Genomic DNA, 187,418 nt, shown 5'->3' with positions numbered 1-187,418 from the left:
TTCGTGAACTTCTTTCTACTTACGACTTCCCAGGTGATGACACTCCAGTAATCCGCGGTTCAGCTCTTGCTGCTCTTAACGGTGAAGCAGGTCCTTACGGTGAAGAATCAGTTCTTGCTCTTGTAGCAGCTCTTGACTCTTACATCCCAGAACCAGAACGTGCTATCGACAAAGCATTCTTAATGCCAATCGAAGACGTATTCTCAATCTCAGGTCGTGGTACAGTAGTAACAGGCCGTGTAGAATCTGGTATCGTTAAAGTTGGTGAAGAAGTAGAGATCGTTGGTATTAAAGATACAGTTAAAACAACTGTAACTGGCGTAGAAATGTTCCGTAAACTTCTTGACGAAGGCCGTGCAGGCGAGAACTGTGGTGTATTACTTCGTGGTACTAAGCGTGAAGACGTACAACGTGGTCAAGTACTTGCTAAACCAGGTACAATCAAGCCGCACACTAAATTCGACGCAGAAGTATACGTACTTTCTAAAGAAGAAGGTGGTCGTCACACTCCATTCTTAAATGGTTACCGTCCACAGTTCTACTTCCGTACAACTGACGTAACTGGTGCGATCCAGTTGAAAGAAGGCGTTGAAATGGTAATGCCAGGTGACAACGTTGAAATGTCAGTAGAATTAATCCACCCAATCGCAATGGACCCAGGTCTACGTTTTGCGATCCGTGAAGGTGGTCGTACTGTAGGTGCTGGTGTTGTTGCGAAAGTAACTGCATAATCACTTTTCAGTGAAAAAAGCGCTCCTTTTGGGGCGCTTTTTTTATGCCTAATTGTTCGACAATTCAATAGAAAGCTGGCCTTAACTGATACTTCAATGTCCCTATTTGCACTTAAGCCTTTTTATTAAATTTGTATGATAAGAATCAAGAAAACGAATAATAAAGTTTAAGTAACTATGGTTACTAGTAAGGAGCTTTCACTATGAACGCTAAAGTAAATATTACGAATCGTGCCGGAGCAAGCTTTCCTGTACGTCGTATGAACTTTGACTTTAATGATGTACCAGAATACTGGATGGATGGTTCTGCTGGGCTTACGCATTTTATGACAGCATTATCGGCGCTATTTCCTGCTGGTGAAAAATTCTTTATTGATAGTGTACGTGCGGTGCGTTATCACCCAGCGATCAAAGATAATGAAGAGCTACAAAAAGAAATTAGTGCTTTCATTGGTCAGGAAGCTATGCATACCCAAGAGCATGTGAACTTTAATGCATCTGCACAAAAGTTTGGCCATGATGTCGAGACGTTGGAAAAATTTACTGATACAGCTATTCAGACTGCGCGTAAGACTTTTGCAAAGATCGTAAAACCATTTGGTATGACACAAGAAATGGTAGATTTAACTGCGACTACGGCTCTTGAGCATTTTACTGCAACGATTGCATCTCAGCTTTTAGTTAATACCCATATTCAAGAACTTATGACAGATAAAACAATGTCAACAATGTGGTATTGGCATGCAATAGAAGAAAATGAGCATAAAGCCGTTGCTTTTGATGTGTACGAGGGTGTATTCGGTAAAGGTGCTAAAGCTTATGCATTACGCACAAGCTCACTTGTATTTGCGATGGCGCTTATTTTCGCAATTCAATCTTCGTTTGTGCTACGTCTTTTAAGACAAGATAAAAAATTAAACTTAGACGAATTGTCTGTGATTTATAAATATGGTTATAGCCCATCCAAAGGTATTATTACGGGTATGGCTAAAGAGATGTTGGCTTATTTTAAACCAGGCTTTCACCCTAATGATTTAGACACAGTTGGCCTATTAAAAACATGGAAAGCCAAACTGGGACTTTAAGTTAAAAACAAAGTGAAAAGGACTGTTAGCAGTCCTTTTTTGTTGTCTTGAAACTACTGCTCATTTTTAAAAATGATAGGAGTTTATTTTGCTCCAGAAAGGGGCTGGTAATGACCTCATCTGATAATTTGCTGTCCTCATCTGCACTTAAATAGCGCTTTTAAAGGCGTATTATTATAAATATTAAGAAAATAAATAAGGATATAAGTGAATTGATGGTTCACTTAAAGGAGTCTGACATGAATGCTAAAGTAAATATTTCTAATCGTGCTAGAGCAAGCTTCCCTGTACGTCGTATGGACTTTGAATTTGCTCAAGTCCCACGCTATTGGGCAAATTACGATGCAGGATTAACTCACTTTATGACAGCATTATCGGCTCTTTTTCCTGAAGGTGAGCAGTTCTTTGTAAATAGTACACGTGCAGTACGAAATGATCCAAAGCTTGCTGACCCGGCTCTTCAAAAAGAAATAAGTGCTTTTATTGGTCAGGAAGCTATGCATTCTAAAGAGCATTTAGCTTTTAATGCTTCTGCGCAAGCATATGGATATGATGTTCGCAAAATGGAAAAGCAAACAGGTACAGTCATTAAAATGGGTACGGCAGTTGTAACCAAGTTAATGAAACCTTTTGGTTATACTAAAGAGATGATTGATTTAACCGGTACTTGCGCTTTAGAACATTTTACATCGACGATTGCAGCTGAACTTTTACAAAATCCTGAAATTCAAGCCATGTTCCAAGATGACACCATGTATCACTTATGGATGTGGCACGCGGTAGAAGAAAATGAACATAAAGCTGTGGCATTTGATGTGTATACAAGTATGTATGGGCAAGGGCCAAAAGCTTATTTTATGCGCTCAACTGCTTTAATTATTGCAATGGCTTTAATCTTCGCAACTCAATCTTATTTTACTGCTAAATTACTCAAGACTGATGACAAATTAACTTGGAAAGACACCAAGTACATGCTTAAGTTTATGTATGGCCGTAAAGGTTTTATGACACGTCAAATTCCAGAGTTACTTGATTTCTTAAGACCAAAATTTCATCCAAATGATTCAGATACAACGGCTTTATTAGCAACTTGGCGTGAAAAATTAGGGCTTTAACAAACGTATTAAAAAAAGAGCAATTTAATTGCTCTTTTTTTTGCTCGTTTTTTCTATTTAAGTTTCTATAATACGCTTACTTTGAAATCTGAAAATGTGTTGAAACTCATGATTCGTACTATGCAAGCCTCCGATATTGATAGTGTTGCTCAAATTGAGAAGCTTGTTCAGACACATCCATGGTCTAGGCAGCAATTTGTAGAGTCTGTGAACTCTTATCAATGTACGGTAATTGAGTTAAATAATAAGGTTGTTGGTTTTTGTATTTTACAACCTGTGTTAGATGAAGCGAATTTATTGCTTATGGCAATTGATCCTGAAATGCAAGGCAAAGGTTTAGGATATCAATTGTTAGATGCATCGATTGAGCGCTTAGAAAATCAACCTGTACAGATTTTTTTAGAGGTTCGCGAAAGTAATAAAGCGGCAATAGGGTTATACGAAAAAACAGGTTTTCATCAAATTGATGTGCGTCGCAATTATTACCCAACTCAAGAGGGTGGGCGTGAAAATGCCGTTATTATGGTAAAAAGCTGTACCGATGATTTCGCTTCTTTATTTTAAAATGGCTGTCTTACTGCGGACTTAACAGCAAGACAGAATCGAGCTATTTAATAATTAAATTATTCCACTCAGAAGGTAATGTCGTCATGAGTGAATTACCTAACTGATTGATCTCTTCAGGCGATAATGATCGATTTAAGCGGCGCCATTGCCCGTCTAGTAAAAGTTCTAGGGGGGTATATTGAGATTTATAATTCATTTTGGCTGAGTGAGGTACCCAATAGCCTAAATAAAGATATTCTAAACCAAGTGATTTTACATATTCGATCTGATTCAAAATTGAATAAACACCTAAAGATCTGCGGTGCTCGTCTGGGTCGAAAAATGTATAGACCGCAGATAATCCATCATCCATTAAATCACATGTAGAAACGCTAATAAGACGATTGTCTTTCCATAGCTCTAAGAAGAAACTATCTGTACAACTATGAACTAGGAATTTTTCAAATTGATCTAAACTTGGCGGAAACATATCACCATCGGCATGGCGCTCGTTAATGTAACGTTCATATAAATCATAATGAATTTGTGCAGCTTGCCGTGTTGGCAGAACAGTCATGGTAAGGTCTTGATTCCGCTTCCATGCTTTTTTTTGCATACTGTTCATTTGGAAGTCGGCAACTGGAACACGACAAGACAAACACTGTCTGCATAAATGACATTCAGGTCGATATACAAAGTCACCACTACGACGAAAACCTAATCGCGATAACTCTGAAAGAGTCACCACATCAATTCGGTGAATCGGGTCTAAAAAGACCATACGTGCTGACTTATTTTCTAAATAGCTGCAATCGTGAGGTGGAGTAATATAGTATTGCAGATCATTTAAAAGGGACTTCGGGTGATATGATTTCATGATTGGTCCCTCCTGTTGTCATTCCATTAATTTTGCATTTAATGCTATTGTTTTACTTGAAAATACACGTTCTTGATACTTTTTCCAATTGATAGAGGGGTGAATAATTACATCTTGTAACGATTTAAGATATTCCTGCCGAGAAAGTGTACAAGCCCCCAAGCTAATTAAATGACTATTTACCAGTTGGCAGTCGACCCAAGGAAGCCGATTTTCTTGACCGATTAACATTAAAGTATAAAAAGCCATTTTAGAAACATCGGTTTGAGTACTAAACATAGACTCGCCAAAACAACCCTTACCAATCGTAACTCCATATAAACCGCCTACCAGCTGTTTGTCTTGCCAAACTTCTATGCTGTAGCCATAACCTGAATTAAACAACGCGCAGTAACCTTGAATAATATCTTCGCTAATCCAGGTTTCGTTAGCATAACTTCGAGGTAGTGAACATGAACGAATGACTTGTTCAAAAGCACGGTTTGCCGTAATGGTGTAATCATGTTTTTTCATATTTCGAATGAGCGATTTACTTGGTTTATAGTTTTGAGGGTAAATCACACAGCGTGGTTCAGGACTCCACCAACAAATAGGTTCATCTTCATTAAACCAAGGAAAGAGTCCGTGAGTATATGCTTCATAGAGAGTAGAAGGGGAGAGGTCAGCACCAATGCAAATTAAACCATGACCATCTGGATCGGCTTCCTCTGGATCTGGAAAAATATATTGAGATAGAGGTAGTATGTTCATAAAACTAAAATAATGTGTGCTTAAGGGGTATGCTATAAAAATTAATTTGAGGCAGCCAGCAATTATTATAAATGATAAAAAAACAGCCGTTTTATAACGGCTGTTTGAAATATCTAAACTTAAAGATTATCTAGATATTTTTCTGCATCTAATGCTGCCATACAGCCTGAACCAGCTGAAGTAATGGCTTGACGGTAGATACTGTCAGCAACATCACCCGCAGCGAAAACACCTGCTACAGAAGTTGCTGTTGCATTACCTGAAGTACCGCTTTGTACTTGAATATAGCCATCACGTAAGTTCAACTGGCCTTCAAACATTCCAGTGTTTGGCTTATGACCAATGGCAACGAATAAGCCTTGAACTTGTACATCTTGTTTGCTTTCATCTTTTGTAGATTTTAAGCGAACACCTGTTACGCCAGTATTGTCACCAAGGACTTCTTCAACTTCATGATTCCAAATAATACTGATCTTGCCTTCTTTTTCTTTAGCAAATAAGTGATCTTGTAAAATCTTCTCAGAGCGTAAAGAATCGCGGCGATGAACCAGCGTTACATGTTCAGCAATATTTGATAAATAAAGTGCTTCTTCAACAGCAGTATTACCACCACCTACAACCATTACTTTTTGGTTTTTATAGAAGAAGCCATCACATGTTGCACATGCGCTCACGCCTTTGCCCATAAACTTTTGTTCAGACTCTAAACCAAGATATTGAGCTGTCGCACCAGTTGCAATAATTAATGCATCACAAGTGTACTCATCCATATCACCTTTAAGAACAAAAGGACGTACGTTTAAGTCCACTTCATTAATATGGTCATAGACGAGTTCAGTACCGAAGCGTTCAGCATGTGCTTGCATACGGTCCATTAAAGCAGGACCAGTCAAACCTTCAGGATCGCCCGGCCAGTTGTCAACTTCGGTTGTCGTTGTAAGTTGGCCGCCAAGTTGTAAACCAGCAATAAGTGTTGGTTTAAGATTTGCACGTGCTGCATATACAGCTGCACTATAACCCGCAGGACCAGAACCGAGAATAATTAACCGAGAATGACGAGCACTCATTGAGGGTATCCTTATTTATTTCGAGAATTTTGAAAATTATACGTGAAATTGCCGACCAATAGCGTGAAATCAATGTGGATAATATTGATCAGGACAATCGAATTAAGTTATATAACAATATAGAAGAGCCTTATGTTAACAACAACTGTAAAGAATCATGCACCTTTTTTGTAAGAACAGGTGCATAATATAAAGTTCATTCGTTGAAGATCTGAAATGTAGGTCTTCACATCTCTAAACCAATAATTAAATGGGTTACAGGACAGTATATGACTGCGGTGTCAAGTGTTTATGCACAGCGCTTATTGATGACATTATTCTTGGTCTCTTTTGGTATTTATATGTTTCTGGCGACAGTAACATATACGCCATTTGATCCGGGCTGGATGCATATTTCAAGTGATACTCAGCAAGTATCCAATGCAAGTGGTATTGCCGGTGCATGGATTGCAGATTTGCTGTTTGGCTTTTTAGGTTGGGCAAGTTTACTTATTCCAATTTTCTTATTTGTTGAAGCGATTCAAGTCTGGTGGCCGCATAGTTTTCTAAACCGTCCATTCCGTTATGCTGCTCAGTTCTTCTTAATTCTTGTTGTGTCTAGTTTGCTTTACTTACACTGGAATGTACCTGCAGATACTTTAGATAATGCGGCAGGTGGGATTATTGGTTATGAATTAGGGCAGAGCTTATCTCAACTGTTAACAATTTATGGTGCGACCTTATTTTTATTGGTTTTCGGAGTGGTATTATTCACTTTGGCATTTGGGGTGCAGTGGAGCAAAACATGGGTTACGCTCAAAGCAATGCCGAGTTATTTACAAGATTTATTCTATAAGAATGTATCGCCAAATGAATCTGCTTATGATTTAACTACACAGCCTGCAAATAAAACAGCAACGGTAAAAGTTGCCGAGATGCCTAAAGCTGAAGTTAATGATGAAGCAGAGCTAAATGTTCAGCCAGAAAAAACTCAAGCCAAAGCTAGCTCTACACGACACGATGAAATGGCGGAGCGTTTATTTGCCGATGTGTTAGCGAAAGAGCAAAGTCAGCCTGAAACTGTTGAAGAAAAACCAGCTCCTCAACCAGAAAACTTTGAGCGTACGCTTGAACAAGCTCAACAGCTTAAAAAAGACAGTGAGCGTTTAGTAGCGACAGGTGAGGTTTGGCGTGCCCTACAGCGCGATGATGCAAGTCATAAGCAAGAAATTGATGCACTGTTAAGAGCTGCTGATGATTCGAATGAACATCCAAGTCATGAGCAATTCCAAGAAACGGCTTATCAGGCTAAACAAGCACAACCTCAAGCATCGAATATTCATCAAGGCTTAGATTGGAATGATGATGAGATTTTTGATGAATTGCTTGCAGCAGTTCCAAATAGTAAAACTGCTACTGATGTACATACGCCGTTCGTTCAAGATCATCATGTTGAACCAGCAGTAGCACCACAAACATCTCATTCATCAGTTGAAACATCTGTACCTGTATCAAATTTAAATCAGTCACCTAAAAACTTATCAAATGAACAAGTATTTGATGATTTTGATGACTTATTAATTGATGAAGATATTGCCCCAGCACCTCAATCGGTCAAAGCAAGTAGCTATGCGCAATCTTCTGCATTTGTAAAAGCTCCTATTCAAACTACGATTGGTGCAGAGAAGCTTTCAAAAGAAGAGTTTATTGAAGCTTGGCAGGAAACTGCTGGAAAGCCAGAAGACAATCTTGATGATGAATTCGATTTTGATGCGCCATTAACAGATGCATCAGGTCGACCAATGTCGCGTGCAATGCAGGTAGCCAAAAAGCGTTTAGATTTACCAACATTACCGGGCTTTGAATTACTTGATAAGGTTGACCCAAATAAGAAAGTTAACTTTACCGAAGAGCAGCTTTCGCGTTTGTCTGAATTGCTTGAGATTAAATTACAAGAATTTAATGTGAAGGCGCAGGTTGTTGAAGCTCAGCCGGGTCCAGTTGTTACACGTTTTGAATTAGATTTAGCACCGGGTGTAAAAGCATCTAAAGTGACTAATATTTCCCGTGACTTGGCGCGCTCAATGTCTATGGCGTCTGTACGTGTTGTAGAGGTTATTCCGGGTAAACCATATATTGGTATTGAAGTACCAAATAGTGCCCGTGAAATGGTACGTTTAATTGAGCTGTTGGAAACACCAGCATATCGTGACCCAAGTGCTCTGATTAGTATGGCAATGGGTAAAGATATTTCGGGTAATCCGGTACTAACAGACTTGGCCAAAGCACCGCATATGTTAGTTGCGGGTACAACTGGCTCGGGTAAATCTGTTGCCGTTAACTCGATGATTTTATCGATGTTACTTAAATATACGCCAGATCAATTACGTTTAATTTTAATTGACCCGAAACAGCTTGAATTGGCTAACTATAACGATATTCCGCATTTATTAACGCCTGTAGTCACTGACATGAAAGATGCAGTTAGTGCATTAAACTGGTGTGTAAATGAAATGGAACGCCGTTATAAGCTTATGTCGTTCCTTAAAATTCGTAAGTTAAGTGACTACAACCGAAAAGTTGAAGAAGCAATTGCGAATGGAGAAGACTTGATTGATCCAACATGGAAACCAAGTGATTCAGCGACACAAGAGCGTGCACCTCGTTTAACGCCATTACCATCAATTGTGATTGTGGCAGATGAGTTTGCCGACATGATTATGCAGGTAGGTAAGAAAGCAGAAGAAATGATTACGCGTTTGGCGCAAAAATCTCGTGCTGCTGGTATTCACCTGTTACTTGCAACTCAGCGTCCATCGGTAGATGTTATTACGGGTCTTATTAAAGCCAATATTCCAACGCGTGTAGCTTTACGTGTAAACAGTAAAATCGACTCACGTACTATTTTGGATGCAGGTGGTGCAGAAGACTTGTTAGGTCATGGTGATATGCTGTTCTTAGGGCCAGGTAAGATTGAGCCAGAACGTGTACATGGTGCATTTATTAGTGATGATGAAGTTAACCGCATCTGTGACGCATGGCGTGAACGTGGTGAACCAGACTACGTAGATGAGATCTTAACGCCATTTGATGAAGAACCTGCATCTCGTGGCTTTGAAGAAGGTGAGGGTGGTTCAGACCGTGATGCACTTTATGACCAATGTGTATCGTTTGTCCTAGAAACTCGCAAAGCATCTACATCTTCATTACAGCGTAAGTTTAGCCTAGGTTATAACCGTGCTGCCCGTATTATCGACCAAATGGAAGAGAACGGTATTGTGAGTGCTATGGGTGCCAATGGTAAACGAGATATTTTAGTTTAATATCTTCACTTGAAATTAAGCCTCTTCGGAGGCTTTTTTTGTGGTTGAAAATAATCATTATTCAGCGGTAGTTTGAGATTTTATCAAATAGTAAAAAATGCTAATGTGTGCTTCTAAATAAAAAACAATGAAACAAATCAGGAGGACAACATGTTAGTCGCGTTAATTACGTTAGCTTTTATTCATTTTTGTGCGCTTATTACTCCAGGGCCTGATTTCTTTCTGGTATCGCAGACCGCAGTGAGTCGATCTCGTAAAGAAGCCATGTTAGTTGTTGCAGGAATAACAGCTGGCGTTATGTTTTGGGCATCTTTAGCACTGATGGGCTTAAATATTATTTTTGAGAAAATGGCTTGGTTGAAGCAAGGTTTACTCATCGCAGGTGGTTTGTACCTATGTTGGTTAGGCTATCAAATGTTGCGTTCAGCATTTTCAAAAAATCAGCAGAAAGAGGTTACGGCTGTTGAGTTGCCTAAAGCACCTTACTTATTTTTTATGAAAGGATTACTCACCAATTTATCGAATCCTAAAGCTGTAATTTATTTTGGTAGTGTGTTTTCTTTATTTTTAGCTAACCCTCAGCTTGATCAAGTTCATTGGTTGCTTTTTATTATTGTGTCAGTTGAAACGATTTTATGGTTCTGCTTTGTGACGTTTATTTTCTCGTTACCGAGTTTCAGAGTGGCTTACCGTAATTTTTCAAAATGGATTGATGGTATTTCCGGTGGTATTTTTACCGTATTCGGTATTTTCCTGATTGGAAATCGCTAAATCCAGATAATAAAAAAGCCTCTTAAAGAGGCTTTTTTTTATTTTTAAACTTAAGCAAACTTTGCTAAAACTTCTAAAAACGGCGCTGATTGACGTGGAAATTTAGCAATCACGTCATGAATGCGTTCGCCTTCAGGGTTTGTTGCATTGATGTCTCGTCCATCTGCAACAAATTTAGTCAAAAGACGTTCATAGTCATTTGGACGCATATGTTTGAAAGCATGGTAGAGCACGTGAAAATCTGCGTTCACACCATTTGGAGGAAGTTGGTTGAGGTAGGCAAAAACACGCTCATCGGACCATTCTTCATTGAAAGTTGCTGGCTGTGATAATGCCATGACAATCTCCTCATTTTAAAAAAGGCAAAATAACTTGCGTTATTTTGCCTTGATTCTGATTTGTTGAATAGTCAGAAATAGAATTATCGTTCTTCAGGTAAATTGATATTCATTTCTAACATTTCGATATTTGCTTCAGAACGAACTTGCATTTGGATATGCTGTTCGCCTACACCGCTTACATAACGACTCACCACCTGCATGATTTCTTTCTTCATTTGGTCAATCTTGTCTTGGCTTAAACGACGGCCTAAACCTTGTTCTGATGCAACAATAACTTTTAAACGATCTTTGGCAGTTTGAGCACTTGATGGTTTTTCTTCACTGCTAAATAATTTACTCCAGAATCCTGCCATATCTACGCTCCAAATAGTCGTGCTAACCAGCCTTTAGGTTGAGCTGTGATGTGTCGATAAGGGCGGTCTTCGCCAAGAAAGCGAGCAACCAAGTCATCATACGCTTGTCCAGCTTTAGTTTCTGAATACAGAATAACTGGCTTACCTTCGTTTGATGCTTGTAATACACTTGGACATTCCGGAATAACACCTAATGTCGGTACGCGTAAAATATCTTTAGAAATATCATCAATCGTCAGCATTTCCTGACGGTCAGCACGTTCAGGGTTAAAACGTGTAATACATAAATGCTTACGTATACGTCCTTCGTTGTGTTCAACTTTTTTAGTTTTGCTGTCTAACATTCCGATGATGCGATCAGAGTCACGTACTGAAGAAATTTCAGGGTTTGTCACAATGATTGCTTCATCTGCATGGTACATTGCTAAAATTGCACCACGCTCGATCCCCGCAGGTGAGTCACAAATAATGTAATCAAATTCTTGAGCAAGCTCATCAATTACACGAGCAACACCTTCGTCGCTCAAAGCATCTTTATCACGGGTTTGTGAAGCCGGCAAAATGTAAAGGTTTTCGATATCTTTATCGCGAATAAGGGCTTGTTGCAGACGTGCTTCATTGTTAATTACATTGACGAAATCATAAACAACACGACGCTCACACCCCATAATTAAATCAAGGTTACGTAAGCCTACATCAAAGTCAATCACAACAGTTTTATGACCACGAAGGGCTAAACCTGTTGCAAAAGATGCACTCGTTGTAGTTTTACCTACACCACCTTTGCCTGATGTTACGACAACAATTTTGGCCACCGAATCCACTCCTATTATGGTCATACATACACCCTTAAAAGGGCTGTTTTTTGGTGATTTGTTTAATAAACTAAAGTTCTAGAGCTTCAAATTCAAGCTCTTGCTTTTCATTTAAATAAATATGTACTGGCTTTTTTACCACATGTTTAGGGATATCATCTGCGACACAATATGTTCCGGCAATGGAAACGAGTTCAGCCTCTAAAGATTGGCAAAAAATGCGTGCAGCAGCGTGCCCACCCGCACCAGCAATGACTCTACCACGAACCGTGCCATAAATATGTATATTTCCTGAAGCAATCACTTCAGATCCACTATTCATGCCAGCTTTTAAAATAATATCGCCTTGGTCTTGTACAAGAGATTGGCCTGTACGCAAAATTTCATCATGATAAGAGGTAATATGGGCAACTGCATTATTATTTAGTGGTTTTTTTGTTTCTGGTGAAGCTTGTGCAGGTGCCGGTTTCTCTACAATTGCCACTTGCTCCGCAGTTGCTTTGATACGTTGTAATGGCTGGTCAGCTGGTAATACAGGGAACTGAATGGCACGTGCTTCATCACCTAAAATGCCGTCAATGACCGCCATCGGTTGCAAACCTAAGCTAACTAACAGCTGAATTAAAGCAATAAGCTCTTGCTCAACTGTACTATCTATAATAACGACAGTTCCCTGATAGGAACCTTCATTTAGAATATTTGATAATTGCTGGCGGATCACATCATGATCATTCGTATCGAAGGTTATCCTGCTAAAGTTAACCATTCTGCCGGTAATCCGGATATCAGCCATAAGTCTTCCTTCAAGGCGTTAAAACGAGCTGTAATATCGTTAAGTTTATTGTAAATAGAGCAAATGCTAGAACAAATCGTGCCAATTCTCTAGCGTGTTTCATAAAAAATTAAGTAAATGCTTATTCTTTGATTCGATCACGCTCCGCAAGGGTTTGTTGCCATTGTTTGACTTTAACTTGTTTGCGAATTGCTTCAAGACTTTCAAATACCACAGACTCGACAAGTTGCTCAAGCTCACGGTTATTAATATTCACGTTACTTATTTTTTCTGAAATTAATTGATACGTCACATTGGGCTGATCTTTTGATCCTTCAATTAAAGGTTCAATTAAACCGGCACTGATATTTTCACCGAGTCGCTGACCAATACTTTGAATTTGTTGTTCGATACGACCACCCACTAAAGGAATTAAGCGTAATAATTGGGTTAACTCTGGCGTATCTTCTATTGCTTGATCAACAATTTGCCCCACACCTTTTGTGATTGCAGGTTTTTGTTCTTTTAAAGCAGTCGCTAAAGATTCTTGCAATATAGAGGTTAGGGTAACTGTAAATTGTTCGCGGTGATGATTAACCAACTCATGAATAATTTGCTTATGTGTTGAGCTAGTTTGAAGCTCATTACGAATGCCATCAATAACCGTAATAACAACACGGTCAGATAGCTCTTCCATAACAACACGATAATAAAATAGCCCAGTTTTTCTCCAGCTTTCCGGAATAACAGGATAGCCTAGTTCATATAAGCGATAAGCGATAATGCCAGCACGAAATAAACGTAAAAAACGTAACTGAGGAATGATGGCTAAAATTTCATACCAGTGAATGAATGGAAAGAAAAACCAACGCTTGTGGTGTTTATAAATAATTGAAATGCCCCAACGGACAACAAATTCAGTAATTAAAAAGCCAATAAACCAAGCTTCAGTCGTAATTACCCAAGGATGTAAATAAGTTTTATAAAACGTAAGTACTTGGGGCAGGTGAATATGTTCAAAAAACCATGCCCCAATACTGCTCATTAAAAAGAAATTTGCTGCAAGACAGAACAGATTGAAAATAATAATAAACACCATAAAGATGTCATAAATCAAAAACAGCTTAAATGACGCGCTGCTTGGGTCCATATGGTAATATTTTGCTTGTTTTCTGGAACTGTTTTGCATAGCTGTAAATGCTTTTAATGAGTTGAAGTAGTATATCGAGCTTTCATTTGTTCGATGAGTTGATCTTTTTCAGTCCAGAGTTCATGTACCCATTGTTGAAAACGTTCACGGTACACAGGGTCATCTTCATAGTTACCGCCGAGTACCCAAGCTGGTATTTCAATTTTACGAAGATTTACCGCAATTTGTGAAACATCACCTAACCAGAAATCGCCATAACCCGGTACACCGTCAGGGTAGACAATGGTCATATCAACTAAAGCATCAATTTTGTCGCCCAAAATATTTAGAGCCAGAGCCAAACCGCCTGCTTTAGGTTTCAATAAATGTTTATAAGGCGAATTTTGTTGGTCATGTTTTTCCTGAGTAAAACGAGTACCTTCCAAATAGTTTAATAAAGTAAAAGGTTGGCTCAAGAGCTGTTCACACGCTTTACGTGCTTCCATCATATCGCGGTCTTTAAGCTCAGGGTTTTTCGCAATTTGCTCTTTGGTATGACGTTTCATCATTGGGAAGCCTAAAATTTTAAAGGCTTGACCAACGAACGGAATAAAGATGAGTTCCCACTTGGTAAAAAAGCGGGTAAGGGGCATACGGGTTAAGCCGAAGTACTGATTTACGGTAGTATCCACCCAGCTTTGATGGTTACACGTCATTAAGTAACGGCCTTGCATACTTAAATCAAGACCTTCGTCGATCGTAATATCCCATTTTAAATTAGGTAGAACATGGTCAATGAGCCAATTATTGACACTGAGCCAGCTGTTTGTAATTTGAATGTTGGTTTCATCTACTTTGGATGATTTTTTAAATAACTTGGTTAAGCCCAAAGCCAATACAGGTGGTCCATGAAAAAAGGTGCTACCTGTGATGACTGTACCTACAGTGAGTCCACGTGTAATTTTTTTTAGCGCAGATTGCTTATTGGGTGCAGTTGACATATAAATGGCCCCGAATATCCAAAATCCATAGAAAGTTGTTCAACTATAACTATCGTGAAATGAAATACAACGATATCTTAGACAACAATGAAGAAATTGTGATGAGTGCACGTCTTAAAGTGCATCAAAATATTACAAAAAACTAACTAAACTGTTTATTATTAACAAAATATCAATGTTTTATACTTCCTTTTTGTTTCATTATTCACTCAACAACAAAACACTCAAAGTGAGGAGGCATGCAATGCGTGCATTAGTTATTTCAACAGTGGTAGGGGCAGCAGTAGTACTTTCTGGTTGTCAAACAACAGGTAACAACCTTGGTGGCGTTGAATACGATAAAGCCGCATTAGGTACATTAATCGGCGCAGCAGCTGGTTACGGTATTTCTAAATCAAGTGCAAACTCTAGCCGTCAAAACAACCGTGCTGCGGCAATCGGTGCAGTTCTTGGTGCAGCTGGTGGTTTATACCTTGACCAAAAAGAGAAAAAATTACGTCAACAAATGGCGGGTACTGGCGTAGAAGTTGGTCGTAACCCAGATGGTTCTGTTCAATTGATCATGCCTGGTAGCATCACTTTTGATACAAACAAATCAAACATCAAGCCAAACTTCTATGCAACTTTGGACAAAGTAGCGCAAACATTGGCTGAAGATAACAAGAGCGCGATTTTGGTAACTGGTTACACAGATAACACTGGTAATGACTCTATCAATATCCCATTATCTCAATCACGTGCTCAATCAGTTAAAAGCTATTTAGCTGGTAAAGGCGTTCCATCTAGCCGTATCGATGCACAAGGTTATGGTTCTTCTAACCCAATCGCAGACAACTCAACTGCTTCTGGTCGTGAACAAAACCGTCGCGTAGAAATCAGCATTTATGCTAAACAATAAGATTTAGTTTATTGTTGCAAAAACCACCTTCGGGTGGTTTTTTTATGGGTGCAGTACAAGAAATAATCACGACATTCTGCGGCGCATAAATTGCATTATTAGACATCATTTATACATATCCGTAGATTTACTATTGGGATTCTAAAAAAGAGATGACTATAATCATGCTCGAAAAATTAAGAGGTAATACACGATGTCATCTGCCAGTCAACTGAACAACAAGCAAGAAGAAGCCATGAAATATACTCAAGGCCCTTTATTGGTGCTTGCTGGCGCTGGTTCAGGTAAAACATCGGTAATTACGCGTAAAATTGCCTATTTGGTGCAACATTGCCGTATTCCTGCGCATCGTATTACAGCGATGACCTTTACCAATAAAGCTGCACGTGAAATGAAAGAGCGTGTGACCAAGCTTTTATCACGTGAAGAAGCAAAAGGTTTATCCGTTTCGACTTTCCATACTTTTGGTTTAAATCTTTTACGTTTAGAACTTAAAAATTTACCTTTAAAAGCTAATTTTTCGATTTTGGATGCAGATGACTGTAAACGTATTTTGATGGATTTGATGCATCGCGATAATTTGTCGGGTGCAGAGAGTAAAGAGTTAATTGCCAAGGCAATGAAGAAAATTTCGGATTGGAAGAACGATCTGATTTTGCCTGAACAAGCACATTCGACGTGTGAAACTCCTGAAGATGTCCAGTTTGCACACCTTTACCAACTTTATGAACGTAATTTACGTGCCTACAATGCTGTCGATTTTGATGACCTCATTGTTATGCCAACGCGATTATTGCAAGAAAATGCAGAAGTACGTGACAAGTGGCAAAACCGTGTTCGTTATTTATTGGTCGATGAATATCAAGATACCAACACCGCGCAATATATTTTAGTGAAACTGTTGGTTGGTGTAATGGGGCAGTTTACAGCTGTGGGTGATGATGACCAGTCGATTTACGCATGGCGTGGAGCGAAGCCTGAAAACATGGCTTTGCTTAAACAGGATTTCCCAAATTTACATATTATTAAGCTTGAGCAAAATTACCGCTCAACCAGCCGTATTTTGAAAGCTGCAAACTGTGTAATTCAAAATAACCCGCATATTTTTGATAAGAAATTATGGAGTGATAAAGGTCATGGCGAGGTTATCAGAATCATTACCTGTCGTAATGATGATGATGAAGCAGAACGTGTAGTCAAAGACTTACTGACTCATAAGCTGATGAATGGTAAGAACTGGAAAGATTACGCTGTGTTATACCGTGGAAACTTTCAGGCACGTGTATTAGAAACCCAGCTTCGCCAAATGCAAATTCCGTACAAACTCTCTGGTGGTACATCGTTCTTCGCTCGTGCAGAAATTAAAGATGTAATGAGCTACTTACGTCTGATTATTAATCCGGAAGATGACAGTGCTTTCTTACGTATTATTAATACCCCTAAACGTGCGATTGGCCCAGTTACTCTTGAGAAGCTAGGTTTATTTGCCCAAGAAAATAATTTGTCTTTACTTGGTGCTTCTTCTGACCAACGCTTAAGCATGGTTCTTCCTAAAAAAGCAGAAACTCAATTGCATGAGTTTGCTGACTTTATCGCAACGTTTACGCGTGAGTTGCTAGAAGATGATGAGCCTGTGCCTAAAGTTCGTCAAATGATGAATGAAGCGGGTTATATCGATTATATTCGCGAGCAGTCAGCAACACCTGCCCAAGAGAAAAGTAAGCTCGATAACATCGAGAATTTATTTACCAGTATTCAAAATCTGATTAATCGTGCAGAAGATGTTGATGAAAAGAACATTGAAAGTGTTATTCGAAAACTGGTGTTACTTGACCTGTTAGAACAGCAGCAAGAAGAAGAGGACACTGACAAAGTAAATCTACTTACTTTGCATGCAGCAAAAGGTTTGGAGTTCCCATATGTGTACATTATGGGACTCGAAGAAGAGCTTTTACCGCATAAAAACTCGATTGCAGCTGAAACCATTGAAGAAGAACGCCGTCTTATGTACGTGGGTATTACCCGTGCACGTCAAGGCTTAACTTTGACTTTGGCAGAACAGCGTAAAAATGGTGGTCAAATGAAACAAATGACCCCAAGCCGTTTCCTTGATGAGCTTCCACAAGACGAACTCGAATGGTTAGGGCGTAAAAAGAAAATTGCAGCAAATGTTGATCCTAAAGAACAGGCTCAACAATATTTGGCAAATTTAAAAGCTTTATTAAAGCGTTAATTTTTTTAATTTTTAGGAAATCCCATGAAAGTTCAAGTTAAATTGCTCGATCCGCGTTTAGGTAAAGAATGGCCTTTACCTTCATATGCAACAGCAGGATCAGCAGGTTTAGATTTACGTGCCTGTTTAGATGAAGCAATTGAAATTGAACCAGGCCAAACTGTATTAGTTAAAACAGGTATGGCAATTTATATTCATGATGTGAATTTTGCTGGTTTAATTTTACCGCGTTCAGGTTTAGGCCATAAACACGGTATTGTTCTTGGTAATTTAGTTGGGTTAATTGACTCGGACTATCAAGGTGAATTGATGGTTTCAGTTTGGAACCGTGGTCAGACGACATTCCGTTTAGAGCCAGGTGAGCGTTTAGCACAATATGTTTTAGTTCCAGTTGTTCAGGCTGAGTTTGAACAAGTAGAGGAATTTGAAGAAACTTTACGCGGTGCGGGCGGCTTTGGTCACACTGGTAAACAATAATTAACTTATAAAAAATAATGAAAAGAAACGCCTGTTTTACAGGTGTTTCTTTTTATACCTTGAATGTTACAATGAATTATATTACAACACGCTTTACTCATACTCTTTTAACTTTTTTAGCAAATACCCTTTTGAATACTCTATGTTTTTGCGATAGATCAGATTGATCTTTAAATAGAAGATACGCTATGAATGTAAGACACTCATTCCCAAAAAATATTTTCCGTGCTTACGATATTAGAGGCAAACTTTCTTATTTAACTACGGACGTCGTCCGTTCAATTGCCTATGGATTGGCACAACAATATAAACAAGCAGAACAAACTCAACTGGTCATTGGTTATGATGCCCGCCTTACCAGCCCCGCTTATGCGCATTTAATCGAAGAGATATTAGTAGAGCAGGGTTTAACTGTTACAAACATTGGTTGCTGCTCGACTCCGATGATGTATTACATTGCACGTGAGTTTGGTGGTAACGGAATTATGGTAACCGCTAGCCATAATCCGAAATCAGATAATGGTATTAAATGGATTTTAAGAGCTGAACCTCCGTCTCCTGAAATGATTCAGCAAGTAGGTGAGTTTGCGCAAACTTATGTTCCGACTCATCCAATTTCATTATTAGAATTATCAACTCCTCAATTTAAATCAGAATTTTGCAAAAAATACCAACAGGCTCTCTTTAACGATATTCAACTCAAACGCCCATTAAAAGTCGTATTAGATGGTTTACATGGTTCGGCAGGGCACTGTGCGAAACTGGTACTTGAAAAAATGGGTTGTGAGGTAATTGCCTTACGCACTACTCCAAATGGCGAGTTCCCTGACCACGCGCCAGATCCTTCACATGCTGCACATTTGAAAGAGTTAAGAAAAACGATTATTGAACAAGGTGCCGATATTGGTATTGCGCTTGATGGTGATGGCGATCGTGTCGTATTACTCGATGAGAAAGCCAACATACTTACAGCTGACCGTTTATTGTCGCTATTTGCACAAATGTGTCTGGAACAACAGTCAGATAAAGAAATCGTATTTGATGTGAAATGCTCGCTGATGGTCCAAAGAACCGTGGAGCGACTCGGTGGTAAACCGAAAATGATTCGTACGGGTAGTAGTTTCCTTCGTTCTTATTTATCCAAGTCCAAAGGTCATGCCATTTTTGGTGGGGAATATGCCGGCCACTATGTATTTAATGACGGACGTGGTTTTGGATATGACGATGGTATATATGCTGCACTGCGCGTAATGGAATATTTCACCGAGTCTAGTGTAGCAACAGCTTCGGATTTATTTTCTATTTATCCTGAAAGATGCTGTACCGAAGATATCTATATCAGTACTCACCAATCAGACCCTAAGCATGTATTGCAAGATATTGAAATTTTGAGCCATCCTTTAGGCGCTCATATTAGTAAAATTGATGGCGTACGTCTTGATTTTGATGATGGTTTTGGCATTATTCGAGCATCAAATACGGGTGAGTATTTTACCGTAAGATTTGATGCTGATAGTCCTTTGCGTTTAAAGGAAATTCAGCAAAAATTTATTGATATGTTGCAAGAGCGTTACCCGCAAATTGCACAAGAACTTTCTGAGGCCTAATAAGGAGAGGCGCAATGCCACAACATCAGCATCTTGGCGTCGACAAAGCAAAAATCTTGATTGAAGCTTTGCCATATATTCAACGTTTTTCTGGTAAGACGCTGGTGGTGAAATACGGTGGTAATGCGATGACTGATCCGGAATTGGAAAGTTCATTCGCTCGCGATATCGTTTTACTTAAAACTGTGGGTTTAAACCCGGTTGTTGTACATGGTGGCGGCCCACAAGTTGACTCTTTCTTAAAACAATTAGGTCGTGAGTCTGACCGTATTGATGGTATGCGTGTGACCGATCAAGCCACTATGGAAGTGGTTGAAATGGTCCTAGGCGGTAGCGTAAACAAATCTATTGTTAATTTGATTAATAAACATGGTGGACGTGCAATTGGCTTAACAGGTCAAGATGGCAATCTATTACGTGCCCGTAAATTATTAATGGAAAAGCACGAAGAAGACGGTTCTATCAAACATATCGACTTAGGTATGGTGGGTGAAGTGACTGGGGTAAAAACAGACGTATTAGAGATGTTTACCCAAAGTGACTTTATTCCAGTTATTGCACCATTAGGTGTCGATGAAAAAGGTAATACCTACAACATTAATGCTGACTTGGTCGCTGGTAAGGTTGCTGAAGCATTAGGTGCAGAAAAATTAATTCTGCTTACCAATATTACTGGCGTATTAGATGAAAACAAAAATCTCTTAACTGGTTTGACGACACAAGAAGTTGACCGTTTAATCGAGACAGGCGTGATTTACGGCGGAATGATTCCTAAAGTAGGTTGTGCGCTTGATGCTGTAAAAGGCGGTGTTGTGAGTGCACACATTGTAGATGGTCGTGTACCACATGCAACATTACTTGAAATCTTTACAGATCACGGTGTGGGTACGCTTATTTCTAACCGTTCAAATGCATCTCACTAAAGTGAGTATTTTGATTAAAAGACCACGCTAAGTGGTCTTTTTTTATGTCATTTAATTTTGGTCATTTTTTTGTCATGAGCTTTGACTAGTGTAAGGGGTGTCACTAGGAGCGTTCATTATGCTGGAAAAATTTAATCAATATCGCCAAACGTGGACTTTACCTCTAAATCGTCATAAGACTACGAATCAAACACAATTTCGCTTTGAATGGGTTGATAATTTAAAAGAATTACAAGATGTACAACGGTTTCGCGCACAACAATTTAGTAAACAATTCGGCATTCATTTTGAAGATAACTTAGATCAAGATATTTACGATTTTAGCTGTGAGCATGCAGTATTACGTGAGAAATGGACGGGAGAGATTGTGGCTTATACACGACTCAAGCTCTTCCAAGGCCATGAAATAGCGCAAAGCTATAGTGCTCATGAGTTTGATATTGTTCCTCACTTATCGCATTTGCCAAATGTATTAGAAATAGGGCGTACCTGCGTACATCCACGTTTTCGTAATGGTAAGGCACTTTCAACGTTATGGCTGAATCTAGCACCTAAAGTGTTGTGGTCAATGCGAGCTAAATACTTGATGGGCTGTGTAAGTATTCACCTGCAAGATAATTTGGCCAGAGCGTACTATACGCACCGCCAGATTCAACAATTACCAGACAGCAAAACTATCGATATTCGTTCTAAAAAAATTTATGAACCTGAATATCCAGAGTTCAGTTTTCCTCAAGATGAACGTATGCCAAAACTGTTCCAAATGTATTTGAGTATGCAATCTAAACTGTCTAAAGATGCCTTTTTTGATGCTGAATTTAACTGTCTCGATTATTTTGTATTTTTGGAAGTAAATAAAATCGCGACTTCCTTTGTAATGAACAAAATGGCTCAACGATAAAGATATCTTATATTTTGTAATAGCGAGCGCATATTGGGATTTACAAGCTATTTTACTCTCATGCACAATAGTATGTATGAGGTAATGAAGCGAAAAGTTTAGAACAATATGTGCCAGCTATTAGGAATGAATTGTGCAACACCAACGGATATCACTTTTTCTTTCCGTGGTTTTTCACAGCGCGCAGGAATTACCTCGGACCATAGTGATGGTTTTGGTATAGCCTTTTTTGAAGACAAGGCATGCCGTTTATTTGTAGACAACCAGTCTGCGGTTGAATCTCCAATAGCTGATCTTATTCGTAACTATCCCATCAAATCGCGTAATGTAATCGCCCATATTCGTAAGGCGACCCAAGGCAAAATCACGCTTGAGAACTCACATCCTTTTATTCGTGAGTTATGGGGACGTCACTGGATTTTTGCCCATAATGGCGATTTACATGATTTTAATCCACCTTTGAGTGGACGTTTTACACCTGTAGGAAATACAGATAGCGAAAGAGCATTTTGTTATTTACTCGATCAACTGGTAGAAGTATTTGGCTATGAAGAGCCAAGCCTTGAACAGATATTTGAAGTGTTAGAGAAAATTTCTCCGCAAATTGCAGAATATGGCACATTTAATTTCTGTTTATCTAATGGCAAAGCTTTATTTAGTTATGCCATTACTAAATTACATTGGTTAGTTCGCGAATATCCATTTAATAATGCGCATTTAATTGATTTAGATGTCGAAGTTGATTTTAGTCAGGTGACGACTCCAGAAGACCGAGTGGCAGTAATTACTACTGAACCTTTAACACATAATGAAACTTGGACAGCATATCAACCCGGTGAAATGATTTTATTTCAACATGGTCAGCCTATAAAAAAATCAATAACACATGTTGAAAGATTAATACGTGAAGAGAAAAACCCTGAACTTAAATGTATTACTCGGGCAGACCAATATTAATTTTTAAGAAAATGAGTGTAAATACTTAATTAATATATATATTTACTTAATTAATAATAAAGTATTTTGTTTAAAAAATACTTTATTGTTTTAGTTGGTTAATATTATTTAATTGTTTAAAAATCAAAAACTTAATTCATTATCTATTTTTATTTATATAAAACCGACGAAATAGGTTTGTTTTTATTTATACCCTTTAAAGATAAGATGCGGCTTATGCAACAGTCATTGAACATCATTGGGGGTGGTGTATGAAAATGAAATGGGCTTCAGAATATAATACGGGTATTGATGTTATTGATGAGCAACACAAACGAATACTTGATTATATTAATGAGATTGATGATGTAAAAGATGATGAGGATAGACGTCGTATTAAAGATGTTTTAGATAATATTATCGATTATACGCAGTCACATTTTACCTTCGAAGAAAGTTTGCAAGAAGAAGCTGATTATAAATATAGAGTACCGCATAAACGTGTACATGACTTGTTTATTAAGAAAATAGAGTTATATCGTGAACGTTTTGAAATGGGACATACGATTGAAGCTGAATTACAAGAGATTTTGGCTAAATGGCTCATTAATCATATTCAACATGATGATGCTGATTATGTGGGGGCAGTAAAAGAAAATATGATGGGGATTATTAGAGAAAAAGAAAAGAAGAAAGGAAAGAACTGGTTCGCCCGTTTTTTCTCATAACTTTAACTCGAAAAACTCTAATATACAGTTAGCGCGGCAAACTATCGTTTCGGTGGTTTGCTTTTTTTATGGCGCAAACTTTGATTTTCATGCATGAGACGGGCAAAATATCTAAAGACTTTTTCAAGGAATGCATAATGCAGGACATACCTATGTCACGTTGGTTATCGCCTCTTATGGCGTTTTGCTTATCTTTTGTCATCATGGCCACTTTGGCACCAACCATGGGCATCCAGATTGATCGTCAGCTCGATTTCTGGTTATTGTGGTTTGGCACAATGTTGTTATTGGCATTACCAGTTTGTTATTTGGAAATTGCTTTAGCAAAACGATCTAAAACAACCGCTTTAAATGCGTTATCGAGTTTAACTCGTGAAGCAGATAGCTCGCCTAAATGGCGCGTGGTTGGCTGGCTTGCTGTTGTTTTTATTCCTTTCTTGGCGGGTAATGTGCTGAGCACCGCAAGCAATATATTAGTTGCGCAGTTTGCTCCAAGCATTTCAGGTCAAATCATTTTTGCAGGCCTTGCAGTTGCTGCCTTGGTCTTATCATTTATTCCTCGTCAAATTCTTGTTTTGTTAATGACCTTAGGGGTAATCGCTTCTATCGTGTTAGCAAACATGATGGGTACGACTTTACAGCCTTGGCATTGGACCAATGTAGAGTTTAAAGAGTGGGGTAATGCAACCGTACTTGCACTTGTAGCAAGTGGTTTAGGTTTAGGACTTTACTGGCAAAATAGTGTTGGTACTGTTCAGACTCAAGAAGGTGCAACTAAAACTGTTCTTCCAATTTGGTTGGCTCAACTCATTGCTGTAATTGCTTTTGGTTTCTTCTCGCTTCAAGCTCAATTACCAGTTCTTACGTGGATATTTACTGGCGTGATGACATCAGCGTTATTTGTGCAGTTAGCAAGAGAACAACTTGCTCAGCGTCAGCTTATGCCTGTTTTACAATGGGTGATTCTTATTGTTGCGATTGCAGTTTGGGCTGTGCCTGAACTTCATCACTTATTTACGCTGATTCTTATGCTTTGGGGCTTACTCATTAGTTTGATCTATGCAATTTTTGCAGGTTGGATTATGAAAATTAGTCACTTACGTAAATCGATGAATTTCAGCAATGAGCTTTTCTATAACTTATGGCGTATTGCTGTACGTATTGTGTTGCCACTTTCAATTATTGTGGCAATGATTGCTGTAATTGGACAAAGTATCTAATGGAACGCATTCAACAAGTTTGGGTTGCGTTTGCCGCGCCAGAGCAACAGTTTCTAATCTCTGTTCCATTTGAACAGGGAATGACTGCTTCACAGGCAGTTCAAGTCAGTGGTTTATCAAGTCAAGTTGATTTGCCTGAACCACTTCAGCTCGGCGTTTTCGGAGTAAAAGTAGAAGCTGATGCCGTACTACATGCAGGTGATCGAGTTGAGGTTTATAGACCTTTAACGATTAATCCAAAAGACATTCGTAGGAAACGTGCTGCGAAGAATCCTGTAGGCAGATACATTAAAGGCAATCGCTTTAAGCAATCAGCTCAATAAGCAAAACCCCTCAAGTTTTTTCACTTGAGGGGTTTCTTTTTATTAGAAAAAACGATTATAGTGGTGGGGCAGTTAAGATCGCTTCTTTAGAAGCAGGTAAACCTGGTTGCGATTCTGGAATAGTCTCTAAACCTTCAATTTTAGTTACAGTTCCAGTTCCATCAAAGTAAATTTTTAAATGCTGACCATGTGCTGCGGGGATTTTCGCTTTTTTAGCATATGTTCCCGGGATATAGTTGTAGATATAGTCCCAACGTTGTGGATTGAGGGGATCAGTCACTGTTGGGCTACCAAGCAAAAAGCGCACTTGCTGGAAATTCATGCCGACTTGTACTTGAGAGGCTTGAGCTTTAGTCAATGGAGTCCCTTGAGGAATATCAACCTTATATACACCAAAGATTGAACAACCAGCTAGGAGTGAAGTGACGAATAACGTCAGCACGAGTTTTTGCATTTTGCTACACTATCCCAATAAATTATGATGCATTTGATCAAAGGATAGATCATACTTCATATAAATTCTATTGCCTATTCCAACTTGAGATTTGTTGAGAGACCTTTTTTCATGCCTATTTCCAATCAAGATTTGCGCAAAGCTGGACTTAAAGTTACCCTTCCACGAATTAAGATTTTGGAATTATTAGAAAATTCAAAACAGCATCATCTTAGCGCTGAAGATATTTACAAGACTTTGTTAGAGCAAGGGGAAGATGTCGGACTTGCGACAGTTTACCGTGTGTTAACACAATTTGAAGCTGCGGGCATTATTCAACGTCATCATTTTGAAAATAACCATTCTGTTTTCGAAATTATGCAAGAAGATCACCACGATCACTTGGTTTGCCAAAACTGTAACAAAGTTATTGAATTTACTAATGATGTTATCGAGAAAGAACAGCATTCTGTAGCAGAACAACATGGGTTCACCTTAACGGGTCACTCATTAAATCTCTATGGTTACTGTAATGAACCTGAATGTCAGGATGCATTGCGCAAGAAATAATCGTTTTCACATAAAGAAAACAAATAAAAAAGGAAGGTTACGTTTAACCTTCCTTTTTTTATGAAGAAATTACTGACGGTCGAAAGTTAAATGTTGTTTTTCGTCTGTAATTTGATCAGGACCTTCATTTGCAAGCTTAATCGTTAAACGTAAATCGTTTGGTGAGTCGGCATGTTTAAGGGCATCTTTATAAGTAATTTGGCCTGCTTTATATAAATCAAATAAAGCTTGGTCAAAGGTCTGCATACCCAGTTCACGTGAGCGTTTCATCAAGTCCTTAATTTCATGAATTTCGCCTTTACGGATATAGTCTGAAATTAATGGTGAGTTAATTAAAATCTCAATCGCTGCACGACGTGAATTACCATCTGGCGTTGGAATAAGCTGTTGAGCAATCATGGCTTTTAAGTTAAGCGACAGGTCCATGTAGAGCTGGCTATGTCGGTCACTTTCAAAGAAGTGAATAATACGGTCGAGTGCTTGGTTGGCGTTGTTGGCGTGCATTGTTGCTAATACAAGATGACCTGTTTCAGCAAAGCCAATTGCATAGTCCATCACTTCACGCGAACGGATCTCACCAATTAAGATGACATCGGGTGCTTGTCGTAACGTGTTTTTTAAAGCAATTTCAAATGAGTCCGTATCAATACCGACTTCACGTTGAGTAATAATACAACCCGCATGTTCGTGAATAAACTCAATCGGGTCTTCAATGGTAATGATATGGCCTTTAGAGTTATGGTTACGATGGCTGATCATTGAAGCCAATGAAGTCGATTTACCTGTACCTGTTGCACCTACGAAAATAATAATGCCACGTTTGGTCATCGATAAATCTTTAAGCACAGTAGGTAACTGTAAGTCATCAATCGAAGGAATTTTAGTTTCAATTCGACGTAGAACCATACCCGGCATATCGCGTTGCTGAAAAGCACTCACACGAAAACGCGCCGTTTTATCGCGGTTCATAATGGCAAAGTTACATTCACGAGTTTCTGCAAATTCTTTACGCTGTTTGTCACTCATGATGGAATGTAAGAGCTGTCCAATTACTTCGCCAGAAAGGCTATTCTTTGAAATTGGAACAATTTGCCCGTTAATCTTCATTGATGGTGCAACGCCATCTGTAATAAAAAGATCCGATGATTTTTTTTCAACCATGAGGTTGAGCAAGTCATTAAAATCCATAATTGTATTCTCGCTATTTTGTTATTTTTATAGGAATGATTCAGGCTGTTTTGCAGCAGTACGAGCCGTTTGCGGGCTAATTACACCACGAGACACCAAGTTTTTTAAGCTTTGGTCGAGGGTCGTCATACCATGGTTGGCACCCGTCTGAATAGCTGAATACATTTGTGCGACTTTATTTTCACGGATTAAGTTACGAATGGCAGGAATACCAATCATGATTTCATGTGCTGCCACACGACCACCACCGTTCTTTTTAAGTAGAGTCTGCGAAATAACGGCTTGTAAAGATTCAGACAGCATGGCACGAACCATGTCTTTTTCTTCGGCAGGGAATACGTCAATTACACGGTCAATAGTCTTTGCAGCTGACGTGGTGTGAAGCGTACCAAATACCAAGTGACCCGTTTCAGCAGCAGTAAGTGCTAATCGAATCGTTTCAAGGTCACGCATCTCACCGACCAAAATAATATCAGGGTCTTCACGTAGTGCTGAACGAAGTGCTTCATTAAAGCCATGTGTATCACGATGTACTTCACGCTGGTTAATCAGGCATTTCTTTGACTGATGTACAAATTCGATAGGATCTTCAACTGTTAAAATATGGTCATAACGGTTTTCATTAATATAGTCCATCATTGCTGCAAGCGTGGTTGATTTACCCGAACCTGTTGGACCTGTCACCAGTACAATCCCGCGAGGATAATCACAAATATCCTTAAAGATTTGACCTAAGCCTAAATCTTCCATAGTAAGTACTTTAGATGGAATGGTACGAAATACTGCGCCAGCACCACGGTTTTGGTTAAATGCATTCACACGGAAACGTGCAACATTAGGTACTTCAAAAGAAAAGTCAGTTTCAAGCTTTTCTTCATAGTCACGGCGCTGTTTATCGTTCATGATGTCATAAACAAGGCGGTGGACATCTTTATGTTCTAAGGCTGGTAAGTTAATACGACGAACTTCACCATCGACACGAATCATTGGTGGCATGCCAGCAGATAAGTGTAAATCGGATGCGCCATTTTTCACAGAGAAGGCGAGTAGCTCTGTAATATCCATAATTTCCCCAAGTAAATCAAAATATGTCATTATTTTGTAGAATAATATACGGCTTTCACCGAGGCTTACCAACACCTCGCTTTAGGTGAAAAGCAAAAAAGTTTTTTGAAAATGAGAACCTTGTCAATGAATTACCTGCAAGATGCGCGACAGCACGTATTACAGCAAATCAGAACTGCTTGTGAACATGCTCAGCGTGCGCCTGAAACTGTGCAACTTTTAGCCGTATCAAAAACACATCCAAGTGAAAGATTGCGTGAAATGTATGCAGCAGGGCAAAGGGCATTCGGAGAAAATTATTTACAAGAAGCTTTGGACAAAATTGAAGCTCTACATGACTTAGACATTGAATGGCATTTTATTGGACATGTTCAACGTAATAAAACTAAGCATTTAGCTGAAAAGTTTGATTGGGTACATGGTGTAGACCGTTTGATTATTGCAGAGCGATTATCTAACCAACGTGGTGATGACCAAGCTGCACTTAATATTTGTTTGCAAGTGAATATAGATGGGCAAGACAGTAAAGATGGCTGTGCACCAGAAGAAGTTGCGGAATTGGTTGCTCAAATTAGTCAACTGCCGAAAATTAAACTACGTGGCTTAATGGTCATTCCGGCACCAGACAATACCGCTGCTTTCGCAGATGCCAAAAAGTTATTTGATGAGATGAAAGGGCAACATGCTCATGTGCAAGACTGGGATACATTAAGCATGGGAATGTCGGGCGATTTAGATGCCGCAATTGCCGCAGGTTCAACCATGGTCCGTGTAGGTACAGCTTTGTTTGGTAAGCGTGACCCGATTGAGAAAAAATAACTTTTAAGGGTTAGTTAAATATTTTGTGGTGGAACTGTAATCAATTAATTTAAATTTAATTTTCCTCGCTTATAACCCAGATATTTTAATATTTGAGTGTGTAATGTATGGATTTGTTGCATGTTTTCATTCTGGCAATCATTCAGGGCTTTGCTGAATTATTGCCAGTTTCTAGTTCCGCACACGTTATTTTAGCTGAAAAGTTAATGGGGTATGATCCATCTGCACCTGACATGACATTCTTACTTGTAATGTTGCATACAGGTACGATGTTTGCAGTGATCGTTTACTTTTGGAAATCTTGGCGTAAGACCTATTTTTCTTCTTGGGAAAGTTTTAAAAAACAAGCCTTCTATATTATTTTGGCAACCCTAATTACTGGTGTACTTGGTTTAGCGCTCCAATCTATTATTAAACATGTATTCTTCGGCGGCGCGAGCAGTTTCGAAATTGAGCATTTGTTTAGTAACTCAAAACTCATGGCAGCTGCACTAATTTCGGCAGGTGTTCTGATTATTTTATCTTCGCGTTTAGATCGTGGTCAGCAGGGTGAAATCAGTTTGCGTAGTGCTTCTATTATTGGGGCAGTGCAGGCGTTATGTTTACCTTTCCGTGGTTTTTCACGTTCAGGTGCAACCATATCTACAGGTTTATTTTTAGGTGTATCTCGTCAAAAGGCTGAAGAGTTCAGTTTTGCGTTGGCTGTGGTATTAACACCAGCTGTGATTTTAAAAGAATTATATCGTTTAGTTCACGCTCAAGGCTTACAAACAGTTGCTCATGGGCAAGTGTTTCATTCGATGGTTCCAAGCTTGTTGGGTATGTGCTTTAGCTTTGGTGCTGGTCTTTTGGCATTGAAATGGTTGTCTTCATGGTTAGAACATGGCCGCTGGCATTTATTTGGTCTGTACTGTATTGGTTTCGCAATTGTCGTACTCTGTGTGAATTAATTTTTTGATGTTTTAAAAATAAAAATTATTGCAATACCATACAAGAAAGGGGCGTAAATGATACGCCCCTTTGTTATATAAGATTCAATCAAATTTAAGATAAGTACCTACATTAAATTAACCTACGACTTCAATGGTGCTCGCACCAGCACCCAGTGGTTTCACTTGTATTTGTACAGGAATACGTTCATGCATTTCTTGAATGTGTGAAATGAGAATGACCTGACGACCCTGATTTTGCAATTGATCTAAAGCATTCATAACCATGTGCAAAGAAGAAGCATCCAAAGTACCAAAGCCTTCATCAATAAACAGCGATTCAATTTTCATTGAACCCGAGGCCATATTGGCAATCGCTAAAGACAAGGCAAGGGCAGTTAAGAACGACTCACCGCCAGATAAAGATGCAACTGAGCGGGTTTCTCCATCCATATCGTGGTCAATAATCGCTAAACTTAAAGACTGATCTAGACGTTTTAGCGTATAACGTTGCGATAGCATCGCCAATTGCTGGTTGGCATGTTCAACTAAAATATCTAGGTGATATTGCTGCGCATAATCACGGAACTCTTTACCTTTAGCGTCGCCAATGAGACCTGAAATTTTGCTCCAGCGATGTTCTTCTTGCTGAATATTTTGAATTTGCTCGGCGTATTGTTGCTGTTTAGCAAGATTTTGTTGATGCACTTCAAGCTTAAGCTTCAGTCGATCGCGTACTTCAAGTTGGGCTTTAAGCTCTGCAATATTGTCCTGAATGAGGCTAACAAGCTTTTCATGCTCAATATCTGGCTGAGTTTGTAAATGCTCGCTTAATTGCTCTTGCATGGTTTTTAGGGCAGAAGAAGCTTCACTTAATAGACGCTCGGCATGATTAAGACGGTTACGAATGTCTTGCTCTTGTGCAGAATTAATCTGTATGAGCGCCGTAAGATCAGATACCTGAAAATCAGTATGGGCTTTTAACCAGTTTTGAATTTGCCCATCAATCTGCTGTTGATGTTGTTCTGTGTGTTGATACTGATGTTTAAGTTGATCTAGCGCCTGTTTTTGCTGCTCAAAATGCTGTCTGGTTTGTTCGAAACGTTGTTTAGCCTCATGATACGTCGTTTGTTGTTGCTGACGTTTAGCGTCATGCTCAATTAACCATTCATGTGGCTTAATATCCGAACGGCCTGTCATTTGCTGAATGAGCGACACCGCTTTTTCATTATTTTGTTGGCCTTTGAGCGTAATCTCTTTGAGATTTTGATCGATCTCATCAATTTGCTTGGTCAATTGTTCAAGGTTAGCAGCTAACATTTTAAGTTCTTGTTGCTGCTGTTCAAAACGCTGTGAAAGCTGTTCTTGCTGCTCAAGTTGTTTCGCACGTGCGTCAAGAATCGCCCAAGTTTGTTTAGCCGTTTGGCTACTCGACTGCTGCCATGCGTGTTGTTCAGTTTCAGACAAGCATTCAACAATATGTTGAACTTGTTGTTGCCATTGCTGTGCCGTATTGAGCAAACTTTCATTACGCTGAATCGTTTGAACAAGCTGATTGTGTTGCTTAATCGCTTGGGCTAAACGCACGTTTTCTGAGTCAAATGAAGTTATGGCAGTTTGTGCCGCTTGTCTGAGTTCGTTCAGTGTTAGCAAGATTTGTTCAGGAGCTTGCTTAAGCTCAATATGTAATTGATTGAGCTTAAATGTTTGCTCAAGCCCTTGCTTCAAACTTGATTGTTTGGCTTTAAGTTGAGTTAAGTATTTCTGAACGTGCTCAAGCTCAGCACGGCACTGGGTGAGGGCATGTTGCTGAGTTTGCCACGCATTAAATCTAGTTTGCTCTAGCGCTACTGCCTGTTGCTCTTGTTGTTGTTGCAAGTCGAATAAAGCTTTAGAGACTGCACTGTCATCAACACGATAGGGATGATGTGTGCTTCCACACACTAAGCAAGCTTCGCCATCTTTAAGATTGGCCCGTAACTGCTCAATATTTTCGGTGTGTAATAAACGCTGCTGTTGCAGAATGTGCTGTAACTTTTCACGTTCAGTTTTAGCTGTTTGATAGTCTTGTTCAGCTAACTGGCAAACGGTTTTAAGCTGCTGCTCTTGGGCTGTGGCTTGGGTATGTTTTTCTGTGAATTGCTGAAGCTCAGCATAGAGCTCATGATAAATTTTTATTTTCTGTTGAATCAGATCTAACTGAGTGATTTGAGCAAGTTTCTGATCTTTATCTTTACGCTGTTGTTCAAGTTTTAACTCAATCTGTTCAACTGTGCCTAGTGAAGTTACGAGTTGTTCGAGTTCACTTTTAGCTTCCGCTAGCTTTTGGCGGGCAAGGGCAGGGTTACCAAGCTGTTGTTCAATCGCTTGGTAGTTTTGAATAAATTGCCCAAGTTGATGTAGATGTGCTGAGAGGCCTTTGTCCAACACAGCATATTGCTGAGTTTGGGTAAGTTGCTGTTGAAGATGAATTTGGTTCTGCTCAAGCTGTGCAATGTGCTGTTGCACAGTGTTTTGCTGCTGGTGCAGTGGACTGAGTTTTTGCTCAAGTACATGTCTTTTTTCTTTGCACTTTTTATATTCATCGGCAATAAAAGCACGTTCTTGAATGGACTGTCGAACTTGATTTAAAGCATGTTGATGCTGTTGCTCAAAATCGAGCGTTTGTTTGAGCTCTTGTTCTGCAAGTTGATATTGTTTTTGTTCCGTTTCAAAAACTTGTAGCAGGTCATTAAATTTGGTCTGAGCTTGCTGAATTTGTGGCTCAAGTTGTTGTAACGTTTGTAAGTTTTGAGCTTGCTGAAAAACTTGTGGGCGTATTTCAGAGAAAACTTCGAGCCGTTTTAATTGCTCACGTTCAGGCACAAGTTGCTGATGATGGTTTTGCTGGGTTTGAAACTGTTGCTGTTTCGCTTGAACTTCATGCTCAAGTTTTGCTTTGCGTTCAAACCATTGTTGCTGTTTGTCTAAGACATGTTTTTGTTGTTCTAACTGTTGATGGTTTTGTTCGGCTTGCTGATATTGTTCGGTAAAAGCCGCAATCTCTTCATCAGATAAAATTTCAATGTGACCTAAAAACTCTTCGAGCTGTTTACGCTGCTTTGCAATATCTGCTGTTTTACGAAAAGCGAGTTCACCGATTTTGGCGAAAATGCTGGAGTTGGTCAGATACTCAAGTAATTCACCGCGTTCGCTGTCTCGAGCTTTTAAAAACGCGGTCACTTCTGACTGAGCAAGTAATACGGCACGCGTAAACTGTTCAAATGAAAGCTGGGTAATTTGTTTAACTTTTTCATCAACCGCTTTGGCTTTGTCGGCAAGCACCACACCATCGGTTAGACATTTTAAGTGGCGCTGCACACTTTGCAATTTACCATTTGGGTTTTCACGTGCACGTTTAATTTCCCAACGCGCCAAATAACGTTTTTGATCTTGCGCAATAAAGCAAAGCTCAGCAAAACCATGTCCTGTACCACGGCGTAAGACAGTCAAAGGAGAGTTAGTGAGTAACTCTGAACCATCAACATCTTTTAATTTGCCATCACTGTCTTTCAAGCGAGGTACCCGATTAAACAAGGCCAGACACATGGCATCTAAAATGGTCGACTTACCAGCCCCCGTTTTTCCCACAATCGCAATGAGACCTGCATGGGCGAGGGGTGCGCTTTCAAAATCAATAAAGTGTTCATCAGAAAGAGATGCCAGATTTTTTATTCGAATGGATAAAATTTTCATGACATATCCTTAAGGGTTTGCATCATTTTCAAGATTTTTTTGTGCTTCTTGTACCAGACTCAGAAAATCTTTTAAGACCGCATCATCGGCGCTATAACCTTGTTTTTCCCAAATATTTTGAAAGAGTTTTTCTGGTGTTGGCGGTTCAAGAGCGATTTGCTGAGTGGCATTTGAATCGGTGGTATGTTTATTCACATATTGACGTGAAATCCGTACTAAACGGTAGCGGTCAGGCGGTAGAGCCGCTTCAAACTGCTGACGTAAATTCGGCTGTGGTGGCGTTAAACTATAATATTCAATATCGACATATTCACGGTGGTCAATATTCTCAATCATGCCGTTTGGCAGCGCTTTGAGTTGTTGTAGTACCTCGTTTAGCTCACCACGAATGCGGTGCAATTGTATGCAACGTGGAATTTCTACAGCTTCAAATTGCAAACGGTTGTCTGTGTCTTGAGTCGGGTCGATTTTGACCTCAACCACTTGGTGCTTATAGTTAATTTCACTAAAAGAAAGCGGAATGGGTGAACCGCTATAACGAATGTGCGGCTGACCTACTTTTTGTGGTTTATGTAAGTGCCCTAAAGCGACATAGTCGACAGCATCTTCAAATAAAGTCGTCGAAAGTGCCTCTTCATTACCAATAATAATTGGACGTTCAGAGTCGGATGTTTCCCCACCTTGCATGTGGGCATGCGACATCAAAATAAGCGCTTGGTCTGGTGTTTTGCGACGTTTGGCTTCGGCAATGAGTTGCTGATGCAAATAGGCAATCGCGTTTTTGCTATTGGTAGTATGTTCGTTAAAACCCGTAATTTCGGCCGAGCGTAAAAATGGCAGGGCTAGGCACCATGCCACAATATTCTTATTTTGATTATAAATAGGTAAAAGTAGCCTATCGAGGTCTAGGGTTTTATCTTCATTCCAACGAACCACGCCCACAGTTTTCGCATTGTATTTTTCTAAGAGTGGTTCGACCTGTTCAATACGGTAGCCTGAGTCATGGTTACCCGCAATCATGAGCGTTTGCATGTGTGGGGCAAGGCGATGTGCATCTGCTAAAAATTGGTAGAGCTGTTTTTGTGCTTGAGAACCTGGGTTAATGACATCAAAAATATCACCAGCAATGAGCAGGGCATGCGGTTGTTTTTCTTGAATTTGAGTGAGTAACCAGCTTAAAAATTGTTGGTGTTCGTAGTGGCGTGAATGATTATAAAAAAACTGCCCCAAATGCCAGTCAGAAGTATGTAGAAAATGTACGGACATAGAAACAGACATCAAGCCAAAATAAACACAGATACGTTAGCATAAATTGGCAGGAGATTTTATCAAGACATTTTAAAGTGCTCGTTATTTAAGCCCGCAATGAAACCTGAATTATTTTGTCCCTTTAAGCTCTGCTTTGTTACTATCGACTTAAACCATGAACTTTGAGAACAAAATGACGATTCATAAATACGAAGTAAAAATACAGTGGGAAGGTAATACAGGAACAGGCACTTCTTCTTATCGTTCATATAAACGAGACTTTAGTATTCAGCATCCGCAAAAGGCTACCATTCAAGGTTCCTCAGACCCAGCCTATTTAGGTGATGTGACCAGATGGAATCCAGAAGATTTATTGGTCGCTTCAGCTTCAGCCTGCCATAAACTTTGGTATTTACACCTATGTGCGGTCAACCATATTCAGGTACTTAGTTATGTCGATAAAGCACTTGGTTTTATGGAAGATACAGATCCAGTTAAACGCGGTCACTTTACCCAAATTATTTTAAGACCAGAGATTGTTTTGGAAAAAGGTGCTGACCAAGAGCTTGCTGCAAAACTGCATGAAGAAGCACATCACGAATGTATGATTGCCAATTCGGTAAATTTCCCAATTACATGTGAAGCCACTTTTAGCTTTGCTGAATAATTAATATGAAATAGCCACCGATAAAAAGGCGGTGGCTATAAATTAAAATAAATAGAGTGGTTAGATAAAATCTTTAAGCTGCATTTTCATCGGCTTGAAAAATACCAAAAACGTTGTGGTCTAAATCGACAAAGTAACCATGCCAAGCGCGGCCCGGAATAGCGAATTTATCCATTGCGACAATACCGCCTTGCGCTAAAATTTTTGCAGCCACTTCATCGAAGTTTTCCACATGAACTGAACAGGTAAATGCATTGGTGCCATATTCCATTGGAGGCGTTTGAGCGGGACGTTTTAAAAGGCCGCCCATAATTGAAGGGGTTTCTATACGGTAGTATTCAATTGGTAAGTTTGGATCTAATTTAAATTGCCAACCAAACACAGCTTGATAAAACTGCGCATCACGAGCAGGGTTTGAAGACTGGATTTCAAAATAGGCAATATTGTTCATATTATTTAAATCATATTTTTATGGTGTAAAAAGTATACGCATGACTTTCATGGCTATGAAATAACGATTGTGTATGTTGAGCGTAAAATGAACGTGCTAGAAAATAAAAACCGACGATTCGAGTGATGAGAGAATCGTCGGTCAAAGACTTCATCAAGGGTTTGGCTGCTAACAAAACCTAATCCGAAGAAAGAAAGAGTCGTAATGAAAGGTCACCGAAACAATTTTGCGGATGCCGTGCAAAGGAAGTATTCGGTTGCTGCGACCTTGTTACCCTATATAACGTCAAGAGATTCGGATTGGTTGACAGAAAAATGAAAAAAAATCGAAAAAAATTTATAATTATTTTTTGAACCCATAAATTAGGCAAAAATATGACCAAATTACGTTCTTACTTTCTCTGGTTTTTTGCTATATGCATCGTACTTACCTTAATAGTCGGTGTAGTTGCAGCACTATTGCCAGCGAGTGTAGGTGGTATTTTAACAGCCGTTCCATATTTAGGCGCAATGATTTTTGTCTTGTTTAGATTTTTAAAGAAAGAACGCCGTGCGCCGACTGTACCAGAAAAAAAGAAATTTACTTTAGGCTTTACCCTCATATTTTGGGGCTATAACTTATGCGGTGTTTTATTTGGTTTGTTTTTATTTTCAAGACAAGACCCTGAAATTTTGCAAAACTTTATGCTTTACCTCAAGCAGCCTCAGTTCTTAAGTATTATGGTCATTATGATTTTAATGCTGGCTATTCCGCTTTATTTAATTACCTACTGGTTTTATGGCAAACAGGCACAGCGCATGGCTGACAAAATGTTGAATGTGCAATAGATCACTACAAAAACAGCTACGATTAAATATAAATGAGTTTTATATAATCAAATAAAACAGTTGTCCTCAGCTTAGGAGGAAATATGAATAAGAATGTATTAATCACGGGTGCTAGTGGTTTTATCGGAACGCATTTAATTAAGTTCCTATTACAAAAAAATTATAATGTGATTGCTGTTACAAGGCAGGCTGGAAAGACATCTGACCATCCTGCCTTGCAGTGGGTACAAAAGTTTGAAGATATTTCGACCCGTCAAATTGATTATGTAGTGAATTTGGCAGGTGCAAATATTGGCGAAAAACGCTGGACCGAGTCACGTAAAAAACAACTCATTGAAAGCCGAGTAAACACGACCCGAAAATTGTATGCATGGCTCAAGCAATCTGAAATTTTTCCTGAAGTGATTGTGTCTGGTTCGGCGATTGGCTATTACGGAATAGATGATCAAGAAAAGTGGGCAGAGGTGTGCACTGAACAAAGCTCACCACAGCCTATTTTTATGTCTCAGCTTTGCCAAGAGTGGGAACACGCAGCTTTAGCAGATACTCAGCAAAATACTAAAATTACTCGCTTAGGCGTAGTGTTTGGGCAGGGCGGTGGCATCTTGCCTAAAATGTTGCTTCCGATTCGACTCAATTTAGTTGGTCAAATTGGTCACGGCCGTCAGCCTGTGGTTTGGGTACACATTGAAGACGTGTTAAGCGCAATCGAGTTTATATTTCAGCATCCTCAATCTGCCCAAATTCACAATGTCGTAGCGCCAGAAAACGTGTCCCAAAAGATCTTTGTTGAGCAAGCTGCCGCGGTACTCAATAAGAAACCACTGTTGTCAGCGCCTAGCACGGTTTTTCGCTGTTTATTAGGGGAACAATCGCAATTGATCTTAAATGGGCAATACGTCAAACCCGCAGCCTTACAAGCTGAAGGATTTGAGTTTACCTATCCGCAATTAAAAATGGCTTTAGAGAATATATTGGCGTCAGGCTAAGATTTTATTTTGCAAACGCTCTGGCGAATATGCTTTGGCATCCACCAATGTCGGTTGACCCAGCATAAGCTGACGGAGCAATTGTGCAGAGCCTGCGCCCATACAGAGACCATTTCTAAAATGACCAAAGTTTGCCCAGAGGTTATCCATTTCAGGCATTTTGCCAATGTACGGGACGCCATTTGGTGAACTTGGTCTGAGTCCTGCCCAGCGATGTACAATCGGGAAATTGGCCAGTTCAGGCACCATTTCTAAACACGCTTCTAAAATATTGTGCTGAGTCGTTTCATCGGTAGAGGTGTCAAAGCCACGATGTGCCATGCTAGACCCACACACAATATGCCCGTCCATACGTGGAATCAAATACATCACTCGATTCATACACATGGTCGGTAGCCAGTGAGCAGGGGTTTTAAATAACAGCATCTGACCTTGCACAGGTTCGACTGGAATTTCGAGTTGTAATTGTGAGTTCCAGTAATGGCTCCAAGCGCCTGAAGTTATTACAAAATGGTCTGCTGTATGTTTGCGACCGTCTTCGGTTTGGAGTGCTTGTATGGCATCACCTTGTTGAATCAGTTTTTTGACAGCAGCGTGTTCAAAAAACTCAACATTTGGATGTTGTTTTAAATAGCTAATCAGGGACTGTAATACACGCGGGTTGCGAATATTAGACAGTTCAGGAAAATAAATGGCTTCTTGAAAATGATCAGAGATATGCGGATTGACTTGTTCTAGGGCATCGCGCTGTAAATATTCGCAGCGTTGCATCGGTTCTTGATGTTGCTCGGCGTAGGAAAGTCCAACGTCAAAATCTTCTTCATCAAAAATCAGCATGCCTGTGTCATGAATTTCAAAATCAATCCCTGTAATAGGGTAGAGCTTTTGGTTCCATGCTTGATACGAGGCTTTACCAAATTGAGCAAGTTGGTTCACTGCATGCACATAGCGCCACGGGTACATCGGAGAAAGAATGCCTCCGCCAGCCCAAGAGGCTGCTTGTCCCGCTTGTTGTTGATCAAAAATGCTGACTTTATAGCCTTGTTCAACCAACTCCAACGCAGACATTAATCCACTTATGCCCGCGCCAATGATTGCAATATGCATGCAGTGTTATCCTTTCTCTGCGAACTTAGTTCATTTCCTTGAGTTTTTCAGCAGCGGTTTCTGCAAAGTAAGTCCAGATTCCGTCTGCACCAGCGCGGCGGCAGCACATGAGCGATTCTAAAATCACTGAGTCTGATAACCAGCCATTTTGAATTGCGCCAGCTAACATCGCATATTCGCCACTGACTTGATAAATGAATGTCGGAATACCAAAGGTATCTTTCACTTCACGTACCACATCCAGATATGGCATGCCCGGTTTTACAATCACCATGTCGGCGCCTTCTTGAATATCAAGCGCGATTTCATGTAACGCTTCGGCACGGTTGGCAAAGTCCATCTGGTAGTTATATTTATTACCACCTTTTAGGTTGGATGCAGAGCCAACAGCATCGCGAAATGGGCCATAGAAGCTAGATGCATATTTCGCTGAGTAAGCCATGATGTTGGTATAGATGTGACCATTGGCTTCTAAAGCTTGACGAATCGCGCCAATACGGCCATCCATCATGTCACTAGGAGCAATCACTTCGGCACCTGCTTCAGCGTGACTTAAGGCTTGTTTAATCAAGCACTCTACAGTCTCGTCATTTAGCACATAGCCAGTGTCATCAATAATGCCGTCTTGACCATGAGTCGTATATGGGTCGAGTGCACCATCAGTGATTAATACCATTTCTGGCAATTCTTTTTTAAGCAAACGACAAGTGGTTTGAACTAAACCATCTTCATGCCATGCAGCTTCTGCGGTGAGGCTTTTATCTTCTTGAGGTGTTACAGGAAAAAGAGCCAGTTTTGATACGCCTAACTCTAGAAGTCTTTCAGCTTTTTTCAGTAACAAATCTGCCGACAAACGCTGAATGTTTGGCATACTTGGAATATCTTGGGTCTGATTTTGTCCTGGTAATACAAATACTGGATAAATCAAGTGATTGGTAGTGAGCTGTGTTTCGCTGACCATCGCACGCAACTGGTCATTTTTACGGATACGGCGCATGCGAGTGGCTGGAAATGCAGGACGATTGAACGTATAAGTCATAACAATCTCGATGTTCGGTATTACACTAGGATAGGTTGGCGGATATTCCATTACTGTCAACCGACTGCTGTATTGTAGCCCCATAATGCTGGATTTGTACAAAATTATGGGTGTTTATCATGCTTTTAAATTTAGGCAATGTATGAGTGATGAAAAGAAAAATTGGACTGGGAACATCCATTTAGGTGCAAAAACTGACCTAACTGTGGTTCTCAACCAATTATGTAAGGCGTTTAATAGCTCTCCTTTTTTTAAGCATAGTGGAATGATTATGCGTGTGGTAGATGGTCACATTGAAGGCTATATCGAGATGCAACCTAACCTGATTGGTAATCTGGCATTTCAGATTTTGCATGGCGGCGTTGCTGCAACTTTGCTCGACAGTATTGGTGGAATTGTAGCAATGGAACATCTCTATCGCCGTTCGACCCCAGAAACTTTAACCGAAACCATTAAGCAAGTATCGCGTTTGGCAACAGTTGATATGCGTGTAGATTATTTGGCGCCAGGACGCGGTAAGTATTTTATTGCACGCGCGGAAGTGTTACGTTTAGGTCGTAAGGGCTGCACTATGCGTATGACGATGGTCAATGATGAAGATAAAGCCATCGCTGCGGGTATCGCTTCATATGCCTATTAGGCGATGAATTGAACGATTTAAAAGCGCCATGTGCGCTTTTTTTAGTGCTTGAAAAGCTGGAATTTTCATAAAAATCTTGAGATAAACATTAATTTAATTAGAACGAACGCATGAGTTATATTTTTTTATTCTCATATCATGAGGTTTTAGCGTTAAAATTGACTGCTTTGACAATGCGATATGTCTTGTTCATAGAATAATAAAAACTCTATAACAAGGTGTAGTGCGAGATTGATGGCAAAGCCAACTCATCTTTAGGAACATACCATGACTGATGCACAAAGCAATGTACAAGAAACAGTGCCAACAACATCTGCCTCGGATGACAACAACCAAAACAAGCGCAAAAAATTTCTTGGTTTTTTTGCGCTGATTCTATTGATCGCCGCTATTTTATATGCAATTTGGGCATTATTTTTAAATCACTCGGTGAGTACAGATAATGCTTATGTCGGTGCAGAAACCGCGCAAATTACCTCAATGGTGAGCGGTCAGGTCGCTCAGGTTTTGGTAAATGATACTCAAACAGTACATCGGGGTGATGTGCTGGTTCGTATTGATGACCGTGATGCCAAAATTGCATTGGCTCAAGCCGAGGCTGAACTTGCCAAAGCAAAACGCCAATACAAACAGACTGCGGCAAACAGTAGTTCATTAAATTCTCAAGTTGTAGTTCGTGCCGACGAAATTAACAGTGCCAAAGCACAGGTTGCACAAGCACAGGCCGACTACGACAAAGCAGCTTTAGAACTCAACCGCCGTGCGCAGCTTGCTGCCTCTGGTGCGGTGTCTAAAGAAGAATTGACTAAAGCACAAAGTGCGGTTGAAACAGCTAAAGCAGGGCTAGAGCTTGCCAAAGCTGGTTTAGCGCAAGCGTCTTCAAGCCGTAAAGCTGCTGAAAGTACTTTAGCTGCAAACGAAGCCTTAATTCAGGGTGTAAGTGAAACATCGACTCCGGATGTACAAGTTGCACAAGCCCATGTTGAACAAGCTCAGCTTGACTTAGAACGTACCGTAATTCGTGCCCCAGTCGATGGTGTAATTACCCGTCGTAATATTCAAGTGGGTCAACGCGTTGCACCGGGTGCTAGCATGATGATGATTGTGCCGTTGAACGAGTTATATGTAGACGCTAACTTTAAAGAAAGTCAGTTGAAAAAAGTCCGTCCAGGTCAACCAGTGACACTGACTTCAGATTTATATGGTGATGACGTTGAATATCACGGCAAAGTGGTAGGTTTCTCTGGTGGTACAGGCTCTGCCTTTGCCTTAATTCCGGCTCAAAACGCAACAGGTAACTGGATTAAAGTGGTTCAACGCTTACCAGTTCGTATTGCACTTGACCCGAAAGAACTTGCTGAACACCCACTGCGTGTTGGCTTGTCGATGGAAGCAAAAGTCGACTTATCTGCGAAGTAAACGCTTATGAAAACGCAAACACCTTTTGCCGAGTTAAGCGGTGGCCGTTTACTACTGGCAGCGTTTGTTATTGCCTTGTCGAACTTTATGGTTGTACTTGATACGACCATTGCCAACGTCTCTGTACCGCACATTACCGGTAACCTTGCTGTTTCAAGTACACAAGGGACATGGGTCGTTACTTCATATGCAGTTGCAGAAGCGATTTGTGTACCCTTAACAGGCTGGCTAGCTGGCCGCTTTGGAACAGTGCGGGTCTTTATATTTGGTTTAATTGGCTTTACGGTCTTTTCTTTCCTGTGCGGTTTGGCAACCTCATTAGAAATGTTGGTGTTTTTCCGTATTGGGCAGGGACTTTGTGGTGGTCCACTTATGCCACTCAGTCAAACCTTGCTTATGCGTATTTTCCCTCAGGAAAAGCATGCACAGGCAATGGGCCTATGGGCAATGACTACCGTCGTCGGACCAATTTTAGGACCAATTTTAGGTGGTCTCATTAGTGATAACCTGTCTTGGCACTGGATTTTCTTTATTAACATACCTGTCGGCATTGTTTGTGTTTTAGCGGCAATCCGTTTGCTTAAACCAGCCGAAACAGAAACAATTTCTTTAAGAATCGATACTGTTGGTTTAGGTCTGTTAATTTTGTGGATTGGCGCACTACAGCTCATGCTCGATTTGGGGCACGAACGCGACTGGTTTAATAGCACCAGCATTGTGGTATTAGGCTTAACTGCCGCCATAGGCTTTGTGGTGTTCCTCATATGGGAGCTGACCGACAAACACCCCGTCGTGGATGTCAAAGTCTTTAGGCATAGGGGCTTTGCAATTTCGGTACTGGCCTTGTCGCTCGGCTTTGGAGCGTTCTTTGGCAGTATTGTACTGATTCCGCAGTGGCTGCAAATGAACCTTTCCTACACCGCCACGTGGGCTGGTTATTTAACCGCAACCATGGGCTTTGGTAGTTTGACCATGTCACCGATTGTGGCAAAGCTTTCGACCAAACATGACCCACGAGCACTAGCGAGTTTTGGTTTGATATTGCTGGGTGGCGTGACCTTAATGCGGGCATTCTGGACCACAGACGCCGACTTTATGGCTCTGGCTTGGCCGCAAATCCTGCAAGGTTTTGCTGTACCGTTCTTCTTTATTCCACTGTCGAATATTGCACTCGGTTCGGTACTCCAGCAAGAGATTGCATCTGCTGCGGGTCTTATGAACTTCTTGAGAACCATGGCAGGGGCGATTGGTGCGTCAATTGCAGTGACCGTGTGGGACGACCACGCTAAAGTTGCACGTAGTGAAATGGTATCAAACCTAAATACTGCCGAAGTTCAAAATAACCTTGCGCAAAATGGTTTTTCGGCTGACTCGACTTTAGGGATTATTTCAAACCTCGTTGATAAAGAAGCCATTACCATGTCGGCAAACCATGTATTTTTACTGTTTGCGATGGTGTTTGTTTTTGCGGGGCTGGTCATTTGGCTGTGTCCGAAACCTAAAGGAGATGTCAGCGGAATGCCATCTCACTAAACACAAAAAAGCATCTCTTCGGAGGTGCTTTTTTTAGATCTATTAAAAAATAGAGCAGGTCTATAAATGGTAGATTTTGCCTGTATTTCGCTAAATAAAGCATGCCAGAATCGGGCAGATCAAATATAAAAGCGTGTAATATCAAGCAAGGAGGCTTAATACAGGGCACAGGATAAAACGCCCTTAAACATTCAATATTATAAAACCTTATTTTTATCAAAGATTAAAAAAACTTAATACCTGAAAACAAAGAAGCTTGCATGGCAATTGCATGGATAGGCAAGCGTATATATTGGAGTTATCACGTGAATAAAAGATATTCATTTTTGTTCAGTAGTTTATTAGCAGTCGGTTTATTACAAGGATGTGGAGATGACTCCTCGTCAGATCAGCCCAAGGATGATTCAAATACAACCCCGCCCAATTTAATTGTAGATAATGACCCAACCAGTTGTAGCAAACTGGCACAAGACGGTTCAAGCGTGGTGGTCGGTTCAAACCAAAATGGTGACCCAGCAGCGCCTGAAGGTGCATCGGGTTATAGACTTGGTAACACGGTTAAATACGCAGATAAATATATGGTGGTGGCAAACACACCACTTGCGGTAAAAGCGGGCTGTGATGTTTTAAGAGCAGGCGGTAGTGCAGTCGATGCTGCCGTTGCGGTACAAGCTGTACTGGGTTTAGTCGAGCCACAATCGAGCACCATTGCTGGTAGTGGTTTTATGATGTATTACGATGCCAAAACCAAAAAAGTCACTGCTTACGATGGTCGTGAAACTGCACCAGCCGCAGCCAACGAATATTATTTAATTCGCCAAGATATATATGACCCAAATTCACCAGTACCTGTACCAAGCGCGCGCCGTAGTGGTCGCTCGATTGGTGTGCCGGGTGTGATGCGTTTGCTTGAACAAGCACAAAAAGAACATGGCAAACTCAAGTGGAACCAGCTTTTTGGCGAAGCGATTGGTTTGGCTGACAACGGTTTCCGCATTCCGGGCCGTTTAGCAGATGCCATTGCAAGTAATGCAAACAGCTTAGCGCTTGATGCAAATGCAATGGCAACCTATTTCTACCCAGATGGTTCACCTCGTAAAGTCGGGGAGACCATGACCAATAAAGCCTATGCCAGAACACTTGAAGCACTTGCCTCGCAAGGCGCAAATGCACTGCACACTGGCCCGATTGCCCAAGCCATTGTGGCAAAAGCAGGGCAAACCGTAGGGGATGACCCAGCACGAACTCCAATTACTCCAAGCTTAATGACCTTGCAGGATTTATCGAACTATCAGGTGAAAAAACGCGACCCGATTTGTACGACGTATCGTAACCGTTACTATGTATGTACCATGCCACCTCCATCTTCGGGAGGGATTGCGGTTGCGCAAACATTGGGTATTTTAGAAAACTTTGATATGTCGCTTTATCCACCTAAAAATCCTGAAAATGAAGGTGGTGTGCCGGATGTAATGGGCGTGCATTTAGTGTCTGAAGCAGAGCGTTTGGCCTATGCCGATCGTGACAAATATGTCGCAGATACCGACTTTGTTCGTTTACCAGCACAGGGTATTCCAAGTTTTATTGATAAAAACTACTTGAAACAACGTGCAGCACTGATTAACCCGAACCTAAGTATGGGCGTAGCACCAGCAGGTAATTTCAATACAGCGGCAGGTGTGGACACCACTGTTGAACATGGCACGACTCAGTTCACGATTGTAGATGCCTATGGCAATGTGGTTTCAATGACATCGACTGTTGAATCGAGCATGGGCTCATTCCACATGGTGGATGGTTTCTTGCTGTCGAACCAGTTAACTGACTTTAGCGCGAACCCTTATGACAGCACTGGGGCTCTGGTTGCCAACCGTGTAGAAGGTGGCAAACGCCCACGTAGTACCATGGCGCCAACTTTGGTGTTTAAAGGCGCCACGCCAGATGAGTTTTATATGGCAACAGGTTCACCAGGTGGCGGTACCATCATTCAATATGTGGTTAAGACTTTGGTGGGTGCATTGGACTGGAACTTAAATGCACAGCAGGCCACTTCACTTGTAAACTTTGGTGCGACCAATAGCCCAACGACCAATATCGATAGCTCGAATGTACAGCTTTCTATGCTTGATTTGATTGCGGGCTTAAAAGCCAAAGGGCATGGCATATCGAACTCTGCGCAAACCAGCGGTATTTCAACGATTATGAAAGTAAATATAAATAATCAAAGTAAATATGCAGGTGGAGTAGACCCACGCCGTGAAGGAATTGTTTTAGGCAATGGTGCTTTATAAGCCTATAGACCAAACTTTAAAAAAGCTGTCATTTTTGGCAGCTTTTTTATGTGACCCTTGAAAAAAACAAAAGGGACTCAATTATGTAAATATGTTCATCAGTAGCAGACTGTTGATAAATTGCACAGCATTTTATTTTAGTTATGCTATGATGTTCAGACATTCATGGGGATGTTATTGGCTTCGACGCTGGTAATGAAACTCATAGATGCATGCCGAGAGCGCATTTTCTCTCGTAAATCAAATTTGCATATTTTAGTCGCAAACGACGAAACTTACGCTCTAGCTGCCTAAGGGCAGTTTGTCCGCTTCCTAGAATACTTGTGGTCTAGGAACCCGACCGTAGCGCACGCACACAAGTCCGTATAGAGTCAAGCCTCGGGGCTTTATACCAAACCTAGAGGATCGCAACTTGTACCCTGTTCGTCGGGTCACAAGGTGTTAAAACAATAGACGATATCTAAGCATGTAGTATTCTCGAGCGTAATGCTGGCGGACGCGGGTTCAACTCCCGCCATCTCCACCAAGATTCGTGAAAAGCCCTGAAACGAAAGTTTTGGGGTTTTTTTTATTTAATTAAATTCTATTGAGTAGATGTTGGTTTTATTGTTAGAAGTATTAGTTTGATTATATTTTAATAACTCTTTTAGAAGTTGCCGTATTGCTAAAGCAAGTTTATAAGAAAAATAAGGAGGTAAAGCATTGCCAATCATTTTATAGTTAGCCCCATTTGAAGAGATAAAATGATAGTCATCATCAAATGTTTGTAATCGAGCAGCTTCACGAACTGTTATGGATCTAGCTTGAGAGGAGTCAGGATGAATATGCCTTAAGCCATCTTTATGTAGATGGGCTGGAATAGTATTGCTAGCTTCATCTCTGCGTAAAACATAATACTTATGAATAGCTGATTTTTTCCCTGTTCTCTCTGTATAAAGTTTTAATAAGCTTTCGGTAGAAATATATTTTTTTTCATTATTTTCAATGTCCTGAGATAATAATTTAAAGGTCTCAATATCCGTTAAATTATGAAAACGAGGAGTATGATTCAGTATATTCTCGTTACCTTGAGAATGTGAATATTTCTTTCCATTAAGACAATATTCTTGCATCGGAAATAATTTAGGTAAATCTCCAATTGCTTGTGCAACTGTTTTTAGAGGTTCATGATAATTAGATAGTGTATCATTATAAAATTCTTTTAAAATACTTTCTGCATCACCACAAATATCATTCCGAATCCCTATAATTATTAGTCGTTTTCTTTTTTGTGGTATACCAAAAAGAGACATATCCAGTAAGGCAAATTTTTTTAAATCTGAAATAATCGTATAACCATGCTTACTAAACTCTTCTCTTATTATATCCACTACATATTTATCTTTGGGTTTTGAAGAGAGCAAACCAATAACATTTTCAAAAATAAAAAGTTTGGGCTTATATTTATCAACTACCCTAATATAGCTTTCAAAAAGATAATTGCGGTAATCATCTTTCATTGAGTTTTTATCTTGTGCTCGTCCTGCAATAGAATATGCTTGGCACGGAGGTCCTCCAATAATAATATCGATTACTTTATTACCAATAATACTGTTTAAACCTTTGTGAGAACCATACTTAGGATCTTTATCCCATCCGTGGAAAAGTTCATCTGTTCTTTGAATATCAAATCTTAAAACTCTATCTTGAGCATCTTTAATTTGCCATTTCGTTTCTAAACGATGAATTAAGTTCAATGCAGGCTCTTTTTCCCATTCAACTGCGGCTACAAAATCAAAGCCATCAGCTTTATGGAAACCTTCTGAAAAACCACCACAACCTGCAAATAAATCAATAAATGTGTATGCCATTTCTACCTTTAAGCTAAATATTTTTTTAGAGCTTTTGCTAAATGAAAACCAAGTAATGGAGGTACAGCATTGCCGACCTGCCGATATTGTTGGGTCTTATTTCCTTTGAATATAAAGTCATCTGGAAAACTTTGTAATCGGGCATTTTCACGGACTGTTGGTACTCTATTCCACTTATAATGAAAATGATTGCGATGACCTGTATCAATAGTATTTGATGGTTTTTGGCTGTGATATCTGGTCCAGGCTACATTAAATTTACGGCTAGTCCCTATACCTTCAGGAAGATCTTTGTGATTTCCGCCTTCTGGAACTAGAGATATTACTTCTTTCACCATTTCTGTATGGGCAGTACCGACATGGTTAAAAAGTACCATAGAGTTCTTTCTCATGTGCTCTTGATATGGAGATTGTGGAAGCACTGAATATTGAACTTCATCTTTGCCTAAGTCATTTTCTAGACTAGGTAAATCACTAATTGCCTCTTCACATGTGATGTAGTTCTCTTGCGTTAGAATTGGTTCTGGAAAATTGAATTCTTTCCCGTTCTTCAATCCAACAAAAAAAACACGCTTTCTTATTTGTGGAATACCATAATCAGGAGCGTAAAGAGTTTTAAAGTTAATAGTGTACCCTAAGGAACCAAGTTGATCGAGAATGGCTTTTTTGGCTTTTCCATCATAAAGAGTGACTAGGCCAGGAACATTTTCTATAACAACAGCCTTAGGTTGAAATAGTTTTACTGCTTCAACCATTGATTGAAATAAGCTATTTCGAGAGTCATCTTCTTGTCTGGTTCCTGATAAGGAAAAGCCTTGACAAGGTGGGCCTCCTATTATCACATCAACTTTTTTTGTCCGTAATATTCTTGCGACATCTAAAAGAGTTTCTCTTTTAGATAAATCACCTTGAAAGCCAATTGCTTTCCCATGATTATACTCGAAAGTTTCTAAAGCAATTTTTTCATGATCTATACCCATTAAGATGTCATAACCAGCATCCATGAATCCACGAGAAAGTCCACCACAACCAGAGAACATATCTATGACAGTTGGTTTCTTTAATGCCATTACTGTATTGCCTAAAAAAAACGTAGAAGGATTTTAATAGATTTGAAAGAAAAATGCTGGTCAAATTCTTCGTTATAGAAATAAAAAATTATATATTCTAATTTCTGGAAATTCGAGGGATTAAAGTGAGTAAAAAACAAGTTATATCTCCAGATATGAAAGACTGGTATTTTTAAGCCATTCCTCAAATTTGCGAACTGCCCATACAAAATCTTCTTCTTTTCTGGTAGTACATTCCCACCATATACAAACTCTAATATTTAATTTGTAAAGTTGGGAGATGTTGATGAAATCTTTATCAATATTAGCCAAAATTTTTTTTCTCCAAAAAATAGCATTGGTTTTCGGCCATTTGAAATATTTACAATCATGATGGTGCCAGAAACAACCGTGTACGAAAATTACAGCATTGTATTTGGGAAAGTATAAATCAGGACAACCTGGTAAATTTTTTACATGTAAACGATATCGATATCCAAGTTTGTGAAGAATTTTTCGAATTTTTAATTCTGCCCGGGTATTTTTTGATTTTATCGCAGCCATATTTCTTGAACGTATAGGATCAACATTGCCTATTTGACCGGAATAATTTTTCATACTTATACCTCATATTTATTTTAATCTCTACTTAAAAATAAAATGAATAATTGTTATATTGGGGCAAATATTAAATTAACAATATCTTGATGAGCGATATAAAATTACTTATGCCCAGTCCGGCAGCGATAATGCAATCTTTACGAGATATCGGATATACATTGGATACAGCTGTAGCGGATATAATTGATAATAGTATAGCTGCCTCAGCTGATAAAATTGATATATATTTTTTGGGAACTTTGTCTCCTAAGCTTCTAATTATTGATAATGGTATTGGAATGTCAGAGAGCTCATTGCATGAGGCATTGAGATTTGCAGCTAAAGCTCCTGATGAAGTTCGTGCAAAAGAAGATTTAGGTAGATTTGGTTTAGGTTTAAAAACAGCATCATTTTCTCAAGTACGTAAACTTACAGTTATTTCATCACAAGATAATCAGATTTCTGCAGCAGAATGGGATTTAGATTATGTAATTAGTAATGATAAATGGCTACTAAAAGTTCTAAAGCCTAATGAAATTCTCTTGGAAAATGAGTATCTAGAGAAAATATATCCGCATGGTACTATAATAATCTGGGAAAATTTTGATAGATTTATTATACAAAATGATGAAGAAAAACTTAAAAATTTTTCTGCTCAGTTGTTAGCTAATCTAAGAAGCCATCTTGAATTGGTTTTTCATAAATTCCTTGAAGGAACTCCGAATACAAGAAAAATTTCTATTACGTTAAATAACTATGAGCTTAAAGCATTTAATCCATTTTGCCTTAAAAATAATTTCACACAAATTCATCCACATGAAAAAATATACTTAGAGGGAACTGAAATAAAAATTCAGCCTTATACACTTCCACATTTTTCTAAAATGAATGCTGCTGAATATGAAATATTTAAAAAAAGAAGTGATTTGTTAAATAATCAAGGGGTTTATATATATAGAAATCATCGTTTAATGGTATGGGGAGATTGGTTTAGATTAATATCTAAAACAGAAGGAACTAAGTATGCCCGTATAGAGGTAAATTTTGATAAAACGATCGATCATTTATGGGATATTGATATAAAAAAATCTAAAGCCTTTCCTCCTTATGCTGTGCTAGAAAGAATTAAACAAATTATTAATAAGGTTTCAGGAGCTAGTGTAAGGATATCTACTAAAAGAATTAATAAAGCGCTAGAAACTACAGAATTACCATGGAGTCGAGTTTTAGGTCAAGGTATTAATTATTATATTAATAAAGAATTTCCATTATATAAAAGATTATATAATACATTAACTACTGAACAAAGAAAAAACTTCCAATTATTAGTTGAGGTTATAGAAAGTAGTATTCCTGTTCAGAGTATCTATGCAGATATGTCAACTAAACCTTTAGAAACAAATTTAAATAATAATTACGATAAAGAGTATGCTTATGAAAAATTTAAATTGTTTGCTGATTTTATGCAGGCAAATACCTTAAATAAAAAACAGCTAAAGCAAACAGCTTTAGGGTGTGGATTATTTAAAAATTATATTAATTTTTTAGATGAATGGGTTGATGAATATTATGCTTGATACAAACCAATATAATTTAGCACGTACAGCAATTTTTAAATGTCCTGTCGAAAGTGGACCATTTGAAATTGAATATATCCAAAAAACTGTTAAAGAGGTAGCTAATTTTTTTGGTTATGGCGGAGACCTAACAAATGTTATCCGCTACGTAGAATCTAAAGTAAATTGTAAGATGGATCTCGGCACCTCTGTAGTTAGTGCAGAAGCTGAACATGATAAAGACTGGATTAAACAGATTACAGCTGAAGAAAAAATATATGCGACATCTTATGAGCATTATTTACGTGATAAAGGGATGGCACCAGGAGTAGTTAATTCAATCTCACGTGTAAATGATAATATTTTAAGCTTATTAGGTAACCCAAAGACAGGAAATTATGTATTTCAACGTCGAGGATTAGTAATAGGTGATGTCCAGTCTGGAAAAACTAGTAATTATCTATCATTATTAACAAAGGCTGCTGATGCAGGATATAGATTTATTATAGTTATTGCGGGGATTCATAATAATTTAAGATCTCAAACACAACAACGTATAGATGAGGGCTTTGTAGGTAGAGTTAGTGGAAATGACCGAAAAAAAACACCTATTGGAGCCGCATTACAATTTAACGGACAATTTCCACATCCAGCGTCATTTACAACCGTGGATCAGGACTTCAATAAAAAACTAGCTGATTCTATCGCTACGGAAATAAGTAATTTTAATAAACCTGTAATTCTTGTAATTAAGAAAAATGTTTCAACTTTAAGAAGTTTGTATGACTGGTTGGTTAATTTCAATATGGAAGGTGCCAAATCTAATGGCCGTATTAATGTGCCTATGTTATTAATTGACGATGAAGCCGATAATGCTTCTATTAATACGAACAATCCTGAATTGGACCCTACTAAAACAAATAACTATATTCGTACTATTTTGAGCTCTTTTAATCAAGCAAGTTATGTAGGGTATACAGCTACACCTTTTGCTAACATTTTTATTGACCCGGAATCTTATACTGGTTCAAATGAAGATCTATTTCCAAAAGATTTTATTTATAATTTAGATGCTCCAACTAATTATTTTGGTGCAAAAAAAATCTTTCTTGATAAAGAATTTAATTATGTACATGTTCCACTAGAATCAAGTGAAATTGGTAAATATTTGCCATTAAAACATAAAAAGACATTTATAGTTCATGGAATTCCAGATTCTATGAAAGAAGCTATTTGTTGTTTCCTTATTACTAAATGTATTCGTAACTTAAGATTGGATTCTAAAGCTCATTGTTCAATGTTGATCAATGTTTCGACATATGTAGATGTGCAGAAACAAATAAAGGAAAAGATATTAGATTATTTAACGGATTTAGGTAATGAAGTTATTGCGTTTTCAAGTATGCATAATGCGTTAGAATATGAGCACATTGCTTTTCTAAATCAAACATTTAAAAAGTATTATAAAAATTCGCTTGATTTAAACCAAAATATTATTGAATGGAATCAAATTTCGAATGAACTAAGAAAGACTTTTGATGATTCTATACAAAAGGATTATGTTTTTAAAACATGTGTAGTAAATAGTAAATCTCAAGATTCATTAGATTATGCGGAGCAGCGTAATTGCGGTTTGATGGTAATTGCAATTGGTGGTTTTAGTTTGTCACGAGGTCTAACTATTGAAGGCCTTACCGTGAGTTATTTTTACCGCAATACTCAAATGTATGACACTCTTCTTCAAATGGGAAGATGGTTTGGTTATCGTCCTCAATATGAAGACTTATGCCGTATTTATATGACTGAGGAAGCATATTCTTGGTATGAACATATAACTATGGCTGCTGAAGATGTACGTGTTCAAATTGCTCGAATGAACCAACTAAAGAAAACACCTAAAGATTTCGGCCTTTATGTTAAAGCTAGTGATTTAGGATTAATAATTACTGCTCGTAATAAAATGCAAACTGCACAAGGGATATCTTTAAATCGTAGTTTTAGTGGTCAATTAAAAGAACAAACAACTTTTACAGTTAATGACGAAACACATGAAAAAAATTATAATGCTTTGAAGTTTTTTTGGGAAAAAATTAGTAATAAATATATACCAAAAATGGAATCGACAGGTATTTTCTTTCAAGATGTTGAAATTAGCAAAGTGATAGAGCTATTAGCAGAATATAAATTTGGAGCAAATGGTAGTTGGTTGAATGATAAGATTCCGCCAAACCAAGTAATTATGGAGGCTGTGGCTCGTTATATAGTAGAAATACAATCTAAATATCCATTTATGGATGTCATTTTTAGATCAAAAAATAATACTACTTCTGAATTATGTAGTTTTGAAAATATTAAAGCAGTTGAACGTAATCAGGTACGATGGTTAGATAATCAACATCAACATTATATTCTTAATAGATCTCGATTAGGATCAGATAAAGACGAAAAAATAGGCCTTAATACGGATAGTATTAATAAGATTCAAAAACCTACAGCGAAAAATTTTAGGGAAATTCGTAATAAGCCTTTAATGATATGTTATCTGGTAGAGCTTAAGTTGCAAGAAAATGAAATGGATGAACCTCAACAACTTAGTTGGAGTAAAGAAATTAATAAAGGTTTCCCTGCATTAAGTTTTAGTTTTCCATTTGGGGATGAAGAAAAAGAGGTTCAAATTTACGCTAATCGTATTTATATCGATAGTTATAAAGAAGAAGAAGATTTTTTGGAGGAAGCATAATTATGACAATATTGCAGTGGAGTGAACTCACTATTCCCCCAAAACATTCATTTACAACTCGTCGTATTGATGAAAATTTGGAGGCAGATATTTTTATCGCTCGAGATGATGAAAATTTTTTTTCTATTCTTGTACAACATAAACAAGATTTGCGGTATTTATTTAATAAATACCGCGTAGATATAGGAGCTATTATTTTAGATTATAGAGAATTAACTTCAGGTTTTATGTTACAGTTTAAACTGAAAAATATACAATTACTTGAGTATTTTGATCAGTTTATACAGTTTGTTTTAAAAGATTTACAGCAAACTGATAATGAAAAGTTAATTGTTGAAGCCTTTCTAATTAAACTAAAAAATTGGAAAAAATTTATAGCAACAATTAAACATGGTAAATTAAGTCCAGAGCAAGTTAGAGGCCTGTTGGCTGAAATAAGTTTTTTAGATAACTTGCTTGATAAATACCCGGATGATGCAGAGAAAATCCTATGCTCATGGTATGGCCCTGAGCGTTTACATCATGATTTTATTTTTAAGGATCTTGCAGTTGAAATCAAATCAATTAGCAGTATTGATAAACGTAGTATAAAAATTTCATCTTTATCTCAACTTGAAACAAATCTTTCTGAACTCTATTTAAATGTAGTAGCTGTTTTAGAAGCTCCAGAAAATAATGTTAATAAAATTAATTTAAATAGAATGGTTAATCACCTTAAAGATAAGCTGAGTAAACTTAATAATATTGAGTTGCTTTCAATATTTGAAAGAAAGTTGTTCGAGTCATATTATATTGAAGATCAAGCTTATGATAATGAATATTATATTATTCGGCATTTAAATGACTATATAGTAAATAAAGATTTTCCACGAATTTGTTCAGGATTAATTCCAAATGGTATTTTAAATGTTAGTTATGAAATAGATTTAAATATAATTGACTCTTATAAAGTGAATCACTTAATGCTAAAAGTGGGGGGAGCATTATGAGTGATTTATATCAATTTTTTAAAAATTTGCAAAAAGATGTAGCTGCTTCTGCTAAAGCATTTAATATTTATAGTATCGAAGCTTTTATTGGAGAATTTATTCATGAGTTAATTGAGTTGGGTGATTTAAATGATTTTGAGTTTTGTGAAAATCCTAAGCATATTGGAGCATATATACATGGGTTTAATATTGATACGAATGAAAATACAGAAGCAATAACATTAAATTTAATTGTTACTGACTATGATCAACGTGCTGAACTTGAAAATTTGAATTATACTGAACTAAGCTTATGGTTTAAGAGGCTATTAAAGTTTTTTAAAGAGTCATATAACCATGAATTTAGTAATAAATTGGATCCGTCTACAGAAGTTTATCGTCTTGCCGATTATATAGATGTATATAAAGATAAAATTGAAGAGGTTAATTTATTCTTCTTTAGTGAGCGTGAAATTTCTAAAAATTTAAATAAAGACTTACAAAGAGAAGAATTTGAAAATATTAATATTAAATATCATTTGTGGGACATATCCCGTCTCTATAAGTTAAAAACTTCTGGACTAAGTAGAGAGGCTTTAGAAATTGATTTGGCTAATCGTTATCAACAATATCTTGAATGTCTTCCAGCACATATTGGAGATACCGCCTTACAATCATATTTAGTTATTTGTCCTGGTGATATCTTGGCCGATCTCTATAATGATTATGGGTCAAGATTACTTGAACAAAATGTTCGAAGTTTTTTACAGGCTAAAGGAGGAGTAAATAAAGGTATTAGAAATTCAATTTTGAAGGAACCTGAATATTTTTTCTCTTATAATAATGGTATTACTGCGACAGCTTCAGATGTAGAAATTTTAACTAAAGATGGAAGAGTTTATATTTCAAAAATAGTAGATTTACAAATTGTAAATGGAGGACAAACTACAGCTTCACTAGCTAAAACAAAAATTAAAGATAAGGCAGATTTATCTAAAATTTTTGTTCAAATGAAATTGACAAAAGTTTCACATGAACAAAGTGAAAAAATAGTACCACGTATTTCACAATATGCTAATACTCAAAATAAAGTAAATCTTTCAGATTTGTCTGCAAACCACCCTTATCATATAAAAATAGAAGAACTATCACGAAAAATGTGGGCACCTCCTGCCAAGAATACGTTAAGAGATTCAGGATGGTTTTATGAAAGATCACGAGGTCAATATAATGAGATGCTTTCAGGAAGTAATAGAGTACTTTTAAAAATAAAATATCCTAAAAATCAATTATTTACAAAAACTGATTTAGCTAAATATATGATGGTTTGGGATCATTCTGAACCTAAATGGGTAAATATGGGAGCACAAAAAAACTTTAATAAATTTTCAGAATATATTATTAAAAATTGGAAAAATATGGAAATCGAAGGAGAAATAAATGAATATTATTTCAAAAAAATTGTATCCCGAGCTATTATATTTAAAGAAACAGAAAAAATAGTTACTTCACAACCATGGTACACGAATGGTTACCGGGCTAATATAGTAATTTATACTTTAGCCTATTTATCTTATTATTTGAAAAATCAAAATAAGATAATTGATTATCTTAAACTATGGAAGGAACAAAGTTTAACAAAAGCATTTGAAGAGGTCCTAGTTGAATTAACTAGGGAAATTAATAGAATCTTAATAAGTCCAAATTTAGCTAGAACAACTAATAATATTTCTGAATGGGCTAAGAAAGATGCCTGTTGGGGCACGATACTTGCAGAGACAAGTAAATTAAATAATTGTATTAAAGACGAATTTATAAATGAGTTAATGGATGGAAATTTAGAAGATCAAAATAACGAAGCAAAAAATAAGCAAAGATTAACTGACTCTATATCTATTCAAAATAAAATTAATGCGATAGATAAATATTACTGGAAAGATTTTTTAAATTATTTAGAGAAAGAATATACTTTAAGTTTCAAGGAAAGGGGTATTTTAAAGTTAGCTAGTGTTGGAAGACAAAATCTTTCAGCTAAACAGTGTTTTGTATTGGGTAGAATTTTGGATAAATATCAGAAAGATTTTGATGAATATACTTCTGCTGAGAAAGAAACACGAGAAAATTGGTAGTAGCTAATTCCATATTTAGAGACTAAATAAATTAGCTATTATATTAATTTAACTGTTATATAAATTTCACGGTAAAATAAATTATATACTTTATAGCTCTTGTTGAAAATAATTTTAATTTTTCAATAATTTAAAGTAGTTTATTCTATATGATATAGAGACAAAGGGTTAAGGAAAACACTCAGCCTATATCATTTTTATCGCATCAAGTACACTGTTTTTTAGAAAACTTGGTATTAAAATAATAGGGTATATCTAAGAGTGTTGGATTTTTAATGTAATGTTGGTGGACGTGGATTCAATCTCATCTTCCCACTAATATTATCTAAAAAAGCTACTTATGATAAGTGACATTTTATTTAAAATTTTTATAGTGATGCAATCCAACTTCCTGAATATTTTTTCTAATTTATTGTGATTAAAATGATTCTGATCATATGTAAATAAAATACAGTTAATCATAATTTGGAATATTTTTATGTATGCTGCGATGAGGATCAATTTTTATATAATTCTAAGTATTTTCTAATTCGACCAGTATAGTTAACAACATATGTTTGGGTAACTGAAATAACGGTATCTTCATGTTTGATAATAGCTTCTACGACATTGTAATCATTCTTTGTTAGTGCAAATATTCTTATAATTCTTAATTTATTGAAAATATAATAATAGCTTTACGCGTTTAATTTATTAAAGAAGAATTTATAGTTAAGTTCATTATGAGTTAAAGATATAAATCAATTATTTAATTGAGTATTTAGGCTTAACTATTAATAGCTGTTGATTATTGTGGCATAGCTTGTAAAAAATAAGTAATTGTTTTTTCATATAATATTTTTTAAGTAATGAAAGTGAAAAGGTGGTGTTGGATTATTTTATATCAGGGAATCCTTTATTTAGTTTTTTGACAGGTAAAGATCGACCTCAACAGGGGAGCTTATGGTTTGGCTAAGTAAAATAATTGAATATTTTAGCGATAAATAATTCTTTATATAACAAAATTCGAAATAATTGTATAGCTAACCATATATTTTAAAAGATATTTTAGCGCTTTGAATTATTTTTTGATAAAATATATGTATAAATATATTTTTTTGAAATTTTAGTAAGAACATGAGTATAGAAATAATTGAAGAAGAGGGTTTTTTAGATACCTTAAGGTTAGTAAGCAATACTAGTGGTGGATGCTCAGCAAGTACCAGATTAGCAACAGTTTGTTGGCCTGATGGTGAAGAAGCGGATACTTTTATTAAGATTTTTCCTTATATAAATAGAAATAAGGAAATTATTAATGAAAGTTTTGGCTATTTAATGGCGAAAAGGGCTTCTTTGAGACAGTCTCCTAGAGCAGCTCTTATTAAAATATCTGTAGATGATATCCCCGCAGACCCAAGAGATACATTTGCTAAGCAATATGGATTTTATTATGCATGGGCTTGTAGAAGTATTGGAAGCAGTAATATGAAAAAACTTTATTTTTCACCACCGTATGAAAGTGCTACAACTGAAGAGTTTTCAAACTATTTTCATGCATTAACAGAATGGGATGATTTCGAAAAATTACTAACATTTGATGATTGTATTGGTAATTGCGATAGGAACCCAGGAAATATTATTTTTATTAATAAAAATGATCTAGCTATTATTGATCATGGTTTAATTTTTGGTGGAAAAGATTGGGTAAACAATGGTCTATTGAATGCCCATAACTTTCAAAATTGGCTAGAGAATTTTTTTATACAGCAACATGATGGTAAGCCATCTATGATTGCTTGGCAACCAATTATAGATGCATCCAAAAATAACGTGAAAATATTTGATGAGCCGTATTTTGATGAGATCACTTATAAGATGGAAGCGGTCTTTAACAGTCTGATACCAAGTGTACCCACAACAAAAGTGGTTATTGCTATTTTAGTGCAGTACTTTAAAGACCGTTTGCAAGAAAGCGTTGCACGTTTTAATGGGTTGTCTTCTTATTTCAATAGTAGTGTGGGAGCTATCGCACCATGAGTAAGCTACATATAGTAAAAACACAAAACTCAAAAATTTTACGAGGTGAGTGGTCTTTAATCCAATGGAATCCTGATATTGCAACAGAAGAGCTTTTAAATATTGGTGTTGCATTAAATATTAATGGAAAAATTAATTTTAAAATGCTTGATCGGTTTGAAAGGCTGTCCTGTCTTTTTGATGATAATGTTATTCAGCATGTACAGGATATCATTGAACTTTCATTACCTGCATTTGAAAATAACTGTAGAAAATTTTCTGAGCAAATTAAATGGATTGATAAAGGATTAGCAAAAGGTAATTCAGAACAAGAAATATTGGATAGACTCTATAATCGTGTCATTACTCTAGCAAAAGAATGCAATAAAAAGTCCACAAGATCAGATTTTAAAACTATTCAAAGTGATGCACTTATCAATAGAATAACTAAAAAGTTTAGAGATAAGATGAAGGATAACCCTTTATTATCAGGTGTAATTCCTAATCAAAAATATATTGCATTTAATGATGATAGTCTTTTAGTTCCCCTTCGAGGGTCTAAAGGTTATGGAGGAATTGTTTCAACAGTAACACCTAATTTAGATAGAATAAGTAGTAATTATTTAATGAATGTTAATGACTTAAAAACAGCTGCAATCTTAAATAATAAAGAGCCAACTTTTTTTATCTTAAGCCCATCAGATGCTGAGTTAAATAAGTTGGACAGTGACAAAGCTGAAAAAATTGATAATTTAATTGAAAGCCTAAATCGTAAACAAGAGCAACAAGGAATAAAAATAGAATGTGAATCATCTGAGCTCATACTATTAGATAAAATTCAGTACTGGGCTGAAAAAGCAGCTTAATAAAAATAAAGGGGCTCCAAATTTTGGAGCCTTTTTCTTAATAAAAGATCTATATAGGTGAAGTTAATAAGTACTTGTTCTAATGATATATTGCTTATCATAATAAAGTAAGTGGTTTGCTGAGCTCTTCTTATTTAGATATCAATTCTTGAATAGTGGATCTTTCAATTGCTTTAGCTTCTCTAAATATAATTCGCTAATTAAAAGAAACTCTCTAAACATTTGATTCCCCCAAGGCCCCCGTGCCACAACAGAACTTTAATTTTTTGCGCTGATTTAAAGTCATCCACCATTGCGACACAGAGATAAGGGAGCTAAGCCAAATGCTTAGCCCATGTCATCTTTATCGCACCGCCGCATTACACTAAAAAAAGTAGGGGCAAAGTCCTGTGGGAGAGCAGGACTTTGCAAACTGACATGTTCTAGACCTTGCATGAGCTGATGCGAATACACTTGTTCAAGCCGTTGGTATATACAGTCGCAACTTGCGAGGGTGTGTCCACCCGACAGGCAAATTTCTTCAAACTCCTGCTGAGTGTGTATGTCACAACCCGAAACGCTGTAATCGCCGACAACAAGGCCTAAAACCAAAATAGTTTTATAAAATTTCATATTATTCTCGTGATGATTTGGGGATATCTCAATGAGAAAAAAATAAACTGCTATATTTAAAGTTTTAAAATCATTTTTTTAGGATGTAGTTAATCCGCCTGTAAGATAAGGAAAATAAAATGATTAAAATTTTAAAATAAAAATAATTTATAAATTAAAAACTTTAGATAATAGAAATCCTAAGTTTTAAATAAATAAAAAGTTTATAGGGGAGAGGGGATAAGTTTATATAGTGGCATGGTCAACTCCTTAGAATGTATGGAGTCCTACCACCGAAAATCACCGTCAATTGATTAGGGTGGTAGAACGAAAGAGGGTTGACAGACCGGACATACAGAACCAGCACACCCGAAGGTGTCCCCCTTCCGCCCTACCGTAACATTAGGGGGACGGTGGTTTTCACACAGATTTCTCCCTCAGAAGGATAAATCTGATGTGCTGTATGTAAAAACGGTCTGTCAAAACCGACTGGCAATGTAGGCCAGCGAGACCATAATAATCATAAGTTTTTAACAGGTCAATTCAATTTAAATAAAATATTATAAAAAATTAAAATATAAATTTATATTTTAATTAAACTCAAAAGTTTATCGATTTAAACTGGTGAATTAATAAATATAATAAAGTTAAACTAAACGTTTAACCTGCTCTTAAAATGTATAACGGTAATTAATAAATACACGGTGCTGGTCCCAATCTTTACGGGTCATACCATTTATTTTTTCACCTAGGTTTGCATTTTCAAACTTTGACTCATAATGCAAAAATGAATAACGCACATCTAAGTTTTTCACCCACGGCAGGGCATAACTCACCGTAAAGTCAAAGTAACGCTCTTTACCCTCAATATCACTGCTGATGTTACTTTGGTGAGCACCAAAGCCATAAATATACTTCGTTTCGGTTTTTAAACCTTTGACATAGTCTTTCCAGTTATATTTCAGCCGAAGGGCAACGGCGGTTTCATCATTATTGGTAAAGTCAGGGCCAATGGTCGCAGAAGTCGGAAACGGATTGGTGCCGTGGTCTTGCGTCAAAACCGAGTTACGGTCAGAGTGCACGGCAAAGTTATCTTCAATCCAAAAACCATCAAACTTTGAAACGGCAATGCCACCTTCAATATTATTCTTGGCTACATTTACATCGACAAAATAACCATTGCCACGGTTGTTAATGTCTTGGCCTTTGACACAGTCCAGCTCGGTTTCGGCACCACATTTAAACAGCTTGCCATCATCACGTGAGAAAAAAGCACCTGTGTTAAATGTCCACACAAGGCCATGCAAGGGCAATTTATATTGAGCAATTGCCCCATACTTTTTTAAATAATCTTTACTACTTAAATACTCGGCATTCACGCTCCAGTTTTTGTACTGATACTTGGCACCAAGCAAACCAACATAATCAATTCGCTCGTCATTCTCAGTGACAAACTTTTCAAAACTATCCGTGCTGCGCGGTTTCCAGCGGTCATAGTAAGCGATGTAAGTCTGTAGCTGATCATTCAGTTGAAACTGACCACTCGCACCCGAAAAAGTATCGGGTACTGCGCGGTTATTGGTGCTTTTAAGTAAAAGCGAGTCTTGCAATTGGCGGCCTAATTTAATTTCGCCTTTATCACCGAGTTTTGCTTTGATGTAGAGTTGCCCTAAAGTTGCAAAGTTCTGATCAAGCTTGCCGTTATTTTCGACTTCTAAAAGCTGAGCGCTCGGCTTGCCAGAATCAAATAACTTGGTGACTGCATAGAGTGAGCCATCTATCCCCAACCAGTCCCACAAGTAAGGTGACTGATAGTTTAACTCAAGCCCTAAAGCACTTTGTTCATATTCACTTGACGAAGGCGAAGGGTTGGCAAGTGTGGGGTGGGCAGTGCCTTCATCGTTCCAGTAACGGGTGTTAAGTTTTAATTCTAACTTGCCAAATTCTTGAGGAAGCTCTGCATACGCATTGCTCACACTGCCTAAACCAATACAGCCCCATAGCAAATATTTATTCATTTTAAATTCCTTTTTTAAGCATGAATAAGCCCTTTGCCTAACGCTGGGTTAGGCAAGCTTTTTATGAAATGGATGAATTAAGGAGAGAGTTTTTCGAGCACTTGGCCTTTGGTTTCAATGGCAAACAAGAAGGTTACAAGCCCACCAACGAGCGCCACAACGGCAAGCACACTAAACACATATTGAATGCCGTAACCACCAACCACTAGACCCACCATAACAGGCCCAATTGCAGAGCCGGCACGTAACCAAGCGGTACTAAAACCAATGCCCATCGCACGCAGGCGAGTAGGGTAAAGTTCGGCAGCGTAAAGGTATAAAGAGAATGAAATGGTCTGCAAAATCGCATAGCTAATCGTTGCGAAAATTACAACTTCCATTGCCGATTTTGCGCCTAAAATCGAAAGGCTCATGAGTGGAATAATCGCCAAGAAAAACGCTGCACTGTACCAAGGGCGACGGCCGACTTTATCAATCATTAAGGCACAGATAATAGAGGCAATTACACCTACACCCGATGTAATCCAGCCATAACCTAAACTGGTTTGCAGCGACAAGCCAAAGTGTTGTTTGTAAAGAGATGGTAGCCAAGTCACCATGGCATTGTTCACCATATACACGCAAAACCACATGCCCCACAGGGTAAAGGTACGTTTGCGGTAAATGCCACGGAACAGCTCACGCCAGTCGGTTTTTGCCATGCCTTGCGGGTTAATTTCTTTAACCACAGGTTCAGCCAAAGTTTTACCGCTTTTAATGGCACCTTCTTCAAAGCTTTTAACCACTTGATCGGCTTCTTTAAAGCGGCCTTTGGAAGCAAGCCAGCGTGGTGACTCAGGCAAGAAAAACCGTAAAGGAATAACCAGTAAAGATGGAATTAGGCCCACAATAAACATGACTTTCCAGCCGTAAATTGGCATCAGAAAAAACGCTGCCATACCTGCAAACATAAGACCAAGTGGGAATAAAACTTCATAGAGCAAGAAAAACTTACCGCGCTTTTCTGCACCAATAAATTCATTAATATAGGCACTCGCAACAGGTACTTCGCCACCTGTTCCAACACCTTGTAAGAAACGGAAAATTAATAGCGACATTCCGCTCCAAGCAAACAGACAAGAAATGTCCATTGCTACAAATAGTAAAATGGTAAAAGACAGCACTTTTAAACGACCAACTTTTTCGGCAAGAGAACCAAAGAAGATTGCTCCGACCAGTTGCCCGACATAGCCCGCGGCAATGATCGCACCGACATAGGCAGGCGTCAGGTGCCATTCGGTAATGAGTTGGGGTAAAGCAAAGGCAATCGCAAGAACAGTATAAGCGTCAAAAAAGGTCGCGATACCGATGGTAATTCGCATAAATTGCAATCGACCAGTGACGGGTAGCCGTTCAAGTCGTGCAATAATTTCCGCATTTTTTTGATGATGACTAATTTGTTCTACATCCGCTAGATTTGTCATCTTCTATCTCCTTATTACTACATTCCTCGTAGTTTTGTTGTTCTATTTCGCACTACCTGTTCACCACAGTTTGCATGCTTTTTATTATTGTTTTTAAGAGACATGCCCGATGTTTGGCCTCAGGCAGCGTACAGGAAAAAAAGGCTAGCGTACATGCTAGCCCGAATAGAATTTAAGCAACGGCTTGGGTTAAATCGACCTTGCCAATTCCAGCTTGACGCATTGCATCATGAATTTCTTGCTCAGCACCATCTGCCAGTGGAAGCAGAGGCGAACGCACAGTGGCATGGTCCAAAATTCCGCGAGCAACCAGTGCATGTTTAAGCGCGACTGTGCCTTCCATGTGTGAACCGCGGTGATAAACATTGCGAGTCACGGGTAATAATTGGTCGTGAATAGCACGTGCTTTAGCGTAATCTTTGGCTTTACCTGCTTTAATCATTTCAATTAACAGTTCAGGGGCAATGTTGCCATAGCCAACCAAAGCGCCGTCTACGTCAAACATGGTGTGAAGCAAATATTCATCGTGGCAAGTCAACACCTGTAAGTCTGGGCGTTCACGGCGAATAATCGGAATTTCGACATCCCAGCGACGCATATTACGCACACCATTTTTCATGGCAAACACACCTGGCTGTGCAGAAATATCGAGTAGAGTGTCTAGGTCGTAAGTGGCCTTCGTTGCATCTGGATATTGGAATAAAATAGATGGCAAACCACTTTCTTCATAAATTGCTTTATAGCGGTCTTGTGGTGCGCCTTTTTGATAGCCAAAACGCAACCAGCCATGTGAAGGGTAAATCAAACCTGCCGAAGCACCTGCGCTCACTGCACGTTTTGCTTCTTCTGCTGCAACCGAAGTACCTTCGAGCGTAATCCCTGCGATTACCGGAATTTTGTCATCTACCGATTTAACAAAGCTTTCGATGACCTGCATTTGTTCTTTTTGCGACAAGAATGTTCCTTCACCTGCATGTCCAAGAACAACCAAGCCCTTCACACCATCAATACTGCCTAACCATGAACCTAAACGTTGAATTGCATCATAGTCTACTTGTCCGTCACGGGTAAAAGGAGTCACAGGTGCTGGGGTTAATCCACGTAAATCTAAACTCATAATCGTACTTCCTATACAGTGTAATTAAATATTCTCTGGTTCTTAATCTGACTTAAATCGTGTTGTAGAGAACATGATTGGAGTATAGAAATAGGTGAGCTATGTAGGAATTACCAATTCTTGAATTTCAGTTATACTGAAAATGTATAGCTCAAAAGTGCTAGTTTACGATTTAGGAAGAATCGATGAATTATGATTTATGGAAAATATTTTTAGACGCGGTGGAACTCGGTAGCTTAAGCAAAGTCGCGATGCTGCATAACACCAACCAACCGCAAATCAGTCGGCAAATGAACGAGCTTGAGGCGCAATGTGGTGGTCGCTTATTTAACCGAACTGGACGTGGCGTCGAACTCACCGATTTAGGTCAGCATTTACTTCCTAAGATTCGTTCATGGCTAAACGTAACCGACCAACTCAATAATGAAATTTTGCACTCGACCGATACCCCGATTGGTACGGTTCGCATTGCCAGTTTGCCATCTACTGCACATCCCTTGTTATCGACCCTCTATAAAGTGCTTCAAGAGAAATATCCCTTAATTAAACTGTCGGTCCGTGAAGGGCAAGGGGTACATTTAGAAAAATGGCTCGAAGATGGCAGCGTCGATTTAGCTATACTCTATCGGTTTAATCCGACACCTAAACAGGGCGATGTTTACCTTACCGAAGCCGATACCTATTTGGTCGGCTGCGAAGGCGATGTGCTCACTCAGGCCAATGAAGTCGAATTTAAAGCAGTAAGTGAGTTACCTCTGGTCACCTTTTGCAGGCCAAGTAACTGGCGCAATTTTTTAGACCACATGGCCTATGAAAATGGGGTAGAGCTGAATATTATGTTTGAAGCCGACTCGATTAGTTTGCAAACCCATTTGGTTTCCGAGTCTCGCATGTACACCATGCTGGGGCCGCAAGCGTTAAAGAAGGCCAGCCAATACACCTCAATTCAAGCCGCAAAAATTATTAATCCTGCGCTCAAGCGCTATATTTCTTTGTCTATTTCTAAACATGGCTATTTAACGCCCGCGTGTAAGGCGGTGATGGAAGAAATTAGGGATTTGGCTGATTTGCTTTAATCAAACCGTAACTTTATGACTGATACTGTTGCATGGTGCGCATCATAATTGTTGCCATTTTAAAGACAGTGTTGCGACATTAAACAGTCTATGTTTTTACATGCTTTTTTGTTTTTATAAATGCTTTAGCTTTGATTTGTTTTTAAATATTTAAAACATCTTTTTAGTGAATTTAATGACTTTAAAATAACAGGATGCTGTTTATGCCAGAGACCTCAATTCAACAAGAGACACAAAGTACATGGGCACTATGTCGCGATCCTGTTTTACTGACTATGGTTGGTGGAGCAATTGATACCATTGGCTTTATTGCGTTATTTGGTTTTTTTACAGCGCATGTGACGGGTAACTTGGTACTGGCAGGAGCGGCTTTGGTGAAGGGCGGTACAGGTGTCTGGATTAAGCTTGCTGCTATTCCATTGTTTATTTTGACGGTGGTGATTACCAAACTGTTAATTGACCGTAGTCAGGTTAAACACAAAACACTGTCTTATTTATTTTTGTTTGAAGCTATTTTCCTGTGTGCCTTTATGGTTGCTGGGCTTTACTTTGAGCCATTTAAAAATGCCGATGCGATTACCGTTGCTATCACGGGTGGCCTCGGTTTAATTGCTTTAGCTATTCGTAATACCTCAAGTAAAACCCTCATTAAAAATATTAGCCCAAGTACCATGATGACAGGCAACACCACCCAGCTTGGTATTGATATTGCCAACTTGCTTAAAAACAATAACGCAGCCAATCGGGCAAGTCTGCTTAAAAGTGCCAGTATTGTCATTGGCTTTGTGATTGGTGCTTTTATGGGGGCTGTGCTTTATGTCTATTTTGACTTTTGGAGTGTAGCGCCGTTTATTTTACCTATCCTTTATTTTTCTTATTTGGCTTCACAGCAGAAGTTTAAACAAGCTTAAACAGAGCTGTTGAAAGAGCCTGAATTTTAAGAAATTCGGGCTTTTATTTTTTTAGTAAAGCACCATTGAAGCTGAGCTGAAATTGTTCGTTCACAGCTTTACAGGCATAATGACGAGTGGGGAAATACATTCGATAAAGGAATGCACAATGACAAAGTCTGGCCATTATTTAGTGCTTGCAATAATGGGACTGCTTAGCGGTTGTCAGGTCATTCATTTAAAAGAAAGTAACTTAAGCAGCGCTTTAAAAAGTAAAAATGAAAGCATTTTGACCGACAATACTTTAAGCCATCAAACCCAAAACTTGCTGTATTTGGTCAAAGAAAATGAAAAGTCTTGTCTGCAAAATTTTGACGATTGTTTAAAGAAAATTCAGGGACTGTCTGAAAATAGCAGCCGAGAAGAACGTTATGCTGCGCTGAGTGAAATATACTTAGCCAAAGCTTTAGATGTGGGACGTAGTAGTCAGTGTAATGTAGGTAGTAAAAATAATCGTTGTGTCGAGCAAGAGTTAACACTGTTTGATAAAAGCTTGCGTTATAGCTATGTCTATTTGTTTGACTCTGAAGAGTCGCCGTTCGATCGAGTGTTTGACCATCGCCAAAATCAGGTGCGTATTTTTTATAACGTGGCTTTGTCAAAGCTTATGACCACGTATTTTAATCATTTAAATACGCTTCATTTCCCACCGTTACTAAAAGCAGATGGGCATGAGTACCACGTCAACTTTGATCATGCAGTAGATGTACAAAACATTGAAGTCGATACCTTTCGCTCTAGCTATAACATGAACTTTTCAGGGTTTAATACCGTAAACCGTAAGGATGGTTTAGGTGCCGAGTTTATCGTGGGGCGTAAGGAGCATGATGTAAATCATGGTTTTATTTTAGACCCCGACGCTTTTTACGCTCACCAGAGCAATCCGAACATACATTTACCACGCTTCTTTCCAGTCACTGCTATTGCGTACCCAAAACAAAAAGCCACAGCCGATCAGATCATTGCTGGGGCAGATTTGGAAATTTCCATGTTTGACCCTTATCGGCAGGACCGTGTAAAAGTTGAAGGTGTGGACTATCCGCTCACTGCAAACTATTCGGCGCCTTATGGGCTGTGGCTGTCAAAATATAATTTAGGTGCAGCAGGTTATTGGTCTTTAATTAATAAAGAAGCCAATTTGATTATGCCGCATTTATATATGCTGGAGCCTTTTAACCCGAATAAGAAGATTATTGTGTTTGTTCATGGTTTGGCCAGTAGCCCAGAGGCGTGGGTGAGTCTAACCAATGACATTATGGGCGATGCCGAATTAAGACAAAACTATCAAGTTTGGCAAGTGTTTTATTCAACCAATATGCCGATTTTTGAAAGTCGTTTTCAGATTTATTCATTGCTGAATCAGGCTTTTCAAAATGTTGCCAAAGACAGCTATGCTGCACACGATGCAGTGTTAGTTGGACATAGTATGGGTGGAGTGATTAGCCGCCTATTAGTAAGCGATGCTGATGTTTCAGAGCAAGCCATGCAAAAAATGAATGAAGCTCAGCTAAATCGTTTAAAGCAAAATCCTGTTATTCGAGAGCGCTTTCAGTTCAAGACTTTGCCCTATTTTAAGCGGGTTGTTTTTGTTTCGGCGCCGCATCATGGTACTGACTACGCTGATCGATGGTTTACCCAAATTGCTCGCCGTGTTATTCGTTTGCCTGCTGACTTTTTTATTGCGGTCGAAATGAGAGATGAGAAAAACACAAAGCTCAGAAAAGGTTTAATTGAAAACGGAGCGAGTAATTTAAGTCGCTCTTCTAGCTTTATGCAACTTACGCAAGCCATTCAGCCATCGTCCAACGTGGTCTATCACTCGATTATGGGTAATATAAATGGTACGGCGGATAAGTTAAAAAGCAGTGACGGGATTGTACCGTATCAAAGTTCACATTTAGGTGGGGAGCAGTCGGAGCTGATTATTAAAGGTGGGCATTCAATTCAAACTAGCCCTGAGGCAATTTTAGAATTACGTCGTATTTTAAGGTTGCATTTAAAGCAGTCGCAGCTTTCAAAATAGAATTTTTGTTTTAGAAAACCACTGCTGACAGACTCAACAGTGGTTGAAGTGATTAATTAAGCTGGTTTTGTTTGAGCGATTTTTTATGCTCAAAGTAGCTGATTGAAAAAATAACCAAGCCAACCAAATACAACACGCCAGACAACAGCAGCAAGTCTAAACCTGCTGCATAGAGCAACCAAAGTGCATAGATTGAAGCGACACTTGCAATAGCGATATGCGGCGTGCGTTTATGGCGAATGGATTCTTTAAGATAAAAAGCCGACACCAGAAAATAAGGCAGCAAAATCATGACCGATGAAATCAGTAAAAGCTGAGTGTAGTTTTTATTGAAAAAATACACGGCAATCAGAGAGCCTTGTACCACAATAGTAGTGAGCCAAAGTGATGAAATCGGTACATTGTTCTGATTATTCTTTAAAAATAATTTAGGGAATGCACCATTTTTTGCGGCTAGATATGGAATTTCGGTCGCAAATAACGTCCAGCTTAAATAAGAAGATGAAACTGAAATAATCAGGCCGATGGTAATAATGATGGTACCCGGTAAGCCGATCAATTGCTGCAAAATGGTCGCCATAGATGGGTTATGCATGCCTGCAAGGGCTTCACGACTTGCCACACCATAAGCCAGTACTGTCACCATGACGTAAAAACTTAACGCCAGTAACACACCTAAAATCGTCGCTTTACCAATGTCATTACGGTTCTTTGCACGCGATGATAAAACCACAGCACCTTCAATACCCGTAAATACCCAAAGGGTAATGAGCATCAGGTCTTTGACTTGCTGCCAAAGGGGAACTTTTAAAGAGAAGTCATTTAAGTTGAGTTTGAATAAATCAAACTTAAAGGCAATAAAGGTAAAGAAGATGAAAACCACCATTGGAATAATTTTGGCAATGGTCGCTAGCAAATTTACAACAGCGGCTTCTTTAATGCCTCGGCTCACTAACCAATGCACCAGCCATACAAAAATGCTTGAGCCAATCAGAGAGTAGAGTGTATTACCTTCACCAAAAATAATATGGTCTTTGCTGTCGGTAAACATGCCAACACCTGAAAAGGCAATGACCACATAGCCGACAATACCAATGGTGGTACATAACCAATAACCCCACGCCGAGCAAAACCCGATGAGATCTCCAAATCCTTCCCGCGCATAGTTATAAATACCGCCGTCTAGATCTGGTCGTTGACGGGTTAAATGCAACAATGACAGGGCTAAGAAAATAATGCCGACTCCGGTAATGAGCCATGCAACAAGAAGGGCAGAGCCGTTGGCAACTTGAGCCATATTTTGGGGAAGGCTAAATACACCAGACCCCACCATAGAGCTAAATACCAGCGCTGTAAGAGACAACAATCCGATTTTGGCAGCAGACATGGTATTTATTCTTTAAAAAATTGAGAAAGTTCAGCAATGTGTTCTGGTCCAATACCACAGCAACCGCCAACCAGACTTGCACCTGCTTGCTGCCACTGTTTAGCAAAACCAAGATAAGCTGGAGCATCTAAGTCTTTACGGATTTCATCTAAGCCATCATTGGCTGTAGCGCTGTCATCTTGCGGTGGGAAAGCGTTGGCATAGGCGCCAATTTGTACAGACTCTGGAATAAGTCCTTTAATCTCATTAATCGCTTGCAAGATCACTTCAGGTTGGCAGCAGTTAAACAATACTGCTTTGGCATTTGATTGTTTGATGAAATCAGCCACTTGCTGCATGTTTTCGCCTGAACGAAGTAAAGCTTGTTCTTGTTTAATTTCATCTTGCAGCGTAAATGACACCCAATAGTCCTTACCATCTTGTGGCAATAACGCGTGTACTGTTTCAACTTCTTTTAAGCAAGACTGAGTTTCAGCGAGCCAGAAATCTACTTCTGGTGCTAATGTGTTAATGATAGGCTCAGCTAGGTTTTTAGCCTGTTCTGGTTGGAACAAGTCTGCACGGTAAGAACCAAATAACGGTGGTAAGCAGCCTGCGATTTTGACATTTTTGCCGCTTTCTTTAACTGCATTTTTCGCTTGTTCGATGGCAACTTTAATTAAACGTACGCCGTCAGTTTCAAAGCGTTCCTGACCAATGTGAAATGGTACAACAGCGTAGTTATTAGTCGTAATGACTTCTGCACCAGCATTAATAAAGTCGAGGTGAACTTCTTTTACTGTTTCAGGTGCTTCAATAAGTGCTAAAGCAGACCATTCTGGTTGACGAAATGGAGCGCCACGACGGGCCAATTCACGGCCTAAACCGCCATCTAAAATTTTCATAAATTACAACATAAAGGGAGAAAAATAATTCAGCTAATCTAACGCGTAGGTGAATTCTATTCAATCACTAATATGCTCGATATATTTCAAAAAAAATGAGATGGTTATGAAAATTTTTTCTTAAAAGGAATTCTGTAAATGATGTTCAGTTTTACTGATGAACTTCACGTGAAAATGAGCGTGTATTGGTTTGCAAACATAGAATGAAAACGATCTTACAAAGCGCCATATTGTTGCCAGCTTTCACCTGTATGCTGTGTTTTATAATAGGCTTGAAGTTGTTTAAGCTGTGAAAAATGTATACCTGACCACACCAATACACTGATCACTATTAAAATCTTAAATACATTACGAAGTTTATTTAGGCGGGAAAAAGCCAGTAGAACAAAAAATAGTGCAGGTAAAAATATAAAGAACTGGAGAGGTGAGAAAAATAGATGAGCTGTGCTGAAATATAACGCAATTGCGCTTATGAATACATTTAAAACAGCACATAGTTTTTGATATTTACCGAGCTTAAATGCATAGGCAGTGATAATAAATAATACGGCTGAGCTGACATAAATTGCTGTACCACCAATCATCCACATATAAAACCCGCTTAACAAAAGATAAGCCAGTAGCAAAATAAGTACGAGCTTAAAACAAAATGACAAGAGGCGAGGTGATGCGTTTAAAGGCGTCATAGCGAATCTATATCTCAACTGAGGTCTTAAAATACAAAAGGACGAATCGAGATTCATCCTTTTGATATTTTACTTATACATCCTCAAACTTAGTTTGCTTTTGCAACAGGGGCAGCAGCAGATTCATCGTTTGCAGCTTTGAATGGAGATGTATAGTTCAAGCCAAGCGTAGAACTTGTGTACTGACGAACTTTGTCGAGTAACACAGGGTCTTTGCTCAAGTCTTGCTTATAAGAAACCACGATTTCATGAAGTTTTTGGTTCCACTTACCTTCAGTTTGCTGAGGGAAAGCTTTTTCAAGTAAGTTAAGCATGATGTATGGAGAAGTCGAAGCACCCGGAGACGCACCTAACAACGCAGTTACAGCGCCATCTTTAGAAGCAAAGATTTCTGTACCGAATTGAAGTGTTGCTGGTTTACCTGGTTCTTTCTTGATGATCTGAACACGTTGACCACCTTGGCTTAAACGCCAGTCTTCAGCTTTGGCATCTGGGTAGTATTTACGAAGTTCATTTAGACGGTCTTGGTCTGACATCATCACTTGGCTCACCAAGTATTTAACAAGATCAAGGTTTTCCAAGCCAACAGTGGTCATTGGTAAAATGTTGTTTTTGTTGGTTGATGCAAGCAAATCAAGCTGTGAACCATTTTTCAGGAACTTGTTTGAATAGGTTGCAAATGGTCCAAACAATACATATTTTTTACCGTCGATATAACGTGTATCAATATGTGGCACAGACATTGGAGGCGCACCAAGTTCAGCACGACCATATACTTTTGCGGTATGTTGAGCAGTAATTGCTGGGTTATCAGTAATTAAGAACTCACCACCTACAGGGAAGCCAGCATATTGTTTCGCTTCTGGTAAACCAGTAAGTTGCAATAATTTAACCGCTGCACCACCTGCACCGATAAATACAAAACGTGTTTTAACGTGATCTGTTTTACCAGTTTTTAAATCTTTGAAAGTTACAGTCCAAGTTTTGTCATCATTTTGGCTGATGCCAGAAACTTCGGTTGAAGTCTGTAATTTGAAATTTGGGTTTTGGCTTAAGTGTTTTACTAACTGATTCGTGATTGAACCGTAGTTAACGTCTGAACCAACTTCCATACGCGTCGCTGCAACTTTTTGAGTTGGGTCACGATCGTTCATCACTAAAGGTGCCCATTGCTTAATCACAGCTGGGTCTTCAGTAAATTTCATACCTTTGAACAACGGGCTTTGAATCATGGCAGCATAACGTTTTTCTAAGAACTGAACGTTATCGCCCCAAACGAAAGCAATGTGTGGAACAGGGTTAATGAATGATTTTGGTTCAGCTAAAACGCCTTGTTTTACCTGATATGACCAGAACTGTTTTGCTACTTCAAACTGAGAAGCAACTTTTTCAGCTTTGGCAATTTCCATCTTACCGTTTTTCTCTTCGGTATAGTTCATTTCCATAAAGCCAGAGTGGCCTGTTCCGGCATTGTTAAAGCCGTTTGAACTTTCTTGAGCAACTTGGTCAAGACGCTCATACATACGAATTTGCCAATTCGGTTCAAGCTCAGTGAAGTAAGTACCGAGAGTGGCACTCATGATGCCGCCGCCAACAAGAACGGCATCAACAACTGGCTCATCTTTTGCAGTTTGCACTTGTTTTGACGCAATCGGTCTAAACAAGAAAACAATACCTGCAATTAAAATAATAATGATTAATACCAGAAGGTATTTCAAAAACTTTTTCATGCAAGGGGAACCTTAAAATAAGTTATTTGAGTCACTTAAGGTGTGAGGAAACCTAGACAGCGTATCCAGACAAAACGGATATAAATGCGAAAGTAAAATTCTCCAAAACAGAGAACTTTAAAAAAAGAAAAATTACTTGGGATTATCGCAAACACTCTATATTTTAGACTAATTTTGCATTGACAAGACAATTTTTATAATAAATGGGTTCTATCAAAATCATAAATATGATTTATATTTAATCAAATTAAGCTTTTATAAGATTATTTTTTGCTGATATTTTTATATAAGCATTTGAAAATTATTAATTTAGATAATTTGGTTAAAATTAAACCACTTGATGGTAATTTGCCTATAAAAATAGATTAATTTTTATTTCATGCCATATTGGTGTAAATGTTTAGCTTATAGCCGCTTATTTTTTGTCATACATAGTTCTTATTAATGTTTGTGCAATACCTATTAAATTAAGGGCATATTTCTGTATAAGAAATATGCCCTTAACGGTTTTATGACGCGACATAGAACGGTGCAGTTGAACGTGGTAATGCTTCACGTCCACGAATTTGGTCTGCAATTTTCTCGGCAAGCATGATGGTGGTGGCATTTAAGTTACCCGTAATAATGAGCGGCATAACTGAGGCATCGACCACACGTAAACCATTCATACCGTGTACACGGCCTTGACCATCTACAACAGCCATCTCATCTTCACCCATCTTACAGCTACAAGAAGGATGGTAAGCTGTTTCTGCATGGTTACGAACAAAGTCATCAAGCTCTGCATCACTTTGCAAATGTTTACCCGGACTAATTTCTTCACCACGATATGGATCAAGCGCAGGTTGCTGCATGATTTCACGTGTAATACGAATTGCATCGCGGAACTCACGCCAGTCTTGTTCAGTCGACATGTAGTTAAACAAAATACTTGGATGTGCAAACGGATCTTTCGATTTAAGTTTGATACGACCACGTGAAGGCGAGCGCATTGAACCGACGTGTGCTTGGAAACCATGCTCTTTTACCGCATTACTACCGTTGTAGTTAATCGCAACTGGCAAGAAATGGTACTGGATGTTTGGCCACTTGAACTCATCGGAACTACGGATAAATCCACCCGCTTCAAACTGGTTACTTGCGCCAACACCTGTACCATTAAATAACCACTCGGCACCAATGGCAGGTTGGTTATACCATTTTAAAGCAGGGTATAAAGAAACAGGTTGCTTACATTTATACTGTAAGTACATTTCTAAGTGGTCTTGCAGGTTTTCACCTACACCCGGCAAATCATGAACCACATCAATATCCATTGATTTTAAGAAGGTACTTTGACCTACGCCTGAGCGTTGTAAAATTTGCGGTGACGCAATTGCACCTGCGCAAAGTAATACTTCGCGTTTAACCAAAGCACGCTGTAAGTTGTTTTGGTCGGCACCAATAATGTATTCAACACCAATCGCTTGTTTTTGATTAAACAAGATTTTATTGGTCGTTGCATGAGTCAAAATAGTCAGGTTTGGACGACCTTTTGCCATATCTAAATAACCACGTGCGGTACTTGAGCGGCGACCTTTAGGCGTAACTGTACGGTCCATTGGACCAAAGCCTTCTTGCTGATAACCATTTAAATCGTCAGTACGTGGGTAACCTGCTTGCACACCTGCTTCAACCATGGCATGGAACAATACATTGTTGCCATTTTTTGGTGTAGCCACTGATACAGGGCCGTTATCACCATGGTAGTCATTGCCACCAATGTCACGAGTTTCGGCTTTTTTGTAGTAAGGCAAACAATCGGCATAAGTCCAGTTTTCAAGGCCTTTATGAGTTGCCCATTGTTCTAAATCCATCGCGTTACCGCGGATATAGCACATGCCGTTAATTAAAGATGAGCCACCTAAACCTTTACCACGACCACATTCCATACGGCGGTTATTCATGTGTGGTTCAGGGTCAGTTAAATAAGCCCAGTTATAGCGACGACCTTGAAGAGGGTAGGCCAAAGCTGCTGGCATTTGTGTACGGAAATCTAAGCGATAATCTGGTCCGCCCGCTTCTAAGAGTAAAACGGTGGTATCTTTGTCTTCGGTAAGACGCGCAGCGAGTACATTTCCGGCAGATCCTGCGCCAATAATAATGTAATCATATTCTTTAATATTCATAACTATCCTTTTTTTACTAACAGTTTGCCTGAGCAATCTATAAAGACTGCTCGGCATATGTGATTTAGGTTGAAGGTTTTAGAGCGATTGCGGCATTAAAAAATGCTTTGATAATCGCCAAGTTCAACTTGAATAGATTTGATACGGGTATAGTGCCCAAGCGTGGTTAAGCCATTTTCGCGGCCCACACCAGATTGCTTGTAGCCACCGACTGGCATTTCGGCAGGTGATTCACCCCAAGTGTTAATCCAGCAAATACCAGCTTCAATTTGGTGAATAATGCGATGAGCGCGGCTAATATCTTGAGTGACCACACCAGCAGCTAAACCAAAGGTCGTGTTGTTGGCACGACGGATGACTTCTTCTTCGGTTTCATAGCTTAAGATGCTCATGACAGGTCCAAAAATTTCTTCTTGAACAATCGCCATTTGGTCGGTACAGTCGCTAAATACTGTCGGTAGTACATAAGCGCCTTTGGCAAGCTCGCCTTCGGTCGCACGACCACCACCGATTAATACTTTAGCGCCTTGTTGTTTGCCTGACTCAATGAAAGACAACACTTTTTCCATATGAGGGAAGCTGGTGAGCGGACCGAAGTTGGTGTCTTCAGCCATTGGGTCACCAATGCGAATACGTTTTACGCGCTCTACAACGGCTTTTTCAAATTCGGCTAAACGTGATTTTGGAACAAATACACGCGTACCGTTGGTACATACTTGACCTGAGCTAAAGAAGTTCGCCATGACAGCAATGTCTGCGGCACGGTTAAGGTCAGCATCTTCACAAATAATGAGTGGTGATTTACCACCAAGCTCCATAGTCACTTCTTTTAGTGTAGAGCCAGCAGCGCTTGCCATGACTTTTTTGCCTGTTTCCACACCACCAGTGAATGAGATTTTTTCAATCACAGGATGTTCTGTGAGCCATTGACCAATTTCACGACCAGCACCTTGTACCACGTTAAATACGCCGTCTGGTAAGCCAGCTTCTGTATAGATTTCTGCAAGTTTAAATGCAGTAAGTGGGGTTGTTTCGCTTGGCTTGAAAATCATGGCATTGCCTGCAGCAAGGGCAGGGGCAGATTTCCATAAAGCGATTTGAATTGGATAGTTCCAGGCACCAATACCTGCAACCACGCCTAAAGGTTCGCGGCGTGTATAAAAGAAACTTGATTCGCGAAGTGGAACTTGTTCGCCCTGAATAGCGGTTGCAAGTCCTGCGTAGTATTCGAGTACATCTGCACCAGTCACAATATCGACGGTAGATGTTTCGCTGTAGGCTTTACCGGTGTCGAGTGTTTCAAGACGGGCAAGCTCATCATTACGTTCACGGAGAATATCGACAGCACGACGTAAAATACGTGAACGCTCCATAGCGGTCATGGCTGCCCAGATTTTTTGTCCTTGTTGGGCACTTTTTACAGCAGCTTCAATATCTTGTTCAGATGCCTGTTGAAGAATCGCGATAGTCTCGCCGTTGGCAGGGTTAATACTATTAAATGTTTTACCACTGGTTGCTTCAACGTAGCGTCCATGGATATACAGTTGATAAACTTGTACATCACTCATTTTGTCTCTCCTGCAAAGGCTTGTTCGCAAATTGCAATTGCGTTTTTACATAATCGTAAGCAATGGAACGGGCCAGTTCGCTATCAAATTCGTTATGACGGCTTAAACTGCCACGTAGCCATAATCCATCAATCAATGCTGCCAAACCTCTTGCGGCAACACTGGCCTGTTGTTCATCTATTAACTTGAGAAAATAAAACTTCAAGTTGGAGTACAGGCGTTGATCATTAATCTTTTGCAAACGGCTCAGGTCTGGTACATGCATACTTGCAGACCAAAAGTCTAACCAGACCCGCATTGCTTTTTCATTTACCTGACTAATGTCAAAGTTAGAGTCAATAATTGCCTTAATCTGGCTTTCCGGATGCGAATCTGCTTCTGCTCTGTATTGTTCGGTTTTCCGACGCAAAACATTGAGCATTTCTTGCATACAGGTATTTATTAACCCTTGTTTGTCGCCAAAATAATGGCTAACAATGCCGGTCGACAACTCGGCTTTTTTTGCAATTTGTGCAATGGTGGTATTGGATAACCCCACTTCATAAATTACGTCGAGTGCAGCGTTCATAATCTCTTCACGGCGCACATGCTCTGGTTTTACTCTGCGTTTTGTCATGATTGTCCACATCAGCACTTTTACGGGTGCTTTAAATTCAGCATGTTAACTTGCAGAGCATCATAGCACTTTTTTTATCATACTTGTTATTGATTGAACGTTCAATCAATAACAAGTATGATGTGTAAAAATCAATGAATTTTTGAATCTTACTTCGGGGTAGAAGAGATAGAATCGAAAGTTCTTACGGATAGGATGATGCGCATAAGTCCAGTACTTATCACGTTATTTTGGGAAAAATACACCGATTGCAAGGAGCAATAAGATGGTGTTGAAAAGTGATGGATATTCTTCAGACCATATTCGGTTAAATCGTTTTGTATTTTGGAGTTCGGCAGTCAGTATCGGCATTTTTGGCCTATTATTTGTACTGTTTCCAGAAAAAAGTCAGTTTTGGCTGACCTATGTGCAAGAGCAGGTAAACCACTTTTTCGGGTGGTATTACATGTTGGTGATAGTGCTGTGTTTAGGCTTTGTGGCTTGGCTTGCCTTCTCAAAAGTGGGACAAATTCCTTTAGGAAAAGACCACGACAAACCTGAGTTTGGCTATTTGGCTTGGACCTCAATGCTGTTTTCGGCAGGTATTGGTATCGCGCTACTTTATTATGGTGTTGCTGAACCTGTTGATCATTTTCTAAGACCACCCGAAGGTGAGGCAGGAACCATTCAGGCTGCTCGAAATGCCATGACCTATAGCTTTTTGCACTGGGGTATTCATGGCTGGGTGCTTTACGCTTTGCTCGGTGTGACCTTAGGTTACTTTGCTTTTAGACAAGATTTACCGCTTGCATTGCGCTCGGCTCTCTATCCAATTTTCGGAGAGCGGGTTCATGGCTTGGTGGGGGATTTTGTTGATGGCTTTGGTATTTTAGCGACTGTCATTTCGCTCGTGACCAACTTAGGTATTGGTGCTTTAGTGTTGGTTTCAGGTATTTGTTATTTAATTCCTGAAATACCGCATAGCTCTGCAACCTTAATTACAGCTGTTCTCGTCATGATGAGTGTTGCGACCATCACAACAGTAGTTGGTATTGAAAAAGGTCTGGCATGGTTATCGCGTATTAATTTGCGTTTGCTCTATGCTCTACTTTTATTTGTATTTTTAACAGGGCCAACTAACCATTTGTTAAATGGTCTTGTTCAAAATGTCGGTGATTACCTCAACAATTTTATGGGTAAAAGCTTTGATATGTATTTATACAATCAAAAAGCCAGTGGCTGGTTGGGTTCATGGACTGTATTTTATTGGGCATGGTGGATTGCTTGGGCACCTTTTGTAGGGATGTTTATAGCCCGAATTTCCAAAGGTCGAACCATTCGTGAAGTGGTTTTGGGTGTATGTCTCATTCCATTAGGTTTTACCTTGGCTTGGATTTCGATTTTTGGAAACACCGCAATTCATTTTATTCTCAACCAAAAGCAGAAAGCTTTAGGTGATATGGTTTTAAGTGATCCAGCGTTGTCATTATTCAAATTACTCGAATATCTCCCGTTTAATCCGTATATTGCCGGGATTGTTGTTGTAATTTGTTTCGTTTTATTTTTGACCCCTGTTGGGTCTGGTACACTAATGATCGCCAATTTGTCCTCGAAAGGGGGCACCAGTGATAGTGATTCACCGATCTGGTTACGCATCTTTTGGTCTGTGGTCATTACCATTGTAAGTATCGGCTTATTATTAGCAGGTAGTTTTAACTCCATGCAAAGTGCAGTGGTGTTATCTGGTTTACCATTTTCTGTGATTATTTTGCTTTATATGTTTGGTCTAGCCAAAGCCTTAAAGCAAGATGATTTTGACCCGAATGTTGCGAAAAAGCAGTTAGCTATTTCAAAAGACATTTCTATTCCATCGAATTGTGACCAGAACAAAGTAACCGAGGTTTTATAATCTTGGTTCATCACATTTATTTATATTTTTTGCGTTCAAAGCAGTCTTTTCATTATGGTTAAATAGTGAAAAGACTAAATTGAATATTTTATTTTTCTTCTATTCCTTGAGGATTGTATGGCAACAGATAATCCAAGAGCAGTTGATGATTTAACATTATCTAAATCTAAAAAAGACCCGCTTAACCGTGTGGTTTTTTATATTTCAGCTCTAATCATTTTAATCTTTTCTCTCGTTACTTTTTTATTTAACGATTTCGCAAATCGAACCATTAACACCGTTCTTGCGTGGGTAACGTCAACCTTTGGCTGGTATTATTTACTGGCTGCAACGCTATATATGGTGTTTGTCATTTTCATTGCCTGTTCAAGATATGGTGAAATTAAGCTTGGTCCTAAACACTCAAAGCCTGAGTTTAGTTTACTGAGTTGGTCTGCCATGCTGTTTTCGGCAGGTATTGGTATCGATTTAATGTTCTTCTCGGTAGCCGAGCCATTATCTCATTATATGCAGCCGCCTGTTGGTGTAGGCCAGACCTATGAAGCTGCACGCCAGAGTATGGTGTGGACGCTGTTTCACTATGGTTTGACTGGATGGTGTATGTATGCCTTGATTGGTATGGCACTTGGCTATTTCAGTTATCGCTATAATTTACCGCTTACCATTCGTTCTGCACTTTACCCGATTTTCGGGAACAGAATTAATGGGGCCATCGGCCATAGTGTGGATACTGCTGCCGTCATCGGGACAATTTTTGGTATTGCGACCACCTGCGGGATTGGCGTGGTACAGCTGAACTATGGTTTACATGTTTTATTAGGACTGCCAGAGAATATCTGGATGCAGTTTGCGCTGATTGCCATTGCAGTCGGTATTAGTATTATTTCAGTGACATCTGGGGTGAATAAAGGCCTTCGGATTTTGTCTGAAATCAATATTTATGTATCGATTGGTCTTTTGCTATTTATTTTATTCTTGGGCAATACCGAGTTTTTACTCAATGCGCTGGTACAAAATATTGGTGATTATTTAACTCGCTTCCCAACCTTAGCCTTACAAAGTTTTGCCTTTGAACAACCTAAAGATTGGATGAGCAGTTGGACCTTGTTCTTCTGGGCATGGTGGATTGCTTGGTCGCCATTTGTAGGGTTGTTCTTGGCCCGTATTTCTAGAGGCCGTACTATTCGTGAGTTTGTGTGCGGGACTTTAATTATTCCTCTGTTATTTACCTTAACGTGGTTATCCATTTTTGGTAATAGCGCATTACACAGCGTTATTTTTGAAGGCAACCAGACTTTAGCTGCAACGGTATTATCTAATCCGGCCCATGGTTTTTATGACCTGTTAGCGCAGTATCCAGGTTTTACCTTCATTGCTTCAATTGCGACAGTGACAGGTCTTTTGTTCTATGTGACTTCTGCCGATTCGGGTGCATTGGTTTTAGGTAACTTCACGACCAAGCTTACGCATATTGATAATGATGCACCGCGTTGGTTAAGCGTGTTTTGGGCAATTGCCATTGGGTTATTAACGCTAGCCATGCTGATGACCAACGGGATTACCGCTTTGCAAAATGCAACCATCATTATGGGACTACCATTTAGTTTCGTGATGTTCCTTGTGATGGCGGGGCTTTATAAGTCGCTCAGACTTGAAGACTACAGGCATGCCAGCCGAAGTATGAATGCAGCACCTGTAGTGGGTAACGTCGACATTTTGAATTGGAAACAGCGTTTGACTCGGGTTATGCATCACCCGGGAACAACTGAAACCAGACGAATGCTCGATACCGTTTGCAAACCTGCTGTTCAAGCCGTTGCAGATGAACTCATTAAGCAAGGCATGAATGTAGACGTGCAGCAAACACCACTTGAAGATGACGAGGCGCTATATCACCTCGATATCACCATTCATTTGGAAGAAGAGCAAAACTTCGTGTATCAGATTTGGCCAGTCCGTTATAGCGCGCCTAACTTTAGTCAGCGTGTAAAACGAGGCAAACAGTTCTATTACCGTCTCGAAACTTATCTTTATGAGGGTTCTCAAGACAATGACCTTGTGGGTTACAGTAAAGAACAGGTTATTAATGACATTTTAGATAAGTATGAAAGACATATGACATTCTTGCATATTAATCGTATTAGCCCTGGGAACCGTCCATTATTCCCAGATCCGCAAGCTTAAGGGGAATATGCATGGTTTCACCATATCTGCATTCTTTTGCTTTATTTTTCTCTTTGCTCAACCCTTTTTTAATGAGCATTTATATGATTGGCTTGATCCGCCATTCAGAAACCAAGGTATTTAATAAAGCTTTAATTCAGGGCAGCTTGATTGCTTATATCGTCTTTATGCTGTTTGCATGGGGCGGTGAAGCAATCTTTAGTAAATACCTGAATGTACGTTTTGAGGCTTTCCAGATTTTTGGCGGTCTTATCTTTTTAGTGATTGGTTATCGCTATGTGTTTCAGGGAGCCGATACCATTGGTGAAATGCGCGGTGCACCTGAGCATTTAGCTGGAACCATCGCCATGCCTTTTATGATCGGGCCGGGCACCATTAGTGCGGCTGTGGTCACGGGTATTGAAATGTCGATAGGTGCTGCGGCACTTGTTATTGGATTTACCATGTTTTTAACATGCAGTATTTTGATTTTGATGAAATTTTCACATGATCATTTACGCTATAAACATGCAAAATACATCGATCGCTATTTTGATATTGTCGGGCGGTTATCTGCTTTGTTAATTGGTACGATTGCTGTTGATATGATTATTAATGGTATTACCGGACTGATCCATAAAGTATAGTCAGCCTCATATAAAACGATGCTGTGTCATTTAAAATGGAACAAAATGGCATAGCATCTTTAACTTATTTTTGGCTGCTTCTCAGCTTTTTATTTAAGAAAAACTAAAAAATAATTAAAAATAATAGCTTAAAAAATATTCGTTCAAAAAAAGAATTAACAATATTAAAAAATACGATGCTATGTTGTGGATTTAAGCATGTTTTTTTTGTGAATTATCAACCATAATGTTTTCTGAGCTTGTTTTGAGACAGAGTTGAGTCATGCCTACATTAGATGAAATGACAACCGTAACTGATGATCAGTCAGAATTAACCATGTCAGTGTTAATGACCCCAGACATGGCAAATTTTTCAGGTAATGTTCATGGTGGAACAATTCTAAAGCTGTTAGACCAAGTGGCCTACGCTTGTGCAAGTCGTTATTCAGGCAGTTATGTCGTAACGTTGTCTGTAGATAAAGTAAATTTTAAAGAACCAATTTATGTGGGCGAACTCGTTACATTTTTAGCGAGTGTGAACCATGTGGGTCGTACTTCAATGGAAGTGGGTATTCGTGTAGAAGCACAGAATATTCAAAAGCGTACCGTGCGCCACACCAATAGCTGTTATTTCACGATGGTTTCGGTTGATGAGCATGGTAAACCACGTGAAGTGCCTCAATTAAAACTCGATACTGAGTGGAAACGCTGTCGATTTGAAGCAGCAGAACACCGCAAGGTGTTGCGCCTACAAGAAAATCATAATCCTTCTTGTAGCATGTATAAGAAAACTTCTTAAAGAACAAAGAATATTGAATTAAAAAAAGATCGAACCGCAGCATGGTTCGATCTTTTTTCTTCACCGAAATTTAACGTCCTGTTTCGTTTCAGCAAAATTATCTCTGAGCTTGGAGGAGAGTACAGAGGTAATTATTGAGCAGCAGGAGCAGCTTCAGAAGCAGAACCTACCGCTTCAGATGCAGCATTTGCAGTGTTTGCTTGCTCTTGAGTTGAAACTACAACTTTATCTTCTGCTGGAGCATGAACTTTATCATGTTTAGAAGCAGCAAAAGTTGAAGCAGCAGTTAAAGCTAGAGTAGTCGCGAGTAAAGTTTTAGCTAATTTCATTTTATGGCATCCTTAAATTCATTAAAAAATAAATCAAACCTAATCGTTCATACCTACCTGATAAAACATGTAGGGCTGAATGACTAAGCTAGGACACATGCTAAGCCGAGCTTTGGATTACATCAATTAACTTAACAATCTATTACGCCTATCTTAACAATATGAAATATAGGGGCCGTTTATGTGCGTCTACTGTAAAATTGGAGCGCTTGTTGAGCGCTAAAAATGTGAAAGAATATTTCTTGTTGAATAAAAAAAAGCCAAGTTGGTTACGCAAACAAAACACTCTGGCATGAATTGTGAATGCTTATAAATAGAATATTCCGTTTAATTATTTTTTATTTAAAGTTAATTTAGATTATTGATGAGAGGTATGTCACAAAAATGCTGTTTTAGCCGGATAATTGAAAACTATAGCTTCAAAATGAAAAATGTTTTCCATGCCACTTAAACAGTGATATACCTTTCTTAGTTTTTAAAACCTTGTTGATTTGAGCCGCTTGTGAAACTTATTGCCCCAAAAACTGTGCCTACCCATATTATCTCAGGGTTTTTAGGTGCAGGAAAAACCACATTATTGCAGCATTTATTAAGTCAGAAACCCAAAGATGAAGTGTGGGCAGTTTTAATGAATGAGTTTGGGCAAATTGGAGTCGACCAACAGCTGTTACCTCAAGATGAAGGCTATGCTGTAAAAGAATTATTAGGTGGCTGTTTATGTTGTAGTAGCCAACTTCCCATGCATATTGCTTTGGCTCGTTTGTTAAGTGAACAAAAGCCAGACCGACTCTTTATTGAACCTACTGGGCTTGGGCACCCTTCACAATTATTTGATCAGTTAACCGAACCGCATTGGCAAAACAGCTTGGCTATGCGTGCATTGGTTACAGTTGTCGATGGTAGTCGTTTGCATGACACCAATTGGGTTAAACAAAACTTGTATGAAGATCAATTAAAAGCCGCGCAAATTGTGGTGGTGTCGCATGCTGACACCATGACTTTTGAGGATGATCAGGCACTAGATAAGCTTAAAGATGAATACCAGCCTTATCAGCAGCAATGGCTAAAGACCGAGCATGGTCAACTTGAACTAGCACAAATTGATGTTGCTGCTCGCTTAACTGAGCGGTCTATACAACCTTTACTTAAGCTTCAAAAACAAATGACCGAAGCTGAAGTTGCAAAAGAAATTCACCAACTGCCTTATCACTATGTTGAGTCTGCACAAGGTTATATTGTGGCGGGTTGGAAATTACCTAAACGTTGGAAATTTGAGTTCTATGCTCTGCTTGATGTGTTGTGTGCACAGCAAGACTGGCTACGTATTAAGGGAATTTTTAATACAGATCAGGGATGGAAGACCTTTAATTTTAATCCTGACCAATTTAACTATAAGTCTGGTGAAGAGGGCATTGATAACCGTATTGAAATCATTAGCCAACATGAACATGACTGGCTGGCATTTGAAAATGAATTATTAGATTGCAGAATTGATGAATAGAGAACATTGAAAAGATAGTCAATGTTCTCAAAAATATTCATTTATTTTTTGATGTCGAGTACAGCTTTAGCTTGAGCATGGTCAATGTCTTTTTCCCAATGTGCAATGACTACGGTCGCAACACAGTTACCAATTAAATTGGTGCAGGCACGGATAATCCCGATAAACCAATCTACAGACAATAAAAGCACTAAACCAATTGCAGGTAAACTTGGAATGACTGAAAGTGTAGCCGCAAGAATGACTAAAGCTGACCCTGGAATACCATGCGCGCCTTTAGAGGTAATGAGCGAAACCAGCAAAATAGCCAACAAGTCATGCATAGAAAGATCGATATTGCAGGCCTGTGCAATAAAGATCACCCCTAGAGTTAAGTAAATTGAAAAGCCATCTAAATTAAAAGAATAACCGGTTGGAATGACCAGACCGACTGTTGAATCTTTAATCCCCAAGTTTTTAAGCTTTTTCATGACTTGAGGGAGAACCGAATCGGAAGATGCTGTACCTAAAACAATCGCGAGCTCATCTTTAAAGTAGCCTACAAATTTGAAAATGTTGAGACCAGCAAGTTTTAGAATTGAACCTAGAACAATCACAACAAATAAAATGCAGGTTGCATAAAAGAGTAAAACTAAATAACCGAGTTGTAGAAGTGAGTCTGATCCGAATTTTGCAGTGGTATATGCGACTGAACCGAATACACCAATTGGAGCTAAACGGATAATCAGTCCCATAATTTTAAAGAAGACTTCAGAGAAAGCTTCAAGTGCCTGACGTACCAGCTCAGCTAAATGTTTAGGAATTAAAAGTAGCGAGACACCAAATAAAATCGCGATGAGTAAAATCTGTAAAATATCGCCGTTGGCAAAAGCAGCCGTAAATGTTTTTGGAATAATATTGAGTAAAAAGTCCGAACCTGTATGCATGTCATGAGCACGGTCGGTATAGGTACTTAAATCTTTAGCATCTAAATGATGAATATCGATATTCATACCGACGCCCGGTTTAAAGACATAAGCAACAATAATTCCCAAAATTAAAGCAATACTGGTGACCACTTCAAAATAAAGAATCGTTTTTGCACCGACTTTGCCCATTTTTTTAATGTCGTTTGCACCATAGATTCCCAGTACCACCACACAAAACACAATAGGAGCAATCAACATTTTAATGAGCGAAATAAAACCATCACCAAGAGGTTTTAAAGCTAGGGAGAAATCATGAAAACCAAGACCTACTGCAATACCGAGGAAGAGAGCGCAGAGAACTTGTAGGAATAAACTACGTTTAAGTTTTTGCCACATAAGTCATCAAATCAAAAAGAGAGGAATACAACCCTCTTAAGCAAAAAGCCCGCCAACTTTGAAAGTGCTTAGATGTTTTGGAATAAGATGCAAATTTAGAGTGAAAGAAGTTTTGAGTTACTGCGTTTTTTCTATAATTTTTTAACTAAAATCGAGTATTCTTAGCGCCAAATTTTTGGACATATCAACTATGGCGCTTAAAGCAACAATTTATAAAGCGGATCTGAACATTGCCAATATGGATGACCATATTTATGGAGATTATCAATTGACGCTTGCCTTACATCCTTCAGAAACTTTAGAACGATTAATGGTTCGTGTTATGGCATTTGCACGTTTTGCCAGTGATAGCCTTGAATTTACCAAAGACCTTTTTGAAACTGATGAGCCTGCACTTTGGCAAAAAGACTTAACAGGACAGTTAGAAACCTGGATTGAAGTCGGTTTACCTTCTGAAGATAAAGTGAAAAAAGCCAGTGCCCGTTGTAAAAATGTGGCAATTGTTGCTTATGGTTCACAAGTCGAAGACTGGTGGAAGAGAAACAGTAAAATTAAAACTTTGAGTAATGTTCAGGTATGGCAAATTGCACCTGAAAGTACAGCAGAGCTAGAACAGCTTTGTGAACGCACTATGCAGTTACAGTTAAATGTTATGGACACAGAGTGGACTTTGCTTGGTGAAAAGGGCCAAGCAAATGTGGTGTGGACACAATTACAGTAAAACTGGAAAGCGAAACAAATTTTACAACTTCACTTGCTAGACTAAAGATTGAGTCTGAGCTGTGAATTTAAATGAAACGGAAATGTTATGATCACTGAATTAGAAATTATCGATTTAAAAGTAGGCGAAGGTAAAGAAGCGGTTAAAGGTGCTTTAATTACCACGCACTATATAGGGTGGTTAGAAGACGGTACTAAATTCGACTCTTCAATTGACCGCGGAAATTATTTCGAATGTGTCATTGGTACAGGCCGTGTGATTAAAGGTTGGGACCAAGGCATCATGGGAATGAAAGTGGGCGGAAAACGTAAACTTATTGTTCCTGCGCATTTAGCTTATGGCGAACGCAAAATGGGTAAAATTATTCCGGCAAATTCAAATTTGATTTTTGAAATCGAATTATTTGACGTAAAAACTCGTGATGAGTGATATCAAATTCTTTAGGGTTTGATTTTATATAAGCTTTAAATATAAATACATTCACTATTTATATTTTAGCTTTTTGAATATTTAAGATTATTTTCAGTTTATTTGATTATAAAGGTGAACTGAAAAACTGTTCTTTGGAACAGTCTGAACCTAAGGGCTAAATTGACATAAGGTTTAGTTCTTAAGTTTAAATTTCACATAAATAATCTATATTGCTATTGAGACGCTATTTCATGATTACCCGTTTTGCATCTCCTTTGTTGAATCTAACGCTTGGCTTGGCTTTAGCAGGCTTGTCAGGTATGGCATTAGCTAAGCCTCCTAAAATAGATGCTTCAGAACTTACTGTTATTGGCTATCATGAAATTACCGATACTAAAAATGCCTTAATTCCTCAATATGCAGTGACCACGAAACAGTTTAGTGAGCATATTGATTGGCTGCAAAAAAACGGTTTCCATTTTATTACTGTAGATCAGTTGATTCGTGCTCATCAGGGCAAAACTGCACTGCCGACCAAGCCAGTTTTATTAACTGTAGATGATGGTTATCAGTCTTTTTATCAAAATGCCTATCCAGTGATTAAGGCTAAAAAAATCCCGGTAGTACTTGCAGTTGTTGGTTCTTGGTTAGAGCCTAAAGCAAGTCAGAAAGTTGATTTTTCTGGCGAAGAAATTTCACGTGATAAAATCTTAAGCTGGCCTGAACTTAAAGAAATGCAAGACAGTGGTTTTGTTGAAATTGCAAGCCATAGCTATCATTTACACCGTGGTATTACAGGTAACCCACAAGGAAACTCTGAACCTGCGGCAACGACTCGTTTTTATGACGTAAAAACTAAAACGTATGAAAACGACAGCCAATATCAGGCCCGAATTTATAACGATTTAAAAAAGAATAATCAGTTGCTTAAAGAACATGGTATACGTTCACCACGTATTATGGTGTGGCCATATGGTCGCTATAATATGCAAACTGTTCAAATTGCTAAAAAGCTTGGTATGCCAATTACCATCACACTTGATGATGGAGCAGATCACGCTAAACAGTCTCTACAAAATATGAGTCGTATTTTGGTAGAGGGCGGAATGAGCACAAATGATTTAGCTCAAGAGATTAAAAACCGTGAGTTAAATTTAACGGATAATAACCGTCCGCAAAAAATCATGCATGTGGATCTCGACTATATCTATGATCCAGACCCGCAACAGCAAGAGCGTAATTTAGGTAATTTACTCGACCGTATTAACGCGATGGGTGTAAATACAGTTTATTTGCAGGCTTTCTCTGATGCAGATGCGAATGGTTCTGCCGATATGGTATACTTCCCAAATCGACATATTCCTATGCGTGCTGATTTATTTAACCGTGTTGCATGGCAAATTCAAACACGTACTCCTGTAAGCCGTATTTATGCGTGGATGCCATTATTGGCATGGGAACTACCAAAAACTGATCCTGTATCAAAAGATTTGGTTGTAACCCAACAGGATAAAACGGGTGGACACCTTAATATGGGATACATTCGTTTAAGTCCTTTTTCACCTGAAGCGCGTCAAACTATCCGTGAAATATATCAAGACTTAGCGAAGTCATCGTCTTTCAATGGAATTTTATTCCATGACGATGTGACACTGTCTGATTATGAAGATGCAAGCCCAGATGCTTTAAAAGCTTATGCAAAACAAGGCTTACCAACAGACTTGGCAAAAATTCGTGCAAATGACGAAGATTTGCAAAAGTGGACTGCATACAAAACCAGATATTTAGATGATTTTGCGATGCAGCTTGTGGATCAGGTTCGTCAATATGAGCCATTCCTGTTAACAGCACGTAATTTATATGCGCAAGTGGCTTTAAAACCATATGCGGAAAATTGGTACTCTCAGTCACTTGAAGAGTCATTAAACCGTTATGATTTTACTGCTATTATGGCGATGCCTTATATGGAGCAAGTGAAAAACTCAGATCAATTCTATAAAGATATGGTTGATCGTGTTAAGCAATATCCAAATGGCATTAAGAAAACAGTTTTTGAGCTACAGGCAACGAACTGGCGTAATAACGAAAAGGTACCTTCAACTGAAATGGCTGCGACAATTCATTCTCTCTATGAACAAGGCGTAATGCATGTCGGATATTACCCTGATGACCCAATTAAAGATCATCCGGACGTGAACGTGATGCATAAAGCATTTGCTGAAAAATCATCTCGTCTTGTGCCGTAGTCGAGGCTGAAACATGACAATCTTTGCTGCAATATGGTCGCACGCCCTAAAATTCGTTTTTTATTATCCATTGTTTATGTCATATCTATGGATGATAGGTGCGGTCATTTTCTATTGGAAGGAACGTAAGGCTCCACCTTACGATCAACCAGCTCCATTAGAAAGCTATCCGAAAGTTGCTGTACTTATTCCTTGCTTTAACGAAGGTGATAATGCAGAGGAAACCATTAGTCATGCTTTAAAACTGGACTATCCTAATTTTGAAGTGATTGCGATTAATGATGGCAGTTCGGATAATACGGGTGAAGTGCTGGACCGTTTAGCTGAACAATACGAAAAGCTTCGTGTTGTTCACCTTGCACAAAACCAAGGTAAAGCAATGGGCCTACAGGCAGGCAGCCTGATGACCGATGCCGAGTTTTTAATTGGTATCGATGGCGATGCTTTGCTTGACCCGCATGCAGCGAAATGGATGATTCGTCATTTTCTTCAGAACCCAACAGTTGCAGCCGTAACTGGAAACCCACGTATTCGTACGCGTTCAACTTTGTTAGGACGTATTCAAGTCGGTGAGTTTTCTTCGATTGTGGGAATGATCAAACGTGCACAGCGTACATTTGGTCGTTTGTTTACGGTGTCTGGTGTAATTACCGCTTTCCGTAAAAGTGCTGTTCACCAAGTCGATTATTGGTCTCCAAATATGTTGACCGAAGACATCGACATTACTTGGAAATTGCAGCGTGCAGGCTGGGACATTCGTTTTGAACCGAATGCCTTGGTCTGGATTTTAATGCCTGAAACCTTAAACGGTTTGTGGAAACAGCGTTTACGTTGGGCAATGGGTGGAGCACAGGTTTTAATTAAAAACATTGATGTGTTCACCAAACCAAAATTGAATTTTTTATGGCCTCTCATGTTTGAGCTTTGCTTAACTTTAGTCTGGTCATATTTAATGCTGGCAATGGCTGTGTTGTGGTTGGTACATTTTATTTTACCGGTCCCTGCTTTAGCCGTTGTGAGTTCCCCATTTTTACCGTATGGTAGCGGTATTTTATTGGGGGCAACCTGTCTAATTCAGTTTGCTTTAAGCAAATGGATGGATAGTCGCTATGAACCGCATCTAGGAAAAAACTATTTCTGGATGATCTGGTATCCATTGGTCTTTTGGCTAATCACCATTTCGGCAACCATTGTGGCATTTCCAAAAGTCTTACGACGTGGAGATGAGAAACGAGCACGTTGGGTGAGCCCGGATCGGGGCATTCGTTAGATGAAATGCAAGAGTCATGAGATTTTAAAGATCGTGCTGTATTGATGTCTGGGGAAAACCGCAGCACTTCGTTAGGTAAAGAGAAATGAAGACAAATTCGTTGATTATTGATTTACGTCGTCAATTACCATGGCACAAACGCTATGTTTCTACAACAAGCACAGCCATGATGTGGGGCGGTTGGTTGTTGTTGTGGCGTCCGTTCGTGTTTGTATGGCTATTGGTTGAACTACAAAAAACACATTTGGTACACCGTTTATTTAGTGCCTTTGGTGTTGGAATTGAGCATGGCTTTACAGCACTCATTGCTTGTGCAATTGGTTTGTTGCTATGGAGTCATGTGTTGCCTGAACGCCGTGTTGGGGGGAGTGCACTTAACATGAAACAGACAGATGATTATGCACGCTACTTTGATTTGCCAGAGCAAGAAATTGAACAGGGCCGTAGCCAAAAAATTACGGTCGTTCACCATGATGAATTTGGTAAAATTGTTAGAGTTGAATAAACCTAATAAATAAAAAAGAAAGCCCACATGATGTGGGCTTTCTTTTTGCATATATGCTTAGAGAGTAATAAGTTTTAAACCGCGAAGTATAAGTTTGAGTAGGTTTTATTTACCTTTAAAAACAGGCGGTCTTTTTTGCAACATGGCAAACACACCTTCTTGAACATCTTCTGTGGTGAGTAAAGGCTGAAGATGGCTCTGTAATTGGCTAAAAGCAGTTTCATAACCTTCATTAATGGCTTCACGGGCAGAAGCGAGGGTCGCTTTTACAGCAAGTGGTGCAGCTTGCGCGATATTTTCAGCCAGTTCTATTGCACGGTTGAGCTGCGTACCTTCTGAGCAAACTTCTGTAATCAGGTTCATATCAAAGGCGGTTTTTGCATCAAAAGGATCACCTGTGAGCAAATAACGCATCGCTTTGGCCCAACCTGCTGCCTGAGTAAAGCGGGCAGTTGCACCGCCAAAGGGTAAGATGCCACGTTGGACTTCCATTTGCGCAAACTGAGTATTTTCACTCGCAATTGCAATATCTGCATTAAGAAATAGTTCTATGCCAGCTGTATAGCAATAACCTTGTACGGCTACAATTAATGGTTTACTTAGTTTTCGACCAACTGTACCCCACGGGTTAATTTCTTCATCACTAAAATCAAAAACACCTGTAGCAAGCTTAGGTTGTAACTCAACTAAATCTAAACCCGCCGTAAAATGGTCACCATGTGCAAAAATAATTGCACAGCGTAGAGCATCATTATTTTCATATTCGGTCAGTGCTAGTGATAAGTCTTTAATGAGGTGGCTATCAAAGGCATTGCGTTTTGCTGCCCTATCTAGACCAATTAAAAAAATATGTCCTCGAGTTTCACGGCTGACTTTCCCTTCTTGATTTGACATATTTTCACGCTCTTTATTTGTCTTTAATTATCTTTTAAACAATCATTTAAAAACGATCAAATACAATTTGTTGATGACTTGGTAAGTGAAAATAAAATGATGCTGTAAATATGAGTTAAAAGTGCAACCTGACTCATAGATGAGTCAGGTTGCATATGCTTAGGCAGAACGCCTTGAATACATAAATAGCCCTAGACATAACATGATTAAACCTAAAACAAGATGTGAGCTAAGTTGTTCATGGTTGAACCATGTTCCCCAAAAAGTGGCTAAAACAGGAGTAATAATTGTAATAAGTAGTACCGTCGTCGGCTGTAGTACCTTAATGAGCTGATAATAAAAAATCATGGCAAGTACAGAAGAAAAGACAGCACTATAGAAGACCGCGAGTGAAATTTTCAGACTTGGAAATTCAGTTGGAAGATGCGACCAGAAGAAAGGCAATAAGCATACGTAACCCACCCACGAGACAAGGCTAGAACCCGTCATTTGTATAATGGGATTAATATGCGCTCCGACAGATTTTACGGCAAAAGTCGACAATACATAAAACAGCATAGCGATCAGCTCTAGCATAATACCAATACTGTTGAGCTGAAAACCTGATGAAGATAGCCCTAATGTAAAACTCATCCCGACAAGAGCAATACCGAGACCAAGCCACTGCCATGATGAAAAACGCTCGTGTCCTAATACAAAGGAGCTAATGAGCCCAGATACTAAAGGAGAGATGCCGTAAATAATTGAAATAATGGCCGAAGGAACTTTATCTGCACCCATATAGCAAAAAGCCATGGAACCAAATAAACCAATGGCTCCTGCACAGTAGCTTAAAATTGCTTTTTTACTAAAGATCAGTTTTAAACGGAAAAATTTTAAACACAGCAAGGCAATCGGAATAGCGATGCTAAAGCGAAGGAATAACCCCCATGCCCAGTGAAGTTCTTGTACTGTCCAGACAGCGGCGAGTGGTGTAAGCGACCAAATAACAATGACCGCAATAAATTGGCCGGCTGTAGCGAGTCGAGTCGGAGATGACGGTAATGCTACAGCCGGCTGAATCTGCGGGCTGGACGTACTCTGTTGTTCAAATAAAGGCTTCATATAAAGCTCCATAAAGTGATGTTTTTTAGGATGAACGAACATAAAAAAAAGCCGCGTTTTATGGCGGCTTTTTAAGAAAAATCAGAGAATATATTATGTAATTAAATTCTTGATTTTTTTATTTAAAGCGCCAAATTGTCCAAAACAAGGACGTCGCCAAATGACCACACAGAACTTAATCTCTGGGGCGTAGAATTGACGCGCTAGACAATAATGGGCTTTAGATAAAAACATGATAAGTATATTAAAAATATAGATGATATTTTTATAACATATAAATAGAAAAGTACAAATTAGATTCAAGCGTGGAATATAGATTTTTTTGAATACGTTAAATTAGTTGTTTGCTTAGGCCCATATTTTTCTCATAATACCTCGTCAAATTGATCTCAATAAGCAGCTGCTCTTATGTCACCTCTAGAAATCTTTGCAGTCTTAATTAGTCTAATTGGAGTCGGATTAACTGTAATTCGCAATATGTGGTGTTGGCTGTTTAATTTCTTTGCCTTTGTTCTATACGCCTATTTGTTTTACGAATTTAAGCTTTATGGTGAAACGATTTTGCAATTCTTTTTTATGGCCGTAAATTTTTATGGTTTTTACTATTGGCTCAAAGGAAAGCAGCAAGATCATGACATTCGTATAGAACCAATAGCTCCTAAAGTTGCAATTTTTCAAATGATCATTGCCGCGGTAGGTGGTTTACTTTTTGGTTTGATACTTAAAAACTTTACCGATGCAGCAGTGCCTATGCTCGACTCACAGCTTGCCGCATTTAGTTTGCTTGCAACTTACTGGACGAGTCGAAAACATATTGCGACTTGGATACTTTGGGTATTTGTCGACATTATTTATGTGGGCATGTTTATTTATAAAGATCTATTTTTAACTTCAGCCTTATATGCAGCCTTTGTGTTAATGGCAGCTTATGGTTGGTATCAATGGGAAAAGGTTAAAAGAAAACAGAACGATCATATAGATTTGAAAAAAACTATTTAATGTATGAGAAAATATTAAAACAATAATCCTGTTTGGAAATTATTTGATGACTCATACTTTAAAAAAACTTTTATTTTGTTTATTTCTTTGTTCTGGTTATGCAAATGCTCAGATTAACGCTGTTCCTTTAAAACAGCTTAGTAAATTACCGGATTCATGTCAGAAAGATGAAGCTGCTGAAAATAATAAATTAGCTATACAGACGGCACAGGTAAAAATACAAAGCTATTCTTGCTTTAAGCCTGATATAGCTGATGCGCTAGGCTATAATGTATTTGCTATCAATTTAGATAAAAATAAAACCTATTATTTTAAAGCGCAAACTCAGGATATATCCTCAATAGCAGGTCAGACTATATATAAAATTGATTCTGAAACCTTTGCAATAGACAATTATCAGGAGCGTGGTGGAAATTTTATTATTTTTTGGGTAGCGGACTGGTCAAATATTTATACACAAGATATTAGTTATTATACGGATGATGAAACTTCCATAGATAGCTTTATTAAAGACAAACAGATTTATTTACAGAAGAAAAAATATTTGGATAATACCAAAACTAAGAAAGTTGGATCTCCTTTAATCATTATGAAAGACAAACAAAAAGGTTTGATCATTAATAAGACTAAGGCACAAAACTTTTAAATCATTAATTTCTGGATTTTTATGAAAAATTTAACTCATATATTTTTATTTTGTATTGGTTTTTTAGTAGCAACTATCTCTTATGCGCAAGTAAATATTAAACCTTTATGGCATGGTAAGGTATTAAACGGTTTTGATATTCCCTTAAATAATCTGAAAAAGCCAAAGCAGGTTATTAAAGGTGAAGCTGATGAATGCAATGGTAGTTATTTTCCAGATCAATGGGTATATGAAGATGGAGTGATACTCTCTACGGGATCTTTAGATAAGGTATATGTAAGCCAGCAAAATGGTCTAAAGTATGGTTCTCGATTATTTAATCATTTAACTACCGAGAATGATTTTAAAAAGTTTTTTGGTAAACAAATAGTTATATCTGAAAATCATACTTACTCTATATTTCCTTGGAAAGGTACTAATGATGGCTTACATTTTCATTTCCGTAATGGAAAATTACACTACTATACGCACTCTATTGATGACTGTTAATGATTAACCTTTAAGAATAGCCATGATCCTGAATTTAGTCATATATAAACAGCAACAGTTTGATGCGATGGCCCAAAAAATTATGGCCGAACCCACAAAATATATAGATTTTAATTCAGTGTCAGATTTTTATAAGGCTGCATGGCTCAAGGATTTTCCACAAGGCACACAGGTCTCTGCGACTGGTTTAGATGATGGTGCTGAAGAGTTTTATGCCGTAATACAGTTTAAACAGCAGTATTTAAAGTTTGATATTAAAGAAAATCATTTGCTACTGAGTTTTCAGGATATGAATGGTGAAGTTTTTAAAGTAGTTTTTAATTGATGAAATAAAAGCACAAAAAAAGCGACTTAACGTCGCTTTTTTTAATAAATAAATTTTGAAATTTTATCTGCGGTTGTGATCACCATAGCGGCAATATCTTCTTTAAAGGTCTTTTCATCATAAGTGGTAATTGGGCAGCTCACTGAAAGAACCGCCACCATTTTTCCATTTGATTGTTTGAAAATAGGGGCAGCACAAGCAGCCATATCATGGTTGTAATGACCCCAGCTCACCATCGATTTTTGAGTTTTTACATAACTCAACTTTTGTAAGAGTGCTTTCAAACTGGTTGGGGTCAGTTCTGAGTAACTATCCCACTCATTGAAATTACGGTAACGTTGTCGTACTTCTGCCTCTGGTAAATCTGACAATAACATTTGACCAATGACGGTTGCATGTGCAGGCCAGCGAGTACCTAAACTAATATTGCTGGTAAACGTTCCCATAGATTGAACGTTATTTACAAAAACAATGTGTGTACCTTCTAAAACGGTCAGATGTACTGCCAGTTTGGTCTGGTCGCGTAGTTCTTTCATTAAGGGCGTCGATAAATCGAGTAATGAAAGTTTAGATAAACTGTTAAAACCAAGCTCCATGACTTTTGAATCGAGAGCATACGTTTTTTGTGAAGCTTTCCTTAAGTAACCGCAAGCTTCAAGTGTGTAGATCAGACGAAATGCACTAGAACGGTTCACTTCCAAAATTTCGGCAATTTCTGTAATCGTCATTTCTTGTGCTTGTTGATTAAATGCTTGCAAGATGGCTAAACCACGCACAAGCCCTGGTACTAAATATCGATCATCATTTTTTGTCGTTTCTGATTCTTGCAAATCTTCTTCAATTGCTATGCTCATTCGTGTCATTTTCCTATAAATAAAACATGATTCAATTTGGGGCATGCTGCTTTATTTTATAACTATTGTAATTGTTAAAAATGCATAAAACAATTTTTATATTCAAAACTTTGTTTCTTGTTTGAAACGTAACAAAATATTTAAAATTAATTAAGTAAATGAATTTTATATTTATTTTTACTTTGACAAAAAATGATCAAGGGTATTATGCTTAGCCTGTGTTTTGAAAATCAAATTATGTTTTGTATATAAAACAAAATGAGGACGCAAGGTATGAGTTGGATCTCAGTTTGTCAGCAGGGTGACGTTAGCGAAGATGAGCCGAAAGCCATCGAAATTGAAGGGAAAAAAATAGGCGTATTTTTCGTCGACGAAAATTACTTTGCTATCGAAAATGTTTGCCCTCATGCGTATGCCTTATTAACCGAAGGATTTATCGAAGATCAAACTGTTGAATGTCCATTGCATGAAGCAATTTTTGACATTCAAACAGGTGAGCTAAAAAGTGGACCCGGGTGTAGAAACCTATGTACTTACCCAGTTCGTGTTGAAGGACAGGATATTCAAATTCAACTCTAGTCCTCACATGTACAAGGAAGCAGAACAATGAAGACATTTAATGAAAAGTTGGCAAGCTGGATTCATGCAACGCCGGCAACCGAAGCAGGTATCAACAATATTCAAATTCCTGGTCAATCTGAATTGTTGGTTTGGCAAACACGTTATAAAGAACCAACGCTCTACGAAAAAGATTTTGTAAAGAACTTGATTCAGGCATTTTCTGCGGGCGCAACAGAGTTAGATGACGTTGTTTCTGCACTTAATCAACAGGGTTTCCGATGTGAATCTGGTGATGAATGGACTTCTGCAAGCTTTACAGAAGAAATGCAACGTTTAGGTTATTGATTCAGGGAAGAATAAAATGAACGCAATCGTATCAACTTCACAAAGCGCTGAAGAATATTTAGAACTTGGTTTACGTGACCAATGGCATCCGGTTTTGGCAAGTTGGGAAGTCGCTGCTAATCCAGTCGGTATTACCCGTTTAGGCGAAAACATTGTGGTTTGGCGTGATGCCGAAGGTCAGGTTCATGCACTTGAAGACCGCTGTCCACACCGCGGTGCTCGTCTTTCCCTTGGTTGGAACTTAGGCGACCGAGTGGCTTGCTGGTATCACGGTGTTGAAGTTCGTGCTGATGGTGTAGTTGCTGATGTGCCAGCGGTTCATGAATGTCCAATGACTGGAACTAAATGTTTAAAGAACTACCCAGTAATTGAGCAACATGGCGCAATCTTCATCTGGTTTGGTATTGATGCAAATGAACAACCAGCGCCGCTTGAGTTTCCAGAGCAACTTGCAAGCGAAGAGTGGAGTGCATTCCTTTGCCAAGCAGACTGGAAAGTAAACCATCAGTATGCAATTGATAACGTGATGGATCCAATGCATGGTAGTTATTTACATGCGACATCGCACTCGATGGCAGATGGTGATCGTACCGCAGAGATGAAACACCGCACGACCGATAATGGCTTTGTTTTTGAAAAAGAAGGTCAATTAGGTGTGAACTTCGACTGGGTTGAATATGGTTCAACAGGTGCGAGTTGGTTACGACTTTCAATTCCTTACCGTAAACAATTTGGCCCAGGTGGTGAGTTCTGGATTGTGGGTTATGCAACGCCAATTGATGCCAACAATACTCGCGTATTTTTCTGGCGCTGCCGTAAGGTGAGTGGTTGGCAACGTAATGTATGGCGTTTCTTATATCGCAATCACTTAGAACAGTTGCACTGGGATGTATTAGAACAAGACCGAATTATTTTAGAAAACCTTGCGCCAAATGCGCGTGAAAAAGAGTTTCTCTATCAACACGATGTTGGTCTTGCACGTTTACGCCGTTTAATGAAAAAAGAAGCTGAGAAGCAATTAAAGAAAATTGCCGCACTAAATGCATCAAACCGTATCGAGATGCAGGAAGAAGCTCATGGCTAATGTAGCGTTGTTGCAAGGCAAAAAAGTTTTAGTGACTGGTGCTGCGCGTGGTTTAGGTAGAGATTTCGCTCAAGCTATTGCCGAGGCAGGTGCTGAAGTTGTGATGGCAGATATTTTGTCTGACTTGGTGCAACAAGAAGCACAAGCGTTACAACAACAAGGACTAAACGTTCATGCTGTCACCGTTGACCTTGCCAATGCAGACTCTATTGAAAATGCGGTTGCAAAAAGCGTTGAAGTATTACAGGGACTAGATGGCCTTGTGAATTGCGCGGCACTGGCGACCAATGTCGGTGGAAAAAATATGATTGATTACGATCCTGAACTTTGGGATCGGGTCATGAATATTAATGTGAAAGGCACATGGCTAATCAGTAAGGCATGCGTTCCCCATTTAAAGCAATCGGCGGCTGGCAAAATTATTAATGTTGCTTCTGATACAGCACTTTGGGGTGCACCGAACCTAATTGCTTATGTTGCAAGTAAAGGTGCGATTGTGGCCATGACGCGTTCAATGGCAAGAGAGTTGGGGCAGTCCAATATCTGCGTCAACACATTGTCACCGGGCCTTACTCTGGTTGAAGCAACCGAGTATGTGCCTCAAGAACGTCACGATTTATATGTCAACGGAAGAGCGATTCAACGTCAGCAACTTCCACAAGATTTAAATGGAACAGCATTGTATCTACTGTCGGATTTGTCCTCTTTTGTGACAGGTCAAAATATTCCGGTCAATGGCGGTTTTGTCTTTAACTAAGGAGTAGTCAAATGATTACAGGGATCGAGATTTTAAAGTTTGGAGTTGAAGATAGAGCCGCTTCAAACAAGTTTTTGGCAGATTTTGGTTTAAGCCAAAGTACTTCAGATATTGAAGGCACAGATCTTTACCAAACCCAAAATGGCAGCAAAATTTATTTATTTAATTGTGATGATGAGCGTTTGCCAGTTGCTATTGAACAAGGTTCAACTTTACGTGAAGTCACGTGGGGTGTTGAAAGCACACAAGACCTAGAAGACTTAGCAGTACGTTTGGCCGATGTAGACGGTTTTAAACGTTCTGAAAATACAGTTCAGTGTCTTGACCCAAATGGCATGACCATTCGTTTTGAACAAAGTTTTGTTAAAGAAGTACCTGAACTTAAAACGGAAGGCATTAATCAATACGGCAACATTCAACGTGTTAATGCAGCAAGTCCTATCTATGAAAAAGGTCAGCCTGTTGCGATTGGACATGTGGTGTTCTTCACACCAGATTTGGCAACAACCGAAAATTTCTATATCGAGAAAGTAGGCTTTCATTTATCGGATGCCTATAAAAATCGTGGTGCATTCTTACGTTGCCGCGGTGAAGGTTATCACCATGATTTATTCTTACTCAGTGTTCCAAATAAACCTGCTGGCTTAAATCACGTTGCGTTTGTAGTACGTGATATCCATGAGGTGATTGGGGGCGGTTTAAACATGAATCGTTCGGAATGGTCAACCTTTATTGGGCCGGGACGTCACCCAATTTCTTCTGCTTATTTCTGGTACGTCAACTCACCATTGGGTGGTGCATTTGAATATTACACCAACGATGATTATTTGACAGAAGAATGGCAACCACGTGTAGAAGAACATCGTTTAGAGCTTTTCACCGAATGGGCGATTGAAGGTGGTCTTGATGACACAACCCGCCGTCAGGTGAAGCCTGTTTAACAGGTATGGCTTTACAAGGAAGATGGCTATGGAAAAGATCGTAATTGTAGGTGCCGGACAGGCAGCGGGTTGGGCAGTAAGTACCTTGCGTCAAAATGGGTATGTGGGCGAAATTCACGTGGTTTCAAATGAAGATCAAGTGTTTTATGAGCGTCCACCACTGTCTAAGCAAGTACTTTCAAAAGAAGCAACTTATGAAAGTTTGAATCTGTTCTCTCCTGAGCAGGTTCAAGAGTTCAAGGTTCAATGGCATAAACCGGAAATTGCGACAAAAGTCGACCGTGAGCAAAAACAGGTTCATTTAGAAAGTGGCCAAGTTTTGCCGTATGACAAATTGTTAATTGCAACTGGAAGCCGTGCACGTGTACCAGTCAATACATGGCAGTTCATTCCAAATGTTGTGACCTTACGCAATGTGCAAGACTGTGAACGTCTGGCTGAAGTTTTAAAGAATGCAAAAAATGTCGCTGTGATCGGCGGTGGCTGGATTGGTTTAGAAATTGCTGCAACTGCACGTAAGCAAGGTAAAGATGTTCATATTTTTGAATATGGCGACCGTTTATGTGCAAGAAGTGTGAGTCCGGAAGTTTCTGCATTTTTAAAAAATATGCATGAAACTCAAGGTACAAAAATTCATTTAGACAGCAAGAGCCTTCATTTGGTAGAAGCACCTAATCAGAAAGTTGAAGTGGTGAACCATCCTCAAAATAGTCAGTTATTTGACTGTGTTGTGGTAGGTGCGGGTGCTGAAATTGCCAAAGAGTTAGGTGTACATGCTGGTCTCGATGTGAAAGATGGCATTGTGGTGAATTGTTTTGGGCAAACTTCAGATCAAAACATTTATGCCGCAGGCGATGTCGCGATTCATCCAGGCTTGGGTTATTGCATTCAGTCTTGGGCAAATGCACAAAATCAGGCGATTGCAGCAGCAAAGTCAATGCTCGGAATTGAAACTGAATATAGCGATATTCCATGGCTTTGGTCTGATCAATATCACTTTAACATCCAGATTTTAGGTACTTATCAGCCTGAAAAAACGAAGGAAGTAGTCATTCGCCAAGGCGGTGAAGATCAGGTGAGCTATTTATATCTGGACCATGAAAATCGTTTGCTCAACATGATTGCCATTAATGACTCGAAGCTAGTCAAACTGGCAAAACGTTGGATGCAAGCCAACACCGTTTTAGACCCAAAACTATTAGCAGATGCTGAATTTAATGTCATGAAGTTAAAACCGTAAACATTAAATCTGGTTCTCATTACCAAATCGAAGGAATGACACATGAGTAATGAAGAAAAAAGTGGATTGAAGCATTGGGTACCTGCTTTTGTCCTTATGGTGTGTGTGGTACTGGCGTTTTTCGACAAGATTAGTATTGCGGTTTTATTTTCAGATCCTCATTTTCAAAGTGCAATGGGAATTGCTGAAGATAAGGCCAAGCTTGGATGGCTCATGACAAGTTTCTTACTTGCTTATGGTTTTTCATCAGTCTTTCTAAGCTTTTTGGGTGACATCTTTAACCCAAAGAAAATGCTGTTCTGGAGCGTGACCTCTTGGGGTTTACTCATGTTTTGCATGGGCTTCACCACCAGTTATTCAGGCATGTTGATTTTACGTGTATTACTTGGTTTGGCAGAAGGGCCGTTATTTGCCTTGGCATACACCATTGTTAAGCAGACTTACACAGATCATCAGCAGGCACGCGCTTCTACCATGTTCTTACTTGGAACACCGATTGGTGCATTTCTTGGGTTCCCAATCACTGCAAATGTTTTAGCGCACCATGACTGGCACACCACGTTTTTTGTGATGGCTGGTTTAACACTGATTGCCATTTTCAGCATTGTTTTTGGTTTACGTAACTTGCAGCTCAAGAAAACTGTCGAAATTGATGGTGAGAGTAAACGTACCAATTTCAAAGGTCACATTGCCAATACTAAATTGCTGCTCAGTAATAGCGCGTTCTGGTTGGTGTGTCTCTTTAACATTGCATTAATGACGTATTTGTGGGGCTTAAACAGCTGGGTTCCTTCTTACTTAATGCAAGACAAAGGATTCAATCTCAAAGAGTTTGGGATGTATTCAAGCTTTCCGTTCATTGCCATGTTAATTGGCGAAATTATCGGTGCGTTTTTATCTGACAAGTTAGGCCGCCGCGCAATTCAAGTATTTAGCGGTTTATTACTCGCAGGCATCTTCATGTATGTGATGGTCATTATGACCCAGCCATTATTAATTATTGCTGCCATGTCTTTAAGTGCTATGGCATGGGGTTTTGGAGTAGCAGCTGTATTTGCTCTGCTTGCAAGAGTAACGACCTCAAATGTAGGGGCGACTGCGGGTGGAATATTTAACGGTTTAGGTAATTTTGCAAGTGCAATTGCGCCTGTTCTTATCGGTTACATCGTGATGCAAACACACAGTTTTAATTTAGGAATTACCTTCTTGGCTGCTGTCGCTGTCATTGGGTCGTTGTTCTTGGTTCCTCTTTTAAAACGTTATTAATTCACTGTATAGGAGTTTAAAAAATGACTACACAACAATTCGAATCGTGGGCACAACCAGAGGGTGCTTCTTTAGAAGATTGGTTAAACACACGTATTGCTCGCTTTGAGACACGTAAATACGACTTCGATGCTTTGAAGTTCCAAGCAGATTACGACCCGAAATATCGCCGTGCACAAATGCGTTACATGGGTACGGGTGCAACAGGTGTTGCGAATGACGGCAACACTGTACCAGCAGAAAACTTCACGTTTTCAACCATGGTTCTGCCACCACAGTGTGAAGGCCCTTTGCACATTCACCATGATGTTGAAGAGGTGTTTTTTATGCTCCGCGGCGAAATTGATTTGTTCATTGAGCACAACGGCGAAAAATTTGAGACCCGTTTAAAAGAGCGTGACCTGATTTCAATTCCACCGGGTATTTACCGTGGTTTGTTTAACCCAGGACAAGAAGATGCCTTGATGTGTGTGATGTTGGGAACAGGTAAACCAACTATTCCGAACTATCCACCAGAGCATCCATTGTCTCAAATCAAACGTTAATTGTTTGATGAAGTGAATGAAAGGAAAGAATTGAAAATGATGACACTCATTGAAAGGTTAGCAGAATTTCCGGTGAAAACCGTTACTGTTCAAGGCCAGCAGCAAGCCTATCGGGAAGCCGGTCAGGGCGAGTACCTTGTGCTCTTGCATGGTATTAGTTCAGGTTCTGCTTCATGGGTAAACCAACTTGAAGTGCTGTCTCATCATTTTCATGTCATTGCCTGGGACGCACCGGGCTATGGCAAATCAGATGAACTTTTAACGGATCAACCCAATGCTACCGACTACGCAAAGCGTTTGGTTGCATTGTTCGATGTTTTAAAAATTGAAAAAGCAATTGTGGTTGGACACTCATTAGGTGCCTTACAGGCGAGTGCATTTGCTGCACTTTACCCAGAGCGAGTGGAACACTTGGTTGTCGCTAACTTAGCGCAAGGTTACCAGCGCCACGATGAACAAACACAAATTCAGGTTTTTGAAAAAAGACCAAAAATGTTGAAAGAACTTGGTGCTAAAGGTATGGCCGAAAGCCGTGGACCTCATTTGATTTATAAACAAGAGCCACAAGCCTTAGCCTTAGTTTCAGTGGTGATGCAGCAGTTGACCCTACAGGGTTTTACACATGCATCGTACTTACTGGCATATGACGAAATACGTAATTACTTAACCGATTTAAAAGTCCCATGCACAGTGATTGCAGGGCAGCAAGATCAAATCACTCCTGCGTTAGGTATACAAGAGCTTGCTCAGGAATTGCAGTTGGAACAGCACTACATCATCCAAGATGCAGGACATCTAAGTTATGTCGACCAACCGCAAGCATTTAACCAAATTATGTTGACGATTCAGGAACAATCGTAAGAGAGATTAAGGATTATGAGCTTCCAAGTTGAAGGAAAAGTTGCAGTTGTTACGGGTGGCTCCTCTGGGATTGGGCTGGCTGCTGTTGAAATACTGGTTACAGAGGGTGCAAAAGTAGCTTGGTGTGGTCGCGATGAAGAGCGTTTAAATGCTTCTAAGCACTATATTTTAGAAAAATTTCCACATGCCAATATTTTTACCAAAGCATGCAATGTATTGAAAAAAGAAGAAGTTCAGCAATTTGCCAAAGACGTCAAACTCAATTTGGGCAATGTGGACATGCTCATTAACAATGCTGGGCAAGGCCGTGTTTCAAATTTTGAAAATACGCAAGATGAAGACTGGATGAAAGAAATTGAACTGAAATATTTCAGTGTTTTACATCCAGTACGGGCTTTTCTTGACGACTTAAAACAGTCAGCAAATGCCTCAATTACCAATGTGAACTCGTTACTGGCATTGCAACCGGAACCGCACATGATTGCGACTTCATCTGCACGCGCTGCACTGTTGAATTTAACCCATTCGTTAGCGCATGAGTTTACTCAATATGGCGTTCGTGTGAACTCGATTTTACTCGGAATGGTCGAATCTGCACAGTGGAAACGCCGTTATGAAACCCGTTCAGATTTGAATCTGTCATGGGAAGAGTGGACAGGCAATATCGCAAAAAATCGTGGCATTCCTATGCAGCGTTTAGGCCGTCCAGAAGAGCCTGCACGTGCTTTAGTTTTCTTGGCATCACCATTGGCATCTTACACCACAGGTTCGGTAATAGATGTCTCGGGTGGTTTTAATAAACATTTATAAATATTAGGTGCTGTCATGAAAAAGTTGATGATGATTGGTTTTGGCGCAATGGCAGCAGAAGTGTATGCCCACTTGCCTCAAGATCTGCAACTCAAATGGATTGTCGTGCCATCTCGCAGTATTGAAAAAGTGCAGTCACAAGTCTCTTCCGAGATTCAGGTGATTTCCGATATTGAGCAATGTGATGGTGAGCCTGACTATGTCATTGAGGTGGCAGGTCAAGCAGCAGTGAAAGAGCATGCTCAAAAAGTTTTAGCGAAAGGCTGGACCATTGGCCTGATTTCGGTGGGTACTTTAGCTGATAGCGAATTTCTAATTCAGCTTAAACAAACTGCTGAAAAAAATGATGCACATCTGCATTTACTGGCAGGGGCTATCGCAGGCATTGACGGTATTTCTGCTGCTAAAGAAGGTGGCTTGCAAAAAGTCACTTATAAAGGCTGCAAAAGTCCAAAAAGCTGGAAGGGCAGTTATGCAGAACAATTGGTCGATTTAGACCATGTTGCTGAAGCTACCGTCTTTTTCACAGGAACTGCGCGTGAAGCTGCCATGAAATTTCCAGCTAATGCCAACGTTGCAGCAACCATTGCACTTGCAGGACTTGGTATGGATGAAACCATGGTTGAGTTAACCGTTGATCCAACCATCAACAAAAACAAACACACCATTGTGGCAGAAGGTGGCTTTGGGCAAATGACCATTGAACTGGTGGGCGTGCCGTTACCAAGTAACCCAAAAACATCAACTTTGGCTGCGCTTAGCGTGATTCGTGCTTGTCGCAACAGTGTAGAAGCAATACAGATTTAAGAAGGATTTGATCATGGCAAAGGAAATTTATATTGCAGGTGAATGGCGATTAGGCCGTGGTGCAGTCATTCAAAGCCTGTTTCCGGCAGATCAGTCGGTAAACGCTGAGCTTTCAACGGCAACGCTTGATGATGTAAATGAAGCAATTGAAAAAGCAGATCAGGCTTGGCGTGAACCGAGCTGGAGAAACAGCTTGCCGCATGAGCGTGCACGTATTCTCTATAAAGTTGCAGACATTATTGAAGCGCGTGTCGATGAATTAGCGAAATTACAAACACGTGATAATGGTAAGCCTTTAACTGAAACTCGTGGCTTGGTGATGAGCGCGGCGGCAACTGCACGCTATGTTGCGGCGGCATGTGAAACGCTGAACGATGAGCTCACCACTCAACGTGCTCCAGACTTCATGACCATGAGTGTGCATGAACCTGTGGGGGTTGTGGCAGCAATTACGCCTTGGAACTCTCCAATTGCAAGTGAAGTTCAAAAGCTTGCTCCAGCTTTGGCAGCAGGAAATGCCGTGGTGTTAAAACCAGCAGAAGCAACTTCACTGATTGCTTTAGAGCTTGCCAAAGTTTTTGAAGAAGCTGGCTTACCAAAAGGTTTACTCAGTGTGTTGGTTGGTCGTGGTTCTATCATTGGTGATGCGATTGCTCAACATCCATTGGTTCGTAAAATCTCTTTTACGGGTGGAACAACCACGGGTCGTCATTTGGCACACATTGCAGCGGACAAGCTTATTACCACTTCGCTTGAACTAGGTGGTAAGTCACCAACCATCGTTTTACCAGATGCAGACATTGAACTGGCTGCTAAAGGTGTTGCGTACGGTATTTTTAGCTCAGCAGGCCAAGCGTGTATCGCAGGTTCTCGCTTGTTTATTCATAGCAGTCTTTACGAGCAGTTTTTAACGCGTCTGGTTGAAATTACCAAAGGCTTACGTGTGGGCCATCCAGAACAGGCGGGTGTGCATTTAGGGCCACTGGTCAATGACAAACATTTGCAGTCTGTTGACCGTTATGTGCAACTTGCCAAAAGCGAAGGTGGTCAAGTTCTGATTGGTGGTGAAGCGCTTACCACTGGTGACTATGCCAAAGGAAGCTATTACCTCCCAACAATTATCACGGGCTTAAATAACAGTGCTCAAACCTGTCAGGAAGAAATTTTTGGCCCTGTTTTAGTCGTTATGAAATATGACAACGAGCAAGATTTAATTGCCCAAGCCAATGACAGTTGTTTTGGTCTTGCCGCAGGCATCTGGACTGAAAGCTATCGTAAAGCTTGGCGCATCGCACGTGCATTAGAAGTAGGAACGGTATGGATTAATACCTACAAAAAATTCTCGATTAGTGCGCCGTTTGGTGGCTTTAAAGACAGTGGTATTGGGCGCGAAAAAGGCCGTTTAGGCATTTTATCGTACATGCAACAAAAGAGTATTTATATGGGGCTGAATGAACAGCCTAACCCTTGGTGCGATTAATAAATTCAAGGACTGAAAACAAATTTTGAGGAACAGACATGACTGAACGTGTAAATGTAGGCGAAGCAATCGCAAGAGTTTTAGAAGCGCACCAAGTTGATAGTATTTATGGTGTTATTTCCATCCACAATTTACCTATTGCAGATGCAGTAGGGCGCCGTGAAAAAATGCGCTTTGTTGCAGCACGCGGTGAAGCGGGTGCAGTCACCATGGCAGATGCACACTCGCGTTTTAAAGGCCTAGGTGTAGCGTTGACCAGTACAGGTGCTGGTGCAGGTAATGCGGTGGGTTCACTGATTGAAGCAATGAATGCCGGTAGCCCTGTATTGCATTTAACAGGTCAGGTTGAGCGTGAATATCTCGATCGTGATGCCAGCTTCATTCATGAAACTAAAGACCAACTTACATTTTTGCGCGCATCAAGCAAAGCGGCATTTCGCATTACCAGCCCAGACAATGCTGTTGGCGTGATTCGTGAAGCAATTCGAGTAGCAACTACAGTTCCAATGGGACCGGTAAGTGTTGAGTTACCAATTGATGTACAAGCAGCAGAAATCGATTTGCCACTTAATCTTGGGCCAGTGAAAGCACTTGAGTTGCCACAGGCAGAACAAGCTGAAATTGATCTTCTTGTAAGCGAAATCAAAAAAGCAAAACGTCCGATTTTCTGGATTGGTGGTGGAACTTTAAACAGTGTTGCTGAAGTTAAAGCAATTGCAGATTTAGGTATTCCGGTTGTGTCGTCTACGCACGGCCGCGGTGTTTTGGCAGATGATCACCCACGTAGTTTAGGTGCTTTCCATAACTCAGCAGGTGTTGAGCAATTATTAAAAGATGCTGACCTGATGGTTGTGGTGGGTTCTCGTTTACGTAGTAATGAAACTAAAACTTATTCGGTTGAATTCCCTGAAAACATTATTCAGGTGGATGCTAACCCAGTGGCTCAGCAACGTAATTACAAAATCCGCAACTTCATTTGTGGCGATGCCAAAGATGTCTTAACACGTGTGTTAGAACAGCTTAATGGAATCTCAAAAGTTGATGCCGATTACGATGCTGCTGTAGTAGCTGCTAAACAAGCTGCAATTGATGCACTGCGCAAACAAATTGACCAATACGCATTAATTTGTGACCACTTACGTGCAGCTTTACCTCAAGACGGCATTTTTGTACGTGACATCACCATGTCAGGTAGCACATGGGGCAGTCGTTTATTCCCTGTACAAGCACCAAATCAAAACATTCACTCACTCGCGGGTGCAATTGGTTTAGGCCTTGCAACTGCAATCGGTGCTTCGGTTGCTAACCCTGACAAAAAAGTGATTGGTCTAGTCGGTGATGGTGGCTTAATGCTGGGCATTGGTGAAATTGCAACTATGGTGCAAGAAAACACCAACATGGTCTTAATGATTATGAATGACGGTGGCTATGGCGTAATGCGTGGCATTCAAAATAACTACTTTGGTGGTCGTCAGTATTTCAATGAATTACATACACCTGACTACAAACTCCTTGGCGAATCAATGGGTGTGAAAAGCTGGAAAGTGGGTAGTGCAGATGAGTTTAAAACGGTTATTCAAGAGGCAGTCGCTTTTGAAGGGCCAACTGTGATTGAGCTCGATATGAACTCGATTGGACCATTAAACTTCGCGGGTCCACCGCAAAAGAAACTGTATTAACCAGTTTGGATGGTTTAGTACATATGCGATGGGAGCTGCTAAGCCATCCTTTTTTTAGATAAATTTTTTTGTCTAAAAAACAATAAAAACGAAGTTTTACAGGTAAAACAAATAAAGTTCCAGCAGGACGCTGGAACTCAATCAAGGATGTAGAGATGAAAAAGACTTCATTGATCATGGCATTCATTGCACCGCTTACGCTGGGGGTAAGCGTCAATGCATTTGCAAAAGACTCATTGCTTGAATGGAAAAGTGATGATGGCACCGACTCATTAAAGTTAGGTGGGGTGGTTCGGTTAAATCAACGCTATGAAGATTGGGAAGGGCCAAACCGTGGTTTTGGTAAGCTCCATTTTGATATTTTCAGGGTTGATCTCAAAGGTAAATTTGATGATGCCTACATCAATGCCAGTTATATGTTTCAAGACCAACAGAAAACGTCCATTGAAAAAGCATACGTGGGTTATAACCTAGATGCCAATAACAGCATTGAAGCGGGTCTGGTCTATAAACCTTTCACGATTTATCCATACCCACAAAATGGCTGGACCTATCACATTCCATTCTTTCTAGGTTATGGCAATAACATTGCACCGGGGATTAACTGGAATTATCACGACAAAGACTGGGATTTAAAACTCGGTTATTACCCGCAAATGTTAGAGACGAATTTGCGTTATTCACCAGAGAGTGCAACTTATGATGATTTGGCAGGAAATGCATTTCCATCTCAAAAAGCCTATCAAAATGAAAAGCGCAATCAGGTGAATACCCGCATTGTTCGCAAGTTAGAAACTGATTTCGGTAAGCAAGAGTTTGGTGTATCGGGTGCAATCGCTCAGTTACATAATGATATTACCGATAAAGACGGCAAATATTATGCAGTCGGTTTGCATACCGAAAACAACTACAAACGCTTTAACTTACAAAGTTCGGTTATTCACTATCAGTACGATGCTAAAAATCCAGATGGTGTAAATAGTGATATGACTTTAATGGGGGCAAATGGTCTTACGCCAGCTTATTTCATTGCTTCGGAAGGGACCATAGCCAGTTTAAACCTTGCCTATACGTTGCCTGTCACCAATATGGGTAAGCTAAAATCCATTAAGTTTTATAATGACTATAGTTACCTCGATAAAAAACGTGATGATTGGTCCGACTCGCAAATGAACACCACAGGTATGATGTTTATTGCTTCACCATTTATGGTTTGGGCAGATTATACGTGGGGTAAAAACTCCAACATTATTGGTGGCTCTACAAACTCAACAGGGTATACCTCTGCAACTTCACCAAATAGTGATAAATGGCTATACCGTATTAACTTTAATATCGGCTTTACTTTCTAAAGTAAGCAGCATTAAAAAACCACGCGATCGGCGTGGTTTTTTCATAGGTTAAAGCGTTTAATATCTGTTTTTTTCAAACTTATTCCAAAACACAAAGGCAGTCACAAAGGCCAAAATGGTTAGCGCGAAAATATAATACATCGCACCAATATCACTATATTGACTTAGCCAATGCACTAAAGGCAGTGTCATACCACCAACAATCGCATAAGACAAATTATAAGAAAATGAAATGCCCGAGAAACGTACAGGCGCTGGGAACATTTTGACCATACTGCTCGACACCATGCCGACTGTACCTGAGCATAGACCCAACAACATATATAAACCAAAAATGGTTGAATGGGCAGCATGTCCTAAACTGTTATAAAAAACTGCTGCTGTGAGTGCCACGGCAAGCGCACCGACCATCATGACTTTGCCACAGCCAAAACGGTCAGCAAAATAGCCTGCCAAAATACAGCCGACCATTTGCATGACAATGGCGGCACTTTGCATTTCAAAAGTTTGAGCACGCTCAAAGCCAAACGTACCAGTTAATAAATTTGGCATGGCTAAAATCACCACCACCACACAACCAGTTAAAAACCACGTAAATAACATGCCAATCGCAACGGCTGTTTTATGCGTTTTTAACACTTGTTTTACGGGCATTTCTTTTGAAATTTCTTTACGTGCCTGCATGGCTTTAAACACTGGGGTTTCTTTTAAATAAGTCCGTAAATAAAGTGCAACCAGACCAAAAATACCACCTGCAATGAAAGGAATACGCCATGCCCAGTCATGGATTTGCCCTTCACTAAAATTCAGTGAAATCCATAGAGACATCAGCGCGCCTAGTAAAATTCCTAGAGACAGTCCGGCAGTGAGTAAACCATTTGCCAGCCCAATTTTTCTTTCAGGTACATGTTCTGACACAAAGGTCCATGCGGCTGGAATTTCACCCCCAATCGCAATCCCTTGTACCACTCGCATGAGTAGTAAAAGTAGCGGTGCCAAATACCCAATATTTTCAAAGGTTGGCAATATCCCGATAAACAGGGTAGGTAGCGCCATCAGCAAAATAGAAAGTGAAAATAGTTTTTTACGCCCGACCAGATCACCAAAATGGGCCATGACAACTCCGCCTAATGGCCTAAAAAAGTAACCTGCTGCAAAAATGCCGTAAGTATTAAGCATGGCCCAAAATGGGCTGAGTGTACTTGGGAAAAATAGGTCGGAAATGATTTTGGCGTAAAACACATAAATCACGAAATCGTAAAATTCTAAAGCACCGCCCAATGAAGAAAGGGCAAGGGTTCGTTTATCTTCTTTATTAAGATAGTTCGCATCCTGCAAAGTTAAGTCCTGATCCATTTTTTACTTAATTGTTGTAATTGAAGTTTGGATATTAATGGAAAAGTGAAGTAAAAGTAAATGGAGGAAATTTGTTCTATTGTTGAAGTGCGGACTAGGCTAAGTAATATAAAAGCTTTAAAACAAAAAATGCATTAGATGAAACAAAAACAGATGTAGGAATGACTTTTCTTTTGAGCTGTTCAGCGACACAATAAAACTTGTCATATCGGGGTTAATGAGAGATTCAAAGGATGAGTGTAGTTTTACCAGTCGCAAAGCGTGGTGAAGATATCTTAAAACTGATTGCGGCTCCCGTCTCGGCAAATGAGTTGAACAGTGATTGGCTTTATCAGCTTGCCGCTGCTATGCAAGCAACGATGCTTGAGCGCAATGGAGTAGGGATTGCCGCACCGCAAGTTTATATTTCTAAACGCGTCATTATTGTGGCATCTCGACCAAACCCACGCTATCCCGATGCACCTGAAATGGATGCTGTGGTGATGGTGAATCCTGAAATTTTAGAGTTCTCAAATGAAACGCTTTTGGGTGAAGAAGGTTGCTTAAGTGTGCCAGATGAGCGTGGACAAGTTGAACGTGCAGAAATGGTTAAGGTGAAATATTTAACACTTCAGGGTGAAGCCGTTGAAACAGTTTTCCATGGTTTTCCGGCTCGGATTGTTCAACATGAAGTGGATCATTTAAATGGAGTTCTATTTGTAGAAAGAATAATCTAATCTTCTATTTAAAGTTTTTAAAAACGTATAATGAGCTTGAAATAAATAAGCCATCGGAATTACAATACTTATATCGTGATTTTTATTTCACTAAAAAATTATAATTTTAATATTATCAGCAGGTTGTGCTGAAAAAATGATCGAAAGTGTAAATCTCCTCATTTAAGGTTACTGACCATGAAAACCCCTCTCCCAGATTATTTGGCAAATGTGATAGAAGCCTGTGAGGTAGATAATAGCGGACATCTAGCTGACTATATTCCAGAGTTAGCAAATGCAAATCCAGATCGATTAGCTTTGGCCATGTCTACGGTAGATGGCGAAATTTATTCGATTGGAGATGATGATGTCGAATTCACCATACAGTCGATTTCTAAACCTTTTGTATATGCCTATGTTTTACAACAACTTGGCATTGATGCAGTACTTGCGAAAGTAGGGGTAGAGCCTTCGGGGGAAGCCTTCAATGAAATTTCTTTGGGTAAAGACGGACGTCCGAAAAACCCGATGATTAACTCTGGCGCAATTACTGTACATTCCTTGATTCAGGTCAAGCATGGTTTACATAGCGCAGAAATTCTACGCCGTTTTATGAGCGAGCTTGCAGGCCGCGAATTAAGTTTTGATGAGTCTGTTTATGATTCGGAAGTTAAAACAGCCTACCGTAATCTTTCGATCGGTTATATGTTGAGAACTGTCGGAATTTTGGAAACTGACCCTGTAGATATCGTGAATGGCTATATTCGCCAATGTGCGATCATGGTTACAGTTAAAGACTTGGTACGTATGGGCAGTGTACTTGCTAATGGCGGGGTCGATCCTAGAACTGGAAAGCGCCTATTGAATCGATCTGTCGTTAGACAAGTCCTCAGTGTCATGATGAGCTGTGGTATGTACGATGCAGCGGGTGACTGGCTTTCAACTGTAGGTATTCCTGCTAAAAGTGGTGTAGCAGGCGGTATCTTGGGTGTGCTACCGGGGCAGGTCAGTATTGCTGCTTTTTCACCTCGTTTAGATGAGCATGGTCATAGTATTCGAGGCATCGATATTTTAGAGCGATTATCTCGTGACATGGGATTACATCTCATGGAAGGTACACCTTCTGCACAAACCATTGTACAAAGCCATTACCGCACAGGAAAAGACGCATCATTAAGCGTATATGTGCTTCGCGGCGTATTGAAATTTACTGAAGCGGAAATGTTATTACGCATTTTACAAGACGAGACAACTGACCAAAGCACAATCGTCATTGATTTAACACAGATTTCACTTATCCACGATGTGGGTAAACGTATGTTCTTAGAAGGGGTAGATCGTCTGATTGATGATGGTCATACGCTTGTTCTAGTTGACCCTGAACAGCGCTTAGATCATGCCAGAACAGCTAAAGATCGTGAGCTTCATGTCTACCACGATTTTGATGATTTGCTCGAAAAGCATGAGATCCGCACTAAAAAAAAGACTTATAGCGACATCGCGGCACTTCTAAACTGCTGAGGTGTTTTTCCTAGATGTCGCTTAAACATCGCACTGAACGCGCTGGGGTTTGTATACCCCAGTGACTCTGAAATTTGAGCAATAGATTCACCATTCGCAATTTTACTTAACGCAAGTGCAATATGCATTTGCTGTAACCATGCCCGATACGACAGCCCTGTTTCTTTTTGGAACATACGCATTAGGGTTCTAGAACTCGTACCAATTTCATCAGCCCAATCTGTTAAATCTTTTGAACTATTAGGAGCGTGTAATAACTCTTGGCAAATTTTTAAGAGCCGTTTGTCTTTCGGCCATGGAATTTGAATAGGCAACAAATTGGCCCGATGGATTTCTTCAAAAATCAAAATTTGTAAAGAACGGGAAAGTTCTTGAGAGGTCGCAGTATTTGGCGTGTCTTCTCGTTCAATTTCATTTAAACGAATCAAAAGTTCGTGTAGCAGGTTGCTTACTCGAATAATAAAACAATCTTGTCCCATTAGAGCGGCTGCATTTACTTCAACCAATGCCGTATTTAACTTTACGTGACTCAGTGAAATCACGCTGTGCTCTACATGGGCAGGAATCCATAATGCACACATCGGCGGCACAATCCAGACATGATTAGGTGTAAAAACCTGAATATTTCCTGTGGATGCATATAAAAACTGCGCACGTGTATGCGTATGGGTAGGTGTGATTTCTCGATAAGAATGCTCAGAAGATAGCCCAATCACAAGTTCAGACAAATCAGACTGAATAAGAGAATCGGACATAAACTATCCTAAAAATTGTCACTTATACAATGATTATTGGAAGATAACTTTATAAGCGACAATTTACAATAAGCATCTCATTTAAAAATATTGGAGTTTTTCAGGTATGACGTCTTCAATACAATTGAAAGATGGTATTGCCAATACCGTTGCAAATGATCAGCCTCAAGGAATGATTATTAAAATTGTAGGCGCCGTGGCAGTCGCACATTTACTGAATGATTTAATTCAAGCGGTGCTACCAGCCATCTATCCAATGCTAAAAGCAAACTTTTCGCTAAGTTTTGCGGAGGTTGGCCTGATTTCGTTTGTATATCAAATTACAGGTTCACTGCTTCAGCCTTGGATTGGACTTTATACCGATAAACATCCAAAACCGTATCTTCTCCCACTCGGAATGGTCGTCACATTCTGCGGCATTATTTTGTTGGCATTTTCACCTAGTTTTGCTGTGTTGTTATGTGCATCTGCACTGATTGGGGTAGGGTCTGCAACCTTTCACCCAGAAGCTTCACGGGTGGCACGAATGGCGTCGGGTGGACACTTTGGTACGGCTCAATCGACTTTTCAGGTGGGCGGAAACACAGGTACTGCCATTGGCCCATTATTAGCAGCGTTATTGATTGTTCCATTTGGGCAGCATGCAGTTGCGGGCTTGGTTATCATTGCACTTTTAGCAATTTGGGTTTTATTTGGTGTAAGCCGCTGGACGGTAAGTCATGCAAAAAGTCAGGTGGTTACACGTGCTACCCAAGCACAGAGTAAATTGCATGGCCGTAAGCTTATTATTGCTTTGAGCACAATTAGTTTATTGATGTTTGCTAAATTTACTTACATTGCCAGCATTAGTAACTACTTTACTTTTTATCTTATTCAAAAGTTCCATATCAGCATCCAGACTGCTCAGTTGCATTTATTTGCCTTTTTAGCAGCCGTTGCATTAGGTACATTTGCAGGTGGCCCAATTGGAGACAAAATTGGCCGTAAAGCGGTTATTTGGGTTTCATTTGTTGGTATGGCGCCGTTTGCATTAATGATGCCGTATGCAAACTTATTCTGGACAACAGTTTTCTCAATTATTGCAGGTTTGGTGTTGTCGTCTGCTTTTGCTGCGATGGTGGTTTACGCACAAGAAGCTGTTCCAGGCCGTGTGGGTATGATTGCAGGTTTAATGTTTGGTCTTATGTTTGGGGTAAGTGGTATTGCCGCAGCAGGATTAGGGCATTTAGCTGATATTAACGGCATTGAATGGGTATTTGGTTTATGTTCATTCTTGCCATTACTTGGTTTTGCAACAGCACTTCTACCAAACACAAGAGTTAAATAAATGAAAAGACTCTCGGTCATATTCAGCTGAGAGTCTTTTTTAGATAAATATAGCTCCAATTAAAAAGACTATTTTTGAATACCAAATTTAAATACGGTGACACTGTTATAAGTTTGATTTGGGTTCAAACGTGTAGAAGGGAAGGATGGTTGATTCGGGCTATCCGGAAAATGCTGCGTTTCTAATGCTAGCGCATCTGCTTGACGATAAAGCACGCCATTTGCACCAACAACATTTCCTAATAAATGATTGGCTGTATACATTTGAACGCTTGGTTCAGTAGTTAAGACTTGTAGTGTCCGTTTAGATTTCGGATCAAAAACATGAGCTGCAAGATTTAATTTTCCTTGAGACTTTTGATTAATTACCCAAGTTTGATCATAGCCATATCCATAGGCCAATTGCTGATGATTCGCTCGAATATCTTTCACAATTGCTTTAGGCGTCCGAAAATCAAAAGGCGTACCTGCAACTGAGGCAATCTCACCTGTTGGTAAAGAGTTTTGATCGGTTACCAATACACGGTCTGCATTAAGTTGTACAACATGATCCAGCACACCATAAGCGTTGTTGCCAGCACCTGACAAGTTGAAATAACTGTGGTTGGTAAGATTGACGACTGTTGGTTGATCCGTTTTTGCCTTATATTCAATCTGGAATTCATTTTGATCTGAAAGACTGTAGATCACCTCTACATCTAATTTTCCGGGAAAACCTTGATCTCCATTTGGACTGGTTAACTTCAGAGAAGCTTTAACGGTTTCGCCTTTGGAAACGAGAGGCTTAACTTGCCAAACACGTTTATCAAAACCTGGATTACCGCTATGCAATGAATTCGGCCCATTATTTTTTTCAAGGTTATACGTTTTTCCATCTAAGCTAAATTTAGCATTACCAATACGGTTCGCATAACGGCCTATTAACCCACCAAAATGAATGCCTTCCTTGGTATCAGTGACTTCATAGCCTTTTAGATCATCGAAGCCCAAAACAATATTATTTTGTTTACCTTGTGCATCGGGAGTCAAAATCTGGGTAATTACGCCCCCATAACTAATAAAAGAAACTGAGACTCCTTTGTTATTGCTCAGGGTGTATAGATCAACTTTTTGACCATCTTGAGTTGTGCCGTAGGGTTTTACATTTAATGTGGCTGCATTTGTAATTTGCGCAAAGCTATAAAGGGTGAAACTTAAAATTACTAATTTTTTCATGTTTATACTCTATTTTTTAATAGTAAGATTGGACGAATATAAGATTGAATTTTCGTCTTTTTAAAGAGTTTTTTATTATATATAGTGTTAATGAGGATTAGCGCTGTTAACGCTAAGCATTGAACAAACTGGCACTAATCCTATTAGTAAAACTCAACGGTAAGCAATTTTATGACTCATCCTGCCTCAGTTCTAAAATTTTCACTTGCTCTTAATGGCTTGTCATTTGACATAGACAATCAGCACATCCAACTCGAACAAGGCTTGGGTTTTGTTGATTCAAAAAGTATTAGCTATGGTGTTATTGATGAACTTGCTATCGAAAAGATGATTTATTTCATTGAAGAGATCATCGAGTCAAAGCCACTCAGAAATTTAAAGATAAGTGGTGTAGCTGTTACGTCTGATGTAGCCATGACACAACTTAGTGAGTTATTTTTTAGTGCAAAAAAGAAAATCAGCCGTATTGAGCTTGAGCATGGATTTAATGATTTTATAGAGCGTTTGAGCTACTACACAAATCAAGTGGCACCAAATCAGCTTTATGTTTTTACCTACTTTGTATTTGTTCGAGAGATGATGCATCACTTAAGAGTTGAGGAAATTCAAATCATTTAAGAAATGGCTCTAAAAACGTAAAAAATAGGGAATAACAGATAGTAGAGTACCAATGCCACTAAGCAAGAGATTACTCTCAATAAAATAAGGGAAAATCATTAAAACTAAACCCACAGTAAAAGGCACAGTCATTTTTTGCTTTTTTCCATAGAGAAAATAGCCGAGCCCAATGGAGCTAAAGATTACGCCGAGAAAAAGTTGAGTTGTGTTCATGATGATGTTTCATACATTGTTATTTTCTGGTGGATATTATGCCAAGATCTTAAAAGAATTGATAAAAAATAAGAGGATCATGATGCAAACTTATTACTTTCATCATGTAATTTTTATGCAATATGCCAATAGTGGTAGCAAAGTTTTTCCGAAAACAAATTATCGAATCCTTTTCAAAATTGGCGAATAATTCTATTTAGAGTTTAATAAAATGTATTTAGATATCAATGATTGTAAAAAATAAGAGTATTGAGTTTTAAGTTGAAATAGGTTAGTTTGATGGAAGTGACTGATTTTGTTATAGGTGTTTAATTTTTATGTTAAAAAAAGAAGAGGTAATAGAGTATTATAAAAGTTACGGTTTTAGTGAGGAAGTAAGTGGTGATGATAATATCCTGATTTTTACAATACAGTCAGGACATTTTTATAATGCTGAAATTGTTATTTTAAAAGATGATATATCAGAGAAAGTAATTAAAAAAGAATTTGATGGATTAATAAATGCAGGCTTTGCTTGTCAAAAAAAGATATATAAAAACATAGATGAAGTCGAAAGTGCATTATTTAATGGATTTTTCTCTGTTAAACATGCGAAATATAAATTAAGAAAATCATATTCTGATCATATTGAGTCTATTAATAAAGCAATGCCAATTAATAGTCAGTATGAATATATTCGCTCTAAATATTTTGTTAATGGGAAAGAAGGAAGTATTGGATTAATTTCAGAAATTAAAAATAAACTTATGGAAAGCAAGCCAATTTTATTTTTAATTGAGGCGGCGGCTGGATTCGGAAAGACATGTACTGCTTATGAATTGCTTAATTCAATTTTAAATGATGAAAATGATAAAATTTTACCTTTTTTTACAGAGCTATCAAAAAATAGACAGGCTAAAATATTTAAATATGTTCTATTAGATGAGATTAATAGAAATTTTAATAATTTAAAGTATGATTTAGTAATAAAAAAAATTAAAGAAGGAAAAGTACCAGTTATTCTTGATGGTTTTGATGAATTAATTGATGAGCGGAAAGAAAATGATATTAAAAATATAGAAATATCTGAGCCAATGCTAGGAACAATTAGTAGTCTATTGGAAAGTAACTCTAAAATTATTCTTACAACTAGAAGAACAGCCATTTTTGATAGCTTACAATTTAATGAGTGGATAGAAGAGAATGCAAATAAGTTTGAAATATGCCGAATAAAGATTAGTGAGCCAACTATTAGGGAATGGCTACCAGCTAGTAAGGTGGATTTTTTGATTAGAGAAAATGAAACGTTACTTAAATTAAAAAATCCTGTATTACTTTCCTATCTTAAAACTATAGATATGGTAGAGTTTGAAGAAGTTGTTCAACAACCTAAAATAATAGTTGAAAAATATTTATCTACAATGTTAGAACGTGAGAAGATTCGACAATCATTAAGAATTGATTTAGAACAACAAAAATTAATTTTGGAAGAAATTGCTAAATACTTAGTAGATAAATGTCAAGTTTCAATTAAAAAACAAACTTTAATAGAGTTTTTAACTAATAATTTTTTCGAAGAATTAGAAGTAGTTAGAAGTAAATATCCTGATATTGAGAAGCCAACTCTTGAAGCATTAGTAAATAAGTTAGCGAACCATGCATTATTAGATGGTTTTGAGAATAATGAAAATAAAAATATAACTTTTGTTAATGAATTCATACTTGGCTATTTCATTTCTAAAAATATATTAAAGGATTCAGAGTGGTGTGCTGAGAAATATTTTATTGAACCAGCAGTTTTAGCATCAATATCATTAGATAAAGCTGATAAAGAAAAACTTTGGAATAATTTAAAACTTGCATTGGAAATCATCAATGATGATAGTGTAAAAGTTATTTCTGATATTGCATTAAATGATAAAATTACAATCAATCTAAATAATAGTTACGTTCAAGACATCTTATTTGAAGGTATAGATATTGGAGATATGACTATATTATTATTTGGTTTTTCTGAATGTATTTTTAAGGATTGTAATTTTAATTTTGATAATATGTCAGAAGTTACATTCAGTGATTGTAAATTTTATAATTGCAAAGCCTCTGGTGTTTTAAATAATATTTATGAGTTAGGCTGTGAATCAAGTAGTGATGATGAGGTTTTAGATTTAATTAAAGAACAGTTGGAACCTATTAGACCTGAGCTGAATGAAAAAGATAATTTTAATGAAATTGATAAATTTATTCTTGAAAAGTTCTGGCCTACTGGGAGAGCGTCAGCACATTTACATAGACATAAAAATACTTTTTTTAAGACTAATAAATATACCTACTCTGAAGTTAATGAATCATTTGAAAAGTTAAATAATTTAAAAATTCTTAAAGTTCCAAATAAAGAGGATTTTAGTGCATTAAATTATGAACATATTGGTTTAATTAAAGAAATTTTGGGTAGAAATTAATGAGTAGTAATGTTGTACGTGAAGCAGAACTCAATTTTGATAAAGCTGATCACATAAAAAGACAATTAATTCTTAGTATTGAAGATACTTTAAACCAGTTATTTGTGATGTATAGAATATTTGGTAGAGCAAAGAGTCAAAACTCTCTTAACAAAAAATTAGGAAATGAAGATAAACAATATATTCCTAATATAAAGATGGTAGAGGATATTATAGGTATTCGTATAACACTTTATTTCTCTGATGATATAGATATTGTACATGATATTCTAAAAACAAAATTTATATGTAGAGAGGAAAGTACACGTAAAGATAGCTTTAGATCCAACACTTTTGAAGCTACATGTCACAACCATGTATTTGAAATCCCAGAAGAGATTATTGGCATGGATAAAGCTTTGGATAATAAAAATATTTGTGACTCTACTTTTGAGGTACAGTTACGAACTATTTTATCGGAAGGGTGGCATGAAGTAGAACATGATTTTAGATATAAAAATAAATCACATTGGAAAACACAGCCTATTTTTGATCGACAGTTGAATGGTCTTTTGGCAACATTAGAAACTGCGGATTGGGGAATGTTACAGTTATTTAATGAATTAGCTTTTTCAAATTATAAAACTAAAGCATGGGATGAAATGGTAAAACATAAGTTTAGAATACGTTTCGATTCAACTAATCTATGTTCAGAAATTATTGAAATTATGAATAGTGATAATGATTTTTCTAAAAAAATTTATCGCTTTTCTAGAAAAGATTTATTATCTTTTATTCATGAAAGTAAATTAAATTTACCTTTGAATCTTAATAATATTATTTTTATAATTAATGAGTTGGATGAAAATTTAAACAATGAAAATATTCGTTCAATTGCAACGAAAGATTTTAAGTTTGCTTACTATAAAATTCAAGAAGCTATTAAAATAGTAAGAGCCTCCTCTCCCTGTTGAGAGGAGGTATTTTACTTAAGCAATCGAGTCATCTAAATTCGGCCCTAACCAACGCTTCGCCTCATCAAGTGTCCAACCTTTACGCTTTGCATAATCTTCAAGTTGGTCTTGAGAGATTTTGCCCACGTTAAAGTATTCGCTTTGTGGATGTGAATAATAGAAACCACTTACCGAAGATGGCGGCATCATTGCAAAGTGTTCAGTCAGTTTAGTACCGATTTTGTCGGTAGAACCTAACCAATCAAATAACACTGCCTTTTCAGAGTGCTCAGGGCAAGCAGGGTAGCCCGGTGCAGGGCGAATACCGACGTATTTCTCTTTAATCAGTTCTTCATTGCTGAGCTGTTCATCAGCTTTATAGCCCCAGAACTCTTTACGAATGCGTTCATGTAAGTGTTCTGCAAAAGCTTCAGCAAAACGGTCTGCCAATGACTGAACTAAGATTGCAGAGTAGTCATCACCTTTGGCTTTGTATTCATTTGCCAGTTCTTCTGCACCAAAAATAGATACAGTAAATCCGCCTAAGTAGTCTTGTTGCTCACGGTCAGTGCGAATGTAATCTGCTAAAGACAAGTTTGGTTTACCTGTGACTTTGTCAGATTGCTGACGTAAGTGCTCAAAAGTATGCGTAACATTTTGCCCCGCTTCATCGAATACGCTCACTGTGTCTGCGTCAGTGCGCTGAGCAGGGAACATACCAAATACAGCACGTGCATCAAAAAGGTTGTTGTCGATAATATCTTTCAACATCGCTTGTGCTTGGTTGTAAAGGTCAGTTGCCGCTTCACCCACCACTTCATCTTCTAAAATTTTCGGGAATTTACCTGCCAAGCTCCAAGAAATAAAGAATGGTGTCCAGTCAAAATAATCTACGAGTGTTGCAAGCGGATAATTCTTTAAAACTTGTGTTCCTAAAAGATTTGGTTTTGGTGGTACATAGCTTTCGTCAATTTTAAAACCGTTTTCAACTGAATCAGCATAGGTCAATTTTGCAGCTTTTGGCTGTTTGTTGGCTAAGCGCTCGCGAATCTTGGCATATTCAGCACGGTGCTCTGCAATAAAGTTTCCACGCATTTCTTTCGAAAGGAGAGTGGTTGCAACACCTACAGCACGTGAAGCATCGGCAACATAAATTACGGCATCATTTTGGTACTGAGGGTCAATTTTTACTGCTGTGTGTGCTTTCGATGTGGTTGCGCCACCAATCAATAAAGGAATGTTAAAGCCTTTACGCTGCATTTCTTTCGCAACAAATACCATTTCATCTAAAGATGGAGTGATCAGACCAGACAAGCCAATGATGTCACATTTTTCATCAATTGCAGTTTGTAAGATCTTCTCGCAAGGGACCATCACACCAAGGTCAACAATGTCATAACCATTACAGCCAAGTACCACACCTACAATATTCTTACCAATATCGTGTACGTCACCCTTAACAGTTGCCATGAGGACTTTACCTTTAGATTGTCCTTCAGACTTTTCAGCTTCAATGTACGGGTTGAGCCATGCTACAGCTTGTTTCATTACACGGGCAGATTTTACAACCTGTGGTAAGAACATTTTGCCTGAACCGAACAAGTCACCAACCACGTTCATACCGTCCATCAGCGGTCCTTCAATCACATCTAAAGGACGTTTTGATTTTAAGCGAGCTTCTTCGGTGTCTTGGTCAATATAAGTGGTAATACCTTTAACCAATGCATATTCAAGACGTTTTTCAACTGATTCATTACGCCATTCAAGGTTTTCGGCTTCTTTGGCAGCACCGCCTTGTCCGCGGTATTTTTCTGCTACTTCAAGCAGTTTCTCAGTCGCAGCTTGACCAGACTCACCTTGGTTTTGGTTTAAGATGACATCTTCAACAGCTTCTTTTAGCTCGGCTGGAATGTCATCATAAATTGCCATTTGACCAGCATTCACAATACCCATGGTCATGCCTTGCTTAATGGCATGGTACAAGAACACAGAGTGAATCGCTTCACGAACGGGTTCATTACCACGGAATGAGAATGAAACGTTCGATACTCCACCAGAAATCATGGCATGTGGTAAGTTCTGTTTAATCCAACCTGTCGCCTCAATAAAATCGACCGCGTAGTTGTTGTGTTCTTCAATACCTGTTGCCACTGCGAACACGTTAGGATCAAAAATAATATCTTCAGCAGGGAAGCCCACTTCATTTACTAAAATGTCGTATGAACGTTTACAGATTTCGCGTTTACGTTCAGCAGTATCAGCCTGTCCAGCTTCATCAAAGGCCATCACAATAATTGCGGCACCATATTGACGGCAAAGGCGGGCTTTTTCGACAAACTCGTCATAACCTTCTTTTAAAGAAATCGAGTTAACAACAGGTTTACCTTGTACGCATTTTAAGCCAGCTTCAATGATTTCCCATTTTGATGAGTCAATCATGATTGGCACACGTGAAATATCAGGTTCTGATGCCACAAGGTTTAAAAAATGCACCATCGCATTTTGCGAATCGAGCATCCCTTCATCCATGTTAATGTCGATAATTTGCGCGCCAGCTTCAACTTGTTGCTGTGCAACTTCTAAAGCTTCGGCAAAGTTTTCTTCACGAATGAGACGTAAGAATTTTTTAGAACCAGTAACGTTAGTACGTTCACCAACGTTTACGAAAAGTGAGTCATCATGAATATTAAATGGCTCTAAACCACTTAAACGGCAAGCAGGTACTGTTTCAGGTACTTGGCGAGGCGCAATATCTTTTACTGCATTGGCAATGGCGCGAATATGATCTGGTGTCGTACCACAGCAACCACCCGTAATGTTAATTAAACCGCTTTCAGCAAATTCTTTTAAGAAAGCAGCAGTTTGCTCAGGCGTTTCGTCATATCCACCAAATGCGTTTGGTAAGCCTGCATTTGGATGCGCTGAAACAAAAGTATCTGCGACATCAGAAATAGTTTTTACGTGAGGACGCATAGCATCTGCACCAAGCGCACAGTTAAAGCCAATTGAAAGCAAATCACCATGACGAACAGAGTTCCAGAAAGCTTCGGCAGTTTGGCCTGTTAAAGTACGACCTGATGCATCGGTAATGGTTCCTGAAATCATAATTGGTAACTCACGACCAATTTGTTTGAAGACTTCTTTAACTGCAAAAATGGCTGCTTTACAGTTTAATGTATCAAATACGGTTTCAATCAAAATGATATCAACACCGCCTTCAATCAGTGCATGAGTCGCTTCAATGTAGTTTTCTTTTAACTCATCAAAGGTAATGTTACGAAAAGCAGGGTCATTTACATTCGGTGAAATTGAACAAGTACGCGATGTAGGCCCAAGTACACCTGCCACAAAACGCGGTTTATCTGGAGTTGAGTACTTTTCACAAGCTGCTTTGGCTAAACGAGCTGCTTCGCGGTTAATCTCTGGAACAAGATCTTCCATGTGGTAGTCAGACATTGAAACACGTGTGCCGTTAAAGCTGTTGGTTTCAATAATGTCTGCACCAGCATCAAGATAAGCTTCATGAATGCCTTGAATGATTTGAGGTTGTGTCAAAACTAAAAGGTCATTATTACCCTTTAAGTCATGTGCCCAATCGGCAAAACGCTCACCACGGTAGTCGGCTTCTTCTAATTTATGGCGCTGGATCATCGTTCCCATAGCACCATCAATAATCAGAATGCGTTTAGCAAGAAGCGCTTTTAGGGTGGCAAGCGTAGACATAGAAAACCCCGATCTTTTATATGAATTTAAAAATGCGGCGCTATTGTAACAGAATAGCAGCACAAATGATGACCTACGAAGGTCATGAGTTGATGAGAGAAAAATTAAAAAAAAGAGGCTGTTTTATGACAAAAATGAAAGAATTTTCATGAAATATTCATCAAATGATCATGATATTGAAATATTTCATGCTCAATATGCCGAAATATTACAGTTGTTCTGTGTGAAAAATAGACATGTGGGTCATTTTATTTGTTTTTTTGCTGTAAAAATAAGCACAAAAGGAGCTTGTAAATAATGATTTAAGTTATTGTATTTTAATAAAAAAATAAAAAATAGCGAGGAAAGGTGCATCAAATGAGGTCAAAATATAAAAAATTGACTTCATCAGGCGGCTCTTTGTCATATAATTGTCATAATTTAATTTAAGAATACAGAGGATTTTATTATCCTCTTACCGTCTGCATGAATTCTAATCTACCCCCTGTTTCGGATTCAAAACTTGCGGCAAACCTGCAAGCAAAATCGACGAATGTACACGTCCCAACACCGAAATTTTTTATGCCGGTGTTTCTGACGATTATTGTTGCAACACTTATTTATATTGGGTTTCAGGTTAGTGCTGATTTAGCGCATGTTCCACCTTTGAGCCTTTATTCGGTTATTCTTTTATCTACTGCGCTTTTCATTGCATTGGGCTTTGAATTTGTAAATGGTTTCCACGACACTGCCAATGCAGTTGCAACGGTTATTTATACAAATGCATTGCCTGCACCAGTTGCAGTCATGTGGGCTGGTTTTTGTAATTTCCTTGGGGTAATGGTCGCAAGTGGTGCTGTTGCTTATGGCATTATTGCATTGCTTCCTGTTGAACTTATCATGAATATGGGTAGCGGTGCTGGCTTTGCAATGGTTTTTGCATTGTTAATCGCTGCAATTCTTTGGAACCTTGGTACTTGGTTCTTAGGAATCCCAGCTTCTAGCTCTCATACCTTGATTGGTTCAATCTTGGGCGTGGGTATTATGAACCATCTATTGAGTGCATCGACTGGCGTAACGACCAGTGGTGTAGATATGGATCAGGTGATTAAAGTAGGTAAGGCATTATTATTTTCACCTTTAATTGGTTTTGCTTTTGCAGCAATCTTATTCTTGTTGGTTAAAACTATTTTCAAACGCCAATTAGAATTGTTCCAGCCACCTGAAGGTAATAAGCCACCACCAGCAATCATTCGTGCAATTTTAATCTTTACCTGCACAGGTGTAAGTTTTGCACATGGTTCAAATGACGGCCAAAAAGGTATGGGACTCATCATGCTCATTTTGGTTGGTTTAGTACCATTAGCTTATTCAATTAATAAAAACCTAGATACACAACAGGTTCAATCATTCCACCAGCTTTCTTCTCAAACTGCTGTTTTGTTAAACCATAATCAGCAAGAATTGACTGATGAAAAAGCGCGTGAAGTTTTAACTAAATATATTCAAACCAAACAGCAAACACCTGAAGTTGTACCTGCATTGGCAAGTATGACTGACCATTTAGGTGCTCGTGTTTCTAGCTATCGCGACTTAAAAGATATTCCAGAAGCTGCGATTAGTGAAATTCGTAATGACATGTATTTAAGCACAACCACGTTTAAACGTTTGGACAAAGCAGATGCTTTACCAAAAATGGATGATTCACAGAAAAAGCTTGTGAAAGATTATCGTGGTAGCTTGGATTCATTCTTACAGTACATTCCAAACTGGGTGAAAGTTGCAGTTGCATTAGCGCTTGGTCTTGGCACTATGGTCGGTTGGAAACGCATTGTGGTAACTGTAGGTGAGCGTATTGGTAAGAACCATATGACTTATGGTCAAGGAATGTCTGCTGAGCTTATTGCAATGAGTACAATTGCAGCAGCAGATGGTTTAGGTATGCCAGTTTCAACTACACATGTTTTAAACAGTGCTGTTGCAGGTACCATGGTTGCAAATAAATCAGGTCTAAACTTTAATACTGTTAAAACAATCTTATCAGCTTGGATATTTACTTTACCTGCGACTATCTGTTTGTCAGGTGGTTTATATTGGTTGTTCTTAAAGTTCATTTAAGTTGTCTGTTTAAATCTAAAAAGCCACTATGATTAGTGGCTTTTTTATTGGCATATTTAAAAAAAGATCGCTTTTTTCAGATAAATTCAGTAAAGAATGAATGATTATTGCAAATACTTATTGCTGTGTGACTAGCTCAAAAAATTGATGAAAGGATATAGGATGAAAACGGTTCAACTTGATCAGCTAAAACAACAATTTCCACTCATTCAAACATTACAAGATTACCAAGAAACATTTTGGTTTAACCCGAATCGTTATCCTTTAAAAGATGCACTCGCGAAAGTTGGTCTTAGCGAGCAAGATGTAAAAGACGCCGAGGCTAGGCTAGACCGTTTTGCTCCTTACTTGGCAAAAGTCTTTCCTGAAACTCAAACGCAACACGGAAAAATTGAGTCCGAGTTAGTTGAAATTGCAAATATGCAACAAGCCCTATCTGTAAAAGAGCAAAAGGAACTTACAGGCAGCCTTTGGCTTAAAAAAGATAGTCATTTACCGATTTCAGGTTCAATTAAAGCACGTGGTGGTATTTATGAAGTTCTGGCTCATGCTGAAAAATTAGCAATTAAGGCTGGGCTTCTTAAGTTAGAAGATGATTACAGTAAACTTGACCAAGATGCATTTCGAACATTTTTTTCCAAATATCAAATAGCGGTAGGCTCTACAGGTAATCTTGGTTTATCTATTGGTATTATGAGTGCGAAGCTCGGGTTTAGAGTGTCTGTGCATATGTCTGCCGACGCAAGACAATGGAAGAAAGATAAATTACGCTCACTAGGGGTCAATGTCGTGGAATACGCCAGTGATTATGGCGTTGCTGTAGAGCAGGGACGAAAAGCCGCAGAACAAGATCCAAATTGCTTTTTTATTGATGATGAAAATTCAACAACATTATTCTTAGGTTATGCAGTAGCAGGAATACGCTTAAAACAACAGTGTGAGCAAAAACAGATTAAAGTCGATGCAGAACACCCATTATTTGTTTATTTACCTTGTGGCGTAGGTGGTGGCCCTGGTGGTGTAAGCTTTGGATTAAAACTCGCTTTTGGTGAGCATGTACATTGTATATTTGCAGAACCGACTCATTCTCCGTGTATGTTGCTAGGTGTTTATACAGGTCTGCATGATCAGATTTCCGTAAATGACATTGGTTTAGATAACATCACTGCGGCAGATGGGTTAGCTGTTGGTCGTGCTTCTGGTTTCGTAGGGCGTGCTATGGAGCAGTTAATTGATGGCTATTACACGATTCATGATGAATGTTTATATGAGCTTATTGCGCTTTTAAAACAAACTGAAAATATTCAAGTTGAACCCTCAGCTGCGGCAGGCATGATGGGGCCATATTATGTGCAAACTACTCCTGATTATTTAGCTTTGCATCAATTGTCAGCAGAGAAATTAAAGCAGGCAACACATGTGATCTGGGCGACTGGTGGTGGTATGGTGCCACCAGATGAAATGCAAAAATATTTAAATCATAGTCAAAACAAATAACTGAAGCTAAAAAAGCCCAATTCTAAAATTGGGCTTTTAATTTCATTATTTTTTAGAAGATTTCCTAAATGGAAGTTTTTCGGTTGCAAAACCATAAATTGCAGCAAAAGGAAGGGCAGTACGGGCTAAATAAGCCACACGCCATAGTCCACCATGATTTGCTCCTTCCATCATGAGTTCAAGCGGATGATCAAGTACAGTTTCTGGGTTTGCTACACAGGACTCACTTCTTAAGTCATGAATCCATAGCGCTGCCATAATCGCATTGGTCGTTTCAGGGCTGAATGCTTCAACGTCAAAAAGTTCGGCACCATTAAATGCTGCTTTAAGTAGTGGGTTTTTGGTCACCGAGTGAGTTGTGGTAGAAGGGGCAATATTAATACTTACACGTTGGCCTTGATGACGGGCAAGTGTTGCACGCCATTGTTGAATACGTTTTGCCAAAGCATAGTTTGGCCCTTGTTCAACCACTAAACAGTCTGCAATACCATAAGTTTTACCATTTTCGCTGGTAACCAAATCTTGATAAGGCGCTTGGAAAAAACGTTTAAGTGAAAGAGCAGAAACGCCTTTAGCAGCCATTTTCTGTAGTTGTGAACGCGATTTAAATTTCTCTTGAGCTGCTTCTGCAACTTCTTGAGGTACTGCGTAAACATCGGTTGGAGTACACATGAACATTAAGCTGGTATCTGATTTATGTTCACTCACATATTGCATAATGCTATCCATTGCCATTGAAACACGGACATGTTTTTCACCGTCTAAATACGCAATAGCAGCTAAATCTAACTTTTGTGGAAATTGAACTAACCACTGTGCAATTTCTGGAAGTTGAGTCAGTAAATTGGCACCTAATTTATCTCTTAACTCTGAGGCTTTTGCTGATGAGTCAACTGATTCAATCGTAGGTGCAATAAGCGTTGCATTTCCATTTTTAATCGTATTTAAGATTTTGCCCCACACTCGTGAATTTGGTAAGTCTATTGCAATAATATTAGCTTTCCATTTTGCCAGCCAAGGTAAGGGACCCGCTTCCGATGCTGCACCAAACAACACCATAGTACGGTCTGATAAATCAAACCATTCAGGATGTGCGATAGCTTCACGTAATGCGTTTGCATGACTTGGTTCAATAATTCCTGCATTTTCCCATTTTTGAATTTGGTCAAGAAGACTTTGTCCACTGAGTTTCTGACCTTTATATGGAACATACCATTCCGGTGCCGATTCACTTTCGCCTTTAAACTTTACTGTATTTAAAGGTGCAGACGCAGGAATGCGAAGAGCATCTTTTAAAAGGTAATGTTTGCCATCTCTAAAAAAATCAAAAAGATGATGTGCCTTATGTAACCCTTGTTTTGCAATGGTGATTGGATTGTTGTTATTAGAAAGTCCATGCTGAACAAGCGATTTAAAGTATGTTGGATAATTTTTCCGCCAGTTTTTTTCAGTCAAAATCTGTTGAGCAGTTTTATTATCTACAATAGATAAAGCTTCTGACAAAATCTCTTGGCCTGTGCGAGAAGTACTTTGCTTTTTTGTTGAAGCGTGTATTGGAAATTGTAGACCTTCTACTTGACTCTGACTGGACATAAAATATCTCACTTGTACGGTATCATTAATATACAGCTGTATACATTATCTATGCCAACGTAAAGAAACGAGTGGCAATAACTGACAAAATCAAAATTAAATTATTTATGTGATAGAGGTGGTTTGAGTGAATTTTTATGATAATTCGATCTCATTTTTACCTCATTTTTTTTCACATTTTTAGAACATTTTTATGGACTTACGTTACATAAATGATTATTTTGTATAGAGCAAATTCATCAGGTCTAAACTGAAGATAAAATGTTCAAAATGTATCAATAAAAAAGATACGATGATGAGTAAAAACTAGACTTTTTTATTAAACGATAAGACAAGTCAAACGGAATAAGAAAGAATTGGGGTGAAACTAGATGAAAGACAACGTAAGATTGTCTTTTAAAAATCTTGGGGATATGGTGATTTTTTACACCATAATTTTCTAGTTTCGCCCCATCTAATTTTGGGTGAAACCCTTCACATGAGCTGTAAGTCATCTTGCCAAAGGGCAAGGTCAATTCGTTACAGTCTACCTAAACCTTTAGCAACGACCTTTCTTAGCTTGTCCTGGTGGACAGAAGTCTCCTGGATGTCCGTAATATGGTGAATCTGGGTCAATCACAATACTACCTTCAGGTGTATGGACCGCACAGGCTGATAGTGATATTGTGAAAATTGCTGCTGCACAAACTAGTAATGCTTTCATATTGTTCTCACTTTTTATCATTCTCCCTTTTACTATCTACTATAAAAATTATTAGATCGTTTTTCGATCTACTTTTGGTTAAGAAATATCAACACTACAAAATAGTTTTAACTAGTTAAGGTGTACGTAAAATTGTTCGAAAACCGACGTGGGTAGCTGCTAAATCAAAATCTTGAGGATAACGGCTACTATTTCGATAACGTGAACAGTAATTCTCAGCACACAAAAATGAGCCACCTTTAATGACATATTGGGTACTGCTCATTTCTTTTTGTCTTAAATCAGAATAATTACCCATATGTTGATCATGCGCACCTTGGTAGGGAGAGGATGTCCATTCCCAAACATTTCCAATCATATCGAATAGCTTAAAGCCATTAGGCTTAAAGCAGCCGACAGGAGCAACACCAGTAAAATGGTCTTGATTCAAATTTTCAAAAGGGAATGTGCCTTGCCAGTAATTTGCTTGGGGATGCTGATGTTCATCGTTAGGTGCTTGGTGTAAAGGCGTGTCAGTTTGTGAGTTCGCTTTAGCGGCGTATTCCCATTCAAGTTCTGTGGGTAAATCGCGTCCTAGCCAAACTGCATAATGCTCAGCATCATTTTTTGTTACGTAGCGTACAGGTTCATGAGAGTTGGGAAGTGCACCATTCTTGCCGTTTGGTGTTTTCCATGTATATCCAGATTTAAGTTGCCACCATTGCTGTGGATGATGTGGGTGTGGAGAAAAAACAGCGGCCTGTTTTTGTTTTTCAGCATCGGTAATATAACCAGTGGCTTTTACAAAACTTGAGAACTGAGCGACAGTAACTTCAGTTTGATCAATCCAGAAACCTTTAACTTCCCGTTGTTTCTTTCCAAAATTAAGTTCATCAGGATAAGCTTTTTCAGAGCCAAAATTAAAATGTCCATCTGGTATGAATACCATTCCGGCAGTTGTATTTTTAAGCCAACCTGCAGGAAGGCCTGTATAGCTTTTACACTGTTCAATAGAACCCAAAGCAGCCGATGGGTTGGCTTGCTTTGGTAAAACTGTTTTCGTGTCAGACTTACTACAGCCTGTGATGAACAGCAGGCTGATTGTAGTGCTTAGAACCAGTTTCAATTTCATTTGGCGTTATATTCCTGTACGCCATTTTGTTCAGTGTATTTTTGATAAACCGAGAGCAACTCTTGTACTTTTGCTGGGTAAAGCTGTGCAACATTGTGATTTTCACCACGGTCGGTGGCAATGTTATAGAGCTCCCAAGTACTGGTGCCTAATTCAGGGCGACCTTGAAGCGCAATTTTCCATTCGCCTTGTTTGGCATATTTACTGCCATGGAGTTCATCGGCAAAGCTGAAATTTGTTGGACGGATGGTTTGTGATTTATTTTCAAGTACAGATTTCCAAGAATAACCGCTCGGTGTATTAATGGTTCGGCCTTTATATTGCCCTTGAGGTACTGGAATATGAGCATAATCTAATAATGTTGGAAAAACGTCGAGTACAGATGCAAAGCTATGATTGGTTTCCTCAGCTTTCTTCTGATTTGGTAACTTCACAATGGCAGGTGCTGTGGTTGCACCTTCCCCAGCGGTATCTTTCCATAAGTGGAATGGGGCAGCACTAACTTCGGCCCAACGTGGTCCAATATAGTGGTATGAAGTAGGAGTACCAACGTTTGCTATAGAGTTATCAAAACCAGATTCACTGCCATATCCACCACGAATAAAACCTTCTGCACCATTGTCAGAAACAAAGAAAATTAATGTATTTTCATAAAGATTATTTTGTTTTAGATATTGGATAATTCGACCCACGTTGGCATCAAGATTTTCTACCATACCTGCATAGATTTCCATTTTACGGGCTTCAAGTGCTTTCTGCTCAGCTGTTAACTCATCCCATTTTCCATATTTTTGTGGTGCATTCTGAGTCGCAATTGGTTCTGCAGCCTCAAAGTTTGCCGGAATAATTCCAAGCTGTTTTTGGCGAGCTATACGTGCTTTACGAATTGCATCATAGCCAACATCATAAACGCCACGATATTTGTCACGGTATTCAGCAGGTGCCTGTATAGGCCAGTGAGGTGCGGTATAGGCAGTATAAGCAAAGAACGGTTTGCCACTATTTTTGCCTGACTCTAAGTAGCTCAGCAATTTGTCGGTAAAATAGTTTGTCGAGAAGAAGTCATCAGGTAACGCTGAAACAGGAATAATTTGTCCATCTTCGGTATACGTCGAGTTCCGTTTAAAGGCACTTGGAGCTTGTTTAAAGTGATGGTCTAAACCTTGCAATAAAGTAAATGAATGATCAAAACCTTTGGCATGTGCATTGGTTTCAGGCGTTAACCCTAAATGCCACTTACCACTTATATAAGTCCGATAGCCGTTGTCTTTGAGTACCTGAGCAATTGATAAGGAGCGTTCATTTAAATAACCTTCATAACCCGGCTGCCCTTTTAAATGGTCAGGGGTAAGCTCTGCCATAGCACCTATACCTGCTAGGTGGTGGTCAGTTCCTGAAATGAGTTGCGAGCGAGTAGGGGAACAAGTGGGTGCAGTATGATAGTCCGTTAAAAGTCGGCCTTCTTGTGCCAAACTATCAATATTAGGTGTATGAATTTCACCGCCAAAGGCTCCTAAATCTGAATAGCCTAAGTCGTCAGCCATAATGAATAAAATATTGGGCTGCTTTGGTGTACTTGCTGCAGTTTCTTGTGAGTTATTATCGTTACAGCCAGCTAAAGATAAGCTAAATAAAGCAATGGAAAGACTAGATAAAAGAGCTTTGTACTTCATTGTATCATCTGAATTATTAAAAGAATTGTGCTTGAGTTTAATCAGATGGTTTTTGCTATCCAAACAAGGAATTGATCAAAGAAAATCAGAAAAATGTCTGAGAATTTATGCTGATAAATAAATGAGAAAAAAGAAAAGCCCATATTGGGCCTTTCAAAAATATTAAGTTTAAAACGGCAAGCGGGTAAGTTGATCCAAGAAATGTGGAATCACTCTTGGTTCAATCAAAATCGTTACAACTACACCGTAAGCTGCACCCCATAAATGGGCACTATGGTCAATATTAGTATTGCCACGTTTACCAGCCCAAATACTATAAGCCACATATAAAACCGCAAAAATAATGGCTGGTACTGGAATAAAAAATACAAAAATCAGCTTCCACGGCTGAAACAGAATATAAGCAAATAGAACGGCAGATACAGCACCAGAAGCTCCTAGACTTGTCCAATTGGCATCATTTTTATGCTGTAAATAGGTTGGTAAAATCGCAAAAATTAATCCGCCTAAATAGAACAACACAAAGCCCATGTCGTAGAAATATTGGCGATAAAAACTTTCAATAATACTGCCAAAGAAGAACAGGGTAATCATGCTAAAAAGTAGATGAATACCATCTGCGTGAATAAAACCATGGGTGATGAAACGATCAAATTGTCCACGTTGCATTGCAGGCGGCCAGAAGATCAGGCGGTTCATAACGTTTTGATTGCTAAAAGCAAGTAAAGAGACGACGACCGTAATAATAATAAGGGTAATAGTATGGTTAAACGGCAAATGCAACATAAGAAATATTTAAAAAATGATCAATACTAAGGTCAATAATGCCATTAAAAATACAACTTGAAACCCTGTTGTGTATAAATCCGACAAATTTAGTTGATTTTTTTTAAATCCCCCTCATCTTCGGTTAATATAAAGGCATCAGCTTGAGGAATATTGTTATGTCGACTGAGAACACCAACACTGCTGTTGCAGAAGAAATTCCGAACCTTTTGATTACACCATCTGCACAAGAGTATTTGCACGAATTATTGGCGAAGCAAAATACTCCGGGAATTGGCGTTCGAATTTTTGTTGAACATCCGGGTACACCACGTGCAGAGTGCTGTATGGCATATAGCGCACCAGAAGAAGTGGTACCAACGGATTATAAACAGGACTATCCTGATTTTCCTGCATACATTGATGCACCGTCTATTCCATATCTTTTAGACGCTGTAATTGATTACAACAAAGACCGTTTTGGTGGTCAGTTAACCTTCCGTGCACCAAACTCTAAAGTGCCACGCGTAGGACCAGATGCTTCAATTGAAGAACGTATTACTTACATTCTTCAAGCAGAAATTAACCCAGGTCTTGCAGGGCATGGCGGTAATTGTAGCTTGGTAGAAGTGCAAGATGACCCAGAACATGGTTTAACTGCTGTATTGAAATTCGGTGGTGGTTGCCAAGGTTGTTCTGCAATTGATGTGACTTTAAAACAAGGCGTAGAAACAACCTTGAAAGAAAACATTCCTGAGCTTCAACGTGTGGTTGACCAAACAGACCATACGCAAGCAGAAGGCGCTTACTTCAAATAATAAAATTATTTGAAAAGTGAAATAAAAAAGCCTCTTCCTGAGGTTTTTTTATTTTTATCAATTGAAAATAATTATCAATATTATTTATTTTATTATTTAAATTTGTTACATTTGTTTAAGTAAAACTTAATATTTATTCATAATTTAATCTGTTGGAGCAGGATATGACTAAGCGTATTTTCCAATCTGTACTATCAATTTCGGTACTTACAGGAATGTTTCCTGCGGCTTATGCCGCTGAAAGTGAAAATATTTTAGTTGATTCTTCCAGAAAAAATAAAAAAGATAGTGAGGTTGCACAATTAAAAAAAATAGTCGTGACAGCAAGTGGTTTTGAACAAAATATAAAAAAAGCAGCCGCTTCTATTTCTGTTTTAACTCAAGATGAAATTAATAAAAAAGCATATCGTGATGTCACTGATGCACTTAAAGATGTGCCTGGTGTCGTGGTTACAGGGGGCGGAAGTTCATCTGATATCAGTATTCGTGGAATGGGAAGTGCCTATACCGTTATTATGGTCGATGGTAAGAAAGTAAACACACGTTCTGTACGACCAAATAGTGATAATTCAGGTATTGAACAAGGTTGGTTACCGGGAATCGAAAGTATCGAACGTATTGAAGTTATTCGTGGCCCAATGTCTGGACTCTACGGTTCAGATGCGATGGGTGGTGTAATTAATATTATTACTAAAAAAGTTGCAGATGTTTGGAGTAGCTCGGTTAAGTTGGATACTACCATCCAAGAAAACAATAAATCTGGAAATCTTTACCAAGCTAATACTTATGTTTCAGGGCCATTAATTAAGAATTTACTTGGGTTAAAAGCCAACGGCACATTTTCACAAAGAGATGAAGATGAAATTATTGGTGGTTATAGCAAACAAAAAATCCGTGCAGGTGGGGCCACTTTAAGTCTGACTCCGAATGACCAACATACCATTGAACTTGAATATCAGCGTTCTATTCAAAATCGTAATGCTACAGTTGGAAAATCAGTTTCGCCTATTCAAACTGGACGTAATCCACCAGTGGATTCAATAACGGATTATTATCGTACCGAATATAGTTTGACCCATCGTGGTGACATTGGTCCTGTGAAAACTCATTCTTATATTCAACGTGAAGAGAACAAGAACCCATCTAGAAATATGGAAGCGGTGAATACTACTTTTAATACGCTTAACCAGATCACACTCGCAAATCATGCACTGAGCGTTGGGGGCAGTTATTTAAAAGAAGAATTAGATGATTTAGGAAACCAGTTAAAAGTGGGCGGGTCACAACCTGTTTCTAATTTAGATCGTTATAGCTGGGCATTATTTGCAGAAGATGCATGGAATATTATTGATCCTTTTACTTTAACAATGTCACTGCGTATGGATCAGGACGAAAAATTTGGAGATCATTTCACTCCTAAAGTTTACGGTGTGTGGACTTTAAATGATAACTGGATCATTAAAGGCGGTGTATCAACAGGCTATAAAACACCTGCGCTAAGAGCGACAGTAGCAGAATGGGGACAAGCGACAGGCGGAGGACGTTCGGCAGGGGTAATTGTTGGTAATCCAAATCTAAAACCAGAAAAAAGTACCAACTATGAGCTGTCATTTTCTTGGGATAATTTAGATAACTTGAATGCTGGCCTAACGCTTTTTAATAGCGAATTTAAGGATAAAATTACAGAAGTTAGAACCTGTTCAGGAGATGCAGGTACTTATAATTGTGATTGGTTAGGTACAAAATTTGATTTTATCAGTCAACGCACAAATGTAGATAAAGCCAGTATGAGAGGGATTGAAGCGACGTTTGGTTGGCTCATTTCACCTGACTTAAAGTTGAATGCTAATTATACCTATACCGATACAGAGCAAAAGAGTGGAGAGTTTAAAGGCCAACCTTTAAATGAAATGCCGGAACACATGTTTAATACCACTTTAGATTGGCAAATGAATGATTTGGTGGGGATGTGGAGCCGTTTGAATTTCCGTAGTAAAACTTCTGAATATTTAAGCCGAACTTCAATGGCTGAAGGAAAACCTGCTTATGGGTTGGTTGATATTGGTATGAACTATAAACCGACTGATAAAATCCAAGTTGCAGCAGGTATTTATAACTTATTTGATAAAGATATTGATGTAGCAACTTACAATTATGTTTTAGACGGACGCCGTTATAATTTAGGGATTATTTATAAGTTTTAAATAGTTAAACAACAAAGGCGCTTTAAGTGCCTTTGTTGTTTAGAATATCTAATGTTTTTTCAGAATAATAAAATTTCTCTAGATACACGCGAGCACGGCGTCTTAAATGTCCTGTTGTCACTAATTGCTGTAATACTGGTACAAGTAACTGAGTGAGTTCGCGTTGTACTAGGCTTTCATCAATATTAAGGTCACGCAGTAATAAGTCGAAGTTACGTTCCTGATTACGGACGTACCAAGTATAAATACCATCATGTACTTGTTGTTTCAGGTAATCAGTTTGACGAATGTGGTCCCAAATCTCATGTCCTAAGCCCACTGTTTTTGTTAAATCTTGAACTTCTACATAATTTTTCAAAACAGAAAGAGGCATAGTTTTAACTTTGTGCCAAACATTTGCCTGAAAATGGTAGAGCTTATCATTGTCAAAATGTTGGTTTAAAACGCGTTCACTCATTTGACTGAGTTTTAAAATATTCTTTTGCAAATAATGGTTAATGGTATCGTCGAGATTAGAATCGGTGACTGTTTCTAATACAGATTTACCCATTTTCATAAAACGGCCTACACCTGGTACGCGTTTTGACATAGATTCATCTAAATAATCATGCATTGTTTGCTGAATCAATTGAGTCAACAGTGCAGAAAAGGCAGGGTTATTCACAATTGTTTTAATGAGTTTTTTACGGTGTTCTTCTTTACTTGCAACATATTGCGCAATGCGGTCAATGGTTAAAACAGGAATAACGTCTCCAACTGTTGCTGTGTCATTTGCAGGATGAATGAGTGCAAAGCGAATATGCTCGGCAATCTGTTCAATCAAAAAATCAGAAGCAGGTGTATCTAAAATCTGCTTTTGAATGAGCTGTTGAATCTGGTCAAAGGTCCAAAGGTGCTGTAATTGTCGACTACTCAACCAATGATAAAATTGTTCAAACTCTTGTTGGATCACCTGAGTCTGAGCAAATTGCTCATCTAAAAAATCTAGATGAGCTTCAATAAGTTTTTCTATGATTGGTTGGGTAGACATAAGGTCTCACAAGTCCGAAGTTTTATTTAAGGTGCGGTCGTTTTTGACGTCTGATCTGTTTCTACTTTTAGTAAAAACGGTACATATTGTTGAATAACTAATTGCTCAGCTTCCAATATTGGCATATGGCCTACGTTTTCTAAAATAACTGGAGGCTGTGCGTTTTTTAAAAGTCGTTTTAGTTCACTCGCCACTTCAACATTAATAATCTTATCTTGTTTGCCCCATAAAATGAGTGTGGGTGCATCAATGGTTTTGGTGAGTACCGCAAATGAGTCTGGAGTATAGACTTTATTGAGTGCAATGAGTTGGTCGACTAATTTTTGAGTTTGTGGTGCCTGATTAATCATCAGTTTTTCTTGAGCTTGTAAGAACTCTTTAGGAATAAACGGAGGATTAAACATGGTTTGTTTTAATAAATAATTAAAGTCACCTTTTTTAGAGACCAAAAGTTGTTTTAAGTAAGCTGGGTCTTTTAGATAAATTGTATTAGCAGAACGGAAAATACCGCCGCTATCAACTAAAAATAGGCTTTTGGTTTCAAATGGATACTGTCCAGCATAGAGTAGGGCAATAGAACCACCAAGTGAGTGCCCAGCAATATGGATAGGTCCTTTCAAGTTTTCAGCTTCAACAAAACGGCGTAATTTTTCAGCAAGGTTCGGAACCGAATAGTCGAAGTCTTGAGCAACAATAGTTTCGCCGCTACCTGGTAAGTCTGGAATAATGACGTGGTAATTCGTAGTTAAGTAATGCGCCATGCGATTCCAATTGTCACGACTGCCACCTAAACCATGAATAAGTAATAAGGTTGGTTTTGTGGTCGAACCACCTTCACTATATGACCAAGTGATATCACCTACTTTTAATTTTTTGCTTTGAAGGCCCGCCCAGCTACGTTCTTGTTGTAAGACTGTTTGATACGTTACATCAATATTGTCGATTGCCTGTGCTTGAGAAATGCTCATAACCGACCATAAGCTACAAGCTAATGTCAGTGCAGTAGCAGTTTTTTTCATAGAGGCTTTAATTGATGCAGACAGCCTGATCATAGATTTCATCCTTGAAGCTTAAGCGAGTTTGAAAAATTATTGAAAAACTTTGCCAATGAGTCATTTGCCAAACGTTTGGAATGAAGAAAATTATAGTCAATCTAGGAACTAAAGTATGTCTATTTTTTCACTAAACAGTAGGGAAGGGACAGTAAGTTTCACATTTAAGTAAAGGAAGTATTTTTAAAATTTTTCATGAAAAAGGATTTATTTTTTGTCAGTGACATTCAAATTTTGACACATTAAAATGATTTCCAACCTTGAAAAAACAATGGAAATATAAAATGCCTACTGCGCAAGAAGTTTTAGATCGTCTGAAAGCCGGTAATCAACGATTTGTAAATGGAAATACTTCCCTTGCAAAAACCTTATCGCATCACGAACGTGCTGAAATGGCAAAGGATCAAAATCCGTTTGCGATTGTATTAGGCTGTTCTGATTCTCGTGTACCAGCAGAAATGGTATTCGATCAAGGTCTTGGTGACTTATTCGTAATTCGCGTTGCTGGTAATGTGGTTGCACCTTCACAAGTTGGTAGTGTTGAGTTCGCTGCAGAGCGCTATGACTGTCCAGTTGTAGTTGTATTAGGACATAGTCATTGTGGCGCGATTCAAGCGACTATTGATACATTAATGAACCCTGATCAACCACCATCGTCTAACTTGATGTCGATTGTGAACCGTGTTCGTCCATCTGTTGAAATTTTAATGCAAACTGACTTAAAAAATGATTTGAAAAAATTATCGTGCCATGCAGTACGTTCAAACGTTTTTGCTTCGGTAAATCAGTTACGTCATGGTTCAAGTGTGCTTGAAAGTTTGATTGCAAAAGGTGAATTGATTGTTGTTGGTGCAGAATATTCATTAGAAACTGGTGAAGTTACTTTTTTTGACTTCTGATTAGTTTTAAAAGATTTAAAATTAAAAGGTGCCTATAGGGCACCTTTTATGTATGGATAAGCTAAATTAAATAGTTTCGATTGTGCTTGAGCATTTGGATGAATCAAGTCATTTTGCATAAGCTGTTTTTGACCAGCGACTCCATCAAGGAAAAATGGTAGTAATTTCACCTGATATTTTTGACTTACAGTTTTATAGTTGTTTTCGAAAGCTTTGCTATAAGCAGTCCCATAATTTGGCGGAATCTTCATACCAAAAAGAATAACCTGCGCTTTTTGTTTTTGGCTTAACTGGACGAGCTGAGACAGATTTTGTTGAATCATTTGTGGCGGTTGTCCACGCAAGCCATCATTCCCACCTAACTCAATAACAACAACCTCGGGTTTATAAGTTTGTAAAAGTTTAGGTAATCTTGCCAAAGCCCCACTTGTGGTTTCACCACTCATACTTGCATTGACCACTTTATGTTGTTTGGGATACTGTTGGTCTAAACGTTTTTGTAGTAATTGTACCCAACCTTGTTTGGGGTCTATTCCATAACCGGCACTAATACTATCTCCTAAAATTAAAATAGTTTTGGCCGAGACGAGCATAGGCAACATGCTCAATGAGATGAGTAAGAGACTTTTAGAACTAAACAAATAAGATTTATACATTTGTGTTTCGACCCGAATACTCAATATATAGGACTGTCCACATCATGCCACAACCTATCATTGCTGCCCATCAAGTTACACAAACTATTCAGATTAACCAAAATCAGTTTACGATTTTAAAAAATATTGATTTAGAAATTTATGAAGGGGAGCAGGTAGCAATTACGGGACGTTCTGGCTCAGGTAAATCAACATTATTGGGTATTTTAGCGACTTTAGACCAGCCGTCTGAAGGTGAGGTGTGGTTATGTGGACAGGCAGTTCATGAGTTAACAGAAGAGCAGCGCGCTCAAATTCGAATGCAGCATATCGGTTTTGTATTTCAGTCTTTCCAACTTTTACCGCAGTTAAGTGCACTTGAAAATGTAATGTTACCGCTTCGGTTGCGTAAAGATTTTGATTATAAAGTTGCTGAACAAAAAGCCTTAGATTGGTTGCATCGAGTAGGCTTAAGCCGACAGGCAGAGCAAACCCCTAAAGTCTTATCTGGAGGAGAGCAGCAACGTGTGGCAATTGCTCGGGCTCTCATTGCCGAACCACAAATCATTTTTGCCGATGAACCGACCGGAAACCTCGATGGACAAACAGCTCAAGAAATTGAAACTCTACTTTTTGATTTAAATAAAGAGCTCGGTACAACGCTTATTTTGGTCACACATGACCGTAACTTGGCAGCGCTTTGTCAACGTCATGTTGAGTTAGATGATGGTCGACTAAAGACGGTACAGGGTGGTTGAATTATGCGCAATCTTCTCAAACCACTTTTACTACAAAGCTTTCGTACCGGAGGGTTATATTTACTCATTATTGCGCTTTCACTTGCCATTAGCGCAACAACAGCTCTCAAGTTCAGTAATGATCAGGTTAAAAATGCGGTTAGCCTACAAGCATCACAAATGTTAGCAGCTGATTTAGTTCTTTCGAATAATGAACCTCTAGACACTAAATGGCAAAAAAGGGCGGAACAGATTGGATTAAAGCAGACTCATGTGACTATGTTTAGTTCTATGGCACATACTCAAGACCAGTTTGTTATGGTCAATGTCAAAGCAATAGAACCTACGTTCCCATTAAGAGGAAAGCTTGAGATTGCACCTAGTACACAGGGTATTCAACCAGGCCAAGTGTGGTTAAGTCAAAGGGCTGCCGATTTACTTAAAGTTAAACTAGGCGATATGTTATCTATTGCAGATGCCGAATTTCGTTTTAGTGGTGTCATTGTACGAGATTCAAATCAAGAGTTAGGTTTTTCTGGTTTTTCGCCTACCGTTATTATTCATCAAGCCGATATTGCTAAAACGCATGCAATACAAACTGGCAGTAGAATCGATTATCGATTGTTAATGTCTGGTCAACCTGAACAGGTTCAGAACTTTAGTAAGCAATTTAAACAGCAACATAAACCCGTAAATGATCAGGAAGAACCTGCAGGTTTACGCTTACGCGATGCCAGTGAATCAAATAGTAGATTATTACGTTCGTTAGAAAACTTAGATACCTTCTTACAACTTGCCAATATTTTAACGATTTTATTATGTGGCATTGCCATCGCGTTAACGAGTCAGCGTTATGTTCAGCAAAACCAAGATCATATTGCTTTAATACGTTGTTTAGGTGCCAGCAAATTCCAAATTTTATGGGCCTATATCGGGCTACTTTGTGTAGTCAGTGCAATTTCGATTGTGATCGGTAGCCTACTCGGAATAATGATGGGCTATGGCTTGCTTGAGCTTATGTTACAACTGATACCACAACTAGAGTTAAGTTTTTCCGCGGTCGGTTTTTTAATTGGCCCCTTACCAATTGCCATTTTTACGAGTGTGATTGTGCTACTCGGATTTATTTTGCCAAGCATTTGGGAGTTGTTAAATACACCTCCAATTCGGGTCATTCGAGAGCAGGCAAAATCTCGAAAATCGTTATTCTTTATGTTCTTTGCTGGTATTACCAGTCTTGTTATTTTTAGCTTAGTTTTAAGTGAAAATTTAATGCTCAGCATTTGGGTATTAACAGCGATTATTCTACTTTGCATTTTACTTTACACCGTTGTCTGGCTATTGCTTCGTGCTTTAAAAAAGATGAAAACCCGTTTGTCTTTTTATATTCGTTCACCATCGCAAAGTGCCTTACAAATTACAGCACTGGCTTTGGGTTTAAGCCTCATTACCGTGTTAAGTGTATTAAGAACAGATTTATTAGAGCGTTGGCAACAGCAATTACCAGAGGGAACACCAAACCAGTTTGTTTATGGCCTACCTCCATTCGATTTAAAAGCTTTTGAGCAACAGTTAAAGCAAAATGGTTGGCAAAGTACACCGTTATACCCAAACATTCGTGGGCGTTTACTTGCCAAGAATGATGTGCCTTTTTCAGAAGAAGCTATAAAGCAAAATAATGCTTTACGTCGTGAATTAAATTTAACTCAGTCGAGTGCTTTACCAAATGACAATGCCATTACAAAAGGTCAATCTGGGTTCAACGCTGTAGGCCAAGTTTCAGTAGAGGCAAAAACTGCTGAAAGTCTAGGTATTCAGATTGGGGATAAGCTGACTTTTAGCATGCCAGACGGTACTTTGCAGGCAAAAGTTGTGAATTTTAGAAGTGTTGAATGGGAAAGTTTTAGTCCAAATTTCTTCTTTATTTTTTCACCAAAAACTTTAGATGAGAATGCGGGTAGTTACTTGGGTAGCTTTTATGTGCCTAAACAAGATCAGCCTAAAATGATTAATATTATTCAGCAATTTTCAAATACAGTTTTTATTGATGTTGACCGTATTTTGGATGAAGTAAAGCGTTTAATGAATGTATTAGTCAAAATCGTGACTGTACTTGCGGCTTTAGTTGGCTTTTCTGGAATACTCGTTTTAATTGCTTGTCTAAACCTGTTAATGGATGAGCGCCGTCGAGAGGTTGCTTTATTACGTTCATTTGGTTTGTCTAAAAATAAAATGAAGCAGATGCTCAGTTTAGAAATTGGATTTTTAGGGCTATTAGCAGGCATTGTTGCCTGCTGTTTTGCCGAAGTAATTAGTGCAATAGCAAGTTATAAAATGAACATGGCTCTACAGTGGCATATTGAAATATGGTTGATTTTACCTCTTGCCATGATGCTCATTTGCGCTCTTATTGGTCGTTATCGACTAGGATATCTTTGTAATTTGCCGCCATTACAAAGTTTACGGGAACTAAACCAGATTTAAGTTAGGGTAGTATTTCTGGGTTCTGAATTAAAACCTCATGCCAAAGCGGAAGTAATGGTGAGTTGAGCTGATTACAGTAAATATAGAAGCCGACAGTTATTAAAAGGCCTCCCACCAACCCTAAAAATTTTAGGAGGCTTCTAAATTGAGTGCGATAGCTTAAATACCAAATCAGTGCGAGTAATGCACCCATAATCATGCCACCAACATGTGCAGCATTATTAATACCTGTGGCAACCAAACCGAATATAAGGTTAATCGCCATAATCATTAATAATGCTTTTTTATCAAGTATGTAGGCTTGATGTGGTAAGGGTGGAAATAAAGAAATAACAGTTAAAGCTGCACCTAGTCCCATCACGGCACCCGAAGCACCAGCACTGACATGAGGGAGCAAGCTTTGGTCAAAATGTTGTAGTAATTCATGTCCATTTTGAATATTGATATAACTACTTAAAAGGCTGCCAAACAGACCAGCAAGCAAATACAGACCAATAAAATATAAACGACCAAATAAAGCTTCAGCGACATTGCCGAAAATATATAAGGCCCACATGTTAAGCATAAGGTGAATGATACCAAAGTGAAAAAACATGCTGGTAAATAAACGTTCTGGCTGTCCAGAGAAAGTAAGTGGTGTAAAATCTGCTCCCCAGTGAAGAGCATCTTTTATGGCTGGGTCACTAATGTCGACCCCAGATATAATTTGCCAGATGAACAAACCTACATTGATTGAGATCAGTAGGGCGGTCAGCCACCATGCTTGTACATTGAGTTTACGATTAATGTGCGGAGGCTGAGATTGAGTCATGCTATGCTTTTGTTATATATGAACATGCTTTACAGCTTAACATGAAAAAAGTTGAATACAGGAGATCAGGACGAACATGAAAGCTTTTATTGTTCGCGTGTTGTTAATTTTTATTGGGGCAATTCTCTTAATTCAGCTTTGGATCTTCTCAAGTTTGGTTTGGTGGCGTACACATGAAGTTGATACCACCATGTTTATGCGAATTGATTATTGGTCAGATACATCTCGACCAATCATTCATGAATGGCTCGACTATGACGATATTAGCGATAATTTCAAACATGCGATTTTAGCTGGTGAAGATGCAAAATTTATTCATCATCATGGCTTTGATTGGCAAGGTATTCGTTTTGCCCTTGAGCGTAACAATGAAGAGGGTGAAGTTGTTGCGGGTGGTTCTACCGTGTCTCAACAGCTTGCAAAGAATTTGTTCTTATATAATAAGCGTTCATTTATTCGTAAAGGCCAAGAAACAGTAGCGACATGGATGATGGAGCGCATGTGGTCAAAACGCCGAATTCTTGAGGTCTATATGAACTCGGTTGAATTTGGCAAACATTTATATGGTGTTGAAGCAGCTTCTCAATATTATTATGGTAAAAGTGCTAAAAGCTTAACGCGTGAACAAGCTGCTTTTTTAGCCGCGTTATTGCCTGATCCAAAATATTATCAAGATCACCGTAATGATCATAAACTACAATATCGAAAACGCGTTATTTTACGTTATATGAATAGCACCCAGATTCCTGAATAACTCTGTCTTAAAGATGTGTTATTTTTTTAGTTTTTATCAAATTGACATAAATTTGCAGCATACTATTTTGCAGAGATTTTGGTTGGAAAGAGATTAAGTTAGACATGAATACAGCGATTACAGCAACGACCCCAACAGAATATAGTTATAACGACCGTTATATTAATCGTGAATTGTCTATTCTTGACTTTCATTTGCGTGTACTGGAACAGGCAGTCGACCCTTTACATCCATTACTTGAGCGAATGAATTTCTTGCTCATTTTTTCGCGTAATTTAGATGAGTTTTTTGAAATTCGTGTGGCAGGAGTTATGGAGCAATATGCTCTAGGCAATGAAAGTCGAAGTCCTGATGGTTTAACACCAAGACAGGTCTTACAAAAAATCTCTGAGACTGCTCATGCGGCAATTGAACGCCAATATCGCATTTTAAATGAAGAAATCTTACCTAAACTCCGTGAAGAAGATATTTGCTTCTTGCGTCGTGGCGAATTAACACCAGCTCAATCGGCTTGGGTTAAAAAATATTTTCAAGAACAAGTTGCACCTGTTTTAACACCAATTAGTCTAGATCCAGCTCACCCATTCCCACGTTTAGTCAATAAAAGTCTGAACTTTATTGTGACTTTAGAAGGTAAAGATGCATTTGGTCGTCAAATTGATTTAGCTGTTGTACCAGCACCGCGTTCATTACCACGTGTTGTACGATTACCAGATGAGTTAACAGGTGGTAAAGAACATCACGTCATGCTATCTGCAATTATCCATGAACATGTATCAGATTTGTTCCCCGGCATGACTGCAACTGGATGTTATCAATTCCGTGTAACTCGTAATGCCGATTTGGCGCTCAATGAAGACGTTGAAGATTTAGCTAAAGCTTTAAAAGGTGAATTAAGTTCACGCCGATTTGGTCGTGCAGTTCGTTTGGAAGTAACTCATAACTGTCCACAACATATTTATGAATATCTGCTTGAAGAATTCGACTTAAACGAAGAACAACTATATAAAGTTGATGGTCCTGTAAACTTGGCTCGTTTGGTTTCAAACTTTAAACGTCCTCATTTGCGTTATGACTCGCATACGCCAGTCGTACCGAAAGTGTTTAAAAAGACCGAGAGTATTTTCTCTGCCATGCAAAAGCAGGATATTTTGCTTCATCATCCATTTGAATCTTTTGCGCCAGTTATTCAGTTACTCCGCGAAGCAGCACGTGATCCACAAGTACTTGCAATTAAACAAACGCTTTACCGTAGTGGTGTTGATTCGGAAATTGTACAAGTCTTGGCTGAAGCTGCACGTAACGGTAAAGAAGTAACGGCAGTTATTGAATTACGTGCCCGTTTTGATGAAGAATCAAACATTGAAGTGGCGAATGTACTTCAAGAAGCAGGGGCGGTAGTCGTTTACGGTATCGTGGGTTATAAAACCCATGCCAAAATGATTATGGTCGTACGCCGTGAAAATAATAAATTGGTACGTTATGTTCATTTAGGAACAGGTAACTACCATGCGATGAATGCTCGTATTTATACCGATTATGGTCTTATGACGACCGATAAAGACTTATGTGAAGACGTACATCGTATCTTCCAAGAGTTAACAGGTATGGGCAAAATGGCAAAACTGAAAAAGTTGCTCCATGCACCTTTTACTTTGCATGCTCAGCTCATCAACTTTATTGATGAAGAAATTGCAAATGCAAAGGCTGGTCGTAAAGCCCAAATTATTGTGAAAGTGAATGCTTTAACAGAAGTTCAATTAATCAATAAATTGTATGAAGCTTCTCAAGCAGGGGTGCAGGTAGATCTCATTATTCGTTCTATTTGCTGCTTACGTCCGGGATTGCCAAATTTATCGGAAAATATTCGAGTACGTTCAATCGTAGGACGCTTCCTTGAGCATACACGTGTTTATTACTTTAGTAATAATGGTGATGCACGTATTTACTGTTCAAGTGCAGACTGGATGGATCGTAACCTATTTAATCGTGTTGAAGCATGCTTCCCAATTGAAGATCCTGCATTGAAAAAACGAATTTATCAGCAAGGTCTTCTTAATTATTTGCAAGACAATCAGCAAGCTTGGTTATTGCAAGGTGATGGTACTTGGGTCCGTGCTCAACCTGCTGAAGGTGAAAAACTACATAATGCTCAAAGAGAATTATTAGAAACATTTAAATAAAACTTAATATTAAAAAGCCGGCATTATGTCGGCTTTTTAATTGTTTGAAATTCATAGTAATTTAATCTGAATTCTTAAATGGTTGCAGGATATACGATAATAGTTTGAAACACCGCAATATGTTTTAAAAATATGTGATTCTTTACATAAAACATTGAATTTTAAAAATATACAAATTATGTGAAATCTACTTTAATACGCTGCATTAAATATACTTAACTTTGGTAAGTGAATAATATGCAATGCTTTATTAAAAGTTTATTTATTAGAATATTTTTAGGGGTAATGCCAGTGACTGCGTATGCAGATCAAAAGTGTTATGGAGATATTATTGTATTTCATAAATATGATGATCAAATGATATATCCCTACTTTATACAACCTTCAAAGGAAAAAAATAAGAAAAATGAAACACAAACAAAGGTAATAACGGTCCAGAAAAGAAAACCTACTCAAGATGAACTGGTAGCACAAAAGAAAGTTGAAGATACTCAATTAAAAAAAATAGAAGAAAAGAAAAATCTTGAGAATAAGAAACAGCTTGATGCAGCAGTAGCTAAAGAAATTTTAGAAAATGGCGAAAAAAAATGGATGGTACAAGTTGCATTGGCACCTAATCAAAATAAAGCAAATATGATCCAGTCTCAATTGCAGGCGAAAGGATATAAGATTGTGACTAGCCCAACCACAAAAGGAATACGGGTTATGGTAGACCCCGCCAATGATTTTGCGATTGCACAAATTATTCGAGAAAAAATAATTTCAGATGAGAGTTTGGATCTGAAATCGGCTTGGGTGTTTAAATGGGCGTCTTTAACGGCACAGTAAAAGAAAAAGGAGTCCGAAGACTCCTTTTTTTATTCATGTAAATTTGTTGTAATTTTCTGCATGATTTGCAGCAGTACATCAAACTCGCTTTGCAATGGCGTACTTTTACGTGTAACGAGCGCTAGAGTACGACTTGGTGCATCTTCAATTGGTTTTGCAGTAATCTGATCATTAAACTTGATCATACTATTTTCAATTGCGATTTCTGGTAAAAGCGTAAAACCTAAATTAGAAGAAACCATTTCGACTAATGTTGGTAATGAACTTGCTTTTAAGCGGTTATCGTTTTTACGTTCACCAATTGGACAAGCACTTAATACATGGTCACGTAAACAGTGGCCTTCTTCAAGCAAAATAAGACGTGACAAATCAAGGTCATCGAGAGAGTTTGCTTGAAGTGCATTTGTATCTTGCTTACTACAAACAAGATATAAATTTTCTTTTGAAATTTCAGCTACTTTTAGACTTCTTGTGTCAAAAGGTAGGGCAAGGACGATCATGTCCAAATTACCGTGTTCTAAGCGCTCTACAATTTTCTCACTTTGAGCTTCATGTAAATGCAACTGAATCTTTGGTAATTGTTGATGCACTTCATCAAGTAACCGTGTCAGGATAAAAGGTGCAATGGTTGGAATAACACCCAAATGAAGATCACCAGTTAATGGTTCACTCATTTCACGGCTTAAACGCATTAAATCCTGAGCATCTGCTAGCAATACACGGGCTCTAGCAACGACTTGTTCACCTAATGGTGTTAAGCGCACATTCTGACGGTCACGCTCAACCAGAACGCCACCTAATAGCCTTTCCAGCTCCATAATACCGCCCGATAAAGTCGATTGGGTAACAAAAGAGCGGCGTGCTGCTTCAGTAAAATGCAAAGTTTCCGACAACGTAACTAAATATGATAGCTGTCTTAGTGAGGGTAATGCAGCCATAGTGTCCTAGTATGATGATTTAAAATGATGCGCAAATAAACCGCTAAGCTGTGGAATAAAATGGGCAGGGATATCATGCCCCATTCCATCAATTAATTCAAACTTAGCACCGGAAATTGCTTTTGCTACAGCCTTACCGTGGCTTGGTGGAAGTAAGCGGTCACGAGAGCCATGTAAGACTATGGTGGGTTGCTTAATTTCACGGTCCAGTTGCAGTAAGGAACCTGTACATAATATTGCTAAAAACTGTTGAAGTACACCAGCAGGATAATAGCTACGTTGATAAAGTTTTCGTGCAGTTTGAACGGCTTCAATATGATTAATATAACCAGGAGAACCAATCAATTGGAATAATTTTAAGCTGTGGTTAACAATCCCTTCTTCATCACGTGATTCAGGCTTGCCAATCAAGCTTAAAAGTTGTTTAGGAAACGGTGGTGGTAAAAAAGGTTGGTTGTTACTGGTAAACATCAAACCTAATTTTTCTACTTTTTCCGGATATTTTGCAGCAAGAATCTGGGCAATCATACCACCCATTGATGCACCGACCACATGTGCTTTACTTACACCTAAACGGTCGAGAAGCATCGATACGTCGTCTGCCATATCATACAATGTATAAGGTGCGCCCTGATTTTTTAGCCCTAATGCAAAGCGTCCCATCAACTTCATGGTATTTAAACGTTTACCCTGATGACGAACTTTTGAAGAAAGGCCAATATCACGGTTATCAAAACGAATAACACGAAAACCTTGATCAATGAGCGATTTACAGAAAAAGTCCGGCCAAAATAGCATTTGGGCACCTAAGCCCATAATTAGCAAAATGGTCGGATGCTCTGCTTTTCCACCTACTTCTACATGCAATTCAATACCATTGCCTAAGTTGACTTTGGTTTCTTGCATAAAAGGAGTGTAGGGTGAAATACTAAATTGTAAGGCGCTATTCATGTTATGCATTCCTTGAAGGAATACTCTTGAGCGAGTATTCCCAGTTTAAACCTTATGCTTGGGCAGGAATAAGATCTGGAACAAGCTTAGTTAACGTTAAACGTTGCTTGCCTGCTGTTGCACCTAACAATACGAAACCACGCAATGTTCCTTCATTGTCAATTGCTTTAGCAAGCATACCATCGTCGAATTCTTCAGTTTCCCAATTTACATCGACATCAACCGGTGCCGGTAAAACTGTAAGTGGTGCAGCCGGGGTTTTTACCGCAACTGGCATTGCAGGGTAATGTACATTTGTTTGTTGGCCGCTTAATGTTTTTGCTAGAGCACGCGCTTGTTGCATAATTGGCATTACATATGGAAGCAGGGTACCGTTCACTTCCGCACAGTCACCAATCGCATAAATATCTGCTTGATTCGTTTCAAGCAAGCTATTAGTAATTACACCACGGCTGGTTTGAATATTTGCGCTTTGAGCAAGAGAAATATTTGGTTGTAGGCCAATTGCTGAAAGCACGATATCAGCAACTAAAGTTTGACCATTTGCTAATGTAACGGCGTAATCTTCACCGTTATTGATTTTACTTACTTTTTCAACGGTAGTGCCTAATGCAAATTTAACTCCAGCTTCTTCAAGATTTTCTTGGAAAGCTGAAGCAATGTGTGACGGTAACAAACGGCCTAATGGTTGAGGTGCTAAATCAATTACCGTTACATCATATTCACTATGAAGTAAGTCATTAGCAAATTCACAACCAATTAAACCAGCACCCAAAATCACAACACGTTTATCTTTGCGCTGAGCCAGGTTTTCGCGGAAGGTACGATAATCAATCAGTGAGTTCACCACATGAATGTCATCACTACCATCACCTGCAATTGCAAGACGAATCGGGTTAGCACCAACGGCTAAAATCAGTTTTGAATAGGGTTGATTTGAAGTTACCCCATCTTTCTCCAGAACAAGCTCATGACGCTCAGCTAAAATTTCTTTCACCCATGTAAAAGGTTCAATACGCATATTGAGCTGTGCACTCATTTTTGCAGCATCACCTAACGGAATTTGTTCCGGAGCCTTTTTACCTGCAAAAGCGTTAGATAACGTTGGTTTTGCATAGTTCACCGCATCATCCGCACAAATCATCACAAGTTCTTGCTCTGGGTTAAGCTTACGGAACTCACGTGCTAAGGTATAACCCGCCATGCCTGATCCGATAATGACGATTGGATGCATTTTTTTCTCCAGAATTAGAATTGTTCATTTAATACGGTGATTGGTGATATATAAAAAAGACCATGTAAATCATGGCCTTTTAGGTTAAGACATTAGATTTCGATCATTTCAAAGTCAGCTTTTGAAACGCCACAATCAGGGCAAGTCCAATCATCAGGGATATCTTCCCATTTTGTTCCAGCTGCAATGCCGTCTTGTGGCCAACCTTCTGCTTCATCGTAAATCCATCCACAAACGATACATTGATATTTTTTCATGAGACTCTCCGCACTGATAAGTTTGCTCAAAGCTGCCTTTCAGTAAAACTATTCCATCTATTAATAATGTAACTACGATCCGTTCAATAATAACTAATGTAGCTTTGATCGGGTATCAAATTTTTACGCAGTTCTACATTTAAAGTAAAGCACATAAGGGAGTTTAATCATTCGTAAGCAAAGATGAATGGCATATCGAGACAAATAACTGGTTATTTAGGCAAAACTTCAACATAAGCACATAATAAATCATATGTTTTTATTCACTTATTAATGTAATAAGGTTTTAAGTGATATGAAGGGTTACAAAAAGAACAAAGCATTTATATAAATAAAGTTCTTAAAAACATAAGCTGATTAATAAATAGACAGATAAATTGATGTTTATATAAAACGAGAAAGTTTATTGAACACTTGAGTAACAGAGATAAGGAAATTGAATATGGAAATTCTAGTATATGAAGTAGAAATTAACGCGCCTATAGAAAAAGTATGGAATATACTCTGGAATAGCGAGACATATAATGCATGGACGAAATTCTTTGCGCCAGATTCTTCAATGCGTACTGACTGGAAGATTGGTGGTAAAACATATTTTCTAGACGGAGAAGGAAATGGAATGGTTTCGACCATTGAAGAATTGAAAAAGCCTGAGGTGCTAATTTTTAAACATTTAGGAATGATTAAAGAGGGTAAGGAAGACTTAGAAAGTGAAGAGGTGAAAGGCTGGAGTGGTTCCCTAGAAAAATATTTTTTAAGCCAAAATGGGAATACTACAACTTTAAAAGTTGAATTGGCCACCTTACCTGAATATATCGGCATGTTAAAAAGTGGCTTTGTTCAAGGTTTTGAAGTTGTAAAACATATTGCAGAAGGGAGCTAGTTCATCTTGCTCAGTTGGTTGTTTAGGCAAAGTATTTTTTATGAATTTTAGAAATCAGATCATTGAGACGAGAAGGATAAGCAAGACGATGATGGCCTCCGTCATATGTTTCTACTGTCATATAAGGTGAAAGCTTTTCCTGTACTTGATACATATCAAGTTGCTCGTCTCCTAATTCTAAATAAGCCATTTTAGGATTAGAGTGATCAAGATCTTCATCACAAAGGTCGGGATAATCATTACGAAAACTAGGATTAAGGCTTGGATTGGCAACAACAACAGCTAATTTATGTTGAGCAGCTGTTTTTAAAGCCCAGTAGCCACCAAGGCTATGGCCGACTAATAAATCTGGTTTAATCGTTTCAATTGCTTGATGATAAAAGTCCTTCACTGAGGCATAACTTAAGTTACGATAATCCACATCAATACAAAATTTTTCAGGATGTAAAATGGCATGGAATTTTGTTGATTCACGAGAAGAATCCAAGCCATGTAAAAATAGAATTTTCATTATTTGCTACACAATCTCATAGATAAAATAAAAGGCAAAATAGGCCTTTTAAAAATCGAGGTTATTTGGATTTTTTTATATTTTACTTAAAGCTAAAAAAAATGATCTTAGCGATTGGTCTAAGTAATTTTCTTCATTCAAAACGCCTTTAGTTTGACTGCTTTGACTTTTTTCATTTTTGTTTGATTGAAATCATTCGAAAAACCTCAGCAATCTGTTAAGCTATGCCACTTCATTTTTACTTAAATCGAGGCAGAGATGACGCAACAAAACGCTCAATCGACTTCTGAACCAACTATTTCCGAAAACGATTTAATTGCACAGCGTCATGCCAAATTAAAGCAAATCCAAGATGTTGCAAAGGATACTGGAAAAAGTCCTTGGCCAAATACATTCAAACGTGAACACTACGCTGCTGATCTACAAGAACAATTTAAAGATCAGTCGAAAGAACAGATTGAAAGCGCTGAACATGTCTATGTAAAAGTTGCTGGTCGTGTCATGTTGAACCGCGGTTCTTTCATGGTAATCCAAGACATGACTGGTCGTATCCAGTTATATGTTGACCGCAAAGGTTTACCAAAAGATATTCTTGAAACCATTAAAGGTTTAGACCTAGGCGACATTATTGCTGCTGAAGGTTATATCGGTCGCTCTGGTAAAGGTGATTTGTATGTACACCTTGAAGGTTTTGAACTTCTTACAAAATCACTTCGTCCATTACCAGATAAATTTCATGGTTTGAACGATACAGAAGTTAAGTACCGTAAACGTTACCTTGACTTAATCGTGAATGAAGAAACGCGTAAGACTTTTGAAATTCGTGCAAAAGTTGTTGCAGGTATTCGCGCATTTTTAACAAATGAACGTTTCATGGAAGTTGAAACGCCAATGATGCATGTAATTCCGGGTGGTGCGTCTGCACGTCCGTTTGAAACGCATCACAATGCTCTAGATATGCCGTTATTCTTGCGTATCGCACCTGAGCTTTACTTAAAGCGTTTGGTTGTTGGTGGTTTTGAACGTGTGTTCGAAATTAACCGTAACTTCCGTAATGAAGGGGTGTCAACACGTCACAACCCTGAATTTACAATGATCGAGTTTTATCAAGCATATGCTGATTATAAAGACTTGATGGCTTTAACTGAAAACATGCTTGAAAAGTTAGCTCTTGATATTTTAGGTACAACTGATGTGCCTTACCAAGGCGAAGTGTTCAGCTTTAAAGGGCCATTCAAGAAAATCTCTATGTTTGATGCGATCTTAGAGAATAACCCTCAGTTCACACCAGAAAATGTCGGTGATCGTGAATTCCTTGCAAAATTTGTGCGTGAAGAGCTGAAAGAAGAAGTTAAGCCTGGTTTTGGTTTAGGTAAGCTTCAAACGATTGTCTTTGAAGAAACAGTTGAGACTAAACTTCGTCAACCTACCTTTATTACTGAATATCCAGCGGAAACTTCTCCACTTGCTCGCCGTAATGATGACAATCCGCACATTACCGATCGTTTTGAATTCTTCATTGGTGGTCGTGAATTGGCAAACGGTTTTAGCGAGTTAAATGACCCGATTGATCAGGCTGAACGTTTCCAAGCTCAGGTTGCTGAAAAAGACGCGGGCGATGATGAGGCAATGCATTATGATGCAGAGTTTGTTGAAGCGCTTGAGTACGGCTTACCGCCAACAGCGGGAGAAGGTATTGGTATTGACCGTTTAGTTATGCTTTTTGCAGACGCACCAAGTATTCGTGATGTAATTTTATTCCCGCATATGCGTCGTAAAGAAGGTTAATTTAATCTTCAAAACAGAAAAAGGCAGTTTATACTGCCTTTTTTATTCACTATTTATATATAAAAAACACTTAAATTATAGAAAACTTAAGAGCACGTTAAAAAATGTAATTGCACAGTTTAACAATTGCAAATTTGCGATAAAAAAATTAATGTGTTGCTCATAAATAACTTTGAGAATTGTGCTGACATGTTTTTAAGAAAAACACTTTCGATTGCATTATTGGCAACTGCTTCATCGGCTGTTTTTGCCCAAGGTTTGGTGCTTAATAATGATGATTTACGTACAGATTTAAATTGGTTGAATCAACAAGGTGTTATTAACATCAGCACTTCTACTTGGCCTTTAAGTGGTGATGAAATTCAGCGTGCACTCTCTCAGGCTAAAGTAACGCATCCAGCTCAACAAAAAGTTATTAACTCAGTTCTCAATGCATTAAAAGCAGATAATGATACAGTTAAAGTAGGTGCTTTTGCTGGAACAGATATCAAAGATATTCCTCAAGCATTTGGGAATAATCATAAATCACAGTATGAAGGTTCTGTAGAGTTTAATGCGGGCGGTGAAAACTGGGATGCAAAAATCCGTGTAAACGCAGAAAAAGATCCACAAATTGATAGTGGACGTGATGTTAATGTGGAAGGTTCGTATGTCGCTGGGAAACTCTGGAATCAATGGGTTGTTGCAGGTCAAATTCCAACGTGGTGGGGACCTGGGCATGATGGTAGTTTAATCCGTGGTGATGCAAGTCGTCCCGTTTATGGGGTAACCATGCAGCGTGCTGTACAAGACGCTTTTGAAAATAAATGGTTATCTTGGATTGGGCCTTGGCAATACCAATTATTTGCAGGTCAGTTAGATGATTATAAAGCTGTTCCTCATGCTAAATTATTAGGTATGCGTGTAACTGCGCGTCCAGTTCCTGCTTTAGAAATTGGTGCTTCAAGAGCAATTCAGATTGGTGGTGATGGGCAACCAGATAGTTTTAAGGCGTATTGGAATGCCGTTATTGGTAAAGATAATGGTTGTACTGAAAATAGTTGTGTGGGTGAAGACAATGCATCTAATCAGCTAGCAGGTTTTGATGCTCGTTTACAATTACAACCTTTGTTTAATATTCCAGTTAGCGTGTATGGACAATATATAGGTGAAGATGAAGCAGGTGGTTTGCCATCGAAGAAGATGTATTTAGCTGGTGCTGATTATTCTTCTATCGTTAAAAATATGCCTTACCAACTTTATGCTGAATGGGCAGATACGCGTACTAATGGCGATGTAAAAGGCATTTCATATAGTCACCATCAATATACTGATGGTTATTATCAGCATGGTTTCCCTTTAGGACATGCAATGGGTGGTGATGGTCAAATGTACTCTGTCGGTGGTGATATTCGCTTTGACACGATGAATCGCTTAAGTGGCCGTGCAATGGTTGTTAAGGTGAATGAGTCTAATCTTGCAATTAATAAAGCGTTCCCTAAAGAAGATAAAATTAAAGCGCTTGATTTAACTTGGACGCATTACATCAAACCTGATCTTCCATTAAAAATTAATGGTTGGATTAGTGACTCTGATTTAGAGGGTAATGATTCAGGTGCATCTATTGGTATTGAAATTCCGTTAGAACGTAAAATGTTTGGTTTTTAAGACTTAAATATTGCTGATGAAAAGGAGAAGCTAAAATGGCTTCTCTTTTTTTATGGTATTTAAAGAAATCTAAAGATGAGATCGTGATTTGCTTCGGTTAACGATGCGAGCTAGGATGGACATGTTATCTATGCGAATCAGTATTTTACATTTATATGATGAATTTGAATATCAATATGAAAAAACAAGCAAAAGAAAACAGTTTTAAATCACTATAATGCATAACTAATGCTATAAGCCTCATAAAGGCATGTAGTTGGATTATTTATCACAAAAAATTGGAGTTGTTATGGCACTCGTTCCTCCACATGGTCTTCTAAGTGGTGGTTTAATACCACTTCTAGATTTTATGGGCAAAATGGATAGAGAAGGACGTGTTCATGACTGAATCAAGACTTACACATCTCAAGCAACTTGAAGCTGAAAGTATTCATATTATTCGTGAAGTTGCGGCAGAATTTGAAAATCCAGTCATGCTTTACTCAATTGGTAAAGACTCGGCTGTAATGCTTCATCTTGCTTTAAAAGCATTTTATCCTGCGAAACTTCCATTTCCTTTATTACACGTAGATACAGGTTGGAAGTTTAAAGACATGATTGCGTTTCGCGATAACATGGCAAAAACCCATGGCTTTGATTTAATTGTTCATCAGAACAAAGAAGGCCGTGAAGCAGGGATCAATCCATTTGATCATGGTAGCTCAAAATATACAGATATTATGAAAACCCAAGCTTTAAAACAGGCTTTGGATAAATATCAATTTGATGCTGCTTTTGGTGGTGCGCGCCGTGATGAAGAAAAATCACGTGCGAAAGAGCGTGTGTATTCATTCCGTGATAGTAAGCACCGTTGGGACCCTAAAAACCAGCGTCCTGAACTTTGGAACCTTTACAATGGTAAAGTGAACAAAGGCGAAAGTATTCGTGTATTCCCATTATCAAACTGGACAGAGTTAGATATTTGGCAATATATCTATTTAGAAAATATTCAAATTGTTCCTCTTTATTTCTCTGCTGTTCGTCCTGTGGTTGAGCGTAGTGGTACGCTTATTATGGTGGATGATGAACGCATGCGTTTAAAAGAGGGTGAAGTTCCGCAAATGAAGTCTGTACGTTTCCGTACGCTTGGCTGTTACCCATTAACAGGTGCAGTTGAGTCTGAAGCTGATACATTGCCAGAAATTATTCAGGAAATGTTATTGGCAACAAGTTCTGAGCGTCAAGGTCGTATGATTGACCATGATGAAGCAGGCTCAATGGAAAAGAAAAAGCAAGAAGGCTATTTCTAAGACAGTTTCTAAATTTGTGGAGTTTGAGCAATGTCTCATCAATCAGACTTAATCAGCCAAGATATTCTGGCTTATTTAAAACAGCATGAACAAAAAGATCTTTTACGCTTTTTGACTTGCGGTAACGTAGATGACGGTAAAAGTACCTTAATTGGCCGTTTACTTTACGATTCAAAATTGATTTATGAAGATCAATTACAAGCAGTAACGCGTGACAGTAAAAAAGTAGGAACTACGGGTGATGCACCAGACTTGGCATTACTGGTAGATGGTCTGCAAGCAGAACGTGAACAAGGCATTACCATTGATGTAGCTTACCGTTATTTCTCAACAGAAAAGCGTAAGTTTATTATTGCGGATACCCCAGGGCATGAACAATATACCCGTAACATGGCAACTGGTGCATCGACTGCAGATCTTGCAATCATTTTGATTGATGCGCGCTATGGTGTACAAACTCAAACTCGTCGTCATACATTTATTGCAAGTTTGCTTGGTATTAAGAATATTGTTGTTGCCATTAATAAAATGGACTTGGTTGAATATTCACCTGAGCGTTTTACTGAAATTCAGATTGAATATGATGCATTCGTGAGCCAGTTAGGTGATCGTCGCCCAGCCAATATCTTATTTGTTCCAATTTCTGCTTTAAATGGCGATAACGTTGTAAATCCATCTGCTCATACTCCTTGGTACAAAGGTCAGACCTTAATGAGTATTCTTGAGTCTGTGGAAATTAGCCGCGAATCTAACAAACATGAATTCCGTTTCCCTGTTCAATATGTGAACCGTCCAAACCTCGACTTCCGTGGTTTTGCGGGTACTGTTGCTTTAGGTGAAATCAATGTTGGTGATGAAATTGTAGCGTTACCTTCTGGTAAGCGTTCTACGGTTAAAGAAATCGTTACTTTTGACGGTAACCTTGAGCAAGCAGTGGCTGGTCAAGCAGTTACATTAACGTTAAATGACGAAATTGATATTAGCCGTGGTAACGTTTTGGTGCGTGCTGGCGAGCAACCATTAATTTCACGTAGCGTTCGTGCTTCTGTGGTATGGATGAATGAGCACCCGCTTGTAAAAGGTAAGTTGTACAACATTAAGATTGGTACACAAACTGTTCCAGCAAAAGTGACTAATATTCACTATCGTGTGAACGTAAATACACTTGAGCATACTCAGGTCGAAGAGCTTGAGTTAAATGCAATTGCGGATGTTGTGGTTGAGTTCGATGCTCCAGTCGTGTTTGACCGTTATCAAGATTCGCGTTACACAGGTTCATTTATTTTTATTGACCGTTTAAGTAATGTGACTGTTGGCGCGGGCATGGTAGAGGCGGCAGTAGAATGGACTGCTCATAGCAATGCTGTTACTGCCGAAGACCGTGCTGCTCGTTTAGGTCAAAAACCTGCGGTGATTGGTGTTTCTGCCCAATTAATTGAAAAAGCTCAAGTCTTAGAAAGTTTGCTGATTCAGCAAGGTGTAGTTGCGATCGCGAAAGCAAACTTAACAGCTGAGCAATTGATTCTATTACGTGAGACGGGTGTTGTAATTATCACAACTTCTGTGGAAGGTATAGATACAGAGATAGCTGCTGAAACTGTAGAAGAAGCAGTAGAAAAAATCGTGGAATTGGTTCGTCTTTAATAGATTGAAAATGAGTTCTAAAAAACCCGCGTAAGCGGGTTTTTTATTGAGTTTAGAAAATATTTTGAGCTTTTAAAGTTAAATATTCTCTTAAATCTTTAGGGTAGCTCTGGATCATCTTTAAAAATGTATCCCGATCGCCTTGATATAGGGCACGTGTTGCTTCCTCATAATTTGGCATATTACCTAACATGGCAGACATAAAACGGTCGATGGCTTGTTTGGCGAGCATAATATTGCCTTCAGAATTTGGGTTATTTAACTCTTTATCAATTAACTTGCGAATCACTGCTGATGCACTTGCACTTTGTTGATCTAACCAATCCCAATGTTTTTTCTGTAAAGTGATTTCACGAGAAATTACACCAAGTTTAGGTCGTCCAACTTTTTTAATTTCTTCCGGCTCAGCATAACGTTGTTGAAATTCTTGTTCCGAACCAGAAAGATCAAGATCAATTTGTTGACCTGTTTGATCATTAAAAATCAGAATATTTTCCGTTGTTTGAGGAAGATCTTTGAGTTTTTTTGCAAGTTCAACAAGAGAGTCGCTTGCAATAAGTGTACTTCCAGTAAAAGCAGTATAGGTGATTGTAGTATTCATTTTTGCCACATATTTTTTATCAGGGTAAAATAATATTATCAGGGTAAAATTAATTTGGCAAACATTAAAATTTATAACCAAAGAATTATTTGATTTTATGAGTGTAATCTGTGAAGTTAGGACTATAAAAATAGTCACGGTGATAGGCTGTTTAAAATTTTGTTCTGCTTTAATATCGCTTTTATGAGAGAATGTGCCTTTAGTTGTATGTATAAGGACTCCTATGTTTGAGCAATCTCCTGAATCTTTAAGCGATATCGAAATTTTAGACATTTTACAGTCGATGAAAAAAGATAAGCTTGATACGGAAGCAAATGAAATCATCCGTAGCGGGGGGAAAGCAGGACGTCAGGAAGCGCATAAACAAGCTTTGGTGGCACTAAATACAAATTTTGAAGAGAAATTTGTAGAGGCAGTTACTCTTGCATTAGGTTTAAATGCAGCTCAAGCTAAAAAAATTCGCTATAAAAAAGATCGAATTCGTATTTTAAAAGCACGTGGTATTGATTATTTAGCTATTGATGGTGCAGAAACAGCGCAAGTTTTGGCACAAATTTCACAAGCAATTGTGCGAGAAGATGCAATTGTTACTCATGACTTGCATGACATCTTCCCATTTTGGAAAGAAGGTTGGCCAATGGTGCAATTTGATAATGCCTATAAAATTTTAGAAGAAGATATTGGCTTGCACTTTCATGCGTTCTTAGATGCCATGATTGAGTATGTGAATAAATAAAAATAAAAGCCCCAATTGGGGCTTTTATTTTTTATAGCAGAATGTAGTTAGACCGCACTAAAAAGTGGGAAAACACCAATCACTAATGCTGTACCCATTAACACCATACAAGTAATAAATGCCCACTTAAAAGTGAACTTTTGATGGTCTGCAAAATCGACTTTAGCAAGACCGCATAACAAGTAAGTTGATGGAACAAGTGGTGATAATAAGTGTACAGGTTGGCCTACAATAGAAGCACGTGCAATCGCTTCTGGGCTAATACCATAATGTGAAGCAGCTTCAGCAAGAATAGGTAATACACCATAGAAGAATGCATCATTTGACATAAAGAAGGTCAATGGCATGCTTACGAAAGCTGTAATTGGTGCGAGATATGGACCCATACTTGCAGGAATCATTGCGACAAATTCTTTAGACATTGCTTCAACCATGCCTGTGCCAGATAAGATACCTGTAAAAATACCTGCCGCAAAAATTAAACCTACAACAGCCAAGATGCTATCTGCATGCATAGCGATACGCTTTTTCTGCATATCAACATCAGGGTAGTTGATGAGCATTGCAATACAGAACGCCAGCATGAATAACACTGACATAGGTAAAATACCTTTGATCAATGCAATCATAAGAAGAATGGTGAGCACCATATTTACTTTACGTAAATGTGGACGAGTCGCTTCTGGATCTTTTGAAACAGTAATGTTGTCGCCGTGGTGACTTTCAAGCTCAATCACGCCTAAACGCTTTTGCTCATAACGACCATATAAATATGCCAAGAAGAATAACCAACCAATGCTAATCACCATTGGAAGGATCATTGGTACAAAAATATGGCTTGGATCAACTTGAAGCGCACTCGCTGCACGGGCAGTAGGGCCACCCCATGGTGTAAGGTTCATTACACCACTACATAACAACATAAGTGCTGTCATGATGAGTGTATTCATACCTAGGCGTTGATAGAGAGGGAGCATCGCTGCTACACAAATCATGTATGTCGTTGAGCCATCACCATCAAGAGAAACTAATGTAGTTAAGAAAACAGTGCCTAATGTAATTTTTAAAGGATCACCTTTAACTTTTTTCAAAATCCATTTAACTGGAGGATCGAAAAGACCTGCATCGATCATTAAGGCAAAATATAAAATCGCGAATAATAACATTACGCCAGTAGGCGCAAGTTTTTTGATGCCTTCTAGCATCATTTCGCTGAGACCCTTAAGCTCAATATGACTTAAGCTTTCAAAGTAGTGACCAAGGCCCCAGGCGATAAGAGAAAAAATAAATGGGATAAGAATTAAAGCAATAATAGGGCTTAAACGTTTGGACATGATTAAATACATGAAGCATAAAATCATGCCAACACCAAGTAATGTCAGCATACAATCAATCCTTTGCCTTTAGTTTTACTGAACAAGTTTATTCAAAACTCTGACTTTGATTATTCTTATGAATTTTTATTAAAAAGACAAATAATATATTTAGTTTATTTGGTTAATATATATTCACTTGGCAAGGTATATTCTGTGGAAATACTGAACATATATATTAATGGTATAGTCTATTTATAATATATAGCACTTATTATAAGAACTTATAAAGCCTTTATCATATTTAAAATTATCATGTATTTTTAGAATTTATATTTAGTTTGAATGCTGAAATGAGAAGTATACCCATTTACAATGCTTGTAATGCTTACGTTACACAAGAAAGAGGAAGCTGTAAATCTTTTATATGCAATTTTTTATTTCAATTTAATTAAAAAATTTTATTTTAATTAAAGGGTTAATTTATATATTTGAAAATGTGATTAAGATTATAAATTAAACTTTTAATATGAGTATATTTAAATTAATTGCTAATTTAAAAGAGATGTATTGTATTAAAAAATATCCTGCTTTAATTAGCAGGATATTTTGCACCAAAATAAATCAATTTTCATCTGATGGAGGTTGTAAATCAGATTTTTCTAATACGCGGGTTACTAATAACTGATCAATTTTAAAATGGTCTACATCGACAACTTCAAATTTATAACCACCGAATTCCACAAAATCTGCTGGACGAGGAATTTTGCGTAAACGGTACATCATAAAACCTGCGAGCGTCTCATAATTTTCTTCATCAGGCATTTCATCAATTTCAAGCGCATGCTTAAGATCTTCAATAGGTGTACTACCATCGATCAACCAAGAGTTATTATCGCGTTTAATAATTTGCTGTTCTTCTTCAATAGGGGTAACCCAGTCACCCATAACGGTAATCATGATATCACTTAGTGTAATTACACCAACCACAAGCGCATATTCATTAATTACAACGGCAAACTTTTCTTTTGTTGATCGGAAGCGATCCAGCAATTCTGATAGTGTTAATGTATCTGGTATCATCAGAACATTACGAATAGTAGATTCATTTAACTGTGTAGGTGATTGATTATTTAAAATACGAACCAGAAAGTCTTTTGCATCTACATAACCAATGACCTGATCAATATTTTCATTACACACCAAAAATTTAGAATAAGGATATTCTGCCAGTTTTTGTCGAATGCTGTCTTCGTGTTCATTTAAAGTAAAGTAAACAACATTTTCACGCGTGGTCATACTTGATGGCACTGTGCGTTCTTCAAGTTCAAATACATTTTCAATAAAGTGATGTTCTTGTTTCTGAAGTACGCCTGCTTGGGCACCAGCATCCATAACTGCTGAAATATCATCAAAAGTTATATTGTCTTCACGTGTTGTATTTACTTTAAATAAGCGGAATAACAAGTTTGCAATTGCGTTGATTCCCCAAGCTAAAGGCTTACAGATTTTAATAAAAATCTGAATAGGGTTAATGACACTAATTGCGATTTTTTCAGGTGCAATCATAGCCAAGCGTTTTGGCATGAGATCGGCAAATAAAATAAATAAAGAAGTTACCAAAGTGAAAGATAGGGCAAAACCAATCGTTTGTGTCCAAGGACCTTGGTAAAAGCGGTCAACTAAGTTGACAAAGAAAGGACGAAATGCAGCTTCACCCAAGATACCGCCTAAGATTGCGACAGCATTTAGGCCAATTTGGGATGCTGCAAAAAAGTCTGCAGATTGTTCTTGTAAATCAAGTACCTGTTGAGCACGTTCTTCGCCAGCTTCGGCCAAAATTTTTAACTTTACTTTTCTGGCACCAGCTAGAGCGATTTCAGTTAAAGATAAAAAGCCTGCTGCGATGATGAGCAGTACGATGATAATGATATTTTGAAAGAGACTCACAAATCACCCGAGGATCATCATTATTATGACTATGTTTTAACACAAAAAAGCGCTGAGGTAATCAGATTGATTACTCAGCGCTTAAGATAATGTTGGAAAGAGACAATTAAATTAAAATTTATTTAATAGTGGGAAAATTGTGAATTATTGGTTAGAAACTCACGATTTTCCTCTTCGATCATTTGGCGAGCAACGAATAGGATAAGTTGGCGTAACCAGCGATGAGCTGGGTGATGGTGTAATAGAGGACACCATGCCATTTTAAGTTCGAACTCAGGAATATAAAACGGTGGATCTTTAATGACTAATTTTGGATTTTGTGCTTGTAAGCGTGCCATTCGAGTTGGAAGTGTTGCAATCAAGTCAACGTTTTGAGCAAGCAATGCTGGCATTTGATAGTGACGCGTAAATACAGAAATTTTACGACGTTGACCAATACGTTCTAATGCTTGATCAATCCAGCCTAGGCCACCTTGTTTGTCTGGGTTTACCCCAAAACCAACACCCATACCAGTTTTAGATACCCAAATATGTTGAGCATCTAAATAGCTTTTTAAATTTAAATGAGTAACAGCAGGGTGTTTGTCATTTAAAATACAGCTAAAGCTATCACGCCAAACTAAAACTTGGTGGAAACTTTGTGGTATTTCATTGAAGCGGTTAATAGCTAAATCAACTTTACCTTGTTCCATGTCTCTATATGACACATCACTTGGTGTAAGAAAATCGAGTACAACGTTTGGTGCTTCAGAGCGTAGGGCTTTAACAAGACGTGGGACTAGGGTTGCTTCTGCATAGTCAGAAGTCATAATACGGAAAACGCGATTACTGGTATAAGGGCGGAATTCGGTACGCGGTTCCAAAATCATGGAAAGATCAGAAAGGGCATCACGAATACGTGGTTGTAATTCAAGTGCACGTTCTGTCGGTGTCATCCCTTCAGATGAACGGATCAGGAGAGGGTCATTAAATAAATTACGCAAACGGCGTAAAATATTACTCATGGCAGGCTGAGTAACACCAAGCTGTTCGGCTGCGCGCGTAACGTTTTTTTCACGAAGAAGAACATCAAGATATATTAATAGATTAAGATCTACCCGCTCCAGATTCATAAAAAAAATACCGAAAATAAAACCCTAAAATTGTTTCAAATTATGCCATATTTAAAGAACATTGTGTGAAAAAATGATGAGAAAAACGACATTTTTTGTTGAAATTAAGTATGCCTGAAAAACACCTCAAATGCTCTATTTTGTTATCTTTGATCTGTTTTTATATTTGTAATTGGGGATGGAATATTTTTAATTAATATTTAGTATTGTTCTAGCATGTTGATTGACTTTTTTCATTGGCAAAAGTCGCCTAATTTACAATTGACTTTTAACACTAAAAATGAATGGAAAAATCTCAAAAATTGTATAAAAATAAAACTTGGATAGTTTTTTGATCAAAATACTATACTCCTTTAGGATTATTTTGTTTTTATAAACAAAGTGTTATGTTTTTTAGTTTTACTTATAATATCGATTTATTGGTATATTTTTTAAATAAATACTGAAGATTAACCAAGGATATTGGATTAATTGATTGGCTAAGTCTAAGCTGTGTACATGAAGAAGCAGCTGGTGTCATAAGAAATTTAAGTAACATGACTCTAGGCTTCGATCGATGAAATCCTAAAATGAATACAGGACAATATCATGACTACATATCAAACAGCGATTGATGCAGTACGTGAATTAAAATCAAAATTCGGCAACACTTGGGCAGACATTAGCCCAGAAGATGCTGCTCGTATGCAACTTCAAAACCGTTTCAAAACAGGTTTAGATATTGCTAAGTATACAGCTGCGATTATGCGTCGTGATATGGCTGAATACGATGCTGATTCAAGCAAATATACTCAATCATTAGGTTGCTGGCATGGTTTCATCGCTCAACAAAAAATGATTGCTAACAAAAAATACTTCGGTACTACTAGCAAACGTTATATCTACCTTTCTGGTTGGATGGTTGCTGCACTTCGTTCAGAATTCGGTCCACTTCCTGACCAATCTATGCACGAAAAAACTTCAGTACCTGCTTTGATCGAAGAAATCTACACTTTCTTACGTCAAGCTGATGCAAAAGAATTAAATGACTTATTCCGTGCTTTAAACAAAGCAAAAGAAGCGGGTGACTCTGCGAAAGTAGCTGAAATCACAGCTCAAATCGACAACTTCGAAACTCACGTTGTGCCAATTATTGCGGACATCGATGCTGGTTTCGGTAACGAAGAAGCAACTTACTTACTTGCTAAGAAAATGATTGAAGCTGGTGCTTGTGCGCTTCAAATCGAAAACCAAGTATCTGATGCAAAACAATGTGGTCACCAAGCTGGTAAAGTAACTGTTCCACATGCTGACTTCATCGCTAAGATCCATGCTCTTCGTTATGCATTCTTAGAATTAGGTGTAGAAGAAGGTGTTATCGTTGCTCGTACTGACTCTGAAGGTGCTGACCTTACTCAAAGCATTCCAGTAGTTAAAGAGCCAGGCGACATCGCATCTAAATATATTAGCTACTTAGACACTCAAGAAATTGATATCTCTGAAGCAACTGATGATGAAATCTTAATTAAACGTGATGGCAAGTTACACCGCCCAACTCGTTTAGCTTCTGGTTTATATCAATTCCGTGAAGGCACTCAGATTGACCGTGTTGTACTTGACTGTATCACTAGCCTTCAAAACGGTGCTGACTTACTTTGGATCGAAACTCCGACTCCAAACGTAAAAGAAATTGCACACATGGTTAACCGTGTTAAAGAAGTAGTTCCAAATGCGAAGCTTGTTTACAACAACAGCCCATCATTCAACTGGACTTTAAACTTCCGTCAACAAGCGTATGACCGTTGGGTTACCGAAGGTAAAGATGTGTCTGCTTACGACCGTGCTAAATTAATGAGCGCTGAGTACGACAACACTGAATTAGCTGCTGATGCTGATGAAAAAATCCGTACTTTCCAAGCAGACGCTGCGCGTGAAGCTGGTGTGTTCCATCACTTGATCACACTTCCTACATACCACACTGCTGCTCTTTCTACTCACGAATTAGCACAAGGTTATTTCGGTGACCAAGGTATGTTAGCTTATGTTGCTGGCGTACAACGTAAAGAAATCCGTGGCGGTATCGCATGTGTGAAACACCAAGCAATGGCTGGTTCAGACATCGGTGATGACCACAAAGAAATCTTTGCTGGTGAGAACGCACTTAAAGCTGGTGACGATTCTAAAAACACAATGAACCAATTCTCAGCTCACTAAGAATTGACTTCATAAAAAAACCGCTCAAATGAGCGGTTTTTTTTGTTTATATTGAAAAATTCATTAATCTTCTTTTTTCAACACATAATGTTCAGCCAAAGAACCTTCAACTTTTTTACCTTCCATATCTAAAGCAGTCGCTGTATTTTCACCAATAAAGAATTTACGGTTTTGAGCTTTATCATCTAAGGTAATAACAGAGGTATTGTCTTTATCGAAAGCAAACTTACCATGTGTTTCAAATGGGTTTGTATCGCCTTTACCTAAATAAGTTTCAGTCAACTCATAAGTTTTATCATCTTTTAATTTTAATTCGGTTTTAATGCCTTCACAGTCTGCACATGGAAGTGTTCCTTTATATTTGCCGTTCCAATCTAGTGAGTTCTCTGCTGTATGTTCAGTATCTACGGCAACAGCATTACTTGCTTCAGTAGTTTGCACAGGGGTAGATGCATCAGAAGTTGTCTCTGTTTTATTTTCGTGTTTATTACATGCGACAAGAAGAGTACTCATAAGTGCAATTGCTAATAATGATTTTTTCATAATGACCAAAACCTCAAAATAAAAATAAAAAGTAGTTAAAGCCTAGGAAAAAATAAAAGAAAATAAAAGCGTTACTATGTTGCTTAATTTTATCAAAAGGTAAAGTGAATACTTGTTGGACGCTTTGAAATAGTAATTTTTAAATTAACTTGGTGGGGTAGAGGTATCCATTTAAGTCATTTAATGGATACCTTTTTTAAATTATGGCTGTGCAGAAACGCCACCTAGAGAGTCACATGCTGCTTTATAAAGTTCATACTGCTTCTTTACCACTTCATCTAAAGGCATAGCGAATAATTCTTCACCTTCTTTATAGCTTTCTACATAAGAGGTCGCTTTATCTTTACTCACCGCTAAAGTCTGTTGGTAATAAGAGTTGATAGAGCTTGTAGGCATTTCACTTGTTTCAACATTTTTACATTGAAAATTATTTAATAGTTTTTCTGCGCGTTTGACCTCACTAGATTGGCCAAAAATACACCCAGTTAAAAATACAAAAGGTACTAACACGAAAAAGATTTTCATGGAAAAAATTTATAAGAGCGAGGATGGGCGCTATTGTATAAATAATTCCATGCTTTACTGTGGTTTTATGTTAGACATTGCTTGTTTTTTAACTCATTAAAATAAAAAAAATTGTTTCTAAGTTTGTAATGACCTCTTTTTGTATTTGGTGCATATTTTGCTTATTAAGAAAGCCATGATTAAAAATGAGCCAAAATGAATCGGATTCAACAATTTTCTCAGAGTTCTTCAGCACCATTTTGGTATGCCCAATTAGATCTCGGTTTCTGTTTTAAAAATTCTCGCACCATAATGAGTCATCGAAAACATTATGGCCCTGTTCGGGTGCAAAAAATGCTTTGGCCAGAAAAGACAGGAGTTTGCCACGCTATTATTGTTCATCCACCAGCAGGTATTGCAGGAGGTGATCATCTTACTTTCCAAATTGAAACAGCAGAGCAGGCACATGCGGTGATTACCACGCCTGGAGCTGGGAAATGGTATAGAACCAACGGCAAACAAGCTTTTCAGCATATTTATTTGACTGTAAAAAATGACTCTATTTTAGAGTGGATGCCACAGGAAACTATGTTGTTTGACGGTGCTGTAGCATACTCGGAAACACATATTTACCTTGAACAAACAGCAAGTTTTATTGGATGGGATATGCTGGTGTTGGGCCGACAGGCTCGGGCTGAAAATTTCGTTCAGGGAAGTTATCACAACCAGTTTAAATTATGGCGTGAAAATAAATTATTAGTTGCCGATACTTTGTATTTTGAAGGTGGAGATCGCTGGTTAAGCTCATGTTTAGGTATGAATAATCAAGCCGTGATGGCAAGTTTTTGGGCTGTACCTCCTGAGAAATTCCGTTCTTCATTTTATTTAGAGCAACATGTTGAACTCATCCGTGAACTCATTATGCGTATGGATGTGCCTGTGACTTTGACGTTACTAGAAGATGTACTGTGTGCACGTTTTTTAGGAAATGATGTGCGACATTGCCATGATGCTTTTGCGGCTATAAGAGCAAGATTAAGACGTTATTGGTTTGATTTAGATGAAGAATTTCCAAGAATTTGGAAAACCTAATTTACGTTAAATTGCGTATTTAAAAAACGATTAAAACAAGTATGCTGCTTTTGAGCATGCATTTTGCTTAAAGAAAACTAGATGCTATTAGGAAAGAGATATGGAACTCAATCCAACAGAAAAAGACAAGTTACTCATTTTTACCGCAGGCTTGGTGGCTGAGCGTCGTAAAGCGCGAGGTTTAAAGCTGAATTATCCAGAAGCAGTTGCATTTATATCTGCAGCCTTACTTGAAGGTGCACGAGATGGAATGACGGTCAGTGATTTGATGCATTACGGTACCACCTTATTAAAGCGTGAAGATGTCATGGATGGTGTAGCGGAAATGATTGCTGAGGTTCAGGTTGAAGCAACTTTTCCTGATGGTTCGAAATTAGTCACTGTTCATCAGCCAATCGTATAAAAGGAACGCTTATGATCCCCGGCGAAATCATTACTCCAGAGATTGACATTGAACTAAATGTTGGACGAGAAACTTTAAAAGTTGTAGTGGCTAATCTTGGCGACAGGCCTATTCAAGTCGGTTCTCATTTTCATTTTTATGAAGCCAATGATGCACTTCAGTTCGACCGTGAAGCAGCAAAAGGTTTTCGCTTAAATATTGCAGCGGGTACTGCAATACGTTTTGAACCTGGGCAAAGCCGAGAAGTGGAACTTGTTGCTTTAGCTGGTAAGCGAGAAGTATATGGTTTTGCAGGCCGAGTCATGGGTAAGCTGGATTAAACATAACAACCATAATGAAAGATATGAGTAAAAAATTATGAAAATGTCACGTCGTGCATATGCTGAAATGTTTGGTCCAACGGTTGGAGATCGTATTCGCCTAGCTGATACAGAGCTTTTTATTGAGGTTGAACAAGATTTAACGACCTATGGTGAAGAAGTTAAATTTGGTGGTGGAAAAGTTATTCGTGACGGGATGGGGCAATCTCAACTTTTAGCCGATGAAGTTGCTGACACGGTCATTACCAATGCTTTAATTGTAGATTGGTGGGGAATTGTAAAAGCTGATGTTGGCTTAAAAAATGGCCGAATCTGGAAAATAGGAAAAGCCGGCAACCCCGATATTCAACCTGACATTACCATCCCTTTAGGGGCTGCAACAGAAGTGATTGCGGGTGAAGGGCAAATTTTAACAGCAGGTGGTATTGATACCCACATTCACTGGATTTGTCCTCAACAAGTTGAAACTGCACTCATGTCGGGTACAACAACAATGGTTGGCGGCGGTACAGGACCTGCGGCAGGTACTTCGGCAACAACAGTGACTCCAGGGCCTTGGCATATTGCGACCATGTTGCAGGCAATTGATGATTTGCCTATGAATATTGGCTTATTGGGCAAAGGTAATTTGAGTTTGCCAGACCCAATTCGAGAGCAAATTAAAGCTGGGGTAATTGGATTAAAATTACATGAAGACTGGGGCTCAACACCAGCAGCCATTGATAACTGTTTAAGTGTGGCAGATGAGTTCGATGTACAGGTTGCGATTCACACGGATACTTTAAATGAAGGTGGTTTTTTAGAAGAAACGCTGGCCGCATTTAAAGACCGTACCATTCATACCTACCATACCGAAGGTGCAGGTGGTGGACATGCTCCCGACATTTTAAAAGCAATTGGGCAAAGTAATGTCTTGCCATCTTCAACTAATCCAACGCGACCTTATACTATTAATACCATTGATGAGCATTTAGATATGCTCATGGTTTGCCATCATTTAGACCCTGCAATTGCTGAAGATATTGCTTTTGCGGAAAGTCGTATTCGCCGTGAAACCATTGCCGCTGAAGATATTTTGCAGGATTTAGGTGCTATTGCCATGATGTCTTCTGACTCTCAAGCAATGGGTCGTGTGGGTGAAGTCATTTTACGAACTTGGCAAACTGCCCACAAAATGAAAATTCAACGTGGTCCATTAGAGGGTGACAATGAGTTTCATGATAATAATCGGGTTAAACGCTACATTGCCAAATATACAATTAACCCAGCAATTACCCATGGTTTAAGTCATGAAATTGGTTCAATCGAAGTCGGGAAACTTGCTGATTTAGTGTTATGGAAGCCGGCCTTTTTTGGTGTGAAACCCTCCATGATTATTAAAGGTGGCATGATTGCGGCAGCACCGATGGGTGACATTAATGCCTCTATTCCGACACCTCAACCCGTGCATTACCGTCCAATGTTTGGGGCTTATCCGCGTGGTGTACATAACACCTGTATTACCTTTTTATCTCAAGTCGCAATCGATGAAAAAGTTGCTGAGAAGCTAAATCTTAAAAAGTTAATCAGTCCGTGTAAGAACACGCGTGCAATTACCAAAGCCGATATGAAACACAATACATATTGTCCAGTCATGCATGTGCATCCCGAAACTTACGAGGTACGAGCAGATGGTGAACTATTAACATGTGAACCTGCTGATGTGTTACCCATGGCACAGCGTTATTTCTTGTTTTAATGAATTTATAGAGGTGATTTGCCTCATTACCTTATATATGAAAGAAATAAATAAGGAGAGAAAAGCTAAATGAAAATTTACACCCAACGACTTGAAGATATTTCTCCTGATCAGGCATTTGAAACGGTTGAGCTGACTTTTGATACCCGCCAAAAATCACGGTTTCGAGCGGCTTTAGCGAGTGGCATCGATATTGGTGCTGATTTACCGCGTACCGGCATTTTGCGTAGTGGTTCATATATTGCAACGCAAGAGGGGGATGTATTACGTGTTGATGCCAAGCCTGAACGGTTAATGCGAGTTACTGCTCAAACCGATTTTGATTTACTTAAAGCTGCCTATCATTTAGGTAACCGACATGTGCCATTAATGCTGACACCTACAGCTTTGTATTTTGAGCCCGATCATGTGCTTGCAGAAATGGTAGAAGGGTTGGGGCTGACAGTGACAGAAACAGATCATCCTTTTGAACCTGAAAGCGGTGCCTATGCTCAGCATAGTCATGACCATCGCTTAAGCCCAATAAAAGCTTTACACCATGTCCATTCATAATGCTGCGCAATTACTGCAATTACTGACACTGTCTTCAACGGCATTGCCAGTTGGAGCGTATTGTTATTCACAAGGTGTAGAAACAGCCATTGATATTGGCCTAATACATGATGAAACCTCAGCAATTGCTTATTTCGAAGAAGTGCTGGAAATGCTGCTAGTACGCTTTGAGCTACCTGTACTTAAGCGTCTTATGCAATATTATGATGAGCCAGATGAGTTCTTGATTTGGGCAAATTTATATAAGGCGAGTCGAGAAAGTAAAGAGCTTTTGGCTGAATCGCAGCAGTTGGCATTTTCCTTAAATGCATGGATTAAAGATGTTTTAAAAAAAACGGTTGAGGTTAAAAAGCAGTTGGGTTTTGTACCTGTCTATGCGCAGCTTTGCGGTCGTTTAGAACTTAAAGATGTGGATGTACTCACAGCTTATACCTTTACCGTTTTAGAAAATCAGGTTTTAGCAGCCGTAAAAACAGTCCCATTGGGCCAAATGGCAGGACAAAGAATTTTGTGGCATTTGCATGGGCTGGTACCACACGCTGTAGAGAAAGCTTTAAAACTTAAAGATGAGCAATTGAGTAGTGCTTTACCTCGCTATGCCATGCTGAGCATGAAACATGAGACTCAATATTCACGGTTATTCAGATCTTAAAAATTAGGAAATAAAAGGATAAAAATCATGACAGAACGTAGTCCATTACGAGTCGGAATTGGTGGACCGGTGGGTTCAGGTAAAACAGCACTTACGCTTAATTTATGCCGTGCCTTGCGTGATAAATACAATATGGCTGTAGTGACAAATGACATTTATACCAAAGAAGACTCAAACTTTTTAACCCGTAATGAAGCGATGTCGCCAGATCGTATTGTGGGTGTGGAAACAGGTGGTTGTCCACACACAGCAATTCGTGAAGATGCCTCAATTAACTTGGCTGCGATTGATGATCTATGCGAAAAATTTGATGGCTTAGAGCTGATTATTATTGAAAGTGGTGGTGATAATTTAGCGGCAACATTTAGCCCGGAACTTTCTGATTTAACTTTATATGTTATTGATGTAGCAGGTGGTGAAAAGATTCCACGCAAAGGTGGACCGGGTATTACTAAGTCAGATTTACTGATTATTAATAAAACTGACCTTGCACCTATGGTTGGCGCAAACCTTGATGTGATGGATCAAGATGCAAAACGCATGCGTGGTGAAAAGCCATTTTTATTTTCAAACATGAAAACACAAGATGGGCTTGAAGAAATTATTCAATTTATTGAGAAGCAAGGGCTGTTTAAGGCTTAAGGAGTAACTATGAATTTCATTAAAAAATGTAGTATCGGGCTCCTTAGCATGTTACCTGTGTTAGCTATGGCGCACCCGGGGCATGATCATGCACATTCAGGGTTTATGGCAGGTTTTATTCACCCTTTTACTGGTCTCGATCATTTAGTGATGGCTTTGGGTTTTGGTGTCCTGTTGTGGTCAGCAGCTAAAGAGTGGAAAATTGCCGGAGTCATTACTTTAAGTATTACTTTAATTGTAGGCTTTTTAGTAGGTGCTGAAGGTTTGGTGCCAGCGAGTATGGCTGAATACGGCATTATTGCTTCTTTGATTGTTACAGCGATTGCACTATGGACAAAATCAAATCGGATTTTGCCTATTGCTGCTGCATTACTTGCAAGCTTTCATGGTATAGCGCATGGTGTTGAACTCGCACATGCGGGACATATTGTTGCATTAGTAGCTGGTATGGTTACTGGTATGGCACTTATCTATTGCTGTGGCTTAGCACTAGGTGCATTGTTTACGCGATATGTACCTTATGGCAAAAAAATTATGGGTACTTGCGCAGCAATTGTTGCAGTCATTGGTTTAAGTTAATTAAACCCTTGCAAAAAAAGGTAGCTTTAAGCTACCTTTTTGGATTTGCAAAATAAAATGTGTGTGCATAAAAATATTTATCCTATTTTTACAGCGCTGATTATCTTTTACAGTGGATATGTTCAGGCCTATGATTTTTTTCAACCAGAAAGTGATTCTACTTTACTAGATACTGAGCAGTTGTTAGATCAATCAGATTTAAACTTGGAACAAAGGCGATTAGCCATTGAGCATGATAATGAAGTTAATAACTATAATGTGCTCAAAAACGAGTTTTATTCAAATGAGCGTTGGGTAATTTATAATTATACGGCCTATGATACCGGGCAACTTCACAGCAAAAGCATCACTGGTTTAACGAATCATATTAATATTCAAGATTTATCCATTTCAGTTGGGTATGGAGTTAACTATAGTGTTAATCCAAGACTGAACATTGGTTATGAATATATTTCGAGTTTTCCTTATGATCGAGGTCAACTGATACGATTTTTTACGATCTATCTATTCTGAAATACAAAATTAAAATAATCGAATTCAAATAAATAGATCAGGTAAAGTAATTCTTTATAAAATCCTACATGATTAAATTTTCTGATAAAGCCCAGCGTGTACTGTGCCAGCTTTAGTGGTTTTAACTTGTTGCCATGTTGCCGGAAGTTGAAGCTGAGCTAAATCTCGGTCAGCCTCAATATAAATGTACCCATTCTTTTTAATATGCGAATCTGCCAAATGAGCGAGCTCTTGCCATAGATCGAGACTATAAGGTGGATCTAAAAAAACGACATCAAACTGTTCTTTTAAGCGCGGTAATGCTTGCTGAGCAGTTGCATTAACTAAATGACAATTTTGAGCTTTTAGTAGTTGAATATTATCTTTTAAAAATCGTGCTTGAGTCTTATCTGGCTCAATCATGTAAACAGATGCGGCACCGCGTGAAAGTGCTTCAAAACCTAAAGCACCAGAACCTGTACAAATATCGAGAACCTGAGCATTTTGAATGTCCCACATGAGCCAGTTAAATAACGTTTCACGGACACGATCTGGGGTGGGTCTTAAACCCTCAATACTGGCAAATGGTAAAACTCGTCTTTTCCATTCGCCCCCAATAATGCGTAATTGATTTTTCATTATTCATCGATCTCATTTGTAGCAGGGCGAGCAGGAGCAGCTTGTGGAGCAGATGTTGCTGCTGCGGTAGTTGTAGCAGCTGCTGGAGTAGAGCTAGCAGTTTCGCCGCCACTTGGAAGCTCACCCGGTTTAATTCCGGCTGTCATAAGGCCACCATTGACTTGATGGTTGGCTGGACGAATCGGATTTTTATTGCGGGTTAATAACCAGTAATCAAATATCGGCTTAGCAAGTTGAGCTGCTGAACCACCATGACGACCATTTTCCCAAATGACTGCAATAGCAATTTCAGGTTTGTCAGCAGGTGCAAACCCAACAAAAAGACCATGGTCAAGTTGGCGTTCACTAAGCGCAGCTTCGTTGTAGCGTTTACCTTGCGCAATACTCTTAACCTGTGCAGTACCTGTTTTTCCGGCAATTTGATAGAGCGATGTACGGATACCACGTCCAGTACCTGATTGAATTACATCAATCATGGCTTCTCGCATTTTTACCCAGTCTTCGTCTGTACCGTTGAAATTAATTTTTCCATCAGGTGCATTACGGACTGTAAATGGTTTTGCACCATGCGATGCGCGTAGAACATGAGGAACTACATGCGAGCCGTGATTCGCTGTAATGGCTGTTGCCATTGCAAGTTGTAATGGGGTTGCAGTAAATGCACCTTGACCAATACTCACGGAAATAGTTTCACCTTTCATCCATTTGGTTTTGCGTGTACGCATTTTCCATTCAGGACTTGGGTATAAACCTTCACTTTCACTTGGTAAGTCGACACCTGTTTTTTGACCAAAGCCAAATTGGCGCATCCATTGGTTCATCTGGTCGATGCCCATTTGATTTGCCAAAATATAAAAATAGGTATCGCAAGACATGATAATGGCTTTGTGCATGTTTACGATGCCATGACCAGTTTTTTTCCAGTCACGGAATTTGTGAGAGTCACCAGGTAAATGGAAGTAACCTGGGTCAGAAATAGCAGTAGACCAGTCGACAATACCATAATGTAAACCGCCCATCGCTTCCATTGGTTTAATGGTCGAACCAGGAGGGTATGCCCCTTGAACAGCACGGTTATAAAGAGGTTGGTCGATGTTGTCACGTAGAGAGCTATAATCTTTATGATTAATACCCGTCACAAATAAGTTTGGGTTAAAGCTTGGGCTTGAAACCAAGGCAAGAATTTCGCCAGTACGTGGGTCTATCGCAACAATTGCACCACGGCGACCAGCAAGTTGCTGTGATGCTATAACTTGTAAACCATAATCCAATGATAAGTACAGGTCATTACCACGAGTTGGATCTTTACGTCCTAAATGACGCAATACATTACTATGTGCATCGGCTTCTACAGATTCATAACCCGGTGTTCCGTGAAGTAAATCTTCATAGCTTTTCTCTACGCCAATTTTACCAATCAGGTTTGTTCCAGCGTATAAATCTTTATCAATACTTTTTAATTCTTTATCGTTAATACGGCCAACATATCCAATCACATGAGCAAACAATTCACCATGCGGATAATAGCGCGTCATTTGGGTTTCAATTCTCACCCCAGGGAATTTGTATTTAACTTCACTAAACTTGGCAATATTTGTCTCGGTTAAGTTGAGCTTAATTGCTACGCGTTCAGTTTTACGCGCCGTTTTAATACGGCTTTTAAAGCGGTCTACATCTTCTTGAGTAAGCTCTAGAATTGGTTGTAATTGTTCAATAACTGCATCAGGATCTTCAACGTCTGCCTTACTTAATGTTGCGGTAAAAACCGGGTAATTATCTGCCAGTAAAACCCCATTACGGTCATAAATATAACCACGAGCAGGGGGGAGCGGTTGTAAGCGAATACGGTTTTTATCCGATGCAGTTGAGAACTCATCGTAATGAAAAATTTGCAGATAAGCGTATCGGCTGGCTAATACCAATAGACAGATAATCACAAGACCTACGGCAAAAAATATACGACCTCGATAAATGCGCTTTTCTTGCTGGATATCTTTTAAAGGAAAGTGCTGTTTCATACGGATCGACTTAATGACATAGGGTGAGAAAAATAGCTGCTTATTCTAACGCAAGCGCAGTTAAAATATTGCATAATTTTCAAAGTTTCAGTGAAGAGGCAAATTGGCTTTTTTGACTTTGTAGACAACAAAATTGTAGAGTCTTGTATATAAGAAGCAAAATAATTCTGTTAAAGTCTCTCATTCAATAGAATAGGGTTGTTCTCACTATACGATTAGGGAAAATGGAGAAAATAATGAGAAAAATTTATCCCTTACTTGCAGTTTTGACAGTAAGCTGTTGGGCAAATGCTCAAGATTATTCATTTCTTCCAGAAGCAAAATTAGCAGATCATAAAGCAGCGACTTGGAATGTAGGCGCAGGTTTTACTCAAAAATTGTTACATCTCAATGGTGAGTGGGTAAATCCTTATGGAATTGCTTATGCAAAAGTTGGTGCATTTTTAAATGGTGATAAAACTGCCGGTGGACAAGTTGGATTTCGCTATCCTTACTACCTTACCGGAACAGATAAAAATGGTTACTATATTGGCTTTTATGCTGGACATCTTGATAGCAAATCGGTAGACGGAGAGTATAAATCTCGCTTAGGTGCTGGTGTCGATTTGGCATATGTATTGTTGAATTCAGAAAGAATTAGTACGTTTAGTGTGGGTATTGGAGCAGCTGAAAAATTAACTGACCAGAATGGAGCTGTTGCTGCCGATACGAAACCGCAAATACAATTTTCTTATTCTCTAAGTTTTGGTTTATAAAACAAAGCAGCTTATCGTTAACTCGCCATAAGCAGAGCACAAATAAATACGAGAGTCTTACATGTTAGAGTACGTCAGCGGATTGTGGCAGACCTTTTTACACAGACCTGATTTTTGGGCCGTTTTAAGTATCATTCCGGTCACTGCCTTTGTCACATGGGCACATGTGTGGATGGCTTTAAAAATGGTGTTTTACCCAATTAAATTTTGGGGATTTCACTTAGGTCCTTTGCCAGTTGGCTGGCAAGGTATTGTGCCACGTAAAGCAGGGCGTATCTCAGGAATTATTACCGATAATACTCTATCCAAGTTAGGTTCTTTGCGTGAGTTTTTAGAGGCAATGGACCCTGAAGACATGGCACGTATTATTGGCGAACAAGTCGGATTTGAACTTGAGCATTTGATTGATGAAGTGATGATCGATCGTAATGCAGTGCTTTGGGAAAATTTACCTTATTCGATTAAGCGCCGTATTTATGCTCAAGCGCATAAGCAGTTACCCGGTGTGCTAAGAGAATTAGTGACTGAACTGACCATGAATGTCGAGTCACTGGTTGATATGCGTGAAATGGTGGTCAGCCAAATGGAAGGTGACCGCCGTTTAATGGTACGTATGTTTTTAAAAGTTGGGCAAAAAGAAATCAACTTTATTTGGCATATTAGTGCTTTAATCGGGATGTTCTTCGGTATTTTCCAGATGGTTGTCTGGTTTGTGGTGCCATGGCATTGGACTGTACCGTTTTGGGCATCTATTTGGGGCTTTTTAACCAACTGGATTGCAATCTGGATGGTATTTAACCCAATCGAGCCGCATTACATCCGTTATCCGCAAATTTTTAGATTAACAAAAGATCGTAAGTTCCCTTGGATTGTGCCTGTTTTACGAATTGGTACCTATAATTTCCAAGGTGCTTTCATGAAGCGTCAAGAAGAAGTCTCTGAAGTCTTCTCTAGTGTAGTGACAGAAGATCTGATTACGTTAAAATCGATTATGACAGAAATGATGTATGGTCCACGCAAGGACAAAACACGTCGTATTGTTAAACGTCATATTAACGAAATCATGGAAACTCCACTTGTTCGAACATCTTTACAGCTTTCTTTGGGTCCAAGAGAGTACGCAAGATTAAAGACGGACTTGATTGATCGTTCAATTGAAATTACGATGGGACCCGTATGTGACCCTGCACTGAATGCAAGCCGGGCACAGAAGATTTTTCAAATGTTTAAAGAGCGTATTCGTGAACTAACACCAAAAGAGTTTCAGAATTTGTTACGTCCAGCATTCCAAGAGGACGAGTGGATTCTTATTGTACTAGGTGGGGTAACCGGATTTATTGCTGGTACAATACATTTGTTTGTGGCTTTCTTATAATTCGAAGTCGGGCAGGATTTATTGAAGATCAACGAAATTAAATCTGCCAGACCTCACATTCATTGTTTTAAATGAGGATGTTTTTTATGCGCATTATCTTACTCGGACCACCTGGGGCAGGCAAAGGGACTCAGGCTCAGTTGATCTGTAAGCGCTACAATGTCCCACAAATTTCAACCGGTGATATGCTCCGTGCTGCGATTCGTGAAGGTACTGAATTAGGTTTAAAAGCTAAAAGTGTAATGGAATCTGGCGGTTTAGTTTCAGATGAACTCATTATCGGTTTAGTAAAAGAACGTATTGCTCAACCTGACTGTGCAAATGGCTGCATTTTCGATGGTTTCCCACGTACTATTCCTCAAGCAGAAGCATTGGAAAAAGAAGGCATCAGTATTGATCACGTGATCGAAATTGATGTACCTGACGAAGAAATCGTAAAACGTCTTTCTGGTCGCCGTCAGCACCCAGCTTCTGGTCGTGTTTACCACACTGTATACAATCCACCTAAAGTGGAAGGTAAAGATGACGAAACTGGTGAAGATCTTGTTCAACGTCCAGATGACCAAGAAGAAACAATCCGTAAGCGTCTAGCGTCTTATCATACTGAAACAGAGCAATTAGTTGGTTTCTACCAAGGTCGTGCTGCTTCTGGTGAAAATGCGCCAACTTATGACAAGCTCGATGGCTTGCGTACTATCGAAGATGTACAAAAAGATTTGTTCAACATCTTAGACAAATAATTTAATATTATTTGTGATAAAGAGCCCTCTTTGTGAGGGCTCTTTTCTTTCATTAAGTGCGGGAGAACGATATGAAAATCATTTTGATTTTAGTGGTATTGCTGAGTCTGGCACTATTGTTATTTTTACTATATCAAAGTCAAAAAATGCTGCGTCATGTGCAGAAACAACAGGCTTTGGAAAATAAAAAGAATGAACGAGAACGTCAACTACATCCGAAATTACAGCAGATTAAAAAACCTCAGGATTAACTGAGGTTTTTTGTTGGAATTGTTTTCATAGCGCCAAATTCAAAGCGGTCTGGCCAGTTACACACATCGGAAACGACACATTCTGAACATTTTGGTTTACGTGCGATACAGCAGTAACGGCCATGTAATATCAACCAATGGTGCGCATCTACAATAAATTCTTTCGGAATTACCTTAACTAGGCGATATTCAACTTCGAGAACATTTTTGCCTACTGCTAAGCCGGTTCGATTTCCCACACGAAAAATATGTGTGTCGACAGCCATAGTCGGTTGTCCGAATGCTGTATTTAAAACCACATTAGCTGTTTTACGTCCTACGCCTGGTAGAGCTTCCAAGTCTTTTCTGTTGCTTGGAACCTCACCGTTAAATTGTTCCATTAAAATTTTACAGGTCTTAATGACATTTTCAGCTTTCGCGTTATAAAGGCCGATGGTCTTTATATATTCTTTTAAGCCGTCTACACCTAAGTTATAGATTTTTTCAGCAGTATTGGCGACAGGATAAAGCTTATCTGTTGCTTTGTTTACGCTAACATCGGTCGCTTGTGCCGATAACATGACGGCAATTAATAATTCAAAAGGTGATGAATATTTTAATTCGGTTTCTGGAGAAGGTCTTTGTTCACGAAGGCGTTCAAAGAAAATTTGAATCTGCTTTTTCGTCATGTTTTTGACGGCCATTCAGACCTCCTGTAATTGAATGAGTTGCTGTTGTAGTTCATCAAGTTGAAGACGTTTTTTTGCATCTTCTCGAACACTGAGCTGCTTTTCCAACTTTTTAATTTGTGTGCGAATTTTAGCTAATTCAATCGTAGTTTTCGCATCATTTACAATTGCTTCTTTTGGCTTCTCAATGAGCTGAATTGAAGGCAAATCGTCAAGTGCTTGAGAGAACTGTGCAAAAAGTTGGGTATCAATTTCAGCACGTACTACAGGCCCTTTACGATGTATACGACGTTTCTCTTCGCGTTGAATATGCGCGTAGTAACGTTGTCTTAAATCATCTTGCTCTGCAATGCGCTGTTGTTCGTTCGGTAAAGCTTGAGTGTCTTCGACCAGATCAATACAGTCAACTGGGCAGGGTGGAATACATAACTCACAACCTGTACACAAATCAGTCAAGATGGTATGCATAAGCTTACCACTACCAATAATGGCATCTACAGGGCAGGCATTAATACATTTTGTACATCCGATACATTCGTCTTCGCGAATAATCGCTTTCATGCGTTGTGGGCGTCCATCGGCTTGTACAGGCCAAACACTTGTTTCAGCAGGTAACGACGAGCGATTTAATAATTTTGCGAGCGCATCGGCCACTGGCTGTCCACCAGGAACACATTTATTTGCTTCTTCACCTTCAGCAATGGACTTTGCGTAAGGTAGACAACCGTCACGGTGTCCACACAAACCACATTGTGTTTGTGGTAATAACGCATCAATCTCGCGTATGAGAGAAATAGATGGATTCATAGAGGAAAATAGCTTGCTTAAAACGATGCGATAATGAAGAAAAACCTAAGTAAGGTCAATGGATTTTAACGAATTTATTGGCTTTTTAACTGACCTAAAATGTAGCTAATGTTGCACAATAATAGATCAATAAAAGTGAAAAGATAAATGACTATTTCTGATTTTTAGGAAGTTTTTCTAAAATTAAGTTTATGATAATTAAGTAAAATAAAATAATTTAAAATAACTATTGTTAAAATTGATGGAAAGGGATTTAATATTTTGCTGCTAAATGATGCATTTTAAAATGTATTGCACCAATTTAATTCATTACTATGCTGAGGACCGTGCATTGAAATATAACAATCTGAATGAATTCCTGAATTACGTGCAAGCGCGTGATCCGCATCAACCTGAGTTTTTACAAGCTGTCGAAGAAGTCATGACAAGCTTGTGGCCATTTATTGAAAAAAATCCGGAATATGCAGAGCATGGATTGTTAGAGCGTTTGGTTGAACCAGAGCGTGTAATTCAATTTCGTGTTTCATGGATGGATGATCAAGGCCAGACTCAAGTGAACCGTGCTTTTCGTGTTCAATATAATTCAGCAATTGGTCCATTCAAGGGTGGGATGCGTTTCCATCCATCGGTCAACCTATCTATTTTGAAATTTTTAGGTTTTGAGCAAACTTTTAAAAACTCACTGACCACTTTACCAATGGGTGGTGGGAAAGGTGGTTCAGATTTTAACCCTAAAGGTAAATCTGATGCTGAAATTATGCGATTCTGTCAGGCTCTGATGATTGAGCTTTACCGTCATTTAGGTCCAAATACCGATATCCCTGCTGGAGATATTGGTGTGGGTGCGCGTGAAGTAGGCTACATGGCTGGCATGATGAAAAAACTCAGTAATGACACTGCATGTGTATTTACTGGTAAAGGAATTTCATTTGGCGGCAGCTTAATGCGCCCGGAAGCAACAGGTTATGGTACGGTTTATTTTGCAGAAGAAATGCTAAAAACACGTGGGCTATCTTTTGCTGGTAAAACTGTTTCGGTCTCTGGTTCTGGTAACGTTGCTCAATATGCTGCGGAAAAGGCAATGTTCTTGGGCGCAAAAGTGGTCAGCTTATCTGACTCTAATGGTACTGTTTATCTAAAAAATGGTTTTACAGATGAGTTGCTGGCTGAAGTTATGGAGTTGAAAAACGTTAAACGTGGACGTATTTCAGAGTTTGCTTCTAAGCATGGCTTTGAATATTTTGAAGGTAAAACACCTTGGCATATTCCTGTAGATATTGCTTTACCATGTGCAACACAAAATGAATTAACCGATGAAGATGCTAAAGCACTGATCGCTAATGGTGTCATTTGTGTAGCTGAAGGCGCTAACATGCCATCTACACTTGAAGCTGTTGAACATTTTATTGAAGCTAAGATTTTATATGCTCCGGGTAAAGCATCTAATGCGGGTGGGGTAGCAACTTCAGGTTTAGAAATGTCTCAAAATGCAATTCGTTTGGGCTGGACACATGCTGAGGTTGATGAACGCTTACATGCAATCATGAAAGACATTCATGCCAATTGTGTTAGATATGGTACTAAAGAAGACGGTACTGTGAACTATGTAGATGGTGCCAATATTGCAGGCTTTGTAAAAGTTGCTGATGCGATGCTTGCACAAGGTATTTATTAAAATATAGAAATAAAAAATCCGATGCAAAAGCATCGGATTTTTTTTAGTCTAAAAATTATTTTTTAGGCTTTTTAACCATTTCTTGCTCTACAACCATATCTAACACATCTGCTTGGCTAGATTGATCTGCTGCTGGGTTTTTCACTTCAAAGCGTTTTACACGTAAAATTACGCGTTGGTTTGGATTGTGTTCAAAACCTTCGATTTGACCATAATATAATGACCAGTTTTTGTCGGCATAAGTTTTAACGCCTTTGTCATCATATTTAACTTCACGAACTTGCAAGCAAGTTTGTGGCGCAACACCCGTACAAGATTTAGTTTCTGGCGCTACTTCAAGAAAAACAGTTTTACCTTCAGACTGGTATTTTGCTTCAGGTGTCATTTTACCTGTGAACGTATATTTCTGACCTTGAGCATCAACGATTGTCAATGTTGGTTGATCGGCATTTGATGTATTAAGTTCAAATGGAATCGCACGTTTTTGGAACAGGCTGCTAGAGAATTGTTCCTGTTTCATTAATGCAGGTTCACACGCCATCATAGTCGACATTACATCAGCAGTTACGATGGTATTGTTTTCAACTTTCCAAGTAGTGCCTTGGCGGTTACAACCTGTTGCGATAGATAAACGGTCGTTTGTGAAGTTAAGAACAATCGGCTTTTTAGTATTTTCAGGTTGATATGACCATGAATAATCAGTTAAAGCTTGAGTATTAGTTGCTTTTACGCCTTGGAAAATATGCTTTTGACCTGCTTTATCTGTCACGCTTAAGATTACCTGACCATTGCTGTTACTAATTTCAATTGGCAATTTTGCTTCACTAAAGATGCTATTAGACAATTGTTCTTGTTTCATTAAATCGTCTTGGCAAGCCATCATTGTTGATGCAAGTGGAGAGGTTACAAGCTGGTTACCTTCAACTTTCCAAGTACCACCTTGACCATTACAACCTGTGTTAATTGCTAATTTGCCGTCTGCATTAAAGTTAAGAATAAGTGGCTTAGATGCTTTTACATTTTGATAAGTCCAAGCATATTCACTTAAAGTTGCTGCAAGATTTTGTTGTTGCTCAGATACAATTGGAGCTTGAGTGTTTGAAACTGTTTGACACGCCATCAAAGAAAAAGGTAACAACGCAAGAATTAAATATTTAATTTTCATTTAAAAAACTTCAAGTAAAAAAACAACAGCACTAAGCTTAAAACATTCTTAAAAAAAGAAAATGTAAACATATGATTGTTTCGGTTTTCAAAATGTATAAGTTTGTAAATTATTCGAATTTTTCATAAAAATAATGGTATACCCCGCGAAAAACGGGGTATTTCCTAAAAATTAATCAAAACGATATATATCCATACCCAATGAGCCCATTGTGAAGCTACTATGAACAATCGTAAAACGATGACCAGTTCCCATAGCAAAAAACAAAGGTGCAAAATGTTCAAGAGTTGGATGATTACGTTTTATATAAGGCAGTGATTGCCATTCCAACACGCCATCGTAATCTTGATGTGAAAGCTTATTAACGACAGTATTTCTAAAAGTTGAAGCCCATTCAGGAACTTTAGAATTATCTCCTTGCCAAGACAACTCAGCAAGATTATGTGTAATACTTCCAGAGCCAATCAATAAGATTTGCTTTTCACGTAAAGGGGCAAGCGTTTGTCCAATTCGATAAATTTCTTGTGCGCTTAAGGTCATCGGCAAAGAAATTTCAACAACGGGAATGTCTGCATCTGGATACATGTGTAAAAGAGGCATCCATACACCGTGGTCGCGAGGACGAGTACTATTGGCATGTGCAACAAAATGAGCATCTGCCAATAATTTCAATATTTCTTCGGCAAGTTCTGGTTGACCAGGTGCGCTATAGCGAATCTCGTACAACTCTGGTGGGAAACCACGAAAGTCATGCCATGTTTCCGGACGAGTCGAACTACTTACTTCAAGTGCTTTACTTTCCCAGTGAGCAGACATCACGATGATTGCCTTTGGAGTAGGTAGATTTATACCAAGACGGTGTAAAGCAGGACCCACTTGTTCTGGATCAAGTGCAAGCATGGGTGAACCATGTGAAATAAACAGTCCGGGAAGGGTTTGTAGTTCCATTTCATTACACCTGAGTTGAAAAGCAGAATAATAGTCATTATGCCAAAATCAGGACATGTTAAAAGTATCCTGATTTCAACGGATTGTTCTTAAAATGAAACGTTTGTTCTTTTTATGCACGGTGATAAGGATGATTATGATTAATGCTCATCGCTCGGTAAAGCTGCTCGATTAATAAAACACGTACTAAAGGATGGGGCATGGTAAGTTTTGAGAGTGACCAATGCCAAGCAGCCGCTTTACGTACTTGATCTGACAAACCATCTGGGCCACCAATAGCCAATGCAACATCATTACCTTCAAGCATCCATTGTTTCATGGTGTCAGCCAGTTTTTCTGTACTGAGCTCACGTCCACCCACTTCTAAAGCAATAAGTGTCTCGTTTGGTTTTAACGCATTTAAAATACTATCACCTTCAATTTGACAGTATTTTAAAATATCTGCTTCCGAGTCGTTTTTT

169 protein-coding genes and 1 other RNA gene (1 of these 170 cut by a window edge) are annotated in these 187,418 nt (G+C 38.7%); 102 read left to right on the top strand and 68 right to left on the bottom strand.

Annotation, left to right across the window (positions count from 1 at the left end; all coding sequences use genetic code 11):
• The 4 genes from RMA95_RS17640 to rimI form a co-directional block, all read left to right on the top strand.
• Positions 1 to 731 (top strand): EF-Tu/IF-2/RF-3 family GTPase (locus tag RMA95_RS17640; RefSeq protein ID WP_311072253.1); only part of this gene is annotated, 731 nt, incomplete at its 5' end.
• 203 nt (positions 732 to 934) lie between these two features.
• The gene (locus RMA95_RS17635; protein WP_263613081.1) at positions 935 to 1,816 is read left to right on the top strand and encodes a metal-dependent hydrolase; all 882 of its coding nucleotides are present in this window, start codon (positions 935 to 937) and stop codon (positions 1,814 to 1,816) included.
• Positions 1,817 to 2,055: 239 nt separating this feature from the next.
• Positions 2,056 to 2,931, top strand: coding sequence for a metal-dependent hydrolase (locus tag RMA95_RS17630; RefSeq protein WP_311072250.1), 876 nt, complete (start codon positions 2,056 to 2,058; stop codon positions 2,929 to 2,931).
• 108 nt (positions 2,932 to 3,039) lie between these two features.
• Complete coding sequence (rimI, locus tag RMA95_RS17625; protein ID WP_311072248.1) at positions 3,040 to 3,495, top strand: ribosomal protein S18-alanine N-acetyltransferase; 456 nt, start codon at positions 3,040 to 3,042, stop codon at positions 3,493 to 3,495.
• 43 nt (positions 3,496 to 3,538) lie between these two features.
• Here the strand turns inward: rimI and RMA95_RS17620 are convergent, their stop codons facing one another.
• The 3 genes from RMA95_RS17620 to trxB all read right to left on the bottom strand — a co-directional run bounded on the left by RMA95_RS17620 (position 3,539) and on the right by trxB (position 6,171).
• The gene (locus RMA95_RS17620; RefSeq protein ID WP_002052085.1) at positions 3,539 to 4,354 is read right to left on the bottom strand and encodes an arginyltransferase; all 816 of its coding nucleotides are present in this window, start codon (positions 4,352 to 4,354) and stop codon (positions 3,539 to 3,541) included.
• An 18-nt stretch (positions 4,355 to 4,372) separates the two neighbouring features.
• Positions 4,373 to 5,104 (bottom strand): leucyl/phenylalanyl-tRNA--protein transferase, encoded by a 732-nt coding sequence (gene aat / locus RMA95_RS17615; protein ID WP_002052006.1) that lies wholly within the window; start codon positions 5,102 to 5,104, stop codon positions 4,373 to 4,375.
• Positions 5,105 to 5,223: 119 nt separating this feature from the next.
• A complete protein-coding gene (trxB, locus tag RMA95_RS17610; protein ID WP_311072245.1) occupies positions 5,224 to 6,171 on the bottom strand; it encodes a thioredoxin-disulfide reductase in 948 nt (315 codons plus the stop codon).
• Positions 6,172 to 6,440: 269 nt separating this feature from the next.
• Here trxB and RMA95_RS17605 point away from each other — a divergent pair, with 269 nt between their 5' ends.
• Positions 6,441 to 9,473 carry a DNA translocase FtsK 4TM domain-containing protein gene (locus RMA95_RS17605; protein WP_311072243.1) on the top strand — a complete coding sequence of 1,011 codons (3,033 nt, stop codon included), beginning with the start codon at positions 6,441 to 6,443 and terminating at the stop codon, positions 9,471 to 9,473.
• A gap of 150 nt (positions 9,474 to 9,623) precedes the next feature.
• Positions 9,624 to 10,244 (top strand): threonine export protein RhtC, encoded by a 621-nt coding sequence (rhtC, locus tag RMA95_RS17600; RefSeq protein WP_311072241.1) that lies wholly within the window; start codon positions 9,624 to 9,626, stop codon positions 10,242 to 10,244.
• A 50-nt stretch (positions 10,245 to 10,294) separates the two neighbouring features.
• On the opposite strand, the gene RMA95_RS17595 is transcribed toward rhtC, so the two are convergent.
• The 6 genes from RMA95_RS17595 to RMA95_RS17570 form a co-directional block, all read right to left on the bottom strand.
• On the bottom strand, positions 10,295 to 10,582 hold the full coding sequence (locus RMA95_RS17595; protein WP_001218560.1) for a PA4642 family protein: 288 nt from the start codon (positions 10,580 to 10,582) through the stop codon (positions 10,295 to 10,297).
• Positions 10,583 to 10,665: 83 nt separating this feature from the next.
• Complete coding sequence (gene minE / locus RMA95_RS17590; RefSeq protein WP_000896934.1) at positions 10,666 to 10,938, bottom strand: cell division topological specificity factor MinE; 273 nt, start codon at positions 10,936 to 10,938, stop codon at positions 10,666 to 10,668.
• A gap of 2 nt (positions 10,939 to 10,940) precedes the next feature.
• The gene (minD, locus tag RMA95_RS17585; RefSeq protein WP_134262941.1) at positions 10,941 to 11,753 is read right to left on the bottom strand and encodes a septum site-determining protein MinD; all 813 of its coding nucleotides are present in this window, start codon (positions 11,751 to 11,753) and stop codon (positions 10,941 to 10,943) included.
• 70 nt (positions 11,754 to 11,823) lie between these two features.
• Positions 11,824 to 12,546: a septum site-determining protein MinC gene (gene minC / locus RMA95_RS17580; protein ID WP_309454342.1), complete on the bottom strand. Its 723-nt coding sequence runs from the start codon at positions 12,544 to 12,546 to the stop codon at positions 11,824 to 11,826.
• A 121-nt stretch (positions 12,547 to 12,667) separates the two neighbouring features.
• Positions 12,668 to 13,714, bottom strand: a complete 1,047-nt coding sequence (locus tag RMA95_RS17575; protein WP_311072236.1) for a preprotein translocase subunit SecA — start codon at positions 13,712 to 13,714, stop codon at positions 12,668 to 12,670.
• A gap of 14 nt (positions 13,715 to 13,728) precedes the next feature.
• Positions 13,729 to 14,655 carry an acyltransferase gene (locus RMA95_RS17570; protein ID WP_002051994.1) on the bottom strand — a complete coding sequence of 309 codons (927 nt, stop codon included), beginning with the start codon at positions 14,653 to 14,655 and terminating at the stop codon, positions 13,729 to 13,731.
• 244 nt (positions 14,656 to 14,899) lie between these two features.
• Between RMA95_RS17570 and RMA95_RS17565 the strand changes: the two genes are divergently transcribed.
• The 10 genes from RMA95_RS17565 (at position 14,900) to RMA95_RS17520 (ending at position 24,901) form a co-directional block, all read left to right on the top strand.
• Positions 14,900 to 15,553, top strand: coding sequence for an OmpA family protein (locus RMA95_RS17565; protein ID WP_263613087.1), 654 nt, complete (start codon positions 14,900 to 14,902; stop codon positions 15,551 to 15,553).
• A gap of 193 nt (positions 15,554 to 15,746) precedes the next feature.
• Entirely contained in the window at positions 15,747 to 17,786 is a 2,040-nt protein-coding gene (rep, locus tag RMA95_RS17560) for a DNA helicase Rep (protein WP_263613088.1), read from the top strand.
• Between the two features lie 24 nt (positions 17,787 to 17,810).
• The gene (gene dut / locus RMA95_RS17555) at positions 17,811 to 18,263 is read left to right on the top strand and encodes a dUTP diphosphatase (protein WP_000868152.1); all 453 of its coding nucleotides are present in this window, start codon (positions 17,811 to 17,813) and stop codon (positions 18,261 to 18,263) included.
• Positions 18,264 to 18,451: 188 nt separating this feature from the next.
• On the top strand, positions 18,452 to 19,870 hold the full coding sequence (locus tag RMA95_RS17550; RefSeq protein ID WP_311072232.1) for a phosphomannomutase/phosphoglucomutase: 1,419 nt from the start codon (positions 18,452 to 18,454) through the stop codon (positions 19,868 to 19,870).
• 14 nt (positions 19,871 to 19,884) lie between these two features.
• Positions 19,885 to 20,793, top strand: a complete 909-nt coding sequence (argB, locus tag RMA95_RS17545; protein ID WP_263613091.1) for an acetylglutamate kinase — start codon at positions 19,885 to 19,887, stop codon at positions 20,791 to 20,793.
• A 118-nt stretch (positions 20,794 to 20,911) separates the two neighbouring features.
• Positions 20,912 to 21,694, top strand: a complete 783-nt coding sequence (locus RMA95_RS17540; protein ID WP_114271870.1) for a GNAT family N-acetyltransferase — start codon at positions 20,912 to 20,914, stop codon at positions 21,692 to 21,694.
• Between the two features lie 108 nt (positions 21,695 to 21,802).
• Entirely contained in the window at positions 21,803 to 22,651 is an 849-nt protein-coding gene (locus RMA95_RS17535; protein ID WP_311072229.1) for a class II glutamine amidotransferase, read from the top strand.
• A gap of 251 nt (positions 22,652 to 22,902) precedes the next feature.
• Positions 22,903 to 23,358, top strand: coding sequence for a bacteriohemerythrin (locus RMA95_RS17530; protein WP_000782976.1), 456 nt, complete (start codon positions 22,903 to 22,905; stop codon positions 23,356 to 23,358).
• Positions 23,359 to 23,510: 152 nt separating this feature from the next.
• The gene (locus RMA95_RS17525) at positions 23,511 to 24,578 is read left to right on the top strand and encodes a hypothetical protein (protein ID WP_311072225.1); all 1,068 of its coding nucleotides are present in this window, start codon (positions 23,511 to 23,513) and stop codon (positions 24,576 to 24,578) included.
• On the top strand, positions 24,578 to 24,901 hold the full coding sequence (locus RMA95_RS17520; protein ID WP_311072223.1) for an RnfH family protein: 324 nt from the start codon (positions 24,578 to 24,580) through the stop codon (positions 24,899 to 24,901). Before RMA95_RS17525 ends, RMA95_RS17520 begins: the two co-directional genes overlap by 1 nt.
• 55 nt (positions 24,902 to 24,956) lie before the next feature.
• Here the strand turns inward: RMA95_RS17520 and RMA95_RS17515 are convergent, their stop codons facing one another.
• The gene (locus RMA95_RS17515) at positions 24,957 to 25,355 is read right to left on the bottom strand and encodes an outer membrane protein assembly factor BamE (protein WP_001170994.1); all 399 of its coding nucleotides are present in this window, start codon (positions 25,353 to 25,355) and stop codon (positions 24,957 to 24,959) included.
• A 111-nt stretch (positions 25,356 to 25,466) separates the two neighbouring features.
• On the opposite strand from RMA95_RS17515, the gene fur reads away from it, so the two are divergent.
• Positions 25,467 to 25,904, top strand: a complete 438-nt coding sequence (fur, locus tag RMA95_RS17510) for a ferric iron uptake transcriptional regulator (RefSeq protein ID WP_002052029.1) — start codon at positions 25,467 to 25,469, stop codon at positions 25,902 to 25,904.
• A gap of 69 nt (positions 25,905 to 25,973) precedes the next feature.
• Here the strand turns inward: fur and RMA95_RS17505 are convergent, their stop codons facing one another.
• Positions 25,974 to 27,092, bottom strand: a complete 1,119-nt coding sequence (locus RMA95_RS17505) for a PilT/PilU family type 4a pilus ATPase (RefSeq protein WP_151763478.1) — start codon at positions 27,090 to 27,092, stop codon at positions 25,974 to 25,976.
• Positions 27,093 to 27,119: 27 nt separating this feature from the next.
• On the bottom strand, positions 27,120 to 28,157 hold the full coding sequence (locus tag RMA95_RS17500; RefSeq protein WP_107972265.1) for a type IV pilus twitching motility protein PilT: 1,038 nt from the start codon (positions 28,155 to 28,157) through the stop codon (positions 27,120 to 27,122).
• A 126-nt stretch (positions 28,158 to 28,283) separates the two neighbouring features.
• Here RMA95_RS17500 and RMA95_RS17495 point away from each other — a divergent pair, with 126 nt between their 5' ends.
• Together RMA95_RS17495 and RMA95_RS17490 are read left to right on the top strand one after the other, a co-directional pair.
• Positions 28,284 to 28,976 (top strand): YggS family pyridoxal phosphate-dependent enzyme, encoded by a 693-nt coding sequence (locus RMA95_RS17495; RefSeq protein ID WP_311072220.1) that lies wholly within the window; start codon positions 28,284 to 28,286, stop codon positions 28,974 to 28,976.
• A 107-nt stretch (positions 28,977 to 29,083) separates the two neighbouring features.
• Entirely contained in the window at positions 29,084 to 29,926 is an 843-nt protein-coding gene (locus tag RMA95_RS17490; protein WP_200002022.1) for an undecaprenyl-diphosphate phosphatase, read from the top strand.
• A gap of 117 nt (positions 29,927 to 30,043) precedes the next feature.
• On the opposite strand, the gene RMA95_RS17485 is transcribed toward RMA95_RS17490, so the two are convergent.
• Together RMA95_RS17485 and RMA95_RS17480 are read right to left on the bottom strand one after the other, a co-directional pair.
• Positions 30,044 to 33,640, bottom strand: coding sequence for an AAA family ATPase (locus RMA95_RS17485; protein ID WP_311072219.1), 3,597 nt, complete (start codon positions 33,638 to 33,640; stop codon positions 30,044 to 30,046).
• A gap of 9 nt (positions 33,641 to 33,649) precedes the next feature.
• On the bottom strand, positions 33,650 to 34,918 hold the full coding sequence (locus RMA95_RS17480) for an exonuclease SbcCD subunit D C-terminal domain-containing protein (protein WP_311072217.1): 1,269 nt from the start codon (positions 34,916 to 34,918) through the stop codon (positions 33,650 to 33,652).
• A gap of 163 nt (positions 34,919 to 35,081) precedes the next feature.
• Here RMA95_RS17480 and RMA95_RS17475 point away from each other — a divergent pair, with 163 nt between their 5' ends.
• Positions 35,082 to 35,555 (top strand): OsmC family protein, encoded by a 474-nt coding sequence (locus RMA95_RS17475; RefSeq protein ID WP_263613098.1) that lies wholly within the window; start codon positions 35,082 to 35,084, stop codon positions 35,553 to 35,555.
• A 73-nt stretch (positions 35,556 to 35,628) separates the two neighbouring features.
• Here the strand turns inward: RMA95_RS17475 and RMA95_RS17470 are convergent, their stop codons facing one another.
• Positions 35,629 to 36,006, bottom strand: a complete 378-nt coding sequence (locus RMA95_RS17470) for a VOC family protein (RefSeq protein ID WP_019456817.1) — start codon at positions 36,004 to 36,006, stop codon at positions 35,629 to 35,631.
• Between the two features lie 374 nt (positions 36,007 to 36,380).
• Between RMA95_RS17470 and RMA95_RS17465 the strand changes: the two genes are divergently transcribed.
• Both RMA95_RS17465 and RMA95_RS17460 read left to right on the top strand, forming a co-directional pair.
• Complete coding sequence (locus RMA95_RS17465; RefSeq protein WP_107972257.1) at positions 36,381 to 36,833, top strand: ABZJ_00895 family protein; 453 nt, start codon at positions 36,381 to 36,383, stop codon at positions 36,831 to 36,833.
• Positions 36,834 to 36,916: 83 nt separating this feature from the next.
• The gene (locus RMA95_RS17460) at positions 36,917 to 37,822 is read left to right on the top strand and encodes a TIGR01777 family oxidoreductase (RefSeq protein WP_263613099.1); all 906 of its coding nucleotides are present in this window, start codon (positions 36,917 to 36,919) and stop codon (positions 37,820 to 37,822) included.
• Here RMA95_RS17460 and RMA95_RS17455 read toward each other — a convergent pair.
• The gene (locus RMA95_RS17455; protein WP_311072216.1) at positions 37,814 to 38,929 is read right to left on the bottom strand and encodes an FAD-dependent oxidoreductase; all 1,116 of its coding nucleotides are present in this window, start codon (positions 38,927 to 38,929) and stop codon (positions 37,814 to 37,816) included. The genes RMA95_RS17460 and RMA95_RS17455 overlap by 9 nt on opposite strands.
• Before the next feature lie 25 nt (positions 38,930 to 38,954).
• Positions 38,955 to 39,968, bottom strand: coding sequence for a porphobilinogen synthase (gene hemB / locus RMA95_RS17450; protein WP_009390517.1), 1,014 nt, complete (start codon positions 39,966 to 39,968; stop codon positions 38,955 to 38,957).
• Positions 39,969 to 40,110: 142 nt separating this feature from the next.
• Here hemB and RMA95_RS17445 point away from each other — a divergent pair, with 142 nt between their 5' ends.
• From RMA95_RS17445 to ssrA, 5 genes are all read left to right on the top strand, one after another.
• Positions 40,111 to 40,608 (top strand): thioesterase family protein, encoded by a 498-nt coding sequence (locus RMA95_RS17445; protein WP_004703260.1) that lies wholly within the window; start codon positions 40,111 to 40,113, stop codon positions 40,606 to 40,608.
• Between the two features lie 267 nt (positions 40,609 to 40,875).
• Entirely contained in the window at positions 40,876 to 42,027 is a 1,152-nt protein-coding gene (locus tag RMA95_RS17440; protein ID WP_002052058.1) for an EmrA/EmrK family multidrug efflux transporter periplasmic adaptor subunit, read from the top strand.
• A gap of 6 nt (positions 42,028 to 42,033) precedes the next feature.
• The gene (locus tag RMA95_RS17435) at positions 42,034 to 43,560 is read left to right on the top strand and encodes a DHA2 family efflux MFS transporter permease subunit (RefSeq protein ID WP_311072215.1); all 1,527 of its coding nucleotides are present in this window, start codon (positions 42,034 to 42,036) and stop codon (positions 43,558 to 43,560) included.
• A gap of 305 nt (positions 43,561 to 43,865) precedes the next feature.
• Positions 43,866 to 45,851, top strand: a complete 1,986-nt coding sequence (gene ggt / locus RMA95_RS17430; protein ID WP_311072214.1) for a gamma-glutamyltransferase — start codon at positions 43,866 to 43,868, stop codon at positions 45,849 to 45,851.
• A 167-nt stretch (positions 45,852 to 46,018) separates the two neighbouring features.
• Positions 46,019 to 46,377: a transfer-messenger RNA gene (gene ssrA / locus RMA95_RS17425) on the top strand.
• A 46-nt stretch (positions 46,378 to 46,423) separates the two neighbouring features.
• Here the strand turns inward: ssrA and RMA95_RS17420 are convergent.
• From RMA95_RS17420 to RMA95_RS17410, 3 genes are all read right to left on the bottom strand, one after another.
• Positions 46,424 to 47,701 carry a DNA cytosine methyltransferase gene (locus tag RMA95_RS17420; protein ID WP_000331936.1) on the bottom strand — a complete coding sequence of 426 codons (1,278 nt, stop codon included), beginning with the start codon at positions 47,699 to 47,701 and terminating at the stop codon, positions 46,424 to 46,426.
• An 8-nt stretch (positions 47,702 to 47,709) separates the two neighbouring features.
• Positions 47,710 to 48,771 carry a DNA cytosine methyltransferase gene (locus RMA95_RS17415; RefSeq protein ID WP_311072213.1) on the bottom strand — a complete coding sequence of 354 codons (1,062 nt, stop codon included), beginning with the start codon at positions 48,769 to 48,771 and terminating at the stop codon, positions 47,710 to 47,712.
• Between the two features lie 141 nt (positions 48,772 to 48,912).
• A complete protein-coding gene (locus RMA95_RS17410; protein ID WP_311072212.1) occupies positions 48,913 to 49,368 on the bottom strand; it encodes a very short patch repair endonuclease in 456 nt (151 codons plus the stop codon).
• A 131-nt stretch (positions 49,369 to 49,499) separates the two neighbouring features.
• On the opposite strand from RMA95_RS17410, the gene RMA95_RS17405 reads away from it, so the two are divergent.
• From RMA95_RS17405 to RMA95_RS17380, 6 genes are all read left to right on the top strand, one after another.
• Complete coding sequence (locus RMA95_RS17405; RefSeq protein ID WP_311072211.1) at positions 49,500 to 50,927, top strand: ATP-binding protein; 1,428 nt, start codon at positions 49,500 to 49,502, stop codon at positions 50,925 to 50,927.
• Positions 50,911 to 53,646, top strand: coding sequence for a Z1 domain-containing protein (locus RMA95_RS17400; RefSeq protein ID WP_311072209.1), 2,736 nt, complete (start codon positions 50,911 to 50,913; stop codon positions 53,644 to 53,646). Before RMA95_RS17405 ends, RMA95_RS17400 begins: the two co-directional genes overlap by 17 nt.
• Positions 53,647 to 53,648: 2 nt before the next feature.
• Entirely contained in the window at positions 53,649 to 54,635 is a 987-nt protein-coding gene (locus tag RMA95_RS17395; protein ID WP_311072208.1) for a PD-(D/E)XK motif protein, read from the top strand.
• On the top strand, positions 54,632 to 56,743 hold the full coding sequence (locus RMA95_RS17390; protein WP_311072207.1) for an AIPR family protein: 2,112 nt from the start codon (positions 54,632 to 54,634) through the stop codon (positions 56,741 to 56,743). The genes RMA95_RS17395 and RMA95_RS17390 overlap by 4 nt, the downstream gene beginning before the upstream one ends.
• Before the next feature lie 1,116 nt (positions 56,744 to 57,859).
• The gene (locus tag RMA95_RS17385; protein WP_311072206.1) at positions 57,860 to 58,759 is read left to right on the top strand and encodes a hypothetical protein; all 900 of its coding nucleotides are present in this window, start codon (positions 57,860 to 57,862) and stop codon (positions 58,757 to 58,759) included.
• The gene (locus RMA95_RS17380) at positions 58,756 to 59,604 is read left to right on the top strand and encodes a DUF3037 domain-containing protein (protein ID WP_000040033.1); all 849 of its coding nucleotides are present in this window, start codon (positions 58,756 to 58,758) and stop codon (positions 59,602 to 59,604) included. The genes RMA95_RS17385 and RMA95_RS17380 overlap by 4 nt, the downstream gene beginning before the upstream one ends.
• Positions 59,605 to 59,931: 327 nt before the next feature.
• Here RMA95_RS17380 and RMA95_RS17375 read toward each other — a convergent pair whose 3' ends face one another.
• From RMA95_RS17375 to RMA95_RS17360, 4 genes are all read right to left on the bottom strand, one after another.
• A complete protein-coding gene (locus tag RMA95_RS17375; RefSeq protein WP_311072205.1) occupies positions 59,932 to 60,216 on the bottom strand; it encodes a hypothetical protein in 285 nt (94 codons plus the stop codon).
• Positions 60,217 to 60,866: 650 nt separating this feature from the next.
• Positions 60,867 to 62,213: an OprD family outer membrane porin gene (locus RMA95_RS17370; RefSeq protein ID WP_311072204.1), complete on the bottom strand. Its 1,347-nt coding sequence runs from the start codon at positions 62,211 to 62,213 to the stop codon at positions 60,867 to 60,869.
• A 77-nt stretch (positions 62,214 to 62,290) separates the two neighbouring features.
• Entirely contained in the window at positions 62,291 to 63,676 is a 1,386-nt protein-coding gene (locus tag RMA95_RS17365; protein ID WP_311072203.1) for an MFS transporter, read from the bottom strand.
• Positions 63,677 to 63,848: 172 nt separating this feature from the next.
• Positions 63,849 to 64,793, bottom strand: coding sequence for a dihydrodipicolinate synthase family protein (locus RMA95_RS17360; protein ID WP_272334576.1), 945 nt, complete (start codon positions 64,791 to 64,793; stop codon positions 63,849 to 63,851).
• Between the two features lie 185 nt (positions 64,794 to 64,978).
• Here RMA95_RS17360 and RMA95_RS17355 point away from each other — a divergent pair, with 185 nt between their 5' ends.
• The 3 genes from RMA95_RS17355 to RMA95_RS17345 all read left to right on the top strand — a co-directional run bounded on the left by RMA95_RS17355 (position 64,979) and on the right by RMA95_RS17345 (position 68,842).
• Positions 64,979 to 65,869 (top strand): LysR family transcriptional regulator, encoded by an 891-nt coding sequence (locus RMA95_RS17355; protein ID WP_311072202.1) that lies wholly within the window; start codon positions 64,979 to 64,981, stop codon positions 65,867 to 65,869.
• Positions 65,870 to 66,072: 203 nt separating this feature from the next.
• A complete protein-coding gene (locus tag RMA95_RS17350; RefSeq protein WP_039254153.1) occupies positions 66,073 to 66,780 on the top strand; it encodes a YoaK family protein in 708 nt (235 codons plus the stop codon).
• Positions 66,781 to 66,928: 148 nt separating this feature from the next.
• Entirely contained in the window at positions 66,929 to 68,842 is a 1,914-nt protein-coding gene (locus tag RMA95_RS17345) for an alpha/beta fold hydrolase (RefSeq protein ID WP_311072201.1), read from the top strand.
• Positions 68,843 to 68,894: 52 nt separating this feature from the next.
• On the opposite strand, the gene RMA95_RS17340 is transcribed toward RMA95_RS17345, so the two are convergent.
• The 7 genes from RMA95_RS17340 to betI all read right to left on the bottom strand — a co-directional run bounded on the left by RMA95_RS17340 (position 68,895) and on the right by betI (position 77,881).
• Positions 68,895 to 70,229: a basic amino acid/polyamine antiporter gene (locus RMA95_RS17340; RefSeq protein ID WP_004703216.1), complete on the bottom strand. Its 1,335-nt coding sequence runs from the start codon at positions 70,227 to 70,229 to the stop codon at positions 68,895 to 68,897.
• Between the two features lie 5 nt (positions 70,230 to 70,234).
• Positions 70,235 to 71,113: a homocysteine S-methyltransferase family protein gene (locus RMA95_RS17335; RefSeq protein WP_004703215.1), complete on the bottom strand. Its 879-nt coding sequence runs from the start codon at positions 71,111 to 71,113 to the stop codon at positions 70,235 to 70,237.
• Positions 71,114 to 71,328: 215 nt separating this feature from the next.
• Complete coding sequence (locus RMA95_RS17330) at positions 71,329 to 71,799, bottom strand: hypothetical protein (RefSeq protein ID WP_311072200.1); 471 nt, start codon at positions 71,797 to 71,799, stop codon at positions 71,329 to 71,331.
• 89 nt (positions 71,800 to 71,888) lie between these two features.
• On the bottom strand, positions 71,889 to 73,529 hold the full coding sequence (gene mqo / locus RMA95_RS17325) for a malate dehydrogenase (quinone) (protein ID WP_019456938.1): 1,641 nt from the start codon (positions 73,527 to 73,529) through the stop codon (positions 71,889 to 71,891).
• Between the two features lie 509 nt (positions 73,530 to 74,038).
• Entirely contained in the window at positions 74,039 to 75,697 is a 1,659-nt protein-coding gene (gene betA, locus RMA95_RS17320) for a choline dehydrogenase (protein ID WP_311072198.1), read from the bottom strand.
• 95 nt (positions 75,698 to 75,792) lie between these two features.
• Positions 75,793 to 77,265: a betaine-aldehyde dehydrogenase gene (gene betB / locus RMA95_RS17315; protein ID WP_311072196.1), complete on the bottom strand. Its 1,473-nt coding sequence runs from the start codon at positions 77,263 to 77,265 to the stop codon at positions 75,793 to 75,795.
• Positions 77,258 to 77,881, bottom strand: a complete 624-nt coding sequence (gene betI, locus RMA95_RS17310) for a transcriptional regulator BetI (RefSeq protein WP_004703204.1) — start codon at positions 77,879 to 77,881, stop codon at positions 77,258 to 77,260. The genes betB and betI overlap by 8 nt, the downstream gene beginning before the upstream one ends.
• A 265-nt stretch (positions 77,882 to 78,146) precedes the next feature.
• Here betI and RMA95_RS17305 point away from each other — a divergent pair, with 265 nt between their 5' ends.
• The 4 genes from RMA95_RS17305 to RMA95_RS17290 all read left to right on the top strand — a co-directional run bounded on the left by RMA95_RS17305 (position 78,147) and on the right by RMA95_RS17290 (position 83,357).
• Positions 78,147 to 79,769, top strand: coding sequence for a BCCT family transporter (locus RMA95_RS17305; protein ID WP_311072193.1), 1,623 nt, complete (start codon positions 78,147 to 78,149; stop codon positions 79,767 to 79,769).
• 117 nt (positions 79,770 to 79,886) lie between these two features.
• A complete protein-coding gene (locus RMA95_RS17300) occupies positions 79,887 to 81,953 on the top strand; it encodes a choline transporter (RefSeq protein WP_311072191.1) in 2,067 nt (688 codons plus the stop codon).
• Between the two features lie 11 nt (positions 81,954 to 81,964).
• Positions 81,965 to 82,579 carry a MarC family protein gene (locus RMA95_RS17295; protein ID WP_002054351.1) on the top strand — a complete coding sequence of 205 codons (615 nt, stop codon included), beginning with the start codon at positions 81,965 to 81,967 and terminating at the stop codon, positions 82,577 to 82,579.
• Between the two features lie 262 nt (positions 82,580 to 82,841).
• Positions 82,842 to 83,357: an acyl-CoA thioesterase gene (locus tag RMA95_RS17290; protein WP_004703199.1), complete on the top strand. Its 516-nt coding sequence runs from the start codon at positions 82,842 to 82,844 to the stop codon at positions 83,355 to 83,357.
• Between the two features lie 131 nt (positions 83,358 to 83,488).
• Here the strand turns inward: RMA95_RS17290 and RMA95_RS17285 are convergent, their stop codons facing one another.
• On the bottom strand, positions 83,489 to 83,686 hold the full coding sequence (locus RMA95_RS17285; RefSeq protein WP_002054416.1) for a hypothetical protein: 198 nt from the start codon (positions 83,684 to 83,686) through the stop codon (positions 83,489 to 83,491).
• A gap of 502 nt (positions 83,687 to 84,188) precedes the next feature.
• On the opposite strand from RMA95_RS17285, the gene RMA95_RS17280 reads away from it, so the two are divergent.
• Complete coding sequence (locus RMA95_RS17280) at positions 84,189 to 85,187, top strand: GTP-binding protein (protein ID WP_311072188.1); 999 nt, start codon at positions 84,189 to 84,191, stop codon at positions 85,185 to 85,187.
• A gap of 41 nt (positions 85,188 to 85,228) precedes the next feature.
• On the opposite strand, the gene dctA is transcribed toward RMA95_RS17280, so the two are convergent.
• Entirely contained in the window at positions 85,229 to 86,491 is a 1,263-nt protein-coding gene (gene dctA / locus RMA95_RS17275) for a C4-dicarboxylate transporter DctA (RefSeq protein ID WP_311072187.1), read from the bottom strand.
• Between the two features lie 190 nt (positions 86,492 to 86,681).
• Here dctA and RMA95_RS17270 point away from each other — a divergent pair, with 190 nt between their 5' ends.
• The 5 genes from RMA95_RS17270 (at position 86,682) to pgaD (ending at position 91,644) form a co-directional block, all read left to right on the top strand.
• Positions 86,682 to 87,212: a YaeQ family protein gene (locus tag RMA95_RS17270; protein WP_311072186.1), complete on the top strand. Its 531-nt coding sequence runs from the start codon at positions 86,682 to 86,684 to the stop codon at positions 87,210 to 87,212.
• Positions 87,213 to 87,299: 87 nt separating this feature from the next.
• Positions 87,300 to 87,641: an FKBP-type peptidyl-prolyl cis-trans isomerase gene (locus RMA95_RS17265; protein ID WP_311072184.1), complete on the top strand. Its 342-nt coding sequence runs from the start codon at positions 87,300 to 87,302 to the stop codon at positions 87,639 to 87,641.
• Positions 87,642 to 87,874: 233 nt separating this feature from the next.
• Positions 87,875 to 89,869 (top strand): poly-beta-1,6-N-acetyl-D-glucosamine N-deacetylase PgaB, encoded by a 1,995-nt coding sequence (pgaB, locus tag RMA95_RS17260; RefSeq protein ID WP_263613126.1) that lies wholly within the window; start codon positions 87,875 to 87,877, stop codon positions 89,867 to 89,869.
• A 13-nt stretch (positions 89,870 to 89,882) separates the two neighbouring features.
• Complete coding sequence (gene pgaC / locus RMA95_RS17255) at positions 89,883 to 91,139, top strand: poly-beta-1,6-N-acetyl-D-glucosamine synthase (RefSeq protein WP_261491610.1); 1,257 nt, start codon at positions 89,883 to 89,885, stop codon at positions 91,137 to 91,139.
• 85 nt (positions 91,140 to 91,224) lie between these two features.
• Positions 91,225 to 91,644 (top strand): poly-beta-1,6-N-acetyl-D-glucosamine biosynthesis protein PgaD, encoded by a 420-nt coding sequence (gene pgaD, locus RMA95_RS17250; protein ID WP_311072180.1) that lies wholly within the window; start codon positions 91,225 to 91,227, stop codon positions 91,642 to 91,644.
• 105 nt (positions 91,645 to 91,749) lie between these two features.
• Here pgaD and RMA95_RS17245 read toward each other — a convergent pair whose 3' ends face one another.
• Entirely contained in the window at positions 91,750 to 92,538 is a 789-nt protein-coding gene (locus RMA95_RS17245; protein WP_311072179.1) for a crotonase/enoyl-CoA hydratase family protein, read from the bottom strand.
• Between the two features lie 159 nt (positions 92,539 to 92,697).
• Positions 92,698 to 93,642 carry a DMT family transporter gene (locus RMA95_RS17240; RefSeq protein WP_311072177.1) on the bottom strand — a complete coding sequence of 315 codons (945 nt, stop codon included), beginning with the start codon at positions 93,640 to 93,642 and terminating at the stop codon, positions 92,698 to 92,700.
• A gap of 408 nt (positions 93,643 to 94,050) precedes the next feature.
• Here RMA95_RS17240 and pnuC point away from each other — a divergent pair, with 408 nt between their 5' ends.
• From pnuC to RMA95_RS17220, 4 genes are read left to right on the top strand one after another with little or no spacing between them, the layout of a single operon-like run.
• Positions 94,051 to 94,641: a nicotinamide riboside transporter PnuC gene (pnuC, locus tag RMA95_RS17235; protein ID WP_049065220.1), complete on the top strand. Its 591-nt coding sequence runs from the start codon at positions 94,051 to 94,053 to the stop codon at positions 94,639 to 94,641.
• 46 nt (positions 94,642 to 94,687) lie between these two features.
• Complete coding sequence (locus RMA95_RS17230; protein ID WP_263613130.1) at positions 94,688 to 95,287, top strand: hypothetical protein; 600 nt, start codon at positions 94,688 to 94,690, stop codon at positions 95,285 to 95,287.
• Positions 95,288 to 95,308: 21 nt separating this feature from the next.
• On the top strand, positions 95,309 to 95,776 hold the full coding sequence (locus tag RMA95_RS17225) for a hypothetical protein (RefSeq protein ID WP_311072174.1): 468 nt from the start codon (positions 95,309 to 95,311) through the stop codon (positions 95,774 to 95,776).
• Between the two features lie 22 nt (positions 95,777 to 95,798).
• Positions 95,799 to 96,101, top strand: coding sequence for a hypothetical protein (locus tag RMA95_RS17220; protein ID WP_032047794.1), 303 nt, complete (start codon positions 95,799 to 95,801; stop codon positions 96,099 to 96,101).
• A 41-nt stretch (positions 96,102 to 96,142) separates the two neighbouring features.
• Here the strand turns inward: RMA95_RS17220 and RMA95_RS17215 are convergent, their stop codons facing one another.
• Positions 96,143 to 96,955 carry an IclR family transcriptional regulator gene (locus RMA95_RS17215; RefSeq protein WP_311072171.1) on the bottom strand — a complete coding sequence of 271 codons (813 nt, stop codon included), beginning with the start codon at positions 96,953 to 96,955 and terminating at the stop codon, positions 96,143 to 96,145.
• A 273-nt stretch (positions 96,956 to 97,228) separates the two neighbouring features.
• On the opposite strand from RMA95_RS17215, the gene RMA95_RS17210 reads away from it, so the two are divergent.
• The 14 genes from RMA95_RS17210 to RMA95_RS17145 all read left to right on the top strand — a co-directional run bounded on the left by RMA95_RS17210 (position 97,229) and on the right by RMA95_RS17145 (position 110,683).
• Positions 97,229 to 97,534 carry a non-heme iron oxygenase ferredoxin subunit gene (locus RMA95_RS17210; RefSeq protein ID WP_002117586.1) on the top strand — a complete coding sequence of 102 codons (306 nt, stop codon included), beginning with the start codon at positions 97,229 to 97,231 and terminating at the stop codon, positions 97,532 to 97,534.
• Between the two features lie 27 nt (positions 97,535 to 97,561).
• Entirely contained in the window at positions 97,562 to 97,861 is a 300-nt protein-coding gene (locus RMA95_RS17205; RefSeq protein ID WP_311072166.1) for a recombinase-like helix-turn-helix domain-containing protein, read from the top strand.
• Positions 97,862 to 97,877: 16 nt separating this feature from the next.
• A complete protein-coding gene (locus RMA95_RS17200) occupies positions 97,878 to 98,945 on the top strand; it encodes an aromatic ring-hydroxylating dioxygenase subunit alpha (protein ID WP_013198654.1) in 1,068 nt (355 codons plus the stop codon).
• Positions 98,938 to 99,702, top strand: coding sequence for an SDR family oxidoreductase (locus tag RMA95_RS17195; RefSeq protein WP_304397093.1), 765 nt, complete (start codon positions 98,938 to 98,940; stop codon positions 99,700 to 99,702). Before RMA95_RS17200 ends, RMA95_RS17195 begins: the two co-directional genes overlap by 8 nt.
• Before the next feature lie 11 nt (positions 99,703 to 99,713).
• Positions 99,714 to 100,643, top strand: a complete 930-nt coding sequence (locus RMA95_RS17190; protein WP_311072162.1) for a VOC family protein — start codon at positions 99,714 to 99,716, stop codon at positions 100,641 to 100,643.
• A 28-nt stretch (positions 100,644 to 100,671) separates the two neighbouring features.
• Positions 100,672 to 101,883, top strand: coding sequence for an FAD-dependent oxidoreductase (locus RMA95_RS17185; RefSeq protein ID WP_311072160.1), 1,212 nt, complete (start codon positions 100,672 to 100,674; stop codon positions 101,881 to 101,883).
• Between the two features lie 42 nt (positions 101,884 to 101,925).
• Positions 101,926 to 103,149: an MFS transporter gene (locus RMA95_RS17180; RefSeq protein ID WP_005303278.1), complete on the top strand. Its 1,224-nt coding sequence runs from the start codon at positions 101,926 to 101,928 to the stop codon at positions 103,147 to 103,149.
• Between the two features lie 23 nt (positions 103,150 to 103,172).
• Positions 103,173 to 103,694, top strand: a complete 522-nt coding sequence (locus RMA95_RS17175) for a cupin domain-containing protein (protein ID WP_002117566.1) — start codon at positions 103,173 to 103,175, stop codon at positions 103,692 to 103,694.
• Positions 103,695 to 103,730: 36 nt separating this feature from the next.
• Entirely contained in the window at positions 103,731 to 104,555 is an 825-nt protein-coding gene (locus tag RMA95_RS17170) for an alpha/beta hydrolase (RefSeq protein WP_311072158.1), read from the top strand.
• A 15-nt stretch (positions 104,556 to 104,570) separates the two neighbouring features.
• Complete coding sequence (locus tag RMA95_RS17165; RefSeq protein WP_311072156.1) at positions 104,571 to 105,365, top strand: SDR family oxidoreductase; 795 nt, start codon at positions 104,571 to 104,573, stop codon at positions 105,363 to 105,365.
• 15 nt (positions 105,366 to 105,380) lie between these two features.
• On the top strand, positions 105,381 to 106,172 hold the full coding sequence (locus RMA95_RS17160) for an aspartate dehydrogenase (RefSeq protein ID WP_311072155.1): 792 nt from the start codon (positions 105,381 to 105,383) through the stop codon (positions 106,170 to 106,172).
• A 13-nt stretch (positions 106,173 to 106,185) separates the two neighbouring features.
• On the top strand, positions 106,186 to 107,652 hold the full coding sequence (locus RMA95_RS17155; protein WP_311072153.1) for an aldehyde dehydrogenase: 1,467 nt from the start codon (positions 106,186 to 106,188) through the stop codon (positions 107,650 to 107,652).
• Between the two features lie 38 nt (positions 107,653 to 107,690).
• Positions 107,691 to 109,331, top strand: coding sequence for a thiamine pyrophosphate-binding protein (locus tag RMA95_RS17150; RefSeq protein WP_206218319.1), 1,641 nt, complete (start codon positions 107,691 to 107,693; stop codon positions 109,329 to 109,331).
• 155 nt (positions 109,332 to 109,486) lie between these two features.
• Complete coding sequence (locus RMA95_RS17145) at positions 109,487 to 110,683, top strand: hypothetical protein (protein WP_209762803.1); 1,197 nt, start codon at positions 109,487 to 109,489, stop codon at positions 110,681 to 110,683.
• 57 nt (positions 110,684 to 110,740) lie between these two features.
• On the opposite strand, the gene RMA95_RS17140 is transcribed toward RMA95_RS17145, so the two are convergent.
• Complete coding sequence (locus RMA95_RS17140; RefSeq protein WP_239957043.1) at positions 110,741 to 112,039, bottom strand: MFS transporter; 1,299 nt, start codon at positions 112,037 to 112,039, stop codon at positions 110,741 to 110,743.
• A gap of 233 nt (positions 112,040 to 112,272) precedes the next feature.
• On the opposite strand from RMA95_RS17140, the gene def reads away from it, so the two are divergent.
• A complete protein-coding gene (gene def / locus RMA95_RS17135) occupies positions 112,273 to 112,755 on the top strand; it encodes a peptide deformylase (protein ID WP_004703146.1) in 483 nt (160 codons plus the stop codon).
• A gap of 177 nt (positions 112,756 to 112,932) precedes the next feature.
• Complete coding sequence (locus RMA95_RS17130; RefSeq protein WP_311072149.1) at positions 112,933 to 114,255, top strand: glutaminase; 1,323 nt, start codon at positions 112,933 to 112,935, stop codon at positions 114,253 to 114,255.
• On the opposite strand, the gene RMA95_RS17125 is transcribed toward RMA95_RS17130, so the two are convergent.
• Entirely contained in the window at positions 114,222 to 115,010 is a 789-nt protein-coding gene (locus RMA95_RS17125) for a helix-turn-helix transcriptional regulator (RefSeq protein ID WP_311072147.1), read from the bottom strand. The genes RMA95_RS17130 and RMA95_RS17125 overlap by 34 nt on opposite strands.
• 106 nt (positions 115,011 to 115,116) lie before the next feature.
• Here RMA95_RS17125 and RMA95_RS17120 point away from each other — a divergent pair, with 106 nt between their 5' ends.
• Positions 115,117 to 116,337, top strand: a complete 1,221-nt coding sequence (locus RMA95_RS17120) for an MFS transporter (protein ID WP_311072145.1) — start codon at positions 115,117 to 115,119, stop codon at positions 116,335 to 116,337.
• Positions 116,338 to 116,405: 68 nt separating this feature from the next.
• On the opposite strand, the gene RMA95_RS17115 is transcribed toward RMA95_RS17120, so the two are convergent.
• Positions 116,406 to 117,551 carry an aldose epimerase family protein gene (locus RMA95_RS17115; protein ID WP_311072143.1) on the bottom strand — a complete coding sequence of 382 codons (1,146 nt, stop codon included), beginning with the start codon at positions 117,549 to 117,551 and terminating at the stop codon, positions 116,406 to 116,408.
• 171 nt (positions 117,552 to 117,722) lie between these two features.
• Between RMA95_RS17115 and RMA95_RS17110 the strand changes: the two genes are divergently transcribed.
• The gene (locus tag RMA95_RS17110) at positions 117,723 to 118,169 is read left to right on the top strand and encodes a hypothetical protein (protein ID WP_311072141.1); all 447 of its coding nucleotides are present in this window, start codon (positions 117,723 to 117,725) and stop codon (positions 118,167 to 118,169) included.
• A gap of 9 nt (positions 118,170 to 118,178) precedes the next feature.
• On the opposite strand, the gene RMA95_RS17105 is transcribed toward RMA95_RS17110, so the two are convergent.
• Entirely contained in the window at positions 118,179 to 118,382 is a 204-nt protein-coding gene (locus RMA95_RS17105) for an amino acid transport protein (RefSeq protein WP_311072139.1), read from the bottom strand.
• A gap of 317 nt (positions 118,383 to 118,699) precedes the next feature.
• Between RMA95_RS17105 and RMA95_RS17100 the strand changes: the two genes are divergently transcribed.
• Entirely contained in the window at positions 118,700 to 120,823 is a 2,124-nt protein-coding gene (locus tag RMA95_RS17100) for a hypothetical protein (protein WP_311072137.1), read from the top strand.
• Positions 120,823 to 121,776 carry a RelA/SpoT domain-containing protein gene (locus RMA95_RS17095; protein WP_311072136.1) on the top strand — a complete coding sequence of 318 codons (954 nt, stop codon included), beginning with the start codon at positions 120,823 to 120,825 and terminating at the stop codon, positions 121,774 to 121,776. Before RMA95_RS17100 ends, RMA95_RS17095 begins: the two co-directional genes overlap by 1 nt.
• A 15-nt stretch (positions 121,777 to 121,791) precedes the next feature.
• On the opposite strand, the gene metH is transcribed toward RMA95_RS17095, so the two are convergent.
• Positions 121,792 to 125,478: a methionine synthase gene (metH, locus tag RMA95_RS17090; RefSeq protein ID WP_311072133.1), complete on the bottom strand. Its 3,687-nt coding sequence runs from the start codon at positions 125,476 to 125,478 to the stop codon at positions 121,792 to 121,794.
• Between the two features lie 465 nt (positions 125,479 to 125,943).
• Here metH and RMA95_RS17085 point away from each other — a divergent pair, with 465 nt between their 5' ends.
• Positions 125,944 to 127,575 carry an inorganic phosphate transporter gene (locus RMA95_RS17085; RefSeq protein WP_004703132.1) on the top strand — a complete coding sequence of 544 codons (1,632 nt, stop codon included), beginning with the start codon at positions 125,944 to 125,946 and terminating at the stop codon, positions 127,573 to 127,575.
• A 162-nt stretch (positions 127,576 to 127,737) separates the two neighbouring features.
• Positions 127,738 to 129,072 (top strand): D-serine ammonia-lyase, encoded by a 1,335-nt coding sequence (locus RMA95_RS17080; RefSeq protein ID WP_311072130.1) that lies wholly within the window; start codon positions 127,738 to 127,740, stop codon positions 129,070 to 129,072.
• 45 nt (positions 129,073 to 129,117) lie between these two features.
• On the opposite strand, the gene RMA95_RS17075 is transcribed toward RMA95_RS17080, so the two are convergent.
• From RMA95_RS17075 to RMA95_RS17055, 5 genes are all read right to left on the bottom strand, one after another.
• Positions 129,118 to 130,665 carry a hypothetical protein gene (locus RMA95_RS17075; protein ID WP_311072128.1) on the bottom strand — a complete coding sequence of 516 codons (1,548 nt, stop codon included), beginning with the start codon at positions 130,663 to 130,665 and terminating at the stop codon, positions 129,118 to 129,120.
• Between the two features lie 538 nt (positions 130,666 to 131,203).
• On the bottom strand, positions 131,204 to 131,368 hold the full coding sequence (locus tag RMA95_RS17070; RefSeq protein ID WP_311072126.1) for a hypothetical protein: 165 nt from the start codon (positions 131,366 to 131,368) through the stop codon (positions 131,204 to 131,206).
• A 115-nt stretch (positions 131,369 to 131,483) separates the two neighbouring features.
• Positions 131,484 to 132,479: a formylglycine-generating enzyme family protein gene (locus tag RMA95_RS17065; protein WP_311072124.1), complete on the bottom strand. Its 996-nt coding sequence runs from the start codon at positions 132,477 to 132,479 to the stop codon at positions 131,484 to 131,486.
• The gene (locus RMA95_RS17060; RefSeq protein WP_311072123.1) at positions 132,476 to 134,152 is read right to left on the bottom strand and encodes an arylsulfatase; all 1,677 of its coding nucleotides are present in this window, start codon (positions 134,150 to 134,152) and stop codon (positions 132,476 to 132,478) included. The genes RMA95_RS17065 and RMA95_RS17060 overlap by 4 nt, the downstream gene beginning before the upstream one ends.
• A 168-nt stretch (positions 134,153 to 134,320) precedes the next feature.
• Positions 134,321 to 134,938: a rhomboid family intramembrane serine protease gene (locus RMA95_RS17055; RefSeq protein ID WP_311072121.1), complete on the bottom strand. Its 618-nt coding sequence runs from the start codon at positions 134,936 to 134,938 to the stop codon at positions 134,321 to 134,323.
• 158 nt (positions 134,939 to 135,096) lie between these two features.
• On the opposite strand from RMA95_RS17055, the gene nfuA reads away from it, so the two are divergent.
• The gene (gene nfuA / locus RMA95_RS17050; protein WP_004703125.1) at positions 135,097 to 135,735 is read left to right on the top strand and encodes a Fe-S biogenesis protein NfuA; all 639 of its coding nucleotides are present in this window, start codon (positions 135,097 to 135,099) and stop codon (positions 135,733 to 135,735) included.
• 164 nt (positions 135,736 to 135,899) lie between these two features.
• Positions 135,900 to 137,939: a ligand-gated channel protein gene (locus RMA95_RS17045; protein ID WP_311072118.1), complete on the top strand. Its 2,040-nt coding sequence runs from the start codon at positions 135,900 to 135,902 to the stop codon at positions 137,937 to 137,939.
• Between the two features lie 22 nt (positions 137,940 to 137,961).
• Here RMA95_RS17045 and RMA95_RS17040 read toward each other — a convergent pair whose 3' ends face one another.
• Entirely contained in the window at positions 137,962 to 138,969 is a 1,008-nt protein-coding gene (locus RMA95_RS17040) for a hypothetical protein (RefSeq protein WP_311072115.1), read from the bottom strand.
• Positions 138,970 to 138,995: 26 nt separating this feature from the next.
• Positions 138,996 to 140,021 (bottom strand): alpha/beta hydrolase, encoded by a 1,026-nt coding sequence (locus RMA95_RS17035; protein ID WP_311072114.1) that lies wholly within the window; start codon positions 140,019 to 140,021, stop codon positions 138,996 to 138,998.
• A 284-nt stretch (positions 140,022 to 140,305) separates the two neighbouring features.
• Between RMA95_RS17035 and RMA95_RS17030 the strand changes: the two genes are divergently transcribed.
• Entirely contained in the window at positions 140,306 to 140,920 is a 615-nt protein-coding gene (locus tag RMA95_RS17030) for a carbonic anhydrase (RefSeq protein WP_003653067.1), read from the top strand.
• A 32-nt stretch (positions 140,921 to 140,952) separates the two neighbouring features.
• Here the strand turns inward: RMA95_RS17030 and RMA95_RS17025 are convergent, their stop codons facing one another.
• Positions 140,953 to 141,576, bottom strand: coding sequence for an arylesterase (locus RMA95_RS17025; protein WP_311072111.1), 624 nt, complete (start codon positions 141,574 to 141,576; stop codon positions 140,953 to 140,955).
• A gap of 44 nt (positions 141,577 to 141,620) precedes the next feature.
• On the opposite strand from RMA95_RS17025, the gene RMA95_RS17020 reads away from it, so the two are divergent.
• A complete protein-coding gene (locus RMA95_RS17020) occupies positions 141,621 to 142,313 on the top strand; it encodes an ABC transporter ATP-binding protein (protein WP_263613157.1) in 693 nt (230 codons plus the stop codon).
• A gap of 3 nt (positions 142,314 to 142,316) precedes the next feature.
• Positions 142,317 to 144,776 carry an FtsX-like permease family protein gene (locus tag RMA95_RS17015; protein WP_311072108.1) on the top strand — a complete coding sequence of 820 codons (2,460 nt, stop codon included), beginning with the start codon at positions 142,317 to 142,319 and terminating at the stop codon, positions 144,774 to 144,776.
• A gap of 1 nt (position 144,777) precedes the next feature.
• On the opposite strand, the gene RMA95_RS17010 is transcribed toward RMA95_RS17015, so the two are convergent.
• Positions 144,778 to 145,587 carry a rhomboid family intramembrane serine protease gene (locus RMA95_RS17010; RefSeq protein WP_311072107.1) on the bottom strand — a complete coding sequence of 270 codons (810 nt, stop codon included), beginning with the start codon at positions 145,585 to 145,587 and terminating at the stop codon, positions 144,778 to 144,780.
• A 76-nt stretch (positions 145,588 to 145,663) separates the two neighbouring features.
• Between RMA95_RS17010 and mtgA the strand changes: the two genes are divergently transcribed.
• From mtgA to RMA95_RS16995, 3 genes are all read left to right on the top strand, one after another.
• Complete coding sequence (gene mtgA, locus RMA95_RS17005; protein ID WP_263613160.1) at positions 145,664 to 146,341, top strand: monofunctional biosynthetic peptidoglycan transglycosylase; 678 nt, start codon at positions 145,664 to 145,666, stop codon at positions 146,339 to 146,341.
• A 104-nt stretch (positions 146,342 to 146,445) separates the two neighbouring features.
• Positions 146,446 to 148,524, top strand: coding sequence for a polyphosphate kinase 1 (gene ppk1, locus RMA95_RS17000; RefSeq protein WP_263613161.1), 2,079 nt, complete (start codon positions 146,446 to 146,448; stop codon positions 148,522 to 148,524).
• A gap of 237 nt (positions 148,525 to 148,761) precedes the next feature.
• Positions 148,762 to 149,352, top strand: a complete 591-nt coding sequence (locus RMA95_RS16995) for an SPOR domain-containing protein (RefSeq protein ID WP_311072104.1) — start codon at positions 148,762 to 148,764, stop codon at positions 149,350 to 149,352.
• A gap of 29 nt (positions 149,353 to 149,381) precedes the next feature.
• On the opposite strand, the gene oxyR is transcribed toward RMA95_RS16995, so the two are convergent.
• From oxyR to rubA, 4 genes are all read right to left on the bottom strand, one after another.
• Positions 149,382 to 150,290 (bottom strand): LysR family transcriptional regulator OxyR, encoded by a 909-nt coding sequence (gene oxyR / locus RMA95_RS16990; protein WP_002054474.1) that lies wholly within the window; start codon positions 150,288 to 150,290, stop codon positions 149,382 to 149,384.
• A 6-nt stretch (positions 150,291 to 150,296) separates the two neighbouring features.
• Complete coding sequence (gene estB / locus RMA95_RS16985) at positions 150,297 to 151,241, bottom strand: esterase EstB (protein ID WP_215899744.1); 945 nt, start codon at positions 151,239 to 151,241, stop codon at positions 150,297 to 150,299.
• 52 nt (positions 151,242 to 151,293) lie between these two features.
• Positions 151,294 to 152,475: a rubredoxin reductase RubB gene (gene rubB, locus RMA95_RS16980; RefSeq protein WP_151687523.1), complete on the bottom strand. Its 1,182-nt coding sequence runs from the start codon at positions 152,473 to 152,475 to the stop codon at positions 151,294 to 151,296.
• Between the two features lie 92 nt (positions 152,476 to 152,567).
• Positions 152,568 to 152,732, bottom strand: a complete 165-nt coding sequence (gene rubA / locus RMA95_RS16975; RefSeq protein ID WP_000760495.1) for a rubredoxin RubA — start codon at positions 152,730 to 152,732, stop codon at positions 152,568 to 152,570.
• A 442-nt stretch (positions 152,733 to 153,174) separates the two neighbouring features.
• On the opposite strand from rubA, the gene RMA95_RS16970 reads away from it, so the two are divergent.
• Entirely contained in the window at positions 153,175 to 153,615 is a 441-nt protein-coding gene (locus RMA95_RS16970; protein WP_311072098.1) for an SRPBCC domain-containing protein, read from the top strand.
• A 22-nt stretch (positions 153,616 to 153,637) separates the two neighbouring features.
• Here RMA95_RS16970 and RMA95_RS16965 read toward each other — a convergent pair whose 3' ends face one another.
• On the bottom strand, positions 153,638 to 154,126 hold the full coding sequence (locus RMA95_RS16965) for a YqiA/YcfP family alpha/beta fold hydrolase (RefSeq protein ID WP_000697206.1): 489 nt from the start codon (positions 154,124 to 154,126) through the stop codon (positions 153,638 to 153,640).
• A gap of 258 nt (positions 154,127 to 154,384) precedes the next feature.
• Between RMA95_RS16965 and lysS the strand changes: the two genes are divergently transcribed.
• The 5 genes from lysS to cysN all read left to right on the top strand — a co-directional run bounded on the left by lysS (position 154,385) and on the right by cysN (position 160,494).
• Complete coding sequence (gene lysS / locus RMA95_RS16960; RefSeq protein WP_263613166.1) at positions 154,385 to 155,914, top strand: lysine--tRNA ligase; 1,530 nt, start codon at positions 154,385 to 154,387, stop codon at positions 155,912 to 155,914.
• Between the two features lie 189 nt (positions 155,915 to 156,103).
• Positions 156,104 to 157,561, top strand: a complete 1,458-nt coding sequence (locus RMA95_RS16955) for a capsule assembly Wzi family protein (protein WP_311072094.1) — start codon at positions 156,104 to 156,106, stop codon at positions 157,559 to 157,561.
• A 256-nt stretch (positions 157,562 to 157,817) separates the two neighbouring features.
• Positions 157,818 to 157,949 (top strand): hypothetical protein, encoded by a 132-nt coding sequence (locus RMA95_RS16950; RefSeq protein ID WP_002054314.1) that lies wholly within the window; start codon positions 157,818 to 157,820, stop codon positions 157,947 to 157,949.
• The gene (gene cysD / locus RMA95_RS16945; protein WP_000140408.1) at positions 157,942 to 158,850 is read left to right on the top strand and encodes a sulfate adenylyltransferase subunit CysD; all 909 of its coding nucleotides are present in this window, start codon (positions 157,942 to 157,944) and stop codon (positions 158,848 to 158,850) included. The genes RMA95_RS16950 and cysD overlap by 8 nt, the downstream gene beginning before the upstream one ends.
• A 30-nt stretch (positions 158,851 to 158,880) precedes the next feature.
• Entirely contained in the window at positions 158,881 to 160,494 is a 1,614-nt protein-coding gene (gene cysN, locus RMA95_RS16940; RefSeq protein ID WP_311072091.1) for a sulfate adenylyltransferase subunit CysN, read from the top strand.
• A 52-nt stretch (positions 160,495 to 160,546) separates the two neighbouring features.
• Here the strand turns inward: cysN and RMA95_RS16935 are convergent, their stop codons facing one another.
• Positions 160,547 to 161,104 carry a DUF2239 family protein gene (locus tag RMA95_RS16935; protein WP_311072090.1) on the bottom strand — a complete coding sequence of 186 codons (558 nt, stop codon included), beginning with the start codon at positions 161,102 to 161,104 and terminating at the stop codon, positions 160,547 to 160,549.
• A 214-nt stretch (positions 161,105 to 161,318) separates the two neighbouring features.
• On the opposite strand from RMA95_RS16935, the gene RMA95_RS16930 reads away from it, so the two are divergent.
• Entirely contained in the window at positions 161,319 to 161,831 is a 513-nt protein-coding gene (locus tag RMA95_RS16930) for a hypothetical protein (protein WP_263613170.1), read from the top strand.
• A gap of 47 nt (positions 161,832 to 161,878) precedes the next feature.
• Here the strand turns inward: RMA95_RS16930 and RMA95_RS16925 are convergent, their stop codons facing one another.
• The 3 genes from RMA95_RS16925 to RMA95_RS16915 form a co-directional block, all read right to left on the bottom strand.
• Positions 161,879 to 163,216 carry a CitMHS family transporter gene (locus RMA95_RS16925; protein ID WP_263613171.1) on the bottom strand — a complete coding sequence of 446 codons (1,338 nt, stop codon included), beginning with the start codon at positions 163,214 to 163,216 and terminating at the stop codon, positions 161,879 to 161,881.
• 552 nt (positions 163,217 to 163,768) lie between these two features.
• Positions 163,769 to 165,094 (bottom strand): hemolysin family protein, encoded by a 1,326-nt coding sequence (locus RMA95_RS16920; RefSeq protein ID WP_311072087.1) that lies wholly within the window; start codon positions 165,092 to 165,094, stop codon positions 163,769 to 163,771.
• Positions 165,095 to 165,216: 122 nt separating this feature from the next.
• Positions 165,217 to 166,206 carry a LysR family transcriptional regulator gene (locus RMA95_RS16915; RefSeq protein WP_001047619.1) on the bottom strand — a complete coding sequence of 330 codons (990 nt, stop codon included), beginning with the start codon at positions 166,204 to 166,206 and terminating at the stop codon, positions 165,217 to 165,219.
• A 588-nt stretch (positions 166,207 to 166,794) separates the two neighbouring features.
• On the opposite strand from RMA95_RS16915, the gene RMA95_RS16910 reads away from it, so the two are divergent.
• Complete coding sequence (locus RMA95_RS16910; RefSeq protein WP_311072084.1) at positions 166,795 to 168,399, top strand: isocitrate lyase; 1,605 nt, start codon at positions 166,795 to 166,797, stop codon at positions 168,397 to 168,399.
• A gap of 63 nt (positions 168,400 to 168,462) precedes the next feature.
• On the opposite strand, the gene RMA95_RS16905 is transcribed toward RMA95_RS16910, so the two are convergent.
• Positions 168,463 to 168,942, bottom strand: coding sequence for a copper resistance protein NlpE (locus tag RMA95_RS16905; protein ID WP_022575036.1), 480 nt, complete (start codon positions 168,940 to 168,942; stop codon positions 168,463 to 168,465).
• A gap of 201 nt (positions 168,943 to 169,143) precedes the next feature.
• Entirely contained in the window at positions 169,144 to 169,467 is a 324-nt protein-coding gene (locus RMA95_RS16900) for a hypothetical protein (protein WP_188198314.1), read from the bottom strand.
• A 195-nt stretch (positions 169,468 to 169,662) separates the two neighbouring features.
• On the opposite strand from RMA95_RS16900, the gene RMA95_RS16895 reads away from it, so the two are divergent.
• The 9 genes from RMA95_RS16895 (at position 169,663) to RMA95_RS16855 (ending at position 175,937) form a co-directional block, all read left to right on the top strand.
• Complete coding sequence (locus RMA95_RS16895) at positions 169,663 to 170,538, top strand: urease accessory protein UreD (protein ID WP_311072080.1); 876 nt, start codon at positions 169,663 to 169,665, stop codon at positions 170,536 to 170,538.
• A gap of 100 nt (positions 170,539 to 170,638) precedes the next feature.
• Positions 170,639 to 170,941 (top strand): urease subunit gamma, encoded by a 303-nt coding sequence (gene ureA / locus RMA95_RS16890; RefSeq protein ID WP_039248685.1) that lies wholly within the window; start codon positions 170,639 to 170,641, stop codon positions 170,939 to 170,941.
• A gap of 11 nt (positions 170,942 to 170,952) precedes the next feature.
• A complete protein-coding gene (locus tag RMA95_RS16885; RefSeq protein ID WP_311072075.1) occupies positions 170,953 to 171,261 on the top strand; it encodes an urease subunit beta in 309 nt (102 codons plus the stop codon).
• Positions 171,262 to 171,298: 37 nt separating this feature from the next.
• Positions 171,299 to 172,999 (top strand): urease subunit alpha, encoded by a 1,701-nt coding sequence (gene ureC, locus RMA95_RS16880; protein WP_311072072.1) that lies wholly within the window; start codon positions 171,299 to 171,301, stop codon positions 172,997 to 172,999.
• A 69-nt stretch (positions 173,000 to 173,068) separates the two neighbouring features.
• A complete protein-coding gene (gene ureE, locus RMA95_RS16875; protein ID WP_311072070.1) occupies positions 173,069 to 173,551 on the top strand; it encodes an urease accessory protein UreE in 483 nt (160 codons plus the stop codon).
• A complete protein-coding gene (locus tag RMA95_RS16870) occupies positions 173,538 to 174,203 on the top strand; it encodes an urease accessory UreF family protein (protein WP_311072069.1) in 666 nt (221 codons plus the stop codon). The genes ureE and RMA95_RS16870 overlap by 14 nt, the downstream gene beginning before the upstream one ends.
• Before the next feature lie 27 nt (positions 174,204 to 174,230).
• Positions 174,231 to 174,845, top strand: coding sequence for an urease accessory protein UreG (gene ureG / locus RMA95_RS16865; protein ID WP_000140200.1), 615 nt, complete (start codon positions 174,231 to 174,233; stop codon positions 174,843 to 174,845).
• 9 nt (positions 174,846 to 174,854) lie between these two features.
• Positions 174,855 to 175,424, top strand: coding sequence for a HupE/UreJ family protein (locus RMA95_RS16860; RefSeq protein ID WP_311072067.1), 570 nt, complete (start codon positions 174,855 to 174,857; stop codon positions 175,422 to 175,424).
• A gap of 57 nt (positions 175,425 to 175,481) precedes the next feature.
• On the top strand, positions 175,482 to 175,937 hold the full coding sequence (locus tag RMA95_RS16855) for a hypothetical protein (protein WP_311072317.1): 456 nt from the start codon (positions 175,482 to 175,484) through the stop codon (positions 175,935 to 175,937).
• Positions 175,938 to 176,009: 72 nt separating this feature from the next.
• On the opposite strand, the gene rsmD is transcribed toward RMA95_RS16855, so the two are convergent.
• Together rsmD and mrdA are read right to left on the bottom strand one after the other, a co-directional pair.
• On the bottom strand, positions 176,010 to 176,555 hold the full coding sequence (gene rsmD, locus RMA95_RS16850) for a 16S rRNA (guanine(966)-N(2))-methyltransferase RsmD (protein ID WP_311072065.1): 546 nt from the start codon (positions 176,553 to 176,555) through the stop codon (positions 176,010 to 176,012).
• Positions 176,555 to 178,573 carry a penicillin-binding protein 2 gene (gene mrdA / locus RMA95_RS16845; protein WP_311072064.1) on the bottom strand — a complete coding sequence of 673 codons (2,019 nt, stop codon included), beginning with the start codon at positions 178,571 to 178,573 and terminating at the stop codon, positions 176,555 to 176,557. The genes rsmD and mrdA overlap by 1 nt, the downstream gene beginning before the upstream one ends.
• A 236-nt stretch (positions 178,574 to 178,809) precedes the next feature.
• On the opposite strand from mrdA, the gene RMA95_RS16840 reads away from it, so the two are divergent.
• The 4 genes from RMA95_RS16840 (at position 178,810) to RMA95_RS16825 (ending at position 181,694) form a co-directional block, all read left to right on the top strand.
• The gene (locus RMA95_RS16840; protein WP_311072062.1) at positions 178,810 to 179,328 is read left to right on the top strand and encodes a hypothetical protein; all 519 of its coding nucleotides are present in this window, start codon (positions 178,810 to 178,812) and stop codon (positions 179,326 to 179,328) included.
• 61 nt (positions 179,329 to 179,389) lie between these two features.
• On the top strand, positions 179,390 to 180,703 hold the full coding sequence (locus RMA95_RS16835; protein WP_263613182.1) for a hypothetical protein: 1,314 nt from the start codon (positions 179,390 to 179,392) through the stop codon (positions 180,701 to 180,703).
• A gap of 86 nt (positions 180,704 to 180,789) precedes the next feature.
• Complete coding sequence (gene adk / locus RMA95_RS16830; RefSeq protein ID WP_002117671.1) at positions 180,790 to 181,443, top strand: adenylate kinase; 654 nt, start codon at positions 180,790 to 180,792, stop codon at positions 181,441 to 181,443.
• Positions 181,444 to 181,514: 71 nt separating this feature from the next.
• Entirely contained in the window at positions 181,515 to 181,694 is a 180-nt protein-coding gene (locus RMA95_RS16825) for a hypothetical protein (protein WP_311072060.1), read from the top strand.
• Here the strand turns inward: RMA95_RS16825 and nth are convergent.
• Positions 181,691 to 182,377 carry an endonuclease III gene (gene nth / locus RMA95_RS16820; protein ID WP_311072059.1) on the bottom strand — a complete coding sequence of 229 codons (687 nt, stop codon included), beginning with the start codon at positions 182,375 to 182,377 and terminating at the stop codon, positions 181,691 to 181,693. The genes RMA95_RS16825 and nth overlap by 4 nt on opposite strands.
• The gene (locus RMA95_RS16815; RefSeq protein WP_151763454.1) at positions 182,378 to 183,169 is read right to left on the bottom strand and encodes an RnfABCDGE type electron transport complex subunit B; all 792 of its coding nucleotides are present in this window, start codon (positions 183,167 to 183,169) and stop codon (positions 182,378 to 182,380) included.
• 271 nt (positions 183,170 to 183,440) lie between these two features.
• Between RMA95_RS16815 and gdhA the strand changes: the two genes are divergently transcribed.
• Positions 183,441 to 184,844 carry an NADP-specific glutamate dehydrogenase gene (gdhA, locus tag RMA95_RS16810; RefSeq protein ID WP_311072056.1) on the top strand — a complete coding sequence of 468 codons (1,404 nt, stop codon included), beginning with the start codon at positions 183,441 to 183,443 and terminating at the stop codon, positions 184,842 to 184,844.
• A 55-nt stretch (positions 184,845 to 184,899) separates the two neighbouring features.
• Here the strand turns inward: gdhA and RMA95_RS16805 are convergent, their stop codons facing one another.
• The 3 genes from RMA95_RS16805 to rlmH all read right to left on the bottom strand — a co-directional run.
• Positions 184,900 to 186,009 (bottom strand): META and DUF4377 domain-containing protein, encoded by a 1,110-nt coding sequence (locus RMA95_RS16805; RefSeq protein WP_311072054.1) that lies wholly within the window; start codon positions 186,007 to 186,009, stop codon positions 184,900 to 184,902.
• Between the two features lie 171 nt (positions 186,010 to 186,180).
• A complete protein-coding gene (locus tag RMA95_RS16800; protein ID WP_263613187.1) occupies positions 186,181 to 186,957 on the bottom strand; it encodes a dioxygenase in 777 nt (258 codons plus the stop codon).
• Between the two features lie 112 nt (positions 186,958 to 187,069).
• Positions 187,070 to 187,418 carry the 3' portion of a 23S rRNA (pseudouridine(1915)-N(3))-methyltransferase RlmH gene (gene rlmH / locus RMA95_RS16795; protein WP_311072052.1) on the bottom strand. It continues 131 nt past the right edge of the window, so the window shows 349 of its 480 coding nt (coding positions 132-480); its start codon lies off the right edge, out of view; its stop codon occupies positions 187,070 to 187,072.

It is taken from the genome of Acinetobacter sp. V110_1 (assembly GCF_031798975.1).
GTDB classification, from domain to species: Bacteria; Pseudomonadota; Gammaproteobacteria; order Pseudomonadales; family Moraxellaceae; genus Acinetobacter; species Acinetobacter nosocomialis_A.
This window is presented reverse-complemented; position numbering and strand designations above follow the sequence as displayed.

Excerpts from the sequence above, each read along its gene's own strand:
- RMA95_RS16815 (WP_151763454.1), bottom strand. The coding sequence starts at position 183,169 with ATGAATCCATCTATTTCTCTCATACGCGAGATTGATGCGTTATTACCA.
- rep (WP_263613088.1), top strand. The coding sequence starts at position 15,747 with ATGTCATCTGCCAGTCAACTGAACAACAAGCAAGAAGAAGCCATGAAA.
- RMA95_RS17015 (WP_311072108.1), top strand. The coding sequence starts at position 142,317 with ATGCGCAATCTTCTCAAACCACTTTTACTACAAAGCTTTCGTACCGGA.
- RMA95_RS17045 (WP_311072118.1), top strand. The coding sequence starts at position 135,900 with ATGACTAAGCGTATTTTCCAATCTGTACTATCAATTTCGGTACTTACA.
- RMA95_RS17155 (WP_311072153.1), top strand. The coding sequence starts at position 106,186 with ATGGCAAAGGAAATTTATATTGCAGGTGAATGGCGATTAGGCCGTGGT.
- RMA95_RS17570 (WP_002051994.1), bottom strand. The coding sequence starts at position 14,655 with ATGTCAACTGCACCCAATAAGCAATCTGCGCTAAAAAAAATTACACGT.
- RMA95_RS17180 (WP_005303278.1), top strand. The coding sequence starts at position 101,926 with ATGAGTAATGAAGAAAAAAGTGGATTGAAGCATTGGGTACCTGCTTTT.
- RMA95_RS16800 (WP_263613187.1), bottom strand. The coding sequence starts at position 186,957 with ATGGAACTACAAACCCTTCCCGGACTGTTTATTTCACATGGTTCACCC.
- RMA95_RS17030 (WP_003653067.1), top strand. The coding sequence starts at position 140,306 with ATGCCTACTGCGCAAGAAGTTTTAGATCGTCTGAAAGCCGGTAATCAA.
- RMA95_RS16925 (WP_263613171.1), bottom strand. The coding sequence starts at position 163,216 with ATGCTGACATTACTTGGTGTTGGCATGATTTTATGCTTCATGTATTTA.
- RMA95_RS17185 (WP_311072160.1), top strand. The coding sequence starts at position 100,672 with ATGGAAAAGATCGTAATTGTAGGTGCCGGACAGGCAGCGGGTTGGGCA.
- RMA95_RS17435 (WP_311072215.1), top strand. The coding sequence starts at position 42,034 with ATGAAAACGCAAACACCTTTTGCCGAGTTAAGCGGTGGCCGTTTACTA.
- RMA95_RS17075 (WP_311072128.1), bottom strand. The coding sequence starts at position 130,665 with ATGTCCAGTCAGAGTCAAGTAGAAGGTCTACAATTTCCAATACACGCT.
- RMA95_RS17485 (WP_311072219.1), bottom strand. The coding sequence starts at position 33,640 with ATGAAAATTTTATCCATTCGAATAAAAAATCTGGCATCTCTTTCTGAT.
- RMA95_RS17225 (WP_311072174.1), top strand. The coding sequence starts at position 95,309 with ATGAAAAATTTAACTCATATATTTTTATTTTGTATTGGTTTTTTAGTA.
- ppk1 (WP_263613161.1), top strand. The coding sequence starts at position 146,446 with ATGAATACAGCGATTACAGCAACGACCCCAACAGAATATAGTTATAAC.
- pgaB (WP_263613126.1), top strand. The coding sequence starts at position 87,875 with ATGATTACCCGTTTTGCATCTCCTTTGTTGAATCTAACGCTTGGCTTG.
- RMA95_RS17290 (WP_004703199.1), top strand. The coding sequence starts at position 82,842 with ATGCCTACATTAGATGAAATGACAACCGTAACTGATGATCAGTCAGAA.
- RMA95_RS17245 (WP_311072179.1), bottom strand. The coding sequence starts at position 92,538 with ATGTCAAATCAAGAAGGGAAAGTCAGCCGTGAAACTCGAGGACATATT.
- RMA95_RS16895 (WP_311072080.1), top strand. The coding sequence starts at position 169,663 with ATGAATCGGATTCAACAATTTTCTCAGAGTTCTTCAGCACCATTTTGG.
- RMA95_RS17480 (WP_311072217.1), bottom strand. The coding sequence starts at position 34,918 with ATGTCTGTTTCTATGTCCGTACATTTTCTACATACTTCTGACTGGCAT.
- RMA95_RS17440 (WP_002052058.1), top strand. The coding sequence starts at position 40,876 with ATGACTGATGCACAAAGCAATGTACAAGAAACAGTGCCAACAACATCT.
- nth (WP_311072059.1), bottom strand. The coding sequence starts at position 182,377 with ATGGCCGTCAAAAACATGACGAAAAAGCAGATTCAAATTTTCTTTGAA.
- RMA95_RS17405 (WP_311072211.1), top strand. The coding sequence starts at position 49,500 with ATGCAATCTTTACGAGATATCGGATATACATTGGATACAGCTGTAGCG.
- oxyR (WP_002054474.1), bottom strand. The coding sequence starts at position 150,290 with ATGGCTGCATTACCCTCACTAAGACAGCTATCATATTTAGTTACGTTG.
- RMA95_RS17465 (WP_107972257.1), top strand. The coding sequence starts at position 36,381 with ATGACCAAATTACGTTCTTACTTTCTCTGGTTTTTTGCTATATGCATC.
- mtgA (WP_263613160.1), top strand. The coding sequence starts at position 145,664 with ATGAAAGCTTTTATTGTTCGCGTGTTGTTAATTTTTATTGGGGCAATT.
- RMA95_RS17025 (WP_311072111.1), bottom strand. The coding sequence starts at position 141,576 with ATGTATAAATCTTATTTGTTTAGTTCTAAAAGTCTCTTACTCATCTCA.
- RMA95_RS17535 (WP_311072229.1), top strand. The coding sequence starts at position 21,803 with ATGTGCCAGCTATTAGGAATGAATTGTGCAACACCAACGGATATCACT.
- RMA95_RS17160 (WP_311072155.1), top strand. The coding sequence starts at position 105,381 with ATGAAAAAGTTGATGATGATTGGTTTTGGCGCAATGGCAGCAGAAGTG.
- RMA95_RS16860 (WP_311072067.1), top strand. The coding sequence starts at position 174,855 with ATGAATTTCATTAAAAAATGTAGTATCGGGCTCCTTAGCATGTTACCT.
- ureG (WP_000140200.1), top strand. The coding sequence starts at position 174,231 with ATGACAGAACGTAGTCCATTACGAGTCGGAATTGGTGGACCGGTGGGT.
- gdhA (WP_311072056.1), top strand. The coding sequence starts at position 183,441 with ATGATGCATTTTAAAATGTATTGCACCAATTTAATTCATTACTATGCT.
- RMA95_RS16995 (WP_311072104.1), top strand. The coding sequence starts at position 148,762 with ATGCAATGCTTTATTAAAAGTTTATTTATTAGAATATTTTTAGGGGTA.
- betB (WP_311072196.1), bottom strand. The coding sequence starts at position 77,265 with ATGAGTGATGTACAAGTTTATCAACTGTATATCCATGGACGCTACGTT.
- RMA95_RS17420 (WP_000331936.1), bottom strand. The coding sequence starts at position 47,701 with ATGGCATACACATTTATTGATTTATTTGCAGGTTGTGGTGGTTTTTCA.
- RMA95_RS17390 (WP_311072207.1), top strand. The coding sequence starts at position 54,632 with ATGAGTGATTTATATCAATTTTTTAAAAATTTGCAAAAAGATGTAGCT.
- pgaC (WP_261491610.1), top strand. The coding sequence starts at position 89,883 with ATGACAATCTTTGCTGCAATATGGTCGCACGCCCTAAAATTCGTTTTT.
- hemB (WP_009390517.1), bottom strand. The coding sequence starts at position 39,968 with ATGACTTATACGTTCAATCGTCCTGCATTTCCAGCCACTCGCATGCGC.
- RMA95_RS17370 (WP_311072204.1), bottom strand. The coding sequence starts at position 62,213 with ATGAATAAATATTTGCTATGGGGCTGTATTGGTTTAGGCAGTGTGAGC.
- RMA95_RS16825 (WP_311072060.1), top strand. The coding sequence starts at position 181,515 with ATGAAAATCATTTTGATTTTAGTGGTATTGCTGAGTCTGGCACTATTG.
- RMA95_RS17170 (WP_311072158.1), top strand. The coding sequence starts at position 103,731 with ATGATGACACTCATTGAAAGGTTAGCAGAATTTCCGGTGAAAACCGTT.
- RMA95_RS16870 (WP_311072069.1), top strand. The coding sequence starts at position 173,538 with ATGTCCATTCATAATGCTGCGCAATTACTGCAATTACTGACACTGTCT.
- minC (WP_309454342.1), bottom strand. The coding sequence starts at position 12,546 with ATGGCTGATATCCGGATTACCGGCAGAATGGTTAACTTTAGCAGGATA.
- RMA95_RS16965 (WP_000697206.1), bottom strand. The coding sequence starts at position 154,126 with ATGAAAATTCTATTTTTACATGGCTTGGATTCTTCTCGTGAATCAACA.
- RMA95_RS17285 (WP_002054416.1), bottom strand. The coding sequence starts at position 83,686 with ATGAAATTAGCTAAAACTTTACTCGCGACTACTCTAGCTTTAACTGCT.
- RMA95_RS17230 (WP_263613130.1), top strand. The coding sequence starts at position 94,688 with ATGACTCATACTTTAAAAAAACTTTTATTTTGTTTATTTCTTTGTTCT.
- RMA95_RS17105 (WP_311072139.1), bottom strand. The coding sequence starts at position 118,382 with ATGAACACAACTCAACTTTTTCTCGGCGTAATCTTTAGCTCCATTGGG.
- RMA95_RS16930 (WP_263613170.1), top strand. The coding sequence starts at position 161,319 with ATGTTTGAGCAATCTCCTGAATCTTTAAGCGATATCGAAATTTTAGAC.
- RMA95_RS17525 (WP_311072225.1), top strand. The coding sequence starts at position 23,511 with ATGTCACGTTGGTTATCGCCTCTTATGGCGTTTTGCTTATCTTTTGTC.
- RMA95_RS17205 (WP_311072166.1), top strand. The coding sequence starts at position 97,562 with ATGAAGACATTTAATGAAAAGTTGGCAAGCTGGATTCATGCAACGCCG.
- minE (WP_000896934.1), bottom strand. The coding sequence starts at position 10,938 with ATGGCAGGATTCTGGAGTAAATTATTTAGCAGTGAAGAAAAACCATCA.
- RMA95_RS17130 (WP_311072149.1), top strand. The coding sequence starts at position 112,933 with ATGAAAACCCCTCTCCCAGATTATTTGGCAAATGTGATAGAAGCCTGT.
- RMA95_RS17410 (WP_311072212.1), bottom strand. The coding sequence starts at position 49,368 with ATGAAAAATTATTCCGGTCAAATAGGCAATGTTGATCCTATACGTTCA.
- RMA95_RS16840 (WP_311072062.1), top strand. The coding sequence starts at position 178,810 with ATGAGAAAAATTTATCCCTTACTTGCAGTTTTGACAGTAAGCTGTTGG.
- pnuC (WP_049065220.1), top strand. The coding sequence starts at position 94,051 with ATGTCACCTCTAGAAATCTTTGCAGTCTTAATTAGTCTAATTGGAGTC.
- RMA95_RS17140 (WP_239957043.1), bottom strand. The coding sequence starts at position 112,039 with ATGGATCAGGACTTAACTTTGCAGGATGCGAACTATCTTAATAAAGAA.
- RMA95_RS16910 (WP_311072084.1), top strand. The coding sequence starts at position 166,795 with ATGACTACATATCAAACAGCGATTGATGCAGTACGTGAATTAAAATCA.
- RMA95_RS17295 (WP_002054351.1), top strand. The coding sequence starts at position 81,965 with ATGGTTTCACCATATCTGCATTCTTTTGCTTTATTTTTCTCTTTGCTC.
- rsmD (WP_311072065.1), bottom strand. The coding sequence starts at position 176,555 with ATGAAAAATCAATTACGCATTATTGGGGGCGAATGGAAAAGACGAGTT.
- cysN (WP_311072091.1), top strand. The coding sequence starts at position 158,881 with ATGTCTCATCAATCAGACTTAATCAGCCAAGATATTCTGGCTTATTTA.
- RMA95_RS17330 (WP_311072200.1), bottom strand. The coding sequence starts at position 71,799 with ATGACGCCTTTAAACGCATCACCTCGCCTCTTGTCATTTTGTTTTAAG.
- RMA95_RS17095 (WP_311072136.1), top strand. The coding sequence starts at position 120,823 with ATGAGTAGTAATGTTGTACGTGAAGCAGAACTCAATTTTGATAAAGCT.
- RMA95_RS17635 (WP_263613081.1), top strand. The coding sequence starts at position 935 with ATGAACGCTAAAGTAAATATTACGAATCGTGCCGGAGCAAGCTTTCCT.
- RMA95_RS17265 (WP_311072184.1), top strand. The coding sequence starts at position 87,300 with ATGATCACTGAATTAGAAATTATCGATTTAAAAGTAGGCGAAGGTAAA.
- RMA95_RS17565 (WP_263613087.1), top strand. The coding sequence starts at position 14,900 with ATGCGTGCATTAGTTATTTCAACAGTGGTAGGGGCAGCAGTAGTACTT.
- RMA95_RS17520 (WP_311072223.1), top strand. The coding sequence starts at position 24,578 with ATGGAACGCATTCAACAAGTTTGGGTTGCGTTTGCCGCGCCAGAGCAA.
- RMA95_RS17065 (WP_311072124.1), bottom strand. The coding sequence starts at position 132,479 with ATGAAATTGAAACTGGTTCTAAGCACTACAATCAGCCTGCTGTTCATC.
- estB (WP_215899744.1), bottom strand. The coding sequence starts at position 151,241 with ATGAATAGCGCCTTACAATTTAGTATTTCACCCTACACTCCTTTTATG.
- ureA (WP_039248685.1), top strand. The coding sequence starts at position 170,639 with ATGGAACTCAATCCAACAGAAAAAGACAAGTTACTCATTTTTACCGCA.
- RMA95_RS16855 (WP_311072317.1), top strand. The coding sequence starts at position 175,482 with ATGTGTGTGCATAAAAATATTTATCCTATTTTTACAGCGCTGATTATC.
- RMA95_RS17085 (WP_004703132.1), top strand. The coding sequence starts at position 125,944 with ATGAATTCTAATCTACCCCCTGTTTCGGATTCAAAACTTGCGGCAAAC.
- RMA95_RS17630 (WP_311072250.1), top strand. The coding sequence starts at position 2,056 with ATGAATGCTAAAGTAAATATTTCTAATCGTGCTAGAGCAAGCTTCCCT.
- RMA95_RS17540 (WP_114271870.1), top strand. The coding sequence starts at position 20,912 with ATGCTGGAAAAATTTAATCAATATCGCCAAACGTGGACTTTACCTCTA.
- RMA95_RS17020 (WP_263613157.1), top strand. The coding sequence starts at position 141,621 with ATGCCACAACCTATCATTGCTGCCCATCAAGTTACACAAACTATTCAG.
- aat (WP_002052006.1), bottom strand. The coding sequence starts at position 5,104 with ATGAACATACTACCTCTATCTCAATATATTTTTCCAGATCCAGAGGAA.
- dut (WP_000868152.1), top strand. The coding sequence starts at position 17,811 with ATGAAAGTTCAAGTTAAATTGCTCGATCCGCGTTTAGGTAAAGAATGG.
- RMA95_RS17055 (WP_311072121.1), bottom strand. The coding sequence starts at position 134,938 with ATGTTGCATTTGCCGTTTAACCATACTATTACCCTTATTATTATTACG.
- rubA (WP_000760495.1), bottom strand. The coding sequence starts at position 152,732 with ATGAAAAAATATCAATGTATCGTTTGTGGATGGATTTACGATGAAGCA.
- argB (WP_263613091.1), top strand. The coding sequence starts at position 19,885 with ATGCCACAACATCAGCATCTTGGCGTCGACAAAGCAAAAATCTTGATT.
- RMA95_RS17385 (WP_311072206.1), top strand. The coding sequence starts at position 57,860 with ATGAGTATAGAAATAATTGAAGAAGAGGGTTTTTTAGATACCTTAAGG.
- RMA95_RS17345 (WP_311072201.1), top strand. The coding sequence starts at position 66,929 with ATGACAAAGTCTGGCCATTATTTAGTGCTTGCAATAATGGGACTGCTT.
- betA (WP_311072198.1), bottom strand. The coding sequence starts at position 75,697 with ATGAATATTAAAGAATATGATTACATTATTATTGGCGCAGGATCTGCC.
- rhtC (WP_311072241.1), top strand. The coding sequence starts at position 9,624 with ATGTTAGTCGCGTTAATTACGTTAGCTTTTATTCATTTTTGTGCGCTT.
- fur (WP_002052029.1), top strand. The coding sequence starts at position 25,467 with ATGCCTATTTCCAATCAAGATTTGCGCAAAGCTGGACTTAAAGTTACC.
- RMA95_RS17010 (WP_311072107.1), bottom strand. The coding sequence starts at position 145,587 with ATGACTCAATCTCAGCCTCCGCACATTAATCGTAAACTCAATGTACAA.
- RMA95_RS17200 (WP_013198654.1), top strand. The coding sequence starts at position 97,878 with ATGAACGCAATCGTATCAACTTCACAAAGCGCTGAAGAATATTTAGAA.
- mrdA (WP_311072064.1), bottom strand. The coding sequence starts at position 178,573 with ATGAAACAGCACTTTCCTTTAAAAGATATCCAGCAAGAAAAGCGCATT.
- RMA95_RS17145 (WP_209762803.1), top strand. The coding sequence starts at position 109,487 with ATGAAAAAGACTTCATTGATCATGGCATTCATTGCACCGCTTACGCTG.
- RMA95_RS17165 (WP_311072156.1), top strand. The coding sequence starts at position 104,571 with ATGAGCTTCCAAGTTGAAGGAAAAGTTGCAGTTGTTACGGGTGGCTCC.
- RMA95_RS16955 (WP_311072094.1), top strand. The coding sequence starts at position 156,104 with ATGTTTTTAAGAAAAACACTTTCGATTGCATTATTGGCAACTGCTTCA.
- cysD (WP_000140408.1), top strand. The coding sequence starts at position 157,942 with ATGACTGAATCAAGACTTACACATCTCAAGCAACTTGAAGCTGAAAGT.
- dctA (WP_311072187.1), bottom strand. The coding sequence starts at position 86,491 with ATGTGGCAAAAACTTAAACGTAGTTTATTCCTACAAGTTCTCTGCGCT.
- RMA95_RS17220 (WP_032047794.1), top strand. The coding sequence starts at position 95,799 with ATGATCCTGAATTTAGTCATATATAAACAGCAACAGTTTGATGCGATG.
- RMA95_RS17505 (WP_151763478.1), bottom strand. The coding sequence starts at position 27,092 with ATGGATTTTAATGACTTGCTCAACCTCATGGTTGAAAAAAAATCATCG.
- RMA95_RS17375 (WP_311072205.1), bottom strand. The coding sequence starts at position 60,216 with ATGAAATTTTATAAAACTATTTTGGTTTTAGGCCTTGTTGTCGGCGAT.
- RMA95_RS17530 (WP_000782976.1), top strand. The coding sequence starts at position 22,903 with ATGAAAATGAAATGGGCTTCAGAATATAATACGGGTATTGATGTTATT.
- RMA95_RS17215 (WP_311072171.1), bottom strand. The coding sequence starts at position 96,955 with ATGAGCATAGCAATTGAAGAAGATTTGCAAGAATCAGAAACGACAAAA.
- lysS (WP_263613166.1), top strand. The coding sequence starts at position 154,385 with ATGACGCAACAAAACGCTCAATCGACTTCTGAACCAACTATTTCCGAA.
- rimI (WP_311072248.1), top strand. The coding sequence starts at position 3,040 with ATGATTCGTACTATGCAAGCCTCCGATATTGATAGTGTTGCTCAAATT.
- RMA95_RS17100 (WP_311072137.1), top strand. The coding sequence starts at position 118,700 with ATGTTAAAAAAAGAAGAGGTAATAGAGTATTATAAAAGTTACGGTTTT.
- metH (WP_311072133.1), bottom strand. The coding sequence starts at position 125,478 with ATGTCTACGCTTGCCACCCTAAAAGCGCTTCTTGCTAAACGCATTCTG.
- pgaD (WP_311072180.1), top strand. The coding sequence starts at position 91,225 with ATGAAGACAAATTCGTTGATTATTGATTTACGTCGTCAATTACCATGG.
- RMA95_RS17350 (WP_039254153.1), top strand. The coding sequence starts at position 66,073 with ATGCCAGAGACCTCAATTCAACAAGAGACACAAAGTACATGGGCACTA.
- betI (WP_004703204.1), bottom strand. The coding sequence starts at position 77,881 with ATGACAAAACGCAGAGTAAAACCAGAGCATGTGCGCCGTGAAGAGATT.
- RMA95_RS17070 (WP_311072126.1), bottom strand. The coding sequence starts at position 131,368 with ATGAAAGCATTACTAGTTTGTGCAGCAGCAATTTTCACAATATCACTA.
- RMA95_RS17595 (WP_001218560.1), bottom strand. The coding sequence starts at position 10,582 with ATGGCATTATCACAGCCAGCAACTTTCAATGAAGAATGGTCCGATGAG.
- RMA95_RS17175 (WP_002117566.1), top strand. The coding sequence starts at position 103,173 with ATGACTACACAACAATTCGAATCGTGGGCACAACCAGAGGGTGCTTCT.
- RMA95_RS17195 (WP_304397093.1), top strand. The coding sequence starts at position 98,938 with ATGGCTAATGTAGCGTTGTTGCAAGGCAAAAAAGTTTTAGTGACTGGT.
- RMA95_RS16900 (WP_188198314.1), bottom strand. The coding sequence starts at position 169,467 with ATGAAAATCTTTTTCGTGTTAGTACCTTTTGTATTTTTAACTGGGTGT.
- RMA95_RS17550 (WP_311072232.1), top strand. The coding sequence starts at position 18,452 with ATGAATGTAAGACACTCATTCCCAAAAAATATTTTCCGTGCTTACGAT.
- mqo (WP_019456938.1), bottom strand. The coding sequence starts at position 73,529 with ATGAAAAAGTTTTTGAAATACCTTCTGGTATTAATCATTATTATTTTA.
- RMA95_RS17125 (WP_311072147.1), bottom strand. The coding sequence starts at position 115,010 with ATGTCCGATTCTCTTATTCAGTCTGATTTGTCTGAACTTGTGATTGGG.
- RMA95_RS17120 (WP_311072145.1), top strand. The coding sequence starts at position 115,117 with ATGACGTCTTCAATACAATTGAAAGATGGTATTGCCAATACCGTTGCA.
- RMA95_RS17080 (WP_311072130.1), top strand. The coding sequence starts at position 127,738 with ATGAAAACGGTTCAACTTGATCAGCTAAAACAACAATTTCCACTCATT.
- RMA95_RS17475 (WP_263613098.1), top strand. The coding sequence starts at position 35,082 with ATGACGATTCATAAATACGAAGTAAAAATACAGTGGGAAGGTAATACA.
- trxB (WP_311072245.1), bottom strand. The coding sequence starts at position 6,171 with ATGAGTGCTCGTCATTCTCGGTTAATTATTCTCGGTTCTGGTCCTGCG.
- ureE (WP_311072070.1), top strand. The coding sequence starts at position 173,069 with ATGAAAATTTACACCCAACGACTTGAAGATATTTCTCCTGATCAGGCA.
- RMA95_RS17115 (WP_311072143.1), bottom strand. The coding sequence starts at position 117,551 with ATGAAAAAATTAGTAATTTTAAGTTTCACCCTTTATAGCTTTGCGCAA.
- ureC (WP_311072072.1), top strand. The coding sequence starts at position 171,299 with ATGAAAATGTCACGTCGTGCATATGCTGAAATGTTTGGTCCAACGGTT.
- RMA95_RS17515 (WP_001170994.1), bottom strand. The coding sequence starts at position 25,355 with ATGCAAAAACTCGTGCTGACGTTATTCGTCACTTCACTCCTAGCTGGT.
- RMA95_RS17110 (WP_311072141.1), top strand. The coding sequence starts at position 117,723 with ATGACTCATCCTGCCTCAGTTCTAAAATTTTCACTTGCTCTTAATGGC.
- RMA95_RS17335 (WP_004703215.1), bottom strand. The coding sequence starts at position 71,113 with ATGAAAATTTTAGATGGCGGTTTAGGCCGTGAATTGGCCCGTCGTGGC.
- RMA95_RS17380 (WP_000040033.1), top strand. The coding sequence starts at position 58,756 with ATGAGTAAGCTACATATAGTAAAAACACAAAACTCAAAAATTTTACGA.
- RMA95_RS17300 (WP_311072191.1), top strand. The coding sequence starts at position 79,887 with ATGGCAACAGATAATCCAAGAGCAGTTGATGATTTAACATTATCTAAA.
- RMA95_RS17340 (WP_004703216.1), bottom strand. The coding sequence starts at position 70,229 with ATGTCTGCTGCCAAAATCGGATTGTTGTCTCTTACAGCGCTGGTATTT.
- RMA95_RS16835 (WP_263613182.1), top strand. The coding sequence starts at position 179,390 with ATGTTAGAGTACGTCAGCGGATTGTGGCAGACCTTTTTACACAGACCT.
- RMA95_RS17270 (WP_311072186.1), top strand. The coding sequence starts at position 86,682 with ATGGCGCTTAAAGCAACAATTTATAAAGCGGATCTGAACATTGCCAAT.
- RMA95_RS17445 (WP_004703260.1), top strand. The coding sequence starts at position 40,111 with ATGAGTGATGAAAAGAAAAATTGGACTGGGAACATCCATTTAGGTGCA.
- RMA95_RS17470 (WP_019456817.1), bottom strand. The coding sequence starts at position 36,006 with ATGAACAATATTGCCTATTTTGAAATCCAGTCTTCAAACCCTGCTCGT.
- RMA95_RS16805 (WP_311072054.1), bottom strand. The coding sequence starts at position 186,009 with ATGAAAATTAAATATTTAATTCTTGCGTTGTTACCTTTTTCTTTGATG.
- def (WP_004703146.1), top strand. The coding sequence starts at position 112,273 with ATGAGTGTAGTTTTACCAGTCGCAAAGCGTGGTGAAGATATCTTAAAA.
- RMA95_RS17210 (WP_002117586.1), top strand. The coding sequence starts at position 97,229 with ATGAGTTGGATCTCAGTTTGTCAGCAGGGTGACGTTAGCGAAGATGAG.
- RMA95_RS17415 (WP_311072213.1), bottom strand. The coding sequence starts at position 48,771 with ATGGCATTAAAGAAACCAACTGTCATAGATATGTTCTCTGGTTGTGGT.
- nfuA (WP_004703125.1), top strand. The coding sequence starts at position 135,097 with ATGTCGACTGAGAACACCAACACTGCTGTTGCAGAAGAAATTCCGAAC.
- RMA95_RS16915 (WP_001047619.1), bottom strand. The coding sequence starts at position 166,206 with ATGAATCTGGAGCGGGTAGATCTTAATCTATTAATATATCTTGATGTT.
- RMA95_RS17620 (WP_002052085.1), bottom strand. The coding sequence starts at position 4,354 with ATGAAATCATATCACCCGAAGTCCCTTTTAAATGATCTGCAATACTAT.
- RMA95_RS16905 (WP_022575036.1), bottom strand. The coding sequence starts at position 168,942 with ATGAAAAAATCATTATTAGCAATTGCACTTATGAGTACTCTTCTTGTC.
- RMA95_RS17355 (WP_311072202.1), top strand. The coding sequence starts at position 64,979 with ATGAATTATGATTTATGGAAAATATTTTTAGACGCGGTGGAACTCGGT.
- RMA95_RS17305 (WP_311072193.1), top strand. The coding sequence starts at position 78,147 with ATGGTGTTGAAAAGTGATGGATATTCTTCAGACCATATTCGGTTAAAT.
- RMA95_RS17035 (WP_311072114.1), bottom strand. The coding sequence starts at position 140,021 with ATGATCAGGCTGTCTGCATCAATTAAAGCCTCTATGAAAAAAACTGCT.
- RMA95_RS17455 (WP_311072216.1), bottom strand. The coding sequence starts at position 38,929 with ATGCATATTGCAATCATTGGCGCGGGCATAAGTGGATTAATGTCTGCG.
- RMA95_RS16970 (WP_311072098.1), top strand. The coding sequence starts at position 153,175 with ATGGAAATTCTAGTATATGAAGTAGAAATTAACGCGCCTATAGAAAAA.
- RMA95_RS17240 (WP_311072177.1), bottom strand. The coding sequence starts at position 93,642 with ATGAAGCCTTTATTTGAACAACAGAGTACGTCCAGCCCGCAGATTCAG.
- adk (WP_002117671.1), top strand. The coding sequence starts at position 180,790 with ATGCGCATTATCTTACTCGGACCACCTGGGGCAGGCAAAGGGACTCAG.
- RMA95_RS17060 (WP_311072123.1), bottom strand. The coding sequence starts at position 134,152 with ATGAAGTACAAAGCTCTTTTATCTAGTCTTTCCATTGCTTTATTTAGC.
- RMA95_RS17495 (WP_311072220.1), top strand. The coding sequence starts at position 28,284 with ATGAATTACCTGCAAGATGCGCGACAGCACGTATTACAGCAAATCAGA.
- RMA95_RS17365 (WP_311072203.1), bottom strand. The coding sequence starts at position 63,676 with ATGACAAATCTAGCGGATGTAGAACAAATTAGTCATCATCAAAAAAAT.
- RMA95_RS17150 (WP_206218319.1), top strand. The coding sequence starts at position 107,691 with ATGACTGAACGTGTAAATGTAGGCGAAGCAATCGCAAGAGTTTTAGAA.
- RMA95_RS17190 (WP_311072162.1), top strand. The coding sequence starts at position 99,714 with ATGATTACAGGGATCGAGATTTTAAAGTTTGGAGTTGAAGATAGAGCC.
- RMA95_RS17500 (WP_107972265.1), bottom strand. The coding sequence starts at position 28,157 with ATGGATATTACAGAGCTACTCGCCTTCTCTGTGAAAAATGGCGCATCC.
- RMA95_RS17040 (WP_311072115.1), bottom strand. The coding sequence starts at position 138,969 with ATGTCTACCCAACCAATCATAGAAAAACTTATTGAAGCTCATCTAGAT.
- RMA95_RS17575 (WP_311072236.1), bottom strand. The coding sequence starts at position 13,714 with ATGCAAAACAGTTCCAGAAAACAAGCAAAATATTACCATATGGACCCA.
- RMA95_RS17460 (WP_263613099.1), top strand. The coding sequence starts at position 36,917 with ATGAATAAGAATGTATTAATCACGGGTGCTAGTGGTTTTATCGGAACG.
- RMA95_RS17490 (WP_200002022.1), top strand. The coding sequence starts at position 29,084 with ATGGATTTGTTGCATGTTTTCATTCTGGCAATCATTCAGGGCTTTGCT.
- RMA95_RS17605 (WP_311072243.1), top strand. The coding sequence starts at position 6,441 with ATGACTGCGGTGTCAAGTGTTTATGCACAGCGCTTATTGATGACATTA.
- RMA95_RS16885 (WP_311072075.1), top strand. The coding sequence starts at position 170,953 with ATGATCCCCGGCGAAATCATTACTCCAGAGATTGACATTGAACTAAAT.
- RMA95_RS17360 (WP_272334576.1), bottom strand. The coding sequence starts at position 64,793 with ATGAGTTTAGATTTACGTGGATTAACCCCAGCACCTGTGACTCCTTTT.
- rubB (WP_151687523.1), bottom strand. The coding sequence starts at position 152,475 with ATGCATCCAATCGTCATTATCGGATCAGGCATGGCGGGTTATACCTTA.
- RMA95_RS17395 (WP_311072208.1), top strand. The coding sequence starts at position 53,649 with ATGACAATATTGCAGTGGAGTGAACTCACTATTCCCCCAAAACATTCA.
- RMA95_RS17400 (WP_311072209.1), top strand. The coding sequence starts at position 50,911 with ATGAATATTATGCTTGATACAAACCAATATAATTTAGCACGTACAGCA.